Below are 226214 nucleotides of genomic sequence, written 5' to 3'. Positions count from 1 at the left end.
GGCGACCGAAGGTCGCCTTTTCGCTGCTCGATCGCCGACTCAGTAGTAGGCGTTCTCGCGGTTGCTGTGGTCGGTGACGTCACGCACGCCCTTCAGCTCCGGAATGCGCTCGATCAGAGTCTTCTCGACACCGTCCTTCAGCGTCATCTCGACCGCGCCGCAGCCCTGGCAACCACCGCCGAAACGCAGCACGGCGATGTTGTCCTCGACCACGTCCACCAGGCTCACCTGGCCGCCGTGGCTGGCCAGCCCCGGGTTGATCTCGGTCTGCAGGTAGTAGTTGATGCGCTCGGTGAGCGGGCTGTCCTCGTTGACCATCGGCACCTTGGCGTTGGGCGCCTTGATGGTCAGCTGGCCGCCCATGCGGTCGGTGGCGTAATCGACGATGGCGTCTTCCAGGAAGGGCTCGCTGATGGCGTCGATGTAGGCGGTGAAGTCCTTCAGGCCGACCGGGGTGTCTTCCGGCTTCTGCTCACCCGGCTTGCAGTAGGCGATGCAGGTTTCGGCGTAGGTGGTTCCCGGCTGGGTGATGAAGATGCGAATGCCGATGCCGGGGGTGTCCTGCTTGGACAGCAGTTCGGCCAGGTAATCCTGTGCGGCTTCGGTGATGGTAATAGCGCTCATGGCAACTCCTCGCAAACGTGGCGCCAGTTTACGCCATTCGGGGGTGAGGTAGAAAGCCCTACTGATTTAGTAGGAATAATTCGCAGCTGGGACAGTGCGCCTTTGTAGGAGCGAGCTTGCTCGCGAACCAGACTCCGCTGCGAAGCCGTTCGCGAGCAAGCTCACTCCTACAAGGGATGGCGTCACAGGTTCTCGTAGCGGTTCATGTCGAGAATCCCCGCCTCCACCGGCTCAGTCTCGCGAATGTAGGCGTCCAGGTCGTGGAAGTAGAACCAGAACTGCGGATGGCTGCGGCGGATGCCCCAGCGGTCCACGACCTTGTCGAATCCGGCCTGGTCCCTGACCTGCTCCAGCGCACTGACGAAATCCCCCACGTCGCCCGACTTCAGGTCGAACATGAAGTTCGGGTAGCTGGAGAGCACGCCCGGGTAGATGGTCAGGGTGTCCAGCCCCGGCTGGTAGCGCAGCGACTCGCCCGCGATGAAGGCGACGTTGCTGTGGGCGCGGTTGCGCAGCACGGTGTAGATCTCGCGCTGGCCATCGGGCAGTTCCACCCGCAGCATGGTCGCCTCGGGGAAATAGTCGATCACCGGGAGCCCCGCCGCCGGACGGCTGACCAGACGGCTGAAGGCCTGCTCGGCGTCCTGCAGCGGCGCGGCGACATTGTTGCGGTAGCAGGCGCCGTCCTCGCACATGTTGATAGGGTCGGGCCGCGCGTTGAGTGCCACGTAACGCTTGAGCAGTTGCTGGGCGAAGGCGTTCTTGGCGCCCTTTTCCGGCAGGAACAGCCCGGTCGGCGCGTCGCTGTCGTTGCTGTAGTAGTCGGCCCACATCTTGAGCCTGCCGCTGTTCTGGTACCAGTCGTCCAGCAGCGGCTTGCGCGCGGCCACCGGCATCAGGCGCAGGAAGTTCTGCTCGGCGCCGTTGCGGATCAGGTCGAAATACAGCCGCGTCTGCGCCTGGTGCGCGACGTTGCCGTAGACGTCGAAGTTGACCACCAGCCCGTAGTAGGTGCGCTCGAACAGCGGGTAGTCCAGCCACCAGATGGTCTGCGGAATGCCGCCGATCAGGCCTTTGCGCACCGAGGCGCTGTCGTACTGGCGGAAAATGCTGAGCACGGCGTTGTCGTTGCCGGCCCAGATATCGGCCCAGGTCGGTGCCGGCGAATCGTCATAGACGTCCTGGCGCAGCTCCTCGTAGGCGTTGCGCTTGTCGCGATAGGCACGCCATTGCGACAGCATCGCGCCCATCTCATCGATCTGTCCCGGCAGCGCCAGCAGCGGCGAGGCCTGGGCGCGGAAATCCGGATCGGTGACGTAGAGGTCGTGCTGCGGATCCTGGAACAGTGCCCAGAAGTTGTCGCGGATCACGTCGGTGGCGATCTGCCCACGACACACCGGTCCACGGATGAAGGTCCGGACGAAGTACTCGGCGTTGTCCAGCATGAACTGGTAGCGCGCCTGCGGCGGGATCGCGGCGAAGGTCTCGAACGGATTGGCGCGGTGCTGCAGGCCATAGCCGGGCACCCTGTCGGTGTCCCAGTCGCTGCCATAGAACAGCTCCTGGGTGCGCGCCAGCTTGGCTGGATTGAGTGGGTAGGTGATGTGCGTCTTGTGCACGATCACCCCCTGGATCGGCCAGAGCCGGTAGTAGAAGTTGTTACCCGGATCGTCGTTCGGCCGACGGGTGGCGATCGGGTCGATCGGCTGGCCACTGGGCGTGCGCGAGCGCACCAGCTGGAAGAAATGTCCGTCCTGGCCGTTCTCGGTGAAGTACAGGTGAGCCAGGAACAGGTGCTCGTAGAGCCAGCGCGAGACCAGACTCTGGCGCGCGCCCGGCTGGTTCAGGAAGCGCTCCCAGTCGGCGATCTGCCCGGTTTCAGCGGAGCTCGGCTGCCAGGCCTGTTCGTCCACCGGCGCGCCCTGGGCCAGCCAGGTCTTGATGGTCGAGAGCTGCCTGTCGGTCAGGCCGGTGACGGCGAACGGCATGCCGCTGCGCGGGTTCTTGCGCACGAAGTCATCGATGCTGTCGGGCGTCGGGCACTGGTTGGTGCGGCTGATCGACAGGTCCAGCCCGTCCGCAATCTTCTCGTTGGGCGCCAATGGATGCTGATGGCCCAGGTCGATCATCCGCGCCATCAGCGCGGCCTGGCTCCCACGGCCATCGAGCACCGACCAGAAGTCCTTGCGCCGCCAGGCATCCGCGCCGTGGGCGTCGAGGAACAAGCGGGTAGTGTCCGCCGCCCTGGTCCGCGCGCCGTCGTACACCGGCAGCTTGTTGGCCCCACGCTGCGCGCCCTCGGCGGCGGTCAGGTTGAGCTGGCACGGCGAGTCGTAGCAGGCGTGGCAGGCCACGCACTTCTCGGTGAAGATCGGCTGGATGTCCTTGGTGTAGGACAGACCCGCGGCCTGGGAAAGCGCGGAAAGCATCAGGGATGCGATGAACAACGTGAAGCGTGCTCGCCGGGACATGTAGGGCTCCAGACCTTCGGAATGGGCGGATTCTAGCGGGAACGCTGCCGCGGCGCTGCCTATCCAAAGGCAGAACATGAGTAATTTTCATGCAAATCTCCGCAAGCTCAAATTTTCTACAGCTTTGTTATCATCAGCGACCCATTGTCACGCCTCCTTCTAGGTACCTCCGATGTCCGATCGCGCCGCCCGCCTGCAAGCCCTCCAGCAAGCCCTCAAGGAGCGCATCCTGATCCTCGACGGCGGCATGGGCACCATGATCCAGAGCTACAAGCTGCAGGAGGAGGATTACCGCGGCACCCGCTTCGCCGACTGGCCGAGCGACGTGAAGGGCAACAACGACCTGCTGCTGCTCAGCCGCCCGGACGTGATCCAGGCCATCGAGAAGGCCTACCTGGACGCCGGCGCGGACATCCTCGAGACCAACACCTTCAATGCCACCCGCGTGTCCCAGGCCGACTACGGCATGGAAGAGCTGGTCTACGAGTTGAACGTGGAAGGTGCGCGACTGGCCCGGGAAGTGGCCGACGCCAAGACCGCCGAGAACCCGACCAAGCCGCGCTTCGTCGCCGGCGTGCTCGGCCCGACCAGCCGCACCTGCTCGATCTCCCCGGACGTCAACGACCCCGGTTTCCGCAACGTCACCTTCGACGAGCTGGTGGAGAACTACAGCGAAGCCACCCGTGGCCTGATCGAGGGCGGCGCCGACCTGATCCTGATCGAGACCATCTTCGACACCCTCAATGCCAAGGCGGCGATTTTCGCCGTGCAGGGCGTCTACGAAGAGCTGGGCGTCGAGCTGCCGATCATGATCTCCGGCACCATCACCGACGCCTCCGGCCGCACCCTGTCCGGCCAGACCACCGAAGCCTTCTGGAACTCGGTGCGCCACGCCAACCCGATCTCCGTCGGCCTGAACTGCGCCCTGGGCGCGAAAGAGCTGCGCCCCTACCTGGAAGAACTGGCCACCAAGGCCGGCACCCACGTTTCCGCGCACCCCAACGCCGGCCTGCCCAACGCCTTTGGCGAGTACGACGAGTCCCCGGCGCAGATGGCTGAAGTGGTCGAGGAATTCGCCGCGTCGGGCTTCCTCAACATCATCGGCGGCTGCTGCGGTACCACCCCGCCGCACATCGAGGCCATCGCCAAGGCCGTGGCCAAGTACGCGCCGCGCGCGATCCCCGAGATTCCCCGCGCCTGCCGCCTGTCCGGCCTGGAACCCTTCACCATCGACCGCAGTTCGCTGTTCGTGAACGTCGGCGAGCGCACCAACATCACCGGTTCGGCGAAGTTCGCCCGGCTGATCCGCGAGGAAAACTACGCCGAAGCGCTGGAAGTGGCGCAGCAGCAGGTGGAAGCCGGCGCCCAGGTGATCGACATCAACATGGACGAAGGCATGCTGGATTCGAAGGCGGCCATGGTCACCTTCCTCAACCTGATCGCCTCCGAACCGGACATTTCCCGCGTGCCGATCATGATCGACTCCTCCAAGTGGGAAGTGATCGAAGCGGGCCTCAAGTGCATCCAGGGCAAGGGCATCGTCAACTCCATCTCCATGAAGGAAGGCGTCGAGCAGTTCAAGCACCACGCCCGCCTGTGCAAGCGCTACGGCGCCGCCGTGGTGGTGATGGCCTTCGACGAAGCCGGCCAGGCCGACACCCAGGCGCGCAAGGAAGAAATCTGCCAGCGCTCCTACGACATCCTGGTCAACGAAGTGGGCTTCCCGCCGGAAGACATCATCTTCGACCCGAACATCTTCGCGGTCGCCACCGGCATCGAGGAGCACAACAACTACGCGGTCGACTTCATCAATGCCTGCGCCTACATCCGCGACAACCTCCCCTACGCGCTGAGCTCGGGCGGGGTGTCCAACGTGTCGTTCTCGTTCCGCGGCAACAACCCGGTGCGCGAGGCGATCCACTCGGTATTCCTCTACTACGCCATCCAGAACGGCCTCACCATGGGCATCGTCAACGCCGGCCAGCTGGAGATCTACGACGAGATCCCCAAGGAACTGCGCGACAAGGTCGAGGACGTGGTGCTCAACCGCAGCCCGGACGCCACCGAGGCGCTGCTCGCCATCGCCGACAACTACAAGGGCGGCGGCGCGACCAAGGAAGTGGAAGACGAGGAGTGGCGCAGCCATAGCGTCGAGAAACGCCTGGAGCACGCACTGGTCAAGGGCATCACCACTTACATCGTCGAAGACACCGAGGAGTGCCGGCAGAAGTGCGCGCGCCCCATCGAGGTCATCGAAGGCCCGCTGATGTCCGGCATGAACGTGGTCGGCGACCTGTTCGGCGCCGGCAAGATGTTCCTCCCGCAGGTGGTGAAATCCGCCCGTGTGATGAAGCAGGCGGTAGCCCACCTGATCCCCTTCATCGAGGCGGAGAAAGGCGACAAGCCCGAGGCCAAGGGCAAGATCCTCATGGCCACGGTGAAGGGCGACGTGCACGACATCGGCAAGAACATCGTCGGCGTGGTGCTGGGCTGCAACGGCTACGACATCGTCGACCTGGGCGTGATGGTCCCGGCCGAGAAGATCCTGCAGACCGCCCGCGAGCAGAAGTGCGACATCATCGGCCTGTCCGGCCTGATCACCCCGTCGCTGGACGAGATGGTCCACGTCGCCAAGGAAATGCAGCGGCAGAACTTCAGCTTGCCTTTGCTGATCGGCGGCGCCACCACCTCCAAGGCGCACACCGCGGTGAAGATCGACCCGCAGTACAGCAACGACGCGGTGGTCTACGTCACCGACGCCTCCCGCGCGGTGGGCGTGGCCACCACCCTGCTGTCCAGGGAAATGAAGCCCGAGTACACCCGCAAGCTGCGCGAGGAGTACGCGGAGGTTCGCGAGCGCACCGCCAACCGCAGCGCGCGCACCGAGCGCCTGAGCTACGAACAGGCCATCGCCGCCAAGCCGCAGTTCGACTGGGCCGGCTACCAGCCGCCGGTGCCGAGCTTCACCGGCGTGAAGGTGCTGGATGACATCGACCTCAATGTACTGGCCGAGTACATCGACTGGACGCCCTTCTTCATTTCCTGGGACCTGGCCGGCAAGTACCCGCGCATCCTCACCGACGAAGTCGTGGGCGAAGCGGCCACCAGCCTGTTCAACGACGCCCAGGCCATGCTGAAGAAGCTGATCGACGAGAAGCTCATTCGCGCCAAGGCAGTCTTCGGCTTCTGGCCGGCCAACCAGGTGCACCACGACGACCTGGAAGTCTACGGCGACGACGGCCACACGCTGGCCACCCTGCACCATCTGCGCCAGCAGACCATCAAGACCGACGGCAAGCCGAACTTCAGCCTGGCCGACTTCGTCGCACCGAAGGACAGCGGTCTGACCGACTACGTGGGCGGCTTCATCACCACCGCCGGCATCGGCGCCGAAGAAGTGGCCAAGGCCTACGAGGCCAAGGGCGACGACTACAGCGCGATCATGGTCAAGGCCCTCGCCGACCGCCTCGCCGAAGCCTGCGCCGAGTGGCTGCACGAGCGCGTGCGCAAGGAGTACTGGGGCTACCAGCCGGACGAGCACCTCAGCAACGAGGCGCTGATCAAGGAGCAGTACGTCGGCATCCGCCCGGCGCCCGGCTACCCGGCCTGCCCGGACCACACCGAGAAAGGCACGCTGTTCAAGCTGCTCGACCCGAAAGGCCTGTCCGGCGTGACCCTGACCGAGCACTTCGCCATGTTCCCCGCCGCCGCCGTCAGCGGCTGGTACTTCGCCCACCCGCAGGCGCAGTACTTCGCCGTGGGCAAGCTCGACAAGGACCAGATCGAACGCTACAGCGCTCGCAAGAACCAGGAAGTCAGCACCAGCGAGCGCTGGCTGTCGCCGAACCTGGGTTACGACGCGTAAGGCGACTGCCTGAAAGCCGCGACCGGGCTTGCCCGGCGCGGCGCCGGGACGCAAGCTCCAGTTGGTCATCCAGAGGAGCCGGCGCCCATGCACCAGCCTTTTTCAGCAAGTTGCCCTTGCGGCAACCTGTCCGTACGCGGCGAATTCAGCCGCCCTGCCAATGAGTACACACCGCGCGCCTGCGATTGCGAATTCTGCCGCAAGCATGGCGCAACCTACGTCTCCGACCCTGAAGGCGCGCTGGCAATCCACTGCCGATCCAACGCCGACACGCTGCGCTATCGCCAGGGTAGCGGGACCGCGGAATTCCTTCTCTGCCGCCGCTGCGGCGTGTTGGCCGGCGTGCTCTGGAGCGACGAAGGCAAATCCTACGCTGCACTGAACGCCCGGATACTGGATAATCCCGCCACCCTGGGCGCTGCGCAGCCCGCCTCACCCCGGCAACTACCGCTGGATGAGCGCAAGGACCGCTGGCGCCGACTCTGGTTCGCCGACGTGCGAATCACCCAGGACACCACGGATTGAAGCCCGGCCACCCGCCCGGCTCCCCCTGACGAGAGAACGACAGATGAAATACCTCACCCCCGAACAGATGGCCAAACCGCGCAAGCGCCGCCTGCAGAAGAAGCTGCGCCTGGGCGAGTTCCAGGAGTTCGGTTTCAGCCTGGAAGTGAACTACAGCGGCGACCTGGATGATGTGCTCGACCAGTGGATTTCCTTCGTTGAATCCGAGGGCTGGGTCTTCGTCGGCGGCGCCACAGAAGAGGGCGAGTTCACCGGCTACCTGTGCCTGAACGCCGTCGGCAGCCTGACCGAAGCCGACCGCGAAACCACCCGCCTGTGGCTGGAAAAGCAGTCCTGGGCCAAGTCCTTCGAACTGGGCGAGCTGAGCGACTGCTGGCACGGGCTGTTCGAATAAGGGGCACGCCAGGCATGGCGCGGGCGGGCCTCCCCAGCCCCCCCCCCGCGCCCACCTCGTTCCCTCAGATCACCAACTGCCCCTCGACTTCCTGCAGCTTGCGCCGCGCCAGCGCAAGGTTGGCCTTCACCTTGTCCAGCACGTAGTACATGAACACGCCATCGTGTTTCACCATCGGACGGATGATGTGGTACTGCTTGCCGAGGGTGATCAGGATGTCCTCGATCACGTCATTGAGCGCCAGAGACTTCATGGTCTTGAGTTTGGCGCGCACCACCTCGGTATTGCCCGCCGCCGCCAGTTCCAGGTCCACCCCGCTGCCCGCCTGCCCCAGCAGCATGCCACTCTTGGCGTCCACCACCGCCGAAGCCAGGGCCCCATCGAGATTCAGCAGTTCGTCCAGTGATTGTTGCAGTGCAGCCATAGTGATTGCTCCTTGAGTGCGCGTCATGTTGTAGAGCCCCTCGGCCGCGCACGCCGAAAGGCGGTTCGTATCAACTCGCCAATGAGAGGTCCGAAAGCCGCGTGGCCGTCCTCTTGGCCTGGTAGAGCACCTGGCCGAGCATCTCTTCGCGGTCAGCCACCAGGTTGAGGATCATCGGGTAGCGCGGGTGCGGAATGTCGACGATGACGATGTAGCCTTCGCTCGCCTCGACGATCACGTTCTGATGCGACCCCACCTCGCTTTCCTGGCCGACCATCGCCCCCAGGGCTGAGATCGAGCAGGCCATGGCCGCCAGCTTGGACACCTCCAGCCCATTGCCGGCGCGGGAAGCCACTTCGAAGCCATCCGTGGTGGCGATTACCGCGGCATTCAGCCGTCCCAGACTGGCGGAGAGTTCGTCCAGTGCCTGATCGGCATCCAGGCGCAGTTGCTCCGGCAGATTCATCAATACGCTTTCCATGGTCACTCCCTCAGGCCACCGTGCATTCCAGTTGCAGCAACAGCAGGTCGAGCAACATGCGCACCTGCCCCGCCTCGCGGACGTCCACTTCCACCACAGGGCAGGTGTGACCGGCCTGCGCCAGGAGCGCTGCGTAGTCATCCAGCCCCGGACTGGGATGCCCGACCAGGCGGCCCACTCCGACCACACAGGCGGTAGTGCCGATACAGTCGGCGAAACCTTTGAGGTAGACGCGCAGGTCGCCCAGGGGATCGGGCCGGGAGTTATCGATCAGGATCACCAGCCCCAACGCACCACGGGCAAGAATGTTCCACATGAAGGCGAAGCGTGCCTGGCCCGGCGTGCCGTACAAGCGCAGGCGCTCGTCCGGGCCCAGGGCCACTTCGCCGTAGTCCAGGCCGACCGTCGTGTGCGATTTGGGCAGGCTCGGGTCGTTGTTCTGCACATCGGTGCTGATCGGCTCGATGTCGCTGATGGCAGCGATGGCGGTGGTCTTGCCGGCGCCCATGGTGCCGGTGAAGAGAATCTTGTACTCCTTCATCGGCCGGCCTCCCCGGAGCCACCCAGGCCCAGGTGCCGACGAATCCGCGCCAGCAAGCCCAGGGGTGCAGCCGCTGGTCTGCTGGCAGGCGGCGATGGGCGTTCGCTGCGCAACAGCACCCCGTGTTCGGCCATCAGGCGGATGAATGCTTCGGTCACGCCTCTCGCGACTCCGGAGCGCTCGCATAGCTCATCCAGATTCATGCTCCGCGCGCACAGCAAGGTCGCCAGGCGAACGTAACGGACATCGCCCTGGAGCACCGCAGCGGCAGGCCATTGCTTGAGTCGCAAGGCCTCGCCGCCGACCTCCGCTGGCCGGTGTGCAATGGCACGGGCGGCGCGCTCCAGGCAGTCGAACACCTCGCTGGCACGCAGGGGCCAATGCACCCACAACGCTTCGCCAACGACGGTGCGCAACTGGACCCGTGACTCGCTCTCATCGCTCTCGATCAACAAGTCGGCCTGGCTACCCTCGACGTGCAGCCAGCTCGCCAGCGTGCGGCCGCTGAGCAGGCCGACGATGGACTTGAAGACCACCTGATCACGCAATGCCATACGGGCGAACCCGTAGGTGTATTGAATTGGCTGATTCATCGGCGGCGCACTCCCTGAGGCCTACAGCACCATCAACCCAGCACAACACTGAACAGGGGCACCGGGACGTGGGGAGTTTGCCGAGCGCACGGCTCGCAGAAAGCACGGACGAACGTCCGGGCAGCTTGGCAACCCCGCGGTCATGGCTCTTTCGAGCTTTAGATCGGTGGCTTTGCGTCCCCGGCTTTCGCACAGGTTTGCCCTGGTCAATTGGTTCTCAGCGTAGTACGCATGTCTCAATCGCCAAGCCCATAAAATGTGATTCCCATCACACTAATTTCGGAAATATCTCTAACTTGATTTCTTAACGGATGAAGGAAATCCATGAGTCGGAAGTGGTCCGGCACGGTCACGAGGGTTACGCTAGGCTTTCCCTCAGCACACCCTACCGGCACGGGTGCACTCGATTCCCACAACAGGCCGGAAGCACACTGCCTCCAAGGACGCCATGCTAGAGCGCCAGCGTCTCCAGAACATTCTCAGTCTGGGCCTGCCGATCATCGGCGGGATGCTCAGCCAGAGCCTGCTCAACCTGGTGGATGCCGCGATGGTCGGTCATCTGGGCGAAAAGTCCCTGGCCGGCGTCGGCATCGGTAGCTACGCCAATTTCGTCGCCATCTCCCTGGTGATGGGCCTCGGCGCCGGCGTGCAGGCGCTGGTGGCGCGGCGCCGGGGTGAAGGCCGCACCGACGAGCAGGCGGCGCCACTCAATTGCGGTCTGCTGGTGGCCCTGGGGCTGTCGCTGCCGATCACCCTGGTCTGCCTGCTGTTCGCCGAACCCATCGTCCGCGCCCTGTCCAGCGATCCCGACGTGCTGGCGGTCGGCACCCCCTATTTCGAGTGGCGCGCGCTGTCGGTGCTGGCGGTGGGGCTGAACTTTTCCTTCCGCGGCTACTGGAACGGCACGCGTCGCTCAGGCATGTACATGCGCACGCTGGTGGTGATGCACCTGGCCAACGCAGCGATCAGCTACAGCCTGATCCACGGTCTGTTCGGCCTGCCACGCATGGGCGCCGTGGGTAGCGGACTGGGCACCACCCTGGCGCTCTACCTGGGCTCGTCGATCTACGCCTGGATCACCTGGCGCGACGCCCGCTCCCAGGGCTTCCGCCCTCGCCTGCCGAGCGAGCGCGACATCCGCGTGATGCTGCGCCTGTCGCTGCCCAACTCGCTGCAGCAGTTCTTCTTCGCCGCCGGCATCACCCTGCTGTTCTGGATCATCGCCCAGGTCGGCACCCGCGAACTGGCGGTGGCCCACGTGCTGATCAACCTGGCGCTGTTCCTGATCCTGCCCGGCATCGGGCTGGGCATGGCCGCCACCACCCTGGTCAGCCAGAGCATGGGCGAGCGCGACTTCGACAGCGCCCACCGCTGGGGCTGGGACGTGGTGAAGGTCGCCGCCTGCGGCCTGGCGCTGCTGGGCTCGCCATTCTGGCTGTTCCCCGAAGCCATCCTGCGGCTGTTCGTCAGCGACCCCGCGTTGATCGAGCTGGGCCGTCTGCCACTCACGCTGACCGGGCTGGGCATGGTGATCGACGCCACCGCGCTGGTGCTCACCCAGGCCCTGCTCGGCGCCGGCGCCACCCGCACAGTGATGGCGGTCAGCCTGGGCAACCAGTGGCTGTTCTTCCTGCCGCTGGCCTATCTGGTGGGTCCGGTCCTTGGCGGAGGCCTGCTGGCGATCTGGAGCATGCAGATTCTCCAGCGCGGGCTGGCCTCGGTGATCTTCGCGATGATGTGGCAGAAGCGCGAGTGGACCCAGATCGAACTCTAGCGGCTATTTTTCCAGGAGCAGGTTTCCAGGAGCCGGGCTCCGAGACAGGAGGTGCGAACGATGGACGATCAACAGAACAAGCCGCCAAGCTTCTGGCAGATGCTGCACAGCGTGCTGGCCGCCGCCTTCGGCGTACAGAGCGGGAAGAACCGCGCGCGCGATTTCACCCAGGGCAAGCCCAGCCACTTCATCGCCATGGGCATCCTGTTCACGCTGGTCTTCGTATTGCTGCTCTACGCCCTGGTGCAGGTGGTGCTGCATTTCGCCGGGGTCTAGGAAGGCAGGCTGAAAAAGGCAAGGCACCGGGCGGGCCGCGGAGCGACCCGCCGGCACCGCTGTCACTGATGGCTGACCCAGTACACCGCCGTGGCAACCACCAGCAGGATCAGGACGAACGCGGCACGCGCATCGACGACGCTGTCGCTGGTCTTGTTGGACGATTCTTCGCTCATGCTTCCCCCATGTTCTCGTTATTGGCTGAAGGACCACACCGGAGAGTTAAGACCAGCTCCGCCCGCCCCTCAAGCAGCTGCCCCTTTCCGCGATGCCGCCAAAGCCGTTAGGCTGCGGCTTCGACAAGAACAAGCGAAAAGACTTCAAGGAAAGGCCATGCACCTGGATTCACTGCAAGACACCGTCGCGCCGGAAGGCGTCTGCTACGGCTGCGGGGGCAGCAACCCGCACGGGCTGCACATCAAGAGCCGTTGGCACGAGGACGGCATCCACGTCGTCGCCGAGCACCTGCCAGAAGCCAAGTACTGCGGCTGGCCGGAGCTGGTCTACGGCGGCCTGATCGCCATGCTGGTGGACTGCCACTCGAACTGGACCGCGATGGCCTACCACTACCGCGCCGAGGGCCGCGAACCGGGCAGCCTGCCACGCATCGACTGCGTCACCGGAAACCTGGGCATCAAGTACATCAAGCCGACGCCCATGGGCGTACCGCTGACGCTCAGGGCCCACGTCGAGGGCGAGGTCGGACGCAAGAGCCGGATCATCTGCGAGGTCTACGCCGGCGACGTGCTGACCTGCGTCGGCGACTCGATCTTCGTGCGCGTCGACACCGCGCAACTGCGTGACGCCGCCCACGGTCGCGAGGCCTGAGTCACGCTTCCCGCGCCGGTGAAACACACCGGCGCATCGCGGGCTCCGGGACCCAGCCCAAGGCGCCGGCCCGCCTGTGTTTCAGGCCCGGCGCGGCATAGATCGAAAAGTTCTCGCCATATACTCAAACATCACTTTTACGCATATTCCCTAACTGGTATCGTGCGCCCACTCCGCGTGGAGCGCGTTGCCGTGCGCGCTGGGATACGCAGTACGCCTGAGCGCTATAGCCTGACAGCAGGATGATTCATGTACGTATATGACGAATACGATCAAAGGATCGTAGAAGATCGCGTCAAGCAGTTTCGCGATCAGACCCGCCGGTACCTGGCAGGTGAACTGACCGGCGAGGAATTCCGCCCGCTGCGTCTGCAGAATGGCCTGTACATCCAGCGCTATGCACCCATGCTGCGAGTGGCCGTGCCTTACGGCCTGCTGTCCTCGAAGCAGGTTCGCAAGCTGGCGCAGATTGCCCGTGACTACGACAAGGGCTATGCGCACATCAGCACCCGCCAGAACGTCCAGTACAACTGGCCGGAACTGGAAGACGTGCCGGAAATCCTCGCTGAACTGGCCACCGTGCAGATGCACGCGATCCAGACCAGCGGCAACTGCATCCGCAACACCACCACCGACCAGTTCGCCGGCGTCGCCCGTGACGAGCTCGTGGACCCGCGCCCCTGGTGCGAGATCATCCGCCAGTGGTCGACCTTCCACCCCGAATTCGCCCACCTGCCGCGCAAGTTCAAGATCGCCGTCAACGGCGCCGTGAGCGACCGCGCCGCCATCGAGGTACACGACATCGGCCTGGAAGCGGTGAAGAACGAGGCCGGCGAGCTGGGCTTCCGCGTTTCCGTCGGCGGCGGCCTGGGCCGTACCCCGATCGTCGGCAGCTTCATCAACGAATTCCTGCCCTGGCAGCACCTGCTGTCCTACCTGGACGCCATCCTGCGCGTGTACAACCGCTATGGCCGTCGGGACAACAAGTACAAGGCGCGCATCAAGATCCTGGTCAAGGCGCTGACCCCGGAAGTCTTCGCCGAGAAGGTCAACGCCGAGTGGGCGCACCTGAAGGACGGCCCGAGCACCCTGACCGACGCCGAACTGCAACGCGTGGCCGCGCACTTCGTCGACCCGGCCTACCAGGCCCTGGAAGACCAGGACGCCGCCCTCGCCCAGCTCGACGCCGAGCACCCCGGCTTCGCCCGCTGGCGCCAGCGCAACACCTTCGCCCACAAGAAACCCGGCTATGTCGCCGTGACCCTGTCGCTCAAGCCCACCGGCGTGGCGCCCGGCGACATCACCGACAAGCAGTTGGACGTGGTCGCCGACCTGGCCGACCGCTACAGCTTCGGCGAAGTGCGCAACAGCCATAACCAGAACATCATCCTCGCCGACGTCGAGCAGGCGCAGCTGTTCACCCTCTGGGGCGAACTGCGCGAGAACGGTTTCGCCACGCCGAACGTAGGCCTGCTGACCGACCTCATCTGCTGCCCGGGCGGTGACTTCTGCTCCCTGGCCAACGCCAAGTCGATCCCGGTGGCCGAGGCCATCCAGCGCCGCTTCGACGACCTGGACTACCTGTTCGACATCGGCGACATCGACCTGAACATCTCCGGCTGCATGAACGCCTGCGGCCACCACCACGTGGGCCACATCGGCATCCTCGGCGTGGACAAGAAGGGCGAGGAGTTCTACCAGGTCTCCCTCGGCGGCAGCGCCAGCCGTGAGGCGAGCCTGGCACAGATCCTCGGCCCGTCCTTCGCCCAGGAACAGATGGCGGACGTGATCGAGAAGATCATCAACGTCTACGTGGAACAGCGCACCGAAGAGGAACGCTTCCTCGATACCTACCGTCGCATCGGCATCGACCCCTTCAAGGAGCGCGTATATGCAGCGAATCATTAAGCACCGCGAGGTCGTCGACGACCGCTGGCACCTGCTGCCCAAGGACGCGACCCTGGAAACCGTGCCCAACTGTGACGACGTGATCATCCCGCTGAACCTGTGGCTGGAACACGGCCCGGCCCTGCGCGGCCGCGACGGCGGCCTGGGCGTGTGGCTGGACGCGGACGAAGAGCCGGAAGCCATCGCCGAGGACCTGGACAAGTTCCAGGTGATCGCCGTGAACTTCCCCGCCTTCACCGACGGCCGCGGCTTCAGCACCGCGCGCCTGCTGCGCGAGCGCTTCGGCTACCAGGGCGAAGTGCGCGCCATCGGCGACGTGCTGCGCGACCAGCTGTTCTTCATGCAGAGCTGCGGTTTCGACGCCTACGCCATCCGCGCCGACCGCGATCCGCACGACGCGCTGGCCAGCCTGGAGGACTTCTCCGAGGTCTACCAGACCTCGGTGACCCAGCCGCAACCGCTGTTCCGTCGCCGTCAGCTGGCCTGAGCCGGCCGATATGAAAAAGCCCCGCATCGCGGGGCTTTTTCTTTGGCTCTCCTACAGGGAGGCCACGCTCAAGCGCGAACGCTCTCCCAGGCAATCTGCGCCAACTGGTCCCGGCAATCGATCAGATCGACACGCGTCCGCCCGGCCAGCCAATTGCGCGCGTAGTCATGGGTCGGGCCGATCACCACGGAGTTGAACAGTTCCGGCGCCAGCGCCTTGAAGGCTCCAGCCTTGCGGTGCTCGGAAAGCAACTCGGCGATGCGCCGCCCCTGCTGGCGATTCGCCTCGCGCAACTCGTCGCCCACCTCTCCCGCCTCGACCCGCCCACGGCTGTGCAGGATGAAGCGCGCCCACTCCGGATTGGCCGAAACCCAATCGATATAGGACGTAACGAACAGCTTCACCACCGCCTCGGCGGTCATCGCCTGCTGCAGTCCCGCATCGAGCAACGCCGCGTACTGGCCGACACCGGCGAGGTAGAGGGCGCCGATGATCCGCTCCTTGTTGCCGTAATGGTGATAGAGACTGCCGATGCTGGCGCCGGAGCGGTCGCGGATCATCTCGATGGTGGTGGCGTCCACGCCGGATTCGCTGAAGCAGGCCAGCGCAGCCTGGAGAATGTCGTCTTTGCGGGAAGGTCTGGCCATGGGGTTCCTGTGGGGAAAAACCGCTCGAACAGAATTCTAGAATATTTTTCTAGAATTAATTTCTAGTCTTCGTATACTGCCTGGGCGCGCATCCATCTTCAATCCTGCTTGCTCATTCCAGCCAGTTCACGGAGCCACCATGAGTCAGATGCTGCAGATGTACCAACAGGCCGGCCCGGCGCAGTTCAGCGCCATGATCGGCCAGATCGCCCCGTATTTCTCCTCCATTGCCCCGCAATTCGTCGAGCTGCGTCCCGGCTACGCGGAAGTGACCTTCCCCAAGCGCCGCGAAGTGCTCAATCATATCGGCACCGTGCACGCCATCGCCCTGTGCAACGCCGCCGAACTGGTGGCAGGCACCATGACCGACGTGTCGATTCCCCAGGGCCGCCGCTGGATTCCGCGTGGCATGACGGTGGAATACCTGGCCAAGGCCAACGGCAACGTCCGCGCCGTGGCCGATGGCAGTGACGTCGACTGGAATCAGGAAGGCGACATCCGGGTGCCGGTACTCGCCTATGTGGACGACAAAGCAGTGTTCCGCGCCGAGATCACCATGTACGTCAGCCAGGCCTGACGGATTCGGCCCGGCACTGCCGGGCCCTTTTTCACGGAGTCCGCCATGATCACCCCGCTCCCGCGTTCCCTGGAAAACGGCAACGGCCACAGTCTCTCCAGCCACTGGTACTACCCGCCCTGCGAAGCCCGCGGAGCGGTGCTGATTGTCCCCGCCATGGGCGTCGAACAGCGCTTCTATACGGCCTTCGCCAACTGGCTGGCCGAGCGCGGCTACCTGACCGTGACCTTTGACTATGTCGGCATGGGCAAGTCCCGCGCCGGACACTTGCGCGATCTGGACGTGGACGTGCTGGCCTGGGGCAACCACGACTGCAGCGCCATGCTCGACGCCGTGGTGGAGGCCGCCGGCAACCTGCCCGTGTACTGGATCGGCCACAGCCTCGGCGGGCAGATCCTGCCCTTCGCACGCGGCACCGAGCGTATCCACCGCGCCTTCACCATCGCCACCGGCAGCGGCTACTGGCGCGAGAACACCAAGGGGCTGCGGCACAAGGCCTGGCTGCTCTGGTACTGCCTGGCACCGACCCTCACGCCGCTGCTGGGCTACTTCCCGGGCAAGCGCCTGGGCGTGGTCGGCGACCTGCCGCGCGGGGTGATCGAGCAGTGGCGGCGCTGGTGCCTGAATCCGGAATACGCGGTGGGCGCGGAAGGTGGCGCAGTGCGCGAGGCGTACTCCTCGATACGTACACCGATCACCTCGATTTCCTTCACAGACGACGAGATGATGTCCGGGCGCAATACCGAATCGCTGCACGGTTTCTACCGTGGTGCGCCAAAGACGGTGAAACGCATTGCCCCGCAGGACATCGGCGTGAAACGCATCGGCCACTTCGGCTTCTTCCGCAGCCAGTTCGCCGATTCGCTGTGGGCGGATTACCTGTTGCCGGACCTGGGCTGACGCCCAGGCCCGGCACGGGCATCAGTCGAGGTTCACCAGTACCCGCCCAACCAGCTTGCCGGCGAGAATCTGGTGGATGGCAGCCGGCAGGTCATCGAGCTTGACCTCCCGGACCGCCGCTTCGAGATTATCGAGCTTCCATTGCAGGGACAGCTTGTCCCACATGGACGCCTTGACCACCAGCGGCAGCTCCACCGAGTCCACGCCCAGCAGGTTCACGCCGCGCAGGATGAACGGCAGCACGGTGGCCTTGAAGGCGGCGCCGGCGGTCAGGCCGCAGCAGGCGACGCTGCCGCCGTACTGCAGCGACTTGACCACGTTGAACAGGATGTCGCCGCCCACGGTGTCCACGGCGCCAGCCCACTGTTCGCGCAGCAGCGGCTTGTCGACGCCATCGGAGACGGTGGCGCGGTCGAGGATCTGCCGCGCGCCGAGGCGGTTGAGCAGCTCGGCCTGTTCCAGCTTGCCGGTGGCGGCGGCCACGGTGTAGCCCAGCTTCGCCAGCAGCATCACCGCGATGCTGCCCACGCCGCCGGTGGCGCCGGTGACCAGGATGGGGCCGGAGGACGGCGTCACGCCGGCACGCTCGAGCTTGTCGACGCACAGCGCAGCGGTCAGGCCGGCGGTGCCGAGGATCATGGCTTCACGCAGCGACAGGCCCTGCGGGCGCTTGATCAGCCAGGCGGCGGGCACGCGGATGTACTGGCCGAAGCCGCCCGGCGTGTTCATGCCCAGGTCGTAGCCGGTGAGGATCACCTCGTCGCCGACGGCGAACTCACCTACCGAGGACTCTTCCACCACGCCGGCGGCATCGATGCCGGGGGTGTGCGGGTACTTGCGGGTGACGCCACGGTTGCCGCTGGCGGACAGCGCATCCTTGTAGTTCAGCGAGGAATACTTCACCCGCACCAGCACTTCACCTGCCGGCAAATCGGAAACCTGCCGCTCGGCCACCTGCAGGTCATACACACCATGTGCGCTTTCCGTGACCCACAACGCCTTGAATGCACTCATCTCGACCCTCCTCTTTCGAAATCAAGCCCGGCGCAGTCCCGCGCCAGGCGGAATCATTGCCAGAAACGGCTGCGCCCCAGACGGTCCCACCAGGTCACCAGCACGCGGTCGATCACGCCGCTGACGCCGACGCCGAAGCGTTCCTGGATGGACTTCTTCTGCACATAGCTGAGCTGATAGACATCCGCGTCGCGGGCGCGTTCGGCCAGGTATTCGTCGCTGGTCTTGAGTTCGTCCACCAGTTTCTTGCCCAGCGCCGCCTGGCCCAGCCAGACCTCACCGGTGGCGATCTCGTCGATGGCCAGCTGCGGGCGATAGTGCACGACGAAGCGCTTGAACAGCTCGTGGGTGGTTTCCAGGTCTTCCTGGAACTTCTCGCGGCCCTTTTCCGTGTTCTCGCCGAACACCGTCAGGGTGCGCTTGTATTCGCCGGCGGTGAGCACCTCGAAATCGACGTCGTGCTTCTTCAGCAGGCGGTGCACGTTGGGCAGCTGCGCTACGACGCCGATGGAACCGAGGATGGCGAAGGGCGCGGAGAGGATGCGCTCGCCGATGCAGGCCATCATGTAGCCGCCGCTGGCCGCGACCTTGTCGACGCAGACGGTCAGCGGCACGCCGGCCTGGCGGATGCGCGCCAGTTGCGAGGCGGCCAGGCCGTAGCCATGGACCATGCCGCCGCCGCTTTCCAGGCGCAGCACCACCTCATCACGCGGGGTGGCCAGGCTCAGCAGCGCGGTCACTTCATGGCGCAGGTGCTCGGTGGCCGAGGCCTTGATGTCGCCGTCGAAGTCCAGCACGTAGACGCGGCTCTTCTCGCCGCCCTTCTTCTTTTTCGCTTCCTTCGCCGATTTCGCCTCGGATTTGCGCAGGGACTTCAGCTTGGCCTTCTCCAGCACGCTGTGCTGCAGGCGCTCGCGCAGCTCCTTGTAGAAGTCGTTGAGCTTGTGCACCTCCAGGTGTCCGCCACTGCCACGACGGCCCCGGCCGCGCAGCGCGGCGATCACCACCAGGACGATGACGATGGCCACCACCACGGTGAAGGTCTTGGCCAGGAAACCCGCGTAATCCGCTAGAAACTCCACTCACTTCCCCTTTTACGAAACTGGTCCCGCCCGCCGGACGAGCGATGTGAATCCCGCAAGCATACCCACGCCGCAGGCGCGCCACCAGCGCTGGCAAGACGCTGCATCAGTCCAGCGAATGGCATTCAAACAAGCGTATGTTTTTTCGTTGACAGCCCCAGGTGATCCTCATAACCTCGCCGGAACTTTCAGCCCTGCCGAGATACTGCGCGTGGGAAGCATCTACCTGATTCGACATGGCCAGGCTTCGTTCGGCGCCGACGACTACGACGTGCTCTCGCCCGTCGGCGTGCGTCAGGCCGAAGTCCTCGGCGAGCACCTGGCGAGCCTGGGTCTGCGGTTCAACCGCTGTGTCAGCGGCGACCTGCGGCGCCAGCGCCATACCGCCGAAGCGGTGATGGGCCGGTTGAACGATGCCGGCATCGCCACTCCCGCGCTGGAAATCGACCCCGCCTTCAATGAATTCGAGGCCGACGCGGTGATTCGCGCGCACCTGCCGGACCTGCTGGAAATCGAGCCGCAGGCGCTGCACATCATGCGCAATGCCGCCGACCACCGCGCCGAATTCCAGCGCCTGTTCTCCACCGTGATCGCCCGCTGGGTCTCCGGTGAGCACGACAAGGATGGCCTGGTGAGCTGGGCGGAGTTTCTCGATACCGTGCACAGCGGCCTGAAGCGCCTGCTGGAATCGGCCAGCGGCAAGGACAGCATCGGTGTCTTCACCTCCGGCGGCACCATCACCGCGATGCTGCAGCTGGTGACCGGCATCCCGCCGCTGAACGCCTTCGAACTCAACTGGCAGATCGTCAACACTTCGCTCAACCGCCTGAAGTTTCGCGGCAGCGAAGTGGCCCTGGCTTCCTTCAACAGTCACGTGCATCTGGAATTGTTGAAGGCGCCGGAACTCATCACCTATCGCTGAGTACCGGCCCATTGCGACCTCGACCGTCGCGCGAGAAAACCTAGAAAAGGAATAGAACCATGAGCGTTGCTGACATCGTTTCCACCATGAAGAGCAAGTTCAACGCCAGCGCGGCCGCCGGCCTGGACTTGGTGTTCCAGTTCAACATCGAAGACGGTGACAACCACTATCTGGTGGTCAAGGACGGTACCTGCGAAGTGGTACAGGGCGATGCCGAGAACCCCAACGTCACCCTGATCATGGACAGCGAAACCCTCAAGGGCATCACCAGCGGCGAAACCGACGGCATGCAGGCCTTCATGGCCGGCAAGCTGCGCGCCGAAGGCGACATGATGCTGGCGATGAAGCTGGGTGAACTGTTCCCGGTCTGATTCGAGGCGACCTGCCCGAGCAGCACGAAAAACCGGAGTCCGTGACTCCGGTTTTTTTATGCCCGCGCCCCGCCACAACCCGCTGATCAGGCAGCCTGATCGGGGGGCAACACGGACGCCAATAACGGCCTCGCGTGCTTGTGACGGCCAGGGTCGGACATTAGATTAGCCAATGATCACCCGGCGCCATCATTGCTCTGTCTGATCCAGACAGCGCATGACGCCGGCTTGCGCGCCACCTCGCGCGGTGCCTTGGGCCCCGCGGGGAAGACCAGTAGAAGAAGGGACCAGCATGTCGTTGACCGACCAGACCATCCGCTCCCGCGAAGGCGAAGAACTCGATGCCGCCGTGATCGACGGCTACCTCAAGGACCATATCCCGGGCCTGCAGGGCGCGCCGCGCGTCAGCCAGTTCCCCGGCGGCGCGTCGAACCTGACCTACCTGATCCAGTACGACAACCAGGAACTGGTCCTGCGTCGTCCGCCCTTCGGCAAGAAGGCCAAGTCAGCCCACGACATGGGCCGCGAGTACCGCATCCTCAACCAGCTCAAGGACGGTTTCCCCTACTGCCCCAAGGCGTACGTCTACTGCACCGACGAATCGGTGATCGGCGCCGAGTTCTACGTCATGGAGCGGGTCAACGGCATCATCCTGCGCAGCGATCTGCCCAAGGAACTGAACTTCGACGCCGACAAGACCACCGCACTGTGCAAGAGCTTCATCGACAAGTTCGTCGACCTGCACAACGTCGATTACAACGCCTGCGGCCTGGGTGACCTGGGCAAGCCCGAGGGCTATGTGCAGCGTCAGATCGGCGGCTGGATCGATCGCTACGAGAAGTCCCTGACCCCCGACGCGCCGGCCTGGGAACAGGTGAAGGTGTGGCTGCGCGAGAAAATGCCGGCCGACCACCACAAGCCGGGCATCGTGCACAACGACTACCGCTTCGACAACGTCATCCTCGATCCGAACAACCCGATGCAGATCATCGGCGTGCTCGACTGGGAGATGACCACCATCGGCGACCCGCTGATGGACCTGGGCAACACCCTCGCCTACTGGATCCAGGCCGACGATCCGCAGCCGATGCAGATGCTGCGCCGCCAGCCCAGCCACGAGCCGGGCATGCTGACCCGCCAGCAGTTCGCCGACTACTACGCCGAGCGCGCCGGCATCCAGATCGACAACCTCGATTACTACTACACCTACGGCCTGTTCCGTCTGGCCGGCATCATGCAGCAGATCTACTACCGCTTCTTCCACGGCCAGACCCAGGACAAGCGCTTCGCCACCTTCATCCACGCCAACAAGCTGCTGGAGCAGGTGAGCCTGCAGGTCATCGGCAAGTCCCGCCTGTAACACGGCGCCATAGAACAAGGAGAACCCCATGTCCAAGACCCAACTGTTCGACCTCGACGGCAAGATCGCCTTCGTTTCCGGCGCCAGCCGCGGCATCGGTGAGGCCATCGCCAAGCTGCTGGCCCAACAGGGTGCCCACGTGATCGTCTCCAGCCGCAAGATCGATGGCTGCCAGGCCGTGGCCGACGAGATCATCGCCGCGGGCGGCAAGGCCACCGCGATCGCCTGCCACATCGGCGAAATGGAGCAGATCCAGAGCGTCTTCGCGCAGATCCGCGAGCAGTTCGGGCGCCTGGATATCCTGGTCAACAACGCCGCCACCAACCCGCAGTTCTGCAACGTGCTGGACACCGACCTGTCGGCCTTCCAGAAGACCGTCGACGTGAACATCCGCGGCTACTACTTCATGTCCATCGAAGGCGGCAAGCTGATGAAGGCCAACGGCGGCGGCAGCATCATCAACGTCGCCTCCGTCAACGGCGTCACTCCGGGCGAGTTCCAGGGCATCTATTCGGTGACCAAGGCCGCAGTGATCAGCATGACCAAGGTCTTCGCCAAGGAGTGCGCGCAGTTCGGCATCCGCTGCAACGCCCTGCTGCCGGGCCTGACTGACACCAAGTTCGCCTCGGCGCTGGTGAGCAACGACGCCATCCGCAACGTCGCCCTGCAGCGCATCCCGCTCAAGCGCGTGGCCGACCCGAGCGAAATGGCCGGCGCCGTGCTGTACCTCGCCAGCGATGCGTCCAGCTACACCACTGGGGTGACGCTGAACGTGGACGGCGGTTTCCTCGCTTAAGCGTTAGCGCGGACACGAAAAAAGGGAGCCGATCGGCTCCCTTTTTTGCTCTTTGTAGGAGCGAGCTTGCTCGCGAACCGCACCTGAGGGTTTCAGTGTGAAGCGGGTTTGCGAGCAAGCTCGCTCCTACAGAAAAGCAGTCACTGCCAATCCTTCAGTGCCTGATTCGCCGCCGCATTCATCGGCTCGGCAGTCAGGCCGCCCGGCCCGTAGCGCACGGCGAACACCGCCTGGTCGGCCATCGGCAGGTAGTTCACCCGTCCGGCCCTGGGCACGAACGTCAGCAGGTCATGCTGGCCGTCACGCAGCCAGCGCCACAGATCGATGCCGAACGCGTCCGCAACCAGCGATACCCTGCGCCCCTGCGCCTGCTGTTCGACCGCCAGGAAGCGACCGCTGAGGTCCTGCAGACGATACCCCGGCGCCAGGCCGATCAGCCGCGCCAGCCCTTTCCACTCCAGCACGCGCGCATCCAGTTGCCAGAGATCGCCGGCCAGCTCCACGCGGCGCTCCTGGGCGCCTTCCAGCACCGTCACCTCGAAATGCTGCGGGCTCAACTGCTTGAAGCTGAGGGTGGTCAACGGACGCTCCGGCGGCAGCGGGTCGTAGCTGCGCAAGTCCCAGGCCACCAGCCCTACCAGTGCGGCAAGCGCAATGAACGCAAGGCCCGCCATGCCGCGCAGCCAGCCGAGAAACCAGTGACGGTCGAACAGAATGCGAGCCGCCACCAGCAGGGCCAACAGCGCCACGAAGGCAATGACCCAGGCCAGACCGTCGTACTGCATCGAATGATTTCCTTACACGTGGAATTGCCGGCATTATGCGCACCGCGTACCTGCGCGGCCAGCCAGACCGTCGCAGCTTTCGGGCCCGTTAACGTTTCCCTGCCCCCACTCCTCACAAGGGAGTGGCGCCACGAGCCCCCCGATCAAGGCCGATCCCATGCCCTTCGAACTCGTCGTAGACCCCACTACCCTCGTCATCCTCGCCGGCGTCGCCTTCCTCGCTGGCTTCATCGATGCCATCGCCGGCGGCGGTGGTCTGCTGACCATCCCCGCCCTGCTCACCGCCGGCGTGCCACCGCACCTGGCGCTGGGCACCAACAAGCTGAGTTCGACCTTCGGCGCCGCCGTCGCCAGCTACACCTTCTACCGCCGCAAGCTGTTCCAACCGCGCCAATGGCGCAACGGCATCATCGGCACCGCCATCGGCGCCGCACTGGGCGCCTGGGCCGCGCACCTGATGCCGGCGGAATGGCTGAACCGCATGCTGCCGGTGGTGGTGTTCGGTTGCGGCCTGTACCTGCTGTTCGGCAAGACGCCGGAAGCGCCGCTGGACGCCGACCCGAAGATCGCCCAGGGCCGCCAGTGGCCGCAAGGCCTGGGCCTGGGCTTCTACGACGGCGTGGCCGGCCCCGGCACCGGCGCCTTCTGGACCGTCAGCACCCTGCTGATGTACCCGTTGGACCTGGTGCGCGCCAGCGGTGTGGCGCGCAGCATGAACTTCGTCAGCAACGTCCTCGCCCTGGCAGTGTTCGTCGCCTCCGGCCAGGTGATCTGGGTGATGGGCCTGTGCATGGGCAGCGCCCTGATGATCGGCGCCTACTTCGGCGCGCGCACGGCAATCGGCGGCGGCGCCAAGTTCATTCGTCCGGTATTCATCCTGGTGGTGTTGGCCTTGACCGTGCGCCTGGCCTGGCAGCACTGGTTCAACGTCGCGTGACGCGGCGCCTGAAACCTCAGGCGCCGGGCAGGACAGGATCGGGACGACCGGCGCGGCGCGCCAGGTACAGCTCGATCAGGTAGCGGGCGATGGAGCGCCCGGCCGGCAGACGCGGCAGGTCGTCGATATGGAACCAGCGCGCGTCCTCGATCTCGTCCGGTTGCATGACGATCTCGCCGCTGGCGTACTCGGCGTGGTAGCCGAACATCAGCGAATGGGGGAACGGCCAGGGCTGGCTGCCGATGTAGCGGATGTTGGTGACCTCCACCCCGACTTCTTCGCGCACCTCGCGGGCAACGCAATGCTCGACCGACTCGCCGGGCTCGACGAAGCCGGCCAGGGTGCTGTACACGCCGGGCACGAAACGCGGCGAACGCGCCAGCAGCAGCTCATCACCACGGGTCACCAGCACGATCATGCTCGGCGACAGCAGCGGGTAACGCTGGATACCACAGGCCTCGCACTGCATCGCGCGGTCGCGGGGCATACGCAGGTTGGGCTGGCCGCAGCTGCCGCAGAAGCGGTTCTGCCGCCACCAGATACCGATCTGGCTGGCGAAGCCGAGCATGGCGAAGATGTCCTCCTCGCCTTCCAGCATGAACTGGCGCAGGCCGATCCAGCTGGCGCCTTCCAGCGAGTCGGGACGGTCGATTTCCAGCAGATACACCGGCTCGCCATCGAAGTGGCCGACGGCATGCTCGGACAGCACCGACAGGTCCTGACGCTTCAACCAATCACGGGGGAACAGCACGCCATTGCTGTCACCGAGGAACTGCTGCTGGCAATGGGCAACCGCCCAGCCACCTTGCGCTGTCGCCTCGAACAGCGCCGACTCCCAGCGTCCGGTACGCATCAGGCGGCCACCGTCAGGCCGAGCGCCTTGACGCTCTCGCTGGCGACGTCCAGCACATCGGGTTGTCCTTCCGGCCGCATCATGGCCCCACCCTCCAGGTAATACTCAAGGCCGGTCAGTGCGTCGGCCAGGGTTTCCAGCATCTGCTCGGACGGCATCTGCGTCGTCTCGATCATCTGCTGTTGAATATAGTCGGCACAGGCGCCGACCAGCAGCGCCGCGCGCTCCTGGCCGAGGAACCAGAGCCCGCCGCGCACCGCCTGCAGGCTGATGGGCACGTTGGCCAGGTGCAGCTTGTCGCCGTTGGATTCGAGGTAGGCGGTAATCGCCCGCTTGGCCAAGGCAAGGCCGGCCTGGGCCTCGTCGATCACCACGATGCGGGCCTCGGCCAGCTGGTGCACGGCGAAGGATTCATCCTCGCCCAGCGGCAGCGCACGCGCGCTCGGGCGCTCGCCGCGCTCCAGGTTCCCCGCCATGCTCTCGACATAGAGCAAGGTGTCGGCCAGCGCATTGAGCGCGCTCGCGTCATCGGCCGCGCCCTTGCTCACCCACCCCGCCACCACCGTGTGCTGGTGCTGCAGGGCGATGGACGCCGAGTTCAGGCCGACCATGCCCAGGGTCTTGGCCAGCTTGCCCAGCTGGGTATGCAGGATGCCCAGCGCATCGGCCTGGGACACGCCGCGCTCGATCAGGTCGAGCTGGTCCTTGACCGCGGTGAGCTCCTCGCGGATCGCCGCCGACAGCGAGCGCATCACCGACTGGCCGGGGCCGGACAGGCGCTGCGACTCATCTTCGAGCAGGTGATCGGTGAACGGCAGCGGCGCCAGGCCGAATACCTGGCGCAGTTCGCTGGCGCGCGGGCCGCGGGTGTCGGCCAGTGCGGTGAGATAGAGCAGTTCCTTGAGCATCTGGCGCGGCGTTTCGTATTGCGGATTGCCGATCAGTTGCTTTAGCTCGCGGTCCAAGCGGGCGAAGACCTGCTTGCGCGTCTTGCGCGGCAGCATCTGCGCATCCACCAGCGCCTCCAGCGCACCGGCGCCAACCCAGCACAGGCGGGTGCGCGAGGCACTGCCCAGCAGCAGGTCGAGCTTGGCCAGGGCGCGGCTCATCAGCTTCAGGCTGGGGTAGAGATTCTGTTCGCGGATCAGCCCGAGCAGGCCGACCTGGTACATCTGCCGCAGCCGGCGAACCTCGCGCTCCGAATCCTCCACCTGCGGCACGGTCACCGCGCGCAGCGGGCGCGGCAGGTCCAGTCGCGCACTGAAGAAGAAGCTTTCCGGCAAGGTCGGCTGACCGGCGGCCTGGCGCACGTCGTTGATCGCCGGCAGCAGCAGCTCGGGGATTTCCTGGCGGTGCGCCTCGAGGTTCTCCAGGTAGCGGCGCAGCACGTAGAGCGCGTTGCCCAGCGCCGCCAACTGGCCGTCACGATCCTCGCCGACCCCGGCGGGAATGTCGTGGGCGAGGTTCAGCGCTTCCTGGGCCAGCAGCTCGGCGCCGGCCAGTTCGATCAGATTGAGGGTGCCGCGAATCTGGCTCAGGCACTCGACCGAGTGTTGCAGCAGGTTGCCGTTCTGACGCTCGGCGATGAAGTGCTCGAGATTCTGCTCGGCCTCCTCCATCGTGGCGAACAATTCGTCGCGAACCAGACTGAGGGACGTGGCTCCGGTAACCATCGGCCTAGTGCGCCTCCTGCGCGCAAGAAGAGTGGATGGGCATCAATCGGCGAACTCGGGGGTCTTCTTGCTCATGTGCGCCATCATGGCGGCCTGCAGGTCGGCGGACTGCAGCATGGCGGCGTTCCAGGTGGCGATGTATTCCAGGCCGTCCTCGACGCTATGGTCACGGGCGTAGCTGATCATTTCCTTGGTGCCGCGAATGGCGATCGGCGACTTCGCGGCGATCTGCCGGGCGATCTCCATCACCCCGTCCATCAGCGCGGAGTGGTCGGCGTAGACCTTGTTGACCAGGCCGATCTGCCGGGCTTCCTCAGCGTCGGCGTTGCGGCCGGTGTAGGCCAGCTCGCGCATAATGCCGTCGCCGATCAGGCGCGGCAGACGCTGCAGGGTACCGACGTCGGCGGCCATGCCCATGTCGATTTCCTTGATGGAGAACTGCGCATCGCTGCTGCAGTAGCGCATGTCGCAGGCCGAGATCAGGTCGATGGCGCCGCCGATGCAGTAGCCCTGGATCGCGGCGAGCACCGGCTTGCTGCACTTGTCCACGGCGGTGAACGAGCCTTGCAGCTGAAGGATGGTCTTGCGCAGTGCGCGGGCATTGCGGCCGACGTCCTTGCCCAGGTGGCTGGCAGCCTGGGCCAGCAGGGCGAGGTCGATGCCGGCGGAGAAGTGCTTGCCGGCGCCGCTCAGGACCACCACGCGAACTTCATCGGTGTCGTCGGCCCACTGGAAGATATCGATGATCTCCTTCCAGAAGTCGGCGTTCATGGCATTGAGTTTTTCCGGACGATTGATCTGCACATGGGCGATCTTGTCCGCCAGTTCGACGCGGAATGCTTTGTACTCGGTCACGGGATGTCCTCGGGATGCCCTGCTTCGCGTCCGGGGCGGCTGGCCGCCGCAAGAGCCCGGGCCAATGGTTCTTGTAAGTGTCGGAAACAGATGTCGGAAATCGCGTCACTATAACAAGGCAAGACCAAAAGTCGATGCCGTGGTCTGTGACACAGACCACGGCATCGGGCTAGAGTTGGCTTGCAAAACCGCCATCAAGTAGTTGATCTGACGGGATCGTGCCGGAAGCGACCGTTCAGTCGCCAACCGCCAGCGGCAGCCCCTGGGCGCGGTTGCGGTACTGCCGCCAGGTGTACATCGGGATACCGGCCATGAACACCAGGAAGCCCCAGAAGATCGCCTGCTCGCCGGTGCCGTAAAGCGCCCACAGCGAGTAGAGGAAGCCCAGGCAACCGATCGCCAGCACCTGCGGACGCGAGCGCGGCGAGAAGGACTCCGGCTTCACCGCCAGCAGTTGCAGCAGCGCCGCGGTGCAGAAGGCATAGGGCACGACGCCGGTCATGGTGCCGAGCAGGATGATGACGTTGAACACCTCCACCAGCTCGCCGTGACCGTCGACCATCACCAGTGCGGTGACCAGCAGGCCCGAGGCCAGCAGGCCGTTGGCCGGGGCGCCATTCTTGTTGAGCTTGCCGAGGGACTCCGGGAACAGACCGTCACGGGCCGGCGCCACCGGAATCTGCCCCTGCAGCAGCACCCAGCCGTTGAGCGCGCCAAGGCAGGCGATCACCGCACCCGCCGCCACCAGGTAGTAACCCCAGTCGCCCAGCAGAATGCGCGCGGCATCGGCGAACGGCGAGGTGGACTTGGCCAGCACTTCCGGCGGCATCAGCCCCTGTACGACGGTGATCGACAGGATGTACACCGCCGCAGCCGCCAGCGTGCCGAACAGCGTGGCGCGGGGAATGGTCTTCTTCGGGTCGCGCACGTCATCCGCCGGCACGGTGGCCGACTCCAGCCCGATGAACGACCAGAGCGTCAGCGCCGCCGTGGTGGCGATGGCCTGGGCGTAGCCCATGTTCGGCAGCTCGCTGGGCGCGGGGATGGTCAGGTAGTCGGGATTGAAGTGGAACCAGCCGAGAATGCCCACCAGCAGCAACGGAATCAGCTTGAGCGCGGTGAGCAGGTTCTGCACCACGGCGAACGCGGTGATCCCGCGCAGGTTGATCAGGGTGCACAGCCAGATGGCGCCAATGGCGGTGGCGACCATCAGCAGCGGGTCAGCCAGCACCGGGATGAACACCCGCAGATAGCCCACCAGGGTCACGGCGATGGCCGCGTTGCCGATCCAGGCGGCCTTCCAGTAGGTCCAGGCGCACAGGTAGCCGGCAAAGCTGCCGAAGCCGTCGCGGGTATAGGCATAGGGTCCGCCAGCGCCGGGATTCAGGCGCGCCAGCCGGGCGAAGGTGAAGGCCAGCAGCACCGCCCCGGTGGTCGACACCAGCCAGCCGAACAGGCTGAGCCCACCATAGGCCGCCAGGCTCGACGGCAGCAGGAACACTCCCGAGCCGACCATGTTGCCCACCACCAGCGCGGTGCAGCTCCAGAACCCCATGCTGCCCTTGTTCGCTCCCGCCATCTGCACTCCTTAAAGTTTGCGGCCCTGTTCTATCACTTCCAACCTGCCGTGCCGCTCATGGCGATGGCCTCCGGATTCGGACTCGAAGTTCCGATCTGTCCTACAGGGTAGACAGCACAGGGCCAAGGAGGAAACAGTTTCCGCCGCGAATGTGCAAGCTTCGAGCGTTTTCCCGGCGCGGGATCAATCCGCGCTGCGAAAATTCACCTCAGATCGCTAGGCGGAGCCTGACTGGCGAGCGCCGATGCCGAAGACCTGCTCGAACAGGTTGGCCGGCATCGGCTTGGCGAACAGATAGCCCTGCCCCTCCGCGCAACGCTCGGCGCGCAGGCGATCCCGCTGGGCCGAGGTTTCGATGCCTTCGGCAATGGTCTCCAGGTCGAAGCTGCGGGCCATGTCGAGGATCGCCCGGATCACCGACAGGTCCTGCTGGGACTCCAGCATGCCGATCACGAAAGAGCGGTCGATCTTGATCCGGCTCAGCGGGTAGGTCTTGAGCAGGCTCAGCGAGGCGTAGCCGGTGCCGAAGTCGTCGAAGGCGAGCCCCACGCCGTAGCTGCGCAGCGTGCGCAGGGTGTCGAGCACCACGTCGTCATGGTTGAGCACGATGTTTTCGGTAATCTCCAGCTCCAGCGCGTCGGCCGGCAGGCCGTGACGCTCCAGCACGTCGAGCACCTGGGAGACCAGGTTGCCCATGCGGAACTGTGCGCCGAACAGGTTCACCCCCATGCGTATCTGCGGCATGCCATTGCGGCGCCAGTAGGCGACCCGGGCGCAGGCTTCGTCCAGAATCCAGGCGCCGACGATGGCCGCCAGCGGCCCACCCTCCAGCGACGGCAGGAAGGCCGCCGGGGACAGCAGTCCGCGCTGCGGGTGCTGCCAGCGAATCAGTGCTTCCGCCCCGCACAGGGAACCGTCGCGCAGGCTCACCTGGGGCTGGTAGTACAGCAGGAATTCCCCGTTGGCCACGGCGCGGTGCAATTCCATGCCATACAGGTGCCGCGCCGCCGCTTCCATCTTGAGGGCCGGAACGAAGACGAAGGCGTGGCCACGGCCGCTGCTCTTGGCCTTGAACAGCGCCAGGTCCGCATCACCGACCAGCTCCAGCGCTTCCTGGGCGTGCAGCGGCGCCAACGCCACGCCACAACTGGCAGCCACCCGCACTTCGTGGGCATCGATGACGATGGGCTCGGCGATACGGGTAATGGCTGCCTGGGCCAGGCGCATGGCCTGCTCGGGCGAGATCAGGTTCGGTTCCAGAATGGCGAACTCGTCGCCGCCGATGCGCGCCACCGTGGCGTCGGCGCTGGCCAATCGTTCCAGGCGCGCCGCGACCTCGCGCAGGATACCGTCGCCCACCGCGTGTCCCAGCGAATCGTTGACGTCCTTGAAGCCGTCCAGATCGATCATCAGTACCGCCGCCGGGCGCGACTGCACCAGGATGTCTTCCGTAACCCGGTAGAACCGGCCCCGGTTGGCCAGCCCGGTGAGCACGTCGACACTGGCCAGCTGACGCAGCGCCTCTTCCTCCTGATGCACGGCGGTCAGGTCCTTGAGCACCGCCTCGAACTTGAGCTTGCCCTTCTCCGTCCAGCAGAACAGTGTGAGCCCCAGGGCCAGTTCGGTGCCATCCTGGCGCACGCCGGTGATTTCCGCCGGCACATCCATGCCGTCCAGCGAGGTTGCGTCAATGGCACTGTTGATCAGGCTGCGAAAGGCCGCGCGGCCACGCTCCGGCAAGAGCAGCTCGAATGCCTGCCCCGCCCCCTCATCCAGCGCATAGCCGTAGAGATTGGCGGCCGCTTCGTTCCAGGCCACGATCTCGCCCCAGCAGTCGAACCAGACCACCGGCGTGGGCGAACTGCCGGCGTATTCCTCGAACAGCGGCCGGGTGCGCGCCGACATCACTTCGATGCGGCGCAGCTCCAGGCGATCTGCCGCCATGCGCGCCAGCTCGCGCAGGCGCTCGCGGTCGTCGCGGGAGAAATCCTCATGGGGCTGGCTGTCGATGATGCACAGGGCGCCCAGCGGGTGACCTTCCACCGACAGCAGTGGCACCCCTGCGTAGAAGCGTATGCCTGAAGGCTGGGTCACCAGCGGGTTGTCGTGGAAACGCTCGTCAGTGCGGGCATCGGGCACCACCATCACCTCATCCTGGGTGATGGCGTGGGCGCAGAAGGACACATCGCGGCCCATGTCCACCTCACCGACACCGGTGGCTGCGGCAAAGAACACGTGATCGCTGCCAATCATGTTCACCGCGGCCACGGGCATGCCGAACATGCGCACGGCGATCTGCACCACCGGGTCCAGGCTGGGCACCAGGGCTTCATCGTCGAACCCATAGTCGGAAAGTGCGCTCAGGCGTTCGCTTTCGTTCGGCAGTGCCGAGGGACAGCGCATGGGGAAACCTCCCTTTTCCTCGTTTCTCCCTGTACCTATCCCGACAAGAATAGTTGGTCTTTGAAAAAGCGGCGGGCTCCGCGCGTCAGAGCCCGTCCATCACTTGCAGCACTCCACCGTATAGCGCCGCTCGCCGTTCACCTCGTGGATCTGCAGGCCGTGCACGTCCGAGTCGAAGCCTGGGAAGTTGCGCTCGAAACTCCGGGCGAAGGCCAGGTAATCGAGGATCGAGCGGGTGGACTCGGTGAACCGCTCGCCCGGCATGATCAGCGGGATGCCCGGCGGGTAAGGCACCAGCATCACCGCCGCGATACGCCCCTCCAGCTGGTCGATGGGCACCGCTTCCACTTCCCCGCGCACCAGTTGCGCGTAGGCGTCGGCCGGGCGCAGGGCGATTTCAGGCAGCACGGTGTACATGCGTTTCATCGCCTTGGCGGTAGCGTGGTCCCGGTAACAACCATGCAGCTCGTCGCACAGATCGCGCAGGCCCATGCCGGCATAGCGCGCCCCGCCTGCCTGGGCGACGCTGGGCAGTGCATCGGCCAGCGGCTGGTTGGCGTCGTAGCTGCGCTTGAACTCCAGCAACTCGGTCACCAGGGTGCTCCACTTGCCCTTGGTCACGCCCATGGAGAACAGCACCAGGAAGGAGTACAGGCCGGTCTTCTCCACCACCAGCCCGCGCTCCCAGAGGAAGCGGCTGACCACCGCGGCGGGAATGCCCCTCGCGTCCAGCCGCCCGCCGGCAGTGAGGCCGGGCGTGGCGAGGGTGACCTTGATCGGGTCGAGCAGCACGTAATCCTCTACCGCATCGCCGAAGCCATGCCAGTCGGCATTGGGCTCCAGCACCCAGTCGCGGGTCCTCACCTCGTCGGTGCCCTCCACGCCCGGTGGCTGCCAGACGCAGAACCACCAGTCGTCCTCGGCAAGGTTCTGCTGCACGTTGGCCAGGGCGCGGCGGAAGCTCAGCGCCTCGTCGAAGGTTTCCTGGATCAGCGAGCTCCCCGCCGGGCCTTCCATCATCGCCGAGGCCACGTCCAGCGAGGCGATGATGCCGTACTGCGGCGAGGTGGAGATGTGCATCATGAAGGCTTCGTTGAAGCGTGCCCGGTCGAAGCGTCGGGCGCCGCCGTCCTGCACGTGGATCATCGAGGCCTGGCTGAAGGCGGCGAGCATCTTGTGGGTGGAATGGGTGGTGAATACCAGCGGGCCGCTGTCCTGGCGGCTCGTGCCCATGCCATAGCGCCCATCGTAGAAGTCGTGGAAGGCCGCATAGGCGTACCAGGCTTCGTCGAAATGCAGCACCTCGACACTGTCCCCCAGCGCCTGCTTGATCATCTCGGCGTTGTAGCAGAGGCCGTCGTAGGTGGAGTTGGTCACCACCGCCAGCCGGACCTTGGGTTCGCGCCCCCGCGCCAGCGGGCTGGCGGCGATCTTCGCGGCAATCGACTCGCGGCTGAACTCGGACAGCGGGATCGGCCCGATGATGCCCAGTTCATTGCGTTCCGGCATCAGGTAGAGCGGAATCGCGCCGGTCATGATGATCGCGTGCAGGATCGACTTGTGGCAGTTGCGATCCACCAGCACCAGGTCATCGCGGCAGACCATGGAGTGCCAGACGATCTTGTTCGCCGTCGAGGTGCCATTGATCACGAAGAAGGTGTGGTCGGCGCCGAAATTGCGCGCCGCACGGGCCTCCGCCTCGGCCAGCGGGCCGGTGTGGTCGAGCAGCGAGCCCAGCTCCGGCACCGAGACCGAGAGGTCCGAACGCAGGGTGTTCTCCCCGAAGAACTGGTGGAACGCCTGCCCCACCGGACTCTTGCGATAAGCCACGCCACCGCCGTGGCCGGGCGTGTGCCAGGAGTAGTTGGACTGCGCGGTGTGCTCCACCAGGGCGCGGAAGAACGGCGGCAGCAGGCCCTCCAGGTACCTGCGCGCGGCGCGGCTGACCTGGCGGGCGAGGAAGGGCACGGTGTCTTCGAACAGGTAGAGGATGCCGCGCAGCTGGTGCAGGTCGGCCATGGACTCGGCCGGTGCGTTCTCGATGGTCATCTGCTCGCCGAGGGCGAAGATCGGCAGCTGCGGCGCCCGCACCCGGGCCATGCGGATCAGCTCCACCACATCCTGCAGCAGGCGCTGGTTCTCCCCCGCCCCCTCGGCGGCAACCAGGATGCAGGCCAGCCCGTGGTGAGTGGAGGCGACGATGCGCCCCTCGGCGGAGCTGGCGGTGGAAAGAATGCTGAAGCCATCCTGCTCCAGTTCGCGGGCGATGTCGCGGACGCGGTCGCCGGCCACGGTGTCGGCCTTGATGTCGCGGTGAACGATGAGGATGGGGAACTTGAGGTCTTTATACATTGTGAGCCCCTGAGGCGGACGCTCTGCTGGCGTCGATCCTTACTAGAGTATGGACTCACGAAATGTAGGGGAATGCGGTCGGCTGACGGCTGTAATAAAACGTCGCGTGGGTGACAGGCAAGGCCCGTTAATTCCGCGCGCTACGCTCTGGCTCTGGCTCTGGCTCTGGCTCTGGCTCTGGCTCTGGCTCTGGCTCTGGCTCTGGCTCTGGCAATTGAAGACTTCCAGAGAAACTTCCACACACTCCAGCTCGCCCCGATCAGGAGGCCGAGTGGAATCGGAGTTTCAGGGGATGAGCGACATGGATGTCGCGAGAGCCACGATGGGCCAGGGATGGCCCGTCGTGGCGTGCCCCTGAAACTTCGATGGAGCGAGGGAATTTTTCGCCTGAGCGAAAAACCGGATGTCCTGGGCAAGACCTTTTGGTTCCTTTTGTGTCGTTTGACAAAAGGGACTCGCCCGAGGGGGCGAAACAAAATTTCTCAGCGCACGCCGAAGCGGCGCAGACCACCTAAACCAGAAGCATCGCGGACGAAGTACGCCCCTACGCGAACGCAAGACATCCGCAACTCTCGGATAGAACGGATTCATCCGCGCAGGATTTCGCGGACAAGCTCCGCTCCTACGAAGACAGCCCGTCGAAACGAAAAAGGCCCCTCTCAGGGGCCTTTTCTCAAGCAGCGCGAAGGATCACTCCTTCGGCGCTTCCATCTGCACCCACAGCGGCGGAGCACCGGCGGACTTCTCGATCACCGCCAGGCGGGCGATGTGCGCCTCGATCTCCGCGTCGGTCGCCCGGATCACCCGGGTCAGGCCACGCTCGGCAGCCAGACGACGAATCGCCGTAGCCGTGGCGCGACCGCTGCCGTCACCTTCGGCACCGTTACCGGCCAGCGACAGGCTGGTCTGCCCACCGGTCATCGCCAGGTAGACGTCGGCAAGAATCTCGGCGTCGAGCAGTGCGCCGTGCAGGTCGCGACCGGAGTTGTCGACACCGTAGCGCTTGCACAGGGCGTCGAGGTTGTTGCGCTGGCCCGGATGGCGCTCGCGGGCCATCAGCAGGGTGTCGAGAATCGAACAGTAGTCGGCGACTTCCGCGCGCTCGGACTGCCCCAGCAGGGCGAATTCGTTGTTGATGAAGCCAACGTCGAACGCCGCGTTGTGGATGATCAGCTGCGCGCCGTTGATGAATTCGAAGAAGTCGTCGGCCACTTCGCGGAAACGCGGCTTGTCCTTCAGGTATTCGTTGGTGATGCCGTGCACCGCGATGGCGCCTTCGTCCACTTCGCGGTCGGGTTGCAGGTAGACGTGGAAGTGCCGGCCGGTAAGGCGGCGGCCTTCGAGCTCGACGCAACCGATCTCGATGATCCGGTGGCCGTCGGTGACCGGCATACCGGTCGTTTCAGTATCGAGTACGACGCTGCGCATTCTGTGAGAAACCTTCTTTGCGGAGATGGCCCGAAACGCTCCGGGCGACCTTGATCTTGATACCTGGATACCTAGAATCTGTTTACGATCTTGCGAGCTAGAGCAGAACAAGGCAAAAACAGGCGAGGAAGCGGAGTTTACGAGCTGTAAATGAGCATTCCGAACCTGTTTTTAACGCAGTTCTGCCGACGCGCAGCAGATCGTAAACAGGTTCTTAGCGCGGCAGTTCGCTCACCCCACGGTTGGCGAGCATGTCGGCGCGTTCGTTGCCGGGGTGGCCGGTATGGCCGCGCACCCAGCGCCATTCGACATTATGCCGGTTCACCTGCTCGTCCAGCGCCTGCCACAGGTCGGCGTTCTTCACCGGCTGCTTGGCGGCGGTCTTCCAGCCGCGCTTCTTCCAGTTGGCCATCCATTCGGTGATGCCCTGCATGACGTACTGCGAGTCGGTGACGATACGCACGTCGCAATGCCGCTTGAGCGCGGCCAGGGCCATGATGGCGGCCATCAGTTCCATGCGGTTGTTGGTGGTTTCCGGCTCGCCGCCCCACAGTTCGCGCTCGGCGCCCTTGTAGAACAGCACGGCGCCCCAGCCTCCCGGGCCCGGGTTGCCCTTGCAGGCGCCGTCGGTGTAGATCTCGACTTTCTCTTCGCTCATATCGCTCGTGTTCAGGACTCGGAATCGCGGCGGCTGACCTTGGCCACCGGCAGCGGCACCAGTTGCCCGCGCGGCTCGCGGCGGGGTTGGCGCAGGGGTCTCAAGCCGACCACCAGCTTGCGCGCCACCAATAGATAGAAGCCGGCGCCAGAGCCCTGCAGGACGGGGCCCCAGGTCTCCATGCGGGCCAGGCGGCCCTGCCATTTGGCCGATGCAAGCGGCGGACGATAACACCCGAAGCGGCGTTTCTCCAGCGCGAATCCCAGCAGGTTGAGCCAGTCGCAGACCCGCGTCGGCGAGATGCAGCGGGCACGGCGCAAGGCATCGCGGGCGAAGTAGTGGCGAATGCCCCAGGCGCTCCACGGATTGACCCCAACCACCAGCAGGTGCCCGCCCGGCCGCACGCTGCGCGCGGCTTCACGCAGCAGCCGGTGCGGCGACAGACAGAAGTCCAGGCCGTGCTGCAGCAGCACCACGTCGGCGGCATGTTCGCCCAGGGGCCAGGCCGCCTCGTCACAGGCGATCTCCACCCCCGGCAACGGCGGCCCCAGGCGCACGCCACGCTGGATGTTGCCGGTGCTGGCCGGCAACTCGGCGTGCGGGCCGTAATGCACCAGGTAACCGCCGAAATAACGTTCCAGCTCGTCGGTCAGCAGTTGCTGCTCTTCGGCGAGCATCATTCCGCCGATCGGACCGGCCAGCCAGTCACGCGCCTGGGCGATCAGCTCCAGCCAGTCGGCGTCGGCCTGGGCGAAGGGTTCGGGTTCGATCATCACTACCCCCTGTGGGAGTGCGCGACACAAAAGTGCGTATCCGCACTACTATGCGCCAATGCCCACTACTTAGCGACTTTCCGGCCATGATACAGATAGACGCGCTACCCGCCTTTTCCGACAACTACCTCTGGCTGTTGCAGGATGTAACCCGCCGCCAGTGCGCGGTGGTCGATCCGGGCGACGCCGGCCCGGTTCTGGCCTGGCTGGACGCCCACCCCGGCTGGACCCTGACCGACATCCTGGTCACCCACCACCACGCCGACCACGTCGGCGGCGTTGCCCAGCTCAAGGCCGCAACCGGCGCCCGCGTGCTCGGTCCGGCCAGCGAGAAGATCCCTGCGCGCGACGAAGCGCTCGAAGACGGTGACCACGTCGAGGTACTCGGCCTTGGCTTCGAGGTCATCCACGTTCCCGGCCACACGCTCGGCCATATCGCTTACTTCAATCAGGACCACGAGCCGCCGCTGCTGTTCTGTGGCGATACCCTGTTCGCCGCCGGCTGCGGCCGCCTGTTCGAAGGCACCCCGGCGCAGATGCACGCCTCGCTGAGCCGCCTGGCCGCGCTGCCGGACCAGACCCAGGTCTACTGCACCCACGAATACACCCTGAGCAACCTGCGCTTCGCCTGCGCGGTGGAGCCGGAGAATCCCGAGGTCCGCGCACGCTTCGAAGAAGTCAGCCGCTGGCGTGACCAAGGGAAGATCAGCCTGCCCTCTTCCATCGCCCTGGAACGGGCGACGAATCCGTTCCTTCGGGTATCGGAAACATCCGTTAAGAAAATCGCCGACGAGCGGAACGGCCAGGAAATCCGCACGCCGGACGAGGTCTTTGCGACCATTCGCCGCTGGAAGGACCAGTTCTGAGGGGTGGCGAAATCTTGACCAGGGCAACCGCGATTCCTAGAATCCCCGAAATTTTTGCCCCGGACATAGTCATCAGCCAATGCCGCCAAAGACCAGCAAGACCTTCGATCTAGACGCATTGACTCGTGCTATCCGAGTTTCCGTGGTGCTTTTCGCCGCGGGCCTGGCCGGCTGTCAGTCGACCCAGCACGTCGCCACCGACAGCCAGGCCCGCAATGCTACCCGCGCCGTCGACGTGAAGTTCAATCCGGCCTGGTCGGACGCCCAGAACGATATCTGGGAGCGCATGCGCGTCGGCTTCCAGCTGCAGGACCAGATCGACACCAACCCGCGCATCGAGCGCCAGCGCCTGTGGTTCATGAGCAACCCGTCGTTCCTGGAAAACGCCAGCGAACGCGGCAGCCCCTACATGCACTATATCGTCGAGCGCCTGGAAGAGCGTGACATGCCGCTGGAACTGGCCCTGCTGCCGGTCATCGAAAGCTCCTACAACCCGATGGCGGTGTCCCGCGCCCAGGCCGTCGGCCTGTGGCAGTTCATCCCGAGCACCGGCACCCATTTCAACCTGCGCCAGACCAACTTCTATGACGGTCGCCGCGACATCCAGGCGTCGACCAACGCCGCGCTGACCTACCTGACCCGCCTGCACGACATGTTCAACGGTGACTGGCTGCTCGCGCTGGCCGCCTACAACGCCGGCGAGGGCACCGTCAGCCGCGCCATCGAACGCAACGAGCGCCTCGGCCTGCCGACCGACTACTGGAACCTGCCGCTGCCGCAGGAAACCCAGGATTACGTGCCCAAGTTGCTGGCGCTGTCGCAACTGGTGAACGCGCCGACCATCTACGGCATCAACCTCAACCCGATCGCCAACGAGCCCTACTTCACCTCGATTCGCATCAAGCCAGGCCTCGACCTGTCGCGGGTCGCCGCCCTCGCCGACCTCGACGAGGATGAGCTGTACCAGCTCAACCCCGCCTTCAAGCGCAAGGTGACCCTCGACGGCCCGCACCACCTGCTGGTGCCCAAGGACAAGGCCGACACCCTGAAGGCCGGCATCGACACGCTGACGCCGCAGCCGATCAGCGCCTACGCCTCGGTCGCCTCCGCGTCGACGACCAGCAAAGGCCTGAAGCAGTACCGCGTGCGCAAGGGTGACAGCCTGCACAGCATCGCCCAGCGCTACCGCCTGACCGTCGCAGAACTGAAGTCCGCCAACCGCCTGAACGCCAACCGCCTGCGCAATGGCCAGGTCCTGGTGATCCCCGGCCAGCCGGGCCGCCCGGTCGTCGAGCCGGAGAGCCCGCGTCAACTGGCGCAGGTCGAGCGCCCGTCCACGTCCACTCGCTCCAAGGCCCGCACCTACACCGTGAAGAACGGCGACACCCTCTGGCAGATCGCCAAGAAGAACGACGTCGACGTCGCCGACATCAAGCGCTGGAACAACCTGGACAGCCATGGCGTCAAGCCGGGCCAGACCCTCAAGCTGCAAGGCGGCTCCAGCGCCACGACCCAGCAGGTGGCCTCGCGCAGCAAGAGCAAGCAGGACAACGTGACCTACTACAAGGTCCAGCAAGGCGACTCGATGTACCTGATCGCCAAGCGCTTCAATGTCGAAATGCAGCACATCAAGCGCTGGAACCCGCGCAGCGGCAAGGCCCTGAAGCCGGGCCAGACCCTCACGCTCTACCTCGACACCGCCAGCCGCTGACCGTCGTCACGCGCCGTGACGCAAATGTCCCGGCGCGCGGCTTCTGGCGGCACGGACAAGCTGCTACTGTACGGAGCCATTCGCCCAGCCAAGGATCGGACCCTACGCCCGATGCGTCGCCTGCCCCTCCTGCTCCTCGGCCTGCTGCTCAGTCTGCCCGCTTCAGCCCAGATCACTGAAAGCCACGGCTACGCACAGTTCGGCGACCTGAAATATCCCGCCAGCTTCGACCATTTCGACTGGGTCAATCCCAAGGCTCCCAAAGGCGGCACCCTGCGCCTGATGGGCCTGGGCACCTTCGACACGCTCAATCCCTATACCTTCAAGGGCAGCCCGCCGGTCAGCACGGCCGACTTCCTGCAGTACGGCGTCAGCGAGCTGAACGAGCCACTGATGGTCGGAACCGGCCTCTATGACCCCTCGGGCGACGAACCCGCCTCCAGTTACGGCCTGATCGCCGGCAGCGTGGAATACGCCGAAGACCGCAGCTGGGTGGTGTTCAACCTGCGTCCGCAGGCGCGCTTCCACGACGGCAAGCCGATCACCGCCTACGACGTGGCGTTCTCCTATCGCACCCTGCTCAAGCACGGGCATCCGATGTACCGCACCGCGCTGCAGGAAGTGCGGCGGGTCGACATCCTCTCGGCCCAGCGCATCCGCTTCGTCTTCAAGCGCCACGACAACCCGCTGCTGATCCTGCGCCTGGGCGAAATGCCGGTGCTGCCGCAGCATTACTGGAAGAATCGCAACTTCCAGGCCACCACCTTCGAGCCGCCCCTGGGCAGCGGTCCCTACCGGATCAGCGAAGTCAGCCCCGGCCGGCGCCTGGTGTTCGAGCGGGTGAAGGATTGGTGGGGCGCGGATCTGCCGGTCAATCGCGGCAAGTACAACTTCGACCGGGTAGAGGTGGAGTTCTACCGCGATGCCGGTATCGCCTTCGAAGCCTTCAAGGCCGGCGAATTCGACTTCTACATCGAGCACCAGGCGAAGAACTGGCGCAGTGCCTATCACTTCCCGGCGCTGCGCCGGGGCGATGTGGTTCGCGCGGAAATCCCGCACAAGATTCCCACCCAGACCCAGGCGCTGTTCATGAACACGCGGCGACCGACCTTCGCCGATCGTCGCCTGCGCGAAGCACTCGGCATGATGTTTGACTTCGAGTGGACCAACCGCGCGCTGTTCAACGACGCCTACGTGCGCGCCAGCAGCTACTACCCCAACAGCACCTTCTCCGCCACCGGCGTACCCCAGGGCCAGGAGTGGCTGTTGCTCTCCCCCTACCGCAAGCAACTGCCGGAGGAGCTGTTCACCCGCCCCTTCACCGTACCCGTCACCCAGGGCCATGGCATTCCACGGGAAACCCTGCGCCACGCATTGGGTCTATTGGCCGACGCCGGCTGGAAACTCTCCGGCGACCGCCTGCTGGACGCCAGCGGCAAGCCCTTGCGTTTCGAAATCCTGCTGGTCAACCCAAGCCTGGAGCGGATACTCCAGCCATACCGCGAGAATCTCGCCAGCATTGGTATCGATGCGCGCTTGCGTACCGTGGACCGCGCCCAGTACAAACAGCGTCTGGACCAGTTCGACTACGACATGATTCTGATGACCCTGCCCCAGACCCTGAGCCCCGGCCTCGAACAATGGCAGTACTTCCACTCCAGCCAGGTGACGGTGAAGGGCAGCAAGAACTATGCGGGCATCGCCAACCCCGTGGTGGACGCGATGCTCGACAAACTCCTCGGCGCCGCCGACCGCGACCAGCAGGAAGCCGCCGCCCGCGCCCTGGACCGGGTGCTGCTCTGGCAGCACTACAGCATTCCCAACTGGTACCTGAACAAGCATCGACTGGCGTACCGCAACCGCTTCGCCTTCGTCACCACGCCGCCCTATACCCTGGGCCTGCGTGCCTGGTGGCAGAAAAATCAGGAGAACACCCTATGAAGAGCCCCCGCCGCGCCGCGCTGTTCGCCGGCCTGTTGCTGGGACTGCTGGGCAGTGCGCAGGCCGCGCCGCAGCACGCCATCACCCTCTATGACGAAGCGCCGAAGTACCCGGCCGACTTCAAGCACTTCGACTTCGTCAATCCGAACGCGCCCAAGGGCGGCACCCTGCGTCTCTCCGACTTCGGAGGGTTCGACAGCCTCAACCCCTTCATCGCCAAGGGCAACTCCGCGCCGCAGATCAACCTGATCTACGACACCCTCACCTTCCACTCCCTCGACGAGCCCTTCACCGAATACGGCCTGCTTGCGGAAAAGATCGAGAAGGACCCGGAGCACCGCTTCGTGCGCTACTTCCTGCGCCCCGAGGCGAAATTCCAGGACGGCACGCCCGTCACCGCCGAGGACGTGGTGTTCACCTTCGAAACCCTGATGAAGGACGGCGACCCGATGTACCGCAATTACTACGCGGACGTCGACAAGGTGGTGGCCGAAGACAAGCTACGGGTGCGCTTCGACTTCAAGCACGGCAACAACCGCGAGCTGCCGCTGATCCTCGGCCAGCTGTCGATCCTGCCCAAGCACTGGTGGGCCAGCCGCGACTTCAACAAGACCGGCATGGAGCCGCCGCTGGGCAGCGGTCCGTACCGCATCGCCAAGGTCGACGCCGGCCGCTCGATCCGCTACGAGAAGGTGAAGGACTGGTGGGGCGAGAGGCTGCCGGTGAACCGCGGCTTCAACAACTTCGACGCAGTGGTGGTGGACTCCTACCGCGACCTCACGGTCGCCCTGGAGGCGTTCAAGGCCGGGCAGTTCGACTTCAACGACGAACGCATTGCCAAGAACTGGGCCACCGCCTACGACTCCCCGGCGGTACGCGACGGCCGCATCGTTCGCGAGGAGCCGGTCAACGGCAATCCCTGGGGCATGCAGGGCTACGCCTTCAACCTGCGCCGTCCGGTGTTCCAGGACCCGCGCGTGCGTGAAGCGATCACCCAGCTGTTCGACTTCGAGTGGACCAACAAGCAGCTGTTCTTCGGCTCCTACCTGCGTGACGGCAGCTACTTCGAGAACTCCGAAATGGCCGCGCACCAGCTGCCCGACGCCGAGGAGCTGAAGATTCTCGAACCCCTGCGCGACAAGCTGCCGCCGCAGGTCTTCACCCAGGTCTACGCGCCGCCCACCAGCGACGGCAGCGGCATCATCCGCGATCAGAAGCGCAAGGCCTACCAACTGCTGCTCGATGCCGGCTACAAGATCGAGAACGACAAGATGGTCGGCCCCGACGGCAAGCAGCTGAGCTTCGAATTCATGCTCGCCCAGGCCGACTTCGAACGCGTGCTGCTGCCCTTCAAGCGCAACCTCGCCGAACTGGGCATCGACATGCAGCTGCGCCGGGTCGACGTCTCGCAGTACGTCAACCGCCTGCGCTCGCGGGACTACGACATGATCGTCAGCAGCTGGCCGCAGTCCAACTCGCCGGGCAACGAGCAACGCGAGTTCTGGCACTCCAGCAGCGCCGACAAGCCCGGCAGCCGCAACTTCATCGGCCTGCGCGATCCGGGCATCGACGCCCTGGTCGACCAGCTGATCAACGCCGACTCCCGCGAGAGCCTGGTACGCCATGCCCGCGCCCTCGACCGCGCGCTGCTCTGGGGCCACTACGTGGTGCCCAACTGGTACCTGGGCACCTGGCGCATCGCCTACTGGAACCGCATCGCCCATCCGGAAAAACTGCCGCCCTACAGCTACGCCCTGCAGACCTGGTGGCAGGCCCGCGACCAGGCAGTGCCGACCAGGACCGACACCGCACAGGCCCCGGCGAATGACGCCCAGGCAGAGGACGCGCACTGATGCTCGCCTACATCCTGCGGCGCCTGCTGCTGATCATCCCCACCCTGTTCGGCATCCTGCTGATCAACTTCATCATCATCCAGGCCGCCCCCGGCGGCCCGGTGGAGCAGATGATCGCCAAGCTGGAAGGCTTCGACGCGGCCAGCGGCGGAGCCACCGGACGCATTTCCGGCGGTGGCGGCGAAGTCGCCTCGGCCGGCTCGCACTACCGCGGCGCCCAGGGCCTGGACCCTGAGCTGGTGAAGGAAATCGAGCGCATGTACGGCTTCGACAAGCCGGCGCCCGAACGCTTCTGGATCATGCTCAAGAACTACCTGCACCTGGACTTCGGCCAGAGCTTCTTCCGCGATGCCAAAGTCACCGACCTGATCGTCGAGAAGCTGCCCGTCTCCGTCTCCCTCGGGCTATGGAGCACGCTGATCATGTACCTGGTGTCGATCCCTCTGGGTATCGCCAAGGCGGTTCGTCATGGCAGCCATTTCGACGTCTGGACCAGTTCAGCGATCATCATCGGCTACGCGATTCCGGCCTTCCTCTTCGCCATCCTGCTGGTGGTGCTGTTCGCCGGAGGCAGCTACTGGGACTGGTTCCCCTTGCGCGGATTGACCTCGAACAACTTCGACGAGCTGAGCCTGGGCGGCAAGATCCGCGATTACTTCTGGCACCTGGCCTTGCCCATCACCGCGCTGGTGATCGGCAACTTCGCCACCATCACCCTGCTGACCAAGAACAGTTTCCTCGACGAGATCGGCAAGCAGTACGTGGTCACCGCGCGCGCCAAGGGCCTCACCGAGCGCCGGGTGCTCTATGGCCACGTGTTCCGCAACGCCATGCTATTGGTCATCGCCGGCCTGCCCTCGGCGCTGCTGGGCATCTTCTTCACCGGCGCGCTGCTGATCGAGGTGATCTTCTCCCTCGACGGCCTCGGCCTGCTCAGCTTCGAAGCGGCGCTGAACCGCGACTACCCGGTGGTGTTCGGCACGCTGTTCATCTTCACCCTGTTCGGTCTGATCATGAAGCTGGTCAGCGACGTCCTCTACACGCTGGTCGATCCGCGCATCGACTTCGAGAACCGGGAGTAAACCGATGCGCCTGTCTCCCATCAACCAGCGCCGCTGGGCGCGCTTCAAGGCCAACAAGCGCGGCTGGTGGTCGCTCTGGCTGTTCCTCGTGCTGTTCATCGCAAGCCTGGGCGCCGAGCTGATCGCCAACGACAAGCCGCTGGCCATCCGCTACGACGGCAACTGGTACTTCCCGGTGGTCAAGCGCTATCCGGAAACCGCCTTCGGCGGCGAGTTCCCCATGGAGGCGAACTACAAGAGCCCCTACATGCGCGAACAGATCGCGCAGAAGGGCGGCTGGATCCTCTGGCCGCCGATTGCCTACAGCTACGACACCATCAACTACGACCTGCGCGTTCCCGCCCCCTCCCCGCCCACCCGCGAGAACTGGCTGGGCACCGACGACCAGGCGCGCGACGTGCTCGCGCGGGTGATCTACGGCTTCCGCATCTCGGTGCTCTTCGCCCTCACCCTCACCGTGCTCAGCTCGATCATCGGCGTCACCGTGGGCGCCCTGCAGGGCTTCTACGGCGGCTGGATCGACCTGCTCGGCCAACGCTTCCTGGAAATCTGGTCGGGCCTGCCGGTGCTCTACCTGCTGATCATCCTCGCCAGCTTCGTGCAGCCGGGTTTCTGGTGGCTGCTGGGAATCATGCTGCTGTTCTCCTGGATGAGCCTGGTGGACGTGGTGCGCGCCGAGTTCCTTCGCGGCCGCAACCTGGAGTACGTGCGCGCCGCACGGGCGCTGGGCATGCGCAACGGGGCGATCATGTTCCGCCACATCCTGCCCAACGCGATGATTTCCACCCTGACCTTCATGCCGTTCATTCTCACCGGCGCCATCGGCACCCTGACCTCGCTGGACTTCCTCGGCTTCGGCCTGCCCGCCGGCGCACCCTCGCTGGGCGAGCTGGTGGCGCAGGGCAAGTCCAACCTGCAGGCACCCTGGCTCGGCATCAGCGCCTTCGTGGTGCTGGCGGTGATGCTCAGCCTGCTGGTGTTCATCGGCGAAGCCGCCCGTGATGCCTTCGACCCGAGGAAGTGAGATGACCCACAGCGAAAACCTCATCGAAATCCGCGACCTCTCCGTGGACTTCCTCTGCGGCAACGAGACGGTCCATGCGGTCGAGAAGATCAGCTTCGACATCCGCAAGGGAGAGACCCTGGCGCTGGTGGGCGAAAGCGGCTCCGGCAAGTCGGTGAGCGCCCACTCCATCCTGCGCCTCTTGCCCTACCCCACGGCCAGCCATCCCAGCGGCAGCATTCACTACGCCGGCAAGGACCTGCTGAAGCTGCCCGAAAGCAAGCTGCGCGGCATTCGCGGCAACCGCATCGCCATGGTGTTCCAGGAACCCATGACCTCGCTCAACCCGCTGCACACCATCGAGAAGCAGATCGGCGAAGTCCTGGCCCTGCACAAGGGCATGAACACGACCCAGGCGCGGGCGCGCACCCTGGAGCTGCTCGACCTGGTCGGCATCCCCAACCCGGCCAGCCGCCTGAAGGCCTACCCGCACGAGCTCTCCGGCGGCCAGCGGCAACGGGTGATGATCGCCATGGCGCTGGCCTGCGAACCGGAACTGCTGATCGCCGACGAGCCAACCACCGCGCTGGACGTCACCGTGCAGCTGAAGATCCTCGACCTGCTGCGTGACCTCCAGCAGCGTCTGGGCATGGCCTTGCTGCTGATCACCCATGACCTCAACCTGGTACGCCGCATCGCCCACCGCGTGTGCGTCATGCAGCACGGCTGCATCGTCGAGCAGGCGCCCTGCGAACCCCTGTTCGAGTCGCCCCAGCACCCCTACACCCGGGAACTGCTGGGCGCGGAGCCCAGCGGCAATCCGGCCGACAACCCGCCCGGCCCGGTGCTGCTGGACGTGAACGATCTGCGGGTCTGGTTCCCGATCAAGAAGGGCGTGTTCCGCCGCACCGTGGACCACGTCAAGGCGGTGGACGGCATCGACTTCAGCCTGCCCCGCGGGCAGACTCTGGGCATCGTCGGCGAGAGCGGTTCGGGCAAGTCCACCCTGGGCCTGGCCATCCTGCGCCTGATCAACAGCCGCGGCGGCATCCGCTTCGAGGGCAACGACCTGGAAGGCATGAACCAGAGCCAGGTACGCCCCTTGCGGCGCGAAATGCAGGTGGTCTTCCAGGACCCCTTCGGCAGCCTCAGTCCACGCATGTCGGTAGGCCAGATCGTCGGCGAAGGCCTGGACATCCACGACATAGGCACGCCCGAAGAGCGCGAACAGGCCATCATCGATGCGCTGAAGGAAGTCGGCCTCGACCCGGACACCCGACATCGCTACCCCCACGAATTCTCCGGCGGACAGCGGCAACGCATCGCCATCGCTCGCGCGCTGGTGCTCAAGCCGGCGCTGATCCTGCTGGACGAGCCAACCTCGGCACTCGACCGCACCGTGCAACGTCAGGTCGTGGAACTGCTGCGCCGGCTGCAGGCCAAGTACAACCTGACCTACCTGTTCATCAGCCACGACCTCGCGGTGGTAAAGGCTCTGAGCCATCAACTGATGGTGATCCGCCATGGCAAGGTGGTCGAACAGGGTTCTGCGGAACAGGTCTTCTCCGCGCCGCAGCACGCCTATACGCAACAACTGCTGGAAGCCGCCTTCATGGTTCCGGCGCAAACCCACTGAAACAGGCAGGAGAAACACCCGTGGGATTTCTTGCAGGTAAACGCGCGCTGATCGTCGGCGTCGCCAGCAAACTCTCCATCGCCTCCGGCATCGCCGCCGCGATGCACCGTGAAGGCGCGGAGCTGGCCTTCACCTACCAGAACGACAAGCTCAAGGGGCGCGTCGAAGAGTTCGCCGCCGGCTGGGGCTCCCGCGCCGAGCTGTGCTTCCCCTGTGACGTCGCCAGCGACGCCGATATCGAAGCGGTGTTCACCGAACTGGGCAAGCACTGGGACGGCCTGGACATCATCGTCCACTCCGTGGGCTTCGCCCCCAGCGACCAGCTCGACGGCGACTTCACCGAAGTCACCACTCGCGACGGCTTCAAGATTGCTCACGATATCAGCGCCTACAGCTTCATCGCCCTGGCCAAGGCTGGCCGCGGCATGATGAAAGGCCGCAACGGCAGCCTGCTGACCCTCTCCTACCTCGGTGCCGAACGCACCCTGCCCAACTACAACGTGATGGGCATGGCCAAGGCCAGCCTGGAGGCCGGCGTCCGCTACCTGGCCGGCAGCCTCGGCCCGGAAGGCACCCGCGTCAACGCCGTTTCCGCCGGCCCCATCCGCACCCTGGCTGCCTCGGGGATCAAGAGCTTCCGCAGGATGCTCGCCGCCAGTGAACGGCAGACACCCCTGCGCCGCAACGTCACCATCGAGGAGGTCGGCAACGCCGGCGCGTTCCTCTGTTCCGACCTGGCCAGTGGCATCAGCGGTGAAATCCTCTATGTCGACGGTGGCTTCAACACCACCGCCATGGGGCCGCTGGAAGACGAGTGATTCCTTTCCCCCGCCCATGAAAAAAGGCCGCATCTGCGGCCTTTTTCCTTTTCCGACACCAGGCTGCTGAAGGCAGCCCGGGTCGATCATCACTTAGCGTTGTCGAATTTCTCGACTTTCGCCTGCGCCTCCAGTTGACGGCGGAAGGCAGCGAAGTCTTCCTGGCCACTGCGCGACGCGAGGAAGCGCTGGTACATGGCCTTCTCTTCGTCGGTCATCTTGGCTTCCGGCTCGCTGACACCGGAGAGGCGCACCAGCACGAAGTCGCCATTGGGCAGCGCCACGCCGGACAGGCTCGGCTTGTCGGCCGAAGCCGGATGGGCCATGCGGAATACGCTCTGCAGCACGACCGGCTCGACGCCTTCCTGGCTGCGGGAAGCGGCTTCCACCACTTTCCAGCTCTGGCCTTCCTGATCCTGGTTCAGCGGAGTCTTGCCATCGCGCAGACTGGCAAGCAGCGCTTCACCGCGCGTCTTGGCATCGGCAGCGGCATGCTCCTGCTGCAGACGGGTGCGGATGGTCGCGCTCACCTGCTCCAGGGTTTCCTGCTCAGGCTTGTGATGCTCCTTGACCCGCAGCACGACCACGGTGTCCGGATCCAGCTCGATGGCGCCGCTGTTGGCACCGTCTTCCATTACCTCGGGGCTGAACGCCGACTGGATGACCTGACGGTTCGCGGTCACGCCGTCGCCGCCCTCGCGACCGAACGGTTTGCTGGTCTGTACCTTCAGCCCCATGTCCTGGGCCGGCTGGGACAGATCGGACGCCTCGTAGGCGGCGCTTTCCAGCTGCTTGGTGGCATCGACGAAGCGCTGCTCGACGAGCTGGGTCTTCACTTCCTGCTCCAGCTTCGGCTTCAGGCTGTCGAAGCTCGGAACGTCCGGCGCCTCGACACCCAACAGTTTGATCAGGTGCCAGCCGTAGGGGGTTTTCACCGGAGCCGAAACCTCGTCCTTCTTCAGCGCATACAGTGCGTCTTCGAAGGCCGGGTCATAGACGCCACGGCCGGCGTAGCCCAGATCGCCACCATTGGCAGCGGAACCGACATCGTTGGACAGCTCTTTCGCCAGCTTGGCAAAGTCCTCGCCCTTGTCCAGGCGGGCCTTGATCTCGTCGATCTTGGCCTTGGCCTGCTGGTCGTTCTGCTTGTCGTTCACCTCGATCAGGATATGCGCGGCGTCACGCTGCTCGGCGAGACCGGCGATTTCCTTCTGGTACAGGGCATCGAGGTCTTCCTTCTTCACCGAGACCTGATCGAAGAAAGCGGACTTCTTCAGCTCGACGTAGTCGATGGTGACCTGCTCGGGGGTCATGAACTCGGTGCTGTGGGCGTCGTAGTACGCCTTGATCTCGCTGTCCTCGACCTTGCTCTTGGCCGGATCGGCCTTGAGGGTCAGGGTTGCGAAGTCACGGGTCTGCTTTTCCAGGCGGGCGAAGGCCTTCAGCTCGGCGTCGGTGACGAAGCCGGTGCCTGCGATGCCGGCGCGCAGTTGGCCGATCAGCATTTCCTCGCCGAACATCTGGCGGAACTGCATGCGGCTATAGCCCATCTGGCGAATGACCTGGTCGAAGCGGTCGGCGTTGAACTTGCCGTCCACCTGGAACTCCGGGGTCTGCAGGATCAGTTGATCCAGCGCCTGCTGCGAGAAGGCGAACTTGTCCTTCTGGGCGGCCTGCAGGACCAGCTTGCGCTCGATGAGCGACTTCAGTGCGGAGTCCTTGAGCAGCTTGTCGTCGAGCATGGAGGCATCGAAGTCCTTGCCCAGACGCTGCATCAGCTGGCGACGCTGCATGTCCACGGCCTGCTGCACCTCAGGCAGACCGATGTCGTCACCATTGACCTGAGCGGCGACGTTCTCGTGGTGGGTTGCGCGAATGATCTGATCGAACCCGGTCAAAGCCATGAGGACAACGATCACCCCCAGGATGGTCTTGGTGATCCAACCCTGAGAATTGTCCCTGATGTTTTGCAGCATGCGGCCCCCGAACGCGGCCACGGCCTGCCGTCAATGGCGGCGCGGCGTGGAAAAGGCGGATATAAGAAAGGCGCATCCGAGGATGCGCCTTCTCGTAACTGGTGGAGCTTGCGGGCATCTGCCCGTGACCCCTGACGATTCCTATCAGCCCAGGGCCCGTAGGGTCGTCGCTCCGTGATCGACTCAACCGAGGCTGAGCCGATCCAGGTCTAGTCCAAAAAGACGCTTAGTTTACAGCATCCTTGAGGGCTTTACCGGCCTTGAAGCCCGGGATCTTAGCAGCAGCGATCTTGATCGGCTTGCCGGTTTGCGGGTTACGACCGGTGCGAGCAGCACGCTCTTTCACGGCGAAGGTGCCGAAGCCGACCAGTACGACGGAGTCACCAGCCTTCAGGGCGCCAGTTACAGACTCGATCACCGCGTCCAGAGCGCGACCGGCAACAGCTTTCGGGATATCAGCAGATGCGGCGATAGCATCGATCAGTTCCGACTTGTTCACTCTAAGTCCCCTTATTTCTGTTGAGTATGTTTCTATGTGTTAGGTGTAAGCAAAAGCAGGTGCTGGTTTGCCAACTGACAAAGCAAGTGCCGCTTTATAACAAGGGCTCAAAAACAGTGTCAAGAAAGCCCCCCAACTAATGCGTGCTGATTCGCTCCTTGGAATCAGACTCGCGTTTCTCATCCTTTGCAACCATCTCGGGAGCCGCATCGGGCAAGGGCTCCGGCGCGTATTGCAGCGCAATTTGCAGGACTTCGTCAATCCATTTAACCGGTTTAATAACGAGATCGGCCTTAATATTATCCGGAATTTCCCTAAGATCTCGGACATTTTCCTCAGGGATGATCACGGTCTTGATTCCACCCCGGTGCGCAGCCAGAAGTTTTTCCTTCAGGCCACCAATGGCCAGCACCTGACCCCGCAGGGTGATTTCACCCGTCATGGCAACATCGGCCCGTACCGGAATCTGCGTAATGGCCGAGACCAGCGCGGTGCACATGCCGATACCGGCGCTCGGACCATCCTTCGGCGTAGCGCCTTCGGGCACGTGGATATGGATGTCGTGCTTCTCGTGGAAGTCCGCCGGGATCCCCAGGCTCTTCGCCCGGCTGCGTACAACGGTGAGCGCGGCCGTGATGGATTCGGCCATCACGTCGCCCAGCGAGCCGGTCTTGGTCAGCGCGCCCTTGCCGGGAACGATGGCCGACTCGATGGTCAGTAGCTCGCCGCCCACCTGGGTCCAGGCCAGGCCGGTCACCTGACCGATCTGATCCTGCTGCTCGGCCAGGCCGTAGCGGAACTTGCGCACCCCCAGGTAGTTTTCCAGGTTTTCCGGAGTCACCTTGGCGTCGATGCGCTTGGCCTTGATGCCCTCCTTCACCGCCTTGCGGCAGACCTTGGCGATCTGGCGCTCCAGGCTCCGCACACCGGCTTCGCGGGTGTAGTAGCGAATGATGTCGCGGGTCGCCGCCTCTTCGAAGGTCAGCTCGCCCTTCTTGAGACCATTGGCCGCGGTCTGTTTTGGCACAAGATATTTCGAAGCGATATTAACCTTCTCGTCTTCGGTGTAACCCGGCAGACGAATCACTTCCATGCGGTCCAGCAGCGGCGCCGGAATGTTCATGGAGTTCGCCGTGCAAAGGAACATCACGTCGGACAGGTCGTAGTCGACTTCCAGATAGTGATCGTTGAAGTTGTGGTTCTGCTCCGGGTCGAGGACCTCCAGCAGCGCCGAGGCGGGATCGCCACGCATGTCGCTGCCCATCTTGTCGATCTCGTCGAGCAGGAACAGCGGGTTGCGCACGCCAACCTTGGTCATCTTCTGGATCAGGCGACCAGGCATGGAGCCGATATAGGTACGGCGGTGGCCACGGATTTCAGCCTCGTCACGCACGCCGCCCAGGGCCATGCGCACGAACTTGCGGTTGGTCGCGCGGGCGATGGACTCCGCCAGCGAGGTCTTGCCCACGCCGGGCGGGCCGACCAGGCAGAGCACCGGGCCTTTCAGTTTCTTCACGCGCTTCTGCACGGCGAGGTATTCAAGGATGCGTTCCTTGACCTCTTCCAGGCCGTAGTGATCCGCATCGAGGATGTCCTCGGCCTTGTCCAGGTCGTGGCGCACCTTGCTCTCGGCCTTCCACGGCACATTCACCAGCCAGTCGATGTAGGAGCGCACGACGGTGGCTTCGGCCGACATCGGCGACATCTGCTTGAGCTTGTTCAACTCGGCAGTGGCCTTGGCCATGGCCTCCTTGGTCAGGCCGGCGGCGTCGATGCGCTTCTTCAGCTCCTCGACTTCGTTGTGGCCTTCGTCGATGTCACCCAGCTCCTTCTGGATGGCCTTCATCTGCTCGTTCAGGTAGTACTCGCGCTGGCTGCGCTCCATCTGCTTCTTCACGCGACCGCGGATGCGCTTCTCGACCTGCAGCAGGTCGATCTCGGCATCCAGCATGGCGAGCACGTGTTCGACACGGGCAGACAGCTCGGTGATTTCGAGGATTTCCTGCTTCTGCTCGATCTTCAGCGCCATGTGGGCAGCCATGGTATCCACCAGGCGACCGGGCTCATCGATGCTGTTGAGCGAGGACAGGACTTCCGCAGGAACCTTCTTGCCCAGTTGCACGTATTGCTCGAACTGGCTCAGCAGGCTGCGGGTGAAGACTTCGGACTCGCGCTCGCCAATGGAGGCCTCGTCAATGATCGAAACTTCCGCGCGGCAGTAGGCTTCCTCATCGATGAAGCGCTCTACCTGGCCGCGCTGCTCACCCTCGACCAGCACCTTGACGGTGCCATCGGGCAGCTTCAGCAGCTGCAGGACGGTGGCCACGGTACCCATGCGGTACAGGCCGTCCGCACCCGGGTCATCGTCAGCCGGGTTCTTCTGCGCCAGCAACAGGATCTGCTTGTCACCGGTCATGGCGGCCTCGAGGGCCTCGATGGATTTCTCACGGCCCACGAACAGCGGGATGACCATGTGCGGATACACCACTACGTCACGCAGGGGGAGCAGGGGCAACTCGACGAGTGTTTTCATGATATTCGGCTCTACAGCGGCACTTGGCCAAAACGATGGGATTGGACCCTTCGGCCTAAGATGGGGTTAGGACTGGGAAAAAACAAGCGCGGTAGATGGGAAGAAGAAAGGGGCCCTAGGGCCCCTTCTGGTTTCAGGCGTCAGGTGCAGCCTTGGCCGGCTGCTCGCTGTTCTCGTAGATCAGCAGCGGCTGGGAGGAGCCATCGATGACGCTTTCATCGATGACCACCTTGCTGACCTCGGTCTGCGAGGGGATCTCGTACATGGTATCCAGCAGGATGCCTTCGAGGATCGAACGCAGGCCACGGGCGCCGGTCTTGCGCTCCAGCGCCTTGCGGGCTACGGCCTTGAGGGCGTCCGGACGGAACTCGAGGTCCACGCCTTCCATTTCGAAGAGCTTGGCGTACTGCTTGGTCAGCGCATTCTTCGGCTCGGTCAGAATCTGCATCAGCGCAGCTTCGTCCAGCTCGTCGAGAGTCGCGATGATCGGCAGACGACCGACGAATTCCGGAATAAGACCGAACTTCACCAGATCTTCCGGCTCGACCTCACGCAGCGCCTCGCCCACCTTCTTGCCCGCCTCCTGGCTGCGAACCTCGGCGTTGAAGCCGATGCCGCCCTTGGTGGAACGGTTCTGGATGACCTTTTCCAGGCCAGCGAACGCGCCACCGCAGATGAACAGGATGTTGCGGGTGTCGACCTGCAGGAACTCCTGCTGCGGGTGCTTGCGGCCGCCCTGGGGCGGTACGGAAGCCACGGTGCCTTCGATCAGCTTCAGCAGGGCCTGCTGAACGCCTTCACCGGAAACGTCACGGGTGATCGACGGGTTGTCCGATTTGCGCGAGATCTTGTCGATTTCGTCGATGTAGACGATGCCCATCTGGGCCTTCTCGACATCGTAATCGCACTTCTGCAGCAGCTTCTGGATGATGTTCTCGACATCTTCGCCCACGTAACCCGCCTCGGTGAGGGTGGTCGCATCGGCGATGGTGAACGGGACATTGAGCAGGCGCGCCAGGGTCTCGGCCAGCAGCGTCTTGCCCGAGCCGGTCGGCCCGATCAGCAGGATGTTGCTCTTGCCCAGCTCGACGTCGTCCTTGCGCTCACGCTGATTCAGACGCTTGTAGTGGTTGTAGACCGCTACCGCCAGCACTTTCTTCGCACGTTCCTGGCCGATCACGTACTGATCGAGGATGGTGCGGATCTCTTTCGGCGCCGGAAGCTTGTGCGCACTGCTCTCTGCCTGTGCCTCCTGCACCTCCTCGCGGATGATGTCATTGCACAGGTCGACGCACTCGTCGCAGATAAAGACCGAGGGGCCGGCAATCAACTTGCGCACTTCGTGCTGGCTCTTGCCGCAGAAGGAGCAATACAGCAGCTTGCCGTTGTCCTCGCCGTTGCGGGTGTCAGTCATTCGATCGTTCCAATCGGGGATATACGTGAAGGACAAGATGAAGGCATTCGCAGGCATTTTCAAGCCCGCGAAGCGGCCGGATTACCGGCCGCGGTATTGCGGAGAAACTCAGCTGGCGGAAGGACGCTGAGTGAAGACCTGGTCGATCAGGCCATAGCTGACCGCCTCTTCGCCGCTCATGAAGCGGTCGCGGTCGGTGTCGCGGGCGATGACGTCCAGCGGCTGGCCGGTGTGATGCGCCAGCACCTGATTCAGGCGCTCCTTGATGAAGAGGATTTCCTTGGCGTGGATCTCGATGTCCGAGGCCTGCCCCTGGAAGCCGCCCAGAGGCTGGTGGATCATCATGCGCGAATGCGGCAGGCAGTAGCGCTTGCCAGCGGCGCCGCCGGCCAGCAGCAGGGCACCCATGCTGCACGCCTGGCCCACGCAGATGGTGGACACGTCGGGCTTGATGAACTGCATGGTGTCGTAGATCGACATGCCGGCAGTCACTGAGCCGCCCGGGGAGTTGATGTAGAGGTGGATGTCCTTGTCCGGGTTCTCGGCTTCGAGGAACAGCAGCTGGGCAACCACCAGGTTGGCCATGTAGTCCTCGACCTGGCCGACCAGGAAGATGATCCGCTCCTTCAGCAGGCGCGAATAGATGTCGTAGGAACGCTCACCGCGGGCGGATTGCTCCACCACCATCGGCACCAGACCACCCGCGGCCTGGATGTTCGGAACTTGCGGCATATAAGGATTATGCATGTCCGACGATCACTCCCTAATAAAAAGTCATGTCTCTATAGACGCACAAGCCAGCCCGAAGGCTGGCTTGTGACAATCGAACGAAGCGATGGATCAGGCCGCTTGCGGAGCTTCAGCAGGCTTGACCGCGTCTTCGTAGGATACCTGCTTGTCGGTCACATTGGCCTTCTGCAGGACAGTATCTACAACTTGCTCTTCCAGTACAACCGAGCGAACTTCGTTAAGTTGCTGGTCATTTTTGTAATACCAGGCAACAACTTGTTCCGGTTCCTGGTAAGCGGAAGCCATCTCTTCGATCATTTCGCGAACGCGGGCTTCGTCAGCCTTCAGCTCGTGCTGCTTGACCAGCTCGGCGACGATCAGACCCAGCACGACACGACGCTTGGCCTGCTCTTCGAACAGTTCGGCCGGCAGTTGGTCCGGCTTGATGTTGCCGCCGAACTGCTGGACGGCCTGCACGCGCAGACGGTTGACTTCGTTGCCGATCAGGGCCTTCGGAACTTCGATCGGGTTGGTCTCGACCAGACCTTCCATCACCTGGTTCTTCACCTTGGATTTGATGGCCTGACGCAGTTCGCGCTCCATGTTCTTGCGAACTTCGGTGCGGAAACCTTCCAGAGTGCTTTCCTTCACGCCGAACAGAGCGAAGAACTCTTCGTTCAGTTCCGGCAGCTTCGGCTCGGCGACGCTGTTGACGGTAACGGCGAACTCGGCGGCTTTGCCGGCCAGGTCCAGGTTCTGGTAGTCCTCGGGGAAGGTCACGTTCAGAACGCGCTCTTCACCGGCCTTGGCGCCGACCAGGCCTTCTTCGAAGCCCGGGATCATACGGCCGGAGCCCAGCACCAGCAGGGTGCCCTTGGCGGAACCGCCAGCGAAGGCTTCGCCGTCGATCTTGCCGACGAAGTCGATGTTCACCTGGTCGTCGTTCTGAGCGGCGCGGTCAACGGCTTCGAAACGGGTGTTCTGCTTGCGCAGGATGTCCAGCATGTTGTCGAGGTCAGCGTCGGCCACTTCGGCCTGCAGGCGCTCGACCTTGATGCCGTCGAAACCGGCAACCTGGAACTCGGGGAAGACTTCGAAGGTAGCGACGTACTCGAGGCCCTTCTCCTTTTCGAACACTTTCGGCTCGACGGAAGGAGCGCCAGCCGGGTTCAGCTTCTGCTCGACCACGGCTTCGTAGAAGGTTTCCTGGATCAGGTCACCGAGAGCTTCCTGACGAGCGGAGGCTTCGTAGCGCTGGCGGATGACGCTCATCGGCACCTTGCCGGGACGGAAGCCGGGAACCTTGGCGCGACGAGCGGTCTGCTGCAGACGCTTGTTGACTTCGGTCTCGATGCGCTCGGCCGGCACGCCAACGGTCATGCGGCGCTCAAGAGCGGAGGTGCTTTCAACGGAAACTTGCATGGATATTCCTCGTGGCACAGACGTAAGCCGGTCCTCCCGGCTCCCAGAATCAAGGGCAAGCATTCTAGTAGCTAGAAATGCAGAAGTCACCAAGACCGGAAGCTGCGGGAATTCACGGATGCGAGAGCTAATGGAGAGAAGATGGTGCGGACGGAGAGACTCGAACTCTCACAGCTTGCGCCACTGGAACCTAAATCCAGCGTGTCTACCAATTTCACCACGTCCGCAGGGAACCGCAGAAACGAAAACGCCAGGCTTTAGGCCTGGCGCTTCGGAATATGGGGTGGACGATGGGAATCGAACCCACGACACCAGGAGCCACAATCCTGTGCTCTACCAACTGAGCTACGCCCACCATATTACATGCTTGTACCGAACGCCACATGGCGCACCCGGCAGGACTCGAACCTGCGACCATCCGCTTAGAAGGCGGATGCTCTATCCAGCTGAGCTACGGGCGCTTTAGTGGCTGCAACCCTTGCTTAGCAGATCAGTGGAAACCACTGAACCGGTTTGCACCACCTTCTGCTTTCGCTTCGGGCTGTGCTCGGCAAGCGGGGCGCATGTTATCGATGCGCCCATACCTCGTCAACAATTTTTTTAAAAAAAATTCAAAGAGATAAAGGAGTTACGGCAAATCGAGGGTGCCCGCCTTTGCCTTATGAAGGCAGCGTGCGAAAATGCGCGCCATCTTTTCACCCGCCTTAATGGTTATCCCCCCGACATGACTGCAAAACTGATCGACGGCAAAGCGATCGCCGCCAGCCTCCGCCAGCAGATTGCCCAACGCGTCAATGAACGCCGCCAGCAAGGACTGCGCATCCCCGGCCTGGCTGTGATCCTGGTCGGCAGCGACCCCGCCTCTCAGGTCTATGTCGCGCACAAGCGCAAGGACTGTGAAGAGGTAGGCTTCCTCTCCCAGGCGTACGACCTCCCCGCCAGCACCACCCAGCAAGAGCTGCTGGCCCTGATCGACCGCCTGAACGCCGATCCCGCCATCGACGGCATTCTGGTCCAGCTCCCCCTCCCCGCCCACCTCGATGCCTCCCAGCTGCTGGAGCGCATCAGCCCGGACAAGGACGTGGACGGTTTCCACCCCTTCAACATCGGCCGCCTGGCCCAGCGCATCCCGCTGCTGCGCCCCTGCACCCCGAAGGGCATCATGACCCTGCTGGAAAGCACCGGCGTCGACCTGTACGGCATGGATGCAGTCGTAGTGGGCGCTTCCAACATCGTCGGTCGCCCCATGGCGCTGGAACTGCTGCTGGGTGGCTGCACCGTCACCGTGACCCACCGCTTCACCCGCGACCTGGCCGACCACGTGCGCCGTGCCGACCTGGTGGTCGTGGCCGCCGGCAAGCCGGGCCTGGTCAAGGGCGAGTGGATCAAGGAAGGCGCCATCGTCATCGACGTGGGCATCAACCGCCAGGCTGACGGCAAGCTGGTGGGCGACGTGGAATATGACGTGGCCGCCGAGCGCGCCAGCTGGATCACCCCGGTTCCGGGCGGTGTCGGCCCCATGACCCGCGCCTGCCTGCTGGAAAACACCCTGTACGCCGCCGAACATCTGCACACCTGAGTTCGTCGCGCACAAGAAAAAGGCCGCTGATCAGCGGCCTTTTTCATTTCCGAAGGAGCGCTTACTCGGCGAGACGCCAGGTAGTACCGCCCTTGCCGTCTTCCAGCACCACGCCCAGCGCGGTCAGCTCGTCGCGGATGCGGTCGGACTCGGCCCAGTTCTTCGCCGCGCGGGCATCCAGGCGCGCCTGGATCAGCGCTTCGACCTGCGCAGCATCGACCTTTCCTGCCGCGCCAGCCTGGAGGAACGCGTCCGCATCCAGCTGCAACACACCCAGCAGGCCGGCCAGCTCGCGCAGACGCGCCGCCAGAGCAGCCGCCGCTGTCGGCTCGCTATCACGCAGACGGTTGATTTCACGCGCCATCTCGAACAGCACGGCAACCGCTTCCGGCGTACCGAAGTCGTCGTCCATCGCCGCGGCGAAACGCTCGACGAAGGCTTCGCCACCCTCGGCGGCCACCTGCGGCAAGCCACGCAGCGCGGTGTAGAAACGCTCCAGCGCGCCCTTGGCTTCCTTCAGGTTGTCTTCGGAATAGTTGATCGGACTGCGGTAGTGGCTGGAGACCAGCAGGAAGCGCACGACTTCCGGGTGGTACTTTTCCAGCACTTCGCGGATGGTGAAGAAGTTGCCCAGGGACTTGGACATCTTCTCGCCGTCCACGCGCACCGCGCCGGCATGCATCCAGCTGGCCGCGTAGAGCTTGCCGGTGGCCGCCTCGCTCTGGGCGATCTCGTTCTCGTGGTGCGGGAACACCAGGTCCGGACCGCCGCCGTGGATGTCGAAGGTCTCGCCCAGGCAGCAGGTGGACATCACCGAGCACTCGATGTGCCAGCCCGGACGACCGGCGCCCCAGGGCGATTCCCAGCTCGGCTCGCCGGGCTTGGCGCCTTTCCAGAGCACGAAGTCCAGCGGGTCTTCCTTGGATTCGTCGACCTCGATCCGCGCACCGATGCGCAGGTCCTCGATCTTCTTGCGCGACAGCTTGCCGTAGCCGGCGAACTTGCCGACCCGGTAGTAGACGTCGCCGTTGCCCGGCGCGTAGGCGTAGCCCTTGTCAATCAGGGTCTGGATCATCTCGTGCATACCGGCGATGTGGCCGGTGGCGCGCGGCTCGATGTCCGGCCGCAGGACCGACAGGCGCGCCTCGTCTTCGTGCATCGCGGCGATCATGCGGGCGGTCAGGTCTTCGAACGATTCGCCGTTCTCCTGGGCACGACGGATGATCTTGTCGTCGATGTCGGTGATGTTGCGCACGTAGGTCAGGTCATAGCCGCGATGGCGCAACCAGCGGGCGATCACGTCGAACGCCACCATCACACGGGCATGGCCGATGTGGCAGAAGTCGTAGACGGTCATGCCGCACACGTACATGCGCACCTGGTTGCCGACCAGCGGCTTGAAAGCGTCCTTGGTCTTGGACAGCGTGCTGTAGATCTGCAAGTCAGCCATGCCTCACTGCCCCCACGAATCGCGCAGGGTCACGGTGCGGTTGAACACCAGGGCGCCGTGCCTGGAATCCTTCGAGTCGACGCAGAAATAGCCCTCGCGCTCGAACTGGAAGCGATCGACCGGAGTGGCGCCAGCCAGCGACGGCTCGGCGCGGCAACCCTTGAGCACGACCAGGGAGTCCGGGTTGATGTTGTCGAGGAAGCTGCCGCCCTCTTCCGACTTCTCCGGGTTGGCGGAGCGGAACAGGCGGTCGTACAGGCGCACTTCGCACTCGATGCTCTCGGCAGCCGGCACCCAGTGGATCACGCCCTTGACCTTGCGGCCCTCGGGGTTCTTGCCCAGGGTGTTCTCGTCATAGCTGCAGCGCAGTTCGACGATGTTGCCTTCGGCATCCTTGATGGCCTCGTCGGCGCGGATCACGTAGCTGCCGCGCAGGCGCACTTCGCCACCCGGGATCAGGCGCTTGTAGCCGGCCGGCGGCACTTCTTCGAAATCGCTGGCGTCGATGTAGATCTCGCGGCTGAACGGCAGCACGCGCATGCCCATGTCCTGCTTCGGATGGCACGGCAGCTCGAGGCTCTCGACCTGGCCTTCCGGGTAGTTGGTAATGACCACCTTCAGCGGTTTGAGCACGCACATGGCGCGGCCGGCGTTGGCATCCAGGTCGTCACGGATGGCGAACTCCAGCATGCCGATGTCCACCACGCCGCCGGCGCGGTTCACGCCAATCATGTCGCAGAAGGCGCGGATCGAGGCCGGGGTGTAGCCACGGCGGCGATAGCCGGAGAGGGTCGACATGCGCGGATCATCCCAGCCGTCGACGTGCTTCTCGTCCACCAGCTGCTTGAGCTTGCGCTTGCTGGTGATGGTGTAGTTCAGGTTCAGGCGCGCGAATTCGTACTGGCGCGGCTGGGCCGGGACCGGCAGGTTGGCCAGGAACCACTCGTACAGCGGGCGATGATCCTCGAACTCCAGGGTGCAGATGGAGTGGGTGATACCCTCGATGGCGTCCGACTGACCGTGGGTGAAGTCGTAGCTGGGGTAGATGCACCACTTGTCGCCAGTCTGGTGGTGATGGGCATGGCGGATGCGGTAGAGGATCGGGTCGCGCAGGTTGATGTTCGGCGAGGCCATGTCGATCTTCGCGCGCAGCGAGCGGGCGCCGTCCGGGAATTCGCCGGCCTTCATGCGGGCGAACAGGTCCAGGTTCTCTTCCACCGAACGGTCGCGGAACGGGCTGTTCTTGCCCGGCTCGGTCAGGGAGCCGCGGTAGGCGCGCATTTCCTCGGCGTTGAGGTCGCAGACGAAGGCCTTGCCGGCCTTGATCAGTTCCACCGCCCAGGCGTGCAGCTGGTCGAAGTAGCTGGATGCATAGCGCACCGGGCCGACCCAGTCGAAGCCCAGCCATTTCACATCGGCTTCGATGGCGTCGATGTATTCCTGGTCTTCCTTCGCCGGGTTGGTGTCGTCGAAGCGCAGGTGGCAGTCACCGCCGAACTCCTTGGCCAGGCCGAAGTTCAGACAGATGGACTTGGCGTGGCCGATGTGCAGGTAGCCGTTGGGCTCCGGCGGGAAGCGGGTGACGATCTTCTGGTGCTTGCCACTTTCCAGGTCGGCCGCAACGATCGGGCGCAGGAAGTTGGCGGCAACAGTGGCTTCTTTAGTATCGGCGGTAGGCTTGCTCATGGTGTCCTTGATCATGCTGGTGTTCGGCCAGGGTAGGCCAGCCAAACCAAAGCGCTTATCATAGCCGAAGCTGGTGCGACACGCATGTGCGTGTCCCGGTAGGTCTGGGTAGCTGACCCTGGTCCTCAAATCCTTGAATTTCAAGGGTTTGGAATTCCAAAACAAGCAGCACTCTGTAAAGGCAACGGCCTGGTTTCTCCCCCTCCCAGGGTCATTTCATGGCTCCCGGCTGGTGTTGGATCGAGACAAAAAGGTGGCCGTGCGCCCTCTCTTTGCTCTCAAAACAGGCTCCTGAAACAACTTTTTACATTTAAGTTGGATCAGGAAACCCGAGCTAAAAGGCAGCTGGAAACCACTCCACCGCCACCCTTCTGGGGAGACTCCCCACAAGGGATATCTCTCAATCAGATCGGCATATGCTCTCGTTGTCCTCAATGTCGCGACGACATAGGGACATGGTGCGACCTATCTGGGCCGCCTGCTCTGATCTCTCATTATCCAACCACCGTCAGTACGAGGTGGCAGCGGATCTGTTATGCGACTAGCAGTAGCCTAGGAAGATGTGCGTCACTGGCAACGGTGGGGTGCAAAGCTCTTCCGACAATGTAACCCCCGCAAGGCACCAGAAACCGCGAGGCGACTGGTGATGACCCGGAGTAGTACCGGGTCTGGGTGCTAGGCTGGCTGGCACGGGTAACTCATGTGAACTGCTGATAAACACCGTAACTATGATCCTGCCTACGACTACTATTGGCAGGGACCAAAAGGTACTGGGGTGCAGTTGCTCTCGTCGGCTTCGGGAGCACGTCGCTAAAACAACACCCCCGGTGAAAAGGCAGACCCTAAACCAGTCGTGTGAAGATCAGGGAACGTGGTAAGCCCGTATAGCTGCCCTTCGGGCAGGTGAACCGCAAGGAACACTGATAGCTATGCGGGTATGGGATTGTGGAGAAAGCGAAAGCCGGGCTGTAATGGACCGGATAGGGGTTGGAACATCACCCCGCCCGAAAGGGAGCAGACTTCCACATGGTCTTACGTCGCAAGACGCCTGACTGACCTCACTCAACACGTGGCCAATACAAGCCCACCTCCCTACCGGGAACGGGCACCAAGGAGGAATGATGAAAGGCATCGCTCACGAGATCATCTCGGCGGCAAAACAAGCCCCAGTCATCTACTTCGCGCCATTGGTAGGTGCGATCCGAGAAGTCAAAGCCTTATGGAAACGCCTCCAGGCGTCCCAGCAGGCCTGATCGACCGGCTCCAAACCCACTCAAAGGCCGTGAACCTCCGGGTTTACAACAGCCACATCAATCATCCCGACGGGAGCCAACACTCCCTCGGGGGTCAATTGGCTTCCGCTCGGGTTTAACCGAGAGGAATGCAGCATGAAAGAACACGGACTGTCCGTGTCTGCGCTTCCTGACGGCCCTCAGCATTGGCACGACATCGACTGGTGTCGCGTACAGAGGAACGTCCGAGGAACGCAGATACGGATTGCGAAGGCTTGTCGGGAAAACAACTGGCGGAAGGTCAAAAGCCTCCAACGGATGTTGACCCGCTCCCGCTCAGCCAGATTTCTGGCCGTACGGCGAGTCACCGAAAACCAGGGAAAACGAACGGCGGGAGTCGACCGGGTCCTCTGGGATACACCCGAAGCCAAATTTGCAGCTACATCGCAGCTTGAGCCTCGTGGATATCAACCGCACCCGTTGAAACGGGTGTACATCCCCAAAGCCAATGGTAAGGAACGCCCTCTGGGCATTCCGACCATGTTGGACAGGGCCATGCAGGCGCTGTATCTGCTGGCACTAGCCCCCATCGCTGAAACGCAAGCCGACCCGAACAGCTACGGCTTTCGGACGGAGCGCTCCACGCACGACGCAATGGGTCAGCTATTTGTCTGTCTCTCCAAAGAGTTCTCACCACAGTGGGTCCTTGAAGGCGACATCGAAGGATGCTTCGACAACATCAATCATGACTGGCTCACCCGCAACGTCCCCATGGACAAACGGGTACTCCGTAAGTGGTTGAAGGCAGGGGTAGTCCACAAAGGCCAGCTCTCGGCAACGGAAGCCGGCACGCCGCAGGGAGGGATCATCTCCCCTACCCTTGCGAACATCGCGCTCGATGGCCTGGAGTCTGCCCTGAAGCAACACCTGGGGAAGACCCGAGCCAAAACGCTGAAAATCAATGTCGTGCGATATGCGGATGACTTCGTCATCACAGGTCAATCCAAGGAGATCCTTGAGACTACGGTTCGCCCTTGGGTCGAGCAGTTCCTAGCTACACGGGGACTTAAACTCTCACCTGAGAAAACCCGCATCACCCACATCGACAGTGGTTTCGATTTCCTTGGCTGGAATTTCCGCAAGTACCCCAAAAAGGGAAAACGGACGCTCCTGATCAAACCGAGCAAGAAGAACGTCAAGGCGTTCTATCGCAAGGTCAAGGAAATCATCAGCGACAACAAGACGGCCCGGCAGGAGAACCTCATACGCCTGCTGAGTCCGGTACTGCGTGGTTGGGCTCTGTATCACCAACCCGTAGTCGCGAAAAGAGCGTTCAGCCTGATGGACCACATGGTCTTCAAAGCTCTATGGCGTTGGGCAATAAGGCGACATCCAAGGAAAGGGCTCACATGGATTCGGGCGAGGTACTTCCGAACCATAGGCCTCAGGAACTGGGCGTTCGCCACCACGGTAGTGGATGAAAAGGGAAACAAACGGGAAATCGAACTCTTCCGGTCCGCCGGAGTGAAGGTAAGGCGCCACAAGAAGATCAGAGCGGAGTACAACCCGTTCGATCCGACCCACGAAGAGGAAGGTGAAAAGCTGCGAATGCTTCGGATGCTGGATAAGCTGAAGTACCGCACGCAGGTCGCCACTCTCTTCACGCAACAACGCGGTCTGTGCGTGCTTTGCAATACCCCCATATCCAAGGAAACTGGTTGGCATGACCACCACATCGTCTACCGCTCACAAGGTGGTAATGACTCCCTGGAAAACCGGGTACTATTGCATCCCGAGTGTCACCAACGACTCCACGCACGTGGCCTAAAGGTGAGTAAGCCGGCCCCATCCAGGGGTTTAGCAAAGGCTTGAGCCGTATGCGCTGAAAGGCGCACGTACGGTTCTTAGGGGGCGTCGGACCAGTAATGGTCCGGCGCCACCCGACTCAACCCCCTGACAGGCCTTCGATTTTTCCAACCAGCGGAATTCCCTGATGACTACCACCGTCAAACTGCAGACCAACTTCGGCGATATCACCCTCGAACTCTTCGACGACAAGGCGCCGGAAACCGTGGCCAACTTCAAGGAGTACGTGAAGGCCGGCCATTACGACAACACCGTTTTCCACCGCGTGATCAACAACTTCATGATCCAGGGCGGCGGTTTCGAGCCGGGCATGAAGCAGAAGAGCACCAACAAGCCGATCAAGAACGAAGCCAACAACGGCGTCGGCAACAAGGTCGGCACCATCGCCATGGCCCGCACCATGGAGCCTCATTCGGCCAGCGCGCAGTTCTTCATCAACGTGGCTGACAACGACTTCCTCAACCACAGCGCACCGACCGTTCAGGGCTGGGGCTACTGCGTGTTCGGCCAGGTGAAGGACGGCATGGACGTGGTCAACAAGATCAAGGGCGTGGCCACCACCATGCGTTCGGGTCACCAGGACGTGCCGGCCGACGACGTGATCATCGAGAAAGCCGAAATCCTCGGCGAGTGAGTCGATGAGCGTCCTGTTCATCTCGGACCTGCATCTCGAAGCGGAACGCCCGGACATCACCCGGGCGTTCTTGCATTTCCTCGCCACCCGCGCCCGCACCGCGCAAGCGCTGTACATCCTCGGCGATTTCTTCGAAGCCTGGATCGGCGACGACGGCATGGACGAGTTCCAGCACTCCATCGCCCGCGCCCTGCGTGAACTGTCCGATAGCGGCACACGCATCTACCTGATGCACGGCAATCGCGACTTCCTGATCGGCAAGGCCTTCTGCCGCGAGGCCGGCTGCACCCTGCTGCGCGACCCGAGTCTGATCGACCTGGGCGGCGAAAAGGTCCTGCTGATGCACGGCGACAGCCTGTGCACCCTCGACGCGGCCTACATGAAGCTGCGCCGCTGGCTGCGTAACCCGCTGACCCTGTTCATCCTGCGCAACCTGCCCCTGGCCACCCGCCACAAGCTGGCGCGCAAGCTGCGCAAGGAAAGCCGCGCGCAGACGCGCATGAAAGCCAGCGAGATCGTCGACGTCACCCCGGCGGAGGTCGAGAAGATCATGCGCGACAAGGGCGTGCGCATCCTCATCCACGGCCATACCCATCGGCCGGCCGTACACGAACTGGAGATCGACGGGCGCCCCGCCCGACGCATCGTCCTCGGCGACTGGGACCGCCAGGGCTGGGCCCTGGAAGCGGACGACCAGGGACTACAGCAGGCCCCCTTCCCGCTCTGAGAGCACCGGCCGCCAGCATGGTGGCCTTCCAGCGCCAACCTACACGCACTGTCAGATGTTTCCTCTTGACCGCCACCGGCGGCCTTGCGCAGCATCGCCGCTTTGCTCACTCAAGGAAGAACCATGCTGCTCTCCAAGGAAAGTCTCATCAAATATGCCGCCGCACCGCTCGCGATAGCCGCCGTCGGCTTCATCCTGTTCAACGGGGTCTTCTTCTATAACGAAGCCGGCTACATGACCCACGTGCGCACCATCTTCGGCGAAGAGAAGATCGTCGACGACGTGGGCTACGCCACCAAGTGGTTTGGCCGCGCCACCACCTGGAAGAAGGCGATCAGCGTGCAGTCCGTCCTGGTGATGGACGAGAACGACAACAACCCCGACAACGACGCCCTGGGCGCCACCATCGAAGCCTTCCCCATCGTGTTCCTCGGCAACGTCGACGCCAAGGTCGAGTCCTCGGCACGCTTCCGTCTGCCCGGTGGCGACTCCTTCCTGAAGATGGCCCAGGAATACCGCAACCCGGACAACTTCATCCGCACCGCGCTGGTTCCGGCGATCAAGGAAACCCTGCAGGCCACTGCCTCGCTGATGAGCGCCGACGATTACTACGCCGGCGCCCGCAGCGAATTCGCCGCCGAGTTCGAGAACCAGCTCAACGATGGCCTGTACCTGATCAAGCGCAAGGAAGTCCGCGGCCCCCGCGGCGCCCTGCCCCACCAGACCGCCATCCTGCAGGCCGGCACCGAACAGGGCAGCTTCGGCGACAACAACGCCAGCCAGTTCGTCACCGAGAAGGTCACCGATGCCAAGGGCATCCCGGTGCGCAAGCAGCAGCAGTTCCGCAAGTTCGGTGTGGAAGTGGTGGAAGCACGCATCACCAACGTCGACCCGAACCCGCAGTACAAGCAGCGCATGGTCAAGGTCCAGCAGGCCCTGGCCGAATTGGCCGTGGCCCGCCAGAACCGCCTGAAGGAAGAGGAAGAGAAGCTGCTGGTCACCGCCCGCGGCGAGAAGGAAGTGGAAGCCAAGCGCCAGGAAACCCTGCGCGACCAGATCGAGCGCACCACCCAGGCGGAAACCGACAAGCAACTGGCGGTGATCAACGCCGAGCGCGAGAAGCAGCGCGCCGAGATCGAGAAACAGACCGCTGAACTCTTGCGCGACAAGGCCGCCGTGACCGCCCAGGCCACCAAGATCACCGCCGACGCCGATGCCTACGCCCGTGAAGCGGTGATCAAGGCGGACGGCGCGCTGCAGCCCAAGCTCGATGCACTGATCGCCATCAACAAGGTATGGGCCGAGGCCGCCGCCCAGGCGCCGGTGCCCAGCGTGATGATGGCCGGCGGCCCGACCAGCGCCAGCAGCCGCCAGGACGAGATCGGCCAGCTGATGGGTGTGTTGGCGACCAAGGCCGCCCGCGATCTGGCGCTGGATCTGAAGGTGAAGGACTGAGTTCGACTCTTTTGTAGGAGCGAGCTTGCTCGCGAACGGATTTCCCGGCAGCTCCAATGGCTGGGCTGGTTCGCGAGCAAGCTCGCTCCTACGAAGAGCCAAAGGAAAGCGCCCGACTGGGCGCTTTTTTCATTCCGGCTCGCGGATCAGGCCGCCAGCTCGCTCGGCACACCGCTATGGAAGCGGAATTCGCTGTCCGGCGAGCGAATCAGCTCCGCTTCCACCTCGCGAATCTCCACCACGCGACGATCGATGTCCGCGTCATCGCCATAACGACGCGCCAGGCTCAGGTAACCCTGGAAGTGCCGCGCCTCGGACTTGAGCAACGAGCCGTAGAACTTCGCCAGATCCGCATCCAGGTGATCCACCAGCGCAGCAAAACGCTCGCAGCTGCGGCACTCGATGAAAGCGCCGACGATCAGGGTATCCACCAGTTTGTGCGGCTCGTGGTTGCGCACCACGGCGCGCAGGCCGGAAGCATAGCGGCTGGCGGAGATCGGCCGCAGCGGGATGCCACGCTTCTTCAGGATCGCCAGCACCTGCTCGTGGTGGCGCAACTCCTCGCGCGCCAGGCGCGACATGAAGTTCACCAGTTCCTCGTGGGCGCTGTACTTGGCGATCAGGGCCAGGGCCGTGCTGGCGGCCTTGAACTCGTTGTTCTTGTGGTCGATCAGCATCACCGCCTGATCCCGCAGCGCGGCTTCCACCCACGCATCCGGCGTGGCACAACCGAGGAATTCCCTGATTTCAGACAGCATGCTCAACTCCAACGAAGCGTTCCACCGGCTGGCCGGTGTCATGAATGCGGGGCATTATACGAATGCAGCCGCGCGGAACCAGCGTCCGCCCTTGATATGCCTCAACGTCATGACGGCGATATCCCGACTACAGTTGTTCCACATAAACAACGCGCACGAAGGGAGACGATCATGCAAGCCATCCGTAGCATCCTCGTAGTCGTGGACCCCAGCCAGCCGGACGGTCTCGCCCTGAAACGGGCGCGCCTGATCGCCAGCGTCACCCAGTCCCACCTGCATCTGCTGGCCTGCGAGAAGCGCGGCGACTGCACTGCCGCGCTCGAAGAGCTCACCCAGGGGCTGCGCGAAGAAGGCTTCAGCGCCTCCAGCCGGCAGGCCTGGAAGGACGGTCTGCACCAGACCATCATCGCCGAGCAGCAGGCCGAAGGCTGCGGCCTGGTAATCAAGCAGCACACCCCCGACAACCCGCTGAAGAAGGCGCTGCTGACCCCGGACGACTGGAAGCTGCTGCGCCACTGCCCCTCCCCCGTGTTGCTGGTGAAAACCAACCAGCCCTGGGCCGGACGCAATATCCTCGCGGCGGTGGACGTGGGCAACAGCGATGCCGAGCACCGCACCCTGCACGCCGGTATCGTCAGCCATGCCTATGACATTGCCGGACTGGCCCATGGCGAACTGCACGTGATCAGCGCCCACCCCTCGCCGATGCTGTCGGCCGCCGACCCGACCTTCCAGCTCAGCGAAACCATCGAGGCGAAGTACCGCGAGGCCTGCCGGGCGTTCCAAGCCGAGTACGGCGTCGATAACGACCACCTGCATATCGAGGAAGGCCCGGCCGACGTCCTCATCCCGCGCGCGGCGCACAGCCTGACGGCTGCCGTCACGGTGATCGGCAGCGTGGCGCGCACCGGCTTCTCCGGCGCGCTGATCGGCAATACCGCCGAGGTGGTGCTCGATGCGCTGGAGAGCGACGTCCTGGTGCTCAAGCCGGACGACATCATCGCCCATCTGGAAGAGCTGGCTGCCCAACCCTGACGGGACAAATGCGGAGCGACATCCTGTAGGAGCGAGCTTGCTCGCGAAGCGCCCAGCACCGGAGCTGCCGGGAAATGGTTCGCGAACAAGCTCGCTCCTACATAGAGCATGAAAAAGCCGCCCGTCGGGCGGCTTTTTCATGCAGGCATCGTTCGCCTCAGACCCGCGACTCCATCCCCTCGGCCAGGAAGCGCGGAGCGATGTAACGCTCATAGTGCGCCTCGGAGAGGATGAAGAATTCCTTGTCGATGGCATCGCGCAGCTCCGGCAACGGCCAGTCGCGAAATTCCGGCAGCAGCGCCAGGCCATAGGCCTCCACCTGGTTGATCATCCGCGAGCCGCGGGCGATCAGCTGGTAGGCCCAGCAATAGGGCGACTGCTCGGGGACGAAGCGGATCTGCCGCTGCTCCAGTTGCGCGCGCAGGCGCTGCGGGTCGAAGACTTCCAGCTTGGCCATCATCACCTGGGTCAGTAGAACCTCCAGGCGGCTCAGCACCGAGCGTTTCTCCTGGTCGCTGTAGCCGTTCCAGTGCACCACTTCATGATGGAAACGCTTGCAGCCACGGCAGACCAGGTCGCCATAGACCGTCGAGCAGAGCCCGACACAGGGAGTTTTGATGCGCGAAGAAGACATGACGGAAGGAGTAGCGGGCAAAGCGGCATATTAGTGTCCGAGGGGGCATCCTCGCAAACCGCGTTGCCCTGTGGTCGGACACGACCATTGTCTAGGCAATATCACCCTTGCGGGGGTAGCAAATCGGCTTACCAACACCGGCTTTTTGCATTAGAATCCCCTCGCCTTTTTGGCGTCATTGTCCGAAAGAAGCTGTTTTCAAAGCGTCACGAAGCACAGATTCCGGCAGCCGCGCGGCCTGGGCGCTCCCCTCAAGCGTTCAGGCCCCTACGTCCCAGGCCACACCGGCGTAAAACTTTGAAAACAGCTTCTGCCCGGAGATCGCCGGTGCCGTCGTAGGTCAGTGGATTACCGTCCACCATGCCTGACGAATGGATCGGAAGGGTCTCCTGGATACGCGTCCTCCGGGACCACTGATGAGGGAAAAACTGTGCTTGAAGCCTACCGCAAACACGTAGAAGAGCGTGCCGCCCAGGGCGTCGTGCCCCAGCCGCTGAACGCCGAGCAGACCGCTGGTCTGGTCGAACTCCTGAAGAACCCGCCGGCCGGCGAAGAAGAATTCCTCCTCGATCTGATCACCAACCGCGTGCCGCCGGGCGTCGACGAAGCCGCCTACGTCAAGGCCGGTTTCCTCTCCGCTGTCGCCAAGGGCGAAGCCACTTCCCCGCTGCTGAGCAAGACCCGCGCCGTTGAGCTGCTGGGCACCATGCAGGGCGGCTACAACATCGCCACCATGGTCGAGCTGCTGGACAACGCCGAACTGGCCGAAGTCGCCGCCGAGCAACTCAAGCACACCCTGCTGATGTTCGACGCCTTCCACGACGTCGCCGAGCGCGCCAAGAAAGGCAACGCCGCCGCCAAGGCCGTGCTGCAGTCCTGGGCCGACGGCGAGTGGTTCAAGGCCCGTCCGGCCGTCGCCGAGAAGCTGACCCTGACCGTGTTCAAGGTCCCCGGCGAAACCAACACCGACGACCTGTCCCCTGCTCCGGATGCCTGGTCGCGCCCTGACATCCCGCTGCACGCCCTGGCCATGCTGAAAATGGCCCGCGACGGCATCGAGCCGGTCCAGCCGGGCGTGGTCGGTCCGCTGAAGCAGATCGAAGCCGTCAAGGCCAAGGGCTTCCCGGTTGCCTACGTTGGCGACGTGGTCGGCACCGGTTCGTCCCGTAAGTCCGCCACCAACTCGGTGCTGTGGTTCTTCGGCGACGACATCCCCTACGTTCCGAACAAGCGCGCAGGCGGCTTCTGCTTCGGCACCAAGATCGCCCCGATCTTCTACAACACCATGGAAGACGCCGGCGCCCTGCCGATCGAATTCGACTGCACCAACCTGGCCATGGGCGACGTGATCGACGTGTACCCGTACGAAGGCAAGGTCGTGCGTCATGACAGCGGCGAAGTGGTCACCACCTTCGAGCTGAAGACCCCGGTTCTGCTGGACGAAGTCCGCGCCGGCGGCCGTATCCCGCTGATCGTTGGCCGTGGCCTGACCGAGAAGGCCCGCGCCGAGCTGGGTCTGGCTCCGTCCGACCTGTTCAAGAAGCCGGAAGCGCCGGCGGACAGCGGCAAGGGCTTCACCCTCGCCCAGAAGATGGTTGGCCGCGCCTGCGGTCTGCCGGAAGGCCAGGGCGTGCGTCCGGGCACCTACTGCGAACCGAAGATGACCACCGTCGGTTCCCAGGACACCACCGGCCCGATGACCCGCGACGAGCTGAAAGACCTGGCTTGCCTGGGCTTCTCCGCCGACCTGGTGATGCAGTCCTTCTGCCACACCGCTGCCTATCCGAAGCCGATCGACGTCAAGACCCACCACACCCTGCCGGACTTCATCATGACCCGCGGCGGTGTCTCCCTGCGTCCGGGCGACGGCATCATCCACAGCTGGCTGAACCGCATGCTGCTGCCTGACACCGTCGGCACCGGCGGCGACTCGCACACCCGCTTCCCGATCGGCATCAGCTTCCCGGCCGGTTCCGGCCTGGTGGCCTTCGCCGCTGCCACCGGCGTGATGCCGCTGGACATGCCCGAATCGGTTCTGGTGCGCTTCAAGGGCAAGCTGCAACCGGGCATCACCCTGCGTGACCTGGTCCATGCCATCCCCTACTACGCGATCCAGGCTGGCCTGCTGACCGTCGAGAAGAAAGGCAAGAAGAACATCTTCTCCGGCCGCATCCTCGAGATCGAAGGTCTGAACGACCTGACCGTCGAACAAGCCTTCGAGCTGTCCGACGCCTCCGCCGAGCGTTCGGCTGCCGGTTGCACCATCAAGCTGCCGGAAGAGGCCATCGCCGAGTACCTGAAGTCCAACATCACCCTGCTGCGCTGGATGATCGGCGAAGGCTACGGCGACGCCCGCACCCTGGAGCGCCGCGCGCAAGCGATGGAAGCCTGGCTGGCCAACCCGCAACTGCTGGAAGCCGACAAGGACGCCGAGTACGCCGCGGTCATCGAGATCGACCTGGCCGACGTCAAGGAGCCGGTACTCTGCGCTCCGAACGACCCGGACGACGCTCGCCTGCTGTCCAGCGTCGAAGGCCGCAAGATCGATGAAGTCTTCATCGGTTCCTGCATGACCAACATCGGTCACTTCCGCGCTGCCGGCAAACTGCTGGACAAGGTCAAGGGTGGCATTCCGACCCGTCTGTGGCTGGCTCCGCCGACCAAGATGGACGCCCACCAGCTGACCGAGGAAGGCTACTACGGCATCTACGGCAAGGCTGGCGCGCGCATGGAAATGCCGGGCTGCTCGCTGTGCATGGGTAACCAGGCTCGCGTACAGACCGGTTCCACCGTGGTCTCCACTTCGACCCGTAACTTCCCGAACCGTCTGGGCGACGCCACCGACGTGTTCCTGGCATCCGCCGAGCTGGCCGCCGTCGCTTCGATCATCGGCAAGCTGCCGACCGTCGAGGAGTACATGGCCTACGCGAAGGACATCGACAGCATGTCTGCCGATATCTACCGCTACCTGAGCTTCGACCAGATCGCCGAGTTCCGCGAAGCTGCAGCCAACGCGAAGATCCCGGCCGTCCAGGTCTGAGACTCCTAGCGTGACGAAAAGCCCCGCCCCGTGCGGGGCTTTTCTTTTGTGGCGCCCGAAATAGAGCGGCCTGAACCGCTACTCACGATGGGGCTAATACTTATTGACCGTTGCGCCCACGGCCCGCGTGGCTAAGGTGTCAGCAGGCCCTGCCGATATCCGTGCTCAGGTGGCCTTGATGGAACCCTCCAGAGGTGCGCTCCCTTCCTCTGAGCCCCGCCCTAGTGGCGGGGCTTGTTTTTTCCACCGCGTCTGGCACACCCCTTGCTGCTGGCCCTGCAACAGGCAGCCCAACGGCGGGCCCTGAAAGACGATGACGTCGCCTCCCCCGCCCATCGACGGTCGGCGGAGCGACGCCCTTTGCCTTCAGAGGTGGAAATGATCGACAGCACCAGAGGCCGTCCGGACAGCCTGGCCTGGGTCGCCGGCTCCGACGCACCGGAGAAGAGCGCCCTGAACCTGGGTTTCATGGCCCTCACCGACTCCGCATCCCTGGTGGTCGCCGCCACCCAGGGCTTCGCCCAGCCCTACGGCCTGACCCTCAACCTGCAGCGGCAAAGCTCCTGGGCCGGCCTGCGCGATCGCCTGCTCAACGGCGAGCTGGATGCGGCCCAGGGGCTCTACGGCCTGATCTACGGCATGCAGCTCGGCCTGGGCGGCACGCCCGCCACCGAGATGGCCGTACTCATGGGGCTGTGCCAGAACGGCCAGTCGATCAGTCTTTCCGCACCGCTGATGCGCGATGGCGTGACCTGCGCTGAAGCGCTCCGCCAGCATGCGCTCCACAACGGTGCATCGCTGACCCTGGCACACACCTTCCCCACCGGCACCCACGCCCTGTGGCTGTACTACTGGCTGGCCAGTCACGGCATCCACCCGCTGCGTGACGTGCGCTCGCTGGTGGTGCCGCCGGCGCAGATGGTGGAGCACCTGAAGGCCGGGCGCATCGATGGCTTCTGCGCCGGAGGCCCCTGGGGCGCGCTGGCGGTGGACGAAGGCCTGGGCTTCACCCTGGCGACCAGTCAGCAAATCTGGCCGGACCATCCGGAGAAGGTGCTGGGCACCACCCGCGCCTTCGTCGAGCAATACCCCAACGCCGCCCGCGCCCTGGTGATGAGCATTCTCGACGCCAGCCGCTTCATCGAGGCCAGCGAGGACAACCTGCGCAGCGCTGCACAATTGATCAGCGGGCGCGACTACGTCGACGCTCCGGTTTCCAGCATCGAGCCACGCCTGCTCGGCCGCTACCAGGACGGCCTCGGCCACGCCTGGCAGGATGCCCATCCGCTGCGTTTCCACGACGGCGGACAGGCCAACTTCCCGTGGCTGTCCGATGGAATGTGGTTCATGACCCAGTTCCGCCGCTGGGGACTGCTGCGCGAGGACGTCGACTACCTGGGCATTGCCCGCCGGGTCCAACGGCTCGACCTGTACCGCGAAGCCGCCGAAGCCGTTGGCGTTGCGGTACCGGGCACCGACATGCGCCGCTCCACGCTGATCGATGGACGCGTCTGGGACGGCAGCGATCCGGCCGGCTATGCCCACAGCTTCGAACTGAACGCCCTGATGGAGCGAGGCTGAGCATGTTGCGCGTCCTGCTGATCAACGACACCCCGAAGAAGGTCGGGCGCCTCAAGGCGGCGCTGGTGGAAGCCGGTTTCGAAGTGGTCGACGAATCCGGCCTCACCGTCGACCTGGCGCGACGCGTGGAGGCCCTGCGCCCGGATGTAATCCTGATCGACACCGAATCCCCCGGCCGCGATGTACTGGAGCAGGTGGTGCTGGTCAGTCGCGACCAGCCGCGCCCCATCGTCATGTTCACCGACGAACACGATCCGCAGGTGATGCGCCAGGCCATCCGCTCCGGGGTCAGCGCCTACATCGTCGAGGGCATCCAGGCCCAGCGCCTGCAGCCGATCCTCGACGTGGCCATGGCACGCTTCGAGAGCGACCAGGCACTGCGCGCGCAACTGCAGGCCCGCGAGCAGCAACTGGCCGAGCGCAAGCGCATCGAACTGGCCAAGGGGCTGCTGATGAAGATGAAGGGCTGCGCCGAGGAAGAGGCCTATACCCTGATGCGCCGCCAGGCCATGGGGCGCCAGCAGAAGCTGGTGCAGGTGGCCGAGCAGATCATTGCGATGCACGAAATGCTGGGGCACTGACAGGCCATCTGCCAGCGGCGGCACCCCGCGATCAGAACGCCAGCCCGCCTGCTGGCCCCCGCCGGTGCGGCCACTGCGTATCCTCCGCGCGCCGCGCTAAACCTCGCGCGGTGCCCTCGCTTCCATTGCATGACCATGGAAGTCCGTAGTGCGACCCGTCGGCTAGGTACCTGCCGGTCGCATCCGCCCCCCCTCGTGAGCGAGACAGCATGATCGACCTTTCCACCTGGAACCTCAGCGTTCCCAGCGACCCCCGCCCCACCGAAATCACCACCCAGCAACTGCTCGACGGCTACCAGAGCAGTTACTTCAAGCGCGATGGCGACACCATCGTCTTCTGGGTGCCGGTGAACGGCTCCCACAGCGAAGACAGCACCTACCCGCGTACCGAGCTGCGCGAGACCAAACGCGACGGCAGCATCTACAACTGGTACTACACCGGCGGCGACAACGAGCTGCGCGCCACAGTCAGCGTCGGTCGCGTTCCCTCGCAGAACAAGATCATCATCGGCCAGATCCACAGCAAGTCGCCTACCAGCGGCGACGGCGAACCGCTGGTGAAGCTGCAGTACCACTACTACCCCAAGACCCAGACCGGCAGCATCGAAGCCCTGGTGCGCAACCATCCGGACGACAGCGATAGCAAGAATATCCCGCTGCTCACCGATGTGCGCCTGAACGAGCGCGTCACCTATAGCCTGCGTGTGACGTCCACCGGCCAGTTAGGCCTGCGCGCCGAAACCTCCGATGGCGAGCAGCAGTATTACCGCCAGGCCCTGAGCACCACCTGGAGCAAGCAACTGCTCTACTTCAAGGCCGGCGCCTATATCAACGACAACTACGGTCCCACTGACGAAGGTGGTCGCGTCACCTTCTACCACGTCAACCTGGCGCACTGACGCGCCCATTCAGCCCGCCTATGGCACTGCGAAACCGGCGGCGGGCTCCGTACAATGGCGCACCTTCCCCGATCCGAGAGCGCCATGGCCCGCCTGAAACTGGAATTCCCCGAAGAACTCTTCATCTACGGCACCAAGCTGACCGTGCGCGTCACCGACATCAACGGCGCCAAGCACCTGGGCAACGACTCGATGATCTCCATGATCTCCGAGGCCCGCGCGCGCTTCCTGTTCGATTACGGCATCCGCGAGAGCGGCATCATCGTCACCGACCTGGCCACCACCTACCGCGCCGAGGCCCACGCCCGCGACCAGTTGCTGTTCGAAGTCGGCGTCATGGACTTCAACAAGTACGGCGGCGACATCATCTTCCGCATCACCCGCCCGTCGGACGACACCCTGGTCGCCATGGCCAAGTCCGGCTTCGTGTTCTTCGACTACCAGGCCGGCAAGGTCACCCCCATTCCCCAGGCGTTTCGTGACGCATTCCCCAATGTGAACTGGATCGCCTGATCCTCGCCGGGCGGCGATGCTGGCAACGCGCTATACCTCTGGAGCCGTCTATCAAACCGACATCAGAGGAGAACTCCCAATGCCGTCCTTCCTTCGGGTGGGCGCGCTGTCCGGCTGTCTGTGCCTGCCTATCCTGACCCTGTCCGCGCCGTGCCCGGCGGCGGACACCGATCCCCTGCAACGCGGCCGCTATCTGGTGCAGATCGCCGGCTGCAACGACTGCCATACTCCCGGCTACGCCATGGCCCCCGAGAAAGTCCCGGAAAGCGCCTGGCTTATCGGCGACCAGTTGGGCTGGAACGGCCCCTGGGGCACCACCTACCCCGCCAATCTGCGCCTGTACATGCAGGGCCGTAGCGAGGAGCAATGGCTGGCCACGGCGCGGCAGGCGAATTTCCGGCCGCCGATGCCATCCTATGTGCTGCGTGTGATGAGCGAGGACGATCTGCGCGGCATCTACCGCTACGTCCGCCACCTGGGGCCGGCCGGACAGGTCGCCCCCGCCTACCTGCCGCCGGGCAGTGTCCCCAAGGGGCCGGCAGTGATCTTCCCCTCCCCGCCTTCTCCCTGACCCGCCGCCCCAACGGGGAGCACGCCCTGACTGCGAGCGCCCCGTTGTGGCACACCCAAGGCTTCACACTCTCTGCTAACCCATTGGTTCACCTGGGATTTGCGCTCTTGGCCCGCGCCTTGCTCTGCGCAAGGTGATGGTAATCAACGGCGATTACCCGACTTCGACAAAGGCGTCGCATCCACACCCGCGCAGTGCGGTGGGTGGAGCGACGCCTTTTTCGTTTGCCCCGGCGCAGGGGCACAGAACCGCCCCGGCGGCTGCCTTGTGGCGCACGACCGGGGTTCTCAACCGTTGCTGATGAGGTGTTCGATGAACACGAGCTTCTGGAAAGCCGGCCACGCGCCGACCCTGTTTGCCGCCTTCCTGTATTTCGACCTGAGCTTCATGGTCTGGTACGTCCTCGGCCCATTGGCAGTGCAGATCGCCACCGACCTGCAACTGACCACCCAGCAGCGCGCGCTGATGGTCGCCACACCGATCCTCTCCGGCGCCATCCTGCGCTTTCTCATGGGTCTGCTGGCCGATCGCTGGTCGCCCAAGGCCGCCGGCATTCTCGGCCAGGTGATCGTGATCTGCGCGCTGCTGGGCGCCTGGCAGCTGGGCATCCACAGCCTGGGACAGGCGATGGTCCTCGGCGTGCTGCTGGGCATGGCCGGCGCCTCCTTCGCCGTGGCGCTGCCACTGGCCTCGCAGTGGTACCCACCGCAGCACCAGGGCAAGGCCATGGGCATCGCCGGCGCCGGCAACTCCGGCACCGTGTTGACCGCGCTGTTCGCCCCGGCCATCGCCGCCGCGTTCGGCTGGCAGAACGTCTTCGGCTTCGCGCTGATCCCACTGCTGGCGACCCTGGTGGTGTTCACCCTGCTGGCCCGCAATGCGCCGGAACGCCCCGCACCGAAAGCCGTGGGTGACTACCTGAAGGCCCTGGGCGACCGCGACAGCTGGTGGTTCATGTTCTTCTACAGCGTGACCTTCGGCGGCTTTCTCGGCCTGGCCAGCACCCTGCCCGGCTACTTCCACGACCAGTACGGACTGGACCCGGTGAAAGCCGGCTACTACACCGCCGCCTGCGTCTTCGCCGGCAGCCTGATGCGCCCACTGGGCGGCGCCCTGGCCGACCGTATCGGCGGCATCCGCAGCCTGCTGGTGATGTACACCGTCGCCTCGATCTGCATCGCCGCCGTGGGCTTCCATCTGCCCAGCGCGGTGGCGGCGCTTAGCCTCTTCGTGGTCGCCATGCTCAGCCTCGGTGCGGGCAACGGCGCGGTGTTCCAGCTGGTGCCGCAGCGCTTCCGCCAGACCATCGGCGTGATGACCGGCCTGATCGGCATGGCCGGCGGTATCGGCGGCTTCTGCCTGACCGCGGGCCTGGGTGCGATCAAGCAGGCCACCGACGACTACCAGCTCGGTCTCTGGCTGTTCGCCAGCCTCGGCGTGCTCGCCTGGTTCGGGTTGCATGGGGTGAAACTACGCTGGCGCACCACCTGGGGCAGCGCGGCCGTCACCGCGGCACGGGTGTAGGCCATGGAACGCTTATGTAGGAGCGCGCCATGCGCTCGAATCTCGGGCATGGCCCGCTCCTACAGGGGGGAATCCATGAGCCTGACCCTGAGCTTCGCCCAGGCCAGCGCCACCGGCCCGCGCGACGAGAACCAGGATGCCCTGCGGGTGGTCACCCCACCCGCCGGGCTGGCCGCCAGCAAGGGGCACCTGTTCGCCATCGCCGACGGCGTCAGCCACTGCGCCGACGGCGGCCTGGCCGCGCGCCTGACACTGCAGGCGCTGGCCGCCGATTATTACGCCACCCCCGAGACCTGGGCCGTCGCCCAGGCCCTCGACCGCCTGCTGATCTCGCAGAACCGCTGGCTGCAGGCCAACGGCGGCGGCCAGCCGCTGCTCACCACCCTCACCGCCCTGGTTTTGCGCGGGCGGCGCTTCACCCTCGCCCACGTCGGCGACTGCCGCCTCTACCGCTGGCAGGCAGGGCAACTGGAATGCCTGACCCAGGACCACGTCTGGGAACAGCCCGGCATGCAGCACGTGCTCAAGCGCGCCCTGGGCCTGGATCAGCACCTGGTGGTGGACTACTGCGACGGGGAGCTGGAAGCCGGGCAATGCTTCCTGCTGGTCAGCGACGGCGTCTGGGCCGCGTTGGGCGACAACGCCATCCAGCGCCTGCTGGAAGACGCGCAATCCCTCGAAGCCTGCGCCGACGCCCTGGTCAATGCCGCGCATCTGGCCGGCAGCCAGGACAACGCCAGTGCGCTGCTCCTGCGTGTGGACGAATTGCCGCCGGCCAGCCTCGGCGATGCCCTCGCCCAGCTAGACCACTGGCCGGCGCCACCGGCATTGCGGGACGAACAGGAGTTCGAGGGCTGGCAGGTAGAAGGCCGGCTCGCACAGTCGCGCCAGTCGCTGATCTACCGCGTGCGCGACCGCCAGGGTCGCCCCTGGCTGCTCAAGACCCTGCCACCGGCATTGAGCGATGCAGCGGACGCCGGCCAGGCGCTGCTGCTGGAAGAATGGTTCCTGCGCCGCGTGCAGGGTCGCTACTTCCCCGAGCTGCACAGCCTGCCGCAACGCCAGCACCTCTACTACGTAATGCGCGAATACCCCGGGCAGACCCTGGACGAGCACCTCAAGCTGAACGGCCCGCTGAACCTGCCGGATTGGCTGGATATCGCCCAACGCCTGCTGCGTGGCCTGGGCCAACTGCACCGGCGCAACATCCTGCACCGCGACATCAAGCCGGAGAACTTGCACTGGGCCAACGACGGCGAGCTGCGCCTGCTGGACTTCGGCCTGGCGTATTGCCCGGGCCTGTCCCGCGAGGACCCGCACGACCTGCCCGGCACCCCGAGCTACCTCGCACCCGAAACCTTCCAGGGCGCAGCGCCGGACGCCCGCCAGGACCTCTACGCCGCCGGCGTCACGCTGTACCGGTTGCTCTGCGGCCATTACCCCTACGGCGAGATCGAAGCCTTCCAGCACCCCCGCTTCGGCACGCCCGCCCCGGCCAGCCGTTATCGACCAGAGGTCCCGGCCTGGCTGGACGAATGGCTGGGTCGGCTGATCACAGCGCAACCGCAGCAACGTTTCGAAACCGCCGAACAATGCCTGCTCACTCTGGAACAAGGCGAACGCCAGGCACCGACGCGGCCACGCCCCTTGCTGGAGCGCGAGCCGCTGCGGGTCTGGCGCGGGATCGCACTCGCCTCCCTGGCCATCAACCTGGGACTGATTCTCTGGCTGATGCATCGCGGCTGAGGGCGCACCAGTTCGGTTCAAAACGCTTCAGCGCAGTGCACACGCCCCGGAAAAATCACCGGCCAATGCAGCGCAAGGCGCGAAAGTACAGGCACAGCACAAGTTGGCACGTGCCCTGCAATACCCACAGCAACAATCTACAAAAGCGCGTCCCTCAACGAAGAGGCTCGCACTTCCCGATCGATCGGGACTTGGACAAAGGCGTCCTCGCCGGGCAACCGGCGGGACGCCTTTTTTGTTTTCCGCGATTGCGTGACGGAGCCCTGACATGAAAAAGCTCAAGCTCGTACTGATCGGCAACGGCATGGCCGGTGTGCGTACCCTGGAAGAACTGCTGAAGATCGCACCCGACCTCTACGACATCACCGTGTTCGGCGCCGAGCCCCACCCCAACTACAACCGCATCCTGCTCTCCCCCGTGCTGGCCGGCGAGCAGGCCTTCGAGGACATCGTCCTCAACGACCTCAACTGGTACAGCGAGAACGGCATCCGCCTGCTGCTCAACCGCAAGGTCACCCGCATCGACCGCCACCGCCGCAAGGTCTACGCCGAAGACGGCAGCGAGGCGGAATACGACCGCCTGCTGATCGCCACCGGCTCCAACCCCTTCATCCTGCCGGTACCGGGCAGCCGCCTGCAGGGCGTGATCGGCTACCGCGATATCGCCGACACCCAGACCATGATCGACACCGCCGGCACCCACAGCCACGCGGTGGTCATCGGCGGCGGCCTGCTCGGCCTGGAAGCGGCCAACGGCCTCAAGCAGCGCGGCATGGACGTCACTGTTGTGCATCTCTCCGACTGGCTGCTGGAGCGCCAGCTGGACCGCACCGCTGGCAAGCTGCTGCAGGAAGCGCTGGAATCGCGCGGCATCCACTTCCGCCTCAACACCCAGACCGAGGAACTGATCGACGACGGCAGCGGCCGCGTCTGCGCGGTGCGCTTCAAGGACGGCGAAGTGATCGCCGCCGACCTGGTGGTGATGGCCGCCGGCATCCGCCCCAACACCGAACTCGCGGAAAAGACCGGCCTGCCCTGCAACCGCGGCATCCTGGTCAACGATACCCTGCAGACCTACGACCCGCGCATCTACGCCCTGGGCGAATGCGCCAGCCATCGCGGCATCGCCTACGGCCTGGTGGCGCCGCTGTTCGAGCAGGCCAAGGTCTGCGCCAACCACCTGGCCATGCTCGGCTTCGCCCGCTACCAGGGCTCGGTCACCTCCACCAAGCTCAAGGTCACCGGCATCGACCTGTTCTCCGCTGGCGAATTCATGGGCGGCGAAGGCACCGAGACCATCACCCTCTCCGACCCCATCGGCGGCGTGTACAAGAAGCTGGTGATCAAGGACGACGTGCTGGTTGGCGCCTGTCTCTACGGCGACACCGCCGACGGTGGCTGGTACTTCCGGCAGATCCGCGAGAACCACAACGTCGCCGAGATCCGCGACCATCTGATGTTCGGCGAGAGCAGCATTGGCGACGTCGGCCACCAGGGCCAGAACAGCGCGGCGAACATGCCTGACAGCGCCGAAGTCTGCGGCTGCAACGGCGTGTGCAAAGGCACCATCGTCAAGGCGATCCAGGAGAACGGCCTGTTCAGCGTCGACGAGGTGAAGAAGCACACCAAGGCCGCCAGCTCCTGCGGCTCCTGCGCAGGCCTGGTGGAACAGATCCTGATCAGCACCGTGGGCGGCGCGGCGGACGTGAAACCCAAGAGCGAGAAAGCCATCTGCGGCTGCAGCGACCTCAACCACGGCCAGATACGCCAGGCGATCCGCGAGCATCACCTGACCTCGCTGAGCTCCGCCATGCGCTTCATGGACTGGCGCACCCCGGACGGCTGCGCCACCTGCCGCCCGGCACTGAACTACTACCTGATCTCCACCTGGCCGGGCGAGGCCAAGGACGACCCGCAGTCGCGTCTGATCAACGAACGCGCCCACGCCAACATCCAGAAGGACGGCACCTACTCGGTGGTCCCGCGCATGTGGGGCGGCGTGACCAATGCAGCCGAACTGCGGCGCATCGCCGACGTCGCCGACAAGTACCAGGTGCCCATGGTCAAGGTCACCGGCGGCCAGCGCATCGACCTCTTGGGCATCAGGAAGGACGATCTGCCGGCGATCTGGAAGGAGCTGGACATGCCCTCCGGCCATGCCTACGGCAAGTCCATTCGTACGGTGAAGACCTGCGTGGGCAGCGAGTTCTGCCGCTTCGGCACGCAGAACTCGACCCAGTTGGGCATCGACCTGGAGCACGACCTGTTCAACATGTGGTCCCCGCACAAGGTCAAGCTGGCGGTCTCCGGCTGCCCGCGCAACTGCGCCGAAGCCGGCATCAAGGACATCGGCATCATCGGCGTGGACTCGGGCTGGGAGCTGTACATCGGCGGCAACGGCGGGATCAAGACCGAGGTAGCGGAGTTCTTCGTCAAGCTCAGGACCGCCGAAGAAGTGCGCGAGTACAGCGGCGCCTTCCTGCAGCTCTACCGCGAGGAAGCCTTCTACCTCGAACGCACCGTGCACTACCTGCAGCGCGTGGGCATGGAACACATCAGGAAGGCCGTGCTGGAAGACGCGGACAACCGCCAGGCGCTCAACGCGCGCCTGCAATTCTCCCTGTCGCTGGAGCAGGACCCCTGGCAGGAGCGCATCGCCCAGCAACCGCTGAAGAAGGAATTCGAACGGATTCCGCTCAAGCAACTGGAAAGCGCCTGAGTGAACGCCGGGCCCCGCCGCCGGGGCCCCTCCCCCCGATTGCTGGAGACACCCCATGAACTGGTTCGACATCTGCGCCCTGGACGACATCAACCCACTCGGCTCTCGCGTCATCGCCGGCCCCAAGGGCGACATCGCGATCTTCCGCAGCGCCGACGATGAGGTGTTCGCCCTCGACGACCGCTGCCCGCACAAGGGCGGCCCGCTGTCCCAGGGACTCATCTACGGCAAGCGCGTGGCCTGTCCGCTGCACAACTGGCAGATCGAACTGGCCAGCGGCGAAGCCGTCGCCCCCGACCAGGGCTGCGCCCATCGCCACGAGGTGAAGGTCGAGGATGGCCGCGTGCTGCTGGCCCTGCGCGGTCTTGCGGCTCCTGACCAGACCCACTGCGCCTGATCCCCACTTTGCCGAAACCCAGCAGCGAGGCCGCGCCATGATCCCGAACCGTCGCACCACCGCATCCACCTGCTGTTACTGCGGCGTGGGCTGCGGCGTACTGATCGAGCACGAGAACGAGCGCATCCTCGGCGTGCAGGGCGATCCTCAGCATCCGGCCAACTTCGGCCGCCTGTGCAGCAAGGGCTCGACCCTGCACCTCACCGGCGATGCCGCCGCCCGCGCGCACTACCCGCAGCTGCGCCTGGGCAAGGACCTGTCGCGCACCCGCACAGACTGGGACACGGCGCTGGAGCACGCCGCCGGCGTCTTCGCCGAAACCATTCGCGAACATGGGCCGGACAGCGTCGCGTTCTATGTCTCCGGGCAACTGCTGACAGAGGACTACTACGCCTTCAACAAACTCGCCCGCGCGCTGATCGGCACCAACAACATCGACAGCAATTCGCGGCTGTGCATGTCCTCGGCAGTGGTCGGCTACAAACGCAGCCTCGGCGCCGACGCCCCGCCCTGCAGCTACGAGGACATCGAGCGGGCCGATTGCGTGATGATCGCCGGCAGCAACATGGCCTACGCCCACCCGGTGCTGTTCCGCCGCCTGGAAGAGGCCCGCGCGCGGCGCCCGGAGATGAAGCTGATCGTCATCGACCCGCGCGTCACCGACACCGCCGAGCAGGCCGACCTGCACCTGGCGATCCTGCCCGGCACCGACGTCGCGCTGTTCCACGGGATCCTGCACATCCTGCTCTGGGAAGGCTGGATCGACCGCGCCTTCATCGACGCCCACACCGAGGGCCTGGACGAACTCAAGGCGCTGGTGCGCGACTACGGCCCGCTGGCAGTCGCGGAAATCTGCGGCATCGCCGTGGACGACCTGCAGCGCGCCGCCCAGTGGATCGGCCAGGCGCCGTCGTTCCTCTCGCTCTGGTGCATGGGCCTGAACCAGTCCACCGCCGGCAGTGCGAAGAACAGCGCGCTGATCAACCTGCACCTGGCCACCGGGCAGATCGGCCGTCCCGGCGCCGGCCCCTTCTCCCTCACCGGCCAGCCCAATGCCATGGGCGGCCGCGAGACCGGCAGCCTGTCCAACCTGCTGCCCGGCCACCGCGAAGCCGGCAATGCCGAACACCGCGCGGAAGTCGCCGCCTACTGGGGCGTCGAGCACCTGCCGGAGAATCCCGGCCTGAGCGCCATCGAGCTGTTCGACGCGGTCCGCGATGGGCGCATCAAGGCCCTGTGGATCGCCTGCACCAACCCGGCGCAGTCCCTGCCGGACCAGACCCGCGTGCGCGAAGCCCTGGCTACCTGTCCCTTCGTCATCGTCCAGGAAGCCTTCACCACCAGCGAAACCTGCCAGTACGCCGACCTGCTGCTGCCGGCCGCCAGCTGGGCCGAGAAGGAAGGTACGGTGACCAACTCCGAACGCCGCATCAGCCATGTGCGCCCGGCCATCCCCGCCATCGGCGAGGCACGCGCGGACTGGAGCATCGTCTGCGATTTCGCCCGCCACCTGGAGCAGCATCTGCGCCCAGGCGAAACCAGCCTGTTCGGTTTCGACTCGCCGGCTGCGCTGTTCGATGAATACAAGCTGCTGACCCGCGAGCGCGATCTCGATCTCTCCGGTATCGATTACGCCTTGCTGGACACCCTTGGCCCGCAACAATGGCCCTTCCCTTCCGGGGCTGCCCAGGGCATCGAGCGCCTGTATGGCGACGGACAGTTTCCCACCACCAATGGCCGCGCCCGGCTTATCGCCGAGCCTTACCGCGCGCCGAAGGAAAAACGCGATGCACGCTATCCGCTGATCCTCAACACCGGGCGCCTGCGTGATCAGTGGCACGGCATGACCCGCACCGGCACCGCTCCGCAGCTGTTCGGTCACGTCGAGGAAGCCGTGCTCGGCCTGCACCCGGACGAACTGCGCCGCCGACGCATCAGCGACGGCCAACTGGTCCGCCTGCACAACCGCCGTGGTGAACTGGTACTACCGGTGCAGGCCGACGATCGCCTGCGTCCCGGCCAGGCTTTCCTGCCGATGCACTGGGGTGACCGCTTCCTCAAGGGGCTGGGCGTCAACGTACTCACATTACCGGCCGTGGACCCGCTGTCGCGTCAGCCCGAGCTGAAACACGCCACGGTGGAAGTCAGCCGTATCGAGCTGCCCTGGCAGTTCTTCGCCCTGGTGGAAGGCGACGTACAGAAGCGTTTCGACGCCCTGCGCCCGCTGTTCGAAAGCCTGCGTTACGCCAGCTTCAGCCCCACCGGCCGCGAGCGCCCGGCCCTGGTGATCCGTGCTGCGCACCAGGAGGCGCCGAACGCGGAATGGCTGGCCGCCATCGATGCGCTGCTCGATCTCAACGATGGGCCAGTCATGGCGTACGACGACCCCCGTCTCTCGGTCGGCAAACGCGTACGCATCGAGCAATCGCGCATCGTCTCGCTGCGCCTGGCCGGCGAAACGGCAGCGCGCGCCTGGCTGCGCGAACTGTGGAAGGAAGGCCGCGCGGACCATGAACTGCGCCGCTGGCTGCTCGCACCCCTCAGTGCCGCGCCGGGCAAAGCCGGTGTGACGTCCGACAAGACCCTGTGCAACTGCCTGAACGTCAGCCAGAGCCGCATCCAGGCCGGCATCGACCAGGGCCTGGACCTCGACGGACTCAAGTGCGAACTCAAGTGCGGGACAGCCTGCGGCTCCTGCGTACCGGAAATCAAACGCCTGCTGGCCCAGCGTCCGCTGGCCGCAACGGCCTGAATCGAGCCGTGCAGACGGCAGCCCGAGGAGAAAGATTATGAGTGGAAAAGTCTGGCTGATCGGCGCAGGCCCGGGTGATCCGGAGCTGCTGACCCTGAAGGCAGTACGCGCCCTGGCGCAAGCCGAGGTGATCCTGATCGATGATCTGGTGAACCCGGCGGTGCTGGAACATTGCCCGACGGCGCGGGTGATTTCCGTCGGCAAGCGCGGCGGCTGCCGCTCGACGCCGCAGGATTTCATCCATCGACTGATGCTGCGCCATGCCCGCCAGGGGCGACGCGTGGCGCGCCTGAAAGGGGGCGATCCGTGCATCTTCGGGCGCGGCGGCGAGGAAGCCGACTGGCTCGGTGCGCGGGGTATCGAGTGCGAACTGGTGAACGGCATTACCGCCGGATTGGCAGCTGCGACTCAGTGTCGCATCCCGCTGACCCTGCGCGGCATCAGCCGAGGCGTAACGCTGGTGACCGCACACACCCAGGATGACAGCCCCCTGAACTGGCGCGGCCTGGCCGAGGGTGGCACGACGCTGGTGGTGTACATGGGTGTGGCGAAACTGGCGGAAATCCGCGACGGCCTGCTGGATGGCGGAATGCCCGCCAACACGCCGGTAGCGATGATCGAGAATGCCTCCCTGCCCAGCCAGCGCGAGTACCGCAGCCGGATCAAGGACATGCTCGAAGATGCCCGGCGTTTTGCCCTGAAAAGCCCGGCAATCCTGGTGATCGGCGAGGTGGCAGCCGCCACGCAGCAGCTCGTTCTGGAACGTACCGCCTGATCCGAGAGCTTTCTCGCAGGCAAAGAAAAACCCGGCCTAGGCCGGGTTTTTCTCAGCAGCTCAGACCAATTACTTGGCTTGGGCTTCTACTTGGGCTTCTACGCGGCGGTTAACAGCGCGGCCTTCGGCAGTTGCGTTGTCAGCAACCGGACGGGTCTCACCGTAACCAACAGCGTTTACGCGGCCGCCTTCAACACCGTACTCGTTGACCAGTACGTCACGAACGGCGTTGGCACGACGCTCGGACAGCTTCTGGTTGTAGGCGTCGGTGCCGACGGAGTCGGTGTGGCCTTCAACGGTGGTGGAGGTGGACGGGTACTGCTTCATGAAGTCAGCCAGGTTCTTGATGTCAGCGTAGCTGTTCTCTTTGACCTTGGACTTGTCGAAGTCGAACTTCACGTCCAGCTGAACGCGAACGACTTCAGCAACAGCCGGGCAGCCGTTGGCGTCAACGGTGACGTTGGCCGGGGTGTTCGGGCACTTGTCGACGTTGTCGCAGACGCCGTCGTTGTCGGAGTCGGAGCAGACTTCAGCAACCGGCTCCGGAGCCGGGGCGGCTTTGCCACCACCGAAGTTCATACCAACACCCAGGCCAGCCATCCACTCGCCCTGGTGACCGTTGTCACGCTGCTCCAGGCCGTACTGACCGTCGAGGCTCGCCTTGGCGTAGAAGTTCTCGGTGAAGTAGTACTTCAGACCGGTACCGATCATGGCCATGGTCAGGTTCTGACGACCACCGTTATCGGAGTTGATGTTGGTCAGGCTCTGGTGACCGATACCTGCCGACACGTACGGACGCAGGTTGCCAGCACCCGGGGTGCCGAAGTGGTAGATGGCATCCAGAGTGCTCAGGTTGCCGTGAACCTTCTTGTTACCGGTCTCGTAGGTGCCACGAACGTCGTGGTACTCACCGTAGGACAGAGCCAGCTCTACGTCGTCGGTCAGGAAGTAGCCAACCGAACCGCCGTACAGATCCGCGTTCTTCATGTTGCGGGTGCTGTCGGTGAAGTAGCGCTTGCCGAAGGCCTCGACCTCGACCGCGCCCTGGCCTTGAGCGAAGGCGTTTACAGCGGTGGCGGCGATTACAGAGCCGACAACGACGCCAAGGGTGTTCTTCAGTTTCATCCGTTAAATCCCCATCTTGGTGGTCAATAAGTTGTCAAACCATAGGCCGTACAACTTGGGTGGCAAGTTTATCAGAACTTCCCGGCCAAAGAGACAATATTTACTAAACTAAGATTCCGTCACACCGGAAAACTTTTCGCGCAATCGATCGAGTGCACGCTTGTAGCGCATCTTGGTGGCGCTCAGGCCCATGTGCATGATGTCGGCGATTTCCTGGAACTCAAGTTCAGCCACGAATCGCAACACCAGAATTTCCCGATCAATGGGATTGACATGAACTAGCCATCGGTCTAGTCCACCACGCTCTTCCAGTTTCGGAGCCTTCTCTTCGGAAGCCTCCTCCACCGGATCCAGACTCAACGCATCGAGCAATCGCCGTTTGCGCCGCTCCTTCCGATATTGGGTAATGCACTCGTTGTAAGTGATGCTGTACAGCCAGGTCTTGAACTTCGATTTACCCTCGAAGTTCTTCAAACCATACAGAACCTTCAACATCACTTCTTGACACACATCATCGGCGTCCCGGTCATTGCCCAGATATCGGGCACAGACATTGAACAGCGTGCGCTGGTAGCGGCGCATCAGCTCTTCATAGGCCCGGGTCACATGGAACAGTTCCGCGTGAGAACGCTCCACCAGCTCCTCATCGGTGAGCTGGCGCGGGTCGTAGCGCAAGGGCAGTGATTGCGGCGTGTTCAAGTCGGGTCGGGCCAGGTCATGTCAGCGGCCGATGCGGCTCAGGTGGAGCGGCATCGGTGATCGGTCATCTCAGCGACTGGTCACTCGCTGATCGAGCAGGATGCGGTTGGCAATGGACACCAGCTCGCCCTCTTCCGTCAGCAGGATAGTCTTGATGGTACCAATTTCCTCGATGATGCCTTCGACATCCGCGACTTTCACTTGTTGCCCGACGTGGTACAGCTCACGCACATAAATGCCCGCGATGATCTGGCCGGCGACTTCGCGGCTGCCAAGGCCCAGGGCCAGCGCCGCCGCCAGGCCGATGGTGATCAGCACGATGGCGATGATGTAGTTCAGCAGGTCGGTCTTGACCTCGAGCTGGCCGATGGCCACCGAGATGCTGATGATGATGACCAGCCACTGGGCGACACGCCCCAGGCCATTGGCGTATTCGAGACCGACACCGTCCGCGGCGCCGCGCACCAGGCTGTTGGCCAGCTGGGCGAGGAGAATGCCGACGATCAGCACCAGCGCCGCGCCGAAGACCTTCGGCAGGTACAGCGCAAGCATGTCGAGGGTGGCGGATACACGCTGCAGGCCCAGCGACTCCGCAGCGGAGACCAGGAACACCAGCAGCACGAACCAGTAGATGATCTTGCCGATCAGGGTCGAGACCGGCACCTGGATGCCGGCACGGGACATCAGCTTGGTCAGGCCGGTGCCCGCCATCAGGCGATCCAGGCCCAGCTTGGCCAGCAGCTTGGACAGCAGCGCGTCGAGCAGCTTGGCGACGATGAAGCCGAGCAGCACGATCACCAGCGCGGCGAGCAGGTTCGGAATGAACCCGGCCAGCTTGCCCCACAGGGTGTTCATGGCGGTGAGCAGGCTTTGCGTCCAGATGTCGAATTGCATGTTCAATCGGCCTTGTCAGCGGAAGGGGCGGAATTCTGCACGTGGCGCGATACGGGTGCAAGGTGCGCGGCGCCACGGGTGACCCCAATGGACAGCGCCTCCAGCCAGTGGCCCATGAGGCTGAACAGGTCGCCCGCGCCGACCTGGCGGTTGGCGGTCTTGAGCACGCGATCCAGGCGCGAGTCGTCGCCCGGCTGCTCCGGCGGCATCTTCAGCAGATCACGCAAGGATTCTTCAAATGGGTCGTGCATACGCACCTCGCCTGTGTGAGGTGCTTGACGCCCTCACCACCTCAAAAGTCACACCTAGAGCCAACGCAGGCGGCGGAAGATCCACCACTGGAAGGTGGCAATCCCAAGGATCAGCAGGCAGGCCACGGCGAAACCGTAGGGTGCGCTGGAGCCGGGAATGCCGCCGACGTTGATACCCAGAAGCCCCGTCACGAAACTCATGGGCAGGAAAAAGCCGGTGATTATACCCAGCAGATACATGGTGCGGTTCATTCGCTCGGTAATTCGACGATGTTCGGCCTCCTGGATCAGGCTGATGCGCTCGCGAATCAGCTCCAGCTCCTCCAGGTTCCGGGTCAGGCGGTTGTACAGCTCGTTCCAGTAGTCGGCGTCATCGGCGACCGTCCAGGACAGCCTGAACTTGATCATCTGCGCATAGATGTCGCGCTGCGGCGAGAGATAGCGCCGCAACCCGGCAGCCCGCCGGCGCAGCGTCCGCAGCTGATGCTGATCGGGGATGCTGCGCTCGTCCTCCTCGATGGCTTCCTCCATGGCGTCGAGCTGGTCAGCCAGGCCACCGATCAGCGTATCGACCCGGTCGGTGAGGTAGTGCGCGAGATACAGCACCACTTCCGACGCCGTCTTCGGGCCGCGCCCGGCCGCGAGGTCGGTACGCAGGTCGGCCACTGCCTTGAGCGGGCGCAGACGCAGGGAAATCACCCGCTGCGACTCGGCGTAGACGCGCAGCGACACCATGTCCTCGGGCACCGCTCCGGGGTTCAGGTTGACCCCGCGCAGGAACAGCAGCAGGCGCTCGCCACCCAAGTCCACCAGGCGCGGGCGGGTCGCCTCCTCCAGCAGCAGGTCGCAGGCGAACTCGTTGAGCCCGCTGGACTCGCGTAGCCAGGCTTGCGCCTCCGGCACGCCGCGATCCCAGTGCACCCAGAGACTTTCCTCGGGCTTGAGGTCCAGCAATGGCAATTCGTTGCGGGAGACTTCCCGGGCACCGCCACGCCCATCGAGCACGAAGCCGTCGATCAAGCCGCGCTCGGTACCACTTTCGTATGCCTGCATGCCCTCTCCCGCGTTCGCCCTCGGGGCGCTCCATGAAAAATGCCGGAAGCCTTCGCTTCCGGCATTGACTCGAACCGCGCCCGGAGGTTCGATTTACTCCGGCATTTTCAACGCTTTAGGCGAAACGATGATGCCGTTGTTGTCGGCATAGACGAACTCGCCCGGGCGGAAGGTGATGCCGCCGAAGGTCACTGCGACGTTCAGGTCGCCGATGCCGCGCTTGTCGGTCTTCATCGGGTGACTGGCCAGCGCCTGCACGCCCAGGTCGGTCTGCGCGATCACGTCGACGTCACGGATGCAGCCATACACCACGATGCCTTCCCAGCCATTCTTCGCCGCCTTCTCGGCCAGCATGTCGCCCAGCAGCGCGCGGCGCAGGGAGCCGCCGCCATCCACCACCATGACCTTGCCCTTGCCGTCCTTCTCGACCTGCTCCTTGACCAGCGAGTTGTCCTCGAAGCACTTGATGGTGACGATCTCGCCACCGAAGGAGTCCCGCCCGCCGAAGTTGCTGAACATCGGCTCGACGACCTGGACCAGCTCCGGGTAGGCATCGCACAGATCGGGGGTGACGTAATGCATGGAGACGCTCCTCTTGATGAAAACGGATACGGCAATCCGGCCCTGACGTGACCGAAAGGCTCACTGGCGTCACAGTCTACCCGCTATGGCGCCACGCTCAAGCCTGCGCCAGGGCGCCCTGCCCGGCCGGCAATGCACCCTGTTCCAGCCAGTGCTGCAACAGAGGCCAGACCTCACGCTGCGCCGCCTTGCTGATCAGCATTTCGACATGGCCGAAGTCTTCGGAGAACCCCTGCCGCCTGCCCAGACGCAGGTATTCCCGAACCTCGGAGCCAAACTGCTCCAGCAACTGGCGACAGGCCCAGGCCGGATCCTGATAGTCACCGTCGGAGGCCACCGCCAGCACCGGCACATTGACGCTTTGCAGGCCACCCCACCAGTCATTGTCCTTCTCGCCAAAACGACCGAACAGGCTGTACCAGCGCAGGGTTTCCAGCGCCAGGCCGAGAGGTTCGTCTTCCGGACCGCGCTTGAGCCTGGAGCCGGACAGCCCGCCCATGCGCTTGAGCAGGAAACGCCCGCTCCAGGCCACCGGCGGCAGCTTGAGCGGCCAGTAGGTACGGCTGATCTGGCTGCCACACAGCGCCACGCTGGCCGCCTGCCCGCCTTCCAGATAGCCGCCACCGAGCGCCGCCGCGAGGGTGATGCCGCCCAGGGAATGGCCGATCCAGTGGGGCGCCTGGCCGCTCTGCTCGACGACGAAGCCGGCGATGGCCGGCAGGTCGAAGCGCGCATAGTCGGCCACGCGGTTGCGGTCATAGTCCTGGTTGCGCGGAGAGAGCCCGTGCCCGCGCATCTCCGGAATCCAGACGTCGAAGCCGGCACGCGCCAGGTACGGGCCGAAGCCGATGCACTTGGGCGAATACCAGAAGCGACGGTTGGAAAAACTGCCGTGCAGAAGGATCACCGGCACGCCACGGGAGCCGTCGCGCAGCCCGAGACGGGTCAGCACCAGCTCGACGCTGGAGTCGGGGCTGTTGCCCGGTTTCAAACGGTATACGTCCTCGGTGAGGTCACCGCGGAACTCTGCGCTCATCAGCGCGACGGGAAAGAGTTGACTGCTGCTTTGCATGGAATCGGCTGGCACAAAAAAGGGCGGGTGAAATCACCCGCCCTTCTCAGGATGGTGAAGGAACCGTCAGGAGTGGCCTTCTGCGAGGAAGAACCAGGTGTCGAGAACCGAGTCGGGGTTCAGCGACACGCTCTCGATGCCCTGCTCCATCAGCCACTTGGCGAGATCCGGGTGGTCCGACGGCCCTTGGCCGCAGATGCCGATGTACTTGCCGGCACGGTTGCACGCCTGGATGGCGTTGGACAGGAGCTTCTTCACCGCCGGGTTACGCTCGTCGAACAGGTGCGCGACGATGCCGGAGTCACGATCCAGGCCCAGGGTCAGCTGGGTCAGGTCGTTGGAACCGATGGAGAAGCCGTCGAAGAACTCCAGGAACTCATCGGCCAGCAGGGCGTTGGACGGCAGCTCGCACATCATGATGACGCGCAGGCCGTTCTCGCCACGCTTGAGGCCGTTGGTGGCCAGCAGGTCGACGACCTGGGAGGCTTCGCCCAGGGTACGCACGAACGGCACCATCAGCTCGACGTTGGTCAGGCCCATTTCGTTGCGGACCTTCTTCATCGCGCGGCATTCGAGTTCGAAGCAGTCGCGGAAGGACTCGCTGATGTAGCGCGAGGCGCCACGGAAGCCGAGCATCGGGTTTTCTTCTTCCGGCTCGTAGAGCTTGCCGCCGATCAGGTTGGCGTATTCGTTGGACTTGAAGTCCGACAGACGCACGATGACCTTCTTCGGCCAGAAGGCAGCGGCCAGGGTGCTGACGCCCTCGACCAGCTTCTCGACGTAGAAGCCGACCGGATCGTCGTAACCGGCGATGCGCTTCTCGACGCTGTCCTTGATGTCCGCCGGCAGGCTGGCGAAGTTCAGCAGCGCCTTGGGGTGCACGCCGATCATGCGGTTGATGATGAATTCCAGGCGAGCCAGGCCGACACCTTCGTTCGGCAACTGGGCGAAGTCGAACGCGCGGTCGGGGTTGCCGACGTTCATCATGATCTTGAACGGCAGTTCCGGCATGGCATCGACCGAGTTCTGGCGGATGTCGAAGCCCAGTTCGCCTTCGTAGATCAGGCCGGTGTCGCCTTCGGCGCAGGATACGGTCACGCGCTGGCCATCCTTCAGCGCAGCGGTGGCGTTGCCACAGCCGACGACTGCCGGGATGCCCAATTCACGGGCGATGATCGCGGCGTGACAGGTACGGCCGCCACGATTGGTGACGATGGCGCTGGCGCGCTTCATCACCGGCTCCCAGTCCGGGTCGGTCATGTCGGAAACCAGTACGTCGCCCGGCTGGACCTTGTCCATCTCGGAAACGTCGTGGATCACCTTCACCGGGCCTGCGCCGATGCGCTGGCCGATGGCGCGGCCTTCCACCAGGACCTTGCCCTTTTCCTTGAGCAGGTAGCGCTCCATCACGGTGGCGCTGACGCGGCTCTTCACGGTCTCGGGACGGGCCTGGACGATGTACAGCTTGCCGTCGTCGCCATCTTTGGCCCACTCGATGTCCATCGGACGCTCGTAGTGCTTCTCGATGATCAGGGCCTGCTTGGCCAGTTCGGTCACTTCGGCGTCGGACAGGGCGAAGCGGGCACGATCGGCCTTCTCCACGTCGACCACCTTGACCGACTTGCCGGCCTTGGCTTCTTCGCCGTAGACCATCTTGATGGCCTTGCTGCCCAGGTTGCGACGCAGGATCGCTGGGCGGCCGGCTTCCAGGGTCGGCTTGTGGACGTAGAACTCGTCGGGGTTCACCGCACCCTGGACCACGGTCTCGCCGAGGCCATAGGCGCCGGTAATGAACACCACGTCACGGAAACCGGATTCGGTGTCCAGGGTGAACATCACACCGGCGGTGCCGGTTTCCGAGCGGACCATGCGCTGCACACCGGCGGACAGGGCGACCAGCTTGTGGTCGAAGCCCTGGTGCACGCGGTAGGCGATGGCACGGTCGTTGAAGAGGGAGGCGAACACTTCCTTGGCCGCGCGGATCACGTTGTCCACGCCGCGGATATTCAGGAAGGTCTCCTGCTGGCCGGCAAAGGAGGCGTCCGGCAGGTCTTCGGCGGTTGCCGAGGAGCGTACGGCAACGGCCATATTGTCGTTGCCGCCGGCCATCTCGGTGAAGGCCTTGCGGATGTCGGCGTCGAGCTGGGCCGGGAATTCGGCATCCATCACCCATTGGCGGATCTGCGCACCGGTCTTGGCCAGGGCATTCACGTCATCCACATCGAGAGCGTCCAGCGCAGCATGGATGCGATCGTTAAGGCCGCTCTGCTCGAGGAAGTCACGGTAGGCCTGGGCGGTGGTGGCGAAACCACCTGGTACGGAAACACCAGCACCGGCGAGGTTGCTGATCATTTCGCCCAGGGATGCGTTCTTGCCCCCCACACGTTCGACATCATGGACGCCGAGCTTATCGAGGGAAACTACGTACTCTACCAAGGTGATCTCTCCACTAAGGTGTTGGAAAAGGTCGTACGGGCCGGTGCGGCGCCACTCTTCTGGCCCGGGCCAGAAAAATGAGTAAGAATGCCCCGGCAAAGGGCCTTGCAAACGCGCGGCCTATCATAGCCAAGAAACGTTCCTACCTTAAGGCCCGCAGCGCATATGAAACGAACTGCATTCTTCATTTCCGATGGCACCGGCATCACTGCCGAAACCCTCGGCCAGAGCCTTCTTGCGCAGTTCGAGAACATCAATTTCGTCAAACTGACGCGACCTTACATCGATACCGAAGAAAAAGCGCGCGTCATGGTACAGCAAATCAACAACGCTGCCGAGGCGGACGGGGCACGCCCGATCATCTTCGATACCATCGTAAACCGCGAGATCCGTTCGGTCCTTGCGCAATCCAACGGTTTCATGATTGACATCTTCTCGACGTTTTTGTCCCCGCTCGAGCAAGAATTATCCGCCGACTCGTCGTATTCCGTCGGAAAATCCCACAGCATTGGCCACAACTCCAATTACATGGAGCGTATCGACGCGGTCAACTTCGCACTCGACAACGACGACGGCGCCCGCACCCACTACTACGACAAGGCCGACCTGATCCTGGTGGGCGTGTCGCGCTCCGGTAAGACCCCGACCTGCCTTTATATGGCGTTGCAGTACGGCATCCGCGCGGCGAACTACCCGCTGACCGAGGAAGACATGGAGCGCCTGCAACTGCCCAACGCGCTCAAGCCCTACAAGCACAAGCTGTTCGGCCTGACCATCGACCCCGACCGGCTGACCTCCATCCGCAACGAGCGCAAGCCCAACAGCCGCTACGCCAGCTTCGCCCAGTGCGAATTCGAGGTCCGCGAGGTGGAGAACCTGTTCCGCCGCGAAAACATCGCCTACATCAACTCGACGCATTTCTCGGTGGAAGAGATCTCCGCCAAGATCCTCGTCGAGAAAGGCGTGGAACGCCGGCTCAAGTAGCCTCCCAACTCTCGAAATTCCCTCAATCGACGGCCGGCATCCCCGGCCGTTAGTCTTTCGGCAGCCTCTCGCCAACCCGCCTATCATTCTGTAGACCCGAGATTTGCCCGTGGCGTTTTCGACGGGTCGGGCATTCCCCGGCACAGGCAAAGGAGAGCGCCATGCGCGAATGTCAGCACCTGATTCTGGCTGCCCTGCTGGCGTTGGCCGGCTGCGACAAGAGCGAGCCGCCCAACGCCAAGGTCACCACACCCCCAGCCGCCGGCCAACCCGCTGCCGCAACCCCAGCGACACCAGCCCCAACACCGGCAGCCGCGCCAGCGCCACCCGCCGCCCCGGCGACAGCAGCGCCTCCGGCAGCTCCGGCAAGTTCGTCTCAGGCCGTGTTCAGCACCGAAGAGCTCGACCAGATGCTTGCGCCGCTGGCGCTGTACCCGGACTCCCTGCTGGCACAGGTGCTGATGGCGACCACTTATCCGGGCAACGTGGCCGATGCAGCCGCCTGGACCAAGGCCCACCCCGGCCTGAGCGGCGACGAGGCCGTGAAGCAGGTTGCCAACCAGCCGTGGGACCCGAGCGTCCAGTCGCTGGTCGCCTTCCCTGTCGTATTGGCCACGCTGGAACAGGACCCGGCCTGGGTTCAACGCGTCGGCGACGCCTTCCTGGCGCAGCCCGACGCCGTGATGGATTCCGTCCAGCGCCTGCGCCGCCAGGCCCAGGCTGCCGGCAACCTGAAGTCCAATGAACAGCAGACCATCAGCATCAAGCCAGCGGCCCCGCCTCCGGCGCAGCCTGCCCCCGGCGGCGACACTGTGGTCGCGCAACAACCGGCGCCCTCGCAGACGATCGTCATCGAGCCGACCAACCCGCAGGTGGTCTACGTGCCCAGCTACAACCCCAATCAGGTCTACGGCACCTGGGCCTATCCCTCCAACCCGCCGACCTACTACCCGCCTCCGCCCCAATACCAGTACCCCGTCGCTACCGCGCTGGCCACCGGCCTGGCGTTCGGCGCGGGCATCGCCATCGTCAATTCGCTCTGGGGCGACTGCGACTGGGACGACCATGAGATCGATGTGGATGTCGAGCACTACAACAACTTCAACAGCAACCGGAACGTCAATCGCAACGTGAACCGCGAGTACAACGGCAACCGCGCCACCTGGCGCCATGATCCCACCTATCGCAATGGCGTGCCCTACCGGGACGCGGCCAGCCGCGAGCAGTACAACCGCCGGCTGGCAGGCGGCGAGCAACGCGAAGCATTGCGCGGCTTCGACTCCGCCCGCACCCAGGAACGTGCCCGGGCCCGCGAGAGCCTTGCCCAGCGCGGCATCGCCGCACCGGCGGTGAACAATGAGCAGGCCCGCGAACGCGCCCAGGCCGCCACCCGCGACCTGAGGGACAACCCGCAAGCCCGCGAGCGCGCACAGGCCGCCACTCGGGAACTGCGCAACAACCCCGACGCCCGTCAGCGCGCGCAAAGCGTTGCGCAAAACCGCGGCGTCCAGGCACAGCAACGGCCACGGGCGCAGAACAACTCGCAAATCCGCGAACAGGCCCGCCAGCAGCGCGCGAGAACCCAGGCGCCGCGCAACAATGCCTTCGTCGGAGCCAACAACCCGAGGCAATCCCGAGCGTTCTCCGAGCGCGGACAAGCCAGCCGCGCCGTCGCCAGCCGGCCTCAGGCCGCACGCGCCGGGCACACCGTACAACGTCCAGCCCGCGCGCTATCCGGCGGCGGACGGCGCCGATAGGAGACGAATCATGCATTTCGCATCGCGCCTACTGGCGCTCGCCCTCCTGGGCGCACTGCCCTGCAGCCTGCTGGCACAGGAAACCTTTCCCACGCCGGAAGCCGCCGCCGATGCCTTCGTCGCCGCGCTCGGCACCGAGAAGGCCGACCCGGAGCGCCTGACCGCCCTGCTCGGCAAGGACTGGCGTAGCTACATCCCGCCCGAAGGCATCGACCGGGAGGAAGTGGATGCCTTCCTCGCGCATTACAAGGACAAGCACCAGATCGAGAAAGACGGTCCCGGCCGCGCCCATCTTGTGGTCGGCAACGACCCATGGACGCTGCCCCTGCCGATCCTGCACGAGAAGCAGGGCTGGGCATTCAACGCCAAGGCGGGCGGCGAGGAAATTCGTGTCCGCCGCATCGGCCGCAACGAAGAGTCGGCGGTGAACGCGGTGCAGGCCTATCACGATGCACAGATGGACTTTGCCGAAGTCGACCGCAATGGCGACGGCATACTGGAATACGCCCAGAAGTTCGTCAGCAGCGATGGCCGCCACGACGGCCTGTACTGGCCGCAAGAGGAAGACGGCGAGGAAAGCCCGCTCGGTCCCCTGTTCGGCGACGAACTCCCGGACGGCGGCTGGCACGGCTATCACTTCCGGATACTCACCGCCCAGGGCCCCTCGGCCCCCGGCGGCGCCTATGACTACCTGATCGGCGGCAAGATGACCCGAGGCTTCGCCCTGATCGCCTGGCCGGTCCGTTATGGCGACACGGGCGTGATGAGCTTCATGATCAGCCACGACGGGGAGGTCTTCTCCAAGAACCTGGGCCCCAATGGCGACAAGATCGCCCTGAAGATGGCCCGCTTCGACCCCGACAGCAGCTGGAACGAAGTCAAGACCCCGGAACGCCCCTGAGCCCCCGGCGCCCGCCCGGTGACAGCCAGGCTGCCAAGGATCGTGAACGCGCGCATGGCGTCCTCGCACTGGCGTCAGGCGCGCGGGCCGGCCGCCCCACGCCGACAACAAATACCCTGCCAAGCGGCCAACCGACTGTCGCCACGTAAAAACCACATGGTAGAATTCGCCGCGCTATTGCCTGGCGTCCCTGGGCCCTGCCTGGTGGCAATCCGACCATGTTCAGGCGTGGGTGACGACCGGGACACCCACTATTCCAAGGCTTTGCGGCCACTCACTCATCAAGACCCATGAGACTCAAGCCCACTGCCCTGCTGCCCCTGAGCATTGTCCTGTTTTCCGGCTTCAGCGCCGCTGCCGGCAAGACCGTCTACGGTCTGAACGAGTACGCCCGCATCGACGACCTGAGCCTGGAACTGGCCGCCAAGCTCGACACCGGCGCCAAGACCGCCTCGCTCAGCGCCCGTGATATCAAGCGCTTCAAGCGCGACGGCGAGACCTGGGTACGTTTCTACCTGGCCACCGACACCGCCGACAGCCAGCCGATCGAAAAGCCCCTGGCCCGCATCAGCAAGATCAAGCGCCGTCATGGCGACTACGACCCTGACGAAGGCAAGGACTATACCGCCCGCCCGGTGATCGAGCTGGACGTCTGCATGGGCAAGGTTCGACGCACCATCGAAGTGAACCTTACCGACCGCAGCGCCTTCCAATACCCGCTTCTGATCGGCTCCGACGCGCTCAAGCGCTTCGGCGCCCTGGTCGACCCGAGCCTGAAATACGCTGCCGGCAAGCCCGGCTGCCAACCCGTAGCGAAACCTGCCGAGTAATCCCATGCGCTCTCTTACCCTGCATCTGAAGGTCCTGATCGCCATCCTGCTGACGCTGGGCGTCGCGATCACCGCCTACCAGATCTTCATCCTCGGCATCCCGATGACCGAGGCCGAGACCGACGACTTGTGGAACATCGACGCCAAGGTCGAATTCATCGCCACACCGAAGACGCCGGTGAAGGTGCAGATGTTCGTCCCGCCGTTGAGCCAGAACTACGTCAGCCTCAACGAGAGCTTCGTCTCCAACAACTACGGCGTAGGCATCAACCGCGCCGACGGCAACCGCAAGGTGACCTGGTCCTCGCGGCGCGCCAGCGGCCAGCAGACCCTCTATTACCGCCTGGTGCTGACCAAGCGCTACACCGGCGCCGCCGGCGAGAAGCCCAAGGAAAAGGGCCCGATCTTCCGTGACAGCCTGCCCCTGGAAGGCCCGGAAAAGATCGCCGCCGAAGCCCTGATCGCTCCCATCCGCCAGCATTCGGCGGACGTCGAGACCTTCGTCAGCGAAGCCATCAAGCGCGCCAACAACCTCAGCGACGACAACGTCAAGCTGCTGCTGGCCGGCGACACCAGCCTGGAAAAACGCTCCCATGTGGTCGAGACCCTGCTGGCCGTAGCCCATGTGCCGCTGGAACGCGTGCACACCATTCGCCTGGTGGCCAACCAGCCGCAACAGCCTGAGCTCTGGCTGCGCAGCTTCAACGGCAAGGAATGGCTGTACTTCAATCCGGAAACCGGCGAGCGCGGCCTGCCCGCCGACCGCCTGATCTGGTGGCTGGGCGATGAAAGCCTGCTGTCCATCGAAGGCGGCAAGAAGGCCCAGGTCAACTTCAGCCTCAACAGCAGCGAGATGAACGCCATCCGCCTGGCCAAGCTGTCGGACGAGAACACCGACGCGGCCTTCCTCGAGTACTCGCTGTACGGCCTGCCGCTGTCCACCCAGCAGACCTTCCAGATCATGATCATGATCCCGTTCGGCGTGCTGGTGATCCTGGTGCTGCGCAACCTGATCGGCATCCAGACCCTGGGTACCTTCACCCCCGTGCTGATCGCCCTCGCCTTCCGCGAAACCGGCCTGCAATGGGGTATCGGACTGTTCACCGTGATCACCGCGCTGGGCCTGTCGCTGCGCTCCTATCTCGAACACCTGAAGTTGCAGATGCTGCCACGCCTGTCGGTGGTGCTGACCTTCGTGGTGGTGATGATCGCCGCCATCAGCCTGCTCAGCCACAAGCTGGGCTTCGAGAGCGGCCTGTCGGTGGCGCTGTTCCCGATGGTGATCCTGACCATGAGCATCGAACGCCTGTCGATCACCTGGGAAGAACGCGGCGCCGCGCACGCCATGAAGGCCGCCATCGGCACCCTGGTCGCCGCCGCCCTGGCGCACATCCTGATGCGCATTCCGGAACTGGTGTACTTCGTGTTCACCTTCCCGGCCGTGCTGCTGATCCTGGTGGCGTTCATGCTGGCGATGGGTCGCTACCGCGGTTACCGCCTGACCGAACTGTTCCGCTTCAAAGCCTTCCTCAAGGACTAAGCCATGTTCGGCCTGATCAAGCGATGGAAAGCCCTGAGCGCCCTCGGCATCATGGGCATCAACCGGCGCAACGCGGACTACGTGCTCAAGTACAACCAGCGGCACCTGTACCCGATCGTCGACGACAAGATCATCACCAAGCAGCGCGCGATCGAGGCGGGCATCCACGTACCGGAAATGTACGGGATCATCTCCACCGAGAAGGAGATCGAGCGCCTGCCAGAGATCATCGGCGACCGTAACGACTTCGTGATCAAGCCCGCGCAAGGCGCCGGCGGCGACGGCATCCTGGTGATCGCCGACCGCTTCGAGGGCCGCTACAAGACGGTCTCCGGGCGGATCATCAGCCACGAGGAAATCGAGCACCAGCTGTCGAGCATCCTCACCGGCCTGTACTCCCTGGGTGGTCACCGCGACCGCGCGCTGATCGAGTACCGCGTAACGCCCGACCAGATCTTCAAGAGCATCAGCTACGAAGGCGTGCCGGACATCCGTATCATCGTGCTGATGGGCTACCCGGTGATGGCGATGCTGCGCCTGCCGACCCGCCAGTCCAACGGCAAGGCCAACCTGCACCAGGGCGCCATCGGCGTGGGTGTGGACCTGGCCACCGGCCAGACCCTGCGCGGCACCTGGCTGAACAACAAGATCAGCAAGCACCCCGACACCACCAACGCGGTGGACGGCGTGCAACTGCCCAACTGGAACGGCTTCATGAAGCTCGCCGCCGGCTGCTATGAGCTTTGCGGCCTGGGCTACATCGGCGTGGACATGGTGCTGGACCAGGACAAGGGCCCGCTGATCCTCGAACTGAACGCCCGCCCCGGCCTGAACATCCAGATCGCCAACGACTGCGGCCTGACCCTGCGCACCCATGCCGTGGAGGCGCACATCGCCGAGATGGAAGCCAGGGGTGTGAAGGAGACCGTGGAGGAGCGCGTGCGCTTCGCCCAGGAGCTGTTCGGACACGTGACGCCGAAGGAAGTCTGAAGCGCCCTGCCCCATGAAAAAGCCCGGCGATTGCCGGGCTTTTTCATGGGGCAAGATATAACTCCTGCGAAGAGCAATCCGTCGCGCCGGATCAGCGCACCACCGCCAGTTCGAACCCGCCCTGGTCGCCATGTTCGCGCACCTTCATCCCCGCCTCGTTCACCGCCAGGTTTTCCAACGGGCGCTTGTAGGGCTTGTTGTCGAGGGTCTGCAGGCTGCGATCTTCATCCGTGGTGAGCAGCAGCACGTAACGCTCGCCCTGGTTGGCGCGCACCGGCACCGTGCCCTCGATGAAGGCATAGCGGTACCAGGTTTCCGGGTTGAGCTTGTACACCGCATCGCTCACCAGCCGGGTCGGGCGCTTGCGTTCGTCGAGGAACAGCAGCGACGGGTACACCACCTGGTGGTTGGCGAAGCTGCGCACGCGCAGGCCGTAGACCCGTTGCGAACTGGGCAGTTTCATCGCCACGAAGTAGCTCTTGCCCATGGGGAAGTCGAAGCTCGGGGAAAACTTGTTCAGCTCTTCGTAGCGCGGCTCTTCGGCGCTCAGCTCGGTGAAATCGCCATCGGCCATCTGCTCGCAGCAGCGGCGCTGCAGGTCCTGGTAGAGATCGTCGAGGGTCTTGCCGCTGCCCTTGAGCAGCGCCTTCATGGCGTCGGTCTGCTCGCCGCTGCCATCCAGGCCGGGCAGGTCCGCCGGGCGCGACTTGAACTCGATCTGCCGCCCCTCGGTATAGGCGACCTTGCTGCTGCCCTGCTCGCCCCGGCGGAAGGCTTCGGCCCGCTGTTCGGCGCTGATCGGCGAGTTGTGCATGCGGCCCTGTTCATCGACCCAGGTGTAGTACGGGTTGCCGTTCTCGCTGCGGACGAAACCCTTGTCCTCGTAGGCCTCGGCATCGATGTATTCGGAAGAATGGTCGCCGTTGGGCAGCACGTAGTCGGCACGGCCCGGCGGCACCTGACCGGCGGCATAGAAACTGTTCTGCAGGTTGCCCTGGGCATCGACCCAGGTGAAGTAACGGCGCTTGCTCTCCCCGGTCGGCTGCGCGCCCGGCCACTGGGTGCCGGACGTGTCGAGCTGGCGCGCCCGGTCGCTCTGGTCGATGCGCTTGTCGGCCTGGCGTTGCTGCTGGCTGAAGCTGGCGTCGACGAAGGTGTTGTGCACCTGGCCGTTGTCGTCCACCCAGGACAGGTAGCGCCCGCTGGCGGCCTGCATCGCCGGGGCAGCCAGTCCGGCGGCGATCAGGCAGCCCGTCAGCAGAGTCCGCTTGCCCATGTCCGAAGCCCTCAGAAAGTCGTCCGATACGTCATGGCGAAGATATAGGCCTTCACCGTGGTGCTGACGTCAAGCCCCGCATAGGGGTTGTAGACCAGGTTGTCGATGCCGGTGCAGTTCAGGTTGCAGCTGCTGCCGGCCTTGATGCTCTGCTTGGAGACGAAATAGTTGAAGCCCAGGTCGATCACCGTGTCCTTGTCCCACTGGTAACCCAGGCCCAGGCCGTAGAGGTCGGCGTCACCGATCGGCACCAGGGCGTCGGCCTTGTCCTTGGGGATCGCCGAAGGACGGTACTCGTAGCCGGCGCGCAGTTGCAGGCGATCGTTGACGTCGTACTGCATGCCCATGGCGTAGCTCCAGGTGTCCTGGTAACCGCGGTCGAGGATGATGCTGTGGTCGGTGGCGCCATTGGGCGCGAAGTTCTTGGCGATGCGCAGCAGGTCGAGTTCCTTGTCGAACTCGATCTCCAGCTTGTTCCAGTCGCTGTAGTCGGTCCACTTCAGGTCGAAGTTGAACTGCCACTTGTCGAACGGGCGCAGCTTGATGCCGGTGGAGAAGCTGTCCGGGTTGACCATGTTCAGCGTCGCCACGCCGTGCTCCTCGTCGGCGTTGCCGTAGGGGAACAGGGGGCTCAGGAAGGCGCCGAAGATCGAGCTCTGCAGGCCCGACCAGAAGCCTTGCCAGTCCTGGCTGTAGTCCACCCGGTACTTGCCCTTGAGGTGCATGCGCGACTCGCTCTGGTAGGTCGCGCCCCAGGCGAACCAGTCACGGGGCTCCCAGAGGACGCCGAGGTTGAAGCTCGGCGAGAGGCTCTGCTGCATGTCCAGCTTCAGGTTGGCCAGCGAATCGTAGGGACCGATGCGGCCGCCGCAGACGTTGAACACCAGCTCGACGATTTCCTGCGCCCCCGGCACGCAGGTGGTGTCGTGCAAGGTCTGCAACAGGCCGGTGAGCAGGCCGGGGTTGCGGAAGTCGGTATCCAGGGCCATCGCCTGGTGCGAGAAACCTATCGACAGGCCCACCGACAGGTCGTCGTTGACCTCGTAGCCCAGCGAGGGCGAGAAGTAGGTGATGCGTTGCAGCGATACCCGGCGCCCTTCGTAGCGCGCCGGATCGCTGTCGGAGTCGCGCGAGTAGCCCAGCGCCTGGGGCGCATAGACGTTGGTGGCGAAGGTGAACTTCGAGCCCGGCGGGTTGATCGACAGCCCCGCCAGCGGTGCCACCAGCAACGGCATGTCGGTCATCCCGCCCAGGCCAGGCAGGTACATGGTCGGCGTCAGGGTACGGCTGCTGCTGTTGGCCACCGGGTCGTCATCGAGACCGAAGGCGGCATCCCCATAGTTGGGCGGTGCCTTGAAGTCGGCGCGGATGTCCATCACCCCGGTGACCAGCTTGAGCTGGGTCTGCCGGCCCTTGAGCTTGGTCAGTGCGGCAGGGTTGTAGTGCACCGCGTCGATGCCGGTGGAATCGGCGGTGACGGCGTTGGCCATGGCCATGGCCTTGGGGTTGCCGATGGTCAGATCGTTGGCCAGCTGGGCCCCAGCCAGCGACGACCAGCCAAGACTCACCCCTGCCATCGCCAACGCGAATGGCGAAATGCGCATTGTCATGTGGTGTTCGCTCGTCGGTTACTGGGCTTTGAGGCCTTGGATATCCAGGGGAAGGGAAAGCCCCAGCAGTACATCCGGCGAGTCTTCGGTCAGACCGAAACCGGCGTTCACGTTGACGATGTAGTCGGGTGACGTTCGAAGGCCGAGCGAGAAGTTCATGATCGCGCTGGTCTGCTCGGGTGCCTCCACCGTCCGGTCGTTGAAGTAGTACTTGTTCTTCATCGAGTAGGCCATCTGGTAGGAGGTGGCGAGCGAGACGTCGTAGGACAGCGCGTAGGCCATGCCCATGGCGAAGTTGATGGTATCGCCGGGCACCACCTTCTCCAGTTCTTCGCCGTACTGGGCCTGGTGGATGTCGTCGACCTGCATGTTGTAGGTGTAACCGAGCGAGCCGTAGAGCACGACCGGGTCGATCACGTAGGAGGTGTTGGCGCCCACGCCCAGGCTGTAGTAGCCGTTGCCGGTGGAGACGTCCTTCTCGACATCCATGTCGTAGGGGCTGTCGCCGGTGGGCAGGCCGAGGGTGGCGTAGAGCGTGGTGACCGGGCGTCCGCGGCGCGACTCCCAGGGCTGCCAGCGCAGGGTCGCGGAGATGTCACCCAGGCTGTAGGCATGGATGTCGCGTTCGGTGTCGTACTTGGCCACGAACGGCAGGCGCATGCTGAAGGTCAGGTTGTCCCAGATGCCGTAGTCGAAGGTGAAGGAGTTGGTGAAGGTGTGCTGCGCCTCGCTCTGCGCCAGCACGCTGTAGACGTTTTGACCGGAGCGCACGGCCTGGATGCGGGTATCGCGCATCAGCGAGTAATCGAAACCGTAGGTGAGCTGGCGCTCACCCTTCTTGAGCAGGGTGTAGCTCTTCTCGGTGGCCTGGAACACCTGCTCCAGCGCCTTGGCGCTGTCGGCATCGCTGTCCTTCTTGGCCAGCGCATCGCGCGCGTCCTCGGACGTCGCCTCTTCCGCAACGGCGGCGGTACTGACCAGCAAAGCCAGAGCGGCAACGCACGCAAACCCCTTCAAATTCATGTTGCTATCCCCTGGTCTTGTTCTTATTCGTACGGGCCGATCAGGCAATCATTTGCGGCGGATGTACTGGACATCCCCGCCGGAAGCGGCCTCCCCGATCTGGTTCTGGGTGAACTTGCTCATCTCCGGGAACTCCCGGAACGCCAGCAGGCTGACGGTGCGGTCATCCACCAGGCGCAGGTCGGTGTCCTGCAGCGCCAGGGCATTCCTGGGCTCCTGGCCACTGGGGTAGATGACGAACAGGACGTTCTGGTCCCAGATATCCTCGAAACGGGCGCGGGTGAAACTGATGTTGCCCAAGGCAGGATCGGCAACGAAAACGTGGTCGTTATAGACATCACGGACCACGACGAAATGCTTGAAGCCGGCATAGTGGATCGGCACCAGCGCCGGGTGTTCGAGCGAGTCCAGGTCGGAGAACTCGGCACGGAAACCGCCACTCTTGTAGCCGAGTGCGGCGGCATAGCGCTTCATGTCCAGAAGCGAGAATCCACGGCGCTGGACGATCTTGTCGGCCTCGCCGTACTTGATCAGGCCCTCCATGACCTGACGCTCTTCCAGGTTGCGTCCCAGGTAGTAGTCCAGCAGCGTGGTCAGCGCCGCCGAGCCACAGCTATAGTCATAGGCCTGATGGATGACGTTGCGGAACTGCACCTGGCTCATCGGCTCAAGCTGCACCGACTCGCGGAACGGGCCGTTGGGCGTGAGCGGCTGCGAGATGTTCACTGTGCCCTGCTGTTGCGGCTTGGTGTCCACGGCCTGGGTAAATCCGAACAGGCCCAGCAGGCTTCCCAGCAATATCTCGAACATCCACTCCTCCTCGATCGGGAAAAGCCTTGCCGGCTGGACGCCGGCAAGACCCGTCTGGAACTACAAGCGGTCGATCAGTGACCCCAGATGCGAACCTGAGAACCAGCCAGGTTCAGGTTGGAAACGGTCAGCGAGCCGATGCTGGCGCCGGTGGAGCCCACCTTGACGGCATCGACGGTGACGTTGCCGGTGATGGAGGGCAGACCCAGTTGCAGTTGCTGGGTGGCAACGGCGGTGGTGCCGCCCAGCGGCTTGACGTCGTTGGTAACGACGTCAACGGTCATCGGGGCGTCGTCGCTGATGGTGACGCTCGGCAGGTGGATGCCTTCGAGCACCAGGGAACCGCCCTTGGTATCGGCGTCGGTGTAGGTGACCGCACCGATCTGTGCGTTGAAGGTACCGGCGATGCTGATGCCGTCCTGGCCGGTCACACCGGACAGAGCAGCGTCATCCATGGATTGCATGTCGGCATGTGCCAGGAACGGAGTAGCCAGAACTGCGCTTGCAAGAACCAGTTGCTTGATTTTTTTCATTGTTATTTCTCTCCAGTGTTCAGGTGGGTTGCCCCAGGCACTGCAAGGGGCGTCCTGCCCCGCTGCAGGTCGGCCGGCTACGCCGGCCCTCCAGACCCACGACTGCTTCCCTAGGCGCCGTGGGCATGGATTCGTGAAGCACCATGCTTCGCGTCCTGATCTCCAAGCTACTGACCCGCCCCCCACCTGCCAGCCCATCCAAGGGATGGCGCAAAACCCACCGCCTGACTCAGGCTTCGCTGAGCAAACCCAGGCTCTTGCCCTTGAGTACCGCCTGGGTCCGGCTGCGCACACCGAGCTTGGCGAACAGGTTGTGCAGATGCCACTTGATGGTGGCCTCCGACAGATGCACCGCCTGGGCAATATCCCGATTCGACAAACCTGCCGCCACGAGCCGCAGGATCTCCCGCTCTCGATGACTAACATCTTGATTTTCATCGAAACTTTCAGGGTCGACGGAGAGCCGTCGGCACTGCTCGCGGAGCATTTCCGCCACCCCTTGCCAGGCGGCGGCACGCTTGGGTTCGGCCGTCTTCCAGGCCTCCCACAGCGGCAGCAGCCACAGAGCGTCGTCCTGGAACAGCCGGCGGTAACCCAGGTTCCACGCCTCTTCCAGCGTCGGCGCGAACAAGGCAAAGGCTTTTTCGCTGTTACCTTTCTGCCAAAACGCCACAGAAAGTAACAACGACAAACGCAACCGCCGGTCGCGCTGGTAGGGCGAGGTGAAGCCTGCCAGACAGGCCTCCAGACGCTGCTGCGCGCGTTCGGCATGGCGCTCGGACAACGCCAGGCGTGCCTCGGCCATCACCAGCGCGGCCTGGGCGTCGGCGTAGCGCTCGGTGGAAAGTCCGGAGAGATGCCGCGCCAATTGCAGGCACACCCGCTCCGCCTCGTTCGGACGGCGCATCCACAACAGCAGCTGCACCTTGCAGCCCATGGCCAGCGCGTAGACCCGCTCATAGCCCGGCGACTGCAGGTCGACCAGCCATTCGTCGAGCTGGGCCAACCCCTGTTCGGACTCGCCGGCGAAGAAGCGCGCCTTGGCCATCACCAACTGGCCACGGCTGAGCAGCTCCACGGGCGTGGCGACGTCGCGCCAGGTGGTCGCCAACGGCAGTTCGGCGAGGATCGCGGCATGCCGATCCTGCTCGTAGAGAATGTCGGCATAAGCCAGCGACAGCGGACCGCCGACCCGGCTGCGGCGGCCGAACACCCGCTCCACCCGGCCACGCGCGCTCTCGGCGATGGTGCGGCCGCGCTCCAGTTCGCCGCGCTCCTTGCAGATCAGCGCCTCGATCATGCTCGCCACCACCTGCAGGTACTCGCTGTCGGCCATGCGCAGGCATTCCCGGGCGACACCGATGGCGCTCGCCGCCTCGGCATAATCTCCCAGCAACGCGTAGGCCGCCGCCTGGATGCACGACAGGCTGGCGCGGAACACCGGCTGGTTGCCCGGCACCAGCGCCAGCCACTGGCGGGCCACCTTCAGGCAACCCTCCAGCTTGTCCTGGTAGAGCAACACCAGCGCCTTGAGCACCTGGGCCACCGCCAGCAACTCGGCCAGGCCGAAGTTGCGCACCTTGCCCTGCCCCTGCAGCAGCCGGACGCTGAGCTCTTCGATCAACGCCTCGGCCTCGGCGAACTTCTGTTCGAAGGCCAGCTGCCAGGCATAGAAAATCTGGAACACCGGATGCTCGCGGATCACCTCGGCAGGAATGTTGCCGAGCATGCCGAGGATGCCATAGACGCGGTTGCCGGCGATCAGCTTGGCTCCCTGGCGCTCCAGCAGGTCGGCAGCGAATCCATAGTCGCGGGCGCGCAGTGCATACTTGATCGCCCGGTCGGCCAGGTCGTGGCTCTCGCACCAGCGCGCGGCGGCGTGCAGCAACGGCGTCGGGTCCGCGTGCCGGGCCAGCCGACCCTGGAGGAACTCGGCGAACAGGTGGTGGTAGCGGAACCATTCGCGCTGGTCGTCCAGCGGGATGATGAACAGCTGCTCGTTCTGCAGCCGCATCAGCATGTCCAGGCCATCGCGGCGGCCGGTCAGGGCATTGCACAGCTCGGCGCAGAACTCGTCCAGCACCGAGGTCTGGTCGAGGAACTGCTGAAGCGACTCAGGCAGGCTGCGCAGCACATCCTCGGCCAGGTAGTCGGCGAGGTCGCGCTCGGAGCCGGACAAGCCCTTGAGGAACACCGCGCGATCCGGATGCCGCGCCAGCGCCAGCGCCGCCAGGTGCAGCGCGGTGATCCAGCCCTCGGTGCGCTTGTGCAGCAGCTTGAGCTCGGCGTCGCTGAGCGACAGCCCCTTGAGTTCGATGAGGTAGGTGTCGGTCTCTTCGCGGGTCAGGCGCAGGTCATCGCCGTTCAGGCAGAAGGTCAGCGGCGCGAGGGCCGGCTCATCGACCAGGAAGCGCGGCCGATAACGGGTGCTGGTGACCAGCCGCACGTTCTCCGGCAGGTGTTCGATCAGGTAGCGCGCACCATGTGCCAGGGCCGGATGGCGGATCTGGTGGAAGTCGTCGAGGATCAGGTACAGCGGGCCGTCGAGCCGCTGCAGGTCGGACAGGAAGGCATCGATGATGCCCTCCAGCGGCAGGGTCATATCCGACTGCAACAGGTTCGAGGTGTTGACGCCGAAGCCTTCCTCGACGCTGCTGATGCTCGCCACCAGGTACTGCACGAGGCGCTGCGGCTCGCTGTCACCTTCGTCGCAGGACAGCCAGGCCACCCGCGCCCCGCTCTGCTGCAGGCGCTGGCGGAACAGGCTGAGCGCAGTGCTCTTGCCGAACCCCGCCGGCGCGCTGAGCACCAGCACCCGCTGCTGGCGGGCGGCGAACAGGCGATCGATCAGCGCGCGGCGCGGCAGCAGCACGCTGCTGTCGGTGCGCGGCGGAAACAGCTTGGTACGCAGCAGCGGCATCGGCGGCTGCGGCAGGGAGGTCAGGGTCGTCATTCAGAGCAGACTCAGCTCGCGGGCACGGCGGATCGCCTGGGTACGATTGCGTACCTTGAGCTTCTCGTAGATGTTGTGCAGGTGCCATTTGACGGTACCGAGCGCCAGCGACAGCTGTCGGCCGATCTCCTCATTGGAGAGCCCCTGCGCGGCCAGGCACACCACCTCGCGCTCGCGGTCGGTCAGACCTTCCTCGAGCGCCTCGGGCGACCTGCGTGCTTCCTGCCCCGGCCAGACGGTCAGCAGACCGCGAATGAACGCCTGCAGGGCCGGTTGTCGCTCAGTGGATTCGAGCTGCTGCAACAGCTGGCGAATCCCCTCACCTTCTTCGATGAAAATGCTCCGCACCCCTTCCCGCTCGGCGCCCACCAGGCATTGCCCGAGCAGGCTGTGGGAGCGCTCCTGGTACCCCAGGCGCTGGTAGCTCAGCGCCGCCAGCAGGTCCAGGCGCAGGCGCTGCAGACCATGCCAGCCCGGCTGCAACATGCCGCGCAGCTGGGTGATCTCGTGCAGCGCCTCGCTGAAGTGCCCGCGCGCCTGCAGCAGGCGCACGCGGCTGATGCCCAGCACCCAGAGCACCGGGTTGAACGGCATCTGCTTGTAATGACTGGCGAGCTTCTGCCAGTCGATGGCCTTCAGGCGCTGCTCGGCGCGTTTGCAGCGATCGGTGGCCGGTTCCTGCAGGATCAGGTTGATCTCCTCGCCCACCGCCATGGCGAAGAAACGCCAGGAGTGGTTGCGCGAGGCCAGGGTCTGCATCAGCCCGAGGGTGCTCAACGCCTCCTTGCCGCGCCCCTGCAGGCGCTGGATACGCGCCAGGCATTGCATGCCCTGGGCGTAGAGATCGATCGGGTTGACCACGTCGACCCGCCCCAACGCCCAGCGCAGGCGCTCTTCGAGGCCGTCGATGTCGGTACGGTAGTAGGCGGTCAGCGCCTCGGCGATGGTCGGCAGCGCCAGGGCCTGGGAGCGCTTGTCGAACAGCGGCATGGCCTGTTGGCGAAGACGCTCGATGAGCAATTGCGCCTGCTTGACCTGGCCCTGCTCCAGCGCCAGCACCACCTCGATGGTCGAGAGCTGCATATGCAGGTAGCGGCCGTCGAGGAAGTGGTTGCGTTGCTGCGCCAGCCCCATCAGCCGCCTGGCCTGGTCGGCCTGTCCGCGCACCACCTGGGCGAAGGCGGCGATCAGCAACACCGCACCTTCGAGGAACGCGGAGTTGCGCCCCAGCTGGCTCTCGACCTTCCGGGCCAGGGTGATGCACTGCTCCAGGTCGTCCTTCTGCAGCGCCAGCACGGCCTTGACCGCCAGCGCCGAGAGATACTGGTCGCCCATCGGGCCGCTGCCCTTGTGGTCACCCCAGCGCGCCAGCAGCTCATCGATCATGCGATTGGCTTCGGGCAGGCTGAGCTCCGAGGCTCGAGTCCAGACATCGCTGAGCACCAGGATCGGATAGCGCTCGGCGATTTCGTTCGGCACATGGCGACGCCAGCGCGAGATCAGGTACAGCTGGCCGCGGTTGATCAGTTCCAGGCCGCAGCCGTCCACCAGCGCTGCGAGCATCTCCGGGTCTTCTGCCAGGCAGGCGTGCTCGATGGCCAGGGTCGGCATGTGGTGGTTGGTGAACCACAGGCTGGCGTTGAAATGCAGTTGCTTGAAGCGCTCCGGATCGCGCTCGCGCAGGCGCGCACGGAGGAAATCGGCGAACAGCTGGTGGAAGCGGTACCACTGGCGGTCGCGGTCCAGCGGCAGGAGGAACAACTGCATGCTGTCCAGGCGCTCCAGCAGGGCCTGGCCGTCCTGACGGCCGGTCAGGGTGTTGGCCAGGTCGCCGCTCAGCCGGTTGGCGATGCCGAGCGCCAGCAGCGCGTCCTGGATATCGCCCGGCAGGCGCTCGAACACCACCCGCAGCAGGTAATCGCCCACCGCGGCCTTGTCGGCACTCAGCGGCTTGAGGTCTTCCGGCGTGTCCGGCTGCTGGCGCAGCCACAGGCTGACCAGGTGCACACCGGCCACCCAGCCTTCGGTCTGGTTGTGCAGACTCTGCAGGCAGGTGTCGTCCAGTTGCACACCGTCGCGGGCGAGGTATTCGCGGGTTTCGTCTTCACTCAGGCGCAGCTCGTCCTGGCCGATCTCCAGCAACAGGCCCTTGGCGCGCCAGGTGGCAAGGTTCAGCGGGGGTTGCGAGCGGCTGCCAATGGCCAGGGTGAGTCCGGGCGGCGCATACTGCACCAGGCGATTGAGGCCAGTGAACACGTCGGCGTGGCTGATCGCATGAAGGTCGTCCAGCACCAGCAGCACCTTGTGCTCATGGCGCGACAGTTCGATCAGCAGGCTTTCCATCACCGCCACCACCGGCACGCGCATGGTGTTCTGCAGGTAACCCTGGGCATCCTCGCCGATGCCCGGCACGGCACCGGACAGCGCCTGGATGAGCTTCAGGCAGAAGCGGCCGGGGTCGTCATCCTGTTCTTCGAGCGAAATCCAGGCGACGGCTTCTCCCGTCAGTTCCCGCGCCCTGGCCAGCGCCGCGAGGGCGGTGGTCTTGCCAAAACCGACCGGCGCGGTGAACGAAAGCACGGAGGCGTATGGATGACGATCCAGAGCATTCTGGAGTCGGGGACGAATCAAATAATCAGCAGGCACCTGAGGGGGTGTTAATCTGGAGCGCGAAAGGCTGCCGGCTGCGGGCTCAAGTACTACATCCACGGCCTGTATCCCTGTGTCATTATCGTTGTGGTACGGAGCATAATCCCCGCGGGATAATTCAATTCTTAGCAGAATGCGTTTCCTACGTAAACTGAAGAAATGGCTCTAGGATCGACGATTCAGACGATCTGAAACCTCCCATTCGCCTTGCACGCTCTCACTCATGCCTCACTGTTTCATACACCCTCTTCCCTATCAGGAAGACCCTGGTGACCGCTTCGCCTTGATCCATCGCGCACCTGGCGCCGTTCTCCTGGATGCCGGCCGCCCTTTCGCCACCCGTGGACGCTATGACCTTCTGAGCGCCTGGCCATTGGCAGAACTGGCACCGACCGCCGACGAATCGGCCAAGCACTTTTTCGCCCGGGTAAGAAGCGCGCTGCAGAGCCTTGGCGAAGCCCGGCTGCCGGACGAGCGGAAGCTGCCATTCGTCGGCGGAATCATCGGTTATCTGAGCTACGACTTCGGCCGTCGCATCGAACGCCTGGCCGCTCCCGCACTCGACGACCTCGACCTGCCCGATGCCCGCCTCGGCCTCTATGCCTGGGCACTGCTCACCGACCATCAGGAGCGCACCAGCCAGCTGGTGTTCCACCCGGCACTGGCAGCGAGCGAGCGCGAGCGACTGATCGCGCTGTTCGAGAGCGACGCCCACGCCGGGACGCTGCCGCCCTTCCGCCTCGGTTCGCCGTTCAGACCGGACCTCCCACGCGAGCAGTACCGCGACGCCCTGGACCAGGTGCACCGCTACATCCTCGACGGCGACTGCTACCAGGTGAACTACACCCAGCGTTTCCGCGCGCCCTGCAGCGGCTCGCCGTGGCTGGCCTACCGGGCGCTGCGCGAAGCCTGCCCGACGCCCTTCGCCGGCTACCTGGAACTGCCCGAAGGCGCAGTGCTGAGCCTGTCGCCCGAGCGCTTCATCCAGCTCCACGGCCGCCAGGTGGAAACCCGCCCGATCAAGGGCACCCGCCCGCGCGGCATGACGCCAGAGGCCGACCAGGCCAACGCCGAGACCCTGCTGGCCAGCGAGAAGGACCGCGCCGAGAACCTGATGATCGTCGACCTGCTGCGCAACGACCTGGGCCGCAGCTGCCGCCCCGGCAGCGTGCGGGTGCCGGAACTGTTCGCGCTGGAGACCTACCCCAACGTCCACCACCTGGTGAGCAGCGTCACGGGCGAGCTGGCGGACGGCAAGGACGCCCTGGATCTGCTCGAAGGCAGCTTCCCCGGTGGCTCCATCACTGGGGCGCCGAAGGTACGCGCCATGCAGATCATCGACGAACTGGAACCAACCCGACGCAGCATCTATTGCGGCAGCCTGCTCTACCTCGACGTGCGCGGCGAGATGGACAGCTCGATCGCCATCCGTACCCTGCTGGTGAAGGACGACCAGGTCAGTTGCTGGGGCGGCGGCGGCATCGTCGCCGACTCGGATTGGCAGGAAGAGTACGAGGAGTCGCTGACCAAGGTGGGTGTGTTGCTGCGGACCCTGGAAAGCCTCTGAGCCGGGGGGCTCCTACAAAAAGCCGGCAAGAAAAAGCCCCGCATTCGCGGGGCTTTTTCGTCACAGCCACTCTTACAGGCTGAGCTGACGGTTCGACGCCTTGAGGAACTCCTTCTTCAGGTCCTCATAGGTGTGTACCGCCGGGAATTGCGGGAATTCGCGGATCACGTTGTCCGGCGCATGGAACAGGATGCCGGCATGGGCCTCGCTGAGCATGGTAGTGTCGTTGTAGGAGTCGCCGGCGGCGATCACACGGTAGTACAGGCTCTTGAAGGCGATGACCGACTGGCGCTTCGGGTCTTTCTGGCGCAGCTGGTAGCCGACCACGCGGTCGGTCTCGTCGGTGATCAGCTTGTGGCACAGCAGGGTCGGGAAACCGAGCTGGCGCATCAGCGGCTGGGAGAACTCATAGAAGGTGTCGGAGAGGATCACCACCTGGAAACGCTCGCGCAGCCAGTCGACGAACTCCACCGCGCCTTCCAGCGGTTTCAGGGTAGCGATCACTTCCTGGATGTCGGACAGCTTCAGGCCGTGCTCGTCGAGGATGCGCAGACGCTGCTTCATCAGCACGTCGTAGTCCGGAATATCGCGAGTCGTCGCCTTGAGCGCATCGATACCGGTTTTTTCAGCGAAGGCGATCCAGATTTCCGGAACCAGAACCCCTTCCAGGTCGAGACAGGCGATTTCCACGAACGATTTCCCCGCAGGTTTGACTTGAGAGGCGGCACTCTAGCCGCTCGCCCGGGACGGCGCAACGCGGCACTTATACCCAAAAACCACAGTGCACCTTTCCGAAGGTTATTTAGGGGCATATCCACCTCTTTGCTACCATCCCGGCAAAGAGCGCCCCGCGCCACCAAAACTAGGAATACCGCCTGATGAGCCATCCGTTCGACATCGCGGAAATCGCCGCGAGCTATGCCAGCAAATCCCCCCAGGACGTTCTGAAGTTCGCCTTCGAGCACTTCGGCGACGACCTGTGGATCTCCTTCAGCGGCGCCGAGGACGTGGTGCTGGTGGACATGGCCTGGAAGCTCAACAAGAACGTGAAGGTCTTCAGCCTGGATACCGGGCGCCTGCACCCCGAGACCTACCGCTTCATCGAGCAGGTGCGCGAGCACTACGGCATCGCCATCGAAGTGATGTCGCCCGACCCGCGCCTGCTGGAAGCCTTCGTCAAGGAAAAGGGCCTGTTCAGCTTCTACAAGGACGGCCACGGCGAGTGCTGCGGCATCCGCAAGATCGAGCCGCTCAAGCGCAAGCTATCCACCGTCACCGCCTGGGCCACCGGCCAGCGCAAGGACCAGAGCCCCGGCACCCGCAGCCAGGTCGCGGTGGTGGAACTCGACAGCGCCTTCTCCACCCCGGACAAGCCGCTGTACAAGTTCAATCCGCTGGCCAACATGAGCAGCGAGGAAATCTGGGCCTACATCCGCATGCTGGAAATTCCCTACAACAGCCTGCACGAACGCGGCTTCATCAGCATCGGCTGCGAGCCCTGCACCCGCCCGGTACTGCCCAACCAGCACGAGCGCGAAGGCCGCTGGTGGTGGGAAGAAGCCACGCAGAAGGAATGCGGGCTGCACGCCGGCAATTTGATCAGCAAGGCCTGAGGCCTTACCCTCGGCTGACGGAAATTTCCTAGTCAGCCCGCAGCCCAGGATCGGATGCCTGCTCGCCTGCGGCGGAGCCGATCCCATGCGCATCACCCTGGTGAAAAAGGTCCTGGCCGACGGCCAGGACTGCCGCAAGTGCCGCGAAGTCCACGAGCGTCTGGAGAAAGGCGGTTATCTGGACCGCATCGACCGCACCCTGGTCGCCGACGAGCGCAACCCCGCCAGCGCCGGCTGGATGGTTGCCGCGCAGTACGGCGTGGACACCGCCCCCTTCTTCATCGTCCGCCAGGATGACGGCCGCGAGGTCGTCTACACCGTATTCATGAGCTTCCTCCACGAAGTGCTGGAAGGCCGCGGCGAGCTGCCGCTGGACTCCCGCGAGGCGCTGGCGGAGCTGGCCAGCCGGGGCGATCTCGACCGTCTCTGAACCGGCGCACTTGACGCTTTCTTGATTCTCTCCGGGCAATACTGAACGCCCCTGTAGCGCACAAGGATGTCGGCCATGCCCGACGGTTCGGAACCTTCCCGCCCCCGCATCCCCGGCACCGTCTGGGCGCTGGGCTTCGTCAGCCTGTTCATGGACGTCTCCTCGGAGCTGCTGCACAGCCTATTGCCGCTGTTCTTGGTCGGCAGCCTGGGGCTGAGCATGGTCACCGTCGGCCTGATCGAAGGCATCGCCGAGGCCAGCGCGCTGATCGTCAAGGTGTTTTCCGGCGCCATCAGCGACTTCCTCGGCCGGCGCAAGGGCCTGGTGCTGTTCGGCTACGGCCTGGCCGCGCTGTCCAAGCCGCTGTTCCCGCTGGCCACCTCCGGCGAAGCCATCTTCACCGCGCGCCTGCTCGACCGCATCGGCAAAGGCATTCGCGGCGCCCCACGCGATGCGCTGATCGCCGATGTGGCGCCGCCTTCCATCCGAGGCGCCTGTTTCGGCCTGCGCCAGTCGATGGATACCGTCGGCGCCTTCGCAGGCCCCTTGCTGGCGATCGCCCTGATGCTCTGGCTGGGCAACGACCTGCCACTGGTGTTCTGGTTCGCCTGCCTCCCGGCAGGCCTCGCGGTGCTGGCGATCATCTTCTTCGTCAAGGAGCCGGAGCATGCCGCCGGCCGTCACCGCTTCCGCTCGCCGATCCATCGCGACGCGCTGCGCAGCTTCCCGGCGCGCTACTGGTGGGTGGTCGGGATCGGCGCAGTGTTCACCTTGGCCCGCTTCAGCGAAGCCTTCCTGGTGCTGCGCGCACAGAACCTGGGTCTGCCGATGGCCTGGACGCCGGTGGTGATGGTGGTGATGTCGCTGCTGTTCATGCTCTCGGCCTACCCGGTGGGCTGGTGGTCGGACCGCACCGACCGCACCGGCCTGTTGGCCATCGGCATGCTTCTGCTGGTAGCGGCGGACCTGCTGCTGGCCTGGGCGGACTCCACTCCCTTGATGCTGATTGGCGTGGCTGTCTGGGGTTTGCACATGGGCTTCACCCAGGGCCTGCTGGCCACCCTGATCGCCGACACCACGCCAGCCAACCTCAAGGGCACCGCCTTCGGCGTGTTCAACCTCGCCAGCGGCCTCGCCATGCTGCTGGCCAGCGTGCTGGCCGGCTGGCTCTGGCAGAGCTTCGGCGCCAGCTCCACCTTCCTCACCGGTGCGGGCCTGGCCTTCGTGGCGCTGCTGTTGTTGCGCTGGCGCATCCGCTGAAATGAAGAAGCCCGGCAGATGCCGGGCTTCTTCGTTGGAGCGAGCAGTAATCAGTAAACCGGCAATTCGATGCCGTCGAACAGCTCGTCGAGCTCGGTCTTGTTGTGGCACTGCACGGCCTTGGAGAGCAGGTCGCGGGTCAGGTGCGGGGCGAACTTCTCGATGAAGTCGCACATGAAGCCGCGCAGGAAGGTGCCGCGACGGAAGCCGATCTTGGTCACGCTGGATTCGAACAGGTGGCTGGCATCGAGCATCACCAGGTCGCTGTCGAGCTTCGGATCGACCGCCATGTGGGCCACGATGCCCACGCCCAGGCCCAGGCGCACATAGGTCTTGATCACGTCGGCGTCGGCGGCGGTGAACACCACCTTCGGTACCAGGCCACGCTGGTTGAAGGCTTCGTCGAGCTTGGAGCGGCCGGTGAAACCGAACACGTAGGTGACGATGGGCTGCTCGGCCAGCAGTTCCAGGGTCAGCTTCGGCACCTTGGTCAGCGGGTGGCCCTGGGGCACGATCACGCAACGGTTCCAGCGGTAGCACGGCATCATGATCAGGTCGCCGAACAGTTCCAGCGCCTCGGTGGCGATGGCGAAGTCGACGGTGCCGTCGGCGGCCATCTCGGCGATCTGCATCGGCGTGCCCTGGTGCATGTGCAGGGAGACGTCCGGATATTGCTTGATGAAGCCGCTGATCACGCCCGGCAGCGCATAACGCGCCTGGGTGTGGGTGGTGGCGATGGACAGGGTGCCCTTCTTCTCGTTGGAGAATTCCTGGGCGATCTGCTTGATGCTTTCGACCTTGCGCAGGATCTCGCCGGCGGTGTTGATGATCCGCTCGCCGGCCGGCGTGACGCGGGTGAGGTGCTTGCCGCTGCGGGCGAAGACTTCGACACCCAGCTCGTCTTCCAGCAGGCGGATCTGCTTGCTGATGCCGGGCTGGGAGGTATACAGGCTTTGAGCAGTGGCCGAAACGTTCAGGTCGTGGTGCGCGACTTCCCAGATATAGCGCAGTTGCTGAAGCTTCATGGAATTTCCTCGGAAAGAATGTCGCGACCCGCGATCAGGGGCTTATGTTTTATAACCATATTAATGGTTTAAGGAATAAAACTAGACGTTTTTTTTAGCTCTGCATGCCATTCGTCTAAAGCCATACGGAAATTCCGGTCTTATCCGACGCATTGTCACAGTGCGTTCAACGGTGCAGGAGCATCGGCACCAGGTACACCGGCACCTCCGCCAATTGCACCAGACGCCCTGCGGTGCGCCCCAGCGGCGTGTTCAGCCCCTCCCCGTGGCTATGGCTGCCGGCGACTATCAGGTCCACCCCCAGGCGCCGCGCCTCGTCGAGAATCACCATCGGCGGGTCCCCCTGGATGACCCGCACGGAATGGATCAGCTCGGCATCCTGACGCAGCTCCCCCAGCTCGTCGCGGAACCCTTCCATCACGCGCTGCTCGATGCTGCCCATGACGTTGTGCAAGCCATTGGCGCGCATTTCGTTGAGGGTGTTCTCGTCCAGGTAGGTCTGCAGTACCGACTCGGCGAACAGTCCGAGCGGCTCCACGGCGTGTACCACGTACAACTGGGCCCCATAGGCACGGGCCAGCGAGAGGGCGTGCTGGAGGACATAAGGGGCGTAGAGACCAAGGTCGGTGGCGTAAAGAATCGATCGGATCATGCGGCCTCCTCGACTGCCTGCGCGGCGGGCCTATCAGCAGCGTAGCAGCAGAACGCGCGGCGCTCCGCAGGGACCGACTGTCGCGGCCTGGCGGCTATCCGGCGGTCTGCTTTTCGTTGCTCACGCCGTGCGGCACATGCCCGGTGGCGACCACCTCGCGAGCCTTCTCGCAGTGCCCCGCCTGGTCGTCGAAGAACACGTCGGCGGCGAAGGCCTCGAGGAACGCGGCCTTGTCCAGGCCACCGAGGAACAGCGACTCGTCGAGGCGGATATCCCATTCGCGCAGCGTGCGGATCACCCGCTCATGGGCCGGCGCCGAACGGGCGGTGACCAGCGCGGTGCGGATCGGGCAGGACTCCTGCGGGAACGCCTGCTGCACCCGGTTGAGCGCGGCAAGGAAGGGCTTGAACGGTCCGCCGCCCAGGGGCTCGCGGGCGGACTCGCGCTCATGGGTCTGGAACGCCTCCAGCCCGCCCTGCTGGTAGACACGCTCGGAAGCGTCGGAGAACAGCACCGCATCGCCATCGAAGGCGAAGCGCAGTTCACCGCTTGCCTCACGCCGGGTGCCGCCGGACAGGATGGTCGCGGCAGCGAAGCCGGCGTCCAACGCGCTGCGGACGTCGTCGATGTGGGTGGAGAGGAACAGATGACAGTTGAATGCCTTCAGGTAGGGATAGGGACTGCGGCCACCGACGAAGGCGGCGCGGGAAATGCCCAGGCCGTAGTGCTGGATCGAGTTGAACACGCGCAGGCCGGTATCGGCGCTGTTGCGCGAGACCAGGATGACCTCCACCGGCGCGCTGTCCGAGTCGCCGTTGAGCGCCAGCAGCTTCTGTACCAGGGCGAAGGCATCACCGGGCGGCAGCACTTCGTCCTCTCGGGCAATCTGGTACTGGCGATAGGCCTCGACGCCTTCGCGCTCATACACCTGGTGGCTCTCGCGCAGGTCGAACAGCGCCCGCGAGGAAATCGCCACCACCAGCTTGTCGCCCAGTCCCTTCGCCATGTCGCTCTCCGAGGTATCGGCTCAACGAGCCTGGTTGCGCGCGTCGATGAAACGCAGGGCGCGGTAGAGCGCCTCGATTTTCGGCAGTTCGCGCCCGGCCGTGCGCGCAGCCTCCAGGGGCGCGGCGTAGATCGCGCCCAGCTCCAGCGGTCGATGCTGCGCGAAGTCGTGATACATGCTCGGCAGGTAATCCGGCATGGCGTCGGTCGAGGCCAGCATCGCGCCGATTATGTTCGGCGGCAGCGAGTGCCCGCAGGCCTTCGCGCCCGCCACCACCTCCTCCATCAGCTCGGCCACCAGGGCGCGGCTGTCGGGGTTGTCCATGATCGCCCGGGTGCCGCTGTCGAGCAGTACCGAGAGACCGTTGTAGGGGATGTTCCACACCAGCTTCTGCCAGCGCGCATGCTCGAGGCTGGGCATGGCGTTGGAGCCCAGTTCGGCGCTGCGGAACAGCTCGACGCCCTCCTCCACGATCGTCTGGCGCGCCGGTTCATCCGTGGCCGGGCCGGAGTGGTAACCAATGTTCACCGCGCCAAAGGCCTGGTGCTCGACGATACCCGGCGCGCTGCGGTGCACGCAGATGAAGCAGAGGCCACCCAGCAGATGCAGGTGGTCGGGCAACAGCGCCCGCAGTTCGTCCTCGACCGCCAGGCCGTTCTGCAGCAGCAGGACCCTGGCGCCACGGGCGGCCGCCTGGGCGATCAGGGGCGCCAGGCTGGCGTTGCTGGTGGTCTTGGCGCCGACCAGCAGCCAGTCGCAAGGCGGCATGCGCGCGGCGTCGTCATAGGCATTCACCGGAGCCAAGCTCAGCTCGCCGTAAACCTGGCTGTTCAGGCGCAAACCATTCTCCACCACCGCCGGGTACTCGCTGCGCAAAAGGAAATGCACGTCGTGGCCGGCGCGGGCCAGCATCAGGCCATAGAAACCGCCGATGGCGCCGGTTCCAATGATGCCGATTCGCAGATTCATCAAGGCAACTCCTCAGCCGGGCGCGATAGGCCAGCGCGCAGGGCGTCGATCAGGGATTCGGGACGCAGGGCGGCATGGACCGGGCCGAGAAAATGACCGTCGCGTACCAGGAACATCGCCGGGAGTTGGAACACGCCGTAGCGCGCCACCAACCCGCCGCTGCGGCCGGCGTCGATCCAGCACAGGCGATCCACCGGGAGGCCGAACTCCGGCAGTTTCGCCCGCGCCCAGCGACAGGAGGAGCAGCCCTCGCTGGTGAACACCAGCAGCGACACGCCCGGCAGGGAAAGCAGCCGGCGGTCGGCGTCCAGGTCGGTCAGCTCAAGGGCCGGCACTATACTCAAGTGGCCAATACTAGAAAGATTGCGGTCGGAGCATTCCGTCATGCGGCAGTTCCTGCGTCACCCCTGTGACCTTCCGGTTGAACTGGTCATTCGCAAGCAGACCTTCCTGCCGCGCCAGCGCCTGCACAATATCAGCCTCGGCGGTGTGGCGTGCAACTCGCCACGGGGCTTTCGCCGCGGCACGTCCATCGAGCTGCGCATTCCCCTGCTGGGCGACTCGGCGTGCTACCCGGGCGTGGTGGCCTGGAGCCGCAAGCAGAACAGCGATTACATTGTCGGCATCGCCTTCATCGACGAAGACACGCTGTTCCGCGCCCGCATGGTCGAGCAGGTGTGCCAGATAGAGCGCTACCGGCGGCAACGCGAACAGGAGACGGGCGCCGCGCTGTCGTTCGAGGAGCTCGCCCTGGAATGGATCGCGCACAACGCCCAGGACTTCCCATTGTTTTGCGCAGTCTGACGCCGCTCGCGCAGAAAGTCGCGCAAATGCCCGTGGTCCGGGCATTTTCCTGCCAAAGGCCATTGTCGAGCCAGCGTCGGACCGGTTAAGGTTCGGGTTCCCCTTAGCGAATATCTGCCTGCGCCCCATCGCACGGGGATTCCTGGCGGCCGGCACCCGTGACCTGATTGAGTACCACGATGGCTGATTTACAGATCGACGACCTTAACGTTGCCTCCAACGAGACCCTGATCACGCCGGAGCAGCTCAAGCGCGAAATCCCCCTGACCGACGCCGCCCTGCGCACCGTCGCCAACGGCCGCCAGGTCGTCCGCGACATCCTCGATGGCAAGGACCACCGCCTGTTCGTGGTGATCGGCCCCTGCTCGATCCACGACATCAAGGCCGCCCACGAATACGCCGAGCGCCTGAAGGTGCTGGCCGCGGAGGTCTCCGACACCCTGTTCCTGGTGATGCGCGTGTACTTCGAGAAGCCGCGCACCACCGTGGGCTGGAAGGGCCTGATCAACGACCCGTACCTGGATGACTCCTTCAAGATCCAGGACGGTCTGCACATCGGCCGCCAGCTGCTGCGCGACCTCGCCGAGATGGGCCTGCCCACCGCCACGGAAGCGCTCGACCCGATCTCCCCGCAGTACCTGCAGGACCTGATCAGCTGGTCGGCCATCGGCGCACGCACCACCGAATCCCAGACCCACCGCGAGATGGCCTCGGGCCTGTCCTCGGCGGTCGGCTTCAAGAATGGCACCGACGGCAGCCTGACCGTGGCGATCAACGCCCTGCAGTCGGTTTCCAGCCCGCACCGCTTCCTCGGCATCAACCAGGAAGGTGGCGTATCCATCGTGACCACCAAGGGCAACGCCTACGGCCACGTGGTACTGCGCGGCGGCAACGGCAAGCCGAACTACGATTCGGTCAGCGTCGCCCTGTGCGAGCAGGAACTGACCAAGGCGAAGATCCCGCTGAACGTGATGGTCGATTGCAGCCACGCCAACTCCAACAAGGACCCGGCGCTGCAACCACTGGTGATGGACAACGTCGCCAACCAGATCGCCGAAGGCAACAACTCCATTGTCGGTCTGATGGTGGAAAGCCACCTGGGCTGGGGCAACCAGCCGATCCCGAAGGACCTCTGCCAGCTGCAGTACGGCGTCTCCATCACCGACGCCTGCATCGACTGGGACACCACCGAGAAGGCCGTGCGCAGCATGCATGCCAAGCTCAAGGACGTCCTGCCCAAGCGTCAGCGCGGCTGAGGTTTGCGGTAATGAAAAAGCCGGGCATGAGCCCGGCTTTTTCATTTCTGCGATCCGCGAATCAGAGCGCGGTATCGGTATGACGCTGACGGCGTTCCAGGTAGCGCTCCACATAGGAGCACGACGGGATCACGCTGTAGCCCTTGCGCTCGGCGTACTGCAGGGCGTGTTCGGTGAGAGCGGCGGCGATGCCGCGGCCGCGCAGGGTGTCCGGGACGAAGGTGCGGTAGATGTCGAGCGTCTGCTTGCCCAGATCCATATAGGCCAGATAGGCGCGATGGCCGTCCACCGTCGTGACGAACTGGTGGCTGGTTTCATCGTGATGGATGGACAACGACTCACTCACTTGCTCTCTCCTTCTGGGGCCTCACAACATGACCCGCACCTGATTGATCTTGTTCAGGCGGAGGAACATTTCCGCCGAGCCGGTCCCGATCAGGACAGTGATATAGGCTCGACCGTTCTCCACCTTGTGCAGCACACCCTGGTAATAGGCACCATCAAACGTGATGAACTGCAGGCGCTTGCCGGTGTACTGGGCAAGGCTGTCAACATTAACGAACTCATATTGCTGCGTTCTAGCTTCCGACTCAACCGTTTCTTCAGCCGAAACCTTTTGAAGGTCGTTTTCCGGCGTGATTTTGTGTTTAAGCGGATCGACCCAGGTGAAACCCAATTGGGTCACTGCCTCCTGGTTGACCAGAACGCTCGGTCGCAGCATCCCGATGACATCCTTGGGCTCGAAGAACTGTAGACCATCCCAGGCCATCCCCTCGCTGGGAGTCAGTTCGATGCGCAGCGAACGGGGATCGCTCAGGTAGCGGCCGTAGGCCTCGAGCACCGGCTTGTCGAGGGCGATGCGCTGCTGGCGCAGGGACTTGTCGAACTGCTCCAGCGACAGCGCCAGGTAAGCCTTCTGGTCGAGGCCGAGCTTGCTGCGGCAGAACTCGGTGACCCGACGCTGGTACTGGTTGTCGTCCATCTCCACGGTGACCTGCGCGACCCGTGGCGGGTTCACGCGCATGTCGCCCGGACGCTCGGACACGTTGATCAGCGACATGCTCAGGCGCAGGTCCAGCATGTCGCGGGCGTCGTTGCGCAGGTTGAAGGTGAGCCTCTGCGCGCCGGGCTCGAAGCGGTAGGAGAACTCCAGGTCCGATTGCAGAGAGCGATAGCCCATCTGCAGCAGTTCATCGACGCCGATATTGCGGACGTTGCCGCAGACCACTTCGCTCATCGCGGTGAAGGCGCTCTTCTCGGCGGGTACGGCATACAGCTGCTGCACGAACGGGCCGGCCACCTCCAGCTCCACGCCTTGCAGCTCCAGGGCCATCTGCTCGGGCAACTTGCGCTCGGCCAGGCGCTCCTTGAAGCTCAGCAGCTCGCGCAGACCATTGAACTTCAACTGGGCATGGGCCACCTTGAGGCTGTCATGGGCCATGGGCACCCTGATCACGACGTTCTTGAGCCCGACCCGACCGTCGAAGGAAGAGGAAATGCCGCCGTAGCTGATCTCCATCATCGGCGACAGCTGCGCAATCGCGTCATCGACGATGTTGCGCACGGACAGCCACAGCGATGCCTTGATGATCACGGCGATGGCGACCAGGGCCAGGAAGATCCATTTGACGAGTTTCGACATGCAGCAGTCCTTGCGAGAGCGGGAGGCATCACGGGCAATAGTGGCAGCTTAACAGCACTGTCGAACACCCTCCACGACGGCCTCCCGGAAATGCGTACGACTCCCCACAAGCCCCGGATTCCGGGTGACTCACCGGTCAGCCAAAGTGCTTTACGCCCGCCTCCCCCGTCAGTATGTTCTGGCCCACTTCCAACCAAGGACTACCGCCATGAGTGAGCTGATCACCTACCGACTCGAAGACGGCATCGCCACCCTGACCCTGAACAACGGCAAGGTGAACGCGATCTCCCCCGCCGTCATCGAGGCCTTCAATCAGGCGCTGGATCAGGCGGAGCAGGATCGGGCGGTGGTCATCGTCACCGGCCAGCCGGGCATTCTTTCCGGCGGCTACGACCTGAAGGTGATGACCTCCGGCCCGGAGAACGCCGTGAATCTGGTGGCCGCCGGTTCGACCCTGGCGCGCCGCATGCTTTCCCACCCCTACCCGGTCATCGTCGCCTGCACCGGCCATGCGGTGGCCAAGGGCGCTTTCATCCTGCTCTCGGCGGATTACCGCATCGGCGTCGACGGCCCGTTCCAGATCGGCCTGAACGAAGTCGCCATCGGCATGACCATGCACCACGTGGGCATCGAACTGGCCCGCGACCGCCTGCGTCGCTCGGCCTTCACCCGCTCGGTGATCAACGCCGAGATGTTCAACCCGCGTGATGCCGTGGACGCCGGCTTCCTCGACAAGGTGGTATCGGCCGAGCAACTGCAGGACGCTGCCCTGGAAGCGGCACGCCACCTGAAGAAGCTCAACATGACCGCCCACCGCAACACCAAGCTGAAAGTGCGCAAGCAGCTGCTGGAAACCCTCGACCGCGCCATCGAGCAGGACAAGCAGCACCTCGCCTGACTCAAGCGAGAAAGAGCCCGGCCCCGCGCCGGGCTTTTTTATACCTGGGACTTTCATTGCTCCAGCCAACTGTTGCGTTTTTGTAAAAACTCATTAAGCCAAACTGCTATTTTTCAAAAATTATTGCGCATTAACCTATGGATGAACCCAAAGCAACACCATCGGAGGTGTTCATCATGAAACTCAAGGTTATCGCCGCAACCCTCTTCGCCGCTGCCACCACCATCGCCGCCCAGGCCAGCTTCGCCGAGGAATCCCCGCTGATGCAGAACCGCATGCTCAACCTGACCCAGAGCGCCCAGCAGCAACCGGCCGAACAGGCAGCCAGCCACACCGTCAAGGCCACTGCCAAGCAAGGCTGACACCGACCTCGCCCACAGCAGGTGACATCATGCCTTCCAGCCCGATGCGAAAAGCCCGGCTTGCAGCCGGGCTTTTCGAGGGCGACAGGGCGACGTCACTCAGCGGCGGCCACTCCCTTGCGGTAGACCTCGTAGACCACCACTGCGATGCCCAGATCGCCCAGGTAACGCTCCAGCAACGGCTTCACCTCCTTCCAGTCGAGCCCGCCGACACCGGTCGCCAGACAAGGCAGCGCCACGCTGCTCACCCGCTCGCTTCGCAGGTAGCGGGCAAGTTCCTTCAGGCAGTGCCCGACATTCTCCAGCGTCGCCTTTGCCGGTCGCGCGCCGCGTCCGGAACCCTGCATGCCCTGGGTCAGCAGATTGGCGATGCAACGGGTGCCGCCGTCCGCATCGACACCCGACCAGACCCAGATCGAGCCCGGCTCCAGCGCATCCGAATGGGCGGCGTGGCGATAGTCGCGCACCATCGACGGCCAGCGTTCGCGCAGTGCCAGCGCCAGGCCAGAGTCGAAGTGGTCCTGTGGTGCGATGCCGTGCGCGATGACCTGGGCCTTGCTCAGCAGAATGTCGCCTTCAACGTATCGAATCATGAAGCGCTCCTTGTGTTTCGAATGTCCGTGGCAGCGTCGCGCTACCCCCTGACTCCCAAGGTACGCCCGGCGGCCTCCCCATTTTTGACGCGGGTCAAACGCCCATGAACGCAGCCCAGCTCTCGCAAACTTCCGAGTACCCCGTCCGCACGCCAAGACGGCATGCGCCCCGGCCCGCCATCAATTTCCCTGATACTCGAAAGCAACCGGCTTCGTTATTCAACGGACAGAGCGACGGCGACACTGAGCCATCGCTTCCAGCTGCCCGAGCCATCCGCATGAATCGCCAGGCCCACCGCTACGCTCGCAACGGCGCCCTCGCCGCTCTGGGGCTCTACACCATGGTGATCCTGGTGGTCATGGCGCTGGCCGCCGGCTACGACAGCGTCCGTCGCGCACCGGTGGACAATGTCGACAGGGCCGGGCTCTTCACCCGCATCAACCAGGCGCTGCCCGTGGCACTGCAAGGCCTGCAGAGCGCCCTGAATCCCCACTCCTGATGCCTTTCGGCTGGCGCAGCCGGCGAGCTTGTCCAACACTGTCCGCGTGAGAGTCTGCGTCGTGGGACGAACTGTCCCGCGCGCCAGCCAGTTGCGGGGGGTTCACCATGGGCCGTGTCATCGCATCCGCCGTCTACAGCAAGGGCCGCAAGGTCTCCGATATTCCCCTGGAGGACGGTTACCGCTGGGCTTGCCAGCCCGACCATTTTGTCTGGACGGGGTTACAGGAGCCGACACCGGAAGAAATGTTCAACCTGCAGCGGCAGTTCAACCTGCACGAACTGGCTGTCTCCGACGCCCTGGAAAAGCACAGCCGACCGAAGCTGGAGACCTTCGGCGACGCGCTGTTCATGGTGATCTATTCGCCCATCCGCGCTGACAGCCGACTGATGTTCGTGGAAACCCACCTGTTCGCCGGCGTCGGCTACATCATCAGCGCGCGCCACGGCTTCTCGCAGTCCTACTCCCAGGTGCGCCAGCGCTGCGAGGCGCGACCGCTGCTGCTGGCCCACGGCACCGACTTCGTGCTCTATGCCCTGCTGGACTTCGTAGTCAGCAACTACGAGCCGGTGGTGGAAGCCATCCGCGGGGAAATCGAGGAAGTGGAGCAACAGGTGCTGCGCAAATCGCTGACCCAGGAGCAGATCGAGAAGATCTACGGCCTGCGCCGCGAGGTGCTCAAGCTCAAGCACTATGCCGCGCCGATGGTGGAGATCTGCCAGGAACTGCAGCGCCTGGACTTCCCCTTCATCGACAAGCAGATGCGCCCCTACTTCCGCGATGTGGCGATCCACGTGAATCGCCTGCTGGAAGATCTCACCACCCTGCGCGACGTGGCCACCCAGACCATCGAAGTCGGGCTGGCGCTGGAGTCTTCACGGCAGAGCGTGGTGCAGCGCAAGTTCGCTGCCTGGGCGGCGATCCTCGCGTTTCCCACGGCCGTGGCCGGCATCTACGGGATGAATTTCGAATACATCCCGGAGCTGCGCTGGCACTACGGCTACTTCCTGGTCATGGGCCTGCTGGTGCTGGGGTGCGTCGGGCTGTACATCAGCTTCAAGCAGGCGGAGTGGCTCTAGCCAACGACGCATGGACGTTGTACGCCGTTTGACCGTGATCTCAGGGCACTCCGCTCTCGATCCTGGCGCCGACCACGAACCAAGGTGTATCGGCGTACAACCGCGAACGGTTGTACGCCCTACGCCCCGGGAAAACGAAAACGCCGCTCGAAGGAGCGGCGTTTTCATGGGGCACGGCGGGAATCAGGCGGCGTTCTGCTTCTTCTCGCGGCCCTGCTGCACGAAGCGCATCATCCACTCGCCCACCACGGTGCCCTGGTGCGGGCGCGCGAGGCTGTCGATGCCGGACTGGAACACCGGCTCGCTGAAGACGTGCTTGCGCAGTTCCAGGATGGCCTGGGAGTAGTCGCTCTGGAACTCGGGGTGGCCCTGGAAGCACAGCACCTGGTCACCGATGGCGTAGGCCGCGTTCGGGCAGAAGTCACTGGAAGCGATACGGCGCGCGCCATGGGGCAGCTCGGTGACCTGGTCCTGGTGACTGACCAGCAGGGTCAGGCCATCGCCCAGCGACGGGCTCATCCACTCCGGCTGTTCCTCGATGCGGTAGTCGTGGATGCCCACGCCCCAGCCCTGATCCGCACGCTCGGCCTTGCCGCCGAGAACCAGCGCCAGCAACTGGTGGCCGAAGCACACGCCCAGCAGCTTGTCACCGCGCTCATAGAGCTTCAGCACGTAGTCCTTTAGGGTCTGGATCCAGGGATCAGTGCCAAACGAGTCCGCCTTGCTGCCTGTCACCAGGTACGCGTCGAACTTCTCATCTTCGGGCGGATAATGCCCTTCCACCACGTTGTAGACCTTGAACTCGGCCGGAACGGGTTGCTTGGCGAACAGTTGCTGGAACATCCAGCCATAGCCTTTGTACTGGTCGATCAGCTCGGGGCGGAGGATGTCGGTTTCCAGAATGCAGATGTGCAACGACATGCAGGGGTGATTCCTGGGGGGTTAGCGGCTGATAAGAATGGTTATCCTGGCACTGATGGAACGCGCGTGAAAATTACGCCCTATTTTTTCACCACGCAAGATGCCGTGGCCGATTCTTGCGTAGGAATTTCAGGGGAAATACCGGAAAAACCGACTTCCTTCAATTGCACGGACGCACAGGGGTGACGGCCGGTTGGCAAGGATTCAGCTCAGGGACAGCGCTCGCAGGATCGAGTTCGCGTCCAGCACCTGGGCATATTCGCCTTGCAGGTTGGCCAGGGACATGGCGTGGACCTCTTCCGCGCTGCGCAGCACGCCGTTGAAATCGCGCTTGTCGAAGGCAAAGCAGGCGTCTGCCACGACCTGTGTGACGAAGCCCAGGTTGCCCGCCGAACGCGCCGTGGCCTCCACCGAGTTGTTGGTGCTGACGCCGCAGATCACCACCGAGTCGATGCCGCGCACCCGTAGCCAACGCTCCAGGCCGCTGTTGACGAAGGCATCGGGGACGTTCTTCTCCAGCACCTGTTCGTGGTCCAGCGGTGCCAGCTCCGGCTGGAACTCCGCCCCCGGTTGCCCCGGCCAGAATGGCGAGCCCGGTGTACGGGAGATGTGCCGGATATGCACCAGCGGCCAGCCGGCCTGGCGCCAGGCCGCCAGCAGGGCGCCGATGCGGTGCTCGGCCTGCAGATTGTTGCGCGGCTCAGGGCTTTCGCGCATGCCTTGCTGCTGGTCGATGATCAACAGGGCGGGAACGGTCATCGGTGCGGTCCTTGCGAGTCGGAAGGCGCCATCCTACGGCTTGCACCGGCAAGAAAAAACCGGCCACCAGGGCCGGTTTTGTGAAATGACGACTTGTAGGAGCGAGCTAGCTGCGAACGGCCCCGCAGCGGGGGTGGATCGCGAGCAAACTCGCTCCTACACGTACGCTCAGAACTGCTCGTTGCGCGCCGCCTTCTCCAATAGCAGCGCTGGCGGCAGGAAGCGCTCGCCGTACTGCTCGGCCAGGTACTCGGCGCGGGCGATGAAGTCCTTCAGGCCGTACTGGTTGATGAACTGCAGCGCGCCGCCGCTCCAGGCGGCGAAGCCGATGCCGAAGATCGAGCCGATGTTGGCGTCGGCGGTGGAGGTCAGCACGCCCTCCTCCACGCAGCGTACCGTCTCGATGGCCTGCACGAAAAGGATGCGGTCGCGCACGTCCTCGGCGGAAATCTGTGCGTCAGCCTTCTCGAAGCGCTGCTTCAGCTCCGGCCACAGGTGCTTCCTGCCATTGGCGGGATAGTCGTAGAAGCCGGCGCCGGCAGCTTTGCCAGGGCGCTTGTACTCGTTGACCATCAGGTCCACCACGGCGAAGGCCGGGTGCTTGGGCAACTGTTTGCCTTCGGCCTCCAGGTCCTTGCGGGTCTGCTCGCGGATATGGCTCATCAGGCTCATGGACACTTCGTCGCTGATCGCCAGGGGGCCCACCGGCATGCCGGCCTGGCGCGCCTGGTTCTCGATCATCGCCGCCGACACACCCTCGCCGAGCATGGCCAGGCCTTCGTTGGTGAAGGTGCCGAACACGCGGGAGGTGAAGAAGCCACGGCTGTCGTGGACGACTATCGGGGTCTTCTTGATCTGCAGGACGTAGTCGAAGGCGCGAGCCAGGGTAGCATCGTCGGTCTTCTCGCCGCGGATGATTTCCACCAGCGGCATCTTGTCCACCGGGCTGAAGAAGTGCAGGCCGATGAATTTCTGCGGCTGCGCCACGGCTTCGGCCAGGCCGGTGATCGGCAGGGTCGAGGTGTTGGAGGCGATCACCGCGTCCGGCAGCGCGGCGGACTCCGCAGCGGCGCTGACCTTGGCCTTCAGGCCACGGTCCTCGAACACGGCTTCGATGATCAGGTCGCAACCTTCGAAGTCGGAATCATTGGCGGTGGGTTTGATCCGTGCGAGGAAGGCGTCGCGCTTCTCGGCGGTCATCTGGCCCTTGCCCACTTTCTTGTCCAGCAGCCCGGCCGAGTAGGCCTTGCCCTTCTGGGCCGCTTCGAGGGAAACGTCCTTGAGCACCACCTCGATGCCGGCGGCAGCCGAGACGTAGGCGATGCCCGCGCCCATCATGCCGGCGCCGATCACGCCGACCTTCTTCGTCTGGGTGACCGGATATCCCTGCGGACGGGACTTGCCGGCGTTGATCTCGTTGAGCTGGAACCAGAAGGTGCCGATCATGTTCTTCGCCACCTGGCCGGTGGTCAGCTCGGTGAAGTAGCGCGCCTCGATCAGTTGCGCGGTGTCGAAGTCCACCTGCGCGCCTTCGACGGCGGCGCACATGATCTTCTCCGGCGCCGGGAAGCAGCCCTTGGTCTTGTCGCGCAGCACGGACGGCGCAATGGCCAGCATCTGCGCCACGCTGGGGCTTGCCGGCGTGCCGCCGGGAATCTTGTAGCCGGCGCTGTCCCACGGCTGCTTGGCGGCCGGGTTGGCGGCGATCCACTCGCGGGCCTTGGCCAGCATGTCCTCGCGGCTGGAAGCCAACTGGTGGATCAGGCCGGCCTTGAGCGCCTGGTCCGGGCGCACCTTCTTGCCTTCGGCCAGGTACGGCAGGGCCTTCTCCAGACCGAGCAGGCGCACCATTCGCACCACGCCGCCGCCACCGGGCAGCAGGCCCAGGGTGACTTCCGGCAGGCCGAGCTGGACGTGGCTTTCGTCCAGGGCGATGCGGTGGTGGCAGGCCAGGCAGATTTCCCAGCCGCCGCCCAGGGCCGCGCCGTTGATGGCGGCGACCACCGGCTTGCCGAGGGTTTCCAGGCGACGCAGCTGGCCCTTGAGGACCAGGATGCCTTCATAGAAAGCCTGGGCATGGGCCTTGGTGACTTTGATCAGCTCGTTGAGGTCGCCGCCGGCGAAGAAGGTCTTCTTCGCGGAGGTGATCACCACGCCGGCGATCGAATCCTTTTCGGCTTCCAGGCGCGCCACGGTGGCGGCCATGGCCTCGCGGTACGCACCGTTCATGGTGTTGGCGCTCTGGCCGGGCATGTCCATGGTCAGGATGACGATATTGTCCTGGCCTTTTTCAAAGCGGATGGCGTCGGTCATTTTTATTCTCCGGCCTCAAACCCTTTCGATAATCGTCGCGATACCCATGCCGCCGCCCACGCAGAGGGTGGCCAGGCCGTAGCGCAGGTTGCGCCGTTCCAGCTCGTCCAGCAGGGTGCCGAGAATCATGCAGCCGGTGGCGCCCAGCGGGTGGCCCATGGCGATGGAGCCGCCGTTGACGTTGACCTTGCTCTCGGGCACGCCCATGTCCTTCATGAACTTCATCACCACCGAGGCGAAGGCTTCGTTCACCTCGTAGAGGTCGATGTCCTCGGCCTTGAGGCCAGCCTTGGCCAGCGCCTTGCGGGTGGCCGGCGCGGGGCCGGTGAGCATGATGGTCGGGTCGGTGCTGGTCACCGCGGTGGCGACGATGCGCCCGCGGGCCTTCAGGCCCAGCTCGCGGCCCTTGGCTTCGGAGCCGATGAGCATGGCGGCGGCGCCGTCGACGATGCCGGAGCTGTTGCCCGGCGTGTGCACGTGCTCGATGCGCTCGACGAAGCTGTACTTGCGCAGCGCGGTGGCGTCGAAACCCATCTGCCCCATCATCTCGAAGCTGGGCTTGAGCGCACCGAGGCCTTCGAGGGTGGAGTCGCCGCGGATGAATTCATCGTGGTCGAGCAGGACGATGCCGTTCTGGTCGGTCACCGGCACCAGGGATTTGCCGAACAGCCCTTCGGCGCGGGCCTTGGCGGCCTTCTGCTGGGAGCGCAGGGCGAAGGCGTCCACATCGACGCGGCTGAAGCCTTCCAGGGTGGCGATCAGGTCGGCGCCGATCCCCTGGGGCACGAAGCTGGTGTGCAGGTTGGTTTCCGGGTCCAGCGCCCAGGGACCACCGTCGGAGCCCATGGGCACGCGGGACATGGATTCCACGCCGCCGACCACCACCAGGTCCTCGAAGCCCGAGCGCACCTTCATGGCGCCCAGGTTGACCGCCTCCAGGCCCGAGGCGCAGAAGCGGTTGATCTGCACGCCGGCAACCTGCTCGTCCCAGTCGGCCACCAGCGCGGCGGTCTTGGCGATGTCCGCGCCCTGGTCGCCCACCGGGGTCACGCAGCCCAGGACGATGTCGTCGACCTGGGCGGTATCGAGCTGGTTGCGCTGCTGCAGCGCGCGCAGGACGCCGGCCATCAGGTTGACCGGCTTGACGCTGTGCAGCGCGCCGTCCTTCTTGCCTTTGCCGCGGGGAGTACGCACCGCGTCGTAAATGAATGCTTCGGTCATGGCGTTCTCTCTTAGAGTTGTCGTCACGCAGGCGTGGCGTGTCGGCCTACCTTAGCGGCGTGGCGGGCACCGACAATGACCGCAGCGCTCAGGCGCATTGACCGTCACGCTCAACCTCCGACCGGCGGCCTGGAGGCCGGAGGCTCTGGAAAAGGCTTGCGCAAGAAGCCGGACGAACGGTCGATCTGCGGACCAGAGCTGTCACGCCGGGGTCATATAGATGGAATATGCCTGGAACTGCAGGATTTGTTGCCAGATGGTCTAAGCCCGCGTCGCACTAGGCTTAGACTCCATTTTGCAGACACTGCGAAAAGTGCCGCTGCCGGGTTTTGCCGGGGCGGTCAGAAGCCAGGGCGCAGTCTCCACTGCCGACAGGCCGTGAGTGCGGATCGGAACCGCGCCAACAACAAGAAAGGCGGAAGGCCATGATGGATCATCAACAATCAAGAAAATGGCGTCAGGCTAGCCTGATCGTCTTTGCCACCACAGTGGTGCTGATCATCCCCAATCTGAGTCGTCTGGTCGGCTAGGGACAACAAACCGGCGATCCCGTTGCTGCGCACCGCGTGCCGCCACTCGCGAGCCACGGTCAACGCAGCGCGGGAGTCACCTCCTCTCTTCTGCTATGGTTCGGCGGCCCTCTCCGTTCACGGAACCGAACCTCCATGCGCCCACTGCTGCTGTCCTTGCTGCTGCTCTGCCCCACGACTTTCGCCGCCACCCTGACCCTGGAACTGCCCGCTGGCCAGCACCGCCTGACCACCGAACAGTTGCTGGCCAACCCCAAGGCGCAGGACATCGAGATTCCCGCTGACGTCTCCTACAACCGCACCATGCATTACCGCGCCGTGCCCCTGGCAGCGCTGCTGGAGGGCGTGAAGTCCGGGGACCACCTGCAGGCCGTGGCGCTGGATGGTTTCGCCGCCGAACTGCCGGCCGCGCCGCTGCTGGCGAGCCAGGGCTCGCGCGCCTGGCTGGCCGTCGAGGAGCCGAACAAGCCCTGGCCGGAACTGGCCGCCGGCAAGCCTTCTGCCGGCCCGTTCTACCTGGTCTGGACCGACCCCAAGGTCGCTGGCATCGGGCCTGAGCAGTGGCCCTTCCAGGTCGCCAGCATCCGCTACCTGAAGCCGCTGGCGGAACGCTTCCCCGCCCTGCTGCCGGCCAAGGACGCGTCGACGCAGGTGCGCTCGGGCTTCGCCCAGTTCCAGAAGAACTGCCTGGCCTGCCACCGCCTCAATGGCGCCGGCGACTCGCAGTTCGGGCCGGACCTGAACCTGCCGCACAATCCGACCGAGTACTTCACCGCCGGCTACCTCAAGCAGTACATCCGCGACCCGCAGAGCCTTCGGCACTGGCCGGAAGCGCGGATGAAAGGCTTCGCGCCGGAAGTGATCAGCGACCAGGAGCTGGATGAGATCGTGGCTTATCTCAAGCACATGGCGGGGCGGAAGGTGAAGGCCGGGAGCTGAAGCCCGACACTTGCGTAGGGCGCATAACGCGCCAGCGTTATCCGCCAACCGGGGGCGATCGGGGGTTAGGATCGATGCGCTTCGCGAGCAAGCTCGCTCCTACGAAAGGCGGGTCCGGTGCGGCTCTTGTAGGAGCGAGCTTGCTCGCGAACCCGCCCGAACACCGAGCGTCAGTGCCAGTAATCCCCCGGCGGCGCCGGCAGTTCGCCCAGCAACTGCCGCAACCCGGCGCCCCATTGCCCGCGGATGCCCTCGAAATACGGATCGCCCTCCTGGATGCGGTACCCCGCCGGCACTTCCAGGCTGCCCTCGCGGTACACCAGCAGGTCCAGCGGCATGCCCACCGAGAGGTTGCTGCGGATGGTCGAGTCGAAGCTGATCAGCGCGCAGCGCAGGGCCTGCTCCAGCGGGGTGGCGTAGCTCATGGCGCGGTCGATGATCGGCTTGCCGTACTTGCTCTCGCCGATCTGGAAGTACGGCGTGTCGCGGGTGGATTCGATGAAGTTGCCCTGCGGGTAGACGTTGAACAGGCGCGGCACTTCTTCGCCTATCTGCCCGCCGACCAGGAAGGAGCTGCCCAGGTCGACGCCCTGGTTCTGCCCGATGTTCTCGTCGTGGTCGACCACCTCGCGCAGGGTCGAGCCCACCAGTCGGGCCGCCTCGAACAGATTCTGGACATTGCCCAGGTTCGGCTCGTCGCTGCCCATGCGCTGGCGCAGCACGCTGATCACCGACTGCGAGGTAGCCAGGTTGCCGGCACTCTGCACCACGATCAGGCGCTCGCCGGGCGTGCCGAAGATGTGCAGCTTGCGGAACACGGCGATATTGTCGACGCCGGCGTTGGTGCGCGAATCGGAGACGAAGACCAGGCCCTGGGCGAGGTTCATGGCGACGCAGTAGGTCATAGCGGTCTCAAGACTGTCGTTTCTGGCGGTGGGAACTGGCACCGATCTTATGCCGGCGCCAGTCCGCGTGCCACGCATCCTTACTGCTGCGCCTGCTGCATCTGCTGCAGGTGCCCCGGCGCCACGGTGACGCGGGCGTGCATCTGCTCGCCGCCGCCGCCCCGACGCATGCCGCGCACCGGGCAGGCGTCGAGGTAGTCCAGGCCGACGGCCAGTTTCAGGTGGCGCTCCGGGCGATCCAGCACATTGGTCACGTCGAAGCTGTACCAGGCGTCGTCCAGCCAGGCCTCGGCCCAGGCGTGGCTGGCCAGGTGCTCCTCGGCGTCGGTGTAGAGGTAGCCGGAGACGTAGCGCGCCGGCACACCCAGGCAGCGCAGGCAGGCGAGGAAGGCGTGGGCGTGGTCCTGGCAGACGCCCTGCCCTGCGGCGAAGGCTTCGGCGGCGGTGCTGTCGACCTGGGTCGAGCCGGGCACGTAGGCGATGCGCTCGTGCAGTGCCTGCATCAGCTTGATCATCGCCTTGCGGTCGCGGCCCTCGGCGCACTGGGCCCGGGCGAATTCCTGCAGCGCGCCGTCGGCCAGGGTCAGGCGGGTGCTGCGCAGAAAGGGCAACGGCGACAGGTGATCGTGCTCGCGCTCGTTCTCCACATCGATCTCCACATGGCCGTGGGCAGCGATGACGATGGCTTCGTGGGGCTCGTCCAGGGTCAGCACATGGAGGATGTTGCCGTAGGCATCGCGCTGCGGATGCGCCGGGCGCGGCAGCTGCAACTGCCAGTCGAGCACGTGCTGGCGCTCGCTTTCCTGCGGGGTCAGGCGCAGGTACTGGATGCTCGCGCGCACCTGGTCTTCGTAGCGGTAGGTGGTGTCGTGGCGGATGGAGAGTTTCATGCGGCCTCCAGGTACGAGCTGTGAATGGCGTTGGCGAGCTGGCGCACCAGCCCGATGTGGTCGGTGATCCAGGGATGCAGGCCAGTGCCCAGCACCTCGTCGATGCCGGTATAGCGCACCCGCGCCTCCAGCTCGGCGGCCAGGCGCTGGGCCGGGCGGCCGTTGGCGCCGGGCAGGCTGGAGAGGATCTGGCGCAGCTCCTCGGCGCAGGCCAGCAGCGAGCGCGGCACGTCCTCGCGCAGCAGCAGGAGCTCGGCGATGTTCCGTGCGTTCAGCGCATCGCGGTACAACTCGGTGTAGCCCTCGAAGGCCGACAGCGCGCGCAGCAGCGCCGTCCACTGGTAGTAGCCGCGCGCCGAACCCTCGGCCGGGGCGCCGTGCTCGCCCAGCACCTGCTGGCGCGCGTCGAGCAGGCGCAGGGTGTTGTCGGCGCGCTCGATGTAGGTGCCCAGGCGGATGAAGTGGAAGGCGTCGTTGCGCATGCTGGTGCCGAGGGTGGCACCGCGGAACAGGTGGGAGCGGTCCTTCACCCATTCGCAGAAGTGGCTGATGCCGTAGCGCAGCAGGCCCTGTTGGGCGATATCGCGCATTTCCAGCCAGGTGGCGTTGATGTTTTCCCACATGTCGGTGGTGATGCGCCCGCGCACCGCATGGGCACCGGCGCGGGCGGCGGCGAAGCAGGAGTAGATGCTCGCCGGGTTCTGCGCATCCAGGGCGAAGAAATTCAGCAGGCGTTCGGCGTGCAGCTCGCCGTGTCGGGCGAGGTAGGCATCGAGGTTGCCGGTGATCTGCAGCGGCATGGCCAGTTCCTCCAGGCCATTGCCGCGGTCGTCCTGGGGCATCAGCGACAGCGAGTAGGACACGTCGAGCATGCGCGCGAGATTCTCGGCACGCTCCAGGTAGCGCGACATCCAGTACAGGTCGGAAGCGGTACGGCTCAGCATGATCAGTCCTCCACCACCCAGGTGTCCTTGGTGCCACCGCCCTGCGACGAGTTGACCACCAGCGAGCCTTCGCGCAGCGCCACGCGGGTCAGCCCGCCGGGTACCAGGCGCACGTTGTCCGGTGCGGACAGCACGAAGGGCCGCAGGTCGATGTGGCGCGGGGCGATGCCGTTCTCGACGAAGGTCGGGCAGGTCGACAGGCTCAGGGTCGGCTGGGCGATATAGGCCTCCGGCCGCGCCATCAGCCGGGCGCGGAAGGCTTCGATTTCGGCCGTGGTCGATGCCGGGCCGACCAGCATGCCGTAGCCACCGGAGCCCTGGGCCTCCTTCACCACCAGTTCGGGCAGGTGCGCCAGCACGTGGGACAGGTCCTGCGGGCGGCGGCACTGCCAGGTCGGCACGTTGTGCAGGATGGGCTCCTGGTCGAGGTAGAAGCGGATCATCTCCGGCACGTAGGGGTAGATGGACTTGTCGTCGGCCACGCCGGTGCCGATGGCGTTGGCCAGCACCACGTTGCCGGCGCGGTAGGCGGCCAGCAGGCCGGGCACGCCGAGCATGGAGTCGGGGTTGAAGGCCAGCGGGTCGAGGAAGTCGTCGTCCACCCGGCGATAGATCACATCCACCGGCATCGGGCCAGCGGTGGTGCGCATGAAGACGCGCTCGTCGCGGACGAACAAATCGGCGCCTTCCACCAGCTCCACGCCCATCTCGCGGGCGAGGAAGGCGTGCTCGAAATAGGCGCTGTTGAAGCGGCCCGGGGTCAGCACCACGACGCAGGGCTGCTCCACTTCGCTGGCCTGGCGCAGGGTGTCGAGCAACAGGTTCGGGTAGTGGTCGATGGGCGCGATGCGCTGGGCGCCGAACAGCTCGGGGAACAGGCGCATCATCATCTTGCGGTTCTCCAGCATGTAGGAGACGCCGCTGGGGGTGCGCAGGTTGTCTTCGAGCACGTAGTAGGCGCCGTTGCCGTCGCGCACCAGGTCGATACCGGCGATGTGCGCGTAGACGTTGCCGGGCACGTCCAGGCCCTGCATGGCCAGCTGGTACTGGTCGTTGGCCAGGACCTGCTCGGGCGGGATCAGGCCTTCCTTGAGGATGCGCTGGTCGTGGTAGAGGTCGGCGAGGAACAGGTTGAGCGCCTGCACGCGCTGGATGCAACCGGCCTCGATGGTCTTCCATTCGCTGGCGGGGATGCTGCGCGGGATGGTGTCGAAGGGGATCAGGCGCTCGGTGCCCTGGTCGTCGCCATAGAGGGTGAAGGTGATCCCGGCGCGATAGAACAACAGGTCGGCCTCGCGACGACGCTGTTGCAGCTGTTCACCGGGCATGTCCGCCAGCCAGCGGGCGAACTCCGTGTAGTGCGGTCGGCAGGCGCCAGCGGCGTCATGCATTTCGTCATAGAACACCCGAGCCATCTTCTACTCCTTGCTGCCGCTTGTCCTCGGTTGGGAAGACCGTCGCAAGGCCCGTGCCAGAGGCCGATTTCCTTTTGGTTCAATGACTTGCAAAGGCTGCTCGAACGCCCCGCACCCGCTTGGTGCGCTTTGTCGGCCGGTGCGTCCCGGCGCGCCCCGTTTGAGGCCGCAAGGGGCGGCGGGCGGGGCCTTGCAGGGCACAGGGGGCTTTCTTGTCAGTCTCCGGGGCCGGAACTACGCTGCAAGAGCCCCCTCGCGATAGGGCACATCGCTATCAACCAGATGCCGACCTTACGGCGCGGTTCGGCCGCCGAGGCTCCGACAACGAAGAACAACAGGAGTCGATTCATGTCATCAGTGCAATTGTCTTCAGGGAAAGTCGCGACGCTGGCCTTCGCCGGTGTCTGCCTGCTCGGCAGCGCCTCCCTTCAGGCCGCCGAGGCGATCAAGCAACTGGGCCAGCCCGAAGGCGCCCTCGACATCATCGCCTGGCCCGGCTACATCGAACGCGGCGAGAGCGACAAGAACTACGACTGGGTGACCCAGTTCGAGAAGGACACCGGCTGCAAGGTCAACGTGAAGACCGCCGCCACCTCCGACGAGATGGTCAGCCTGATGGCCAAGGGCGGCTACGACCTGGTCACCGCCTCGGGCGATGCCTCGTTGCGCCTGGTCTATGGCAAGCGCGTGCAGCCGATCAACATCGCCCTGGTCCCCAACTGGAAGAACGTCGATCCGCGCCTGCAGAACGCGCCGTGGCACACGGTGGACGGCAAGCACTACGGCACGCCCTACCAGTGGGGCCCGAACGTGCTGATGTACAACACCAAGGTCTTCCCCAAGGCGCCGCTGAGCTGGAGCGTGGTGTTCAGCGAGCAGAAGCTGCCCGACGGCAAGAGCAACAAGGGCCGCGTGCAGGCCTACGACGGACCGATCTACATTGCCGACGCCGCCCTGTACCTGAAGACCACCAACCCTGCCCTCGGCATCCAGGACCCCTACGAGCTCAACGAGGAACAGTACGCCGCCACCCTCAAGCTGCTGCGCGAGCAGCAGAAGCTGATCCACCGCTACTGGCATGACGCGACGGTGCAGATGAGCGACTTCAAGAACGAAGGCGTGGCCGCTTCCGGCTCCTGGCCGTACCAGGTCAACGCACTGGTGGGCGAGAAGCAGCCGATCGAATCGACCATTCCGGTCGAAGGGGTGACCGGCTGGGCCGACACCACCATGATGCACGTCGACGCCAAGCACCCGACCTGCGCCTACAAGTGGCTGAACTGGTCGCTGGAACCCAAGGTGCAGGGCGACGTGGCCGCCTGGTTCGGCTCGGTACCCGCCTCCCCCGCCGGCTGCACCGGCAGCCAGTTGCTTGGCCCGCAGGGCTGCGCCACCAATGGCTACGACCAGTTCGACCGCATCGCCTTCTGGAAGACCCCGCAGGCCAAGTGCGCCCAGGGGCAGTGCGTGCCGTACAGCCGCTGGACGCAGGATTACATTGCGATCATGGGCGGGAGATAGCGATACAGCTTTACGCCTGGCCTGTAGGAGCGAGCTTGCTCGCGAACAGCCCCGTAGTGGGAGTTGGTTCGCGAGCAAGGACTAGGCGTCCCCCTCGATCCTACAAGAGCCCTCACCTCACCAGCTCGCAGACAAGCACCCTCGCCCCCATGCGCTACCTTTTCTGATGCAGCCCCGCCACTCAGGTAGCCCGCAGCATGACCACAGCCGTCCAGTTCACCGAGGTGAGCCGTCATTACGGCGACGTGCGCGCCGTCGACCGGGTGTCCATCGAGATCCGTGACGGCGAGTTCTTCTCCATGCTCGGCCCGTCCGGCTCGGGCAAGACTACCTGCCTGCGCCTGATCGCCGGTTTCGAGCAGCCCACCTCAGGCTCCATCCGCATCCACGGCCAGGAAGCCGCCGGGTTGCCGCCCTATGAGCGCGACGTCAACACCGTGTTCCAGGATTACGCGCTGTTCCCGCACATGAACGTGCTGGACAACGTGGCCTACGGGCTCAAGGTAAAAGGCGTCGGCAAGGCCGAGCGCCTGAAGCGCGCCGAAGAGGCTCTGGGCATGGTCGCCCTGGGCGGCTACGGCAGTCGCAAGCCGGCGCAGCTCTCCGGCGGCCAGCGCCAGCGCGTCGCGTTAGCCCGCGCCCTGGTCAATCGCCCGCGTGTGCTGCTGCTGGACGAACCCCTCGGCGCGCTGGACCTCAAGCTGCGCGAACAGATGCAGGTGGAACTGAAGAAACTGCAGCGCCAACTGGGCATCACCTTCATCTTCGTCACCCACGACCAGGGCGAGGCGCTGTCCATGTCCGACCGCGTGGCGGTGTTCAACAAGGGCCGCATCGAGCAGGTCGACACCCCGCGCAACCTCTACATGAAACCGGCCACGCGCTTCGTCGCCGAATTCGTCGGCACCGCCAACGTGCTGCGCGGAGACCTGGCCCAGCGCCTGCTCGGCGAAACCCGGCCGCACTCGCTGCGCCCCGAGCACGTGCGCTTCGGCCGTGCCGGCGACGGCGAACTGGAAGTCAGCGGCACCCTGTTCGACGTGCAGTACATGGGCGCCAGCAGCCGCTACGAGATCGAACTGGACAACGGCGGCCGCCTGGTCGCCGCGCTGCCCAACGGCGAGCGCGAGGAACGCCGGCCGCAACCGGGCGAGCCGGTCACCGCCTGCTGGGCGCGCAGCGCACTGGTGCCGCTGCTGGAGGAACCGGCGCCATGAGCCCGATGCGCGGCGTCTCCAGCTTCCTCTACCGGCGCAGCACGCTGTATCTGCTGATGCTGCTGATACCGCCGCTGCTGTGGTTCGGGGTGATCTACATCGGCTCGCTGTTCGCCCTGCTCTGGCAGAGCTTCTACACCTTCGACGACTTCACCATGGCGGTGACGCCGGAGCTGACCTTCGCCAACTACAAGGCGCTGATCAACCCCGCCAACTACGACATCGTGCTGCGCACCCTGGGCATGGCCATCAGCGTCTCCATCGCCAGCGCCATCCTCGCCTTCCCCATCGCCTACTACATGGCGCGGTTCGCCGGGCCCAAGGAAAAAGCCTTCTTCTACATCGCGGTGATGCTGCCGATGTGGGCCAGCTACATCGTCAAGGCCTACGCCTGGACGGTGATCCTGGCCAAGGGCGGCATCCTCTACTGGGTGATCGAGCGCCTGCACCTGCTCGGCGCGCTGGGTCTGCTGCTGGATGTGCCCGGCGTGGGTGGCAACACCCTGTCCACCTCGCACATCGGGCGCTTCTGGGTGTTCACCTACATCTGGCTGCCGTTCATGATCCTGCCGATCCAGGCCTCCCTGGAGCGCCTGCCGCCGTCGCTGCTGCAGGCCTCGGCGGACCTCGGCGCGCACCCGCGGCAGACCTTCTTCCAGGTGGTCCTGCCGCTGGCCTTCCCCGGCGTGGTGGCCGGCTCGATCTTCACCTTCAGCCTGACCCTGGGCGACTTCATCATCCCGCAGCTGGTTGGCCCCAGCGGGTTGTTCATCGGCACCATGGTCTACGTGCAACAGGGCGCGATCGGCAACATGCCCCTGGCGGCCGCCTTCACCCTGGTGCCCATCGTGCTGATCGCCGTGTACCTGTCCATCGCCAAGCGGCTGGGGGCCTTCGATGCGCTCTGACGATCGGCCCTCCTGGTTCCTGCGTCTGGCCGCCTGGGGCGGGCTGGTGTTCCTGCATTTCCCGATCCTGGTGATCCTGCTCTACGCCTTCAACACCGAGGAATCGGCCTACAGCTTCCCGCTGCAGGGCTTCACCCTGAAGTGGTTCAGCATCGCCTTCGCCCGCGGCGACGTGCTCGACGCCATCTGGCTGTCGGTGAAGATCGCCTGCGTGGCCACGCTGATCGCCATGGTCCTCGGCACCCTGGCCGCCGGCGCGCTTTACCGCCGCGACTTCTTCGGCAAGGAGAGCATCTCGCTGATGCTGATCCTGCCCATCGCCCTGCCCGGCATCATCACCGGTATCGCCCTGCTCTCGGCGTTCAAGACCCTCGGCATCGACCCGGGCTTCCTCACCATCGTCATCGGCCACGCCACCTTCTGCGTGGTGATCGTCTACAACAACGTGATCGCGCGTTTCCGCCGCACCTCCTTCAGCCTGATCGAGGCGAGCATGGACCTGGGCGCCGACGGCTGGCAGACCTTCCGCTACATCATCCTGCCGAACATCGCCACGGCGCTGCTGGCCGGCGGCATGCTGGCCTTCGCCCTGTCCTTCGACGAGATCATCGTCACCACCTTCACCGCCGGTCACGAGCGCACCCTGCCGCTGTGGCTGCTCAACCAGCTGACCCGCCCGCGCGACGTGCCCATCACCAACGTCGTCGCCATGCTCGTGATGCTCGCCACCATGCTGCCGATCCTTGGCGCCTACTACCTGACCCGGGGCACCAGCGACGTGGCGGGGAGCGGCAAGTAACCCGCGAATCCATCAACCGCACCTGCACGGAGGACGCGCGATGCAAACCAAACTCCTGATCAACGGCCAGTTCGTCGCCGGCGAAGGCGAGAAGCTGGACATCCTCAACCCCGCCACCGGCGAGGTGCTGGGCCAGATCGCCGAGGCCAGCGAAGCCCAGGTGGACACCGCCGTGCGCGCCGCCGACAAGGCCTTCGACAGCTGGTCGCAGAGTGCGCCGAAAGACCGCGCCCTGCTCCTGCTGCGCCTGGCCGAGCGCATCGAGGAACACGCCGAGGAACTGGCCCGCCTGGAATCCGACAACTGCGGCAAGCCCTACGCGGCCGCGCTGAACGACGAGATCCCGGCCATCGCCGACGTGTTCCGCTTCTTCGCCGGCGCCTGCCGCGTGATGCCCGGCTCCGCCGCCGGCGAATACCTGCCCGGCTTCACCTCGATGATCCGCCGCGACCCGGTGGGCGTAATCGCCTCCATCGCCCCCTGGAACTACCCGCTGATGATGGCCGCCTGGAAGCTCGGCCCGGCCCTGGCCGCCGGCAACTGCGTGGTACTCAAGCCCTCGGAGCAGACCCCGCTGACCGCGCTGCGGGTCGCCGAATTCATCGCCGAACTGTTCCCCGCCGGGGTGGTGAACCTGGTCTTCGGCCGCGGCCCGACCGTGGGCTCGCCGCTGGTGAGCCACGACCTGGTGCGCATGGTTTCCCTCACCGGCTCCGTGGGCACCGGCAAGGCGATCATCCGCAGCGCCGCCGACAGCGTGAAGCGCCTGCACATGGAACTGGGCGGCAAGGCCCCGGTGATCGTCTTCGACGACGCCGACCTGGCGGACGTGGTGGCCGGAATCCGCACCTTCGGCTTCTACAACGCCGGGCAGGACTGCACCGCCGCCTGCCGCATCTACGCCGGCAAGAAGATCTACGACAACTTCGTCGCCGACCTGGCCAGCGCGGTGGGCAGCCTCAAGACCGGCCTGCAGAACGACCCGAACACCGAACTCGGCCCGCTCATCACCGCGGCGCAGCGCGAGCGCGTCTCCGGCTTCGTCGAACGGGCCAAGGCCAGCCCGCACATCCGCATCGCCACCGGCGGCAATATCGTCAGCGGCAAGGGTTTCTTCTACGAACCGACGGTGGTGGCCAATGCCGGGCAGGACGACGAGATCGTCCGCCGCGAGGTGTTCGGCCCGGTGGTCTCGGTGACGCCCTTCAGCGATGCGGACGAGGCGATCCGCTGGGCCAACGACTCCGACTACGGCCTTGCCTCCTCGGTCTGGACCCGCGACGTCGGCCGCGCCTCACGGGTGGCCGCGCGCCTGCAGTACGGCTGCACCTGGGTGAATACCCACTTCATGCTCTGCAGCGAGATGCCCCACGGCGGCTTCAAGCAGTCGGGATACGGCAAGGACCTGTCCATGTACGGCCTGGAGGACTACACCGTGGCGCGGCACATCATGATCAAGCATTGAGGGATTGCCTGTAGGAGCGAGCTTGCTCGCGAACCGCAGCCCCGCACAGGGTTGTTCGCGAGCAAGCTCGCTCCTACGAAAAGCATCGCGCCCTGCAAGGCATCAATGGATCAGATCAACCCGGCCAGCTTCAGCCAATGGCTGTAGAACCCTTCCGCCACGCGGTTCATCGCCGCCACCTTCTGCGGCAGCTCGGCCAGCATCACCTCCGCGCTCTCCTGGCTCGGCTGGCTGGGATCGAGGTATTCCGGCCAGCCGTTGATCCAGCCGCTCACCAGCTCCTCGGTCATCTCCGGGTGCCCCTGCAGGCCGAGGATGCGCTCGCCGAAGCTGAACGCCTGGTTCTCGCACCAGGGACTGGAGAGCAGGTGCGTCGCGCCCACGGGCAGGTCGAAGGTATCGCCATGCCACTGGTAGATCGGGAATTCGTCCGGCAGGTGCGCCAGCCATGGGCTCTGCGACTCCAGCCGGCGCATCGGCTGCCAACCCATTTCGGTATAGGGCAGACGGTGGATGTCCGCGCCCAGCGCCTTGGCCAGCAGTTGGCCGCCCAGGCAATGGCCGATCATCGGCACGTCGCGCTCGATGAAACGGCGGATCGCCGCGAGCTCGGTGCGCAGCCACGGCGTATCGTCGTTGACGCTCATCGGCCCACCCATGATCGCGACCGCTTTCGGCCGCTCCAGGTCATAGCCCTGCAGCTCGTCGAGGTCGGCGCGGCGCACTTCGAACGATAGGCCGCAACGGTCCAGCACCGTGGCCAGGTGGCCCGGCGGGCAGAAATCGACGTGGGTCAGAATCAGAATATCGGTCATGGTCACCTCCGCACGGCAGTCTGCCGCATCGGGGAGGTGTCATAAACCCCGGCGTACCCGCGCGGAAACCGCGCCGTCACGGTGGGTGACGGCGCGTATGCGGTTGCGGGTAGACAATCACTGCCGTCGACCGACGGCTCGGAACGCGTTGCTGCTAGGGACGCAGGGAATTCACTTCCTGGGTCACGCCCCAGCCGTCCAGAACACCTCCCAGCGGCGCCACGACTTCCTCCAGGTCGTGCTCGAAAGCGCCGATGCCCGCATGGGTCGCGAACATCACCTTGCTGATCTGCAGGCTCCAGCCGCCATCGTCGCGAGCTTCGACCTGCGCCCTCAGCGACTCGCCGCGGAATTGCCGGGCAGCCTTACGGGCGTTCTGTTCATCGGGAAAGATGGCGAAAAAGTCGATGGGATGTATACGAGCGAAATCGAAGCCACCTTCCTTCATCCGGCGCAACACGTTGACGCTGATATCCTCCGAGAGGGGCTTTTCCATGGTACGCACCTCCTTTCGAGACGTTCAGAGTTTATTCCCCGCCAACGAACGCACCCCGACCTGGGGCAAGGATGCGTTCCGGGCACCTCTATGTGCCACGGGAAACGCCAAGCGAATCAACGTCCCCCAATTGCAGCCAAATCCGCCGAACACGCTGAAAGGCACTCTCCCTTGGCGGATTCCCAAGGCCACTTCACCAGCGTAGCGTCTCTACCGGCGAGTTGCCGCTACTTCACCGCGTCGGCCCCGACAACGGCGACAGGCGGCAATTCGGCACGACGGGTGCCCAGCACCAGCGCGGCCAGCACCAGCAGCATGCCCAGGGCGTGGCCGACGCTGAAATGCTCGCCCAGCAGCGACACCCCGACCAGCGCGGAACTGACCGGCATCAGGCCGGTGAACAGCCCGGCGACATTGGCCGGCACCTGCGCGATACCGCGGTACCAGAGCAGGAAGGACAGCACGCTGGCGCTCAGCGCGTAGAACAGCAGCCAGCCCCAGGTCGCCGCGCCAGGCAGGCTCCAGTCGAACGCCAGCGCCTGTGGCACGGCCAGCGGCAGGAACAGCAGCAACCCGGCCAGGTTGACGCCGAAGGCCATGGCCCAGGGCCGCACACTGAGCGACAGCCGGCGCGAAAACACCGCGAACAGCGCCTCGGCCAGCACCGCGCCGAGCACCAGCAGGTTGCCGGCGACACTGCCGCTGCCGGTTTCCGGGCGCTCCAGCAGGTTCAGCGCGGCGATGCCCGACACCGCCAGCACGATCGCCAGCAACTGCGGCGCGCTGACCCGCTCACGCAGCCAGAGCCAGGCCAGCAGCGCGATCACGCTCGGCGTGGCGCTGGTGATGATCCCGGCGCTGGTCGCCGAAGTCAGCAATACGCCGTGCAGCATGCACAGGCTGAACAGGAAGCAGCCGAAGAACGCCTGCAGGAACAGCCCGCCGCAGGCCCGGCGATCCAGCCCCCGGCGGGCATCGCGGAGGAACATGCCCGGCAGCAGCACCAGGCTGGCGATGAGGAAGCGCAAGGCCGCGAACAGGTAGAGCGGGACTTCGGCGAGGATCAGCTTGCCGATGGCGATATTGCCCCCGACGAGCAGCATCGACAGGGCCAGGCAGGCATAGGCGAATGGCATGACGGCATCCTTGCATCGGGTGGTGGACCGTCCCGGCGGGACGACGCTCCAGCATCCGGGCCAACACCTCTGCGCGCAAGAACCGAAACAACCTGAAACACTATCCCCCCAGGGCAATGCACAGCCCGGTCATCGCCACGCCCAGCGCAGTGAAACCCAGCGCCCCCGGCCAGGGCGAATCGCCGGCCCAACGCGCCAGCAGCCAGCCGAGCGTGAACAGCATGACCACGCCGACGCCCTGGGCCAGGCGCAGCGCCAGCAGGTCGTCCGGCACCAACCAGAGCGGCAGGATCATCGGCAGGGTAATCCCCGTCACCAGCAGCACGATCAGCAGGGCCGCCAACCACACCTCGGCGCCGCCACGCGGCGGCTCGCCAGTCCCCAGGGACGACCCCATCAGGCGCTGGCGCAGGCGCCAGACCTCGTCCGGTTGCAGGACGGCCACCAGCCGGGGCGGCAGGAAGTCGTCGAGTCCGTCGCGGAAATCCGTGTCGTTGGAGATGCCACGCAAGGCCCGCAGGCGGCCATGCCGGTGAGCCCTCTCCACCCGCAGGCGCACCAGCAGCATCAGCGCGTCCACCAGGCCCCAGGCCAGGTTGCAGCCCAGCGCGGCGACGATCAGGTCCTGCCGGCTCGCCCCGCCGCTGGCAGCGGAAATCACCGAGATGATGGTCAGGGTCATGATCACCCCGTAGGTCATCTCGCTGACCCGGTCGAAGGGTGTGGTGATGTCCTGCAGCACACGCTGCCAGGCGCTGTCGTGGGGTTCCTGCATGGGTCGGCCTCCTTCGCCGCCCGTGCAGTCTACTCAGGCGCGGCTGAGCCAGGCCATCACCCAGCGGTTGAGCGATGGCGGCGACAACTGGCCGGACCAGTACATCGCCCGGAACAGCGCGCCGATGGGACGGTGCACCGCCCTGCTCCCGGTCTGGCGCCAGGCCGCTTCGGCGATGTCCTCGGCACTCAGGGTCACGCCCAGGCGGCGCAGCACCGGCGGCTCGACGAGCTGGCTGGCGACCATCGGCGTGCGCACGAAGGGCGGCATCAGGTCGGCGACACGGATGCCATGTTCGCGCCATTCCAGCTCCAGCGCCTCGGTCAGCCCGCGCACGGCGAACTTCGACGCCGAGTAGCTGGCCATCTGCGGCACGCCATACAGCCCGGAGGCCGAGCCCATGTTCAGCACCTGCGCGCCCGGTGTGCGCTTGAGGTACGGCAGCGCGGCGTAGCAGCAGTTGAGCACGCCCTGCACGTTGATCGCGATGATGCGCTGGTGCTCGGCCAGGCTGATGTCCTCGAAGCGGCCGAAACGCAGGATGCCCGCGCAGTTGAACAGCAGGCGCAGGCCGCCGTCGCAGTCTTCGGCGTACTCACGCACCGCGGCAGCCACCGCCTCGGCATCGGTGACGTCCAGCGCCCGCCGCCAGACGCCACCCAGCTCCACGGCAAGCGCAGCCAGTGGCTCGGGATTCAGGTCGATCAGGCCGACGCGCCAGCCACGCTGGTGGAACAGTTTCGCAGTCGCGGCGCCAATGCCCGAGGCGGCACCGCTGATCAGGATGTTGTTCATCGATGCACTCCCTGCAGATGTTGGGCGACGAAATCGGCGGCGTCCTGGAGCGCGCGGTCGGCTACCTTCAGCACCCCGGCGTGGGCCTGGAACACATGCCAGCTGTTGGCAAAGCGCTGTAGTGTCACCACGGCACCGTAGCGTCGCGCGGCATCGGCGAAACGCAGGCTGTCGTTGCGCAGCACTTCATCTTCGCCAACCTGGATCAGCAGAGGCGGCAGGTCGGTGAGATCGGCATGCAGCGGCGACAGTTGCGCATCGCTGCGGGGCACGCCCGGCGGGCAGAACATCGCCATGGCGCTGTCGATCCAGGCGCGGGTGATCAGCGGATCACCCGCAGGCGGCGCATGCAGGTGTTCGTTGGTCAGATCGGTCACCGGCGAGAAGGTCACCAGCGCGCCGGGCGCCGGCAGGCCGAGCGCTTTGGCTTGCAGCGCGAGCTGCAGGGTCAGGTGGCCGCCAGCGGAATCCCCGGCAATGGCGATGGCCGCCGCCGGGATGCCCTTGTCCAGCAGCGCGCGGTAGGCCGCCACGGCATCGTCACGCTGGGCCGGGAACGGGTGCTCCGGCGCCAGGCGGTAATCCAGCACCCAGACCTCCGCGCGGCAGCGCCGCGCCAGGTTGGCGGTGATGGCGCGGTGAGTCGCCGGCGACCCCACCAGGTAGGCGCCGCCGTGCAGGTAGAGGATCACCCTTCCCGCCCCGCCCTCGCGGGGCCGCCAGACCTCGCAGGGCAGCCCGCCCAGGGTCGTCTGCTCGCGCAGCAGGCCCCGGGGCGTCAGGGTCGCGGCGGTCAGCCCGCGCAGCAATGCGCGCTGCGCCTTCACCGACAGCTGTGGGCCCATCAGGCCACGGAACAGCAGGTTGAGCAGGCCGCGCAAGGCGGCGGTCAGGACTTTCTGGCCAAGGGACAGTGGCGCCACGGGCTCAACGGATGCAGTCATAGTCGGCGAACTCCGGCTGACGGGTCAGTTGACGGTAGCGGAAGGTGAAACCCGGCCAGTTGACGGTATTGCGGCCGCTGGCGGTCTTGTACCAGCTGTTGCAACCGCGCTCCCAGATGGTGTGGCCCAGCTCATGTTGCAGGTGCTGGTTGAAACGCTGCTGCACCTGGGGTTTCACGTCCAGGTACTTCAGGCCTTCGCGGCGGATGCGCTGCAGGCAGGCCAGAACGTAGGGGAACTGGCTTTCCAGCATGTAGATGATCGAGCTGTGCCCCAGGTTGGTGTTCGGCCCATAGAGGATGAACAGGTTGGGGAAGCCGCTGACGCTGATGCCCTTGTAGGCTTCCGCGCCGCCCTGCCAGGCCTGGTTCAGCTCGCGCCCGCCCAGGCCCCGGACGCGCATCGGCGCCAGGAACTCGGTGGCAGCGAAACCGGTGCCGTAGATGAGGGTATCCACCGGGTGGCGCTGGCCGTCGCGGGTGACGATGGCATCCTCGGTGACCTCGCGAATGCCCGTATCGACCAGCTTCACATTGCTGCGCGCCAGCGCCGGGTAGTAGTCGTTGCTGATCAGGATGCGCTTGCAGCCCAAGGGGTAATCCGGTTCCAGCCGCGCGCGCAGGCCCGCGTCGGGAATGCCGCGCTGCAGGTGGCGATGGAAGCTCAGGCGCATCACCTTCATCAGCGGCGGGAACACGGTGAAGGCCAGCGCCCGAGCCTCGTGCTGGACGTACTTGAGCCCCCGGTCGAAACGCTGCAACCATGGCAGTCGCGCCTTCAGGCGGCGCTCCCAGTCGGCGTAGGGGCGGTCCGGCTTGGGAATCACGTAGGCCGCGCTGCGCTGGAACAGCAGCAGCTCGGCGACCTTCGGCGCGATCTGCGGCACGAACTGGATGGCGCTGGCACCGGTGCCAACCACCGCTACACGACGGCCTTCCAGCGGCGCATCGGCGTCCCATTGCGCGGAATGGAAGGCCCTGCCCTTGAAGCGTTCGATACCCGGCAAGTGCGGAATCAGCGGACGGCTCAGTTGGCCGAGCGCGCAGACCAGCGACTGGGCGCGCAGCTCCTCGCCATTGGCGCAGGTCACCCGCCACTCCCCGGCCGCTTCGTCGAAGCTCGCCGCGCTGACCTCGCAGTGGAAGCGGATGCGTTCGCGCAGGCCGTACTTGTCCGCGCAGTGCCGGGCGTAGTCGAGGATTTCCGCCTGCGGCGCGAACTTGCGCGACCAGTCGGCCTTGGGTTCGAAGGAGAAGGAATACAGGTGCGAAGGCACGTCGCAGGCGGCGCCCGGATAGCGGTTCTCGCGCCAGCAGCCGCCGACGTCGCCGGCCTTCTCGAGGATCAGGAAGTCGTCGATGCCCGCCTGTTTCAGCCGGATCGCCAGGCCCAGGCCGGCGAAGCCGGCACCGATGATCAGCACGCGCACGGCAGCCGACCCGGGGGAAGTGTTTGTCATTGTTGTGCTCCCGGTGGTGTTTCCCGCCCGATGGCGGATGGGAACATCCTAGGGCTTCATTCGTCACTGGGTTATGGCATAGTCGGACATAAAATTGTGACTTTCGGTCAACGAGAAACCCCATGTCCGCCACTCCCCCCTGGTCGCCCCGCCGCAGCGCCGTCAGCGTGCAACTGCTGACGCAGTTCGCCCTGGACCACGGCCTGAACCTGGAACAGTGCCTGGGCGGCACCGGACTGGACCTCGGCGTGCTCGCCGATCCCGGCGCGGAAGTGGACGCGGAGCAGGAGCTGAGCCTGGTGCGCAACCTGGCCCGGCACCTGGGGCACATCCCCGGCATCGGCCTCAAGGCCGGCTTGCGCTACCACCTCAACACCTACGGCATCTGGGGCTTCGCCCTGCTCAGCAGCGCCAACTTCCTCAGCGCCGCGCGCCTGGGGCTGCGCTACCTCGACCTGACCTACGCCTTCCATCGCATGCGCCTGGAGGAGCACGACGGCGAGGCGCACCTGCTGCTGGACGACACCGACGTGCCGGAAGACCTGCGCAACTTTCTCATCGAGCGCGACGGCGGCGGTGTGCTGCGCATCCAGCGCGACCTGACCAACCAGCCGGCGCCCGTGCGCCAGGTCAGTTTCCGCCGCGAGGCGCCCAGCGACGCGCAGCCCTACATCGACGAACTGGGCGTACGGCCGCTGTTCGGCCAGGCGGAGAACCGCATCGTCTTCGACAGCCGCATCCTCGAACTGCCGCTGCCGGGCGCCAACCCGGAAGCGGCGCTGCGCTGCGAGGAGCAATGCCGCGCCCTGCTCGCCCGCCGCCAGGAGCGCACCGGGCTGTCCGGGCAGATCCGCGACCGCTTGCTTGCAACGCCAGGCCGGCTGCCGGACATGGAACAGATGGCCGAGGCCATGCACATGACCTCACGTACCCTGCGCCGTCGCCTTGAGGCCGAAGGCAGCAGTTTCCGCGCGCTGGTGGACGAGGTACGCCAGGCGCTGGCCGAAGAGCTGCTGGCCACGGGGGTGATTCGTCTGGAGGAGATTGCCGAGCGGCTCGGCTATGGGGAGGTGTCGAACTTCATTCACGCCTTCCGCCGCTGGAAAGGCGTGACGCCGGGGCGTTTCCGCCGCGGCTAGCGAAAACCTGTCGACGCTCTTGCGAGCCAGGGCCGCCGCAGATCGTGGAGAGGTTTCAGAAGACCAGCTTGTAGCCGATCGACGCCAGCATCACCGCCAGGCAGGGACGCAGCACGCCATCCGGAATGCGGCCGGCCAGGTGGCTACCGACGTAGATTCCCGGCAGCGAGCCGATCAGCAGGTAGCCGAGCAGGCCCCAGTCCATGTTGCCCATGCTGGCATGGCCAAGGCCGGCGACCAGGGTCAGCGGTACGGCGTGGGCGATCTCGGTGCCCACCAGACGACGGGTGGCGAGGAAGGGATAGAGCACGAACAGCGCCACGGTACCCAGCGCGCCGGCGCCGATGGAGGTCAGCGCGACCATGGCGCCGAGGATGGCGCCGGTGACGACGGTCAGGGTGTTCAGCTTCGGGCCGCTGAAGTGGAAGCTGTCGCCGGCATGGCGCTGGGCGAAGGCAAGCACCTGCTTCTTGAACAGCACCGCCAACGCGGTGAGCAGCAGGACGATGCCCAGGGCATGCTTGATGATGCTGTTCATCGCCGCGGTATCGGCATGCAGGCTGTGCAGGAACAGCAGGGTCAGCGCCGCCGCCGGCACACTGCCGAGGGCGAGCCAGCCGGTAATGCGCCAGTCGATGTTGTCGTTCTTGCGGTGAACCAGGACGCCGCCGGACTTGGTGATGGCGGCATACAGCAGGTCGGTACCCACCGCGGCGGCGGGATTGATGCCGAACCAGAGCAGGATGGGGGTCATCAGCGAGCCACCGCCCACGCCGGTCATACCGACGATGAAACCAACGACAAGACCCGCGATTACGAAACCGATATTGCCAACATCCATCTGCGAGTCCTGACTGGCGTAACTGATCACCTCGTGGTGTGGGCGGCAGGATAACGACTTTTCTTATAATCCATTAGACCGTTGTGGTCTTAATTTATAACCGGTTTATACGGACGCTTTTGCAGGAAAAGCCTCCTCCCGGCGGTCTGGCATGGGGTTTACACGCAGGGCCGGGAGTGGCGCCTAGCCCTTGCTCGCGAATCCTGGAAGTCCTGCGCGGCGATCTTCGCGAGCAAGCTCGCTGACAGGAAATCAGCAGGCATGAAAAAGGGGCCCGAAGGCCCCTTTTTCCAGTCACCCGGCGATCACTTGGTGCCGGACTTGGGGTCCACCACGCCTGCGGTGTTGTCCAGCAGGCTCTTGGTAGCGGTCTGGATGAAGGACTCCAGGCGCAGGCGCAGGGCCTCCTGGTCCGGCGCGTTTTCCACGCGGGTCACGCCGAAGTCCTTGCCGACCTTGTAGTCGTAGACGCGGATGTCGCCTTCCTTGGGTTTGATCAGGATGCGGTTGCCGTTGATGATCGCCACCACCTGCTCGCTACCGGAGGGCTTGATCACGCCGATGCCCTTGTCGCCTTCGGGCAGGTTCAGCAGGTCGCGGCCCCAGCACTGGTTGCGAGTCTCGCCGCCCAGGCGGCCCATGATGGTCGGCACGATGTCGATCTGGGTGCCGACGGTGTCGCGGGTGGCGCCGAACTTCTCCTGGATGCCCGGAGCGATCATCAGGAAGGGCACGTTGAAGCGGAACAGGTCCATTTCGGTCAGCTGGTCCGGCGCGCCGAAGCCGTGGTCACCCACCACGATGAACAGGGTGTCCTTGTAGTACGGCGACTTCTTGGCCTTCTCGAAGAACTGCCCCAGCGACCAGTCGGAATAGCGCATGGCGGTCAGGTGCTCGTCGAGGCTGCCGTGGCCGGTCACGCGCTCCACCGGCAGGTCCTTCGGCAGTGCGTAGGGCACGTGGTTGGAGAGGCTCTGCAGCAGGGCGTAGAACGGCTTGCCGGTGGACTCGAGCTTGTCCAACTCCTCGTTGCCGCGGGCGAACATGTCCTGGTCGGACACACCCCAGGTCGGGTCGGAGAACACCGGGTTCACGAAGTCGTTACGGCCGATGAAGGTGGTCATGCCCTGGTTGGCGAAGAAGCCGGACTGGTTGTCCCAGGCGAAGTCGCCGTTGTAGACGTAGACATCTTCATACTTGCGCGCCGACAGCAGCTGCGGCAGGCCGGAGAACTTGTGGCCACCCTCGGGCGTCTGCATCAGGTATTCGAAGCCCGGCAGGTTGGGGAAGCACGCCATGGTGGCGAACATGCCCTGGTGGGTGTGGGTGCCGTTGGAGAAGAACTGGGTGAACAGCAGGCCTTCCTTCGACAGCTTGTCGAAGTACGGAGTGATGTTGCCCTCCCCACCCAGCGCGCCGACGAAGTGGCCGGCGAAGCTTTCCAGCAGGATCACCACCACGTTCTTGACCGGCAGGGTGCCACCGGCCGGCGGGGTGAAGTCGCGGCGAATGGCGGCGGTATCGGCATCGACCAGCTTGTCGTTCGGCGTAAGCAGCATCTGGCGCACGGTGTCGCGGGCCTGCTCATCGGGCAGCGTGGATTTCCAGATATTCGCGCGGTCCTCGCCGAAGCGGTCCTCGGCGGCCTTGATCAGCGTCATGGTGCCGTTGAGGCCCAGGTGGTTTGCGAACATCGAGTCGGTGGTGAAGGCATCGCCCCAGCGCAGCGGCGGACCCTGGCGCAGGGTGCCACGGGCGGCGACGACGCACAGCACGACCACCACCAGCATTACGGCGATACGGATGTACCAGGCGGCAACGGCGGAGCCTGCGGCGCTCGGGCGGGTCGCACGGTCGATGCCGCGGAACAGCAGGTACAGCAGCCAGGTGGCGAAGGCCCAGGCCAGCAGGTAGCGGACCACCGGGTAGCCGTACCAGATCATGCTCATGACGGTCTTGGGGTCTTCGGCCATGTACTGGAACACCAGGCTGTTCAGGCGCTGGTGGAATTCACGGTAGAAGTCCATCTCCACCACGCCGAGGAACAGCGTGACGCTCGCGGTCAGGGTCAGCCAGGCCTTCCACAGCCAGCGCCAACCCATGGCGCGGGCACTGAGGAGGGCGAAGACCAGCGGGGCAACGATGTAGACCACCACGCGGATGTCGAAACGCATGCCGGTGATGAACGCTTCGAAGAAGGTGGAGGCCGGCGTGGTGCCGATCAGCTCGCGGTTGTAGATGAACAGCGCAAGACGCGTCAGGGAGAACATCGCCATCAGCGCAAGGACGCTGAGCGCAGTGAACGCCAGATGGCTGGAGACGGTGGGCCGCGTGAGGCTCGCACCGTTCTGGCGATTGGTCAGGACTTCTGGTTGGCCCATTTCTAGGTTCCGTTTTGAACGTGTGGGTTCGAAGGCGCGCCGCCCGTGCGGGGCCCTGCGTAAGCGCGAAAAAACTGCGGCATTACACCGCAAAAGCAGCGGCGGCGCATTCTATTCGGCGCCGCTGAAGCCGACATTAAGGCGACGCGGACAATCGTTTCGGAATGATACGAGCGCCCGGCAACAGCACTACGACCGCCGGACGGCGGGCACAGTGCCGGAGGGCGGGTGAAGAAACTGTCATGACCGACTGCCGGTCCCCCGGTATGGCGCCGCAACCCGCTGGGGAAACGGCGCATGGCCCGGTCACCGGATGGCGAAGGCGCAGCGGAGGTCAGTCGTTGGCCGGCTTGCCGATGGCCTGCAGCACATACTGCGGCAGGGCGAAGGCGCCCTGGTGGATGGCCGGGTTGTAATAGCGGGTCGGGATACCGCTGCTAGCGAAGCGCTGGGCCAGGGTGGCGACATCGATGTGGCGCAGGGCCGGGTTGGTCGAGCCCCAGGCGAAGGTCATCGAACCGCCGATATAGGTCGGCACGGCCGCCTGGTAGAAGTGCCAGTCGGCGAACAGGCCGTTCATGCGGCCGGCGGTGTTGCGCACGGTGTCCAGCTGCATGAAGGGCGTGCCGTTCTGGGTCACCAGCACGCCGCCTTCGTTCAGGCAGCGGTGGCAGGCCTGGTAGAAGTTCTCCGAGAACAGCACCTCGCCCGGGCCGATCGGGTCGGTGGAGTCGGAGATGATCACGTCGAACTTCTCCGTGGTGGTGGCGACGAAGCGCATGCCGTCGTCGATCACCAGGTTCAGGCGTGGATCGTCGAAGGCGCCCTGGGAATGGTTCGGCAGGAACTCCTTGCACATGTCGACCACGGTGCCGTCGATCTCGACCATGGTGATGTGCTCGACGCTGGCGTGCTTGGACACCTCGCGCAGCATGCCGCCGTCGCCGCCGCCGATGATCAGCACGCGCTTGGCCGCGCCGTGGGCGAGGATCGGCACGTGGGTGAGCATCTCGTGGTAGATGAACTCGTCGGCCTCGGTGGTCTGGATCACGCCGTCCAGCGCCATCACCCGGCCCATGCGGGCATTCTCGAAGATCACCAGGTGCTGGTGTTCGGTGCGCACCTCGTGGAGCATCCTGTCGACGCTGAAACGCTGGCCATAGCCGTCGTAGAGGGTTTCCTGGTAATCGTGCATGGGCTGGGCTCCCGTCGGGACAAGACAATAGGAGGGGACGGCCGCGCCGCCCCGAAAGAGGCGCGCATTCTACGTGCCCGACGATGACAGGTCGAACCCCGTCGTCAGCCGAACTCATGACCGGCAGTTTGAAAGTCAGCGGCGGGAGGACAGCCATGCCCGCAACAGCTAAGGTCGCTGCATGAAAAACACATCCCCGACACCCCGGATCATCCACCTGCCCTACCGCGCCCCCTGGAGCTGGCAGCAGTTCCACGAGCATTTCGCCCTGCGCAGCCTGGGCGGCGTGGAGTGCCTGTCGTCCGAGCGCTACGCCCGCAGCGTGCGCATCGGCGATGAGGCCGGCTGGTTCAGCGTGCGCCCGCTGGAGGATCGCGCCGAGCTGGAGCTGGAAATCCACCTCGCCCCGCAGCATGCCGAAACACTGGCGGCCCGGGTGCGCAAGATGTTCGACCTGGACAGCGATCCCGACCATATCGCCGAGCACCTGGGCTGCGACCCGCTACTCGGACCGCTTATCCGGCAAGCGCCGGGGCTGCGGCTGCCCACCGCGTTCGACCCGTTCGAACAGGCGGTGCGCGCCATCGTCGGCCAGCAGGTCACGGTGAAAGCCGCGGTGACCATCGTCGGCCGGCTGGTGCAGCGCCTGGGTGAGGCGCTGCCCGGAGAAACCGAGGGCCAGCCGAGCCGCCTGTTCCCCACGCCCCAAGCCCTGGCCGACGCCGACCTCGCCGGCATCGGCATGCCCGGCAAGCGCGTGGAAACCTTGCAGCGCTTCGCCACCGCCTGCGCCAGCGGCACCCTGGCCCTGCATGTCGAGGACGGTGCCGACGACCTGGTGAAGCGTCTCTGCGCCCTCCCCGGCATCGGCCCCTGGACCGCCGAGTACGTGGCCCTGCGCGCCTTCGGCGATCCGGACGCCTTCCCCACGGCCGACCTGGGCCTGCTCAAGTCGCCGGTCTGGGGCGCCGAGGGTATCACCGCGCGCGACCTGCAGCGCCGCGCCGAAGCCTGGCGGCCCTGGCGCGCCTACGCCGCCGTCTATCTGTGGCACGCCTACTCCCAGGGCGGCCGCACCGGAGGATGACCATGCACTACCGCTACCACGACAGCCCCACCGGCCGCCTGCTGCTGGCCGGCGATGAAAGCGGCCTGAGAATGCTCTACATGGACCTGGAGCAGCGGCATTACCCCGAGCCGGACTGGCAACAGGGCAGCCCGCTGCTGGACGAGGTGGCGCGCCAGCTTGACCAGTACTTCGCCGGCAAGCGCCAGCGCTTCGAGGTTCGCCTGAACACCGGCGGCACCGAGTTCCAGCGCCAGGTCTGGCAGGCACTGCTGGAGATTCCCTACGGCTACATCACCGTCTATGCCGAACTGGCGCGGCGCATCGGCCGGCCCAAGGCGATCCGTGCGGTGGGCGCGGCGAATGGCGCCAACCCCATCAGCATCATCGTGCCCTGCCACCGGGTGATCGGCAGCAACGGCAGCCTAACCGGCTACGCCGGCGGCCTGCCGCGAAAGGAATTGCTGCTGCGTCTGGAGGGGGCCCTGGAGAAGGGCTAGAAGTCGAAGGCGGTCTGCGCGGCCCGCGGGTCCTCGAAGCCTTCCAGCGCCAGCATGCGCAGCTTCGACCTGCTGCCGCCCGGCGCGGAGAAACCGCCGGTCTTGCCGCCGCTGGCCAGCACGCGGTGGCACGGGATGATCAACGGAATCGGATTGCTGCCCATCGCCTGCCCCACTGCCCGGGACAAGCCGACGTCGCCCAGGCGGCGGGCGATCTCGCCATAGGTGGTGGTCTCGCCACGTCCCAGCTGGAGGATGTCGTCATAGACGCGGCGATGGAAATCGCTGACGGCCGACAGGTCCAGCGGCAGGCCGTCGAAGGACACCGCCTCGCCCCGCGCATAGCCAAGGATCAACTGGCGCGCCTCGTCGATGAACGCCGGCCAGTGGGCGGTCTCGGTGCCGAGTCTGTCGAAGCGTTCACGCATGGAATGCACGGAATCACCCGGCAGACAGGTGCGCACGATTCCCCGCGGGCTCCAGGCGAGCCCGAACCAGCCGAGTTCTGTTTCGATCAGGCAGTAATGCATCGGTCGAGTGTCCGCCCCCAGGCTCTATCCCGCAAGTCTTTCGCCGGCCAGCATGACCTCGCACCAGCGGCGCAGCTCGGCGCCGATGGCACCGGCGGGGTCGCCCTTGCGCTCGAAGGCCCACCATAGCTGTGCGCCCTGCCACTGGCTGGCCATCAGGCGGCCGAGCAGCGGCTGTCGCGCCGGATCGCCGCTCAAGCGCCGGCCCAACGCCTTCGCCAGCGCCTCGCCCCATTGCGCACCGCGCTCGCGCAGCAGCGGATCGCGCATGTCTTCACGCAGGATCAGCAGCCCTTCCGCGTAATCGCTCTCGCCCTCGCCCACCGGGAACATCGCCACCAGCATCCGCACCGCGCCCTCCGGGCTGAGTTCGACGGTGTCGTCGAGCCGCGCCGTCTGCGCATCCAGCTGGTCCCAGGCGCGCAACAGCACGGCGCGGAGGAATTCGGCCTTGGTCGCGTAGCGCTGCACCAGGGTCGCGGCGGACAGCCCCACTTCGCGCCCGACGGCAGCAAAAGTCACCGCTTCCGGCCCCTCGCGCACCATCAGCGCCATGGCGGCGTCGAGTATCGCTTCGTCGCTGACCGTCTTGGTTCGGGCCATGCCATCCTCTTTTATAAATGAACATTCATTTATATATTGAGGGAATCTTACCGGAGGAGATTCAGCATGGCCAGGATTCTCGGCTACATCGCCACCAGCCTCGACGGCTACATCGCCACCCCGGAGCACGGGCTGGACTGGTTGTTCCGGCACGACAAGCTGGAACTGGGCGAGCACCACTACGACCTGTTCATCCAGCGCATTCGCACCCTGGTCATGGGGCGTGGCACCTATGACTTCCTCGAAGCCGACCCCAGCCCCTGGCCGTACGGTGAGCAACGGGTGCTGGTGGTGACGTCACGGCCCATCGAAAACCCGAAAGGCCCGCTGGAAACCCGCAGCGACATCGACGCGCTGGTGGCGGAACTGCGTGCGCTGGATGACGGGGACGTGTGGATGCTTGGCGGCGGCCAGTTGCAGATGGCCTTTCTGCAGCGCGGGGCGCTGGATGAGCTGGAGGTCTACGTGATGCCGGAAATCATCGGGGGCGGCATTCCGCTCTTCCCGGCCACCGGCTTCCAGGCGTCGCCGACGTTGGTGTCGGCGAAGATGATCGAGCCGGGGTGCGTGCGGATGCATTACCGGTTTGGTTGAGGGGGATAGCCGGTTGTCATGGGGTAGGTGTAGGGATTTCGCGGACAAGGTCCGCTCCTACGAAAGCGCAGCTTCCGCCCTGGCTCTGGCTTTCTAAGACTTCCAGAGAAACACCCGCGCACTCCGAACCGCCCCTTTCAGGAGGCCTCGTTGAATCGGAGTTTCAGGGGGTGAGCGGCATGGATGCCGCGAGAGCCGCGATGGGCCAGGGATGGCCCTTCGCGGCGTACCCCTGAAACTGCGATTCAACGAGGGCATTTTTCGCCCCAAGCGAAAAACCGGATGGAGGGGCAAGACCTTTGCCCACTTTGGGTCGTTTGCCAAAGTGGGTCGCCCGAGGGGGCGAAACCCAATACATCCGAGCACACCGAAGCAGCGCAGAAACACCAGAACAAAAAGCATCGCGGACGAAGTCCGCTCCTACAAGGAGCACGGCGCTCATGCGTCCGAGCCCCTCGAAGTATCAGCGAAGGAAACTCAAGCCCGCGCCTTGCTGCGCGGCCCCGCGAACGCCCAGACGATCAACCCCAGCACCGGCAGAACGGCGATCACCAGAACCCAGATGATCTTCTTCGGTATGTCTGCGTCGCTTCTCGCCACGTTGAGGATGGCCCAGATGTCCACGACGAAGATAACCAGGGCGATCAGTTCGCGCAGGAAACCCATATTCAAGATCCCTCTATAGAAAGTTGGTGCGCTGATGATAGCGTCCCGCGCCCCGGCAGCGCGAGCGACGGCTCAGACCCGCGCGGGGGCGATCACCGCGAAGCTGGCCACGGTGTCGTGCCCTTCCAGCACGCCACCTTCGCGGGCCAGGCCGATGGTCTGCAGGCCGGCCTGCTGTGCGGCGTCCAGCTCCTGCACCACATCGGAGAGGAACAGGATCTCCTCACCGGGCAGGCCGATGGCAGCGGCAATGCGACGATAGGACTCGGCCTCTCGCTTGGGCCCGCTGGTGGTGTCGAAATAGCCGGAGAACAGCGGCGTCAGGTCGCCCGCCTCGGAACAGCCGAAGATCAGTTTCTGCGCCTGGATCGAGCCGGAGGAATAGACGTAGAGCTTGAAGCCCTCGGCATGCCAGTGGCGCAGCGCATCCACGGCGTCCGGGTAGACGTGGCCCTTGAGCTGGCCGGCGCGGTAGCCCTGCTCCCAGACCATGCCCTGCAGCGCCTTGAGCGGCGTGGCCTTGCGGTCTTCGGCGATCCAGCCCAGGAGAATCTCGATGCAGCGCGCGGTGTCGGCGCCGGCTTCACCGCTGTCGGCACGTACGGCGGCCAATTGTTCGGCCACGGCTGGCTCGCCGGCGTGCTCGCGGACGAAGTCCGGCAGGTGCGCGGCGGCATAGGGGAAGAGCACGTCGAAGACGAAGCTGACCGCGCTGGTGGTGCCTTCGATGTCGGTGAGGATGGCTTTGATCGGCATGGAAACTCCAAAGGTCCGCCTCTGGCATAGGCGGGAAGATATGCAGGAGCGAGCTTGCTCGCGAACCGCATGCCACTGAGCTGAGCGGCGAGATTGTTCGCGAGCAAGCCCGCTCCTACGAAGAGCAAATGACGCCCCGCCTGCCAGTGGCGACTAGGGCAAATTCCCCATTGGATCAGTCTTCCAGCAACGGGAAGCGCTTGGCGATGTCGTCGCCGGTGAACTTGGCGACCCAGCCTTCGGCGTTGTTGAACAGGCGGATCGCCACGAAGTGCGGACGCTCGCCCATGTCGAACCAGTGGCGGGTACCGGCCGGCACCGAGATCAGGTCGTTCTTCTCGCACAGCACTGCGTAGACGTGATCTTCGATGTGCAGGGTGAACAGCCCGCGACCGGCCACGAAGAAGCGCACTTCATCCTCGCCGTGGCGGTGTTCGTCGAGGAACTTGGCGCGCAGTTCGTCCTTCTGCGGGTGCTCGGCGGTCAGGCTGACCACGTCCACGGTGACGTAGCCCTCCTCCTCCTGCAGGCGGCGGATCTCGTGCTGGTAGGCGGCGAGCACCTCCTCCTGGCTGGCGCCGGGGGCGATGGGCGCATTGGCCTGCCAGCGCTGGAAACGCACGCCGACGGCGTTCAGGGTCGAGGCGATGTCCTCGGCATGAGTCAGCAGCTTCAGCGGCTGCTCGGGGCTCGATTCGTGGTAGACGGTCAGGCTGCTCATGGTCGGGCTACTCGATTCTCAAGGTTGTTCAGCGGGCGCCACGCAGGCTCAGCACCTTCAGCTCACACTCGAAGAGGAACTCGAAGGCTTCGATCTGGCGCAGCGCGTCACTCATGCGCGGCCCCCAAGTGTACAGGCCATGGCCACGGATCAGATAACCGGGGCAGTCGGGATGGGCGTCGAGCCAGGGCTGCACCTTGGCAGCCAGGCGGGCGATGTCCTGGTCGTTGTCGAAGATCGGCACGGTGACGCGGCCTTCGTGGGTGGTGACGCCGGCGAAGGCCTTCTGCAGCTCGTAGTCTTCCAGCTCCAGGCGATCGCCGGGCGTGAGGCGCGAAAGCACGGTGGCATTCACCGAATGGGTGTGCAGCACCGCGCCGATCTCCGCGCGCCAGGCGTAGAGCTGGGTGTGCAGCAGGGTTTCCGCCGAAGGCCTCTTGCCCGGCTCCAGGCTGTTGCCGGCCAGGTCGGTCTCCAGCAGGTCATCGACGCCCAACTGGCCCTTGTGCTTGCCCGAAACGGTGAGCAGGGCCCGATCGGCCGCCAGGCGCGCCGAGTAGTTGCTGCTGGTGGCCGGCGACCAGCCGCGGCCATGGAGGAAGCGCCCGGCTTCGATGATCTGCTGGGTCAGCTGTTCACGGGTGTCGTTCATGCGGGTCCTCGTTCAGACGGGTCCAGATGATGAAGGCCGCGGCCAGCGCGGCCACGCTCGCAATGGCGAAAGTCCAGGCCGGGCCAAGGCTACCCCAGCTGTAGCCGGAGTAAAGCGCGCCCAGCGCGCCGCCCGTTCCCGCCAACGCGGCGTAGAGCGCCTGGCCCTGGCCCTGCTGGCGCGCCTGGAAGCTGCGCTGGACGAAATGAATCGCGGCGGCATGGAAGCTGCCGAAGGTGGCGGCATGCAGCAACTGGGCAAACAGCAGCACCGGCAGGTGCCCGGCCAGCGTGCCCAGCAGCAGCCAGCGCAATGCCGCCAGCAGGAAACTCGCCGCCAGCACCTGGCGCAGGGAAAAGCGCTTGAGCAGGCGCGGCATGACCACAAACAGCAGCACCTCGGCCACCACGCCCAGCGCCCAGAGCTGGCCGATCAGCCCACGGGCATAACCGAGCGCTTCCAGGTGCAGGGTCAGGAAGGTGTAGTACGGGCCATGGGACAGCTGCATCAGGCATACGCACAGGTAGAACGCCAGTACGCCGGGGCTGCGCAGTTGCTTGAGGAAGCCGCCGGCATTGGCCTCGTCATGGCGCGCCGGCGGTTGCGCATTGGGCACCCACCAACTGGCGCCGACGATGCCCAGCATGATTGCCAGCAGCGCCAACGGGTAGGCATCCAGGCTGGCGCGCTCGAACAGCCAGCCCAGGCCGACCACGGTGCAGATGAAACCAATGGAGCCCCACAGGCGGATGCGGCTGTAGCTCTCGGTGCGCCCGCTCAGGTGCGCGAGGGTGATCACCTCGAACTGCGGCAGCACGGCATGCCAGAAGAACGCATGCCCGGCCATCACCAGCGCCAGCCAGGCGTAGCTGTGATCGAGGAAGATGCCGGCGAAGCACAGCGCCGTGCACACCGCGCCGAAACGCACGATCGCCAGCCGCTGGCCACTACGGTCGCCCAGCCAGCCCCACAGGTTCGGCGCCACGCAGCGCATCAGCATGGGGATGGCGACCAGCTCGCCGATGCGCGGCGCCGGGAAGCCCAGGTGATGGAAATACAGCGCGAGGAACGGCGCCGTCCCGCCCAGCAGGCAGAAGTAGAAGAAGTAGAAACTGGACAGACGCCAATAAGGAACAGCCATGAGCGGCAAGCTTAAAGCTGCAAGCGCAGAGCCAGGCGTCGCACCGGCTTGTCGCTTGCAGCTTGTGGCTTAGAGCTGGCCGAGCACCGGGGTGCCGACCTTCACGTCGGCGTTCTGCGCGCGGTGGCGCAGCAGGTGGTCGAGCAGCACGATGGCCATCATCGCCTCGGCGATGGGGGTGGCGCGGATGCCCACGCACGGGTCGTGGCGGCCCTTGGTGATCACGTCCACCGGGTTGCCGTTCACGTCGATGGAGCGACCGGGGGTGGTGATGCTGGAAGTCGGCTTGAGCGCCAGGTGGGCGATAATCGGCTGGCCGCTGGAGATGCCGCCGAGGATGCCGCCGGCATTGTTCGACAGGAAGCCTTCGGGGGTCAGCTCGTCGCGGTGCTCGGTGCCGCGCTGGGCGACGCTGGCGAAGCCGGCGCCGATTTCCACGCCCTTCACCGCGTTGATGCTCATCAGCGCGTGGGCCAGTTCGGCGTCCAGGCGGTCGAAGATCGGCTCGCCCAGGCCCGGCGGCACGCCTTCGGCGACCACGGTGATCTTCGCGCCGACCGAATCCTGGTCGCGGCGCAGCTGGTCCATGTAGGCCTCCAGCTCCGGCACCTTGTCCGGGTCGGGGCTGAAGAAGGCGTTGTCCTCGACGCTGTCCCAGCTCTTGAAGGGGATTTCGATCGGGCCGAGCTGGCTCATGTAGCCGCGCACGCTGATGCCCATGCCCGCCAGCACCTTCTTGGCGATGGCCCCGGCGGCCACGCGCATGGCGGTCTCGCGCGCCGAGGAACGGCCGCCGCCACGGTAGTCGCGGATGCCGTACTTGTGGTGGTAGGTGTAGTCGGCGTGGGCCGGGCGGAACAGGTCCTTGATCGCCGAGTAGTCCTTGGACTTCTGGTCGGTGTTGCGGATCAACAGGCCGATCGGGGTGCCGGTGGTCTTGCCCTCGAACACGCCGGAGAGGATTTCCACCTCGTCGGCTTCCTGGCGCTGGGTGGTGTGGCGGCTGGTGCCGGGCTTGCGGCGGTCCAGGTCGCGTTGCAGGTCTTCCAGGGAGATTTCCAGCCCCGGCGGGCAGCCGTCGACGATGGCGACCAGCGCCGGGCCGTGGCTTTCGCCAGCGGTGGTGACGGTGAACAGCTTGCCGTAGGTGTTGCCGGACATGCGAGGCTCCGCGGAAGACAGGAAATCGAAAAGGCCGGCAGTATACCTGCGTCAATCCGCCCTGCGAACCTTCCCGGACATTGAGGATCAAAGCGCCATCACCCGCCTGTTGAAGTCATCGATGCGCCGTCTCGCCCTACTCTGCCTCTGCCTGTTCGCCGGCCTGCTCGGCTCGGTCGCGCAAGCCGCGCCCAGCAGCATCCTGCAACGCCCTTACGACCTGGATACTGGCCACGGCGTACTGCGCGGCACCCTGCTGCTGCCGCAGAGCGCCACCCCGCCGCCGGTCGCCCTGCTGATCGCCGGCTCCGGCCCCACCGACCGGGACGGCAACAACCCCGAGGGCGGCAACAACGGCTACCTGCGCAAGCTGGCCGAGGCGTTGGCGGAGAACGGCATTGCCAGCGTGCGCTACGACAAGCGCGGCGTGGCCCGCAGCCTGCCGGCGGCACCTCGGGAAGAGGAACTCAGCGTCGACGGCTACGTCGCCGACGTGATCGCCTGGAGCGACCGTATGGCGCGCGACCCGCGCTTCGGCCGCCAGGTGCTGATCGGCCACAGCGAGGGCGCGCTGATCGCCAGCCTGGCGGCGCCCAAATCCCACGCCGACGAGCTGGTATCGATCTCCGGCAGCTCCCGCCCCATCGGCGAGGTGCTGCGCGAGCAACTGCAGGGCCGCCTGCCGCCGCCCCTGCAGGCGGAGGCCAACCAGTTGATCGACGGTCTCAATGCCGGCCAACTGCAGCCAAGAGTGCCGCAGCCGCTGCTGGCGCTGTTCCGTCCCAGCGTGCAGCCCTACCTGATCTCGCTGTTCCGCCAGGACCCGGCCCAGGCCTTCGCCGCGCTGAAGGTGCCAACACTGATCCTTCAGGGGCGGCACGACATCCAGGTCGGCGAGGAAGACGCCCTGGCGCTCAAGCAGGCCAAGCCCGACAGCGAGCTGTACCTGATCGACGGCATGAACCACATCCTGCGCATCGTCCCGGCCAGCGGCCCACAGCAATTGGCCTCCTACAACAACCCCAACCTGCCCCTGGCGCGGGAACTGGTGCAGCGCATCGTCACCTTCGTGAAGACCGCCCGCACCCTGCCCGCCTCCACCCTGGCCTCATCTGGAGCGGACGTCTCAAGAAACGCCGCGATCCGTCGATAACCTTCGGGACTGCCCCGGTTACGCCCGCCGGGCCCGAGGACCGCTCCATGAACCAAGCCGAACCCACTGCCCTCGACGCGAGTGCCGCCCAGAGCCCTGCCCGCCCCCATCCCTGGGCGGAACTGGCCCCGGAGCACCACCGTCTGCTGCGCCTGGCGCCGCTGCCCACCGACCGCACGACCGGCGCGCGGCCGCTGCGCTTCGTCCAGTTCAGTCGGGTGGAACGCCACAGCAGCGAACAGAGCCTGCTGCGCCTGACCATCCAGTTGCCGGGGCAAGTGCTGCGCAAGGAAGTGAACCTGCTGGAGGTCTGGGCGGACCACCGCAACAAGGAAATCCGCTTCGGCGCCGATTCGGGCTTCGCCACCGAACCGCTGAACCGCGGCCTGGGCCGCTTCCTGCTGGCGCAAGGGGTGGGCTGGGCAAAGAAGAAGTGGGCGCACTACCGCGTCGAGGGTGGCGCGCTGGCGATAAAGGACGCGGTGAGCGAAGAGGCCCGCCAGCGCCGGGACCACTTCCTGCGCGCCCAGGGCTTCGATGTGATCTACGAGGATTCGGGGCTGCTCAAGGCGCGCTACAGCGCCGGCCGGGTCAGCGAGCTTTACGATGACTGGCACAAGGAAAAGGTGCAGATCCTGCCGTTGCTGGACGCCGCCGCCATGCTCGAGCAGGCCGACCAGAATCTCGCCACCCAGGCCAACGAAATCCGTCGCCTGGAGCAGCGCATCGAGACCTTCCGCCGCGACGACACCAGCCTGCGCTTCACCATCGCCTGCCTGACGGTGTTCGCGGTGTTCCAGGCGGGGTTGCTGATCTGGATCGCCACGCGCTGAGGCCTTGCGACACACGGCCCTGTAGGAGCGAGCTTGCTCGCGAACGGGTGTGATCCTGTACCGAAATACCAGGAACGTAGGGCGTACAACCGTTCGCGGTTGTACGCCGTTACACCCCGGCCGCCGGCCACTGCATGGTCCAGCCGGACCTCGAACACGCTGCGACGCAGGCCAATCGGCGTATAACGCGAAGCGTTATACGCCCTACCTCAATTCCCCTTCACCCGCGCCTTGAACAGGTCCTGGTGCTGCCGGCACTGCGCTGCCGAGAGCAGGAACACGCCATGGCCGCCGTACTCGAACTCAAGCCAGGTGAAGTCCACTTCCGGATAGAGCGCCGCCACATGCACCTGGCTGTTGCCCACCTCGACGATGAGGCTGCCGCGCTCGGTCAGGTGGTCCGCCGCCTCGGCCAACATGCGTCGCACCAGGTCCAGGCCATCGTCGCCGCAGGCCAGTCCCAGCGCCGGCTCATGGTGATACTCGGCCGGCATGTCGGCGAAGTCTTCGGCGTCGACATAGGGCGGGTTGGAGACGATCAGGTCGAAGCGCTGCCCCGGCAGGCCGGCGAAGCCGTCGCCCTGCACGGTGTAGACGCGCTCGCCCAGTTCATGACGCTCGATGTTGATGTTGGCCACTTCCAGGGCATCGAAGGACAGGTCGCCCAGCACTACCTCGGCATCGGGGAAGGCGCTGGCGCAGGCGATGCCAATGCAGCCCGAGCCGGTACAGAGGTCCAGAATGCGTGCCGGATCGACCGCCAGCCATGGCTCGAAACGCCGTTCGATCAGCTCGGCGATGGGCGAGCGCGGCACCAGCACGCGCTCGTCGATCACGAACGGCAGCCCGCAGAACCAGGCCTCGCCCAGCAAGTAGGCAGTGGGCACGCGCTCTTCGATGCGCCGGCGCAGCAGGTGCATCAGGTACTCGCGTTCCTCGTCTTCGAGGCGGCAATCCAGGTAGGCATCGGCCATCTCCCACGGCAGATGCAGCGCGCCCAGCACGAGTTGACGGGCCTCGTCCCAGGCGTTGTCGGTACCATGACCGAAGAACAGCTCCTCGGCGTGGAAACGGCTGACCGCCCAGCGGATGTGGTCACGCAGGGTCAGCAAACGGGATTGAGTCACGGCGCAGTCCTCGCAGCTCGCAAAAAGGGGCGCATTCTACCGGAACAGCGACCCGCTGGCGCGCCTCCGGCCAGCTATCGTTGATCTTGCCAATACCACTTTGGAGCGAGTACGCAAAGATTCACAGGGGGCGCGTTACAGCCCACAATGGTGGCACGTGGATTATCAGGAGTTGAGACATGTCCCATCCGCTCAGCATGCTGCAGATCAGTGGACGCGGGTACCCGCCGGCCACGCTGCGCCAGAGCACTCTGTTGATCATCGATGCCCAGGAGGAGTACCGCAGCGGCGTGCTGGCCCTGCCGGACCTGGACGCGGCGGTGGCGCAGATCCGCCTGCTGCTGGAGTCGGCCCGCGCCATGGGCACCCCGATCGTCCATGTGCACCATCTGGGCGTGCGTGGCGGCGTGCTTGACCCGCAGGGTCCGCGCGGCCAGTTCCTCCCCGAGCTCGCCCCGCTGCCGGGTGAGGTGGTGGTGGACAAGCGCCTGCCCAACGCCTTCGCCGGCACCGACCTGCACGACCGCCTGCAGGCCAACGGCCGCCTCGATGTGATCGTCTGCGGTTTCATGACCCATTCGAGCATCAGCACCACCGTGCGTGCCGCCAAGGACTACGGCTACCGCTGCACCCTGGTGGACGCCGCTTGCGCCACCCGCGACATCCCCACCCCGGAAGGCGGCGTGCTCGCCGCACGCGACCTGCACCGGGCGGAAATCGCCGCCCTGGGCGACAACTTCGCCGCGGTGGTCGCGCAGGCCCAGGCCCTGGTCTGACACCGTCCGTCCCGACGGGCGGCAGCCACAACCGTCAGCGGTTAGGCTCAGCTTAGGCGCAGAGCCCATGGCCCTGCTGGAGCCGAGCCAACCGCGCCTCCCGACCCCGGGGTTGGAACCCCTTCCGGCCCTGACCGGTCATAGCCTCGTTCATCAGATGAGGAAGTCGGGATGAAGTTGTCCGATAGTTTCGATCCACGGTCCCTGCGTCCCAAGCGTCCGGGACGCTGGCGCTGGCGCTTCGCCGCTGCCCTGGCCGCGGTGATCGCCACCTTCGGCATTCTGTCCGCAATGGCCGGCGTCGCCGCGCTGTTGCGGCGCCAGCCCGCCGTGGGTGTGCTGCACATCGAGCCGGGCGCCGGCGCCGTCCTGTTGGTCATCGGCCTGTTCTGCCTCTGGCTGGGCGTGATGTTCTGGCGTGCCGCGCGCCGCCGGGCGCGTGGCCGCGAAGGCCTGAGCCTGTCGCCGAGACTGATGAAGAAGCGCGACTGAGCCGCCTGCGGATTTCCGCAAATTCCGCTTGATCCGTTAAACTGCGCGGCTCTTCGTGGAGGTGCGCATGCAAGACGACGATTTTTCCCTGTTCAGCCGCGAGATGCGCGGCGTCAAGCGCATCTCCGTGGACCAGGCCGATACCGGCAAACCCAAGGCAGACCGCAAGCAACTCAAGGAGCTGCGGCAGAACGCGAGCGTGCGCACCGAGAACATCCGGGTGGACGGCCTGTCCGACCAGTTCGTCATCGACGTCGGCCCGGAAGACGAACTCTACTGGGCCCGCGACGGCGTCCAGGAAGGCCAGATGCGCAAGCTCAAGGCCGGCCAGATCGGCTTCGAGGGCAGCCTCGACCTGCATGGCATGAAGATCGAAAAGGCCCGCGAGACCCTCTGGGACTTCATTGCCGAAGCCACCCGCTTCGAGGTCCGCTGCGTGCGCGTCACCCACGGCAAGGCCGCGCGCATCGACGGCAAGAGCCCGATGATGAAGAGCCACGTGAATACCTGGCTGCGCCAGCACCCGCAGGTACTGGGCTTCGCCTCCTGCCTGCCGCGCCACGGCGGCGCCGGCGCCATCTACGTGATGCTGCGGCGGACCATGCTCGAAGGCCGGGACGAGTAACAGACTTAAAGGCCGGGACGAACGGCAGGCGCCAGCACGGCCGCCATAACGCGCCAACCGGCACTCCACCCTTGCCAGCCAAGGCCGCGCGCCCTACCCTGCGCCACGGTTCTCATATTTGTCATTGCCACAGGTAGATCCATGTCCCTGGAACAAAACTACTCCGCGATCCTCAGCCAGCTCGGTGAGGACGTCACCCGCGAAGGCCTGGTCGACACGCCGAAGCGTGCCGCCAAAGCCATGCAGTACCTCTGCCGCGGCTACCAGCAAACGCTGGAGGAGATCGTCAACGGCGCCCTGTTCAGCTCCGACAACAGCGAAATGGTGCTGGTCAAGGACATCGAGCTCTACTCGCTGTGCGAACACCACCTGCTGCCCTTCATCGGCAAGGCCCACGTCGCCTATATCCCCAATGGCAAGGTGCTGGGGTTGTCGAAGGTCGCGCGCATCGTCGACATGTACGCCCGTCGCTTGCAGATCCAGGAAAACATGTCGCGGCAGATCGCCGAGGCCGTGCAACAGGTTACCGGCGCGCTGGGCGTGGCCGTGGTGATCGAGGCCAAGCACATGTGCATGATGATGCGCGGCGTGGAGAAGCAGAATTCCTCGATGGTCACTTCGGTGATGCTCGGCGAATTCCGCGAGAACGCCGCCACCCGCAGCGAGTTCCTCAGCCTGATTCGCTAAGCCGAACCATCGCCATGAAAAAAACCGGCCCTCGGGCCGGTTTTTTTCTGCCTGCTGTTTTATCCCCGCAATCAGCGCGTGTAATAGCCGACCGCGACCATGTAGTGGCCGACCTTGCGCAGGAAGGCGTGCTTGTTCTCCACCTGGGTGGTCACCGGGTTGCGCCACTGATAGGCGAACTCCCCTTCGCCCTTGCCACGGGCCAGTTCCAGCATGGCGTGGCCGACCGGGTTGCCGCCTGGATCCTTCAGGGTTGCGAAGTCGGTGCCGACCATGCGGCTGTTGAAGCCGTGGGCGACGAACTTCGAGGTATCGAGATCGACGGCAAACACGTAGAGATCGTCTTCGATGAAGCTGCTATCGAGTGCATTGATCTTGCGGAAAGTGCCGGCCGGATCGGTCTCGATGGCCTTCGCCGCCTTGTCCAGCATCGCCATCGCCCGCTCCGGCGTGGCGCGCGGCAGGTAGTAGCCGGCGGCGATGAAACGGTCGCCGACCCGCTCGTAGTACACGTGCTTGCGTTCGGTGCGGCCGTCGGCCCAGTTCTTCCAGCGGTAGTCCGCCTGCTGCACCTTGCCGGTGGCGGGCTGGGCGAGGGTCTTGGCGAACTGCTCGCGCAGGGAGGGATCGAGCGTCGTCGACACGTCTCGGCCGATCAGCACCACCGAAGGCCCGCCGCTGGCCAGCATGGTGCCCTTGCTGTCCACCACGAAGACGTAGAGGTCACCATCGATGAACTCGCCCTGGCGGCTGAACGCCGCAAAGGCCTTGTCGCCCTCCTTCTTGTAATAGGCCACAGCCTTGGTCAGCAACGCCTGGGCGCGCGTGGCCTCGGTCGGCGTGGTGGCCTGCGCGGCGAACAGGGAGAAGGAAGAAGTCAGCAGGGAAACCAGCAACAGCGATTTCAACAGCGTTTTCATACCGATGAACCCCCAATGGCATGTCTCGTTATGTAGCACTGAGCATAGATAGCCTTGGGGGTTTCGCGTCGCGAATGGGCCGATTTCCCTGATGATTCAGCCGAAGAAGCGTTTCATCGAGCGCGACAGCCAGCCTCCCTGGCTCTGGTCGCGGGTCAGCTCCTGCATGCTGGACTTCACTGCCTCCACGTAGTTGGCGTCATCGTTGCGGATGTGATTGAACAGCCAGCGACCCAGCAGCCCCTTGAGCTCATCGGCCACGTCCTCGCCGGACTCGAAGCGCAGCCGGTAGTCGGAAACCCGCTTGATGAACAGTTCGTGCACCTTCTTGTGGGCACGGGTGAACTGGTAGCCGGAATCCTCCAGCAAGGTCTCCTCGAAGGCGAAATGCGACAGGGTGTAGTCGACCAGTTCCTCGATCACGTTGCCCAGCAGCGCCCGGTCATGCTGCGCCTGCGCGTCGTGCAGCTGATTGATCATCTCGACGATGCGCTTGTGCTGCGTGTCGATTACCTGAATCCCGGTATTGAGATCCTCCTGCCAGACCAGATAGGCCATCTTCCCCCCTCACCTGCCGGGTGACGACACTGCCTGCCACTCGCCCCCGGCCACATCGGAACGACCGCATGCAGCCGGGCAAGGTTAGGCATGACGACGAGTCGTCGCCATGATGTCGGTCAAGTGGAGTTAGCCTAAACCTATGTTCTTTCGCGCCTTTTAGACGAAAGTCGTATCGCGGGGAAGCATCGCGGTTCGTCGCACAGAGGATGACCGGGCGCAGAAATAGAACCGTGCATAAAAACGCCGCTTCACGGGGAGCGGCGTTTTCAGGTGCGGAGCGGGAGGATCAGTCCTGCATGGCGACATGCCGGGGATGATCGGCCACCCGCGCCAGCCAGGCGTTGATCGCCGGGAAGTTCGACAGGTCGAAGCCGCCCTGGTGCGCCACGTGGGTGTAGGCGTACAGGGTGATGTCGGCGATCGAGTAGCGGTCACCGACCAGATAGGGCGTCTGCTCCAGCTGCTTCTCCATCACCTTCAACGCCTTGTAGCCGCCCTTGTGGCAACTGGCGTACTCCTCGCGACGCTCCTCGGGCAGGCCGAGGTAGAACTCGATGAAGCGCGCCACCGCCACGTAGGGCTCATGGCTGTACTGCTCGAAGAACTGCCACTGCAGCACCTGGGTGCGCAGGCGCGGCTCGCTGGGCAGCAGCTCGCTGCCGTCGGCGAGGAAGTTGAGGATGGCGTTGGACTCCCACAGGCAGGTGCCGTCCTCCAGCTCCAGCACCGGCACCTTGCCGTTGGGGTTCTTCGCGAGGAATTCGGGGGTCTGGGTCTCGCCCTTGAGGATATCGATATCGCGCCACTGGTAAGGCAGGCCGAGCAGGTGCAGAGCCAGCTTGACCTTGTAGCAGTTGCCGGAGAGTTGATCGCCGTAGACGGTGTACATGGTCGCTCCTCAGCTGGATTGGGCGGCTTGCGCGTCGCGGATCACGGCAGCCAGGCGGCGCAGGCCCTCGCCGGCGCGCTCCGGCGCCACGTGGCTGAAGTTCAGCCGCAGGTAGCCGGGGTTGGCATCGGGTTGGGTGAAGAAGGGTTCGCCGGGCATGAAGGCTACGTTCTGCGCCAGGGCCGCGTCCAGCAGCGTACGGGTGTCCAGCGGCTGCTTGAGCTTCAGCCAGAAGAACAGGCCGCCCTGCGGCAGGTTCCACTCGGCCAGCTCGGCGAAATGCTCCTCCAGCTGCGCCTGCATGGCGTCGCGGCGGATGCGGTAGAAGTCGCGCAGCTCGGCCAGGTGGCCACGGTAGGCCTCGGTACCGAACCACTGCAGCGCCTGCCATTGGCCGACACGGTTGGTGTGCAGGTCGGCGGACTGCTTCAGGCGCAGCAGGTGCGGGAACAGGTCCGGGGTGGCGATCAGGAAACCGACGCGCAAGCCCGGCAGCAGCGTCTTGGAGACGGTGCCGGTGTAGATCCAGCTGGCCTTCTTCAGGCGGCTGACCAGCGGGGTGGCGGCACCATCGTCGAACACCAGCTCGCGGTAGGGTTCGTCTTCGATCAGGGTCACGCCGAACTCGTCGAGCAGGGCGGCGACCTCATCGCGGCGCTGCTCGCTGTAGCGCACGCCGGACGGATTCTGGAAGGTCGGGATCAGGTAGGCGAAGGATGGCTTACTGGTCTCCAGGCGCTGGCCCAGGGCCACGACGTCCGGACCTTCGGCGCCCAGCGGCACGGTCAGGCAGTTGGCGCCGAACAGCTGGAAGGCCTGCAGCGCGGCCAGGTAGGTCGGCGCTTCGAGCAACACTTCGGTGCCCGGATCGATGAACAGCTTGCTCGCCAGGTCCAGGGTCTGCTGCGAGCCGCTGACGATCAGCACCTGGCTCGCCTCGCAGGGCACGCCCAGGCGCCGGGCTTCGGTGGCGATGGCTTCGCGCAGCGCAGGCTCGCCCTCGCTCATGCCGTATTGCCCCATGCTCACCGGCATCTCGGCCCACTGGACCTTCGGCAGCATCGGCTCGGCGGGCAGGCCACCGGCGAAGGACATCACCTCCGGACGCTGCGCCGCGGCCAGGATTTCACGGATCAAGGAGCTTTTCAGACGGGCAATGCGTTCGGAGAAGGCCATGGGGGTCACCGCTAGCGTGAGCACGGAAGAATGAGTCAAACTGCTTGACCGAAGCTACGACGCCCACGACGGATACGTCAATATGCCTGACCTAATAAAAAATGCACTTCAACTCCAGGCCATCGAAGCCTTCTTCTACAGCTACCGGGCCTTCACCGCGAAGCCGGACGAAATGCTCGGCCGCCGCGGGCTCAGCCGCGTCCACCATCGCATCCTGTTCTTCATCGCGCGCAATCCGGGCCTGAGCGTCAGCCAGTTGCTGGCCGCCCTCGGCGTGACCAAGCAGGCCCTGAACACCCCGCTGCGCCAACTCTTGGAAATGCACCTGATCCGCAGCGAAGCGGCCGACAGCGACAAGCGCAAGCGCCTGCTGGAGCTGACGCCGGAGGGCAGCAAGCTGGAGAAAGCCCTGCGTCGCGAGCAGGACCGGCTGTTGCAGCGCGCCTTCAGCGAGGCCGGCGAGGATGCGGTCAGGGGCTGGATGGCGGTGAACCAGGCCATCGCCCATCCGCAGGAGCGGGACTAACCCGTCGCGCTCTCCAGCTCCCGCGCACCGCGCAGGAACATCAGCGCCAGGGGAATGGTGCCGGCCATCGCCAGCAGGGTACCGGGCACGAACAGGATGACCGTCGCCAGGCACCCGCCGACCAGCACGTCGAACCAGCCCATTACCTTCACCGCGGGATAAGGCAGCGCGATCTTCAGCACGCGAATGCCATACCAGAGCTGGGCGATGCCACTGGGCAGGAACATCAGCAGGAACGCCAGCGTCGCCGCGCTGTGCACCTCGTTGAACTCGACATCGAACACCAGGCTGTGGAGCTGCATCAACACCGCCATCGCAATCGAGATTGCCATCGGCCAGCGCAGGCCTCGGGCGCTGAAGCGATCCTCGAGGAAGCGGGTGCAGCGCCAGGTCAGGAAGCAGCCGAGCAACACGCTGAGCACGCTCAACCACACTTCCAGCTGCCCAATGGCAGCCGCGCCCGGCAGGCGATTGACGATCGACATCCCCAGCAGGGCCAGCTCGGTCAGCAGCATGGCCAGGCTCAACCCCGCGAGCAGCCGCAATCCGCCGGCGCTCCAGCGCCCATGCAGGAAAGGCTCCGGCGCCCGCGCATCCACCAGTTCCACCTTCGGGGCGGCGTAAGGGTTCTGGTCCATGGACCGTTGGCTCCAGGCTGACGATGCAGGTGCAACATACTTCGCCCGGGCTCTGCGTGCCACCGCGACTGTACGGCCCACTCGGCCACTGGCTGTTACGGGACAGCTGCGCGCTGGCGGGATTAGTCTGGCCCTACAACAAGACCGGTACCCCGCCATGCCCATCGAACTCCTCGGCGCCTTCGTGCTGTTCGCCTTCGTCACCTCAATCACCCCCGGCCCCAACAACATGATGTTGCTGGCCTCGGGCGTGAACTTCGGCATTCGCCGGACCATCCCGCACATGCTCGGCATCAGCATCGGCTTCCTGCTGCTGGTGGTGGCCGTCGGTACCGGCCTGCACCAGCTGTTCGAACGCTTCCCGGCGAGCTACCAGGCGCTGCGCTATGCCGGCGGCGCCTACCTGCTCTACCTCGCGTGGAAGATCGCCCGCGCCGGCGCTCCCGAGGCCGCAGGCGAGAACAGTGCAAGGCCGATGAGCTTCCTCCAGGCCGCCGCCTTCCAGTGGGTCAACCCCAAAGCCTGGGTCATGGCGGTGGGCGCCATCGCCACCTACCTGCCGCCCGACGCCTTCATCAGCAACGTGATCCTCCTGGCCACCCTGTTCGCCGTGGTCAACCTGCCCAGCGTGGGCGTCTGGACTATCCTCGGTAGCCTGTTGCGGCGCTGGCTGGAGGACCCCGTGCGCCTGCGCCTGTTCAACCTGGGCATGGCCACCCTGCTGGTCGCCTCGCTCTACCCGCTGCTCACCAGCGCCTGATGGAATCCGTGCATGACTGAAACCACCCCCGCCTCCGCTCCCCTGCGTCCGCTGGCCGACTCCTCACCCGCCGCCGTGGTGGCCGGCTTCGTCGCCATGCTCACCGGCTACACCAGCTCGCTGGTGCTGATGTTCCAGGCCGGCCAGGCGGCGGGCCTCTCCACCGCGCAGATTTCCTCGTGGATCTGGGCGCTGTCCATCGGCATGGCGCTGACCACCATCGGCCTGACCCTGCGCTACCGCACCCCCATCGTCATCGCCTGGTCCACTCCCGGCGCGGCGCTGCTGATCAGCAGCCTGCCCGGCGTGCCCTATGGCGAGGCCATCGGCGCCTTCATCGTCTGCGCCGGGCTGATCACCCTGTGCGGCGTCACCGGCAGCTTCGACCGCCTGATGCGCCAGGTGCCCGGCTCGCTGGCCGCCGCCCTGCTGGCTGGCGTGCTGTTCCGCATCTGCGTGGAAATCCTCCACGCCGCCGAGCAGCAAACCTTGCTGGTGGTGGCGATGTTCCTCAGCTACCTCATCGCCAAGCGCCTGTCGCCGCGCTACGCGGTGTTCGCCGCGCTGCTGGTGGGCATCGCCCTGGCCGGCATCCTCGGCCTGCTCGACTTCAGCCACTTCCGGCTGGAAATCGCCAAGCCGGTGTGGACCACCCCGAGCTTCTCCCTGGCCGCCACCATCAGCATCGGCATCCCGCTGTTCATCGTCGCCATGGCCTCGCAGAACATGCCGGGCCTCGCCGTACTGCGCGCGGACGGCTACCAGGTGCCCGCCTCGCCGCTGATCTCCACCACCGGCATCGCCTCGCTGCTGCTGGCGCCCTTCGGCTCCCACGGCATCAACCTGGCGGCGATCAGCGCGGCCATCTGCACCGGTCCGGAAGCCCACGAGAACCCGCACAAGCGCTACACCGCGGCGCTCTGGTGCGGGCTGTTCTACGGCATCGCCGGCATCTTCGGCGCCACCCTGGCGGCACTCTTCGTCGCGCTGCCCAAGGCGCTGGTGCTGTCCATCGCGGCGCTGGCCCTGCTCGGCTCGATCACCAACGGCCTGACCAACGCCATGGCCGAAGCCCGCCAGCGCGAAGCGGCAATGGTCACCTTCCTGGTCACCGCCTCGGGCTTCACCCTGTTCTCCGTGGGCTCGGCCTTCTGGGGGTTGGTCGCGGGCCTGCTGACACAGCTGGTGCTGAACTGGCGCCGCGCGCCGTAAGGGAACACCCCTTCTGCTAGCATCGGGCGATTGCCTGAACCGGATCGCCCGCATGCTGCACACCCTGGCCGTCGCCAACTACCGCTCGATCAACTCGCTGGTGCTGCCGCTGGGCCGGCTGAACCTGATCACCGGCGCCAATGGCAGCGGCAAGTCCAACCTCTATCGCGCCCTCCGCCTGCTCGCCGAGACCGCCCAGGGTGGCGTGGTCAATGCGCTGGCCCGCGAGGGCGGACTGGAATCCACCTTCTGGGCCGGGCCGGAAACCCATTCGCGGCGCATGCGCACGGGCGAGGTGGAAGTCCAGGGCGGCCCGCGCAACGACGTGAAGCGCCTGCGCCTGGGCTTTGCCGGCGAGGACTTCGGTTACGCTATCGCCCTCGGCCTGCCGCCACCGCCGGTGGTCAGCGCCTTCGGCCTGGACCCGGAGATCAAGCACGAAAGCATCTGGGCCGGCCCCTGGTATCGCCCCGCGTCACAATTGGTGGAACGCAACGGCCCGATGCTGCGCGCCCGCAAGGGCCGTAGCTGGCAGGTGCTGGAGCAGCACATCGCGACCTTCGACAGCCTGTTCACCCAGATCGGCAGCGGCTCCGACTGCCCCGAAGCGCTGCTGCTGCGCGACCAGATTCGCGGCTGGCGCTTCTACGACCACTTCCGCACCGACGCCGACGCCCCCGCGCGCCAGCCGCAACTGGGCACGCGCACGCCGGTGCTGCACCACGACGGCCGCGACCTCGCCGCCGCGCTGCAGACCATTCGTGAAATCGGCGACGCCCGCGCCCTGGAAACCGCCATCGCCGACGCTTTCCCCGGCGCCGAGCTACAGATCGACTGCCAACCGGGCGGGCGCTTCGCCGTCGCCTTGAAGCAATACGGCCTGCTGCGGCCACTGAGCGCAGCGGAACTGTCGGACGGCACCCTGCGCTACCTGCTGCTGGTCGCCGCCCTGCTCACCCCGCGCCCGCCGTCGCTGATGGTGCTCAACGAACCGGAAACCAGCCTGCACCCGGACCTGCTGCCGGCCCTGGGGCGGCTGATCATCGCGGCGTCGAAGCACACCCAGGTCTGGGTGGTGTCCCACGCCAGCCGGCTGATCGCCACGCTGGAGGAACACCCGGACTGCAATTGCCTGCACCTGGACAAGCAACTGGGCCAGACGCACATTCGCGACCAGGGCATGTTCGACGCGCCGGCGTGGCATTGGGCGGATTGAGCGAATCGCTTAACCCGGAAACGCGCAGCCCCGCTGGGGCGAGCCCGCTCGTGAAGCGCCCGGCACCGGAGCCACCGGGAAGCGCAACGCCGGCGGCTCAGGCAGCTACCTGATCCGCCGCGGCCCTGGTCACGCCCCGGCTCACCCACCAGCCGAAGATGGCGGCAGTGAAGAACATCAGGACACCGTAGATCGCCGCCGGGATCGCCATGGTCTTGTTGTTCAGCAACATGGGACTGAGCGCCAGGGCGATGGCGAGGGTGCCGTTGTGGATGCCGATCTCCATGCCAATGGCCACCGCCTGCGGCTTGGGCAATTTGAGCAGGCGCGGCACCCAGTAGCCGACGGCGAGGCTGAGCAGGTTGAAGCACAGCGCCGCCGCGCCGACGACCGGGGCATAGGCGACGAAGGTCGGCCAGTCCTTGGCCACCGCCAGGACGATGATCACCAGCAGCAACAGCGCGGAGAGGATCTTCACCGGCTTCTGCAACGCGGCCGCCAGTCTCGGCAACTGGCGGCGGATGAGCATGCCGATGGCCACCGGCCCCAGGACGATGATGAACACCTGCACCACCTTGCCGAACTGCAGCGGGATGGTCTGGCCGTCGTTCATGAAGTAGAGCAGCGACAGGTTGACGATCAGCGGCATGGTGAGGATGGCGATCACCGAGTTCACCGCGGCCAGCGTGATGTTCAGCGCCACGTCACCATGGGCCAGGTGGCTGTAGAGGTTGGCGGTAGTGCCGCCGGGCGCCGAGGCGAGCAGCATCATGCCCACCGCCAGCGCCGCCTCCAGGGCGAAGCCGAGGGTGATCAGGAAACAGGCCAGCGGCAGCAGGATGATCTGGCAGACCAGCCCGATGATGACCGGTTTGGGATAGCGCACGACGCGGACGAAATCGGCGATCGTCAGGGACAGACCGAGGCCGAGCATGATGATGCCCAGGGAAATGGGCAAGAAGAGGGTCAGCAAGGGGCTGTCGGTCATTGTCGTTATTCTCCAGCTGAAGTCGGCCGATTCCTTCGACCGTTACTGCGTTTGTAGCCGGCCTTGAGGGCGATAACCATTTCTTCCTGTAACAGAATGCGGAGATTTGTGACGAACGGAGCGGAATCGTGTGGGTGATGTTGTAGGAGCGAGCTTGCTCGCGAACGAAATCCCCAGGCCGCTCCGGCGCTGGGCGGGTTCGCGAGCAAGCCCGCTCCTACGGGTGTCTCATGGCAGTAGTGGCGCGGGGGGTTTATCCCCTCACCCCAACCCTCTCCCCGAGGAGAGGGGGTCGTCCGAAGTGACGGCAAACCTGAATGCCGGATGGAAGCTCCAGACTTTCCGAGCCTGCCGAACGGTCCCCTCTCCCACTGGGAGAGGGTTAGGGTGAGGGCAGCCCGAGCGCCATACTACCCAGCCCGGAACTTCAGATCGCCGTCGCCCCGCCATCCACCGGCAGCGCGATACCGGTGGTGAAGCCGGCATTGTCGCTGCACAGGTACAGCACGGCAGCGGCAATCTCCTCGACACGGCCGACACGTCCCACCGGGTGCATGGCGGCGGCGAACTCGGCCTTCTTCGGATCGGCCTCGTAGGCGCGGCGGAACATGTCGGTATCGATCACCGCCGGGCACACGGCGTTGATCCGCACCTTCTTCTTCGCGTATTCGATGGCGGCGGACTTGGTCAGGCCGATCACCGCATGCTTGGAGGCAGCGTAGATGCTCATCTTCGGCGCGGCGCCCAGGCCGGCCACCGAGGCGGTGTTGACGATGGCGCCGCCACCCTGGGCGAGCATCACCGGAATCTGGTGCTTCATGCACAGCCAGACACCCTTCACGTTGACCCCCATGATGGCGTCGAACTCGCTTTCCTCGCCCTCGGCCAGCCGGCCCTTCTCGATCTCGATACCGGCATTGTTGAAGGCGTAGTCCAGGCGACCGTATGCGGCTACTGTACCTTCCACCAGCGCCTTGACCTCGGCATCGCGGGTCACGTCGCAACGGATGAAGGTGGCGTCGCCGCCCGCCGCGCGGATCAGCTCGACGGTGGCCTCGCCGCCCTTGGCGTCGACGTCGGAAACCACGACCTTCACGCCCTGCTGGGCAAAGGCCTGGGCGGTGGCGCGGCCGATGCCGTTGCCGGCGCCGGTGACCAGGGCGACCTGGCCGGAAAGCAGCTGACTCATGAGCGAACCTCGAAGCGGTGTGGGAATAACCGTCGCAGTCTAGCCAGCCACCCGAGTAGGCGAAGCACTATCAGGCGGCGCATGGGCGATGCATCCATATCGATGATGATGCCTTCGATGCCAGATCACTCAGACCGATAAGTGATCATTCCTCCGGCGGACGGAGCTTGCCGCCACCGGCTGCGAGGACTATCACCTATGGCTTTCCCCTCATGAGTTCACTGCCATGACCGCCCAGATCAATCGCCAGTTCCAGCTCGCCCAGCGCCCGGTCGGCGCCGCCACCCGCGACACCTTCGCCTACGTGGAAACCGCGGTCGGCGAGCCCGGCCCCGGCCAGATCCTGGTACAGAACCAGTACCTCTCGCTGGACCCGGCCATGCGCGGCTGGATGAACGACGCCAAGTCCTACATCGCCCCGGTGGCCATCGGCGACGTGATGCGCGCCCTGGGCGTGGGCAAGGTGATCGCCTCGCAGCACCCGGACTTCAAGGTCGGCGACGAAGTGAACGGCGCCCTCGGCGTGCAGGACTACTTCCTCGGCGAGCCCAAGGGCTTCTACAAGGTCGACAGCCAGCGCGCACCGCTGCCGCTGTACCTCTCGGCACTGGGCATGACCGGCATGACCGCCTACTTCGGCTTCCTCGACGTGGGCCAGCCGCAGGCAGGCGATACCGTGGTGGTCTCCGGCGCCGCCGGCGCGGTGGGCAGCGTGGTCGGGCAGATTGGGAAGATCAAGGGCTGCCGGGTGGTGGGCATCGCCGGTGGCGCCGACAAGTGCCGCTACCTGGTGGAGGAACTGGGCTTCGACGGCGCCATCGACTACAAGACCGAGGACGTCAACGCCGGCCTCAAGCGCGAGTGCCCGAAGGGCGTGAACGTGTTCTTCGACAACGTTGGCGGCGACATCCTCGACGCCGTGCTGGCCCGCCTGGCACCCAAGGCGCGGGTGGTGATCTGCGGTGCCATCAGCCAGTACAACAACAAGGAAGCGGTGCGCGGCCCTGCCAACTACCTGTCGCTGCTGGTCAACCGCGCGCGCATGGAAGGCATGGTGGTGATGGACTACGCCCACCGCTTCCCGGAAGGCTTCAAGGACATGGCGACCTGGATCGCCGAGGGCAAGCTCAAATCCAGGGAGGACATCGTCGAGGGCCTGGAAACCTTCCCCGAGACCCTGGCGAAGCTGTTCAGCGGGGAGAACTTCGGCAAGCTGGTGCTGAAGGTCTGACAGTCCTGTAGGAGCGAGCTTGCTCGCGAACCTGATTGGCACCGGAGTCGCAGGAGGCCTTGGTTCGCGAGCAAGCTCGCTCCTACGAAAAGCCAATCCGGTTTCTCCTGTGGCCGCTTTCATAGGAGCGGAGCCCGCCGTACCCAGACCGCTCTTGCAGGGATATCGGCGTACAACCGCGAACGGTTGTACGCCCTACGACGCGCCCGATCCCTCTATCTCACTGATTTTCGACAAGCCCGACGCCCCCATTGCATCTAAGATTGCTCCTTGGTCGCACCCAAGGAAGACTCACCGATGCCCCTCGCCCAATGGCTGCCCGGTCTGCACAGACTGTTGCACTATCGCCGTGACTGGCTGACCCGCGATATCCAGGCCGGCCTCTCAGTCGCTGCAGTGCAGATTCCCACCGCCATCGCCTACGCGCAGATCATTGGTTTCCCCGCCCAGGTTGGGCTCTACGCCTGCATCCTGCCGATGCTGATCTACGCCCTGGTGGGCAGTTCGCGGCAATTGATGGTCGGCCCGGACGCCGCCACCGCCGCCATGGTCGCCGCCGCCATCACCCCGCTGGCGGCCGGTGACCCGCAGCGCCTGTTGCAGCTGTCGATGATCGTCGCGGTGATGGTCGGCGCGCTGTCAATCGCCGCCGGTTTCGCCCGTGCCGGCTTCGTCGCCAGTTTCCTCTCGCGGCCCACGCTGGTGGGCTATCTCAACGGCATCGGCCTGAGCCTGATCGCCGGCCAGCTCGGCAAGCTGCTGGGCTACCACAGCGAAACCAGCGGTTTCATCCGCGGCCTGGTCGCCCTGCTGCGCAACCTGGAGGCCACCCACCTGCCGACGCTGGCCCTGGGCTCGTCCACGCTGCTGCTGATGATCGTCCTGCCGCGCTTCTACCCGAAGATCCCCGGTGCCCTGGTCGGCGTGTTCTTCGCCACCCTGGCGGCGGCGCTGCTGGGGCTCGACCACTACGGCATCAAGCTGCTCGGCGAAGTGCCCCAGGGCTTGCCCACGCTGACCCTGCCGCACACCACCATCGAGGAGATGGGCAGCCTGTTCCGCGACGCCATGGGTATCACCATCATCAGTTTCTGCAGCGCCATGCTCACCGCGCGCAGCTTCGCCGCCCGCCACGGCTACAGCGTCGACGCCAACCATGAGTTCATGGCGCTGGGCATGGCCAATATCGGCGCCGGGATCTCCCAGGGCTTCGTGATCAGCGGCGCCGACTCGCGCACCGCGGTGAACGACATGCTCGGCGGCAAGAGCCAGATGGTCGGGGTCGTCGCCGCCCTGGTGATCGGCCTGATCCTGCTGCTGTTCAGCAAGCCGCTGGGCTGGGTGCCGGTGCCGGCGCTGGGCGCGGTGCTGCTGATGGCCGGCTGGGGCCTGATCGACTTCCGCGCCCTGCGCGGTTTCTGGAACCTGAGCCGGTTCGAGCTGGCCCTGTGCGTGCTGACCACGGTGGGCGTGCTCAGTGTCGGCGTACTGCCGGGCATCTTCGTCGCCATCATGCTCGCCCTGCTGCGCCTGCTCTATCTCACCTATCGCCCCCACGATGCGGTGCTGGGCTGGGTGCACGGCATCGATGGCCAGGTGGAGCTGGAGCAGTACCCCGACGCGCACACCCTGCCGGGCCTGGTGATCTACCGCTTCGATGCGCCGCTGCTGTTCTTCAACGCCGACTATTTCAAGCAGCGCCTCCTCGAAGTCGTTGCCCAGTCCACACACCCGCGCGCGGTGCTGCTCAATGCCGAGGGCATTCTCAACCTGGATATCAGTGGCCTGACGACGCTGCGCGAAGTGCAACAGACGCTCGACGCCCAGGGCGTGCACCTGTCCCTGGCACGGGTGACCGGCGAAACCCTGGCGATGCTCAAGCGCTCTGGCGCGCTGGGCGAGGTGAGGCCGCCACTGGTGTTCAGCTCGGTGCGTGCCGGGGTCAACGCCTACCGACGCTGGCACCGGCAGCGCAAGCGCGAGCAGGCCGCCACCGAGCGGGCGACAGCCACAGCGTCACAGGCGGAACTGCCCGACCAGCTTCTGTAGCTCGCGGCTGAGCTGCGCCAGTTCGACACTGGAGGAAGCGGTGGACTCCATGGCCTGAGCCGACTCGTCGGCGATTCCTCGGATGCTGGTGACGCTGCGGCTGATCTCCTCGGCCACCGCGCTCTGCTGCTCCGACGCAGCGGCGATCTGCTGGTTCATTTGGTGGATCACCGCCACCGCCGAAGCGATGGTGCCCAGCGCCGCCTCGGTCTGCACCGCATCGCCGACCGTCATTTCCACCAGCGCATGGCTGCGCTGCATACGCTGCACCGAGGTAGCGGCATCGCTCTGCAAGGAGGTGATCAGGCTTTCGATCTCGGCGGTGGATTGCTGGGTGCGCCGCGCCAGGGCCCGCACCTCATCGGCGACCACGGCGAAGCCGCGACCCTGCTCGCCCGCCCGCGCCGCCTCGATGGCGGCGTTGAGGGCCAGCAGGTTGGTCTGCTCGGCGACGCTCTTGATCACGTCGAGCACGCTGCCGATATTCTGGCTCTCGCGGCCGAGCTGTTCGATGCTCTGGGTGGCGGTACGCACCGCCTCGGCCAGTTGTTCGATGCGGCCGAGAGTCTGGCGTACCACTGCCTGCCCGCTGGCCACCTTGCCGTCGGCCTGCTCGGCGGAGCTGGCGGCCTCCTCGGCATTGCGCGCCACGTCGTGCACGGTGGCGGCCATCTGGTTCATCGCGGTGGCCACCTGGTCGGTCTCGGCCTTCTGCGTGTTCACCCCCTGTTGGGTGCGCTCGGTAACCCCGGACAGCGCCTGCGCCGACGCAGTGATCTGCCCGACGCCATCGCGCAGGCGACTGACGATACCGCGCAGGCTGTCGGCCATGCTCGCCACGGCCAGCATCAGTTGCCCCACCTCATCCTTGCGCCGCACCTCGATGGTCGCGCTCAGGTCGCCCTCGGCGATGCGGCTGGCCATGCCGATCACCTGGCGCAGCGGACGCACGATCATCCAGGTGATCAGCAGCGCTGCCAGCGCCCCCACCAGCAGCGCCAGCGCCGCCGAACCGACGATCAACCCGGCGTTGGTGCGCAGCCCGGCGAGCATGGCCGACTGCTGCGCGGCGTAGGCATCGTCCACGCGCTGCATGACCTGATCCGCGCGCTCACGCATCTGCGCGTGCACCTGCTTTTCCTGTTCCAGGGCGGCGGTGTACTCGTCGAGTTTCTCGACGAAGGCGTTGATATTGGTGACCACGTCCTTGAGCACCGTCACATAGGTCGGATCGGTGATGCTCGCCTGCAATTTGCTGGAAAGCTCCAGAGCCTCGGCGGCGGACTTGATGCGGCCATCCGTGGGCTTCTCCTCGCCACCAGCCTCCAGGCGCGAGCGGGCTTCGTTGAGCCCCTGCAACACCAGGCGGGACAACTGGCTGACCTGGCCGGCCTGCTGCAGCAGTTCCTCGCCCTTCTGCCCCTGGGACTCCTTCAGCTCATAGGCGCCATCATCGGCGAGGCTCGATTGCAGGATGTCCAGGCTGTTCGACGCGCCGCTCACCGACCAGCTCGCGGCATCCAGCGACAGGCGCCGGCTCTTGCTGGACTGCTCGAAGCGATCGAAGGCGGCCAGGTAGTCCGCGATGCCCTGCTCCACCTGCGTCATGGTCGCCGCCTGTTCGGGCAGCGCCTTGAGCCGCGCCACCCGCTCGCCCAGCTGTGCCGCGTGCTTGCGCAGGTCATCCGCGGCCGTCGGGTTGCCGTCGAGCACGAAATCCTTCTCGCGCAGGCGTATCTCCAGAACCGAGCGGTTGATCGCCGACAGGTCGTTGAGCAGCTCGAAGCGCTGGGAGATAGAACGCAGCGAGGCGACACCGATCGCCGCCACCAGCGCCGTCAACAACAGCACCAGGCCGAATCCGATGGCCAGTTTCTTCGCCGTTCCCATATCGGCCAGACGTCGTTGCACGAACGCAACCATGGCATCTCCCCCTCCCCTGCGTGCAGGCGATCCTTCGGTACGAAGGCCTCCTGTTCGTTGTCGTCATTTTTTCGAGGAACATTAGGAGCGCCGTCGGACGCTGGATAGAGCCCGGGGCGGTGATGGCATTGTGATGCTGCTGACAGATACGTGCAGGTCGTATCCAGAACACTGATAGGAGTTTTCAGACCCAACCTGCCGACAAGGCCGACAGCGCCGCCCTGAGGCCACGGGGCAAATTCCGACACCTCTGCCTTGAACCGGGGTGCGCGAATGAATGCCAGCTATCGACTGGTCCTGCAGCGTCCGCTTGCCGGATTCACCACCGAGCTGCAATTGCCAGCGCTGTACCGCGAACAGCAACGGATCGACCCCTGGCTGAAAAAACGGATGTTGCCGTCCATCGCGCGCTTCCTCTGTCCCTTCGAGTGCGACGAGGCCAAGGGCGAACGGCTCGATTGCTGGTTCGACGCCGACAGCGGCAGGCGCCTGGTGCAAGCCATCCTCGGCCTGATCCGGGAACAGGCCGAAGAGTTCGCCGACCGCCCCGCCCTGCTGCGGGAGCTGTTCGCCCTGGGCGAGCGGCTTGACGCGGCGAGGCTCAGCGACAACCGCTGGCGCCTGGGCCTTTCATTGGATTTTGCCTGACGGCTTATTTGGGGCGAATCATGTTGAAGGTGTCGCGGGTATAGCTGTACTGGGTTCCCCCCAGGCGTCCTACCAGATCCAGCTTCGCCGGGTCGACATGGCGCTCGTCGCGCATCACGTCGTCGTCCACATGCGCCAGCAGTACGCGGGCAAAGATCAGGTAGGCGCTGGGCTTGTCCGCCGGATAGGGAATGATCTCGGCCAGCTGGCACTCGAAAGCCACCGGCGCACCGACCACGCGCGGCGGCGCCACGCGCTCGCTGGGCACGGTCGCGATGCCTGCATGCTCGATCTCGCTGACGCCATGGGGCAGCCAGGCGGCGGTGGCGTTCATCGTCTCGGCCTGGGCCGCGCTGACCAGGTGGATCACCAGCTCGCCGGTCTCGCGAACATTGTGCAAGGTGTCCTTCACGCTGCCATCGCCACGCACGCTGGTGTTGACCATCAGGGTCGGCGGCTCATCGCTGATGACCTGGAAGAAACTGAACGGCGCCAGGTTGCTCTTGCCCTCTGCGGACAGCGTGGAAACCCAGGCGATCGGGCGCGGGGTGACGGTGGAGGCCAGCCAACGGTAGGCGTCGGCGGGCGCGAGGGTGCTGAAATCGAGTTGCATGCGAGGATCCCCTGACTGCCGGACGGATCGGTGCGACCGTCCGCCCGGCGATTATGCCCGCGCCAGAGGCTCCCTACACGTCAGCATTAACGTCCAGCGCGGGATTCCTTGATGTAGAAACGCGCCTTGCTGGCCTTGTCGAGGCAGCCACCGTAGGACTCGACCTGTTGCTCGGTCTTGGCGGCGGTGATCAGGGTCAGCGCCTTGGAATAGCTGACGGTTCCGGCGAAGCCCTCGGCCTTGGCCAGGTCCAGCTCCTTCCAGGCCGCGTTGAGTTCGCTGGCGCAGCTGTCGCGGTCGACCGTGGTGCCCGAGCAGCCGACCAGCAGCAGGCTGGCGGCGAGTACAGCGTAAAGTGCCTTCATGACGACCTCCTTGATTGTGCAGGCGCCTTCCAGCTTAGACGGCCCTGGCCGCTCGCGCCGGACTACACTGGCTGTTCGTCCATTCCACGGGGAACATGATCATGCTGTATCACGGAAGCTGCCACTGCGGCGGCATCGCCTTCGAGGTGGAAGGCGACATCGGTGAAGTCACCCGGTGCAACTGCTCGATCTGCAGCCGGCGCGGGTCGCTGCTGTGGTTCGTGCCCCGCGACAAGCTGCGCCTGACCACGCCGGAAAGCGCCATGAGCACCTACACCTTCAGGACCCACCGCATCCAGCACCACTTCTGCCCCACCTGCGGCTGCGCCCCCTTTGCGGACGGGGCGATGCCCGACGGCAGCCCGATCGCGGCGGTCAACGTGCGTTGCCTGCCGGATGTGGACGTGAGCGGGCTGAAGGTTCGCGAGTACGACGGCAAGAGTGTGTAGCTGGCAAGACATGAGGAGTGCCTTGCAGGCGCTTATCGCGGAGAGGTTCCGCTCCTACGAGAGCCGCCTCGGCACTAACCGGTCACTGTAGGAGCGGGCCATGCCCGCGATGCCCCTTCTTCTCGTAGGGCGAATAACGCCTAAAGCGTTATCCGCCGTCTTGTTTGGTGTGTCTGCGCCGCTTTGGTGTGCTCGGATGTCTCTTGTTTCGCCCCCTCGGGCGACCTACTTTGGCAAACGACCCAAAGGAGGCAAAGGTCTTGCCCCATCATCCGGCCCCGGCTTCGCCGGGGTTCCCTCGCTCCATCGAAGTTTCAGGGGCACGCGTCGACGGGCCATCCCTGGCCCATCGCGGCTCTCGCGGCATCCATGCCGCTCAACCCCTGAAACTCCGACTCCACTCGGCCTCCTGAAGGGGCGCTCCGGTGCGTGCGGAGATTTTTCTGGAAATCTTCAAGAGCAAAACAAACGCAGGGGGCCGAATTGGCCCTGCTCTCGTAGGAGCGGATCTTATCCGCGATCACGGGCGCAAGCCCGTCGGCCCTCAGGCCGGAACACCGGCCATAAAAAAGCCACTCCGAAGAGTGGCTTTTTCACCTCAGCGATGACGGATCACTCCGGCATCTTCATCACCACACGGCCGCCGCCCGGGCAGGTTTCCATGTAGTAGTTGGCGTCACGGTACTGGGCAAAGTCGAACACCCGGTCGATGCTCGGCTTGAGCAGCTGGTCGGCGGTCATCTGGTTGATCGCGGTCAGCGCCCGCTGCACGGCATCGTCGTTGCGGGTCAGGCCGATCTCCGGCTGGCCGGTGAAGTCCAGCACGCAGTGACGGTAGAACTGCAGGTGCTTCTTGAACGCCGCACAGGCCGGGAAGGCTGCGTCGTTGCCGCCGTTGATGCCATAGAGGATCAGCTTGCCGCGCTGCGCGGCCACGTCACCCAACAGCTTCATCTGCGGGCCGGCGCACTGGTCGAGAACGATCTCCACGCCCTCGCCCTTGGTGAAGCGCTCGACTTCCAGCACCAGGTCCTGCTCCTCGGTGTAGATGACCTTGTCCGCGCCCAGTTCCTTGAGGAAGGCACGGCTGTCCTCGTGGCTGGTGGTGGCGATCACCTGGGCGCCGAGTGCCTTGGCCAGCTGCACGGCCTGCGGAGCCAGGCAGTGGCCGGCCTCGGTGATCAGCACGCGCTGGCCCGGCTTGATCTGCGCCAGTTCCACCAGCGCGAAGTAGGAATACAGCAGGCCGGTGTAGTGCACGGCGGCTTCGACCGGGCTCAGTACCTCGGGGTAGCGCGTCAGCGAGGTGCGCGGCAGGACCACGTGGTCGCCCCAGGCCGGATAGAGGTTCGGCGAGTTGGCCGGGAAGCTGGCCACCGGCATGCCGGGTTCGAGGTCGTCGACCCCTTCGCCCACGGCCTCGACGATGCCGGAGAGTTCATAACCGATGCCCGCCGGCAGCTTGGCCTGATCCGGGGCGAGGTTCTGCCGCCAGAGCACGTCGCGCCAACTGACACCCAGCGCCTGGGTACGGATCAGCACTTCACCCGGCCCCGGTTGCGGGGTCGGCATTTCCTCGATCTTCAGGACCGAGGCGTCACCGAACTGGTGGAAACGGATCATGCGGGACATCACATACCTCGCCTTTTAATATCTCTATAGCCACGGACTCTATCCGGGCTTTGGGGGCGACACCACCGTTCACCGTTGATAATTGACATAAACAGCGATGATTCGGCACCGGCGCAAACCCTGGCCCGACGCGGCCCGGAGGCTCTGCGACGGGTGTTTTCCGGGATATGCCGGGCACATTTGCGGCTCGATCGGGACTACACGACAGGTGTACGATTCTCGATAAAAAAGTAGAAATTGATCAAGGACTTATCTGTCAGACTTGACGCAGGTCGCGTCGGGCTTCACTTTTCCCCCATCGTCAGGGAGTTCCCATGAACCGCAACGACCTCCGTAAGGTTGACCTCAACCTGTTGATCGTTTTCGAGACGCTGATGCACGAACGCAGCGTGACCCGCGCCGCCGAGAAGCTGTTCCTCGGCCAGCCGGCGATCAGCGCGGCCCTGGCACGCCTGCGCAGTCTGTTCGACGACCCGCTGTTCGTCCGCACCGGACGCAGCATGGAGCCCACCGCGCGGGCCCAGGAAATCTTCGGCCACCTCTCCCCGGCGCTGGACTCCATTTCCACCGCCCTGAGCCGCGCCGCCGACTTCGATCCGGCCACCAGCAAGGCGGTGTTCCGCATCGGCCTGTCCGATGACGTGGAATTCGGCCTGCTGCCACCGCTGCTGCGCCGCCTGCGCTCCGAAGCGCCGGGCATCACCCTGGTGGTGCGTCGCGCCAACTACCTGCTGATGCCGCAACTGCTGGCCTCCGGCGAAATCTCCGTGGGGGTGAGCTACACCGATGAGCTGCCGGCCAACGCCAAGCGCAAGACCCTGCGCCGCAGCACCTGGAAGGTCCTGCGCGCCGACTCGATCCCCGGCGCCCTGACCCTCGACGATTACTGCGCGCGCCCGCACGCGCTGGTGTCCTATGCGGGCGACCTGGACGGCTTCGTCGACCAGACCCTGGCCGAGATGGACCGCAAGCGCCAGGTGGTACTGGCGGTACCACAGTTCGTCGGCCTCGCCCAGTTGCTGGCCGGCACCGACATCATCGCCACCGTGCCCGAGTATGTAGCGCAGGCACTGACCGCCAGCGGCGGCCTGCGCGCCGACGAGCCACCCTTCCCCACCCGCCTGGCCGACCTGTCGATGGTCTGGCGCGGCGCCCAGGACAACGATCCGGCCGAACGCTGGCTGCGCTCGCGCATCACCATGTTCGTGGGCGACCCGGACAGCCTCTGACTTCCAGAACGCGTAACTCCACCTGTAGGAGCGAGCTTGCTCGCGAACCCGCATCGCATGGCGCGTCCGGTGAAAAGAGCTTCGCGAGCAAGCTCGCTCCTACGAAGAGCCCCCCTCCGGGCAAATCCCGTGCCCGCTTCTTCTATCTATTCGTGCGCATAGTGCAAAGGCATTTATCACTCCACGTGATAATCAAAATTTGCTCGTTCGATTAGTTCCCGGGCGTCCCCGAACGCAGACTCCGCTCCATCAGAAGTCCCAAAACCAATTAGAACGCCGGAGTCCCTTCCATGGAGCGAAACCTCAAAACCTTGCGTATTCCGTTGGCGCTCGCCGCCGCGCTGGTGCTCAGCGCATGCGGCAAAGGCCAGGATGCGGCGCAGAACATGCCCGCGCCCAAGGTCAGCGTGGCGGAAGTCATCGAACAGTCGATCAACGAATGGGACGAGTTCACCGGCCGCCTGGAGGCTCCGGAATCCGTCGAACTGCGTCCGCGCGTCTCCGGCTATATCGACCGCGTGGCCTTCCGCGAAGGCGCGCTGGTGAAGAAAGGCGACCTGCTGTTCCAGATCGACCCGCGCCCGTTCGAGGCCGAAGTCCATCGCCTGGAAGCGCAGCTGCAACAGGCCCGCGCCAACCAGACCCGCACCGTCAACGAAGCCGCCCGTGGCGAGCGCCTGCGCGCCACCAATGCCATCTCCGCGGAGCTGGCCGACGCCCGCAGCGCCGCCGCCACCGAGGCCAAGGCCGTGGTCGCGGCGACCCAGGCGGAACTGGACAATGCCCGCCTTAACCTGTCGTTCACCCAGGTCACCGCGCCCATCGACGGCCGCGTCTCGCGCGCCGAAGTGACCGCCGGCAACCTGGTGAACAGCGGCCAGACCCTGCTCACCACCCTGGTCTCCACCGACAAGGTCTACGCCTACTTCGACGCCGACGAGCGCGTCTACCTGAAGTACATGGACCTGGCCCGCAAGGGCGGCCCCGACGCCCGTGGCAGCAGCCCGGTGTACCTGGGCCTGACCGGCGAGGACGGCTTCCCCCACGAAGGCAAGCTGGATTTCCTCGACAACCAGGTGAACCCCAAGACCGGCACCATCCGCGGTCGCGCCGTGTTCGACAACGACGGCAACCAGTTCACCCCCGGCCTGTACGCCCGCATCAAGCTGGTCGGCAGCGGCACCTACCCCGCCGCGCTGATCAAGGACGACGCGGTCGGCACCGACCTGGGCAAGAAGTTCGTACTGGTGATCGACAAGGACAGCAAGGTGCAGTACCGCAGCATCGAGCTGGGTCCGAAGCTGGAAGGCCTGCGCATCGTCCGCAACGGCCTGGCCAAGGGTGACCGCATCGTGGTCAACGGCCTGCAGCGGGTCCGCCCCGGTGCCCAGGTCGATGCCCAGAGTGTCGAGATGGCCAGCCAGGCCACCCTCGCCACCCTCGCCCACCAGCGCCAGGCCCTGGCCCAGAGCGAAGCGCCGAAGGTCGCCGAGAAATCCGCCAGGCCGAGCGCGCCGCGCGGCTGATCGCAACCCGCAATCCATGAACTGACGTACCAGGCCCTGTCCCACCAGGGCCTCGGGTGACCTTTGTCCCGGGTTTGGCGAACCACGCGTTCGCGACAGGAACCAGCCATGAACTTTTCGCAATTCTTCATCCAGCGGCCGATCTTCGCCGCCGTGCTTTCGCTGATCATCCTGATCGGCGGGGCCATCTCGCTGTTCCAGCTACCGATCAGCGAATACCCCGAAGTGGTGCCGCCCACCGTGGTGGTGCGCGCCAACTTCCCCGGCGCCAACCCCAAGGTGATCGGCGAGACCGTCGCCGCGCCCCTGGAACAGGCCATCACCGGCGTCGAGAACATGCTCTACATGTCCTCGCAGTCCACCGCCGACGGCAAGATGACCCTGACCATCACCTTCGCCCTGGGCACCGACCTGGACAACGCGCAGGTGCAGGTGCAGAACCGCGTGACCCGCACCGAGCCCAAGCTGCCGGAGGAAGTCACCCGCATCGGCATCACCGTCGACAAGGCCTCGCCCGACCTGACCATGGTCGTGCACCTGACCTCGCCGGATAACCGCTACGACATGCTCTACCTGTCCAACTACGCCATCCTCAACATCAAGGACGAGCTGGCGCGCCTGGACGGTGTGGGCGACGTACAGCTGTTCGGCATGGGCGACTACTCCCTGCGCGTGTGGCTGGACCCGAACAAGGTGGCCTCGCGCAACCTCACCGCCAGCGACGTGGTGCAGGCCATCCGCGAGCAGAACCGCCAGGTCGCCGCCGGCTCCCTCGGCGCACCGCCCGCGCCCAGCGCCACCAGCTTCCAGCTGTCGATCAATACCCAGGGCCGCCTGGTCAACGAAGAAGAGTTCGAGAACATCATCATCCGCAGCGGCCCGGACGGCGAAATCACCCGCCTGAAGGACATCGCCCGCGTCGAACTCGGCTCCAACCAGTACGCCCTGCGTTCGCTGCTGAACAACCAGCCGGCCGTGGCCCTGCCGATCTTCCAGCGCCCCGGCTCCAACGCCATCGCCATCTCCAACGAGGTGCGCGAGAAGATGGCCGAGCTGAAGAAGAACTTCCCCCAGGGCGTGGACTACTCCATCGTCTATGACCCGACCATCTTCGTCCGCGGCTCCATCGAAGCGGTGGTGCACACCCTGTTCGAAGCCCTGATCCTGGTGGTGCTGGTGGTCGTGCTGTTCCTGCAGACCTGGCGCGCCTCGATCATCCCGCTGGCCGCCGTGCCGGTGTCGCTGATCGGTACCTTCGCGGTGATGCACGCCTTCGGCTTCTCGCTCAACGCGCTGTCGCTGTTCGGCCTGGTGCTGGCCATCGGTATCGTGGTGGACGACGCCATCGTGGTGGTGGAGAACGTCGAGCGGAACATCGGTCTGGGGCTCACCCCCATCGAGGCGACCAAGCGCGCCATGCGCGAGGTGACCGGGCCGATCATCGCCACCGCCCTGGTGCTGTGCGCCGTGTTCGTGCCGACCGCCTTCATCTCCGGCCTCACCGGGCAGTTCTACCGGCAGTTCGCGCTGACCATCGCGATCTCCACGGTGATCTCCGCGTTCAACTCGCTGACCCTGTCGCCGGCGCTGGCCGCCGTGCTGCTCAAGGGGCATCACGAGCCGAAGGACCGCTTCTCGGTACTGCTCGACACGCTGCTGGGCAGTTGGTTGTTCCGTCCGTTCAACCGCTTCTTCGACCGCGCCAGCCATGGCTATGTCGGCACCGTCACCCGCGTGCTGCGCGGCAGCTCCATCGCACTGATCCTCTATGCGGGGCTGATCGGCCTGACCTACCTGGGCTTCTCCAGCACCCCGACCGGCTTCGTGCCGCAACAGGACAAGCAGTACCTGGTGGCCTTCGCCCAGTTGCCCGACGCCGCCACGCTGGACCGCACCGAGGACGTGATCAAGCGCATGTCGGACATCGCCGGCAAGCACCCGGGCATCCAGAGCACGGTGGCCTTCCCGGGCCTGTCGATCAACGGCTTCACCAACAGCCCCAACAGCGGCATCGTCTTCACCACCCTGAAGGACTTCGACGAGCGCAAGGGACCGGGCATGTCGGCCAACGAGATCGCCGCCGAGCTTAACCAGCAGTTCGCCGACATCCAGGACGCCTACATCGCCATCTTCCCGCCGCCGCCGGTACAGGGGCTGGGCACCATCGGCGGCTTCCGCCTGCAGGTGGAGGACCGTGGCAACCTGGGTTACGAGGAGCTCTACAGCCAGACCCAGAACATCCTCAACAAGGCCCGCGCGCTGCCCGAGCTCAACCCCATGTCGGTGTTCACCAGCTACCAGGTGAACGTGCCGCAGGTGGATGCCGCCATCGACCGCGAGAAGGCCAAGACCCACGGGGTTGCGATCAGCGACATCTTCGACACCCTGCAGGTCTACCTGGGCTCGCTGTACACCAACGACTTCAACCGCTTCGGCCGCACCTACCAGGTGAACGTCCAGGCGGACCAGAAGTTCCGCCTGGAACCCGAGCAGATCGGCCAGCTGAAGGTGCGCAACAACCTGGGCGAGATGGTCCCGCTGGCCACCTTCATCAAGATCAGCGACACCTCCGGCCCCGACCGGGTGATGCACTACAACGGCTTCATCACCGCCGAGATCAACGGCGCCGCCGCACCGGGCTACAGCTCCGGCCAGGCGGAGGCGGCGATCGAGCGGCTGCTGAAACAGGAACTGCCCAACGGCATGACCTACGAGTGGACCGACCTGACCTACCAGCAGATCCTCGCCGGCAATACCGCGGTGTTCGTCTTCCCGCTCTGCGTGCTGCTCGCCTTCCTGGTGCTGGCCGCGCTGTACGAGAGCTGGGGTCTGCCGCTGGCGGTGATCCTGATCGTGCCGATGACCCTGCTGTCGGCCATCACGGGGGTGATCCTGTCCGGTGGCGACAACAACATCTTCACCCAGATCGGCCTGATCGTACTGGTGGGCCTGGCGTGCAAGAACGCGATCCTGATCGTCGAGTTCGCCAAGGACAAGCAGGACGAAGGCATGGACCGCCTGAGCGCGGTACTGGAAGCCTGCCGCCTGCGTCTGCGCCCGATCCTGATGACCTCCATCGCCTTCATCATGGGCGTGGTGCCCCTGGTGCTGTCGTCCGGCGCCGGCGCCGAAATGCGCCATGCCATGGGTGTCGCGGTGTTTTCCGGGATGCTCGGCGTGACCTTCTTCGGCCTGCTGCTGACACCGGTCTTCTATGTGCTGATCCGCCGCGTCATGGAAGCCCGTGAAGCGAAGAAACAAGCGCGAGCCACCCTGAACCACGAGGCGCATTCGGTATGAACGTGAAACTCTTCGCCCCCGCCCTGCTCGCGCTGGCCTTAAGCGCCTGCATGGTCGGCCCCGACTACCAGAAGCCGGACACCGCGCCGGCTCAGCTGGACAGCAACGCCCAGGCCAAGGACTACGACCGTACGCGTTATGAAGACGCCTGGTGGAAGCAGTTCGACGACCCGGTGCTGAGCCAGCTGGTGGACCAGGCCCTGAAGGAAAACCGCGAGCTGCGCGTGGCCTATGCCCGCGTGCTGGCCTCGCGGGCGATCCGCGACGATGTCGCCAACGACCGCTTCCCCACCGTCACCAGCCGCGCCTCCGCGCAGGTTGGCAAGGGCCAGGTGCCGGGACAGACCGAGGACCGGGTCAACCAGGAGCGTTACGATCTGGGCCTGGACATGATCTGGGAGGTCGACCTGTTCGGCCGCGTGCGCCGCGAGCTGGAATCCAGCGATGCCCTGAGCGACGCCACGGTGGCCGACCTGCAACAGCTGCAGGTCAGCCTGATCGCCGAGCTGGCCGATGCCTATGGGCAACTGCGCGGCGCGCAGCTGCGCGAAAGCATCGCCCGGAGCAACCTGGAGAACCAGCGCGAATCCCGCGACCTGACCATCCAGCTGCGCGATGCCGGCGTGGGCAACGAACTGGACGTACAGCGTGCCGAAGCGCGCCTGGCCGCCACCGAAGCCAGCGTGCCGCAACTGCAGGCCGAGGAAGTCCGGCAGCAGAACCGCATCGCCACCCTCCTCGGCCAGCGCCCCGACGCGCTCTCCGTGGACCTGTCGCCGAAGAAGCTGCCGGCCATCGCCAAGGCCTTGCCGATCGGCGACCCCGGCGAGTTGCTGCGCCGCCGTCCGGACATCGCCGCCGCCGAACGCCGCCTGGCCTCCGCCACCGCGGACGTGGGCGTGGCCACCGCCGACCTGTTCCCGAAAGTCAGCCTTGGCGGCTTCCTTGGCTTCACCGCCGGCCGGGGTTCGCAGATCGGCTCGTCCGCCGCCAATGCCTGGGGCGTCGCCCCGAGCATCACCTGGGCGGCCTTCGACCTGGGCAGCGTGCGCGCCCGCCTGCGGGCCTCCAAGGCCGACGCCGACGCGGCCCTGGCGACCTACGAACAGCAGGTCCTGCTGGCGCTGGAAGAGTCGTCCAACGCCTTCAGCGACTATGGCAAGCGCCAGCAGCGCCTGGTCTCGCTGGTGCGCCAGTCCGAGGCCAGCCGCAACGCGGCGCAACAGGCCGGCCAGCAGTACCGCGAAGGCACCGTGGACTTCCTCAACCTGCTGGACGCCGAGCGCGAGCAGCTGGCCGCCGAAGACGCCCAGGCGCTGGCGGAAGTGGACGTCTATCGCGGCATCGTCGCCATCTACAAGGCCCTGGGCGGCGGCTGGCAGCCCTCGGCCTGATCGCTCCTCCCCCGGTCGAGACGACCTCGACCTTCTCGCCCTGCGGTCTGCGCTCCTGACCGTGGGGCTTTTTTATGAACGCTCCCACAAACAGGGCATGGCGAGGTGCCGGAATCTGTCAGATGCCGGTGCGTTGATCAGTGTTTTCCAATGGCAATAGAAAAAGCGCCGAACAGCCCTTGGCCGCAGACTGATGAAAAGAGAAACAGAGGGCAGGCCATCATGAGCAACGAACGAAGAGGAGGCAGAAAAGGCCCGTCCTCCCACTCCGATGCCGCGTTGCGCAAGGTCCTTGCGGACGTACTCCGTGGTGCAGCGATCCATCCGCGCCTGAGTGACCTGCTCATCCACCTGGGCTATCTCGAACGCGGCTCCTGCTATCTGCACCTGACACTCAAGGCCTATCGGCTGCTCCGCAGCAAGCCCAGGCAGGCCTGAGCGGCATTGCGGCTTGGGCAATCGCTTCCCGGCGGCTATCATCCGCCCGCCCGGCTATCACGGATCAAGGCAATTCGAGCAGCCGCTGGCCTAAACTTCATCTATCGGAACACTGCGACAAGGACACGCCATGGACTCCATCCTCGTCACCATCGCCATCATCGTCTTCGGCATGTTCATGCTGGGGATCGGCTTCACCATCCGCGAACGGGGCGTTGGCGTACTGCTGATGTGGATCGGCGTGCTGAGCATGCTGTCGGTCATCACCTATCGGATCTACCTGGCGACATCGGTGTAGCAGCGGGCAGCGGCCCGCTCCGCGATGTGCGCATGGACCGACCGTGGTTGGTCCAGTTCGAGCGAATGCAGCCCATGCCCTAGGAGCGGACTCCGTCCGCTCCTACAGAACCGCGCCGATACTACGGGCGCCCTTGGCAATCCGCTGCAGGCCTACCTGCCCATCGCCCGCGCATAGCCCTTGGGCGAGAAGCGCAGCGTCACCCCCAGCATCGCCACCACCGACACCGCCAGCAGTATCCAGGACGCCTGGAAAGTGCCGGTACTGTCGCGCAGCGCGCCAGTCACGTAAGGGATGATCCCGGTGACGATGAAGCCGATGCCCTGCACGAAGGCCGCCAGGCGACCCGCCGCGCCCGGGTCGGACAGATGATCCAGGGTCAGCGTCAGGCTCAGGGCGAAGCAGGAGCCCAGGCCGTAGCCGATCAGCGCCACCCAGAGGCCGGAGAGGTGCAGGGGCGATGCGATCAGCCCGACGAAGCCGGCGAGTTGGATCAGCAGGCACAGGCTCAGCCAGCCGCGACGATCCGACGAGCCACGACTGAGCAGCGGAATGGTCAGCGCGGCGATCACCTGGAAGATGGTCATCAGGCCGATCAGCCCGCCGCTGGCCTGGGCGCTCCAGCCCAGTTGGCGGTAATACACCGGCAGCCAGGCGACCATGCTGGTGTAGCCGCCGTTGATCACCCCGAAATACAGCGCCAGCAGCCAGGCGCGGCGGCTGCCGAAATAGTGCTGCACCGCCTGCCGTGGCGGCGTGGCCAGCGGCGTCTCGCGCGGGCGGGCAACCGCCCACAGCAGCAGCCCGACGAGCGCCAGCAGCAGCCAGGCGCCGAGACCGTCCTGCCAGCGGTGGAAATGCTCCGACACCACCGGCGCCAGCACCGCGGCGCTGCCGCCACCAGCCATCAGCGAGGCCGAATACAGCCCCATGGCCGAGGGCACCTTGTGCGGGAACCAGCGCTTGATCACCCCCGGCACGAACGCCTGGATGATCGCCACCCCGGTGCCGGCCAGTACGGCGCTGGCGATCAGGGCCATGCCGCTGTCCAGCAGCAGGCGCCAGAAACAGGCCGCGCCGATGGCCAGCAGGCCGGCAACCACGCCCCGGCTCTCCCCCAGGCGCGGGCCGACCCAGGGCAGGGCCAGGGCGAACAGGCCCATGCACAGCACCGGCAACACCGTGAGCATCGAGGCGCCCTGGAAGCCCAGGCCGGTGGCGTCACGGATATCGGTGAGCAAGGGGCCGATGGAGGTGAGGATCGGTCGCAGGTTGATGCCCAGCGCGACGATCACCAGCAGGCCGATCCAGCTGGCGCGGGCCGTTTCTTCCGCCGGTACGGCGATGCTGCGACTCATTTGCCGTGCGCCTGCCAGCGCACGTAGAGCCCCTCTTCCCCGAGCGGCCGCAATGGCCGCAGCGGCAATGCCTGCTGTTGCGGCGGCAGGGTCATCTGCTGGTAGACCCTGGCGGTGGACAGGCCAAACGGCTCGCCGTCATCGTTCGAATAGGCAAAGTACGCCGCCTCGACGCCACACAGGTGCATGGCCGCCAGGCACATCGGGCATGGGTGGCCGCTGGCGTAGATCACGCAGCCCTCCAGGCGCGGCGTACCAAGTACGGAGGCGGCGCGGCGGATGGTCAGCAGTTCGGCGTGGGCGGTCGGATCGCAGTCCAGGTGAATGGAATTGGCGGCGCGGGCGATCACCAGGCCGTCCTTGACCAGCACGGCGCCGAATGGGCGGCCGCCGGCGTCGATATTGTCACGAGCCAGTTGCAGGGCTTCGCGCATGAAGTCTTCGTGTTGCATGGCAGTTCTCTTCAAAATCGGCATGGGCTCAATGCGCGCCGGCGGCTTCCAGCATCCTGGCGATGGTGGTCTGGTTGCGCTGGCGGGCGTGTTGCAGCGGCGTGATGCCGTCGTTGTCGGCCAGGTTCAGGTTCGCCCCGGCGCTGATCAGTCGTTGCACGATGGCCTGGTGACGCGGACCGCCATCGCTGAGCAGGATGGCTTCGAGCAGCCCGGTCCAGCCGAGCTTGTTCACGTGGTCCGGGTCGACGCCCGCGCGCAGCAGGGTATCCACCACCTCGACATGACCGCGCTCGCAGGCCGGGATCAGCGCGGTGCCGCCATAGCGGTTGGTGCTGCGCAGGTCCGCCCCGTTGGCCAGGGTCAGCTTGAGGATCTCCAGGCGCCCCGCTGCCCCGGCCAGCAGGTAGGCGCTGTCGTGGATGCGGTTCTTCCGGTTGACGTCGGCGCCGGCGGCGATCAGCAGGCGGGCGACGGCGACGCGGTCCTGGGCTGTGGCCAGGAGCAACGGCGTGTTGCCCTGGCTGTCGGTGACATCCACCGGCACGCCACGCCCCAGCAACGCGGCCACGTCCTCGTCGCGCCCGGTACTGGCGGCGGCCAGCAGGGCCTCTGCCGCCGCGCGGCTGTGCACGTCCTCGGTCTGAACGGTCGGCGTGTCCATTGGCGCTCCTCTGTCGTCACCAGAGGCTGTGGGGAGTGACGACACCCGTAGCGTCGCCAGACGCAGTGCAGCCCGTGGCAGGCGCGGCGAAGCGGCAACAGCCTCGAAAAGAATGTCGCTAGTATGACGAAGAGGCATTCTATGTTGAAATTAAATAGAAACATGCAATTCAGTGGGAATCGTGATGCTAGACCCCAACCTCCTGCGCAGCTTCGTGATGGTGGTGGACGCCGGCAACTTCACCCGTGCCGCCGAACTGCTGCACCTGACCCAGTCCACCGTCAGCCAGCAGATCCTGCGGCTGGAGCAGAGCCTGGACTGCCGCCTGCTGGACCGCAGCCAGCGCCAGGTGCTGCCCACCGAACAGGGAGAACGCCTGCTCGGCTACGCCCGGCGCATTCTCCAGCTGGGCGGCGAGGCCCGCGAGGCGCTGAGCAGCGAGCACAGCGAAGGCGTGCTGCGCCTGGGGATGCCGGAGGACTTCGCCGGCGAACGCATGATGCCACTGCTGGCGGCCTTCAGCGCGGAGCGTCCGCGCCTGCGCCTGGAGGTCTCCAGCGGTCTCAGCCAGGAGCTGTTGCGCCAGTACCGCAGCGGCGAGCTGGACCTGGCGCTGGTCAAGCAATGGGGCGCCGACAGCGACTGCCTGGCGCACTGGCCGGAGCCGCTGGCCTGGCTGGACAGCGCCGACAATCCTGCCGCCGCCCGCGATCCGCTGCCGCTGGTGGTGTTCCCGCTCGGCGCGCTGTACCGCCAGGAGATGATCCACGCCCTGGAGGCCAGCGGGCGGCGCTGGCGCATCAGCTACAGCAGCGGCAGCCTGGCCAGCCTGTCGGCGGCGGTGGCCGCGGGGATGGGTGTCAGCCTGTTGCCGTTGCGCGGCCGCCACGCCGGACATCGGCTGCTGGACGCCGCGCAAGGCTTCGCCCCGATCGACGGGCTGGAGCTGGCGCTCTACGCCCGTCCCGAGCTGGGCAGCGCCGGGCGTAGCCTGTGCGAACAGCTGCGCAACCTGTGCGCGCAGCTCGCCGAGGTCACGCCGTTGCGCTGAGATGGTCGATGAACTGTTCGGCGGGCACCGGCTTGCCGAACAGGAAGCCCTGCAGCGAATCGCAGCCCAGGCGGGTGAGGAAATCCTGCTGGCGCGGCGTTTCCACCCCTTCGGCGACGATCCGCAGTTCCAGCGCCTGGCCCAGGGCGACGATGGCCGAGACGATTGCCGCGTCGTCGCTGTCCTGCTCCAGGTCGCGGACGAAGCCGCCGTCGATCTTCAGCTCGTTGGCCGGCAGGCGCTTCAAGTACAGCAGGCTGGAATAGCCGGTGCCGAAGTCGTCGATGGACAGGTCCACCCCCATCTCCGCCAGGCGACCGAGGATTTCCAGGCTCGCATCGGCGTCGCGCATCGCCGTGGTCTCGGTGATTTCCAGGGTCAGGCAGTTGGCCGGCAGCTGGTAGCGGCGCAGCGCGCCGGCCACCGAGTCCACCAGCCCGGCGTGGCAGAACTGCAGCGCCGAAAGGTTCACCGCCACGCGCCAGTCGCGATAGCCCTGCGCGTACCACAGGCTCATCTGCCGGCAGGCCTCGTCCAGCACCCAGTCGCCGATGGCGATGATCAGGCCGGTGCGCTCGGCCAGGGTGATGAAGGTATCGGGCATCAGCAGGCCGCGCTGCGGATGCAGCCAGCGCAGTAGCGCCTCGGCACCCATCGGCTCGCCGCTGGCGGAGAACTTGGGCTGGTAATGCAGGACGAACTCGCGCCGCGCCAGGGCCGCGCGCAGGTCGTGGAGCAGTTGCAGGTGGTTGCGGGCATTGGTGTTCATCGACTGCTCGAAGAAGCTGTAGCCGTTCTTGCCATTGCCCTTGGCGTGGTACATCGCGGCGTCGGCATTGCGCAGCAGTTCCTGCTGGCTGGCGCCATCGCCGGGATAGAGCGCGATGCCGATGCTGGCCGCGATGCGCAGCTCCTGGCCACTGACCTGGAACGGCTGCGCCAGCAGGCCGACCTGCTGGCTGGCGAGGGTCACGGCATCTTCCGGCTCGGCGAGCGACACCAGCAGGACGAACTCATCGCCGCCGATGCGCGCCACCGTGTCCTCGCTGCGCAGGTTGGCACGCAGGCGGTCGGCGACATCCTTGAGCAGCAGGTCGCCAACATGGTGGCCGAAGGCATCGTTGACCGGCTTGAAGCCATCCAGGTCGAGGAACATCAGCGCGAAATGCCCGCCGTTGCGCTGCACCTTGCTGATCAGTTGTTCGATGCGGTCCTCCAGCAACACGCGGTTGGGCAGGCGCGTCAGGTTGTCGTGCAGGGCCAGTTGGGTGAGTTCCTGGTTGGCCCGCGCCAGCGACGAGCTGAGCAGCTCGGTGCGCGACTCCAGGCGCGCGTCGAGCACCGAGGTCAGCAGGGCGATACCGATCACCGCCAGGGTGACGACGATGATCAGCACCGCCATCCAGTCATTGCCCAGTCCGCTGGGCGCCGCACCACAGAAACTGCCTTCGGGGAAGCGCGCCGCGGCCATGCCGGTGTAGTGCATGCCGACGATGGCCACGCCCATCACCAGCGCCGCGCCACCGCGCACCAGGCGCACGTAGGGCGTGTTGCGGCGCAGGCGGAAGGCGATGTACAGCGCCGCGCCCGAGGCGAGCACCGCGATCAGCAGGGACAGGCCAAACAGCAGTGGGTCGTAGTCGATGCCCGGCTGCATGAGCATCGCGTACATCCCCAGGTAGTGCATGCAGCTGATCCCGGCGCCCATCGCCAGGGCGCCGAGCACCAGTTGCCACGGCGGCAGGCGCTCCTGGCTGACCAGCGCCAGGGCGAACCCGGAACTGAGTACGGCGGTGGCCAGCGACAGCAGCGTGAGCGGCACGTCATAGCCCAGGGCAATGGGCAGGCTGAAGGCAAGCATGCCAATGAAGTGCATCGACCAGATGCCGATGCCCATCGCCACGCCACCTCCAGCGATCCAAAGCAGCGTCGACCAACCCCTGGCGGTGGCGATCCGGCCGGCGAGGTCGAGGGCGGTGTAGGACGCCAGGATCGCCACACAGAGCGATATCAGGACCAGGGAGGGATCGTAACTGCCAGTCAGCATGGGGACTCTCGAGGCGCGCAGATATGGGTCGCGCAAAGGGCCCGGATTTTAGCGAAAACCCTGGTGGCAAAACACTGGCAAAGGTGTCAGTTCGTCGCTATCTGCGATGGGTCGTACCGGTGCAGGCAACCCTGCGCCATCCACGGACAGGCCCGCGCCCAGAGGAAACCCTGCTCCTGGCGCCCGTCGGCGTTGTAGTAGGCCAGTTGCAGCCGCTCCGGCGTGAAGGCCAGTCGGGCGAACCCCGGACTGGCTACGGCGAACGGCACGTCATCGGTCGGCGCCGCGGGTTTGAAGGTATCGATGGTCTGCCCGCCGCCACCGGAAATCAGCCAGGCCGGCTCACCGGGGTGCACCAGTACCTGCTGATTGTGCTCATGGCCGGACAGGTAGATGTCCACCCCGCTGCGCTGCATGACCGGCAACAGCTGCGCCAGCAGCTCCCGGTCTTCGCCATGCTTGCCACCACCGCTGCGAATCGCATGGTGGGCCACCACCATCTTCCACATCGGCGCGGGGCCGCCGCTGGCGAAGGCCGCTTGCAGGAAATCCGCCTGGCGCTGGCGGCCGGCGGCGTCCTGGGAGGTGTCGAGGAACACCACGCGCAGCAGCGGGCGGCCCTCGACCTCGCCGAAATCGCGCACATAGAAGGGATCGGGCATCTGGAAACGGCCGGAACCCGCCCCCTTGCGCCCATAGTCCAGCTCGACGGCGGCGGACTTGGGGTAATCATGGTTGCCCAGCACCGCATAGAAGGGAACGTGGCTCAGCCAGTCGCCGTGATAGACACGCTCGAACTTCAGCTGCCAGGCGGGATCGTCGATCCCCGTGAGCGGTTTGCCGTAGAAGTTGTCACCCAGCAGCAGCACCATGTTCAGCCCGCCCTCGCGCTCGGCGACCCGCTCCATGCCTCGCGCCACGCGCCATTGCTGGAGATCGCCGCTACCCTGGTCGCCCAGCGCCAGCAGGGTGACCTGGGAGGCCGGCTGGCCGGGCAGCGGAGTGTAGGGCGGCGGCGGGACCATCACCATGAAGCCCGCCAGGCTCCCGGCGACCGCCAACAGCGTGACGAGGATCAGCAACAGGGTGCGCCGACGACGTCGGCGCGGTGAAGAAGAGGCAGCGGGACTCAGCGAACGGGTGGACATGGCGGGCCCCTGGGACTTAGCGGTTGTGGGTCGCCGCAGTGGAGCACGCTGCAAGTTAATTCTGAGTTAAGGCGTCCTCGCCTATACCTGCGGCCATCGCGAACCACGCCGGATACGCCGCCATGCCCTCCTGCCGCCACCTCGCCTTGCTGCTCCTGCTGGGCGGCCTGCTGTTCTTCACCGCTCTGGGCAATCATCAGTTGCAGGGCTCCACCGAACCCCGGGTGGCCGGCATCGCGATGGAGATGTACCTCGACCACGACTGGGTGACGCCGCGCCTGAACGGCCTGCCCTTCCTGGAAAAGCCGCCGCTCAGCCTGTGGCTGGACGTCACCGCCATGCGCCTGTTCGGACCGACCGCGCTGGCCGCGCGCCTGGCCTCGGCGTTCGCCGGGCTGTTCTGCGCCCTGCTGCTCTACGGCGCGCTCAGGCGCCTCGGGCGGCCGCCGCTGCTGGCGCTGTTCGCCGCGCTGATGCTGATGACCATGGCCAGCTTCTGGGGCAATGCCCGCCAGGTCGGTGAAGACGCCCTGCTCGCCCTGGGCGTAACGCTGGCGCTGCTGTCCTTCCTGCGGGCCTGGCTCGCCTCGCCCGGCCGGCAGGGGTACTACTGGCCGGCCTTCGCCCTCGGCATCACCCTCGCCACCCTGAGCAAAGGCGTGCTGGGCCTGGCGCTGCCGGGGGTGGTGATCTTCGCCTGCCTGCTCTGGGACAGCGTCACCCGGCGGCGCCTGGAGATCGCCGCCTGGGTCCGCCCGGCGCTGTGGACGTTGCTGGGCCTGGTCCCGCTGCTCATCTGGCTGATGTTCCTGTACCGCGACGGCGGTATCCCGGCCCTGCAGGAAATCCTCTGGACCAATAGCGTCGGGCGCTTCAGCGGCTCGTTCAGCGAGGCCGGCCACTTCGAGCCCTTCTACTACTACCTGGTCCGCCTGCCGCAGGCCTTCCTGCCGTGGAACCTGTTGCTCTACCTGGGGCTCTGGCACTTCCGCAAACGCCTGGCGAGCGACCGCTACCTGCTGTTCTTCTGCCTCTGGCTGGCGGCGCAGTTCACCCTGCTGACGTTCGCCTCCAGCAAGCGCATGGTCTACCTGATGTCGCTTGCCCCGGCGGCGGCGGTGATCGGCGCCGAGTACGGCCGCGAGCTGCTGCAGCGCTGGCAGGCCCGGGATGCCGAATGGGCGCGGCGGGCCCACGGCGCGCTGTTCGCCCTGATGCTGCCGGTGCCCGGCTTCTACCTGGGCTACGCGCTGTGGATCGAACCGCGCGCGGACCAGAAGGAATCCTTCCTGCCGCTGACTCGGGAGATTCGCCAGCAAGAGTTGGCGGGTCGGCAGGTCACGCTGTTCCAGCCCAGCGAGCGCCTGGCCGGTGCCGCGGTGTTCTACAGCCGCAGCCGCCTGCCGGCGCTGGATACCCACGAACAACTGATGGCGCAACTGACCCAGCCCGGTGGCCGCGTGGCCGTGCTGGAAAGCCTGGAGACGCCACAGCCGCCGCTGAGCGTGCTGCGGCATTTCCGGGTCGGCCAGCGCGACTACTACTTCGTCGGGCACGAATGAGACGGCATTGACCTGCCAGGCTACCGCCGCCAGCGGGAGCGGCTAACCTTGCCGTATCGCCACCGCCCGCACAGGAGCCGCTTCCCTTGGCGAAGCACCCGTCGATCCTCAGCCTGCCCTTCCGCCGCCTGGCCAACCCCTACACCCGCTACCGCTACGCCGCCTGGATCCACTGCATCCGGGTCGGGCTGGCGCTGCTGGCCTCGATGCTGCTGACCAGCGCGCTCAAGCTGCCCCATGGTCTCTGGTCCTCGGTGACGGTACTGGTGGTGATGGGCGGTCTGGTGCACCAGGGCACCATTCGCGGCAAGTCCTACGAGCGGATCGTCGGCACCCTGGTCGGCGCGGCGCTGGGCCTGTGCGTGATCGCCGTCTACGACCAGACCCGCTCACAGCTCCTGGCCTACGTGTTGATGTCGGTATTCGGCGCCGCCTCGGCCTTCTTCGCCATCCGCCGCCCCGGCTACGTGGCGCTGCTCGCGGGGATCACCCTGTGCATCGTCGCGGGCCCGGGGGAAACCGGCTTCACCGAAGGCCTGTGGCGCTCGGCCAACGTATTGATCGGGGTCGCCATCGCCCTGCTCTTCTCGCAGATCTACCCGCTGCGGGCGGTCTACGTCTGGCGCTACCTGCTCTCGGACAACCTTCGGGCCTGCGCGCGGATGTACGGGCAGCTGTCGTCCAACCACGACTTCACCCCTGAGCATTTCGCCCGCCAGCTGGAAGAACTGGACCACCGCCTGGTGGCCTCCCGCGCGCACCTGGGGCCGGTGGCGCGGGAGACCGGGATGCCGCTGCGCGACCTGGAGATCATCCAGCGCATCCACCGCGCCGTGATGGGTACCCTCGAATCGCTGATCGCCTCGCGCCAGTTCGCCGCCCAGGCCGGCGAGATCGAACCGGTGCCGTCGAGCCTGGACCATCACCGGCAACTGATCGGCCGCCTGCTGCTGCAATCGGCCCATGCCCTGAAGTTCAGCCGCACCAGCAAGCTGGTGCAGGCGTGCCAGGGCCTGGAGCACCTCCCCGCGCGCCCGCAGAACCTCACCGACTCCTTCGAGAAGCAAGGCTTCTACTGGCTGACGCTGCGCCTGTACGAACAGGTGGAGATGCTCTCGGAGAAACTCGCCGCCACGGCGCCGCACTGGAACATCCAGAGCCGCGACCGCACGTGATCCAGCAATGAAACCGGCCCGGCAGCTTGCGCTCCGGGCCGGTGTTCAACACCTGGTCAACCGATCAGGCCGCGAAACCGCCGTCGATGGTCAGGCTGGCGCCAGTGATATAGCCGGCTTCCGGGCCCGCCAGGTAGGCGACGAAAGCGGCGACTTCTTCCGCACGGCCGTAACGGCCGACCGCCATCAGGTCCATCAGGGATGCCGCGAAGTCGCTGTCCGCCGGGTTCATGTCGGTGTCCACCGGGCCGGGCTGCACGTTGTTCACGGTGATGCCGCGCGAACCGAGGTCACGGGCGAGGCCCTTGGTCAGGCCGACGATCGCCGACTTGCTCATGGCATACACGGCACCACCGCCAAAGGGCATGCGATCGGCGTTGGTGCTGCCGATGGTGATGATCCGGCCGCCCTCGCCCATGTGCCGCGCGGCAGTCTGGGTGGCGACGAAGACACTGCGCACGTTCACCGCCAGGGTGCGGTCGAAGTCGTCCAGGTTGAAGTCTTCCAGCGGGGCGATGGCCAGCACACCGGCGTTGTTCACCAGGATGTCGATACGGCCGAAACGCTGGGCGGCACTGTCGATGGCGGCCTGCACGGAGGCGGCGTCGGCGCTGTCGGCCTTGATCGCCAGGGCGCGGCCGCCGCTGGCTTCGATGCTGGCGGCGAGGTCTTCGGCCTTCTGCGCGGAGCTGACGTAGGTGAAGGCCACGGCGGCGCCTTCATTGGCCAGGCGTTGCACGATGGCGGCGCCGATGCCACGGGAACCGCCTTGAACGAAAGCGACTTTGCCGGCGAGGGGTTGAGTAGTGCTCATGGGGTGGGACTCCGTTTGTGGGGTGGGGATAAGTTCGACAGAGCCAGTCTCCTCCCCCAGGCACTTCCGCAGTAGCCAGTAATCGCTATATTCAGTCGATACAGAATGTCCGGAATAGCTTCATGGAAAGCCTGATCAGTATCGAATGCTTCGTGCGCAGCGCCGAGGCCGGCAGCTTCGCCGCCGCCGCGCGACGCATGGGCCTGACGCCGGCGGGGGTGAGCAAGAGCGTCGCCCGGCTGGAAACCAACCTGGGGGTACGGCTGTTCCAGCGCAGCACCCGCAGCCTGACACTGACCGAGGCCGGGGAGCGCTTCCTTCTCGAAGCCAGCGGCGGCCTGGCGAGCCTGCAGAGCGCCATCGCCAACCTGGCCAGCGCCGATGGCCAGCCCAGCGGCGTGCTGAAGGTGAGCATGGGGCTGGTGTTCGGCCGCGACTACATCCTGCCGCTGCTGCCGGACTTCCTCGAGCGCTACCCGGCGATCCGCCCGGACTGGCACTTCGACAACCGCCAGGTCGACCTGATCGCCGAAGGCTTCGACGCGGCCATCGGCGGCGGCTTCGAACTGCCGCCCGGCGTCGTGGCGCGCAAGCTGTCGCCGGCGCACCTGGTGCTGCTGGCCTCGCCGGCCTATCTCGACGCCCATCCGCCGATCCGCTATCCGAGCGACCTGCCCAGCCATGACGGCATCCGCATCCGCTCGCCGCAGACCGGCCGGGTGCGACCCTGGCCGCTGGTCAACCGCCAGCACGCCCAGGCGCCCATCGCCCTGAAGGAGCGCATGACCCTGAGCGACCCGGAAGCGGCCTGCTTCGCCGCCCTCAAGGGGCTGGGCATCACCCTGGTCAGCATGCAGCACGCGCTGCCCTATCTGGACGATGGCCGGCTGCTCCGGGTGCTGCCGGAGTGGTACGTGGATGCTGGCAACACCGCCATCTACTACGCCGCGCAGAAGCTGCTGCCGGCCAAGACCCGCGTGTTCGTCGAGCATGTGGTGGAACACTTCCGCGAGAGCGGGCTGGGGCAGCGGTTCTCGGCGCTCTGAAGCGGCAGAGTTCCCCGTTGGCGTAGGGCGGATAACGCCTAAGGCGTTATCCGCCGCTTTGGCTTTGGGTGTTTCAGCGCCGCTTCGGCGTGTGCTGAAAGATTTTGTTTCGCCCCCTCGGGCGACCTCCTTTGGCAAACGACCCAAAGGAGGCAAAGGTCTTGCCCCATCATCCGGCCCCGGCTTCGCCGGGGTTCCCTCGCTCCATCGAAGTTTCAGGGGCACGCGTCGACGGGCCATCCATGGCCCAACGACGCTCTCGCGGCATCCATGCCGCTCAACCCCTGAAACTCCGATTCCACTCGGCCTCCTGAAGGGGCGCTCCGGTGCGCGCGGATATTTCTCTGGAAACCGCTTTTCGCATGAGCGGACCTTGTCCGCGAAATCCATCGCGGCGAAATCCGCGCTGACAGGGAAACGCTTGAGCTTGTCGCCAACCTGTAGGAGCGCGCTTGCTCGCGAACACAATCCCAACAAAAAAGCCCCGCACTGGCGGGGCTTTTTTCAAGAACAGCGGATCAGCCGCAGTTGACCTGCTGCACCACCTGATGATCGTCCACATCGATATTCAGGCGCTGGGAGTTGTACTCCATGGTGACCGGCTGATGCGGGCGCAGCACACGCGCCACGCTGGCGCCGGCATCGCGGCGGGCCTGCTCGGTCAGGGTCGGGTCGATGGTCTTGCCGACCAGCGCCTGCACGGCCTTGGCGTCACAGCTGGCGGAAGGCGCCGACGGAGATGGCGAGGCAGCATCGGACGAAGTGTCCTTGGCGCTGCAACCGGCCAGCGCGGCCACGGCGAAAAGCGACAGCAGGGTCACTCGGTTCAAGGGCATGGAAAGTCTCCCTGAGGGTGAGTTTGTGAAACGCGTGAAACGCATGAGGGCGCCACCTTACCAGCCTGGCGTCCCGGGCGGGGCAGTGAAGTATTGCAACCTGATGCACGGGAAGCCCGGCGCAGAGCCGCGCGGTGCCTTTTACACAACCTTTACACTGGCTGGCCTTACCAATCTCCGCGGGCGGATGTCTCATGGATATCGGACTCCATGCCGGGTCCCCCAGGAGGTACATCATGCTTCGCCGCCTTCCCCGGTTCGCCGTACTCTGCGGTTGCCTGGCCCTCGCCGGACAGGCAGCGGCCAACAGCAACAGCGATGCCGCCGCCATCGGCGCGGTAGTCGGCGCCGTGGTCGGCGGGGCGATCGTCGCCGGCTCGTCTCCGGGCCCCTACTACGCGCCACCACCGGCGCCGTACTACGCACCGCCCCCGGTGGCCTACTATCCACCGCCACCGGTGTACTACCAGCCGGTGCCGGTCTACCGCCCGGTCGTGGTCGTGCCGGGGCCCCGCTATTACGGCCCACGCTACTATGCGCCCCGTTACTATGCGCCCCGCTACTACGGACCGGCTTACTACGGTCCGCCGGGGCGCTATCGCCACTGGTAATTCGCACAGGCCCCGCTTCAAGCGGGCCTTTCGTTTCAGCGACCTCAGCAAAGGTGCCGGCGAAAACGCTAGCCCTGGCCACCGTCCCCGGTCCGTGGAGTCATGGACAGATTGCCGGCCAACTCCTCGAACAGCGTCACCACCGCGCGCAGTGCGCGGCAGTCCGGGCGCGTCAGCAGCCACAGGTGGGTGCTGCACCCCGGCAGCTCGCCCTCCAGCACCCGCAGGCCATCACCGGGGCGCAGCAGGAAAGCGGGCAGCGCCGCCAGGCCCAGGCCCGCGCGACACAGGTCGAGCACCGAAAGCATGCTGTTGCAGCGGTAGGCCGGGATCACTGCCGGAAACGCCTGGCGGCGCCAGGCGACGCTGGAGTGGTCGGGCAGGAAGTCGTCCGGCGCAATCCAGCTCATATCCTGCCAGGGCCGCTTGCCTTGCTCGGCGAGGTAGTCGCGGTGGGCGCAGAGGACGTAGTGCACATCGCCCAGGTTGCGCCCGACCAGGTGCTCCGGTGGCGAGCTGGTCAGGCGCAGGGCAATGTCGGCGTCACGGCGGCTGAGGTTGGCGAAGGCGTTGGAGGTGGTCAGTTCCAGGTTGAGCGCCGGGTAGCGCTTCATGAAGCGCGCCAGCGCCGGCAGCAGCAGACCTTGCAGCACGGTGTCGGAGCAGGTCAGGCGCACGGTGCCGCTGAGCACGTCGTGTCCCTGTTCCAGGCTCAACCGCGCGGCCTCCAGCGCCTGCTCGGCCAGCTCCGCCTGGCTGGCGACCTGTTGCGCGGTGGCGGTCGGCAGGTAGCCGTGGCGGCCCTTTTCGAACAACGCGGTGCCCAGCGCCTTCTCCAGCCGACGCACGGCGCGGAACACCGTGGAGACATCCACGTCCAGCAACTCCGCCGCCCGGGCCAGGCTGCCGCCGCGCACCAGCGCCAGTACCAGGGCGAGATCGGCGTACTCGAGACGATATTGCATAGACGCACTCCGGCATTGCACAACCGCCAATTTTGGTTGCACCAGCGCAACTATAAATTGCTCCCATCGGCCCGCCAATGGGCCACGGCGCAAAGGGGAGCGAAACATGAGGCGGCAACGCAAGGGTCTGCGCATCGGCTTGATCGGCGACCGTGACAGTCGCGTCATCGCGCACTGGGCGATTCCCCTGGCGCTGCAGCAGTCGCTGCTGCCCCACAGCGGCACCCTGCGCGTCGACTGGCTGGACACCCCGCGCCTGGCGGCCGGCCTGCCGCTGCACGCCTACTCCGGTTTCTGGTGCATCCCCGGCAGCCCCTATCTCGATACCGAGGGAGCGCTGCGCGCCATCACCTACGCCCGTACGCACGACGTTCCGTTCCTCGGCACCTGCGGCGGCTTCCAGCACGCGCTGCTGGAGCGCGCCCGCCAGGTCCTCGGCTGGCGGGATGCCGCCCACGGCGAGACCGACCCGGACGCCGAGCGCCCGGTGATCCATGCCCTGCCCTGCTCGCTGGTGGAAGTCAGCGAAACCATCGCGCTGCGTCCTGGCTCGCGCCTGGCGGCGATCTACGGCCTGCCGAGCATCCGCGAAGGCTATCGCTGCAGCTACGGGGTGAACCCCGCGTTCCAGGACGCGCTGTTCGGCGACTCGCTGCGGGCCAGCGCCCACGGTGAGGACGGCAGCATCCGCGCGCTGGAAGCCACGGACCACCCGTTCTTCCTCGCCACCCTGTTCCAGCCCGAGCGCAAGGCGCTCGCCGGCGTCGGCGTGCCGCTGGCCCAGGCCTTCCTGGCCGCCGCCTTCGAATACGCAGCCGCCGCTGTCGGGAGCCCCGCATGATCGCCAAGACCCCCCAGCCGCCCTATTACGCCGTGGTCTTCACCTCCCTGCGCAGCAAGCAGGGCGAGGGTTACGCCGACACCGCCACACGCATGCTGGAACTGGCCGCCGAGCAGGAAGGTTTCCTCGGCGTCGAATCCGCGCGAGGCGCCGATGGACTCGGCATCACGGTGTCCTACTGGCGCGATGAAGCCGCCATCGGCCGCTGGCGAAACCTGTGCGAGCACCGCAGCGCCCAGCAGCGCGGGCGGCGGGAGTGGTACGAGGCCTTCCAGGTGCGGGTCTGCCGGGTCGAACGCGCCTACGACTTCCAGCGCTGAGCGACCACTGGTCCCCAGTGGAAAACGCCTTCATGGGCACTGGAGAAATCCTGCATTCGATTTCCCTGCCCATTCCCAGGATGACACCCGTCCCGCTCACTCACCGCAAGGTGAATCGATGTGCGCCCCGCTCACCAACCCTATCGCTGGGGCGGTGAGGGCCTGGGGAAGGTTTCGACAGTAGCGGCCTGCTGGTGTACCTGTACGGCAGCATCGCCAACCGCATCGATTCGATGGACAACGGTTACTGGCGGCGCAGCTGCACCACGGCACGACGGTTCAGCGGGTGAACCGGCAAAGAAGTGAACCCGGGTCACCCATGGTTTTCAAATCAGAAAAGGCCTACACGGATCAGGCAAATTGCCTCGTCCCTGTCCTCAGAGAGGATCCTAAGATAGCGCTCCGTTTCACCCCTGCCACACGATGTATGAACGATGCGCCCGCTCTTCCTCCTCAACATGATCCTGATGGTCACCCTCGCGGCTCCGCTGTGCGAGGCCAGGGAGTCCGTAAAGGTGGCCCACGGCTACAAGACCGTCGCCAGCGACTCCCGCGTGGTCGCCCGTGCCCGGCAGTTGATCGGCGTCCCCTACCGCAGCGGCGGTAGCTCGGTGACGGGCGGTTTCGATTGCAGCGGCCTGCTGGTCTACCTGTTCCGTACCCAGGCGGGCACGAAGCTGCCGCGTACGACCGAAGAAATGATCCGGGCCGGCGGCACGCGCGTCGGCCGCGACGAACTGAAGCCGGGCGATGCCGTCTTCTTCAATCACAACGGCCGCGGCCGCACCAGCCACGTCGGGCTGTACATCGGCAACGACCAGTTCATCCATGCGCCCAGCTCCGGCGAGCGTATCCGCCAGGACTCCCTGGACAACAGCTACTGGGAGCGCAGCTACACCACCGCTCGCCGCTTCCGCGGCTAAGCCATCGGGACAACCCGTCGGGTGTCCCGCTGAGCGCGCTGATCGACGCCAGAGGGCGGATCAGTCCCGTACCGCCTGGCCTTCCTCGGCAATCTTCGCCGCATCCCAACCACCGCCCAGGGCGGCGATCAGTTGCACGCTGGCGGTCAGCCGGCTGCCCTGCAGGGTGAGCAGGGTGCGCTCGTTGGACAGCGCGCTGGTCTGGGTGGTGACCACGTTGCTGTAGTCGATGGTGCCGGCCTTGTACTGGTTGAAGGTCAGGCGCAGTGCCTCGCGGGCGGCGTCCAGCGCTTCCTGCTGCACGCCGCTCTCCTCCTCCAGCACCTTGAGCTGGACCATGTAGTCCTCCACTTCGCGGAAGCTGTCGAGCACGGTCTGCCGGTAGCTGGCCACGGTCTGGTCGTAGCTGGCCTCGGCCTGCTCCACCTGCGAGGCGATCAGGCCGCCGTCGAACAGGGTCATGGCGAACTGCGGGCCGATGGACCAGTAGCGGTTGGGCGTCTCGATCCAGTTCTGGAAGCTGCCGCTGCGGTAGCCGCCGGCGGCGGTGAGGGTCAGGTCGGGGAACCAGGCGGCCTTGGCCACGCCGATCTTGGCATTGGCGGCGATCACCTGGCGCTCGGCCGAGGCCACGTCCGGGCGACGCTGCAACAGCTCCGACGGCAGCAGCGCCGGCACCTGCGGCAGCGCAGGGACGGCGTCCACGGCGGCCAGGGAGAACTGCGCCGGCGGCACCCCGACCAGCACGGCGATGGCGTGCTCCAGCTGGGCGCGCTGGTATTTCAGGTCGATGGCCTGGGCCTCGGTGCTTTTCAGCTGGGTGCGCGCCTGGGCCACGTCGGCCTTGGTGACGATGCCGGCGTTGTACTGGTTCTCGGTAAGCTTCAGCGAGCGCTCATAGGCGACCACGGTGTCGTTGAGCAGCTTGATCTGCCGGTCCATCACCCGCAGTTGCAGGTAGTCCTGGGTCAGCTCCGACTGCAAGGACAGGCGCGAGGCGGCCAGGTCCGCGGCGCTGGCGTCCATGCTCGCGGTGTCGGCTTCCAGCTGGCGGCGCAGCTTGCCCCACAGGTCCAGCTCCCAGCTCACGCCGAGGCTGGCGTCGTAGCTGTTGGAAATACCGCCGCCACCACCGCTGGCCACGGTGGAGCCATCGGGCAGGCGCACGCTGCCGCCGCTGCCGGTGCCCTGGCCCGAACGCGTCTTGCCGGCGTCGGCGCTGATGGTGGGGAAGAACGAGGCGCGCGCGCCCTTGGCCAGCGCGCGGGCCTGGCGATAGGACGCCACCGACTGCGCCAGGGTCTGGTTGGCGGCGACCAGGCGCGTCTGCAGGTCGTTCAGCGTGGCATCGCCATACAGCTCCCACCAGGCGCCATGGTTGAAGCCGTCCTGGGGCTTGGCCAACTGCCAGCCCTCGCCCTCCTTGAAGCTGGCGGGGACCGTCAGCTCGGGACGCTGGTAGTCCGGGCCGATGGTACAACCGGCCAGGGCCACGGCCAGCGCCAAGGGAAGAATTGAACGAGAGCGGATCATACGGGTGTCTCCAGGGCGCCGTCGGTGCGCACGCCACGCTTCTGGTTGACCCAATGGCGCAGGCGGTCGAGGTAGAGGTAGACGACGGGGGTGGTGTACAGGGTCAGCAACTGGCTGCCGATCAGGCCGCCGACGATGGTCATGCCCAACGGGCGGCGCAGCGCGGCATCGCCGCCGACGCCGAAGATCAGCGGCAGCGCGCCCAGGATGGCGGCCAGGGTGGTCATCATGATCGGCCGGAAGCGCTTCATGCAGGCTTCCAGGATCGCGTCGCGCGGCGACAGCCCGAGAGTACGTTCGGCGTCGAGGGCGAAGTCGATCATCATGATCGCGTTCTTCTTCACGATGCCGATTAGCAGGATCACCCCGATCAGCGCGATCAGCGACAGCTCGGTGCGGAACAGCATCAGCGTGAGCAGCGCGCCGACGCCGGCGGAAGGCAGCGTCGAGAGGATGGTCAGCGGGTGCACGTAGCTCTCGTAGAGGATGCCGAGCACGATGTACACCGACACCAGCGCCAGCAGGATCAGCCAGGGCATGTTGTTCTGGGTGTCCTGCACCGCGCCGGCGTTGCCTTCGAAGGTGGCCTGGATGTCGATGGGCAGGTGCAGCGGCTCCAGCGCCGCCATCACCGCATCGCGGGCCGGGCCGATCAGCGCGCCGGGCGCCAGGTTGAAGGAGAAGGTGGTCGCGGCGAACTGCCCCTGGTGGTTGACCGTCAACGGCGCGCGGCTCGGCTCCACATGGGTGAAGGCCGACAGCGGCACCCGCTGGCCGTCGCTGCCGATCACGTAGACCTGGCGCAACTCTTCTGGCGACTCCTGATAGGGCTGATCCACCTCCATCACCACGTGGTACTGGTTCAGCGGGTTGAAGATGGTCGACACCTGGCGCTGGCCGTAGGAGTTGTTCAGCACCGCATCCACCTCGGCGACGTTGACCCCGAGGCTCGCGGCGCGGTCGCGGTCGATCACCAGGCGGCTCTGCACGCCCTTGTCCTGGGCGTCGCTGTTGACGTCCACCAGCTGCGGCACCTTGTTCAGCACCGCCTCGACCTTGGGCCCCCACTCGCGCAGCAGGGCGAGGTCGTCGCTGCGCAGGGTGAATTCGTACTGGGCGTTGCTCTGCCGGCCGCCGATGCGCACGTCCTGGCCGGCCTGCAGGTAGAGCGTGGCGCCGGGAATCTTCGCCAGCTGCTTGCGCAGGCGATTGACGATGACGTCCGCCGAGTCGCGCTCGCCGATGTCCTTCAGGGTGACGAAGAAGGAGCCGGTGTTGCTCGACTGCCACTTGCCGCCGCCGACGAAGCCCACCACGTTCTCCACCCCCGGATCGGCGGAGAGGATCTTGCGGAACTCGGCCATCTTCTGGTCCAGCGCCTGGAACGAGATGCTCTGGTCGGCCACCGCGAAGCCGCGCAGCCGCCCGGAATCCTGCTGCGGCAGGAAGCCCTTGGGCACCACCACGAACAGGTAGACGTTCAGCGCGATGCAGCCCAGCATGATCACCACCATCAGCCGCGAATGCTCCAGCGCCCAGCTGAGGCTCGCGCGATAACGCAGCATGAAGGCGACGAAGTAGCGGTTGCTCTGGCGTGCCACCGAGGCCTTCTGCGGCCGCTCGATGGGCTTGAGCAGCCGCGCGCAGAGCATCGGCGTGAGGGTCAGGGACACCACCAGCGACACCAGGATGGCCGCCGCCAGGGTCACCGAGAATTCGCGGAACAGCCGCCCGGTGATGCCGCCCATCAGCAGCAGCGGAATGAACACCGCCACCAGCGACAGGGTCATCGACAGTACGGTGAAGCTCACCTCGCGGGCACCGCGAATGGCCGCCTTGAGCGGCGGGTCGCCCTCCTCGATGCGCCGCGCGATGTTCTCCACCACCACGATGGCATCGTCCACCACGAAGCCGGTGGCGATGATCAGCGCCATCAGCGACAGGTTGTTCAGCGAGAAACCGCACAGGTACATGACCGCGAAGGTGCCCACCAGCGATACCGGCACCGCGAGGCTGGGGATCAGCGTGGCGCGGCCGTTGCGCAGGAACAGGTAGACCACCAGGATCACCAGCATCACCGAGATGATCAGGGTCAGCTCGGCCTCATCCAGCGAGGAGCGGATCGAGGGGCTGCGGTCGTCCATCACCGAGAGCTTCACCTGCGGGCCGAGCACGTCCTGGATGATCGGCAACTGCTCGTGGATGGCGTCGGTGGCCTCGATGATATTGGCGCCCGGCTGGCGGGTGATGATCAGCAGCACCGCCGGCAGGTTGTCGGAGAAGCCGGCGTTGCGCACGTCCTCCACCGAGTCGGACACCTTCGCCACATCCTTCAGGCGCACCGCCGCGCCGGTCTCGGCGTTGTAGTGGACGATCAGCGGCGCGTATTCGCTGGCCGTGCGCAACTGGTCGTTGGAGTCCACCTGCCAGTGCCGCTCGCCGAATTCCAGCGCGCCTTTCGGCCCGTCGGCATTGGTGTTGTCGATGGCGGTGCGCACGCTGTCCAGGGAAATGCCGTACTGGCTGAGCTGGTCCGGGTTGACGTCGACCCGCACCGCCGGCAGCGAGGAGCCGCCAATGCTCACCTGCCCCACGCCCTTCACCTGCGCCAGCTTGGGCGACACGATGGTCGAGGCGAGGTCGTACATCTGCCCACGGGTATAGGTATCCGAGGTCAGGGTGAGGATCATGATCGGCATGTCCGACGGGTTCGCCTTGCGGTACGTCGGGTTGTTCGGCATGCCGGTGGGCAGCAGGCTCGCCGCCGCATTGATCGCCGACTGCACCTCGCGCGCGGCGCCGTCGATGTCCTTGGACAGGTCGAACTGCACGATGATGGTGGTGTTGCCCAGGGAGCTGCTGGAGGTCATGTCGGTGACCCCGGCGATGCGTCCGAGCGCGCGTTCCAGCGGCGTCGCCACGGTGGAGGCCATGGTTTCCGGGCTGGCGCCGGGCATCGCCGCCTGCACCAGGATGGTGGGGAAATCCACGTTTGGCAGCGGCGCCACCGGCAGCAGGCCAAAGGACAGGATGCCGGCCAGCATCAGCGCCAGGGTCAGCAGGCTGGTCGCGACCGGGCGCAGGATGAACGGGCGCGAAAGATTCATCAGAGCCGCTCCGCCGGATCGATGCTGTTCACGTCCAGCCCATGGCGGCCGCGCCAGGCGGCCCAGCGCGCGGCGAGGCGGTCGAAGTACAGGTAGATCACCGGGGTGGTGAACAGGGTCAGCAACTGGCTCAGCAGCAGGCCGCCGACCATGGTCACGCCCAGCGGCTGGCGCAGTTCGGCGCCGGCGCCGCCGGCGAGCATCAGCGGCAGCGCGCCGAGCAGCGCGGCCATGGTGGTCATCAGGATCGGCCGGAAGCGCAACAGGCAGGCCTGGTAGATCGCCTCATGGGGCGGCTTGCCCTCGTTGCGTTCGGCGTCCAGGGCGAAGTCGATCATCATGATCGCGTTCTTCTTCACGATGCCGATCAGCAGGATGATGCCGATGATCGCCACGATGCCGATGTCCTGCCCCGCCAGCATCAGCGCCAGCAGCGCGCCCACGCCCGCCGAGGGCAGCGTGGAAAGGATGGTCACCGGGTGGATGAAGCTCTCGTAGAGGATGCCCAGCACGATGTACATGGTGACGATGGACGCCAGCACCAGCAGCAGGGTGTTCGACAGCGACGACTCGAACGCCTGCGCCGCGCCACGGAAGCTGCCTTGCAGGCTCACCGGCAGCTCCATCTGCGCCTCGACGTCGCGGATCGCCTGTACCGCCTCGCCCAGGGCGACGCCCTTGGCCAGGTTGAAGGAGATGGTCGCGGCCGGGAACTGGGCGATGTGGTTGACCGCCAGCAGGGTGTGGCGCTCCTCGACCTTCGCCAGGCTCGACAGGCGCACCTGGGTGCCGTCGCTGGCGGGGACGTAGAGGTTGTCCAGCGACTGCGGGCCGATCTGGAATTGCGGCGCCACCTCCAGCACCACACGGTACTGGGTGGCCTGGGTGAAGATGGTGGAGATCAGCCGCTGGCCGAAGGCGTTGTACAGCACGCTGTCGATGCTCGACAGGCTCACGCCCAGGCGCGAGGCGGTGTCGCGGTCGATGTTGATGTAGGCCTGCAGGCCCTTGTCCTGCCAGTCGCTGGCGACGTCGGCCAGCTCCGGCAACTGCTCCAGGCGATCCACCAGTTTCGGCACCCACTCGGCGAGCACCTCGGGGTCGGCGTCCTGCAGGGTGAACTGGTACTGGGTGCGGGCCACGCGGTCTTCGATGGTCAGGTCCTGCACCGGCTGCAGATACAGACGGATGCCGGGGACCTTGTCCAGCTCCGGCTGCAGGCGCTGGATCACTTCGCTGGCGGTGACGTCGCGGTCCGCGTGCGGCTTGAGGTTGATCAGCAGGCGCCCGGTGTTGAGGGTGGCGTTGCTGCCGTCGACGCCGATGAAGGACGACAGGCTTTCCACGGCCGGGTCCTGCAGCACCACCTTGGCCAGGTCCTGCTGGCGGCCCGCCATGGCCTGGAAGGAAATCGACTGCGGCGCCTCGGCGATGCCCTGGATCACCCCGGTGTCCTGTACCGGGAAGAAGCCCTTGGGCATGACCACATAGAGCAGCGCGGTGAACGCCAGGGTGCCGACGGCCACCAGCAGGGTCAGTCCCTGATGGCGCAGGACCACGCGCAGGGCGGCAGCGTAGCGCTCGATCATCCGCTCGATGAAGCGCCCGGCGGCGCGGGCGAAACGCCCCTCCTTCTCCGGCTCGACGTGGCGCAGCAGCTTGGCGCTGAGCATCGGCGTCAGGGTCAGGGAGACGAAGCCGGAAATCAGGATGGCCACCGCCAGGGTGATGGCGAACTCGCGGAACAGCCGCCCCGCCACGTCGCCCATGAACAGCAGCGGGATCAGCACGGCGATCAGCGAGAAGGTCAGCGAGATGATGGTGAAGCCGATCTGTTTCGAGCCCTTGAGCGCGGCTTCCAGCGGTGGGTCGCCCTGCTCCAGGTAGCGCGCGATGTTCTCCACCATGACGATGGCGTCGTCCACCACGAAACCGGTGGCGATGGTCAGCGCCATCAGCGTCAGGTTGTTGATCGAGAAACCGGCCAGGTACATCACGCCGAAGGTGCCGATCAGCGACAGCGGCACGGCGAAGCTGGGGATCAGGGTCGCGGAAATGTTGCGCAGGAACAGGAAGGTGACCATCACCACCAGGCAGACGGCGAGCAGCAGTTCGAACTGCACGTCCGCCACCGAGGCGCGGATGGTCGTGGTGCGGTCGGTGAGCACCGTCACTTCGAGACTGCCCGGCAGGTTCGCCTGCAGTTGCGGGAGCATCTTCTTGATGCTGTCCACCACCTCGATGACGTTGGCCCCCGGCTGGCGCTGGATGTTCAGCACCACCGCCGGGGTGTTGTTGGCCCAGGCGGCCAGGCGCACGTTCTCGGCGTCGTCCTCGACGCTCGCCACGTCGCGCACGCGCAGTGGCGAGCCATTCTTGTAGGCGATGATCAGGTCGCGGTAGGCGTCGGCGGACTTGAGCTGGTCGTTGGCGTCCAGGGTCGAGGAACGGGTCGGGCCATCGAAGCTGCCCTTGGGGCCGTTGAGGTTGTTGTTGGTGACGGTGGTCTGCAGGTCCTGCAGGCTCAGGCCGGCCGACGCCAGGGCCGCGGGGTTGGCGCGGATGCGCACGGCCGGACGCTGACCGCCGCTGATGCTGACCAGGCCGACGCCGGAAATCTGCGAGATCTTCTGCGCAAGACGGGTGTCCACCAGGTCCTGGATCTGCGGCAGCGGCATGTCCGTGGACATCACCGCCAGGGTCAGGATCGGCGCATCCGCCGGGTTCACCTTGCTGTACACCGGCTGGTTCGGCAGGTCCTTGGGCAGCAGGCTCTGCGCGGTATTGATCGCCGCCTGCACCTCCTGCTCGGCCACGTCCAGGTTGACCTGCAGGCTGAACTGCAGGGTGATCACCGAAGCCCCGCCGGAGCTGGTGGAGGACATCTCGTTGAGGCCGGGAATCTGCCCCAGCTGGTTCTCCAAGGGCGCGGTGACCGAGGAAGTCATGATGTCCGGGCTGGCGCCGGGATACAGGGTCACCACCTGGATGGTCGGGTAGTCCACCTCCGGCAGCGCCGAGATCGGCAGGAAGCGGTAGGCGATGATCCCCGACAGCAGGATCGCCACCATCAACAGCGTGGTGGCGACCGGCCGCAGGATGAACAGGCGTGACGGGTTCATTCGCTCTTACCGCTGTCCTGGACCGTATTGTCCGAGCCGAACGGCTTGGCGGTGCTCTTGTCGCCGGCCTGTTCGGCAGCCTCCTGGGCCTTTTCGTCGGAGTCGACGATGTTCATGCGCATGCCGTCGCGCAGGCGATCGGTGCCCTGGACGACCACGTGGTCACCCTCTTTCAGGCCCTCCGTCACCACCACGCGCTCGTTCTCGCTGGTGCCCAGGCTGACCAGTTGGCGCTTGGCCTTGTTCTCTTCCCCGACCAGGTAGACGTAGGTGCCGTCGTTGCCGCGCTGCACGGCGTTGGCCGGGATGGTCAGCACGCCCTGCAGGGTCTCGGCGAGCAGGCTTACGTTGACGAACTGGTTGGGGAACAGCTTGTGATCGTCGTTATCGAAGCCGGCCTTGAGCTTGACCGTACCGGTGGTGGTGTCGATCTGGTTGTCCAGGGTCTTGAGCACGCCAGTGGCCAGGGTCTGGTTCTGGTTGCGGTCCAGCGCCTGCACCGGCACCGGCTTGCCGCTGTACAGCTCGCGGGCGATGGTGCCGAGCTGCTGCTGCGGCAGGCTGAACACCACGGAGATCGGCTTGACCTGGGTGATCACCACCAGCGGCGTGGTGTCGCCGCTGGTGACCAGGTTGCCCACGTCCACCTGGCGCAGGCCGACACGGCCGGAGATGGGCGCGCGCACCTGGGTGAATTCGAGGTTGAGCTTGGCGTCGGCGACCTGGCCCTGGTTGGTCTTCAGGGTGCCTTCGTACTGGCGCACCAGCGCTTCCTGGGTGTCCAGGGTCTGCTTGGCGATGGAATCCTCGGCATACAGGCCCTTGTAGCGCGCGAGGTCGATCTGCGCGTTCTTCAGTTGCGCCTGGTTCTGCAGCAGCGTGCCCTGGGCCTGGTCCAGCGCGGCCTGGAACGGACGTGGGTCGATCACCGCGAGCACATCGCCGGCCTTAACTTCCTGACCTTCCTGGAACGGCACCTTGACCAGCTGGCCGCTGACCCGCGCGCGTACGTTGACCGTGTTGTAGGCCGTGACGGTGCCGAGGGCGTGGTAATGCACCGGCAGGTCGCCCTTGACCGCGGGCGCGACGCTGACGGTCACCGCAGCACCCTGCCCCGCCGCCATCTGCCCCGGGCTCGGCCGCCCGCCGCGTCCACCGCCCTGGGCCGCCGGCGCCCCGCTGGACGTCGAGTGCAGCCACATGATCAGCCCCACCACACCGGCGAATATGATCGCGGTGAACAGCCAGGGGCGCAGGGTGCGGAGTTTGGAGGGCGTTCCATTGCGTGGGGTCATGGTCGTCGTCATGGCGAAAAGAAAAGAGGATAGCGAGGCTGAACGATAAGCACAGCAAGGCCGCAGGCAAAGTCTCTTTACCCGCTATTTACCTTTGATTTACCGGAGGTTACGAATTTTCCAGGACGTTGCGACCCGGATCGGCCGGAAGGGTTCCGACCAGCCGGACCGCCCCTGCGGGGTCGGCCCGGTTACGTCATCAGCGCCGAGTTATCAGCTCAGGGCGGCGATGGCGGCGGCGTAGTTCGGCTCGTCGGCGATTTCGCCCACCAGCTCGCTGTGCAGCACCTTGTTCTGCTCGTCCAGCACCACGACGGCGCGGGCAGCCAGGCCAACCAGCGGACCGCTGGAGATGGCCACGCCGTAGTTGGCGAGGAACTCACGGCCACGCAGGGTGGACAGGTTGACCACGTTCTCCAGGCCTTCGGCGCCGCAGAAGCGCGCTTGAGCGAACGGCAGGTCGGCGGAAACGCACAGCACCACGGTGTTGGCCAGCTTGCTCGCCTCGGCGTTGAACTTGCGCACGGAGGTGGCGCAGGTCGGGGTGTCGACGCTGGGGAAGATGTTCAACACCTTGCGCTTGCCGGCGTAGGTTTCCAGGGTGACATCCGAGAGGTCGCCGGCGACCAGCTTGAGGGCCGGAGCCTGTTCGCCTTTCTGCGGCAGCTTGCCATCGACGGAAACCGGATTGCCCTTGAGGGTGACTTGAGCCATTGCTTGGGTCCTTCTGGTGAGGGGTGGCAGCGCTGGCGGAATGCCAACACCGCCCGAGGATTCGGGGCCGGGGGGCAAATCCTAGCACGACTTGTCTGAGTGGATTAGTCGGGATATTCAAACGCGGGCTCATCCTTAGGAGCGAATGCTCTTGCGCGTTGCAGGGCGAAAATGTCTCAAGCGTTATCTGTTGTCTTGTTTGGTGTTCATGCGCCGCTTCGGTGTGCGCTGAGAGATTTTGTTTCGCCCCCTCGGGCGAGTCACTTTTCTCAAGCGCCATGCACCAGAAAAGTAACCAAAAGGGCTCGCCCCGACATCCGGGTCTTCGTTTCGCCGGACTGATTCGCTTCGCTCACCCTTCGGGCCAGCCTTCGGCTGTTACTTCGCTGCGCTCGCTCCGGTATCGCTCCGAGGGTCGGCGTACAAGGGCCATCCCCGGCCCTCTACGCCTCTCGCGGCATCCATGCCGCTCGCCCCTCTGCGCGATACCTCCACTCAGCCTCCTGACGGGACTCTGCGCACGCCTGGGATATTGGCTGCTTCGTGCATGGATAGCTGTTCGTAGGAGCGAGCTTGCTCGCGAACAGGCGGATAACGCTGCGCGTTATTCGCCCTACAAGAGCATCGCGGACGGATACACGTGACTCCTGTAGGAGCGGACCTTGTCCGCGAAAGCCATCCCGGATGAATCCGATCCAACAGGGAAATACCTGCGTATCGCGCATGCGTAGGAGAGGACTCCGTCCGCGATCAGCTGTGGTTCGCGAGCAAACTCGCTCCTACAGGTTGGCGACAAACCCAGACGCCTCCCTGTCAGCACGGATTTCGCCGCTATGGATTTCGCGGACAAGGTCCGCTCCTACGGGAGCACAGCTTCTGCTTTGGCTTTGGCCCTCAAAGGCTTCCAGAGAAATATCCGCGCACTCCGAAGCGCCCCTTCAGGAGGCCGAGCGGAATCGGAGTTTCAGGGGTTGAGCGGCATGGATGCCGCGAGAGCGTCGTTGGGCCATGGATGGCCCGTCGACGCGGGCCCCTGAAACTCCGATGGAGCGAGGGAATTTTTCGCCTAAGCGAAAAACCGGATGCAGGGGCAAGCGCTTTGGTTACTTTCTCGCGTTTGAGAAAGTGACTCGCCCGAGGGGGCGAAACCAAAGACATCCGCACACACCGACGCAGCGCAGAAACACCTAACCAAAAGCATCGCGGACAAAGTCCGCTCTTACCAGGACCTGAGCAGGAACGTAGGGCGTATAACGTTCGACGTTATACGCCGTTTGACCTTGGTTTCCGGTTGCACGGACTGCGACCGGCTGGCGCTTCGAACTCGGCCAATACGCCAGCCGGTGATCCAGGTGTATCGGCGTACAACCGCGAACGGTTGTACGCCCTACGAATGCGCAGACAGTTGCTCCTACAAAGGCCATGTCCCTCGGTACGACGAACGCATCTCCCCCAAACCCGCCCCCTCACCAATTCCGCTCCGCAAACAGCTGCGCCAGCCAATCGGAAAACACCCGCAACCTCCGCGACATCTGTCGCCGCACCGGATAGAGCACACTCAGCGCCAGCGGCGGTGGCCGCCACTGCTCCAGCACTTCCACCAGCTCGCCACTGGCCAGCCCGTCGCACAGGTGATAGCGCGGCGCCTGGATCATCCCGAAACCCGCGCGGCAGGCGGCGATATAGGCATCGGCGTTGTTCACCGTGATCCGGCTCGGCAACCGCTGCGTGCGCAACTCGGCGCCGAAGCGGAACTCCAGGTCGAATATGCGTCCGCTGGAAGCCGACTGGTAATTCACCGCCAGATGCCCGGCGAGCCGGTCAGGATGCTCGGGCCGGCCGAACTCGGCCAGGTAATCGCGGCTTACGCAGGTAAGCTGCTCCAGCTCGGCGATGCGCCGGCCCACCAGGCTGGAGTCGGCCAGTTCACCGGCGCGCAGCACGCAGTCCACGCCTTCGCGCACCAGGTCCACCTGGCGGTCGTTGAGGCTCAGCTCCAGTTCGATCTGCGGATAGCGCCGGCAGAACGCCGGCAGCGCCGGAATCACCACCAGCCGCCCCAGCGAACTGGGCAGGTCGACCCGCAGCTTGCCGCGCGGATTGTCCGGCGACTCAGAGAAACAGCTTTCCGCCTCCTCCAGATCCTCCAGCAACCGCACGCAGCGCTCGTAATAGGCCTCGCCGTCAGCAGTGACACTGACCTGGCGGGTGGTGCGGCGCAGCAACTGCACGCCCAG

Annotated in this window: 201 protein-coding genes, 3 tRNA genes, 1 pseudogene and 1 riboswitch (1 of these 206 only partly in view); of the genes and pseudogenes, 96 read left to right on the top strand and 109 right to left on the bottom strand. The window is 65.4% G+C overall.

The window, feature by feature from the left end; genetic code table 11:
* Positions 1-39 precede the first annotated feature (39 nt).
* Together nfuA and ACAW63_RS16020 are read right to left on the bottom strand one after the other, a co-directional pair.
* Positions 40-624, bottom strand: a complete 585-nt coding sequence (nfuA, locus tag ACAW63_RS16025; protein ID WP_207885623.1) for a Fe-S biogenesis protein NfuA — start codon at positions 622-624, stop codon at positions 40-42.
* 182 nt (positions 625-806) lie between these two features.
* Positions 807-3053, bottom strand: a complete 2247-nt coding sequence (locus ACAW63_RS16020) for a fatty acid cis/trans isomerase (RefSeq protein WP_371234687.1) — start codon at positions 3051-3053, stop codon at positions 807-809.
* 214 nt (positions 3054-3267) lie between these two features.
* Here ACAW63_RS16020 and metH point away from each other — a divergent pair, with 214 nt between their 5' ends.
* The 3 genes from metH to ACAW63_RS16005 all read left to right on the top strand — a co-directional run bounded on the left by metH (position 3268) and on the right by ACAW63_RS16005 (position 7879).
* Entirely contained in the window at positions 3268-6960 is a 3693-nt protein-coding gene (gene metH, locus ACAW63_RS16015; protein WP_371226716.1) for a methionine synthase, read from the top strand.
* 87 nt (positions 6961-7047) lie between these two features.
* The gene (locus ACAW63_RS16010) at positions 7048-7485 is read left to right on the top strand and encodes a hypothetical protein (protein ID WP_371226714.1); all 438 of its coding nucleotides are present in this window, start codon (positions 7048-7050) and stop codon (positions 7483-7485) included.
* A gap of 43 nt (positions 7486-7528) precedes the next feature.
* Positions 7529-7879: a YggL family protein gene (locus tag ACAW63_RS16005; RefSeq protein ID WP_275607578.1), complete on the top strand. Its 351-nt coding sequence runs from the start codon at positions 7529-7531 to the stop codon at positions 7877-7879.
* Positions 7880-7943: 64 nt separating this feature from the next.
* Here the strand turns inward: ACAW63_RS16005 and ACAW63_RS16000 are convergent, their stop codons facing one another.
* From ACAW63_RS16000 to ACAW63_RS15985, 4 genes are all read right to left on the bottom strand, one after another.
* On the bottom strand, positions 7944-8303 hold the full coding sequence (locus ACAW63_RS16000) for a hypothetical protein (protein ID WP_371226712.1): 360 nt from the start codon (positions 8301-8303) through the stop codon (positions 7944-7946).
* Positions 8304-8373: 70 nt separating this feature from the next.
* Positions 8374-8784, bottom strand: a complete 411-nt coding sequence (locus ACAW63_RS15995) for a hypothetical protein (protein ID WP_371226710.1) — start codon at positions 8782-8784, stop codon at positions 8374-8376.
* A 10-nt stretch (positions 8785-8794) separates the two neighbouring features.
* Positions 8795-9325, bottom strand: a complete 531-nt coding sequence (locus ACAW63_RS15990) for an ATP/GTP-binding protein (protein WP_371226708.1) — start codon at positions 9323-9325, stop codon at positions 8795-8797.
* Entirely contained in the window at positions 9322-9918 is a 597-nt protein-coding gene (locus tag ACAW63_RS15985) for a hypothetical protein (RefSeq protein WP_371226706.1), read from the bottom strand. The genes ACAW63_RS15990 and ACAW63_RS15985 overlap by 4 nt, the downstream gene beginning before the upstream one ends.
* 124 nt (positions 9919-10042) lie before the next feature.
* Positions 10043-10130, bottom strand: a riboswitch (cyclic di-GMP riboswitch).
* A 236-nt stretch (positions 10131-10366) separates the two neighbouring features.
* Here ACAW63_RS15985 and ACAW63_RS15980 point away from each other — a divergent pair.
* The 5 genes from ACAW63_RS15980 (at position 10367) to ACAW63_RS15960 (ending at position 15191) form a co-directional block, all read left to right on the top strand.
* Positions 10367-11692 (top strand): MATE family efflux transporter, encoded by a 1326-nt coding sequence (locus ACAW63_RS15980; protein ID WP_371226702.1) that lies wholly within the window; start codon positions 10367-10369, stop codon positions 11690-11692.
* Positions 11693-11752: 60 nt separating this feature from the next.
* Positions 11753-11968: a DUF2970 domain-containing protein gene (locus ACAW63_RS15975; protein WP_371226700.1), complete on the top strand. Its 216-nt coding sequence runs from the start codon at positions 11753-11755 to the stop codon at positions 11966-11968.
* Between the two features lie 333 nt (positions 11969-12301).
* Positions 12302-12796, top strand: coding sequence for a PaaI family thioesterase (locus ACAW63_RS15970; RefSeq protein ID WP_371226698.1), 495 nt, complete (start codon positions 12302-12304; stop codon positions 12794-12796).
* A 249-nt stretch (positions 12797-13045) separates the two neighbouring features.
* Complete coding sequence (locus ACAW63_RS15965; protein WP_371226696.1) at positions 13046-14704, top strand: nitrite/sulfite reductase; 1659 nt, start codon at positions 13046-13048, stop codon at positions 14702-14704.
* The gene (locus ACAW63_RS15960) at positions 14688-15191 is read left to right on the top strand and encodes a DUF934 domain-containing protein (RefSeq protein WP_371226694.1); all 504 of its coding nucleotides are present in this window, start codon (positions 14688-14690) and stop codon (positions 15189-15191) included. Before ACAW63_RS15965 ends, ACAW63_RS15960 begins: the two co-directional genes overlap by 17 nt.
* A 68-nt stretch (positions 15192-15259) precedes the next feature.
* On the opposite strand, the gene ACAW63_RS15955 is transcribed toward ACAW63_RS15960, so the two are convergent.
* Positions 15260-15838: a TetR/AcrR family transcriptional regulator gene (locus ACAW63_RS15955; RefSeq protein ID WP_371226692.1), complete on the bottom strand. Its 579-nt coding sequence runs from the start codon at positions 15836-15838 to the stop codon at positions 15260-15262.
* Positions 15839-15977: 139 nt separating this feature from the next.
* Between ACAW63_RS15955 and ACAW63_RS15950 the strand changes: the two genes are divergently transcribed.
* Positions 15978-16415 carry a hotdog fold domain-containing protein gene (locus ACAW63_RS15950; RefSeq protein ID WP_371226690.1) on the top strand — a complete coding sequence of 146 codons (438 nt, stop codon included), beginning with the start codon at positions 15978-15980 and terminating at the stop codon, positions 16413-16415.
* A gap of 45 nt (positions 16416-16460) precedes the next feature.
* A complete protein-coding gene (locus tag ACAW63_RS15945; protein WP_371226688.1) occupies positions 16461-17315 on the top strand; it encodes an alpha/beta fold hydrolase in 855 nt (284 codons plus the stop codon).
* Positions 17316-17336: 21 nt separating this feature from the next.
* Here the strand turns inward: ACAW63_RS15945 and ACAW63_RS15940 are convergent, their stop codons facing one another.
* Both ACAW63_RS15940 and sohB read right to left on the bottom strand, forming a co-directional pair.
* Positions 17337-18329 carry a YhdH/YhfP family quinone oxidoreductase gene (locus tag ACAW63_RS15940; RefSeq protein WP_371226686.1) on the bottom strand — a complete coding sequence of 331 codons (993 nt, stop codon included), beginning with the start codon at positions 18327-18329 and terminating at the stop codon, positions 17337-17339.
* Positions 18330-18382: 53 nt separating this feature from the next.
* The gene (sohB, locus tag ACAW63_RS15935) at positions 18383-19411 is read right to left on the bottom strand and encodes a protease SohB (protein ID WP_371226684.1); all 1029 of its coding nucleotides are present in this window, start codon (positions 19409-19411) and stop codon (positions 18383-18385) included.
* 211 nt (positions 19412-19622) lie between these two features.
* Here sohB and ACAW63_RS15930 point away from each other — a divergent pair, with 211 nt between their 5' ends.
* The 4 genes from ACAW63_RS15930 (at position 19623) to ACAW63_RS15915 (ending at position 22860) form a co-directional block, all read left to right on the top strand.
* The gene (locus tag ACAW63_RS15930; protein WP_371226682.1) at positions 19623-20333 is read left to right on the top strand and encodes a histidine phosphatase family protein; all 711 of its coding nucleotides are present in this window, start codon (positions 19623-19625) and stop codon (positions 20331-20333) included.
* A 59-nt stretch (positions 20334-20392) separates the two neighbouring features.
* Positions 20393-20704 carry an SCP2 sterol-binding domain-containing protein gene (locus ACAW63_RS15925; protein WP_152222698.1) on the top strand — a complete coding sequence of 104 codons (312 nt, stop codon included), beginning with the start codon at positions 20393-20395 and terminating at the stop codon, positions 20702-20704.
* A 292-nt stretch (positions 20705-20996) separates the two neighbouring features.
* Positions 20997-22064, top strand: coding sequence for a phosphotransferase family protein (locus ACAW63_RS15920; RefSeq protein ID WP_371226679.1), 1068 nt, complete (start codon positions 20997-20999; stop codon positions 22062-22064).
* A gap of 28 nt (positions 22065-22092) precedes the next feature.
* A complete protein-coding gene (locus ACAW63_RS15915; RefSeq protein ID WP_207885675.1) occupies positions 22093-22860 on the top strand; it encodes an SDR family oxidoreductase in 768 nt (255 codons plus the stop codon).
* A 140-nt stretch (positions 22861-23000) separates the two neighbouring features.
* Here ACAW63_RS15915 and ACAW63_RS15910 read toward each other — a convergent pair whose 3' ends face one another.
* Entirely contained in the window at positions 23001-23645 is a 645-nt protein-coding gene (locus tag ACAW63_RS15910) for a hypothetical protein (protein WP_371226677.1), read from the bottom strand.
* Positions 23646-23802: 157 nt separating this feature from the next.
* Here ACAW63_RS15910 and ACAW63_RS15905 point away from each other — a divergent pair, with 157 nt between their 5' ends.
* A complete protein-coding gene (locus ACAW63_RS15905) occupies positions 23803-24582 on the top strand; it encodes a TSUP family transporter (protein WP_371226675.1) in 780 nt (259 codons plus the stop codon).
* A 16-nt stretch (positions 24583-24598) separates the two neighbouring features.
* On the opposite strand, the gene nudC is transcribed toward ACAW63_RS15905, so the two are convergent.
* The 9 genes from nudC to ACAW63_RS15860 all read right to left on the bottom strand — a co-directional run bounded on the left by nudC (position 24599) and on the right by ACAW63_RS15860 (position 37156).
* On the bottom strand, positions 24599-25435 hold the full coding sequence (nudC, locus tag ACAW63_RS15900) for an NAD(+) diphosphatase (RefSeq protein ID WP_371226673.1): 837 nt from the start codon (positions 25433-25435) through the stop codon (positions 24599-24601).
* Positions 25435-27108, bottom strand: coding sequence for a ferrous iron transporter B (locus ACAW63_RS15895; RefSeq protein WP_371226671.1), 1674 nt, complete (start codon positions 27106-27108; stop codon positions 25435-25437). The genes nudC and ACAW63_RS15895 overlap by 1 nt, the downstream gene beginning before the upstream one ends.
* Positions 27109-27150: 42 nt before the next feature.
* A complete protein-coding gene (locus ACAW63_RS15890) occupies positions 27151-27963 on the bottom strand; it encodes a crotonase/enoyl-CoA hydratase family protein (RefSeq protein WP_371226669.1) in 813 nt (270 codons plus the stop codon).
* Between the two features lie 235 nt (positions 27964-28198).
* A complete protein-coding gene (locus tag ACAW63_RS15885; RefSeq protein WP_371226667.1) occupies positions 28199-29542 on the bottom strand; it encodes an amino acid permease in 1344 nt (447 codons plus the stop codon).
* Positions 29543-29758: 216 nt separating this feature from the next.
* Positions 29759-31945, bottom strand: coding sequence for a putative bifunctional diguanylate cyclase/phosphodiesterase (locus ACAW63_RS15880; RefSeq protein ID WP_371226665.1), 2187 nt, complete (start codon positions 31943-31945; stop codon positions 29759-29761).
* A gap of 99 nt (positions 31946-32044) precedes the next feature.
* Complete coding sequence (locus ACAW63_RS15875; RefSeq protein ID WP_371226663.1) at positions 32045-34297, bottom strand: Orn/Lys/Arg decarboxylase N-terminal domain-containing protein; 2253 nt, start codon at positions 34295-34297, stop codon at positions 32045-32047.
* A 690-nt stretch (positions 34298-34987) separates the two neighbouring features.
* Positions 34988-35725, bottom strand: a complete 738-nt coding sequence (gene dnaQ, locus ACAW63_RS15870) for a DNA polymerase III subunit epsilon (protein ID WP_371226661.1) — start codon at positions 35723-35725, stop codon at positions 34988-34990.
* A 214-nt stretch (positions 35726-35939) separates the two neighbouring features.
* Positions 35940-36383 (bottom strand): ribonuclease HI, encoded by a 444-nt coding sequence (rnhA, locus tag ACAW63_RS15865; protein WP_275607604.1) that lies wholly within the window; start codon positions 36381-36383, stop codon positions 35940-35942.
* Between the two features lie 11 nt (positions 36384-36394).
* Positions 36395-37156: a class I SAM-dependent methyltransferase gene (locus ACAW63_RS15860; RefSeq protein ID WP_207885686.1), complete on the bottom strand. Its 762-nt coding sequence runs from the start codon at positions 37154-37156 to the stop codon at positions 36395-36397.
* Positions 37157-37242: 86 nt separating this feature from the next.
* Between ACAW63_RS15860 and gloB the strand changes: the two genes are divergently transcribed.
* The 8 genes from gloB to fabI all read left to right on the top strand — a co-directional run bounded on the left by gloB (position 37243) and on the right by fabI (position 48066).
* Positions 37243-38022 (top strand): hydroxyacylglutathione hydrolase, encoded by a 780-nt coding sequence (gene gloB / locus ACAW63_RS15855; RefSeq protein ID WP_371226658.1) that lies wholly within the window; start codon positions 37243-37245, stop codon positions 38020-38022.
* A 79-nt stretch (positions 38023-38101) separates the two neighbouring features.
* Entirely contained in the window at positions 38102-39733 is a 1632-nt protein-coding gene (locus ACAW63_RS15850) for a LysM peptidoglycan-binding domain-containing protein (RefSeq protein WP_371226656.1), read from the top strand.
* Between the two features lie 111 nt (positions 39734-39844).
* A complete protein-coding gene (locus ACAW63_RS15845) occupies positions 39845-41674 on the top strand; it encodes an extracellular solute-binding protein (protein ID WP_371226654.1) in 1830 nt (609 codons plus the stop codon).
* Positions 41671-43527: an extracellular solute-binding protein gene (locus ACAW63_RS15840; RefSeq protein ID WP_371226652.1), complete on the top strand. Its 1857-nt coding sequence runs from the start codon at positions 41671-41673 to the stop codon at positions 43525-43527. The genes ACAW63_RS15845 and ACAW63_RS15840 overlap by 4 nt, the downstream gene beginning before the upstream one ends.
* Positions 43527-44609: a microcin C ABC transporter permease YejB gene (locus tag ACAW63_RS15835; protein ID WP_275607609.1), complete on the top strand. Its 1083-nt coding sequence runs from the start codon at positions 43527-43529 to the stop codon at positions 44607-44609. The genes ACAW63_RS15840 and ACAW63_RS15835 overlap by 1 nt, the downstream gene beginning before the upstream one ends.
* A 4-nt stretch (positions 44610-44613) precedes the next feature.
* Entirely contained in the window at positions 44614-45633 is a 1020-nt protein-coding gene (locus ACAW63_RS15830) for an ABC transporter permease (RefSeq protein ID WP_371226650.1), read from the top strand.
* Position 45634: 1 nt separating this feature from the next.
* Positions 45635-47248 carry an ABC transporter ATP-binding protein gene (locus tag ACAW63_RS15825; protein WP_371226648.1) on the top strand — a complete coding sequence of 538 codons (1614 nt, stop codon included), beginning with the start codon at positions 45635-45637 and terminating at the stop codon, positions 47246-47248.
* Positions 47249-47268: 20 nt separating this feature from the next.
* Positions 47269-48066 (top strand): enoyl-ACP reductase FabI, encoded by a 798-nt coding sequence (gene fabI / locus ACAW63_RS15820; RefSeq protein WP_371226646.1) that lies wholly within the window; start codon positions 47269-47271, stop codon positions 48064-48066.
* Positions 48067-48155: 89 nt separating this feature from the next.
* Here the strand turns inward: fabI and ACAW63_RS15815 are convergent, their stop codons facing one another.
* From ACAW63_RS15815 to ACAW63_RS15775, 9 genes are all read right to left on the bottom strand, one after another.
* On the bottom strand, positions 48156-50042 hold the full coding sequence (locus ACAW63_RS15815; RefSeq protein WP_371226644.1) for a SurA N-terminal domain-containing protein: 1887 nt from the start codon (positions 50040-50042) through the stop codon (positions 48156-48158).
* 226 nt (positions 50043-50268) lie between these two features.
* A complete protein-coding gene (hupB, locus tag ACAW63_RS15810) occupies positions 50269-50541 on the bottom strand; it encodes a nucleoid-associated protein HU-beta (RefSeq protein ID WP_003087931.1) in 273 nt (90 codons plus the stop codon).
* A gap of 136 nt (positions 50542-50677) precedes the next feature.
* A complete protein-coding gene (gene lon / locus ACAW63_RS15805) occupies positions 50678-53074 on the bottom strand; it encodes an endopeptidase La (protein WP_371226642.1) in 2397 nt (798 codons plus the stop codon).
* Between the two features lie 133 nt (positions 53075-53207).
* Positions 53208-54488, bottom strand: coding sequence for an ATP-dependent Clp protease ATP-binding subunit ClpX (gene clpX / locus ACAW63_RS15800; RefSeq protein ID WP_371226640.1), 1281 nt, complete (start codon positions 54486-54488; stop codon positions 53208-53210).
* A 108-nt stretch (positions 54489-54596) separates the two neighbouring features.
* The gene (gene clpP / locus ACAW63_RS15795) at positions 54597-55235 is read right to left on the bottom strand and encodes an ATP-dependent Clp endopeptidase proteolytic subunit ClpP (RefSeq protein ID WP_041711910.1); all 639 of its coding nucleotides are present in this window, start codon (positions 55233-55235) and stop codon (positions 54597-54599) included.
* A 93-nt stretch (positions 55236-55328) separates the two neighbouring features.
* Complete coding sequence (tig, locus tag ACAW63_RS15790; RefSeq protein ID WP_370601313.1) at positions 55329-56639, bottom strand: trigger factor; 1311 nt, start codon at positions 56637-56639, stop codon at positions 55329-55331.
* A gap of 142 nt (positions 56640-56781) precedes the next feature.
* A tRNA-Leu gene (locus ACAW63_RS15785) sits at positions 56782-56866 on the bottom strand.
* Positions 56867-56918: 52 nt separating this feature from the next.
* Positions 56919-56994 (bottom strand) — tRNA-His (locus tag ACAW63_RS15780).
* Positions 56995-57023: 29 nt separating this feature from the next.
* Positions 57024-57100 (bottom strand) — tRNA-Arg (locus ACAW63_RS15775).
* Positions 57101-57363: 263 nt separating this feature from the next.
* On the opposite strand from ACAW63_RS15775, the gene folD reads away from it, so the two are divergent.
* On the top strand, positions 57364-58218 hold the full coding sequence (folD, locus tag ACAW63_RS15770; protein ID WP_331314146.1) for a bifunctional methylenetetrahydrofolate dehydrogenase/methenyltetrahydrofolate cyclohydrolase FolD: 855 nt from the start codon (positions 57364-57366) through the stop codon (positions 58216-58218).
* A gap of 61 nt (positions 58219-58279) precedes the next feature.
* Here the strand turns inward: folD and cysS are convergent, their stop codons facing one another.
* Both cysS and ACAW63_RS15760 read right to left on the bottom strand, forming a co-directional pair.
* Positions 58280-59668 carry a cysteine--tRNA ligase gene (cysS, locus tag ACAW63_RS15765; protein ID WP_371226638.1) on the bottom strand — a complete coding sequence of 463 codons (1389 nt, stop codon included), beginning with the start codon at positions 59666-59668 and terminating at the stop codon, positions 58280-58282.
* A 3-nt stretch (positions 59669-59671) separates the two neighbouring features.
* On the bottom strand, positions 59672-61354 hold the full coding sequence (locus ACAW63_RS15760; protein ID WP_371234686.1) for a glutamine--tRNA ligase/YqeY domain fusion protein: 1683 nt from the start codon (positions 61352-61354) through the stop codon (positions 59672-59674).
* Between the two features lie 1121 nt (positions 61355-62475).
* Here ACAW63_RS15760 and ACAW63_RS15755 point away from each other — a divergent pair.
* From ACAW63_RS15755 to ACAW63_RS15735, 5 genes are all read left to right on the top strand, one after another.
* Positions 62476-62607: a hypothetical protein gene (locus ACAW63_RS15755; RefSeq protein WP_259364453.1), complete on the top strand. Its 132-nt coding sequence runs from the start codon at positions 62476-62478 to the stop codon at positions 62605-62607.
* A 135-nt stretch (positions 62608-62742) separates the two neighbouring features.
* Complete coding sequence (gene ltrA / locus ACAW63_RS15750; RefSeq protein ID WP_031638171.1) at positions 62743-64458, top strand: group II intron reverse transcriptase/maturase; 1716 nt, start codon at positions 62743-62745, stop codon at positions 64456-64458.
* Positions 64459-64579: 121 nt separating this feature from the next.
* Positions 64580-65086, top strand: coding sequence for a peptidylprolyl isomerase (locus ACAW63_RS15745; protein ID WP_371226635.1), 507 nt, complete (start codon positions 64580-64582; stop codon positions 65084-65086).
* A 4-nt stretch (positions 65087-65090) separates the two neighbouring features.
* On the top strand, positions 65091-65813 hold the full coding sequence (gene lpxH / locus ACAW63_RS15740) for a UDP-2,3-diacylglucosamine diphosphatase (protein WP_371226633.1): 723 nt from the start codon (positions 65091-65093) through the stop codon (positions 65811-65813).
* A gap of 123 nt (positions 65814-65936) precedes the next feature.
* On the top strand, positions 65937-67268 hold the full coding sequence (locus tag ACAW63_RS15735) for an SPFH domain-containing protein (protein ID WP_371226631.1): 1332 nt from the start codon (positions 65937-65939) through the stop codon (positions 67266-67268).
* A 146-nt stretch (positions 67269-67414) separates the two neighbouring features.
* Here ACAW63_RS15735 and ACAW63_RS15730 read toward each other — a convergent pair whose 3' ends face one another.
* Positions 67415-68032, bottom strand: a complete 618-nt coding sequence (locus ACAW63_RS15730; protein WP_331314136.1) for a tRNA isopentenyl-2-thiomethyl-A-37 hydroxylase MiaE — start codon at positions 68030-68032, stop codon at positions 67415-67417.
* A 165-nt stretch (positions 68033-68197) separates the two neighbouring features.
* Between ACAW63_RS15730 and ACAW63_RS15725 the strand changes: the two genes are divergently transcribed.
* Positions 68198-69061 carry a universal stress protein gene (locus ACAW63_RS15725; protein ID WP_371226629.1) on the top strand — a complete coding sequence of 288 codons (864 nt, stop codon included), beginning with the start codon at positions 68198-68200 and terminating at the stop codon, positions 69059-69061.
* A gap of 157 nt (positions 69062-69218) precedes the next feature.
* Here ACAW63_RS15725 and ACAW63_RS15720 read toward each other — a convergent pair whose 3' ends face one another.
* The gene (locus ACAW63_RS15720; RefSeq protein WP_371226627.1) at positions 69219-69695 is read right to left on the bottom strand and encodes a DUF1289 domain-containing protein; all 477 of its coding nucleotides are present in this window, start codon (positions 69693-69695) and stop codon (positions 69219-69221) included.
* 430 nt (positions 69696-70125) lie between these two features.
* Here ACAW63_RS15720 and acnB point away from each other — a divergent pair, with 430 nt between their 5' ends.
* The 12 genes from acnB to cobA all read left to right on the top strand — a co-directional run bounded on the left by acnB (position 70126) and on the right by cobA (position 86793).
* Positions 70126-72735 carry a bifunctional aconitate hydratase 2/2-methylisocitrate dehydratase gene (gene acnB / locus ACAW63_RS15715; protein WP_371226625.1) on the top strand — a complete coding sequence of 870 codons (2610 nt, stop codon included), beginning with the start codon at positions 70126-70128 and terminating at the stop codon, positions 72733-72735.
* 378 nt (positions 72736-73113) lie between these two features.
* A complete protein-coding gene (locus ACAW63_RS15710) occupies positions 73114-74316 on the top strand; it encodes a CmpA/NrtA family ABC transporter substrate-binding protein (RefSeq protein WP_371226623.1) in 1203 nt (400 codons plus the stop codon).
* Between the two features lie 2 nt (positions 74317-74318).
* Positions 74319-74897, top strand: coding sequence for an ANTAR domain-containing response regulator (locus ACAW63_RS15705; RefSeq protein WP_371226621.1), 579 nt, complete (start codon positions 74319-74321; stop codon positions 74895-74897).
* A 209-nt stretch (positions 74898-75106) separates the two neighbouring features.
* Entirely contained in the window at positions 75107-75796 is a 690-nt protein-coding gene (locus ACAW63_RS15700) for a polysaccharide lyase family 7 protein (protein ID WP_371226619.1), read from the top strand.
* An 84-nt stretch (positions 75797-75880) separates the two neighbouring features.
* Positions 75881-76309: a thioesterase family protein gene (locus ACAW63_RS15695; protein ID WP_371226617.1), complete on the top strand. Its 429-nt coding sequence runs from the start codon at positions 75881-75883 to the stop codon at positions 76307-76309.
* Positions 76310-76388: 79 nt separating this feature from the next.
* The gene (locus ACAW63_RS15690; RefSeq protein ID WP_371226615.1) at positions 76389-76880 is read left to right on the top strand and encodes a cytochrome C; all 492 of its coding nucleotides are present in this window, start codon (positions 76389-76391) and stop codon (positions 76878-76880) included.
* A gap of 312 nt (positions 76881-77192) precedes the next feature.
* Complete coding sequence (locus ACAW63_RS15685) at positions 77193-78404, top strand: nitrate/nitrite transporter (protein WP_371226613.1); 1212 nt, start codon at positions 77193-77195, stop codon at positions 78402-78404.
* Positions 78405-78479: 75 nt separating this feature from the next.
* On the top strand, positions 78480-80150 hold the full coding sequence (locus ACAW63_RS15680) for a protein kinase (protein ID WP_371226611.1): 1671 nt from the start codon (positions 78480-78482) through the stop codon (positions 80148-80150).
* Between the two features lie 268 nt (positions 80151-80418).
* On the top strand, positions 80419-82869 hold the full coding sequence (gene nirB / locus ACAW63_RS15675; protein WP_371226609.1) for a nitrite reductase large subunit NirB: 2451 nt from the start codon (positions 80419-80421) through the stop codon (positions 82867-82869).
* A gap of 55 nt (positions 82870-82924) precedes the next feature.
* Positions 82925-83266, top strand: a complete 342-nt coding sequence (nirD, locus tag ACAW63_RS15670) for a nitrite reductase small subunit NirD (RefSeq protein WP_371226607.1) — start codon at positions 82925-82927, stop codon at positions 83264-83266.
* A 37-nt stretch (positions 83267-83303) separates the two neighbouring features.
* Positions 83304-86018: a molybdopterin-dependent oxidoreductase gene (locus tag ACAW63_RS15665; RefSeq protein WP_371226605.1), complete on the top strand. Its 2715-nt coding sequence runs from the start codon at positions 83304-83306 to the stop codon at positions 86016-86018.
* 37 nt (positions 86019-86055) lie between these two features.
* Positions 86056-86793 carry a uroporphyrinogen-III C-methyltransferase gene (gene cobA, locus ACAW63_RS15660; protein ID WP_371226603.1) on the top strand — a complete coding sequence of 246 codons (738 nt, stop codon included), beginning with the start codon at positions 86056-86058 and terminating at the stop codon, positions 86791-86793.
* Positions 86794-86862: 69 nt separating this feature from the next.
* Here the strand turns inward: cobA and ACAW63_RS15655 are convergent, their stop codons facing one another.
* The 8 genes from ACAW63_RS15655 to ppsA form a co-directional block, all read right to left on the bottom strand.
* On the bottom strand, positions 86863-87918 hold the full coding sequence (locus ACAW63_RS15655; protein ID WP_371226601.1) for an OmpA family protein: 1056 nt from the start codon (positions 87916-87918) through the stop codon (positions 86863-86865).
* 108 nt (positions 87919-88026) lie between these two features.
* On the bottom strand, positions 88027-88617 hold the full coding sequence (gene sigX, locus ACAW63_RS15650; RefSeq protein WP_371226599.1) for an RNA polymerase sigma factor SigX: 591 nt from the start codon (positions 88615-88617) through the stop codon (positions 88027-88029).
* Between the two features lie 69 nt (positions 88618-88686).
* Positions 88687-89511, bottom strand: a complete 825-nt coding sequence (locus ACAW63_RS15645; RefSeq protein ID WP_275607679.1) for a mechanosensitive ion channel domain-containing protein — start codon at positions 89509-89511, stop codon at positions 88687-88689.
* 2 nt (positions 89512-89513) lie between these two features.
* On the bottom strand, positions 89514-89768 hold the full coding sequence (locus ACAW63_RS15640) for a CrfX protein (protein ID WP_275607680.1): 255 nt from the start codon (positions 89766-89768) through the stop codon (positions 89514-89516).
* A gap of 48 nt (positions 89769-89816) precedes the next feature.
* A complete protein-coding gene (locus ACAW63_RS15635; RefSeq protein ID WP_371226596.1) occupies positions 89817-90815 on the bottom strand; it encodes a zinc transporter ZntB in 999 nt (332 codons plus the stop codon).
* Positions 90816-90908: 93 nt separating this feature from the next.
* Positions 90909-91397 (bottom strand): ribonuclease E activity regulator RraA, encoded by a 489-nt coding sequence (gene rraA, locus ACAW63_RS15630; protein ID WP_152222602.1) that lies wholly within the window; start codon positions 91395-91397, stop codon positions 90909-90911.
* Positions 91398-91494: 97 nt separating this feature from the next.
* Positions 91495-92469, bottom strand: a complete 975-nt coding sequence (locus ACAW63_RS15625) for an alpha/beta fold hydrolase (RefSeq protein ID WP_371226594.1) — start codon at positions 92467-92469, stop codon at positions 91495-91497.
* A gap of 66 nt (positions 92470-92535) precedes the next feature.
* Positions 92536-94905 carry a phosphoenolpyruvate synthase gene (ppsA, locus tag ACAW63_RS15620; RefSeq protein ID WP_371226592.1) on the bottom strand — a complete coding sequence of 790 codons (2370 nt, stop codon included), beginning with the start codon at positions 94903-94905 and terminating at the stop codon, positions 92536-92538.
* 165 nt (positions 94906-95070) lie between these two features.
* Between ppsA and ACAW63_RS15615 the strand changes: the two genes are divergently transcribed.
* The 6 genes from ACAW63_RS15615 (at position 95071) to ACAW63_RS15590 (ending at position 101907) form a co-directional block, all read left to right on the top strand.
* On the top strand, positions 95071-95889 hold the full coding sequence (locus ACAW63_RS15615; protein ID WP_152222596.1) for a pyruvate, water dikinase regulatory protein: 819 nt from the start codon (positions 95071-95073) through the stop codon (positions 95887-95889).
* A 161-nt stretch (positions 95890-96050) separates the two neighbouring features.
* Complete coding sequence (locus ACAW63_RS15610; RefSeq protein WP_371226590.1) at positions 96051-97646, top strand: DUF3300 domain-containing protein; 1596 nt, start codon at positions 96051-96053, stop codon at positions 97644-97646.
* A gap of 10 nt (positions 97647-97656) precedes the next feature.
* A complete protein-coding gene (locus ACAW63_RS15605; RefSeq protein ID WP_371226588.1) occupies positions 97657-98547 on the top strand; it encodes a DUF2950 domain-containing protein in 891 nt (296 codons plus the stop codon).
* 290 nt (positions 98548-98837) lie between these two features.
* The gene (locus ACAW63_RS15600; RefSeq protein WP_371226586.1) at positions 98838-99377 is read left to right on the top strand and encodes an ATP-dependent zinc protease; all 540 of its coding nucleotides are present in this window, start codon (positions 98838-98840) and stop codon (positions 99375-99377) included.
* 4 nt (positions 99378-99381) lie between these two features.
* Positions 99382-100917, top strand: a complete 1536-nt coding sequence (locus ACAW63_RS15595) for an inactive transglutaminase family protein (RefSeq protein WP_371226584.1) — start codon at positions 99382-99384, stop codon at positions 100915-100917.
* Between the two features lie 3 nt (positions 100918-100920).
* The gene (locus ACAW63_RS15590; RefSeq protein WP_371226582.1) at positions 100921-101907 is read left to right on the top strand and encodes an alpha-L-glutamate ligase-like protein; all 987 of its coding nucleotides are present in this window, start codon (positions 100921-100923) and stop codon (positions 101905-101907) included.
* A 91-nt stretch (positions 101908-101998) separates the two neighbouring features.
* Here ACAW63_RS15590 and ACAW63_RS15585 read toward each other — a convergent pair whose 3' ends face one another.
* The 7 genes from ACAW63_RS15585 to ACAW63_RS15555 form a co-directional block, all read right to left on the bottom strand.
* On the bottom strand, positions 101999-103183 hold the full coding sequence (locus tag ACAW63_RS15585) for a MalM family protein (RefSeq protein WP_371226580.1): 1185 nt from the start codon (positions 103181-103183) through the stop codon (positions 101999-102001).
* Positions 103184-103194: 11 nt separating this feature from the next.
* Entirely contained in the window at positions 103195-104793 is a 1599-nt protein-coding gene (locus ACAW63_RS15580; protein WP_371226578.1) for an outer membrane protein transport protein, read from the bottom strand.
* 18 nt (positions 104794-104811) lie between these two features.
* The gene (locus ACAW63_RS15575; protein ID WP_275607690.1) at positions 104812-105816 is read right to left on the bottom strand and encodes a transporter; all 1005 of its coding nucleotides are present in this window, start codon (positions 105814-105816) and stop codon (positions 104812-104814) included.
* A 48-nt stretch (positions 105817-105864) separates the two neighbouring features.
* Positions 105865-106626, bottom strand: a complete 762-nt coding sequence (locus ACAW63_RS15570) for a C39 family peptidase (RefSeq protein WP_275607691.1) — start codon at positions 106624-106626, stop codon at positions 105865-105867.
* A gap of 74 nt (positions 106627-106700) precedes the next feature.
* On the bottom strand, positions 106701-107159 hold the full coding sequence (locus tag ACAW63_RS15565) for a DUF6160 family protein (RefSeq protein ID WP_371226576.1): 459 nt from the start codon (positions 107157-107159) through the stop codon (positions 106701-106703).
* A gap of 229 nt (positions 107160-107388) precedes the next feature.
* Complete coding sequence (locus ACAW63_RS15560) at positions 107389-110112, bottom strand: LuxR C-terminal-related transcriptional regulator (protein WP_371226574.1); 2724 nt, start codon at positions 110110-110112, stop codon at positions 107389-107391.
* Positions 110113-112821, bottom strand: coding sequence for a LuxR C-terminal-related transcriptional regulator (locus tag ACAW63_RS15555; RefSeq protein ID WP_371226572.1), 2709 nt, complete (start codon positions 112819-112821; stop codon positions 110113-110115).
* Between the two features lie 163 nt (positions 112822-112984).
* Here ACAW63_RS15555 and pabB point away from each other — a divergent pair, with 163 nt between their 5' ends.
* The gene (gene pabB, locus ACAW63_RS15550; RefSeq protein ID WP_371226570.1) at positions 112985-114328 is read left to right on the top strand and encodes an aminodeoxychorismate synthase component I; all 1344 of its coding nucleotides are present in this window, start codon (positions 112985-112987) and stop codon (positions 114326-114328) included.
* Positions 114329-114400: 72 nt separating this feature from the next.
* Here the strand turns inward: pabB and thrH are convergent, their stop codons facing one another.
* The gene (gene thrH / locus ACAW63_RS15545; protein ID WP_275607696.1) at positions 114401-115018 is read right to left on the bottom strand and encodes a bifunctional phosphoserine phosphatase/homoserine phosphotransferase ThrH; all 618 of its coding nucleotides are present in this window, start codon (positions 115016-115018) and stop codon (positions 114401-114403) included.
* A 188-nt stretch (positions 115019-115206) separates the two neighbouring features.
* Here thrH and ACAW63_RS15540 point away from each other — a divergent pair, with 188 nt between their 5' ends.
* From ACAW63_RS15540 to ACAW63_RS15530, 3 genes are all read left to right on the top strand, one after another.
* Entirely contained in the window at positions 115207-115941 is a 735-nt protein-coding gene (locus tag ACAW63_RS15540) for a phosphoadenylyl-sulfate reductase (RefSeq protein WP_370601293.1), read from the top strand.
* Between the two features lie 85 nt (positions 115942-116026).
* The gene (locus tag ACAW63_RS15535) at positions 116027-116371 is read left to right on the top strand and encodes a hypothetical protein (RefSeq protein ID WP_371226567.1); all 345 of its coding nucleotides are present in this window, start codon (positions 116027-116029) and stop codon (positions 116369-116371) included.
* A gap of 75 nt (positions 116372-116446) precedes the next feature.
* Positions 116447-117631 carry an MFS transporter gene (locus tag ACAW63_RS15530; protein WP_371226565.1) on the top strand — a complete coding sequence of 395 codons (1185 nt, stop codon included), beginning with the start codon at positions 116447-116449 and terminating at the stop codon, positions 117629-117631.
* Between the two features lie 50 nt (positions 117632-117681).
* On the opposite strand, the gene cysB is transcribed toward ACAW63_RS15530, so the two are convergent.
* The 5 genes from cysB to ACAW63_RS15505 form a co-directional block, all read right to left on the bottom strand.
* Positions 117682-118656, bottom strand: coding sequence for an HTH-type transcriptional regulator CysB (gene cysB / locus ACAW63_RS15525; protein WP_331314069.1), 975 nt, complete (start codon positions 118654-118656; stop codon positions 117682-117684).
* A gap of 166 nt (positions 118657-118822) precedes the next feature.
* A complete protein-coding gene (locus ACAW63_RS15520) occupies positions 118823-119308 on the bottom strand; it encodes a universal stress protein (RefSeq protein WP_371226563.1) in 486 nt (161 codons plus the stop codon).
* A gap of 94 nt (positions 119309-119402) precedes the next feature.
* The gene (locus tag ACAW63_RS15515) at positions 119403-120314 is read right to left on the bottom strand and encodes a 5'-nucleotidase (RefSeq protein WP_371226561.1); all 912 of its coding nucleotides are present in this window, start codon (positions 120312-120314) and stop codon (positions 119403-119405) included.
* A gap of 21 nt (positions 120315-120335) precedes the next feature.
* Positions 120336-121283, bottom strand: coding sequence for a putative 2-dehydropantoate 2-reductase (locus ACAW63_RS15510; protein ID WP_371226559.1), 948 nt, complete (start codon positions 121281-121283; stop codon positions 120336-120338).
* Positions 121283-121669, bottom strand: a complete 387-nt coding sequence (locus ACAW63_RS15505; RefSeq protein WP_371226557.1) for a thioredoxin — start codon at positions 121667-121669, stop codon at positions 121283-121285. Before ACAW63_RS15505 ends, ACAW63_RS15510 begins: the two co-directional genes overlap by 1 nt.
* Between ACAW63_RS15505 and ACAW63_RS15500 the strand changes: the two genes are divergently transcribed.
* Together ACAW63_RS15500 and ACAW63_RS15495 are read left to right on the top strand one after the other, a co-directional pair.
* Positions 121668-122087, top strand: coding sequence for a PilZ domain-containing protein (locus ACAW63_RS15500; protein ID WP_371226555.1), 420 nt, complete (start codon positions 121668-121670; stop codon positions 122085-122087). The two genes, ACAW63_RS15505 and ACAW63_RS15500, sit on opposite strands and share 2 nt — an antisense overlap.
* Positions 122088-122266: 179 nt before the next feature.
* Positions 122267-123343: a 3-deoxy-7-phosphoheptulonate synthase gene (locus ACAW63_RS15495; RefSeq protein WP_371226553.1), complete on the top strand. Its 1077-nt coding sequence runs from the start codon at positions 122267-122269 to the stop codon at positions 123341-123343.
* A 61-nt stretch (positions 123344-123404) separates the two neighbouring features.
* Here ACAW63_RS15495 and ACAW63_RS15490 read toward each other — a convergent pair whose 3' ends face one another.
* Together ACAW63_RS15490 and ACAW63_RS15485 are read right to left on the bottom strand one after the other, a co-directional pair.
* A complete protein-coding gene (locus ACAW63_RS15490; protein ID WP_152222548.1) occupies positions 123405-123689 on the bottom strand; it encodes a GNAT family N-acetyltransferase in 285 nt (94 codons plus the stop codon).
* 21 nt (positions 123690-123710) lie between these two features.
* Positions 123711-124985: a hypothetical protein gene (locus ACAW63_RS15485; RefSeq protein ID WP_371226551.1), complete on the bottom strand. Its 1275-nt coding sequence runs from the start codon at positions 124983-124985 to the stop codon at positions 123711-123713.
* Between the two features lie 208 nt (positions 124986-125193).
* On the opposite strand from ACAW63_RS15485, the gene ACAW63_RS15480 reads away from it, so the two are divergent.
* On the top strand, positions 125194-125883 hold the full coding sequence (locus ACAW63_RS15480) for a crotonase/enoyl-CoA hydratase family protein (protein WP_371226549.1): 690 nt from the start codon (positions 125194-125196) through the stop codon (positions 125881-125883).
* 176 nt (positions 125884-126059) lie between these two features.
* Positions 126060-126245, top strand: a complete 186-nt coding sequence (locus ACAW63_RS15475) for a hypothetical protein (RefSeq protein WP_371226547.1) — start codon at positions 126060-126062, stop codon at positions 126243-126245.
* A gap of 95 nt (positions 126246-126340) precedes the next feature.
* Here ACAW63_RS15475 and ACAW63_RS15470 read toward each other — a convergent pair whose 3' ends face one another.
* A complete protein-coding gene (locus ACAW63_RS15470; protein ID WP_371226545.1) occupies positions 126341-126838 on the bottom strand; it encodes a macro domain-containing protein in 498 nt (165 codons plus the stop codon).
* Positions 126839-127116: 278 nt separating this feature from the next.
* On the opposite strand from ACAW63_RS15470, the gene ACAW63_RS15465 reads away from it, so the two are divergent.
* Complete coding sequence (locus ACAW63_RS15465; RefSeq protein WP_275607709.1) at positions 127117-127338, top strand: hypothetical protein; 222 nt, start codon at positions 127117-127119, stop codon at positions 127336-127338.
* A 107-nt stretch (positions 127339-127445) separates the two neighbouring features.
* Positions 127446-128417, top strand: a complete 972-nt coding sequence (locus tag ACAW63_RS15460) for a magnesium and cobalt transport protein CorA (RefSeq protein ID WP_371226542.1) — start codon at positions 127446-127448, stop codon at positions 128415-128417.
* A gap of 183 nt (positions 128418-128600) precedes the next feature.
* Here the strand turns inward: ACAW63_RS15460 and ACAW63_RS15455 are convergent, their stop codons facing one another.
* The 4 genes from ACAW63_RS15455 to ACAW63_RS15440 form a co-directional block, all read right to left on the bottom strand.
* On the bottom strand, positions 128601-129338 hold the full coding sequence (locus ACAW63_RS15455) for an amidotransferase (protein ID WP_275607711.1): 738 nt from the start codon (positions 129336-129338) through the stop codon (positions 128601-128603).
* Positions 129339-129542: 204 nt separating this feature from the next.
* Complete coding sequence (locus ACAW63_RS15450) at positions 129543-130097, bottom strand: cysteine hydrolase family protein (protein WP_371226540.1); 555 nt, start codon at positions 130095-130097, stop codon at positions 129543-129545.
* 168 nt (positions 130098-130265) lie between these two features.
* Positions 130266-132410, bottom strand: coding sequence for a 3-hydroxyacyl-CoA dehydrogenase NAD-binding domain-containing protein (locus tag ACAW63_RS15445; RefSeq protein ID WP_371226538.1), 2145 nt, complete (start codon positions 132408-132410; stop codon positions 130266-130268).
* Positions 132411-132425: 15 nt separating this feature from the next.
* Positions 132426-133631 carry an acetyl-CoA C-acetyltransferase gene (locus ACAW63_RS15440; protein WP_371226536.1) on the bottom strand — a complete coding sequence of 402 codons (1206 nt, stop codon included), beginning with the start codon at positions 133629-133631 and terminating at the stop codon, positions 132426-132428.
* Between the two features lie 665 nt (positions 133632-134296).
* Here ACAW63_RS15440 and ACAW63_RS15435 point away from each other — a divergent pair.
* Positions 134297-135100, top strand: a complete 804-nt coding sequence (locus ACAW63_RS15435; protein ID WP_371226534.1) for a cytochrome c — start codon at positions 134297-134299, stop codon at positions 135098-135100.
* 170 nt (positions 135101-135270) lie between these two features.
* Here the strand turns inward: ACAW63_RS15435 and ACAW63_RS15430 are convergent, their stop codons facing one another.
* The 4 genes from ACAW63_RS15430 to ACAW63_RS15415 form a co-directional block, all read right to left on the bottom strand.
* A complete protein-coding gene (locus tag ACAW63_RS15430) occupies positions 135271-136005 on the bottom strand; it encodes a peptidase (RefSeq protein ID WP_371226532.1) in 735 nt (244 codons plus the stop codon).
* Between the two features lie 80 nt (positions 136006-136085).
* The gene (locus tag ACAW63_RS15425) at positions 136086-136895 is read right to left on the bottom strand and encodes a transglutaminase domain-containing protein (protein WP_371226530.1); all 810 of its coding nucleotides are present in this window, start codon (positions 136893-136895) and stop codon (positions 136086-136088) included.
* Positions 136892-137839: an alpha-E domain-containing protein gene (locus ACAW63_RS15420; protein ID WP_371226528.1), complete on the bottom strand. Its 948-nt coding sequence runs from the start codon at positions 137837-137839 to the stop codon at positions 136892-136894. Before ACAW63_RS15420 ends, ACAW63_RS15425 begins: the two co-directional genes overlap by 4 nt.
* 2 nt (positions 137840-137841) lie before the next feature.
* Positions 137842-139254 (bottom strand): circularly permuted type 2 ATP-grasp protein, encoded by a 1413-nt coding sequence (locus ACAW63_RS15415; RefSeq protein WP_371226526.1) that lies wholly within the window; start codon positions 139252-139254, stop codon positions 137842-137844.
* Between the two features lie 348 nt (positions 139255-139602).
* Between ACAW63_RS15415 and ydcS the strand changes: the two genes are divergently transcribed.
* The 5 genes from ydcS (at position 139603) to ACAW63_RS15390 (ending at position 145164) form a co-directional block, all read left to right on the top strand.
* The gene (gene ydcS, locus ACAW63_RS15410; protein WP_371226524.1) at positions 139603-140775 is read left to right on the top strand and encodes a putative ABC transporter substrate-binding protein YdcS; all 1173 of its coding nucleotides are present in this window, start codon (positions 139603-139605) and stop codon (positions 140773-140775) included.
* Positions 140776-140972: 197 nt separating this feature from the next.
* Positions 140973-141992, top strand: coding sequence for an ABC transporter ATP-binding protein (locus ACAW63_RS15405; RefSeq protein ID WP_275607721.1), 1020 nt, complete (start codon positions 140973-140975; stop codon positions 141990-141992).
* Entirely contained in the window at positions 141989-142900 is a 912-nt protein-coding gene (locus ACAW63_RS15400; RefSeq protein WP_275607722.1) for an ABC transporter permease, read from the top strand. The genes ACAW63_RS15405 and ACAW63_RS15400 overlap by 4 nt, the downstream gene beginning before the upstream one ends.
* On the top strand, positions 142890-143699 hold the full coding sequence (locus tag ACAW63_RS15395; protein ID WP_275607723.1) for an ABC transporter permease: 810 nt from the start codon (positions 142890-142892) through the stop codon (positions 143697-143699). Before ACAW63_RS15400 ends, ACAW63_RS15395 begins: the two co-directional genes overlap by 11 nt.
* 40 nt (positions 143700-143739) lie before the next feature.
* A complete protein-coding gene (locus tag ACAW63_RS15390) occupies positions 143740-145164 on the top strand; it encodes a gamma-aminobutyraldehyde dehydrogenase (RefSeq protein WP_371226521.1) in 1425 nt (474 codons plus the stop codon).
* Positions 145165-145274: 110 nt separating this feature from the next.
* On the opposite strand, the gene ACAW63_RS15385 is transcribed toward ACAW63_RS15390, so the two are convergent.
* From ACAW63_RS15385 to ACAW63_RS15355, 7 genes are all read right to left on the bottom strand, one after another.
* A complete protein-coding gene (locus ACAW63_RS15385; RefSeq protein ID WP_371226519.1) occupies positions 145275-145979 on the bottom strand; it encodes a type 1 glutamine amidotransferase in 705 nt (234 codons plus the stop codon).
* 154 nt (positions 145980-146133) lie between these two features.
* The gene (locus ACAW63_RS15380; protein ID WP_275607739.1) at positions 146134-146475 is read right to left on the bottom strand and encodes a ribonuclease E inhibitor RraB; all 342 of its coding nucleotides are present in this window, start codon (positions 146473-146475) and stop codon (positions 146134-146136) included.
* 227 nt (positions 146476-146702) lie between these two features.
* Positions 146703-147611 (bottom strand): DMT family transporter, encoded by a 909-nt coding sequence (locus ACAW63_RS15375; RefSeq protein ID WP_371226517.1) that lies wholly within the window; start codon positions 147609-147611, stop codon positions 146703-146705.
* A gap of 100 nt (positions 147612-147711) precedes the next feature.
* Positions 147712-148386 carry a hypothetical protein gene (locus ACAW63_RS15370; protein ID WP_371226515.1) on the bottom strand — a complete coding sequence of 225 codons (675 nt, stop codon included), beginning with the start codon at positions 148384-148386 and terminating at the stop codon, positions 147712-147714.
* Positions 148387-148419: 33 nt separating this feature from the next.
* Complete coding sequence (locus ACAW63_RS15365; RefSeq protein ID WP_371226513.1) at positions 148420-149181, bottom strand: SDR family oxidoreductase; 762 nt, start codon at positions 149179-149181, stop codon at positions 148420-148422.
* Positions 149178-150125 (bottom strand): alpha/beta hydrolase, encoded by a 948-nt coding sequence (locus ACAW63_RS15360; RefSeq protein WP_371226511.1) that lies wholly within the window; start codon positions 150123-150125, stop codon positions 149178-149180. Before ACAW63_RS15360 ends, ACAW63_RS15365 begins: the two co-directional genes overlap by 4 nt.
* Positions 150109-151584: a flavin-containing monooxygenase gene (locus tag ACAW63_RS15355; RefSeq protein WP_371226509.1), complete on the bottom strand. Its 1476-nt coding sequence runs from the start codon at positions 151582-151584 to the stop codon at positions 150109-150111. Before ACAW63_RS15355 ends, ACAW63_RS15360 begins: the two co-directional genes overlap by 17 nt.
* 122 nt (positions 151585-151706) lie before the next feature.
* Here ACAW63_RS15355 and ACAW63_RS15350 point away from each other — a divergent pair, with 122 nt between their 5' ends.
* Entirely contained in the window at positions 151707-152723 is a 1017-nt protein-coding gene (locus ACAW63_RS15350; RefSeq protein ID WP_371226507.1) for an AraC family transcriptional regulator, read from the top strand.
* Between the two features lie 55 nt (positions 152724-152778).
* Here ACAW63_RS15350 and ACAW63_RS15345 read toward each other — a convergent pair whose 3' ends face one another.
* The 3 genes from ACAW63_RS15345 to speE form a co-directional block, all read right to left on the bottom strand.
* On the bottom strand, positions 152779-153564 hold the full coding sequence (locus ACAW63_RS15345) for a sulfite exporter TauE/SafE family protein (protein ID WP_371226505.1): 786 nt from the start codon (positions 153562-153564) through the stop codon (positions 152779-152781).
* Positions 153565-153869: 305 nt separating this feature from the next.
* Entirely contained in the window at positions 153870-155945 is a 2076-nt protein-coding gene (locus ACAW63_RS15340) for an LTA synthase family protein (RefSeq protein ID WP_371226503.1), read from the bottom strand.
* A gap of 334 nt (positions 155946-156279) precedes the next feature.
* Positions 156280-157140 carry a polyamine aminopropyltransferase gene (speE, locus tag ACAW63_RS15335; RefSeq protein WP_371226502.1) on the bottom strand — a complete coding sequence of 287 codons (861 nt, stop codon included), beginning with the start codon at positions 157138-157140 and terminating at the stop codon, positions 156280-156282.
* A 181-nt stretch (positions 157141-157321) separates the two neighbouring features.
* Here speE and ACAW63_RS15330 point away from each other — a divergent pair, with 181 nt between their 5' ends.
* Together ACAW63_RS15330 and ACAW63_RS15325 are read left to right on the top strand one after the other, a co-directional pair.
* Positions 157322-158227: a DNA-3-methyladenine glycosylase gene (locus tag ACAW63_RS15330; protein WP_371226500.1), complete on the top strand. Its 906-nt coding sequence runs from the start codon at positions 157322-157324 to the stop codon at positions 158225-158227.
* A 2-nt stretch (positions 158228-158229) separates the two neighbouring features.
* Positions 158230-158706, top strand: a complete 477-nt coding sequence (locus ACAW63_RS15325; RefSeq protein WP_371226498.1) for a methylated-DNA--[protein]-cysteine S-methyltransferase — start codon at positions 158230-158232, stop codon at positions 158704-158706.
* Here the strand turns inward: ACAW63_RS15325 and ACAW63_RS15320 are convergent.
* Together ACAW63_RS15320 and ACAW63_RS15315 are read right to left on the bottom strand one after the other, a co-directional pair.
* Complete coding sequence (locus tag ACAW63_RS15320; protein WP_371226496.1) at positions 158703-159134, bottom strand: methylated-DNA--[protein]-cysteine S-methyltransferase; 432 nt, start codon at positions 159132-159134, stop codon at positions 158703-158705. The genes ACAW63_RS15325 and ACAW63_RS15320 overlap by 4 nt on opposite strands.
* A gap of 126 nt (positions 159135-159260) precedes the next feature.
* Entirely contained in the window at positions 159261-159839 is a 579-nt protein-coding gene (locus ACAW63_RS15315; RefSeq protein ID WP_371226494.1) for a TetR family transcriptional regulator, read from the bottom strand.
* A gap of 66 nt (positions 159840-159905) precedes the next feature.
* Here ACAW63_RS15315 and ACAW63_RS15310 point away from each other — a divergent pair, with 66 nt between their 5' ends.
* The gene (locus ACAW63_RS15310; protein ID WP_371226492.1) at positions 159906-160433 is read left to right on the top strand and encodes a dihydrofolate reductase family protein; all 528 of its coding nucleotides are present in this window, start codon (positions 159906-159908) and stop codon (positions 160431-160433) included.
* Positions 160434-160910: 477 nt separating this feature from the next.
* Here ACAW63_RS15310 and ACAW63_RS15305 read toward each other — a convergent pair whose 3' ends face one another.
* From ACAW63_RS15305 to aroC, 6 genes are all read right to left on the bottom strand, one after another.
* Entirely contained in the window at positions 160911-161099 is a 189-nt protein-coding gene (locus tag ACAW63_RS15305) for a PLD nuclease N-terminal domain-containing protein (protein WP_371226490.1), read from the bottom strand.
* A 72-nt stretch (positions 161100-161171) separates the two neighbouring features.
* A complete protein-coding gene (gene mtnC / locus ACAW63_RS15300) occupies positions 161172-161855 on the bottom strand; it encodes an acireductone synthase (protein ID WP_371226488.1) in 684 nt (227 codons plus the stop codon).
* Positions 161856-162030: 175 nt separating this feature from the next.
* The gene (locus ACAW63_RS15295) at positions 162031-162576 is read right to left on the bottom strand and encodes an acireductone dioxygenase (protein ID WP_371226486.1); all 546 of its coding nucleotides are present in this window, start codon (positions 162574-162576) and stop codon (positions 162031-162033) included.
* A 28-nt stretch (positions 162577-162604) separates the two neighbouring features.
* Positions 162605-163228, bottom strand: coding sequence for a methylthioribulose 1-phosphate dehydratase (locus ACAW63_RS15290; RefSeq protein WP_371226484.1), 624 nt, complete (start codon positions 163226-163228; stop codon positions 162605-162607).
* On the bottom strand, positions 163212-164369 hold the full coding sequence (locus tag ACAW63_RS15285) for an MFS transporter (protein WP_371226482.1): 1158 nt from the start codon (positions 164367-164369) through the stop codon (positions 163212-163214). The genes ACAW63_RS15290 and ACAW63_RS15285 overlap by 17 nt, the downstream gene beginning before the upstream one ends.
* A 69-nt stretch (positions 164370-164438) precedes the next feature.
* Positions 164439-165530 (bottom strand): chorismate synthase, encoded by a 1092-nt coding sequence (gene aroC / locus ACAW63_RS15280; RefSeq protein ID WP_371226480.1) that lies wholly within the window; start codon positions 165528-165530, stop codon positions 164439-164441.
* A gap of 109 nt (positions 165531-165639) precedes the next feature.
* Between aroC and ACAW63_RS15275 the strand changes: the two genes are divergently transcribed.
* Both ACAW63_RS15275 and ACAW63_RS15270 read left to right on the top strand, forming a co-directional pair.
* The gene (locus tag ACAW63_RS15275) at positions 165640-166683 is read left to right on the top strand and encodes an alpha/beta hydrolase (protein ID WP_371226478.1); all 1044 of its coding nucleotides are present in this window, start codon (positions 165640-165642) and stop codon (positions 166681-166683) included.
* 47 nt (positions 166684-166730) lie between these two features.
* Complete coding sequence (locus ACAW63_RS15270; protein WP_371226476.1) at positions 166731-167516, top strand: hypothetical protein; 786 nt, start codon at positions 166731-166733, stop codon at positions 167514-167516.
* Between the two features lie 209 nt (positions 167517-167725).
* Here ACAW63_RS15270 and prmB read toward each other — a convergent pair whose 3' ends face one another.
* A complete protein-coding gene (gene prmB, locus ACAW63_RS15265; protein ID WP_275607759.1) occupies positions 167726-168643 on the bottom strand; it encodes a 50S ribosomal protein L3 N(5)-glutamine methyltransferase in 918 nt (305 codons plus the stop codon).
* A gap of 179 nt (positions 168644-168822) precedes the next feature.
* On the opposite strand from prmB, the gene ACAW63_RS15260 reads away from it, so the two are divergent.
* The 4 genes from ACAW63_RS15260 (at position 168823) to folE (ending at position 171223) form a co-directional block, all read left to right on the top strand.
* A complete protein-coding gene (locus ACAW63_RS15260; protein ID WP_275607760.1) occupies positions 168823-169419 on the top strand; it encodes a cysteine hydrolase family protein in 597 nt (198 codons plus the stop codon).
* A gap of 171 nt (positions 169420-169590) precedes the next feature.
* Entirely contained in the window at positions 169591-169911 is a 321-nt protein-coding gene (locus tag ACAW63_RS15255; RefSeq protein WP_275607761.1) for a hypothetical protein, read from the top strand.
* Between the two features lie 67 nt (positions 169912-169978).
* Positions 169979-170536: a Smr/MutS family protein gene (locus tag ACAW63_RS15250; RefSeq protein ID WP_371226473.1), complete on the top strand. Its 558-nt coding sequence runs from the start codon at positions 169979-169981 to the stop codon at positions 170534-170536.
* A gap of 141 nt (positions 170537-170677) precedes the next feature.
* Complete coding sequence (gene folE / locus ACAW63_RS15245) at positions 170678-171223, top strand: GTP cyclohydrolase I FolE (protein WP_024765420.1); 546 nt, start codon at positions 170678-170680, stop codon at positions 171221-171223.
* 71 nt (positions 171224-171294) lie between these two features.
* On the opposite strand, the gene ACAW63_RS15240 is transcribed toward folE, so the two are convergent.
* The 4 genes from ACAW63_RS15240 to ACAW63_RS15225 form a co-directional block, all read right to left on the bottom strand.
* A complete protein-coding gene (locus tag ACAW63_RS15240; protein ID WP_371226471.1) occupies positions 171295-172143 on the bottom strand; it encodes a cache domain-containing protein in 849 nt (282 codons plus the stop codon).
* A 96-nt stretch (positions 172144-172239) separates the two neighbouring features.
* On the bottom strand, positions 172240-172701 hold the full coding sequence (locus tag ACAW63_RS15235) for a bacteriohemerythrin (protein WP_275607764.1): 462 nt from the start codon (positions 172699-172701) through the stop codon (positions 172240-172242).
* Between the two features lie 289 nt (positions 172702-172990).
* Entirely contained in the window at positions 172991-173593 is a 603-nt protein-coding gene (locus tag ACAW63_RS15230; protein WP_371226469.1) for a glutathione S-transferase family protein, read from the bottom strand.
* A 9-nt stretch (positions 173594-173602) separates the two neighbouring features.
* Positions 173603-174769 (bottom strand): PLP-dependent aminotransferase family protein, encoded by a 1167-nt coding sequence (locus ACAW63_RS15225; protein ID WP_371226467.1) that lies wholly within the window; start codon positions 174767-174769, stop codon positions 173603-173605.
* Positions 174770-174851: 82 nt separating this feature from the next.
* Here ACAW63_RS15225 and ACAW63_RS15220 point away from each other — a divergent pair, with 82 nt between their 5' ends.
* Complete coding sequence (locus ACAW63_RS15220; protein WP_371226464.1) at positions 174852-175295, top strand: MarR family winged helix-turn-helix transcriptional regulator; 444 nt, start codon at positions 174852-174854, stop codon at positions 175293-175295.
* Here the strand turns inward: ACAW63_RS15220 and ACAW63_RS15215 are convergent.
* Positions 175292-175933, bottom strand: a complete 642-nt coding sequence (locus tag ACAW63_RS15215) for a hypothetical protein (RefSeq protein ID WP_371226462.1) — start codon at positions 175931-175933, stop codon at positions 175292-175294. The genes ACAW63_RS15220 and ACAW63_RS15215 overlap by 4 nt on opposite strands.
* A 157-nt stretch (positions 175934-176090) precedes the next feature.
* On the opposite strand from ACAW63_RS15215, the gene ACAW63_RS15210 reads away from it, so the two are divergent.
* The 3 genes from ACAW63_RS15210 to ACAW63_RS15200 are packed head-to-tail and all read left to right on the top strand — an operon-like array spanning position 176091 to position 179121.
* A complete protein-coding gene (locus ACAW63_RS15210; RefSeq protein WP_371226460.1) occupies positions 176091-176693 on the top strand; it encodes a LysE family translocator in 603 nt (200 codons plus the stop codon).
* A gap of 12 nt (positions 176694-176705) precedes the next feature.
* Positions 176706-177905: a benzoate/H(+) symporter BenE family transporter gene (locus ACAW63_RS15205; RefSeq protein WP_371226458.1), complete on the top strand. Its 1200-nt coding sequence runs from the start codon at positions 176706-176708 to the stop codon at positions 177903-177905.
* A gap of 52 nt (positions 177906-177957) precedes the next feature.
* Complete coding sequence (locus ACAW63_RS15200) at positions 177958-179121, top strand: AAA family ATPase (protein WP_371226456.1); 1164 nt, start codon at positions 177958-177960, stop codon at positions 179119-179121.
* Between the two features lie 97 nt (positions 179122-179218).
* On the opposite strand, the gene ACAW63_RS15195 is transcribed toward ACAW63_RS15200, so the two are convergent.
* Entirely contained in the window at positions 179219-180109 is an 891-nt protein-coding gene (locus ACAW63_RS15195; protein WP_371226454.1) for a bile acid:sodium symporter family protein, read from the bottom strand.
* A gap of 427 nt (positions 180110-180536) precedes the next feature.
* Positions 180537-181298 (bottom strand): SDR family oxidoreductase, encoded by a 762-nt coding sequence (locus tag ACAW63_RS15190; RefSeq protein ID WP_275607773.1) that lies wholly within the window; start codon positions 181296-181298, stop codon positions 180537-180539.
* A 226-nt stretch (positions 181299-181524) separates the two neighbouring features.
* Here ACAW63_RS15190 and ACAW63_RS15185 point away from each other — a divergent pair, with 226 nt between their 5' ends.
* Both ACAW63_RS15185 and ACAW63_RS15180 read left to right on the top strand, forming a co-directional pair.
* Positions 181525-182529, top strand: a complete 1005-nt coding sequence (locus ACAW63_RS15185; RefSeq protein WP_371226452.1) for an NADP-dependent oxidoreductase — start codon at positions 181525-181527, stop codon at positions 182527-182529.
* A gap of 297 nt (positions 182530-182826) precedes the next feature.
* Positions 182827-184578 carry a SulP family inorganic anion transporter gene (locus ACAW63_RS15180; protein WP_371226450.1) on the top strand — a complete coding sequence of 584 codons (1752 nt, stop codon included), beginning with the start codon at positions 182827-182829 and terminating at the stop codon, positions 184576-184578.
* Here the strand turns inward: ACAW63_RS15180 and ACAW63_RS15175 are convergent.
* Both ACAW63_RS15175 and ACAW63_RS15170 read right to left on the bottom strand, forming a co-directional pair.
* Positions 184546-185250, bottom strand: coding sequence for a methyl-accepting chemotaxis protein (locus ACAW63_RS15175; protein ID WP_371234684.1), 705 nt, complete (start codon positions 185248-185250; stop codon positions 184546-184548). The two genes, ACAW63_RS15180 and ACAW63_RS15175, sit on opposite strands and share 33 nt — an antisense overlap.
* Positions 185251-185451: 201 nt before the next feature.
* Positions 185452-185502: pseudogene (locus ACAW63_RS15170) on the bottom strand (hypothetical protein); the annotation flags it as partial.
* A gap of 1272 nt (positions 185503-186774) precedes the next feature.
* Between ACAW63_RS15170 and ACAW63_RS15165 the strand changes: the two are divergent.
* Complete coding sequence (locus ACAW63_RS15165) at positions 186775-187149, top strand: hypothetical protein (protein ID WP_371226448.1); 375 nt, start codon at positions 186775-186777, stop codon at positions 187147-187149.
* Between the two features lie 4 nt (positions 187150-187153).
* Here the strand turns inward: ACAW63_RS15165 and ACAW63_RS15160 are convergent, their stop codons facing one another.
* Positions 187154-187762: a flavin reductase family protein gene (locus ACAW63_RS15160; protein WP_371226446.1), complete on the bottom strand. Its 609-nt coding sequence runs from the start codon at positions 187760-187762 to the stop codon at positions 187154-187156.
* Positions 187763-187848: 86 nt separating this feature from the next.
* Positions 187849-188127 (bottom strand): hypothetical protein, encoded by a 279-nt coding sequence (locus tag ACAW63_RS15155; RefSeq protein WP_371226444.1) that lies wholly within the window; start codon positions 188125-188127, stop codon positions 187849-187851.
* A gap of 101 nt (positions 188128-188228) precedes the next feature.
* On the opposite strand from ACAW63_RS15155, the gene ACAW63_RS15150 reads away from it, so the two are divergent.
* Entirely contained in the window at positions 188229-188576 is a 348-nt protein-coding gene (locus ACAW63_RS15150) for a GFA family protein (RefSeq protein WP_371226442.1), read from the top strand.
* Between the two features lie 612 nt (positions 188577-189188).
* Here the strand turns inward: ACAW63_RS15150 and ACAW63_RS15145 are convergent.
* Positions 189189-190208 carry a zinc-dependent alcohol dehydrogenase family protein gene (locus ACAW63_RS15145; RefSeq protein ID WP_371226440.1) on the bottom strand — a complete coding sequence of 340 codons (1020 nt, stop codon included), beginning with the start codon at positions 190206-190208 and terminating at the stop codon, positions 189189-189191.
* Positions 190209-190522: 314 nt separating this feature from the next.
* Between ACAW63_RS15145 and ACAW63_RS15140 the strand changes: the two genes are divergently transcribed.
* From ACAW63_RS15140 to ACAW63_RS15115, 6 genes are all read left to right on the top strand, one after another.
* Positions 190523-191437 (top strand): LysR family transcriptional regulator, encoded by a 915-nt coding sequence (locus ACAW63_RS15140; protein ID WP_275607782.1) that lies wholly within the window; start codon positions 190523-190525, stop codon positions 191435-191437.
* Between the two features lie 290 nt (positions 191438-191727).
* Positions 191728-192963, top strand: a complete 1236-nt coding sequence (gene mexE / locus ACAW63_RS15135) for a multidrug efflux RND transporter periplasmic adaptor subunit MexE (RefSeq protein ID WP_371226438.1) — start codon at positions 191728-191730, stop codon at positions 192961-192963.
* A gap of 108 nt (positions 192964-193071) precedes the next feature.
* A complete protein-coding gene (locus ACAW63_RS15130) occupies positions 193072-196263 on the top strand; it encodes an efflux RND transporter permease subunit (RefSeq protein WP_371226436.1) in 3192 nt (1063 codons plus the stop codon).
* Complete coding sequence (locus tag ACAW63_RS15125) at positions 196260-197657, top strand: efflux transporter outer membrane subunit (RefSeq protein WP_371226434.1); 1398 nt, start codon at positions 196260-196262, stop codon at positions 197655-197657. The genes ACAW63_RS15130 and ACAW63_RS15125 overlap by 4 nt, the downstream gene beginning before the upstream one ends.
* A gap of 222 nt (positions 197658-197879) precedes the next feature.
* On the top strand, positions 197880-198095 hold the full coding sequence (locus ACAW63_RS15120; RefSeq protein WP_371226432.1) for a hypothetical protein: 216 nt from the start codon (positions 197880-197882) through the stop codon (positions 198093-198095).
* 130 nt (positions 198096-198225) lie between these two features.
* Positions 198226-198393, top strand: a complete 168-nt coding sequence (locus ACAW63_RS15115) for a hypothetical protein (RefSeq protein ID WP_178119515.1) — start codon at positions 198226-198228, stop codon at positions 198391-198393.
* Between the two features lie 152 nt (positions 198394-198545).
* On the opposite strand, the gene ACAW63_RS15110 is transcribed toward ACAW63_RS15115, so the two are convergent.
* The 3 genes from ACAW63_RS15110 to ACAW63_RS15100 are packed head-to-tail and all read right to left on the bottom strand — an operon-like array spanning position 198546 to position 200867.
* Positions 198546-199751: a CynX/NimT family MFS transporter gene (locus tag ACAW63_RS15110; protein WP_371226430.1), complete on the bottom strand. Its 1206-nt coding sequence runs from the start codon at positions 199749-199751 to the stop codon at positions 198546-198548.
* Positions 199748-200203 (bottom strand): nucleoside deaminase, encoded by a 456-nt coding sequence (locus ACAW63_RS15105; RefSeq protein ID WP_371226428.1) that lies wholly within the window; start codon positions 200201-200203, stop codon positions 199748-199750. The genes ACAW63_RS15110 and ACAW63_RS15105 overlap by 4 nt, the downstream gene beginning before the upstream one ends.
* A 28-nt stretch (positions 200204-200231) precedes the next feature.
* Positions 200232-200867 carry an ankyrin repeat domain-containing protein gene (locus ACAW63_RS15100; RefSeq protein WP_371226426.1) on the bottom strand — a complete coding sequence of 212 codons (636 nt, stop codon included), beginning with the start codon at positions 200865-200867 and terminating at the stop codon, positions 200232-200234.
* Between the two features lie 184 nt (positions 200868-201051).
* Between ACAW63_RS15100 and ACAW63_RS15095 the strand changes: the two genes are divergently transcribed.
* The gene (locus ACAW63_RS15095; RefSeq protein WP_371226424.1) at positions 201052-201918 is read left to right on the top strand and encodes a LysR family transcriptional regulator; all 867 of its coding nucleotides are present in this window, start codon (positions 201052-201054) and stop codon (positions 201916-201918) included.
* Here the strand turns inward: ACAW63_RS15095 and ACAW63_RS15090 are convergent.
* The gene (locus ACAW63_RS15090; RefSeq protein WP_371226422.1) at positions 201902-203965 is read right to left on the bottom strand and encodes a putative bifunctional diguanylate cyclase/phosphodiesterase; all 2064 of its coding nucleotides are present in this window, start codon (positions 203963-203965) and stop codon (positions 201902-201904) included. The two genes, ACAW63_RS15095 and ACAW63_RS15090, sit on opposite strands and share 17 nt — an antisense overlap.
* Positions 203966-204051: 86 nt before the next feature.
* The gene (locus ACAW63_RS15085; protein WP_371226420.1) at positions 204052-205113 is read right to left on the bottom strand and encodes a metallophosphoesterase; all 1062 of its coding nucleotides are present in this window, start codon (positions 205111-205113) and stop codon (positions 204052-204054) included.
* Between the two features lie 122 nt (positions 205114-205235).
* On the opposite strand from ACAW63_RS15085, the gene ACAW63_RS15080 reads away from it, so the two are divergent.
* Complete coding sequence (locus tag ACAW63_RS15080; RefSeq protein WP_371226418.1) at positions 205236-206675, top strand: ArnT family glycosyltransferase; 1440 nt, start codon at positions 205236-205238, stop codon at positions 206673-206675.
* 86 nt (positions 206676-206761) lie between these two features.
* Complete coding sequence (locus tag ACAW63_RS15075; protein WP_275607793.1) at positions 206762-207850, top strand: FUSC family protein; 1089 nt, start codon at positions 206762-206764, stop codon at positions 207848-207850.
* A gap of 64 nt (positions 207851-207914) precedes the next feature.
* Here the strand turns inward: ACAW63_RS15075 and ACAW63_RS15070 are convergent, their stop codons facing one another.
* Positions 207915-208664: a 3-oxoacyl-ACP reductase family protein gene (locus tag ACAW63_RS15070; RefSeq protein WP_371226416.1), complete on the bottom strand. Its 750-nt coding sequence runs from the start codon at positions 208662-208664 to the stop codon at positions 207915-207917.
* Positions 208665-208786: 122 nt separating this feature from the next.
* Between ACAW63_RS15070 and ACAW63_RS15065 the strand changes: the two genes are divergently transcribed.
* A complete protein-coding gene (locus ACAW63_RS15065; RefSeq protein ID WP_371226414.1) occupies positions 208787-209710 on the top strand; it encodes a LysR family transcriptional regulator in 924 nt (307 codons plus the stop codon).
* A 518-nt stretch (positions 209711-210228) separates the two neighbouring features.
* On the opposite strand, the gene ACAW63_RS15060 is transcribed toward ACAW63_RS15065, so the two are convergent.
* Complete coding sequence (locus ACAW63_RS15060; RefSeq protein WP_371226412.1) at positions 210229-210546, bottom strand: I78 family peptidase inhibitor; 318 nt, start codon at positions 210544-210546, stop codon at positions 210229-210231.
* 236 nt (positions 210547-210782) lie between these two features.
* Here ACAW63_RS15060 and ACAW63_RS15055 point away from each other — a divergent pair, with 236 nt between their 5' ends.
* Positions 210783-211157 (top strand): hypothetical protein, encoded by a 375-nt coding sequence (locus ACAW63_RS15055; RefSeq protein ID WP_371226410.1) that lies wholly within the window; start codon positions 210783-210785, stop codon positions 211155-211157.
* Between the two features lie 68 nt (positions 211158-211225).
* Here the strand turns inward: ACAW63_RS15055 and ACAW63_RS15050 are convergent, their stop codons facing one another.
* The gene (locus tag ACAW63_RS15050) at positions 211226-212143 is read right to left on the bottom strand and encodes a LysR family transcriptional regulator (protein WP_371234683.1); all 918 of its coding nucleotides are present in this window, start codon (positions 212141-212143) and stop codon (positions 211226-211228) included.
* Positions 212144-212228: 85 nt separating this feature from the next.
* On the opposite strand from ACAW63_RS15050, the gene ACAW63_RS15045 reads away from it, so the two are divergent.
* The 3 genes from ACAW63_RS15045 (at position 212229) to ACAW63_RS15035 (ending at position 214206) form a co-directional block, all read left to right on the top strand.
* Positions 212229-212963 carry a hypothetical protein gene (locus ACAW63_RS15045; protein WP_371226408.1) on the top strand — a complete coding sequence of 245 codons (735 nt, stop codon included), beginning with the start codon at positions 212229-212231 and terminating at the stop codon, positions 212961-212963.
* Positions 212960-213283, top strand: coding sequence for an antibiotic biosynthesis monooxygenase (locus ACAW63_RS15040; protein ID WP_371226406.1), 324 nt, complete (start codon positions 212960-212962; stop codon positions 213281-213283). Before ACAW63_RS15045 ends, ACAW63_RS15040 begins: the two co-directional genes overlap by 4 nt.
* A gap of 434 nt (positions 213284-213717) precedes the next feature.
* Positions 213718-214206: a C40 family peptidase gene (locus ACAW63_RS15035; RefSeq protein ID WP_371226404.1), complete on the top strand. Its 489-nt coding sequence runs from the start codon at positions 213718-213720 to the stop codon at positions 214204-214206.
* Between the two features lie 60 nt (positions 214207-214266).
* On the opposite strand, the gene ACAW63_RS15030 is transcribed toward ACAW63_RS15035, so the two are convergent.
* The 6 genes from ACAW63_RS15030 to ACAW63_RS15005 form a co-directional block, all read right to left on the bottom strand.
* A complete protein-coding gene (locus tag ACAW63_RS15030) occupies positions 214267-215739 on the bottom strand; it encodes an efflux transporter outer membrane subunit (RefSeq protein WP_371226402.1) in 1473 nt (490 codons plus the stop codon).
* Positions 215736-218846, bottom strand: coding sequence for a multidrug efflux RND transporter permease subunit (locus tag ACAW63_RS15025; RefSeq protein WP_371226400.1), 3111 nt, complete (start codon positions 218844-218846; stop codon positions 215736-215738). Before ACAW63_RS15025 ends, ACAW63_RS15030 begins: the two co-directional genes overlap by 4 nt.
* Positions 218846-221968, bottom strand: a complete 3123-nt coding sequence (locus ACAW63_RS15020) for an MdtB/MuxB family multidrug efflux RND transporter permease subunit (protein ID WP_371226398.1) — start codon at positions 221966-221968, stop codon at positions 218846-218848. The genes ACAW63_RS15025 and ACAW63_RS15020 overlap by 1 nt, the downstream gene beginning before the upstream one ends.
* Positions 221965-223263 carry an MdtA/MuxA family multidrug efflux RND transporter periplasmic adaptor subunit gene (locus tag ACAW63_RS15015; RefSeq protein ID WP_371226396.1) on the bottom strand — a complete coding sequence of 433 codons (1299 nt, stop codon included), beginning with the start codon at positions 223261-223263 and terminating at the stop codon, positions 221965-221967. The genes ACAW63_RS15020 and ACAW63_RS15015 overlap by 4 nt, the downstream gene beginning before the upstream one ends.
* A gap of 213 nt (positions 223264-223476) precedes the next feature.
* Positions 223477-223977, bottom strand: a complete 501-nt coding sequence (tpx, locus tag ACAW63_RS15010; RefSeq protein WP_371226394.1) for a thiol peroxidase — start codon at positions 223975-223977, stop codon at positions 223477-223479.
* Positions 223978-225443: 1466 nt separating this feature from the next.
* Positions 225444-226214: the 3' portion of a LysR substrate-binding domain-containing protein gene (locus ACAW63_RS15005; RefSeq protein WP_371226392.1), read on the bottom strand. The gene runs 129 nt beyond the window's last position; 771 of the gene's 900 nt are visible here — the last part of the coding sequence; its start codon lies off the right edge, out of view; its stop codon occupies positions 225444-225446.

It is taken from the genome of Pseudomonas sp. QE6, assembly GCF_041379005.1.
Taxonomy (GTDB): domain Bacteria; phylum Pseudomonadota; class Gammaproteobacteria; order Pseudomonadales; family Pseudomonadaceae; genus Pseudomonas.
Note: the sequence above shows the minus strand (reverse complement) of the source record. Positions and strands in the feature narration are given on the sequence as shown.

What these genes read in the sequence shown, in the direction of transcription:
- ACAW63_RS15030 (WP_371226402.1), bottom strand. Translation starts at nt 215,739, where the DNA reads ATGATCCGCTCTCGTTCAATTCTTCCCTTGGCGCTGGCCGTGGCCCTG.
- ACAW63_RS15025 (WP_371226400.1), bottom strand. Translation starts at nt 218,846, where the DNA reads ATGAATCTTTCGCGCCCGTTCATCCTGCGCCCGGTCGCGACCAGCCTG.
- ACAW63_RS15540 (WP_370601293.1), top strand. Translation starts at nt 115,207, where the DNA reads ATGAGCCATCCGTTCGACATCGCGGAAATCGCCGCGAGCTATGCCAGC.
- ACAW63_RS15310 (WP_371226492.1), top strand. Translation starts at nt 159,906, where the DNA reads ATGGCCAGGATTCTCGGCTACATCGCCACCAGCCTCGACGGCTACATC.
- ACAW63_RS15020 (WP_371226398.1), bottom strand. Translation starts at nt 221,968, where the DNA reads ATGAACCCGTCACGCCTGTTCATCCTGCGGCCGGTCGCCACCACGCTG.
- ACAW63_RS15285 (WP_371226482.1), bottom strand. Translation starts at nt 164,369, where the DNA reads ATGGCTGTTCCTTATTGGCGTCTGTCCAGTTTCTACTTCTTCTACTTC.
- ACAW63_RS15150 (WP_371226442.1), top strand. Translation starts at nt 188,229, where the DNA reads ATGCTGTATCACGGAAGCTGCCACTGCGGCGGCATCGCCTTCGAGGTG.
- ACAW63_RS15120 (WP_371226432.1), top strand. Translation starts at nt 197,880, where the DNA reads ATGAGCAACGAACGAAGAGGAGGCAGAAAAGGCCCGTCCTCCCACTCC.
- ACAW63_RS15290 (WP_371226484.1), bottom strand. Translation starts at nt 163,228, where the DNA reads ATGAACGACACCCGTGAACAGCTGACCCAGCAGATCATCGAAGCCGGG.
- ACAW63_RS15920 (WP_371226679.1), top strand. Translation starts at nt 20,997, where the DNA reads ATGTCGTTGACCGACCAGACCATCCGCTCCCGCGAAGGCGAAGAACTC.
- ACAW63_RS15705 (WP_371226621.1), top strand. Translation starts at nt 74,319, where the DNA reads ATGTTGCGCGTCCTGCTGATCAACGACACCCCGAAGAAGGTCGGGCGC.
- ACAW63_RS15885 (WP_371226667.1), bottom strand. Translation starts at nt 29,542, where the DNA reads ATGGCGGGAGCGAACAAGGGCAGCATGGGGTTCTGGAGCTGCACCGCG.
- nfuA (WP_207885623.1), bottom strand. Translation starts at nt 624, where the DNA reads ATGAGCGCTATTACCATCACCGAAGCCGCACAGGATTACCTGGCCGAA.
- ACAW63_RS15220 (WP_371226464.1), top strand. Translation starts at nt 174,852, where the DNA reads ATGCCTGACCTAATAAAAAATGCACTTCAACTCCAGGCCATCGAAGCC.
- ACAW63_RS15360 (WP_371226511.1), bottom strand. Translation starts at nt 150,125, where the DNA reads ATGACTGCATCCGTTGAGCCCGTGGCGCCACTGTCCCTTGGCCAGAAA.
- ACAW63_RS15385 (WP_371226519.1), bottom strand. Translation starts at nt 145,979, where the DNA reads ATGACCGATATTCTGATTCTGACCCACGTCGATTTCTGCCCGCCGGGC.
- ACAW63_RS15375 (WP_371226517.1), bottom strand. Translation starts at nt 147,611, where the DNA reads ATGCCATTCGCCTATGCCTGCCTGGCCCTGTCGATGCTGCTCGTCGGG.
- ACAW63_RS15040 (WP_371226406.1), top strand. Translation starts at nt 212,960, where the DNA reads ATGATCGCCAAGACCCCCCAGCCGCCCTATTACGCCGTGGTCTTCACC.
- ACAW63_RS15760 (WP_371234686.1), bottom strand. Translation starts at nt 61,354, where the DNA reads ATGAGCAAGCCTACCGCCGATACTAAAGAAGCCACTGTTGCCGCCAAC.
- ACAW63_RS15430 (WP_371226532.1), bottom strand. Translation starts at nt 136,005, where the DNA reads ATGACCTACTGCGTCGCCATGAACCTCGCCCAGGGCCTGGTCTTCGTC.
- ACAW63_RS15415 (WP_371226526.1), bottom strand. Translation starts at nt 139,254, where the DNA reads ATGGCTCGGGTGTTCTATGACGAAATGCATGACGCCGCTGGCGCCTGC.
- ACAW63_RS15720 (WP_371226627.1), bottom strand. Translation starts at nt 69,695, where the DNA reads ATGTCTTCTTCGCGCATCAAAACTCCCTGTGTCGGGCTCTGCTCGACG.
- pabB (WP_371226570.1), top strand. Translation starts at nt 112,985, where the DNA reads ATGCCTCACTGTTTCATACACCCTCTTCCCTATCAGGAAGACCCTGGT.
- clpX (WP_371226640.1), bottom strand. Translation starts at nt 54,488, where the DNA reads ATGACTGACACCCGCAACGGCGAGGACAACGGCAAGCTGCTGTATTGC.
- ACAW63_RS15830 (WP_371226650.1), top strand. Translation starts at nt 44,614, where the DNA reads ATGCGCCTGTCTCCCATCAACCAGCGCCGCTGGGCGCGCTTCAAGGCC.
- ACAW63_RS15190 (WP_275607773.1), bottom strand. Translation starts at nt 181,298, where the DNA reads ATGAGTCAGCTGCTTTCCGGCCAGGTCGCCCTGGTCACCGGCGCCGGC.
- ACAW63_RS15840 (WP_371226652.1), top strand. Translation starts at nt 41,671, where the DNA reads ATGAAGAGCCCCCGCCGCGCCGCGCTGTTCGCCGGCCTGTTGCTGGGA.
- ACAW63_RS15015 (WP_371226396.1), bottom strand. Translation starts at nt 223,263, where the DNA reads ATGACCCCACGCAATGGAACGCCCTCCAAACTCCGCACCCTGCGCCCC.
- ACAW63_RS15875 (WP_371226663.1), bottom strand. Translation starts at nt 34,297, where the DNA reads ATGTATAAAGACCTCAAGTTCCCCATCCTCATCGTTCACCGCGACATC.
- ACAW63_RS15610 (WP_371226590.1), top strand. Translation starts at nt 96,051, where the DNA reads ATGCGCGAATGTCAGCACCTGATTCTGGCTGCCCTGCTGGCGTTGGCC.
- ACAW63_RS15470 (WP_371226545.1), bottom strand. Translation starts at nt 126,838, where the DNA reads ATGATTCGATACGTTGAAGGCGACATTCTGCTGAGCAAGGCCCAGGTC.
- lon (WP_371226642.1), bottom strand. Translation starts at nt 53,074, where the DNA reads ATGAAAACACTCGTCGAGTTGCCCCTGCTCCCCCTGCGTGACGTAGTG.
- ACAW63_RS15165 (WP_371226448.1), top strand. Translation starts at nt 186,775, where the DNA reads ATGAATGCCAGCTATCGACTGGTCCTGCAGCGTCCGCTTGCCGGATTC.
- ACAW63_RS15635 (WP_371226596.1), bottom strand. Translation starts at nt 90,815, where the DNA reads ATGCAGGCATACGAAAGTGGTACCGAGCGCGGCTTGATCGACGGCTTC.
- rnhA (WP_275607604.1), bottom strand. Translation starts at nt 36,383, where the DNA reads ATGAGCGAAGAGAAAGTCGAGATCTACACCGACGGCGCCTGCAAGGGC.
- ACAW63_RS15835 (WP_275607609.1), top strand. Translation starts at nt 43,527, where the DNA reads ATGCTCGCCTACATCCTGCGGCGCCTGCTGCTGATCATCCCCACCCTG.
- ACAW63_RS15225 (WP_371226467.1), bottom strand. Translation starts at nt 174,769, where the DNA reads ATGGCCTTCTCCGAACGCATTGCCCGTCTGAAAAGCTCCTTGATCCGT.
- ACAW63_RS15370 (WP_371226515.1), bottom strand. Translation starts at nt 148,386, where the DNA reads ATGCAGGAACCCCACGACAGCGCCTGGCAGCGTGTGCTGCAGGACATC.
- metH (WP_371226716.1), top strand. Translation starts at nt 3,268, where the DNA reads ATGTCCGATCGCGCCGCCCGCCTGCAAGCCCTCCAGCAAGCCCTCAAG.
- ACAW63_RS15625 (WP_371226594.1), bottom strand. Translation starts at nt 92,469, where the DNA reads ATGCAAAGCAGCAGTCAACTCTTTCCCGTCGCGCTGATGAGCGCAGAG.
- ACAW63_RS15680 (WP_371226611.1), top strand. Translation starts at nt 78,480, where the DNA reads ATGAGCCTGACCCTGAGCTTCGCCCAGGCCAGCGCCACCGGCCCGCGC.
- ACAW63_RS15535 (WP_371226567.1), top strand. Translation starts at nt 116,027, where the DNA reads ATGCGCATCACCCTGGTGAAAAAGGTCCTGGCCGACGGCCAGGACTGC.
- ACAW63_RS15955 (WP_371226692.1), bottom strand. Translation starts at nt 15,838, where the DNA reads ATGGCCAGACCTTCCCGCAAAGACGACATTCTCCAGGCTGCGCTGGCC.
- ACAW63_RS15395 (WP_275607723.1), top strand. Translation starts at nt 142,890, where the DNA reads ATGCGCTCTGACGATCGGCCCTCCTGGTTCCTGCGTCTGGCCGCCTGG.
- tig (WP_370601313.1), bottom strand. Translation starts at nt 56,639, where the DNA reads ATGCAAGTTTCCGTTGAAAGCACCTCCGCTCTTGAGCGCCGCATGACC.
- ACAW63_RS15905 (WP_371226675.1), top strand. Translation starts at nt 23,803, where the DNA reads ATGCCCTTCGAACTCGTCGTAGACCCCACTACCCTCGTCATCCTCGCC.
- ACAW63_RS15235 (WP_275607764.1), bottom strand. Translation starts at nt 172,701, where the DNA reads ATGGCCTATCTGGTCTGGCAGGAGGATCTCAATACCGGGATTCAGGTA.
- ACAW63_RS15600 (WP_371226586.1), top strand. Translation starts at nt 98,838, where the DNA reads ATGAGACTCAAGCCCACTGCCCTGCTGCCCCTGAGCATTGTCCTGTTT.
- ACAW63_RS15070 (WP_371226416.1), bottom strand. Translation starts at nt 208,664, where the DNA reads ATGAGCACTACTCAACCCCTCGCCGGCAAAGTCGCTTTCGTTCAAGGC.
- ACAW63_RS15520 (WP_371226563.1), bottom strand. Translation starts at nt 119,308, where the DNA reads ATGATCCGATCGATTCTTTACGCCACCGACCTTGGTCTCTACGCCCCT.
- ACAW63_RS15155 (WP_371226444.1), bottom strand. Translation starts at nt 188,127, where the DNA reads ATGAAGGCACTTTACGCTGTACTCGCCGCCAGCCTGCTGCTGGTCGGC.
- ACAW63_RS15850 (WP_371226656.1), top strand. Translation starts at nt 38,102, where the DNA reads ATGCCGCCAAAGACCAGCAAGACCTTCGATCTAGACGCATTGACTCGT.
- ACAW63_RS15575 (WP_275607690.1), bottom strand. Translation starts at nt 105,816, where the DNA reads ATGAATTTGAAGGGGTTTGCGTGCGTTGCCGCTCTGGCTTTGCTGGTC.
- ACAW63_RS15340 (WP_371226503.1), bottom strand. Translation starts at nt 155,945, where the DNA reads ATGGGCCAACCAGAAGTCCTGACCAATCGCCAGAACGGTGCGAGCCTC.
- ACAW63_RS15815 (WP_371226644.1), bottom strand. Translation starts at nt 50,042, where the DNA reads ATGCTGCAAAACATCAGGGACAATTCTCAGGGTTGGATCACCAAGACC.
- ACAW63_RS15655 (WP_371226601.1), bottom strand. Translation starts at nt 87,918, where the DNA reads ATGAAACTGAAGAACACCCTTGGCGTCGTTGTCGGCTCTGTAATCGCC.
- ACAW63_RS15295 (WP_371226486.1), bottom strand. Translation starts at nt 162,576, where the DNA reads ATGAGCAGCCTGACCGTCTACCACGAATCGAGCCCCGAGCAGCCGCTG.
- ACAW63_RS15365 (WP_371226513.1), bottom strand. Translation starts at nt 149,181, where the DNA reads ATGAACAACATCCTGATCAGCGGTGCCGCCTCGGGCATTGGCGCCGCG.
- cysB (WP_331314069.1), bottom strand. Translation starts at nt 118,656, where the DNA reads ATGAAGCTTCAGCAACTGCGCTATATCTGGGAAGTCGCGCACCACGAC.
- ACAW63_RS15530 (WP_371226565.1), top strand. Translation starts at nt 116,447, where the DNA reads ATGCCCGACGGTTCGGAACCTTCCCGCCCCCGCATCCCCGGCACCGTC.
- ACAW63_RS15045 (WP_371226408.1), top strand. Translation starts at nt 212,229, where the DNA reads ATGAGGCGGCAACGCAAGGGTCTGCGCATCGGCTTGATCGGCGACCGT.
- ACAW63_RS15565 (WP_371226576.1), bottom strand. Translation starts at nt 107,159, where the DNA reads ATGAAAAAAATCAAGCAACTGGTTCTTGCAAGCGCAGTTCTGGCTACT.
- ACAW63_RS15910 (WP_371226677.1), bottom strand. Translation starts at nt 23,645, where the DNA reads ATGCAGTACGACGGTCTGGCCTGGGTCATTGCCTTCGTGGCGCTGTTG.
- ACAW63_RS15180 (WP_371226450.1), top strand. Translation starts at nt 182,827, where the DNA reads ATGCCCCTCGCCCAATGGCTGCCCGGTCTGCACAGACTGTTGCACTAT.
- ACAW63_RS15175 (WP_371234684.1), bottom strand. Translation starts at nt 185,250, where the DNA reads ATGGCCGCCACCGTGCACGACGTGGCGCGCAATGCCGAGGAGGCCGCC.
- ACAW63_RS15195 (WP_371226454.1), bottom strand. Translation starts at nt 180,109, where the DNA reads ATGACCGACAGCCCCTTGCTGACCCTCTTCTTGCCCATTTCCCTGGGC.
- ACAW63_RS15240 (WP_371226471.1), bottom strand. Translation starts at nt 172,143, where the DNA reads ATGAAAACGCTGTTGAAATCGCTGTTGCTGGTTTCCCTGCTGACTTCT.
- ACAW63_RS15390 (WP_371226521.1), top strand. Translation starts at nt 143,740, where the DNA reads ATGCAAACCAAACTCCTGATCAACGGCCAGTTCGTCGCCGGCGAAGGC.
- ACAW63_RS15965 (WP_371226696.1), top strand. Translation starts at nt 13,046, where the DNA reads ATGTACGTATATGACGAATACGATCAAAGGATCGTAGAAGATCGCGTC.
- ACAW63_RS15315 (WP_371226494.1), bottom strand. Translation starts at nt 159,839, where the DNA reads ATGGCCCGAACCAAGACGGTCAGCGACGAAGCGATACTCGACGCCGCC.
- ACAW63_RS15880 (WP_371226665.1), bottom strand. Translation starts at nt 31,945, where the DNA reads ATGCGCTGTCCCTCGGCACTGCCGAACGAAAGCGAACGCCTGAGCGCA.
- ACAW63_RS15605 (WP_371226588.1), top strand. Translation starts at nt 97,657, where the DNA reads ATGCATTTCGCATCGCGCCTACTGGCGCTCGCCCTCCTGGGCGCACTG.
- ACAW63_RS15205 (WP_371226458.1), top strand. Translation starts at nt 176,706, where the DNA reads ATGACTGAAACCACCCCCGCCTCCGCTCCCCTGCGTCCGCTGGCCGAC.
- ACAW63_RS15230 (WP_371226469.1), bottom strand. Translation starts at nt 173,593, where the DNA reads ATGTACACCGTCTACGGCGATCAACTCTCCGGCAACTGCTACAAGGTC.
- ACAW63_RS15200 (WP_371226456.1), top strand. Translation starts at nt 177,958, where the DNA reads ATGCTGCACACCCTGGCCGTCGCCAACTACCGCTCGATCAACTCGCTG.
- ACAW63_RS15140 (WP_275607782.1), top strand. Translation starts at nt 190,523, where the DNA reads ATGAACCGCAACGACCTCCGTAAGGTTGACCTCAACCTGTTGATCGTT.
- ACAW63_RS15260 (WP_275607760.1), top strand. Translation starts at nt 168,823, where the DNA reads ATGTCCCATCCGCTCAGCATGCTGCAGATCAGTGGACGCGGGTACCCG.
- mtnC (WP_371226488.1), bottom strand. Translation starts at nt 161,855, where the DNA reads ATGCCGATCAAAGCCATCCTCACCGACATCGAAGGCACCACCAGCGCG.
- ACAW63_RS15305 (WP_371226490.1), bottom strand. Translation starts at nt 161,099, where the DNA reads ATGGGTTTCCTGCGCGAACTGATCGCCCTGGTTATCTTCGTCGTGGAC.
- dnaQ (WP_371226661.1), bottom strand. Translation starts at nt 35,725, where the DNA reads ATGCGCAGCGTCGTACTCGATACTGAAACGACCGGTATGCCGGTCACC.
- ACAW63_RS15860 (WP_207885686.1), bottom strand. Translation starts at nt 37,156, where the DNA reads ATGATCGAACCCGAACCCTTCGCCCAGGCCGACGCCGACTGGCTGGAG.
- ACAW63_RS15695 (WP_371226617.1), top strand. Translation starts at nt 75,881, where the DNA reads ATGGCCCGCCTGAAACTGGAATTCCCCGAAGAACTCTTCATCTACGGC.
- ACAW63_RS15570 (WP_275607691.1), bottom strand. Translation starts at nt 106,626, where the DNA reads ATGTTCGAGATATTGCTGGGAAGCCTGCTGGGCCTGTTCGGATTTACC.
- ACAW63_RS15350 (WP_371226507.1), top strand. Translation starts at nt 151,707, where the DNA reads ATGTCCGCCACTCCCCCCTGGTCGCCCCGCCGCAGCGCCGTCAGCGTG.
- ACAW63_RS15100 (WP_371226426.1), bottom strand. Translation starts at nt 200,867, where the DNA reads ATGGACACGCCGACCGTTCAGACCGAGGACGTGCACAGCCGCGCGGCG.
- ACAW63_RS15145 (WP_371226440.1), bottom strand. Translation starts at nt 190,208, where the DNA reads ATGTCCCGCATGATCCGTTTCCACCAGTTCGGTGACGCCTCGGTCCTG.
- ACAW63_RS15130 (WP_371226436.1), top strand. Translation starts at nt 193,072, where the DNA reads ATGAACTTTTCGCAATTCTTCATCCAGCGGCCGATCTTCGCCGCCGTG.
- ACAW63_RS15970 (WP_371226698.1), top strand. Translation starts at nt 12,302, where the DNA reads ATGCACCTGGATTCACTGCAAGACACCGTCGCGCCGGAAGGCGTCTGC.
- ltrA (WP_031638171.1), top strand. Translation starts at nt 62,743, where the DNA reads ATGAAAGAACACGGACTGTCCGTGTCTGCGCTTCCTGACGGCCCTCAG.
- ACAW63_RS15035 (WP_371226404.1), top strand. Translation starts at nt 213,718, where the DNA reads ATGCGCCCGCTCTTCCTCCTCAACATGATCCTGATGGTCACCCTCGCG.
- ACAW63_RS15950 (WP_371226690.1), top strand. Translation starts at nt 15,978, where the DNA reads ATGAGTCAGATGCTGCAGATGTACCAACAGGCCGGCCCGGCGCAGTTC.
- ACAW63_RS15940 (WP_371226686.1), bottom strand. Translation starts at nt 18,329, where the DNA reads ATGAGTGCATTCAAGGCGTTGTGGGTCACGGAAAGCGCACATGGTGTG.
- ACAW63_RS15700 (WP_371226619.1), top strand. Translation starts at nt 75,107, where the DNA reads ATGATCGACCTTTCCACCTGGAACCTCAGCGTTCCCAGCGACCCCCGC.
- ACAW63_RS15595 (WP_371226584.1), top strand. Translation starts at nt 99,382, where the DNA reads ATGCGCTCTCTTACCCTGCATCTGAAGGTCCTGATCGCCATCCTGCTG.
- ACAW63_RS15455 (WP_275607711.1), bottom strand. Translation starts at nt 129,338, where the DNA reads ATGTCGTTGCACATCTGCATTCTGGAAACCGACATCCTCCGCCCCGAG.
- ACAW63_RS15665 (WP_371226605.1), top strand. Translation starts at nt 83,304, where the DNA reads ATGATCCCGAACCGTCGCACCACCGCATCCACCTGCTGTTACTGCGGC.
- ACAW63_RS15480 (WP_371226549.1), top strand. Translation starts at nt 125,194, where the DNA reads ATGAGTGAGCTGATCACCTACCGACTCGAAGACGGCATCGCCACCCTG.
- ACAW63_RS15475 (WP_371226547.1), top strand. Translation starts at nt 126,060, where the DNA reads ATGAAACTCAAGGTTATCGCCGCAACCCTCTTCGCCGCTGCCACCACC.
- ACAW63_RS15320 (WP_371226496.1), bottom strand. Translation starts at nt 159,134, where the DNA reads ATGCGTGAACGCTTCGACAGACTCGGCACCGAGACCGCCCACTGGCCG.
- ACAW63_RS15990 (WP_371226708.1), bottom strand. Translation starts at nt 9,325, where the DNA reads ATGAAGGAGTACAAGATTCTCTTCACCGGCACCATGGGCGCCGGCAAG.
- ACAW63_RS15435 (WP_371226534.1), top strand. Translation starts at nt 134,297, where the DNA reads ATGCGCCCACTGCTGCTGTCCTTGCTGCTGCTCTGCCCCACGACTTTC.
- ACAW63_RS15090 (WP_371226422.1), bottom strand. Translation starts at nt 203,965, where the DNA reads ATGCTGACTGGCAGTTACGATCCCTCCCTGGTCCTGATATCGCTCTGT.
- ACAW63_RS15250 (WP_371226473.1), top strand. Translation starts at nt 169,979, where the DNA reads ATGCAAGACGACGATTTTTCCCTGTTCAGCCGCGAGATGCGCGGCGTC.
- clpP (WP_041711910.1), bottom strand. Translation starts at nt 55,235, where the DNA reads ATGCATAATCCTTATATGCCGCAAGTTCCGAACATCCAGGCCGCGGGT.
- ACAW63_RS15330 (WP_371226500.1), top strand. Translation starts at nt 157,322, where the DNA reads ATGAAAAACACATCCCCGACACCCCGGATCATCCACCTGCCCTACCGC.
- ACAW63_RS15065 (WP_371226414.1), top strand. Translation starts at nt 208,787, where the DNA reads ATGGAAAGCCTGATCAGTATCGAATGCTTCGTGCGCAGCGCCGAGGCC.
- aroC (WP_371226480.1), bottom strand. Translation starts at nt 165,530, where the DNA reads ATGTCCGGCAACACCTACGGCAAGCTGTTCACCGTCACCACCGCTGGC.
- ACAW63_RS15160 (WP_371226446.1), bottom strand. Translation starts at nt 187,762, where the DNA reads ATGCAACTCGATTTCAGCACCCTCGCGCCCGCCGACGCCTACCGTTGG.
- ACAW63_RS15975 (WP_371226700.1), top strand. Translation starts at nt 11,753, where the DNA reads ATGGACGATCAACAGAACAAGCCGCCAAGCTTCTGGCAGATGCTGCAC.
- ACAW63_RS15495 (WP_371226553.1), top strand. Translation starts at nt 122,267, where the DNA reads ATGGCTGATTTACAGATCGACGACCTTAACGTTGCCTCCAACGAGACC.
- ACAW63_RS15710 (WP_371226623.1), top strand. Translation starts at nt 73,114, where the DNA reads ATGATCGACAGCACCAGAGGCCGTCCGGACAGCCTGGCCTGGGTCGCC.
- ACAW63_RS15945 (WP_371226688.1), top strand. Translation starts at nt 16,461, where the DNA reads ATGATCACCCCGCTCCCGCGTTCCCTGGAAAACGGCAACGGCCACAGT.
- ACAW63_RS15915 (WP_207885675.1), top strand. Translation starts at nt 22,093, where the DNA reads ATGTCCAAGACCCAACTGTTCGACCTCGACGGCAAGATCGCCTTCGTT.
- tpx (WP_371226394.1), bottom strand. Translation starts at nt 223,977, where the DNA reads ATGGCTCAAGTCACCCTCAAGGGCAATCCGGTTTCCGTCGATGGCAAG.
- ACAW63_RS15125 (WP_371226434.1), top strand. Translation starts at nt 196,260, where the DNA reads ATGAACGTGAAACTCTTCGCCCCCGCCCTGCTCGCGCTGGCCTTAAGC.
- ACAW63_RS15560 (WP_371226574.1), bottom strand. Translation starts at nt 110,112, where the DNA reads ATGACGACCCTGACCTCCCTGCCGCAGCCGCCGATGCCGCTGCTGCGT.
- ACAW63_RS15485 (WP_371226551.1), bottom strand. Translation starts at nt 124,985, where the DNA reads ATGTCGAAACTCGTCAAATGGATCTTCCTGGCCCTGGTCGCCATCGCC.
- ACAW63_RS15580 (WP_371226578.1), bottom strand. Translation starts at nt 104,793, where the DNA reads ATGACAATGCGCATTTCGCCATTCGCGTTGGCGATGGCAGGGGTGAGT.
- ACAW63_RS15215 (WP_371226462.1), bottom strand. Translation starts at nt 175,933, where the DNA reads ATGGACCAGAACCCTTACGCCGCCCCGAAGGTGGAACTGGTGGATGCG.
- ACAW63_RS15325 (WP_371226498.1), top strand. Translation starts at nt 158,230, where the DNA reads ATGCACTACCGCTACCACGACAGCCCCACCGGCCGCCTGCTGCTGGCC.
- rraA (WP_152222602.1), bottom strand. Translation starts at nt 91,397, where the DNA reads ATGCATTACGTCACCCCCGATCTGTGCGATGCCTACCCGGAGCTGGTC.
- ACAW63_RS15080 (WP_371226418.1), top strand. Translation starts at nt 205,236, where the DNA reads ATGCCCTCCTGCCGCCACCTCGCCTTGCTGCTCCTGCTGGGCGGCCTG.
- ACAW63_RS15725 (WP_371226629.1), top strand. Translation starts at nt 68,198, where the DNA reads ATGCAAGCCATCCGTAGCATCCTCGTAGTCGTGGACCCCAGCCAGCCG.
- folE (WP_024765420.1), top strand. Translation starts at nt 170,678, where the DNA reads ATGTCCCTGGAACAAAACTACTCCGCGATCCTCAGCCAGCTCGGTGAG.
- ACAW63_RS15405 (WP_275607721.1), top strand. Translation starts at nt 140,973, where the DNA reads ATGACCACAGCCGTCCAGTTCACCGAGGTGAGCCGTCATTACGGCGAC.
- ACAW63_RS16020 (WP_371234687.1), bottom strand. Translation starts at nt 3,053, where the DNA reads ATGCTTTCCGCGCTTTCCCAGGCCGCGGGTCTGTCCTACACCAAGGAC.
- ACAW63_RS15825 (WP_371226648.1), top strand. Translation starts at nt 45,635, where the DNA reads ATGACCCACAGCGAAAACCTCATCGAAATCCGCGACCTCTCCGTGGAC.
- cysS (WP_371226638.1), bottom strand. Translation starts at nt 59,668, where the DNA reads ATGGCTGACTTGCAGATCTACAGCACGCTGTCCAAGACCAAGGACGCT.
- ACAW63_RS15445 (WP_371226538.1), bottom strand. Translation starts at nt 132,410, where the DNA reads ATGACCGACGCCATCCGCTTTGAAAAAGGCCAGGACAATATCGTCATC.
- ACAW63_RS15615 (WP_152222596.1), top strand. Translation starts at nt 95,071, where the DNA reads ATGAAACGAACTGCATTCTTCATTTCCGATGGCACCGGCATCACTGCC.
- ACAW63_RS15585 (WP_371226580.1), bottom strand. Translation starts at nt 103,183, where the DNA reads ATGGGCAAGCGGACTCTGCTGACGGGCTGCCTGATCGCCGCCGGACTG.
- ACAW63_RS15845 (WP_371226654.1), top strand. Translation starts at nt 39,845, where the DNA reads ATGCGTCGCCTGCCCCTCCTGCTCCTCGGCCTGCTGCTCAGTCTGCCC.
- ACAW63_RS15510 (WP_371226559.1), bottom strand. Translation starts at nt 121,283, where the DNA reads ATGAATCTGCGAATCGGCATCATTGGAACCGGCGCCATCGGCGGTTTC.
- ACAW63_RS16005 (WP_275607578.1), top strand. Translation starts at nt 7,529, where the DNA reads ATGAAATACCTCACCCCCGAACAGATGGCCAAACCGCGCAAGCGCCGC.
- ACAW63_RS16000 (WP_371226712.1), bottom strand. Translation starts at nt 8,303, where the DNA reads ATGGCTGCACTGCAACAATCACTGGACGAACTGCTGAATCTCGATGGG.
- folD (WP_331314146.1), top strand. Translation starts at nt 57,364, where the DNA reads ATGACTGCAAAACTGATCGACGGCAAAGCGATCGCCGCCAGCCTCCGC.
- ACAW63_RS15745 (WP_371226635.1), top strand. Translation starts at nt 64,580, where the DNA reads ATGACTACCACCGTCAAACTGCAGACCAACTTCGGCGATATCACCCTC.
- ACAW63_RS15450 (WP_371226540.1), bottom strand. Translation starts at nt 130,097, where the DNA reads ATGACCGTTCCCGCCCTGTTGATCATCGACCAGCAGCAAGGCATGCGC.
- speE (WP_371226502.1), bottom strand. Translation starts at nt 157,140, where the DNA reads ATGCACGATTACCAGGAAACCCTCTACGACGGCTATGGCCAGCGTTTC.
- ACAW63_RS15255 (WP_275607761.1), top strand. Translation starts at nt 169,591, where the DNA reads ATGAAGTTGTCCGATAGTTTCGATCCACGGTCCCTGCGTCCCAAGCGT.
- ACAW63_RS15590 (WP_371226582.1), top strand. Translation starts at nt 100,921, where the DNA reads ATGTTCGGCCTGATCAAGCGATGGAAAGCCCTGAGCGCCCTCGGCATC.
- nirD (WP_371226607.1), top strand. Translation starts at nt 82,925, where the DNA reads ATGAACTGGTTCGACATCTGCGCCCTGGACGACATCAACCCACTCGGC.
- ACAW63_RS15735 (WP_371226631.1), top strand. Translation starts at nt 65,937, where the DNA reads ATGCTGCTCTCCAAGGAAAGTCTCATCAAATATGCCGCCGCACCGCTC.
- ACAW63_RS15345 (WP_371226505.1), bottom strand. Translation starts at nt 153,564, where the DNA reads ATGGATGTTGGCAATATCGGTTTCGTAATCGCGGGTCTTGTCGTTGGT.
- ACAW63_RS15185 (WP_371226452.1), top strand. Translation starts at nt 181,525, where the DNA reads ATGACCGCCCAGATCAATCGCCAGTTCCAGCTCGCCCAGCGCCCGGTC.
- ACAW63_RS15515 (WP_371226561.1), bottom strand. Translation starts at nt 120,314, where the DNA reads ATGGCGAAGGGACTGGGCGACAAGCTGGTGGTGGCGATTTCCTCGCGG.
- ACAW63_RS15110 (WP_371226430.1), bottom strand. Translation starts at nt 199,751, where the DNA reads ATGAGTCGCAGCATCGCCGTACCGGCGGAAGAAACGGCCCGCGCCAGC.
- nudC (WP_371226673.1), bottom strand. Translation starts at nt 25,435, where the DNA reads ATGCGTACCGGACGCTGGGAGTCGGCGCTGTTCGAGGCGACAGCGCAA.
- ACAW63_RS15980 (WP_371226702.1), top strand. Translation starts at nt 10,367, where the DNA reads ATGCTAGAGCGCCAGCGTCTCCAGAACATTCTCAGTCTGGGCCTGCCG.
- ACAW63_RS15210 (WP_371226460.1), top strand. Translation starts at nt 176,091, where the DNA reads ATGCCCATCGAACTCCTCGGCGCCTTCGTGCTGTTCGCCTTCGTCACC.
- ACAW63_RS15645 (WP_275607679.1), bottom strand. Translation starts at nt 89,511, where the DNA reads ATGCAATTCGACATCTGGACGCAAAGCCTGCTCACCGCCATGAACACC.
- gloB (WP_371226658.1), top strand. Translation starts at nt 37,243, where the DNA reads ATGATACAGATAGACGCGCTACCCGCCTTTTCCGACAACTACCTCTGG.
- ACAW63_RS15685 (WP_371226613.1), top strand. Translation starts at nt 77,193, where the DNA reads ATGAACACGAGCTTCTGGAAAGCCGGCCACGCGCCGACCCTGTTTGCC.
- ACAW63_RS15755 (WP_259364453.1), top strand. Translation starts at nt 62,476, where the DNA reads ATGAAAGGCATCGCTCACGAGATCATCTCGGCGGCAAAACAAGCCCCA.
- ACAW63_RS15420 (WP_371226528.1), bottom strand. Translation starts at nt 137,839, where the DNA reads ATGCTGAGCCGTACCGCTTCCGACCTGTACTGGATGTCGCGCTACCTG.
- nirB (WP_371226609.1), top strand. Translation starts at nt 80,419, where the DNA reads ATGAAAAAGCTCAAGCTCGTACTGATCGGCAACGGCATGGCCGGTGTG.
- ACAW63_RS15425 (WP_371226530.1), bottom strand. Translation starts at nt 136,895, where the DNA reads ATGAAACTCTCCATCCGCCACGACACCACCTACCGCTACGAAGACCAG.
- ACAW63_RS15085 (WP_371226420.1), bottom strand. Translation starts at nt 205,113, where the DNA reads ATGTCCACCCGTTCGCTGAGTCCCGCTGCCTCTTCTTCACCGCGCCGA.
- ACAW63_RS15985 (WP_371226706.1), bottom strand. Translation starts at nt 9,918, where the DNA reads ATGAATCAGCCAATTCAATACACCTACGGGTTCGCCCGTATGGCATTG.
- ACAW63_RS15060 (WP_371226412.1), bottom strand. Translation starts at nt 210,546, where the DNA reads ATGCCCTTGAACCGAGTGACCCTGCTGTCGCTTTTCGCCGTGGCCGCG.
- ACAW63_RS15960 (WP_371226694.1), top strand. Translation starts at nt 14,688, where the DNA reads ATGCAGCGAATCATTAAGCACCGCGAGGTCGTCGACGACCGCTGGCAC.
- ACAW63_RS15690 (WP_371226615.1), top strand. Translation starts at nt 76,389, where the DNA reads ATGCCGTCCTTCCTTCGGGTGGGCGCGCTGTCCGGCTGTCTGTGCCTG.
- ACAW63_RS15440 (WP_371226536.1), bottom strand. Translation starts at nt 133,631, where the DNA reads ATGACCGAAGCATTCATTTACGACGCGGTGCGTACTCCCCGCGGCAAA.
- lpxH (WP_371226633.1), top strand. Translation starts at nt 65,091, where the DNA reads ATGAGCGTCCTGTTCATCTCGGACCTGCATCTCGAAGCGGAACGCCCG.
- ACAW63_RS15095 (WP_371226424.1), top strand. Translation starts at nt 201,052, where the DNA reads ATGCTAGACCCCAACCTCCTGCGCAGCTTCGTGATGGTGGTGGACGCC.
- ACAW63_RS15055 (WP_371226410.1), top strand. Translation starts at nt 210,783, where the DNA reads ATGCTTCGCCGCCTTCCCCGGTTCGCCGTACTCTGCGGTTGCCTGGCC.
- ACAW63_RS15925 (WP_152222698.1), top strand. Translation starts at nt 20,393, where the DNA reads ATGAGCGTTGCTGACATCGTTTCCACCATGAAGAGCAAGTTCAACGCC.
- mexE (WP_371226438.1), top strand. Translation starts at nt 191,728, where the DNA reads ATGGAGCGAAACCTCAAAACCTTGCGTATTCCGTTGGCGCTCGCCGCC.
- ACAW63_RS15115 (WP_178119515.1), top strand. Translation starts at nt 198,226, where the DNA reads ATGGACTCCATCCTCGTCACCATCGCCATCATCGTCTTCGGCATGTTC.
- ACAW63_RS15460 (WP_371226542.1), top strand. Translation starts at nt 127,446, where the DNA reads ATGGGCCGTGTCATCGCATCCGCCGTCTACAGCAAGGGCCGCAAGGTC.
- ACAW63_RS15505 (WP_371226557.1), bottom strand. Translation starts at nt 121,669, where the DNA reads ATGACGGAATGCTCCGACCGCAATCTTTCTAGTATTGGCCACTTGAGT.
- ACAW63_RS16010 (WP_371226714.1), top strand. Translation starts at nt 7,048, where the DNA reads ATGCACCAGCCTTTTTCAGCAAGTTGCCCTTGCGGCAACCTGTCCGTA.
- ACAW63_RS15895 (WP_371226671.1), bottom strand. Translation starts at nt 27,108, where the DNA reads ATGGTTACCGGAGCCACGTCCCTCAGTCTGGTTCGCGACGAATTGTTC.
- ACAW63_RS15995 (WP_371226710.1), bottom strand. Translation starts at nt 8,784, where the DNA reads ATGGAAAGCGTATTGATGAATCTGCCGGAGCAACTGCGCCTGGATGCC.
- ACAW63_RS15500 (WP_371226555.1), top strand. Translation starts at nt 121,668, where the DNA reads ATGCGGCAGTTCCTGCGTCACCCCTGTGACCTTCCGGTTGAACTGGTC.
- ACAW63_RS15465 (WP_275607709.1), top strand. Translation starts at nt 127,117, where the DNA reads ATGAATCGCCAGGCCCACCGCTACGCTCGCAACGGCGCCCTCGCCGCT.
- ACAW63_RS15355 (WP_371226509.1), bottom strand. Translation starts at nt 151,584, where the DNA reads ATGACAAACACTTCCCCCGGGTCGGCTGCCGTGCGCGTGCTGATCATC.
- ACAW63_RS15400 (WP_275607722.1), top strand. Translation starts at nt 141,989, where the DNA reads ATGAGCCCGATGCGCGGCGTCTCCAGCTTCCTCTACCGGCGCAGCACG.
- cobA (WP_371226603.1), top strand. Translation starts at nt 86,056, where the DNA reads ATGAGTGGAAAAGTCTGGCTGATCGGCGCAGGCCCGGGTGATCCGGAG.
- ACAW63_RS15270 (WP_371226476.1), top strand. Translation starts at nt 166,731, where the DNA reads ATGAACCAAGCCGAACCCACTGCCCTCGACGCGAGTGCCGCCCAGAGC.
- ACAW63_RS15380 (WP_275607739.1), bottom strand. Translation starts at nt 146,475, where the DNA reads ATGGAAAAGCCCCTCTCGGAGGATATCAGCGTCAACGTGTTGCGCCGG.
- ydcS (WP_371226524.1), top strand. Translation starts at nt 139,603, where the DNA reads ATGTCATCAGTGCAATTGTCTTCAGGGAAAGTCGCGACGCTGGCCTTC.
- ACAW63_RS15105 (WP_371226428.1), bottom strand. Translation starts at nt 200,203, where the DNA reads ATGCAACACGAAGACTTCATGCGCGAAGCCCTGCAACTGGCTCGTGAC.